General features: G+C 69.2%; 215 protein-coding genes and 6 pseudogenes. 111 read left to right on the top strand and 110 right to left on the bottom strand.

Annotation, left to right across the window (positions count from 1 at the left end; all coding sequences use genetic code 11):
• Positions 1-123: 123 nt before the first annotated feature.
• A complete protein-coding gene (locus FHX42_RS10450; RefSeq protein WP_182544019.1) occupies positions 124-396 on the top strand; it encodes a WhiB family transcriptional regulator in 273 nt (90 codons plus the stop codon).
• Between the two features lie 444 nt (positions 397-840).
• On the opposite strand, the gene FHX42_RS27045 is transcribed toward FHX42_RS10450, so the two are convergent.
• Genes FHX42_RS27045 through FHX42_RS10465 form a run of 4 tightly spaced genes read right to left on the bottom strand, consistent with a single transcriptional unit; the run spans position 841 to position 2,319 of the window.
• On the bottom strand, positions 841-1,182 hold the full coding sequence (locus FHX42_RS27045; RefSeq protein ID WP_328796064.1) for an inositol monophosphatase family protein: 342 nt from the start codon (positions 1,180-1,182) through the stop codon (positions 841-843).
• The gene (locus tag FHX42_RS27050; protein ID WP_268898362.1) at positions 1,064-1,465 is read right to left on the bottom strand and encodes an inositol monophosphatase family protein; all 402 of its coding nucleotides are present in this window, start codon (positions 1,463-1,465) and stop codon (positions 1,064-1,066) included. Before FHX42_RS27050 ends, FHX42_RS27045 begins: the two co-directional genes overlap by 119 nt.
• Before the next feature lie 54 nt (positions 1,466-1,519).
• The gene (locus tag FHX42_RS10460; protein ID WP_328796029.1) at positions 1,520-2,176 is read right to left on the bottom strand and encodes an RNA-guided endonuclease InsQ/TnpB family protein; all 657 of its coding nucleotides are present in this window, start codon (positions 2,174-2,176) and stop codon (positions 1,520-1,522) included.
• Positions 2,173-2,319 carry a hypothetical protein gene (locus FHX42_RS10465; protein ID WP_182544020.1) on the bottom strand — a complete coding sequence of 49 codons (147 nt, stop codon included), beginning with the start codon at positions 2,317-2,319 and terminating at the stop codon, positions 2,173-2,175. The genes FHX42_RS10460 and FHX42_RS10465 overlap by 4 nt, the downstream gene beginning before the upstream one ends.
• A 66-nt stretch (positions 2,320-2,385) precedes the next feature.
• On the opposite strand from FHX42_RS10465, the gene FHX42_RS10470 reads away from it, so the two are divergent.
• From FHX42_RS10470 to FHX42_RS10480, 3 genes are all read left to right on the top strand, one after another.
• Positions 2,386-2,901: a gamma carbonic anhydrase family protein gene (locus FHX42_RS10470; protein WP_182544021.1), complete on the top strand. Its 516-nt coding sequence runs from the start codon at positions 2,386-2,388 to the stop codon at positions 2,899-2,901.
• A gap of 82 nt (positions 2,902-2,983) precedes the next feature.
• On the top strand, positions 2,984-3,499 hold the full coding sequence (locus FHX42_RS10475; RefSeq protein WP_182544022.1) for an O-acetyl-ADP-ribose deacetylase: 516 nt from the start codon (positions 2,984-2,986) through the stop codon (positions 3,497-3,499).
• A gap of 209 nt (positions 3,500-3,708) precedes the next feature.
• The gene (locus FHX42_RS10480) at positions 3,709-4,971 is read left to right on the top strand and encodes a YeeE/YedE family protein (protein ID WP_328796030.1); all 1,263 of its coding nucleotides are present in this window, start codon (positions 3,709-3,711) and stop codon (positions 4,969-4,971) included.
• 54 nt (positions 4,972-5,025) lie between these two features.
• On the opposite strand, the gene FHX42_RS10485 is transcribed toward FHX42_RS10480, so the two are convergent.
• Together FHX42_RS10485 and FHX42_RS10490 are read right to left on the bottom strand one after the other, a co-directional pair.
• The gene (locus FHX42_RS10485) at positions 5,026-6,417 is read right to left on the bottom strand and encodes a hypothetical protein (protein WP_182544023.1); all 1,392 of its coding nucleotides are present in this window, start codon (positions 6,415-6,417) and stop codon (positions 5,026-5,028) included.
• Positions 6,414-7,154, bottom strand: a complete 741-nt coding sequence (locus tag FHX42_RS10490; RefSeq protein ID WP_182544024.1) for an alpha/beta fold hydrolase — start codon at positions 7,152-7,154, stop codon at positions 6,414-6,416. The genes FHX42_RS10485 and FHX42_RS10490 overlap by 4 nt, the downstream gene beginning before the upstream one ends.
• A 148-nt stretch (positions 7,155-7,302) precedes the next feature.
• Here FHX42_RS10490 and FHX42_RS10495 point away from each other — a divergent pair, with 148 nt between their 5' ends.
• Both FHX42_RS10495 and FHX42_RS10500 read left to right on the top strand, forming a co-directional pair.
• A complete protein-coding gene (locus FHX42_RS10495; protein WP_182544025.1) occupies positions 7,303-7,503 on the top strand; it encodes a DUF2795 domain-containing protein in 201 nt (66 codons plus the stop codon).
• A gap of 31 nt (positions 7,504-7,534) precedes the next feature.
• Positions 7,535-7,744 carry a DUF2188 domain-containing protein gene (locus FHX42_RS10500; protein WP_182544026.1) on the top strand — a complete coding sequence of 70 codons (210 nt, stop codon included), beginning with the start codon at positions 7,535-7,537 and terminating at the stop codon, positions 7,742-7,744.
• Positions 7,745-7,771: 27 nt separating this feature from the next.
• Here FHX42_RS10500 and FHX42_RS10505 read toward each other — a convergent pair whose 3' ends face one another.
• The 3 genes from FHX42_RS10505 to FHX42_RS10515 all read right to left on the bottom strand — a co-directional run bounded on the left by FHX42_RS10505 (position 7,772) and on the right by FHX42_RS10515 (position 9,783).
• The gene (locus FHX42_RS10505; RefSeq protein ID WP_182544027.1) at positions 7,772-8,107 is read right to left on the bottom strand and encodes a plasmid stabilization protein; all 336 of its coding nucleotides are present in this window, start codon (positions 8,105-8,107) and stop codon (positions 7,772-7,774) included.
• Between the two features lie 87 nt (positions 8,108-8,194).
• Positions 8,195-8,689, bottom strand: coding sequence for a hypothetical protein (locus tag FHX42_RS10510; RefSeq protein ID WP_182544028.1), 495 nt, complete (start codon positions 8,687-8,689; stop codon positions 8,195-8,197).
• Positions 8,690-8,697: 8 nt separating this feature from the next.
• Positions 8,698-9,783, bottom strand: a complete 1,086-nt coding sequence (locus FHX42_RS10515; RefSeq protein WP_182544029.1) for an AI-2E family transporter — start codon at positions 9,781-9,783, stop codon at positions 8,698-8,700.
• Between the two features lie 454 nt (positions 9,784-10,237).
• Here FHX42_RS10515 and FHX42_RS10520 point away from each other — a divergent pair, with 454 nt between their 5' ends.
• Positions 10,238-11,215 (top strand): TIGR03557 family F420-dependent LLM class oxidoreductase, encoded by a 978-nt coding sequence (locus FHX42_RS10520; protein WP_182544030.1) that lies wholly within the window; start codon positions 10,238-10,240, stop codon positions 11,213-11,215.
• 12 nt (positions 11,216-11,227) lie between these two features.
• Here FHX42_RS10520 and FHX42_RS10525 read toward each other — a convergent pair whose 3' ends face one another.
• A complete protein-coding gene (locus FHX42_RS10525; RefSeq protein WP_220480112.1) occupies positions 11,228-11,509 on the bottom strand; it encodes a hypothetical protein in 282 nt (93 codons plus the stop codon).
• A 243-nt stretch (positions 11,510-11,752) separates the two neighbouring features.
• Here FHX42_RS10525 and FHX42_RS10530 point away from each other — a divergent pair, with 243 nt between their 5' ends.
• The gene (locus tag FHX42_RS10530; protein WP_182544031.1) at positions 11,753-12,190 is read left to right on the top strand and encodes a hypothetical protein; all 438 of its coding nucleotides are present in this window, start codon (positions 11,753-11,755) and stop codon (positions 12,188-12,190) included.
• Entirely contained in the window at positions 12,187-12,594 is a 408-nt protein-coding gene (locus FHX42_RS10535; RefSeq protein WP_235987168.1) for a DUF6292 family protein, read from the top strand. The genes FHX42_RS10530 and FHX42_RS10535 overlap by 4 nt, the downstream gene beginning before the upstream one ends.
• A gap of 121 nt (positions 12,595-12,715) precedes the next feature.
• On the opposite strand, the gene FHX42_RS27055 is transcribed toward FHX42_RS10535, so the two are convergent.
• On the bottom strand, positions 12,716-12,838 hold the full coding sequence (locus tag FHX42_RS27055) for a hypothetical protein (RefSeq protein WP_268898363.1): 123 nt from the start codon (positions 12,836-12,838) through the stop codon (positions 12,716-12,718).
• Positions 12,835-13,086, bottom strand: coding sequence for a hypothetical protein (locus FHX42_RS10540; protein WP_182544032.1), 252 nt, complete (start codon positions 13,084-13,086; stop codon positions 12,835-12,837). The genes FHX42_RS27055 and FHX42_RS10540 overlap by 4 nt, the downstream gene beginning before the upstream one ends.
• Positions 13,087-13,207: 121 nt before the next feature.
• Here FHX42_RS10540 and FHX42_RS10545 point away from each other — a divergent pair, with 121 nt between their 5' ends.
• The 4 genes and pseudogenes from FHX42_RS10545 to FHX42_RS10560 form a co-directional block, all read left to right on the top strand.
• Positions 13,208-14,065, top strand: coding sequence for a helix-turn-helix domain-containing protein (locus FHX42_RS10545; protein WP_328796031.1), 858 nt, complete (start codon positions 13,208-13,210; stop codon positions 14,063-14,065).
• Entirely contained in the window at positions 14,062-14,247 is a 186-nt protein-coding gene (locus FHX42_RS10550; RefSeq protein ID WP_182544033.1) for a DUF397 domain-containing protein, read from the top strand. Before FHX42_RS10545 ends, FHX42_RS10550 begins: the two co-directional genes overlap by 4 nt.
• Before the next feature lie 258 nt (positions 14,248-14,505).
• The gene (locus FHX42_RS10555; RefSeq protein WP_182544034.1) at positions 14,506-15,474 is read left to right on the top strand and encodes an acyl-CoA desaturase; all 969 of its coding nucleotides are present in this window, start codon (positions 14,506-14,508) and stop codon (positions 15,472-15,474) included.
• Between the two features lie 46 nt (positions 15,475-15,520).
• Positions 15,521-15,664: pseudogene (locus FHX42_RS10560) on the top strand (TetR/AcrR family transcriptional regulator); the annotation flags it as partial.
• A 37-nt stretch (positions 15,665-15,701) separates the two neighbouring features.
• On the opposite strand, the gene FHX42_RS10565 reads toward FHX42_RS10560, so the two are convergent.
• Positions 15,702-16,565 carry an SDR family oxidoreductase gene (locus tag FHX42_RS10565; protein ID WP_182544035.1) on the bottom strand — a complete coding sequence of 288 codons (864 nt, stop codon included), beginning with the start codon at positions 16,563-16,565 and terminating at the stop codon, positions 15,702-15,704.
• A 376-nt stretch (positions 16,566-16,941) separates the two neighbouring features.
• On the opposite strand from FHX42_RS10565, the gene FHX42_RS10570 reads away from it, so the two are divergent.
• A complete protein-coding gene (locus tag FHX42_RS10570) occupies positions 16,942-18,399 on the top strand; it encodes an MFS transporter (protein WP_220480113.1) in 1,458 nt (485 codons plus the stop codon).
• A 7-nt stretch (positions 18,400-18,406) separates the two neighbouring features.
• Here the strand turns inward: FHX42_RS10570 and FHX42_RS10575 are convergent, their stop codons facing one another.
• Positions 18,407-19,312, bottom strand: a complete 906-nt coding sequence (locus FHX42_RS10575) for a glycosyltransferase family 2 protein (protein WP_182544036.1) — start codon at positions 19,310-19,312, stop codon at positions 18,407-18,409.
• Between the two features lie 136 nt (positions 19,313-19,448).
• Between FHX42_RS10575 and FHX42_RS10580 the strand changes: the two genes are divergently transcribed.
• Complete coding sequence (locus tag FHX42_RS10580) at positions 19,449-20,465, top strand: NAD-dependent epimerase/dehydratase family protein (protein WP_328796032.1); 1,017 nt, start codon at positions 19,449-19,451, stop codon at positions 20,463-20,465.
• Positions 20,466-20,552: 87 nt separating this feature from the next.
• On the opposite strand, the pseudogene FHX42_RS27780 reads toward FHX42_RS10580, so the two are convergent.
• From FHX42_RS27780 to FHX42_RS10590, 3 genes and pseudogenes are all read right to left on the bottom strand, one after another.
• Positions 20,553-20,996, bottom strand: a pseudogene (locus FHX42_RS27780) (GAF domain-containing protein); the annotation flags it as partial.
• Between the two features lie 12 nt (positions 20,997-21,008).
• Positions 21,009-21,908, bottom strand: a complete 900-nt coding sequence (locus FHX42_RS10585; RefSeq protein WP_182544037.1) for a glycosyltransferase family 2 protein — start codon at positions 21,906-21,908, stop codon at positions 21,009-21,011.
• On the bottom strand, positions 21,905-22,825 hold the full coding sequence (locus FHX42_RS10590) for a polysaccharide pyruvyl transferase family protein (protein WP_182544038.1): 921 nt from the start codon (positions 22,823-22,825) through the stop codon (positions 21,905-21,907). Before FHX42_RS10590 ends, FHX42_RS10585 begins: the two co-directional genes overlap by 4 nt.
• Before the next feature lie 216 nt (positions 22,826-23,041).
• On the opposite strand from FHX42_RS10590, the gene FHX42_RS10595 reads away from it, so the two are divergent.
• The gene (locus FHX42_RS10595) at positions 23,042-23,287 is read left to right on the top strand and encodes a MarR family winged helix-turn-helix transcriptional regulator (RefSeq protein ID WP_182544039.1); all 246 of its coding nucleotides are present in this window, start codon (positions 23,042-23,044) and stop codon (positions 23,285-23,287) included.
• 120 nt (positions 23,288-23,407) lie between these two features.
• Here the strand turns inward: FHX42_RS10595 and FHX42_RS10600 are convergent, their stop codons facing one another.
• Together FHX42_RS10600 and FHX42_RS10605 are read right to left on the bottom strand one after the other, a co-directional pair.
• Positions 23,408-24,256: a glycerophosphodiester phosphodiesterase gene (locus FHX42_RS10600; protein WP_182544040.1), complete on the bottom strand. Its 849-nt coding sequence runs from the start codon at positions 24,254-24,256 to the stop codon at positions 23,408-23,410.
• 476 nt (positions 24,257-24,732) lie between these two features.
• A complete protein-coding gene (locus FHX42_RS10605; protein ID WP_220480114.1) occupies positions 24,733-25,218 on the bottom strand; it encodes a DUF1772 domain-containing protein in 486 nt (161 codons plus the stop codon).
• Positions 25,219-25,501: 283 nt separating this feature from the next.
• Here FHX42_RS10605 and FHX42_RS10610 point away from each other — a divergent pair, with 283 nt between their 5' ends.
• The 3 genes from FHX42_RS10610 to FHX42_RS10620 all read left to right on the top strand — a co-directional run bounded on the left by FHX42_RS10610 (position 25,502) and on the right by FHX42_RS10620 (position 26,538).
• The gene (locus tag FHX42_RS10610; protein ID WP_182544041.1) at positions 25,502-25,759 is read left to right on the top strand and encodes a hypothetical protein; all 258 of its coding nucleotides are present in this window, start codon (positions 25,502-25,504) and stop codon (positions 25,757-25,759) included.
• 180 nt (positions 25,760-25,939) lie between these two features.
• Complete coding sequence (locus FHX42_RS10615; RefSeq protein ID WP_182544042.1) at positions 25,940-26,344, top strand: hypothetical protein; 405 nt, start codon at positions 25,940-25,942, stop codon at positions 26,342-26,344.
• Positions 26,344-26,538, top strand: a complete 195-nt coding sequence (locus FHX42_RS10620; protein ID WP_182544043.1) for a helix-turn-helix transcriptional regulator — start codon at positions 26,344-26,346, stop codon at positions 26,536-26,538. The genes FHX42_RS10615 and FHX42_RS10620 overlap by 1 nt, the downstream gene beginning before the upstream one ends.
• 93 nt (positions 26,539-26,631) lie before the next feature.
• On the opposite strand, the gene FHX42_RS27785 is transcribed toward FHX42_RS10620, so the two are convergent.
• Positions 26,632-27,357 carry an FAD-dependent monooxygenase gene (locus FHX42_RS27785; RefSeq protein WP_182544044.1) on the bottom strand — a complete coding sequence of 242 codons (726 nt, stop codon included), beginning with the start codon at positions 27,355-27,357 and terminating at the stop codon, positions 26,632-26,634.
• Positions 27,358-27,620: 263 nt separating this feature from the next.
• Here FHX42_RS27785 and FHX42_RS10630 point away from each other — a divergent pair, with 263 nt between their 5' ends.
• Positions 27,621-28,694 (top strand): NAD-dependent epimerase/dehydratase family protein, encoded by a 1,074-nt coding sequence (locus FHX42_RS10630; protein WP_182544045.1) that lies wholly within the window; start codon positions 27,621-27,623, stop codon positions 28,692-28,694.
• Positions 28,695-28,733: 39 nt separating this feature from the next.
• On the opposite strand, the gene FHX42_RS10635 is transcribed toward FHX42_RS10630, so the two are convergent.
• The 17 genes from FHX42_RS10635 to FHX42_RS10715 all read right to left on the bottom strand — a co-directional run bounded on the left by FHX42_RS10635 (position 28,734) and on the right by FHX42_RS10715 (position 45,693).
• Complete coding sequence (locus tag FHX42_RS10635) at positions 28,734-30,047, bottom strand: UDP-glucose dehydrogenase family protein (RefSeq protein ID WP_182544046.1); 1,314 nt, start codon at positions 30,045-30,047, stop codon at positions 28,734-28,736.
• 46 nt (positions 30,048-30,093) lie between these two features.
• Positions 30,094-30,891 (bottom strand): hypothetical protein, encoded by a 798-nt coding sequence (locus tag FHX42_RS10640; RefSeq protein ID WP_182544047.1) that lies wholly within the window; start codon positions 30,889-30,891, stop codon positions 30,094-30,096.
• Positions 30,888-31,865: a glycosyltransferase family 9 protein gene (locus FHX42_RS10645; RefSeq protein WP_328796033.1), complete on the bottom strand. Its 978-nt coding sequence runs from the start codon at positions 31,863-31,865 to the stop codon at positions 30,888-30,890. The genes FHX42_RS10640 and FHX42_RS10645 overlap by 4 nt, the downstream gene beginning before the upstream one ends.
• A complete protein-coding gene (locus FHX42_RS10650) occupies positions 31,856-32,545 on the bottom strand; it encodes an SDR family oxidoreductase (protein ID WP_182544049.1) in 690 nt (229 codons plus the stop codon). The genes FHX42_RS10645 and FHX42_RS10650 overlap by 10 nt, the downstream gene beginning before the upstream one ends.
• A 70-nt stretch (positions 32,546-32,615) precedes the next feature.
• Positions 32,616-33,995, bottom strand: coding sequence for a PfkB family carbohydrate kinase (locus FHX42_RS10655; RefSeq protein WP_182544050.1), 1,380 nt, complete (start codon positions 33,993-33,995; stop codon positions 32,616-32,618).
• A complete protein-coding gene (locus FHX42_RS10660) occupies positions 33,992-34,588 on the bottom strand; it encodes a D-sedoheptulose-7-phosphate isomerase (protein WP_182544051.1) in 597 nt (198 codons plus the stop codon). The genes FHX42_RS10655 and FHX42_RS10660 overlap by 4 nt, the downstream gene beginning before the upstream one ends.
• Positions 34,585-35,808, bottom strand: coding sequence for a glycosyltransferase (locus tag FHX42_RS10665; protein WP_182544052.1), 1,224 nt, complete (start codon positions 35,806-35,808; stop codon positions 34,585-34,587). The genes FHX42_RS10660 and FHX42_RS10665 overlap by 4 nt, the downstream gene beginning before the upstream one ends.
• Positions 35,805-36,770: a glycosyltransferase gene (locus tag FHX42_RS10670; RefSeq protein ID WP_182544053.1), complete on the bottom strand. Its 966-nt coding sequence runs from the start codon at positions 36,768-36,770 to the stop codon at positions 35,805-35,807. The genes FHX42_RS10665 and FHX42_RS10670 overlap by 4 nt, the downstream gene beginning before the upstream one ends.
• Positions 36,767-37,783 carry a glycosyltransferase family 9 protein gene (locus FHX42_RS10675; protein ID WP_182544054.1) on the bottom strand — a complete coding sequence of 339 codons (1,017 nt, stop codon included), beginning with the start codon at positions 37,781-37,783 and terminating at the stop codon, positions 36,767-36,769. The genes FHX42_RS10670 and FHX42_RS10675 overlap by 4 nt, the downstream gene beginning before the upstream one ends.
• Positions 37,780-38,850 (bottom strand): glycosyltransferase family 2 protein, encoded by a 1,071-nt coding sequence (locus FHX42_RS10680; RefSeq protein ID WP_182544055.1) that lies wholly within the window; start codon positions 38,848-38,850, stop codon positions 37,780-37,782. Before FHX42_RS10680 ends, FHX42_RS10675 begins: the two co-directional genes overlap by 4 nt.
• The gene (locus FHX42_RS10685) at positions 38,847-40,481 is read right to left on the bottom strand and encodes a carbamoyltransferase family protein (protein ID WP_182544056.1); all 1,635 of its coding nucleotides are present in this window, start codon (positions 40,479-40,481) and stop codon (positions 38,847-38,849) included. The genes FHX42_RS10680 and FHX42_RS10685 overlap by 4 nt, the downstream gene beginning before the upstream one ends.
• A gap of 310 nt (positions 40,482-40,791) precedes the next feature.
• Positions 40,792-40,971 carry a hypothetical protein gene (locus FHX42_RS10690; RefSeq protein WP_182544057.1) on the bottom strand — a complete coding sequence of 60 codons (180 nt, stop codon included), beginning with the start codon at positions 40,969-40,971 and terminating at the stop codon, positions 40,792-40,794.
• A gap of 83 nt (positions 40,972-41,054) precedes the next feature.
• Positions 41,055-42,299 (bottom strand): benzoate/H(+) symporter BenE family transporter, encoded by a 1,245-nt coding sequence (locus tag FHX42_RS10695; protein WP_182544058.1) that lies wholly within the window; start codon positions 42,297-42,299, stop codon positions 41,055-41,057.
• A gap of 41 nt (positions 42,300-42,340) precedes the next feature.
• Entirely contained in the window at positions 42,341-42,637 is a 297-nt protein-coding gene (gene catC, locus FHX42_RS10700) for a muconolactone Delta-isomerase (RefSeq protein WP_182544059.1), read from the bottom strand.
• Between the two features lie 112 nt (positions 42,638-42,749).
• On the bottom strand, positions 42,750-43,595 hold the full coding sequence (gene catA / locus FHX42_RS10705) for a catechol 1,2-dioxygenase (RefSeq protein ID WP_182544060.1): 846 nt from the start codon (positions 43,593-43,595) through the stop codon (positions 42,750-42,752).
• Between the two features lie 86 nt (positions 43,596-43,681).
• Positions 43,682-44,785, bottom strand: a complete 1,104-nt coding sequence (locus FHX42_RS10710) for a mandelate racemase/muconate lactonizing enzyme family protein (protein ID WP_182544061.1) — start codon at positions 44,783-44,785, stop codon at positions 43,682-43,684.
• Entirely contained in the window at positions 44,782-45,693 is a 912-nt protein-coding gene (locus tag FHX42_RS10715; RefSeq protein WP_182544062.1) for a LysR substrate-binding domain-containing protein, read from the bottom strand. Before FHX42_RS10715 ends, FHX42_RS10710 begins: the two co-directional genes overlap by 4 nt.
• Positions 45,694-46,038: 345 nt before the next feature.
• Here FHX42_RS10715 and benA point away from each other — a divergent pair, with 345 nt between their 5' ends.
• The 5 genes from benA (at position 46,039) to FHX42_RS10740 (ending at position 52,691) form a co-directional block, all read left to right on the top strand.
• Positions 46,039-47,409 (top strand): benzoate 1,2-dioxygenase large subunit, encoded by a 1,371-nt coding sequence (gene benA / locus FHX42_RS10720; protein WP_182544063.1) that lies wholly within the window; start codon positions 46,039-46,041, stop codon positions 47,407-47,409.
• A gap of 14 nt (positions 47,410-47,423) precedes the next feature.
• On the top strand, positions 47,424-47,936 hold the full coding sequence (benB, locus tag FHX42_RS10725; RefSeq protein WP_182544064.1) for a benzoate 1,2-dioxygenase small subunit: 513 nt from the start codon (positions 47,424-47,426) through the stop codon (positions 47,934-47,936).
• A gap of 34 nt (positions 47,937-47,970) precedes the next feature.
• Positions 47,971-48,996, top strand: coding sequence for a benzoate 1,2-dioxygenase electron transfer component BenC (gene benC, locus FHX42_RS10730; RefSeq protein ID WP_182544065.1), 1,026 nt, complete (start codon positions 47,971-47,973; stop codon positions 48,994-48,996).
• Between the two features lie 4 nt (positions 48,997-49,000).
• Positions 49,001-49,795 carry a 1,6-dihydroxycyclohexa-2,4-diene-1-carboxylate dehydrogenase gene (locus FHX42_RS10735; protein WP_182544066.1) on the top strand — a complete coding sequence of 265 codons (795 nt, stop codon included), beginning with the start codon at positions 49,001-49,003 and terminating at the stop codon, positions 49,793-49,795.
• A gap of 160 nt (positions 49,796-49,955) precedes the next feature.
• The gene (locus tag FHX42_RS10740) at positions 49,956-52,691 is read left to right on the top strand and encodes a helix-turn-helix transcriptional regulator (protein ID WP_182544067.1); all 2,736 of its coding nucleotides are present in this window, start codon (positions 49,956-49,958) and stop codon (positions 52,689-52,691) included.
• A gap of 7 nt (positions 52,692-52,698) precedes the next feature.
• On the opposite strand, the gene FHX42_RS10745 is transcribed toward FHX42_RS10740, so the two are convergent.
• Positions 52,699-53,121: a nuclear transport factor 2 family protein gene (locus tag FHX42_RS10745; protein ID WP_328796034.1), complete on the bottom strand. Its 423-nt coding sequence runs from the start codon at positions 53,119-53,121 to the stop codon at positions 52,699-52,701.
• A gap of 67 nt (positions 53,122-53,188) precedes the next feature.
• Here FHX42_RS10745 and FHX42_RS10750 point away from each other — a divergent pair, with 67 nt between their 5' ends.
• From FHX42_RS10750 to FHX42_RS10770, 5 genes are all read left to right on the top strand, one after another.
• Complete coding sequence (locus tag FHX42_RS10750; RefSeq protein WP_182544068.1) at positions 53,189-53,956, top strand: TetR/AcrR family transcriptional regulator; 768 nt, start codon at positions 53,189-53,191, stop codon at positions 53,954-53,956.
• 99 nt (positions 53,957-54,055) lie between these two features.
• Positions 54,056-54,556, top strand: coding sequence for a methylated-DNA--[protein]-cysteine S-methyltransferase (locus FHX42_RS10755; RefSeq protein ID WP_182544069.1), 501 nt, complete (start codon positions 54,056-54,058; stop codon positions 54,554-54,556).
• A gap of 49 nt (positions 54,557-54,605) precedes the next feature.
• Positions 54,606-55,091: an RNA polymerase sigma factor gene (locus tag FHX42_RS10760; protein WP_182544070.1), complete on the top strand. Its 486-nt coding sequence runs from the start codon at positions 54,606-54,608 to the stop codon at positions 55,089-55,091.
• Positions 55,088-55,705, top strand: a complete 618-nt coding sequence (locus tag FHX42_RS10765; RefSeq protein WP_182544071.1) for a methylated-DNA--[protein]-cysteine S-methyltransferase — start codon at positions 55,088-55,090, stop codon at positions 55,703-55,705. Before FHX42_RS10760 ends, FHX42_RS10765 begins: the two co-directional genes overlap by 4 nt.
• 16 nt (positions 55,706-55,721) lie before the next feature.
• Positions 55,722-56,351, top strand: coding sequence for a DNA-3-methyladenine glycosylase I (locus FHX42_RS10770; RefSeq protein WP_407926218.1), 630 nt, complete (start codon positions 55,722-55,724; stop codon positions 56,349-56,351).
• A 33-nt stretch (positions 56,352-56,384) separates the two neighbouring features.
• On the opposite strand, the gene FHX42_RS10775 is transcribed toward FHX42_RS10770, so the two are convergent.
• Positions 56,385-56,741, bottom strand: a complete 357-nt coding sequence (locus FHX42_RS10775) for an ArsR/SmtB family transcription factor (protein ID WP_235987170.1) — start codon at positions 56,739-56,741, stop codon at positions 56,385-56,387.
• Positions 56,742-56,825: 84 nt separating this feature from the next.
• On the opposite strand from FHX42_RS10775, the gene FHX42_RS10780 reads away from it, so the two are divergent.
• Complete coding sequence (locus FHX42_RS10780; RefSeq protein ID WP_182544073.1) at positions 56,826-57,857, top strand: cation diffusion facilitator family transporter; 1,032 nt, start codon at positions 56,826-56,828, stop codon at positions 57,855-57,857.
• 73 nt (positions 57,858-57,930) lie between these two features.
• Entirely contained in the window at positions 57,931-58,263 is a 333-nt protein-coding gene (locus tag FHX42_RS10785) for a hypothetical protein (RefSeq protein WP_182544074.1), read from the top strand.
• A 53-nt stretch (positions 58,264-58,316) separates the two neighbouring features.
• On the opposite strand, the gene FHX42_RS10790 is transcribed toward FHX42_RS10785, so the two are convergent.
• Positions 58,317-58,595 carry a transferrin receptor-like dimerization domain-containing protein gene (locus FHX42_RS10790; protein WP_182544075.1) on the bottom strand — a complete coding sequence of 93 codons (279 nt, stop codon included), beginning with the start codon at positions 58,593-58,595 and terminating at the stop codon, positions 58,317-58,319.
• A 260-nt stretch (positions 58,596-58,855) separates the two neighbouring features.
• Here FHX42_RS10790 and FHX42_RS10795 point away from each other — a divergent pair, with 260 nt between their 5' ends.
• Complete coding sequence (locus tag FHX42_RS10795; RefSeq protein ID WP_182544076.1) at positions 58,856-60,544, top strand: acyl-CoA dehydrogenase family protein; 1,689 nt, start codon at positions 58,856-58,858, stop codon at positions 60,542-60,544.
• Between the two features lie 33 nt (positions 60,545-60,577).
• Here FHX42_RS10795 and FHX42_RS10800 read toward each other — a convergent pair whose 3' ends face one another.
• Positions 60,578-63,034 carry a beta-glucosidase family protein gene (locus FHX42_RS10800; protein ID WP_182544077.1) on the bottom strand — a complete coding sequence of 819 codons (2,457 nt, stop codon included), beginning with the start codon at positions 63,032-63,034 and terminating at the stop codon, positions 60,578-60,580.
• Positions 63,035-63,210: 176 nt separating this feature from the next.
• Positions 63,211-64,638: a sugar porter family MFS transporter gene (locus FHX42_RS10805; RefSeq protein WP_182544078.1), complete on the bottom strand. Its 1,428-nt coding sequence runs from the start codon at positions 64,636-64,638 to the stop codon at positions 63,211-63,213.
• 258 nt (positions 64,639-64,896) lie between these two features.
• On the opposite strand from FHX42_RS10805, the gene FHX42_RS10810 reads away from it, so the two are divergent.
• Entirely contained in the window at positions 64,897-66,081 is a 1,185-nt protein-coding gene (locus tag FHX42_RS10810; protein WP_182544079.1) for an alcohol dehydrogenase catalytic domain-containing protein, read from the top strand.
• 13 nt (positions 66,082-66,094) lie between these two features.
• Here the strand turns inward: FHX42_RS10810 and FHX42_RS10815 are convergent, their stop codons facing one another.
• Genes FHX42_RS10815 through FHX42_RS10825 form a run of 3 tightly spaced genes read right to left on the bottom strand, consistent with a single transcriptional unit; the run spans position 66,095 to position 67,293 of the window.
• The gene (locus FHX42_RS10815) at positions 66,095-66,733 is read right to left on the bottom strand and encodes a proton-conducting transporter transmembrane domain-containing protein (RefSeq protein ID WP_328796035.1); all 639 of its coding nucleotides are present in this window, start codon (positions 66,731-66,733) and stop codon (positions 66,095-66,097) included.
• Between the two features lie 3 nt (positions 66,734-66,736).
• Positions 66,737-67,051 carry a hypothetical protein gene (locus FHX42_RS10820; RefSeq protein ID WP_182544080.1) on the bottom strand — a complete coding sequence of 105 codons (315 nt, stop codon included), beginning with the start codon at positions 67,049-67,051 and terminating at the stop codon, positions 66,737-66,739.
• Positions 67,003-67,293 (bottom strand): NADH-quinone oxidoreductase subunit A, encoded by a 291-nt coding sequence (locus FHX42_RS10825; protein WP_328796036.1) that lies wholly within the window; start codon positions 67,291-67,293, stop codon positions 67,003-67,005. The genes FHX42_RS10820 and FHX42_RS10825 overlap by 49 nt, the downstream gene beginning before the upstream one ends.
• 710 nt (positions 67,294-68,003) lie before the next feature.
• On the opposite strand from FHX42_RS10825, the gene FHX42_RS27790 reads away from it, so the two are divergent.
• Entirely contained in the window at positions 68,004-68,249 is a 246-nt protein-coding gene (locus FHX42_RS27790) for a GNAT family N-acetyltransferase (protein WP_407926227.1), read from the top strand.
• Between the two features lie 29 nt (positions 68,250-68,278).
• Here FHX42_RS27790 and FHX42_RS10835 read toward each other — a convergent pair whose 3' ends face one another.
• From FHX42_RS10835 to FHX42_RS10845, 3 genes are all read right to left on the bottom strand, one after another.
• Positions 68,279-68,569, bottom strand: coding sequence for a GNAT family N-acetyltransferase (locus tag FHX42_RS10835; RefSeq protein WP_328796037.1), 291 nt, complete (start codon positions 68,567-68,569; stop codon positions 68,279-68,281).
• Positions 68,570-69,068: 499 nt separating this feature from the next.
• A complete protein-coding gene (locus FHX42_RS10840) occupies positions 69,069-70,085 on the bottom strand; it encodes a class I fructose-bisphosphate aldolase (protein WP_182544082.1) in 1,017 nt (338 codons plus the stop codon).
• Positions 70,086-70,233: 148 nt separating this feature from the next.
• Positions 70,234-71,457 (bottom strand): ROK family transcriptional regulator, encoded by a 1,224-nt coding sequence (locus FHX42_RS10845; protein ID WP_182544083.1) that lies wholly within the window; start codon positions 71,455-71,457, stop codon positions 70,234-70,236.
• A 246-nt stretch (positions 71,458-71,703) separates the two neighbouring features.
• Here FHX42_RS10845 and FHX42_RS10850 point away from each other — a divergent pair, with 246 nt between their 5' ends.
• From FHX42_RS10850 to FHX42_RS10930, 17 genes are all read left to right on the top strand, one after another.
• Positions 71,704-73,182, top strand: coding sequence for a sugar ABC transporter ATP-binding protein (locus FHX42_RS10850; RefSeq protein WP_182544264.1), 1,479 nt, complete (start codon positions 71,704-71,706; stop codon positions 73,180-73,182).
• Between the two features lie 134 nt (positions 73,183-73,316).
• The gene (locus FHX42_RS10855; protein ID WP_182544265.1) at positions 73,317-74,249 is read left to right on the top strand and encodes an ABC transporter permease; all 933 of its coding nucleotides are present in this window, start codon (positions 73,317-73,319) and stop codon (positions 74,247-74,249) included.
• A gap of 55 nt (positions 74,250-74,304) precedes the next feature.
• Positions 74,305-75,360: a substrate-binding domain-containing protein gene (locus FHX42_RS10860; RefSeq protein ID WP_182544084.1), complete on the top strand. Its 1,056-nt coding sequence runs from the start codon at positions 74,305-74,307 to the stop codon at positions 75,358-75,360.
• A gap of 121 nt (positions 75,361-75,481) precedes the next feature.
• Positions 75,482-78,775, top strand: coding sequence for a ThuA domain-containing protein (locus FHX42_RS10865; RefSeq protein WP_182544085.1), 3,294 nt, complete (start codon positions 75,482-75,484; stop codon positions 78,773-78,775).
• Positions 78,776-78,865: 90 nt separating this feature from the next.
• Complete coding sequence (locus FHX42_RS10870) at positions 78,866-79,708, top strand: sugar phosphate isomerase/epimerase family protein (RefSeq protein WP_182544086.1); 843 nt, start codon at positions 78,866-78,868, stop codon at positions 79,706-79,708.
• 91 nt (positions 79,709-79,799) lie between these two features.
• Complete coding sequence (locus FHX42_RS10875; RefSeq protein WP_182544266.1) at positions 79,800-80,939, top strand: Gfo/Idh/MocA family protein; 1,140 nt, start codon at positions 79,800-79,802, stop codon at positions 80,937-80,939.
• Positions 80,936-81,925, top strand: coding sequence for a multicopper oxidase domain-containing protein (locus FHX42_RS10880; protein WP_182544087.1), 990 nt, complete (start codon positions 80,936-80,938; stop codon positions 81,923-81,925). The genes FHX42_RS10875 and FHX42_RS10880 overlap by 4 nt, the downstream gene beginning before the upstream one ends.
• 55 nt (positions 81,926-81,980) lie before the next feature.
• Complete coding sequence (locus FHX42_RS10885; RefSeq protein WP_182544088.1) at positions 81,981-85,568, top strand: ThuA domain-containing protein; 3,588 nt, start codon at positions 81,981-81,983, stop codon at positions 85,566-85,568.
• A 78-nt stretch (positions 85,569-85,646) separates the two neighbouring features.
• Positions 85,647-88,358 (top strand): OmpL47-type beta-barrel domain-containing protein, encoded by a 2,712-nt coding sequence (locus FHX42_RS10890; protein ID WP_182544089.1) that lies wholly within the window; start codon positions 85,647-85,649, stop codon positions 88,356-88,358.
• A gap of 133 nt (positions 88,359-88,491) precedes the next feature.
• Positions 88,492-89,673, top strand: coding sequence for an inositol-3-phosphate synthase (locus FHX42_RS10895; protein ID WP_182544090.1), 1,182 nt, complete (start codon positions 88,492-88,494; stop codon positions 89,671-89,673).
• A complete protein-coding gene (locus FHX42_RS10900; RefSeq protein ID WP_182544267.1) occupies positions 89,673-90,533 on the top strand; it encodes an SCO3242 family prenyltransferase in 861 nt (286 codons plus the stop codon). Before FHX42_RS10895 ends, FHX42_RS10900 begins: the two co-directional genes overlap by 1 nt.
• A complete protein-coding gene (locus tag FHX42_RS27365) occupies positions 90,530-91,390 on the top strand; it encodes a sugar phosphate isomerase/epimerase family protein (protein ID WP_182544091.1) in 861 nt (286 codons plus the stop codon). Before FHX42_RS10900 ends, FHX42_RS27365 begins: the two co-directional genes overlap by 4 nt.
• Positions 91,387-92,055, top strand: coding sequence for an EboA domain-containing protein (locus FHX42_RS27370; protein ID WP_328796038.1), 669 nt, complete (start codon positions 91,387-91,389; stop codon positions 92,053-92,055). Before FHX42_RS27365 ends, FHX42_RS27370 begins: the two co-directional genes overlap by 4 nt.
• Positions 92,055-92,921: a TatD family hydrolase gene (locus FHX42_RS10915; RefSeq protein WP_182544269.1), complete on the top strand. Its 867-nt coding sequence runs from the start codon at positions 92,055-92,057 to the stop codon at positions 92,919-92,921. The genes FHX42_RS27370 and FHX42_RS10915 overlap by 1 nt, the downstream gene beginning before the upstream one ends.
• A 4-nt stretch (positions 92,922-92,925) precedes the next feature.
• The gene (eboE, locus tag FHX42_RS10920; protein WP_182544092.1) at positions 92,926-94,095 is read left to right on the top strand and encodes a metabolite traffic protein EboE; all 1,170 of its coding nucleotides are present in this window, start codon (positions 92,926-92,928) and stop codon (positions 94,093-94,095) included.
• Positions 94,092-95,504: an alkaline phosphatase family protein gene (locus tag FHX42_RS10925; RefSeq protein ID WP_182544093.1), complete on the top strand. Its 1,413-nt coding sequence runs from the start codon at positions 94,092-94,094 to the stop codon at positions 95,502-95,504. Before eboE ends, FHX42_RS10925 begins: the two co-directional genes overlap by 4 nt.
• 34 nt (positions 95,505-95,538) lie before the next feature.
• Complete coding sequence (locus tag FHX42_RS10930; protein ID WP_182544094.1) at positions 95,539-96,546, top strand: sugar phosphate isomerase/epimerase family protein; 1,008 nt, start codon at positions 95,539-95,541, stop codon at positions 96,544-96,546.
• 71 nt (positions 96,547-96,617) lie between these two features.
• Here FHX42_RS10930 and FHX42_RS10935 read toward each other — a convergent pair whose 3' ends face one another.
• The gene (locus tag FHX42_RS10935) at positions 96,618-97,343 is read right to left on the bottom strand and encodes a hypothetical protein (protein ID WP_182544095.1); all 726 of its coding nucleotides are present in this window, start codon (positions 97,341-97,343) and stop codon (positions 96,618-96,620) included.
• Between the two features lie 262 nt (positions 97,344-97,605).
• On the bottom strand, positions 97,606-98,586 hold the full coding sequence (locus FHX42_RS10940; protein WP_182544096.1) for an NAD-dependent epimerase/dehydratase family protein: 981 nt from the start codon (positions 98,584-98,586) through the stop codon (positions 97,606-97,608).
• 113 nt (positions 98,587-98,699) lie between these two features.
• On the opposite strand from FHX42_RS10940, the gene FHX42_RS10945 reads away from it, so the two are divergent.
• The 4 genes from FHX42_RS10945 to FHX42_RS10960 all read left to right on the top strand — a co-directional run bounded on the left by FHX42_RS10945 (position 98,700) and on the right by FHX42_RS10960 (position 102,089).
• On the top strand, positions 98,700-99,497 hold the full coding sequence (locus FHX42_RS10945) for an aminotransferase class IV (RefSeq protein WP_182544097.1): 798 nt from the start codon (positions 98,700-98,702) through the stop codon (positions 99,495-99,497).
• 93 nt (positions 99,498-99,590) lie between these two features.
• The gene (locus FHX42_RS10950) at positions 99,591-100,658 is read left to right on the top strand and encodes an alpha/beta hydrolase (RefSeq protein WP_182544098.1); all 1,068 of its coding nucleotides are present in this window, start codon (positions 99,591-99,593) and stop codon (positions 100,656-100,658) included.
• A 60-nt stretch (positions 100,659-100,718) separates the two neighbouring features.
• Positions 100,719-101,447, top strand: a complete 729-nt coding sequence (locus FHX42_RS10955; protein ID WP_182544099.1) for a methyltransferase — start codon at positions 100,719-100,721, stop codon at positions 101,445-101,447.
• A 414-nt stretch (positions 101,448-101,861) separates the two neighbouring features.
• Positions 101,862-102,089 carry a hypothetical protein gene (locus FHX42_RS10960; RefSeq protein ID WP_182544100.1) on the top strand — a complete coding sequence of 76 codons (228 nt, stop codon included), beginning with the start codon at positions 101,862-101,864 and terminating at the stop codon, positions 102,087-102,089.
• A gap of 42 nt (positions 102,090-102,131) precedes the next feature.
• On the opposite strand, the gene FHX42_RS10965 is transcribed toward FHX42_RS10960, so the two are convergent.
• Positions 102,132-102,689: a DUF1360 domain-containing protein gene (locus FHX42_RS10965; protein WP_182544101.1), complete on the bottom strand. Its 558-nt coding sequence runs from the start codon at positions 102,687-102,689 to the stop codon at positions 102,132-102,134.
• Positions 102,690-102,895: 206 nt separating this feature from the next.
• Here FHX42_RS10965 and FHX42_RS10970 point away from each other — a divergent pair, with 206 nt between their 5' ends.
• The 7 genes and pseudogenes from FHX42_RS10970 (at position 102,896) to FHX42_RS11000 (ending at position 106,482) form a co-directional block, all read left to right on the top strand.
• Positions 102,896-103,435 carry a hemerythrin domain-containing protein gene (locus FHX42_RS10970; protein WP_182544270.1) on the top strand — a complete coding sequence of 180 codons (540 nt, stop codon included), beginning with the start codon at positions 102,896-102,898 and terminating at the stop codon, positions 103,433-103,435.
• A gap of 162 nt (positions 103,436-103,597) precedes the next feature.
• Positions 103,598-104,017, top strand: coding sequence for a phage holin family protein (locus FHX42_RS27060; protein ID WP_182544102.1), 420 nt, complete (start codon positions 103,598-103,600; stop codon positions 104,015-104,017).
• Positions 104,014-104,355: a hypothetical protein gene (locus FHX42_RS10980; protein WP_182544103.1), complete on the top strand. Its 342-nt coding sequence runs from the start codon at positions 104,014-104,016 to the stop codon at positions 104,353-104,355. The genes FHX42_RS27060 and FHX42_RS10980 overlap by 4 nt, the downstream gene beginning before the upstream one ends.
• 193 nt (positions 104,356-104,548) lie before the next feature.
• Positions 104,549-105,481, top strand: a complete 933-nt coding sequence (locus tag FHX42_RS10985; RefSeq protein ID WP_182544104.1) for a YncE family protein — start codon at positions 104,549-104,551, stop codon at positions 105,479-105,481.
• A 43-nt stretch (positions 105,482-105,524) separates the two neighbouring features.
• A complete protein-coding gene (locus FHX42_RS10990; protein WP_182544105.1) occupies positions 105,525-105,935 on the top strand; it encodes a hypothetical protein in 411 nt (136 codons plus the stop codon).
• Positions 105,935-106,212: pseudogene (locus FHX42_RS27975) on the top strand (IS256 family transposase); the annotation flags it as partial. The gene FHX42_RS10990 and the pseudogene FHX42_RS27975, both read left to right, overlap by 1 nt.
• Positions 106,213-106,287: 75 nt before the next feature.
• A complete protein-coding gene (locus FHX42_RS11000; protein ID WP_182544107.1) occupies positions 106,288-106,482 on the top strand; it encodes a hypothetical protein in 195 nt (64 codons plus the stop codon).
• Positions 106,483-106,592: 110 nt separating this feature from the next.
• Here the strand turns inward: FHX42_RS11000 and FHX42_RS11005 are convergent, their stop codons facing one another.
• The 3 genes from FHX42_RS11005 to FHX42_RS27795 form a co-directional block, all read right to left on the bottom strand.
• Positions 106,593-107,042: an FHA domain-containing protein gene (locus FHX42_RS11005; RefSeq protein WP_182544108.1), complete on the bottom strand. Its 450-nt coding sequence runs from the start codon at positions 107,040-107,042 to the stop codon at positions 106,593-106,595.
• Between the two features lie 164 nt (positions 107,043-107,206).
• On the bottom strand, positions 107,207-107,929 hold the full coding sequence (locus FHX42_RS11010; protein ID WP_328796039.1) for a GAF and ANTAR domain-containing protein: 723 nt from the start codon (positions 107,927-107,929) through the stop codon (positions 107,207-107,209).
• Between the two features lie 50 nt (positions 107,930-107,979).
• Positions 107,980-108,150 (bottom strand): WhiB family transcriptional regulator, encoded by a 171-nt coding sequence (locus tag FHX42_RS27795; protein WP_182544109.1) that lies wholly within the window; start codon positions 108,148-108,150, stop codon positions 107,980-107,982.
• Positions 108,151-108,268: 118 nt separating this feature from the next.
• Here FHX42_RS27795 and FHX42_RS11020 point away from each other — a divergent pair, with 118 nt between their 5' ends.
• Complete coding sequence (locus FHX42_RS11020) at positions 108,269-108,427, top strand: hypothetical protein (RefSeq protein WP_182544110.1); 159 nt, start codon at positions 108,269-108,271, stop codon at positions 108,425-108,427.
• Here FHX42_RS11020 and FHX42_RS11025 read toward each other — a convergent pair.
• Positions 108,417-108,875, bottom strand: coding sequence for an anti-sigma factor antagonist (locus FHX42_RS11025; RefSeq protein ID WP_328796040.1), 459 nt, complete (start codon positions 108,873-108,875; stop codon positions 108,417-108,419). The two genes, FHX42_RS11020 and FHX42_RS11025, sit on opposite strands and share 11 nt — an antisense overlap.
• A gap of 842 nt (positions 108,876-109,717) precedes the next feature.
• Entirely contained in the window at positions 109,718-110,902 is a 1,185-nt protein-coding gene (locus tag FHX42_RS11030; protein WP_220480116.1) for an FUSC family protein, read from the bottom strand.
• A 1,160-nt stretch (positions 110,903-112,062) separates the two neighbouring features.
• Here FHX42_RS11030 and FHX42_RS11035 point away from each other — a divergent pair.
• From FHX42_RS11035 to FHX42_RS11050, 4 genes are all read left to right on the top strand, one after another.
• Complete coding sequence (locus FHX42_RS11035) at positions 112,063-112,572, top strand: STAS domain-containing protein (RefSeq protein ID WP_328796041.1); 510 nt, start codon at positions 112,063-112,065, stop codon at positions 112,570-112,572.
• A gap of 322 nt (positions 112,573-112,894) precedes the next feature.
• Complete coding sequence (locus FHX42_RS11040) at positions 112,895-113,071, top strand: hypothetical protein (RefSeq protein ID WP_182544112.1); 177 nt, start codon at positions 112,895-112,897, stop codon at positions 113,069-113,071.
• 194 nt (positions 113,072-113,265) lie between these two features.
• Complete coding sequence (locus FHX42_RS11045) at positions 113,266-113,931, top strand: DUF2254 domain-containing protein (RefSeq protein ID WP_182544113.1); 666 nt, start codon at positions 113,266-113,268, stop codon at positions 113,929-113,931.
• A 118-nt stretch (positions 113,932-114,049) separates the two neighbouring features.
• On the top strand, positions 114,050-114,544 hold the full coding sequence (locus FHX42_RS11050) for a hypothetical protein (RefSeq protein WP_182544114.1): 495 nt from the start codon (positions 114,050-114,052) through the stop codon (positions 114,542-114,544).
• Positions 114,545-114,569: 25 nt separating this feature from the next.
• Here FHX42_RS11050 and FHX42_RS11055 read toward each other — a convergent pair whose 3' ends face one another.
• From FHX42_RS11055 to FHX42_RS11085, 7 genes are all read right to left on the bottom strand, one after another.
• Positions 114,570-114,839: a hypothetical protein gene (locus FHX42_RS11055; RefSeq protein ID WP_182544115.1), complete on the bottom strand. Its 270-nt coding sequence runs from the start codon at positions 114,837-114,839 to the stop codon at positions 114,570-114,572.
• Complete coding sequence (locus tag FHX42_RS11060; protein WP_182544116.1) at positions 114,839-116,326, bottom strand: molybdopterin-dependent oxidoreductase; 1,488 nt, start codon at positions 116,324-116,326, stop codon at positions 114,839-114,841. The genes FHX42_RS11055 and FHX42_RS11060 overlap by 1 nt, the downstream gene beginning before the upstream one ends.
• A 26-nt stretch (positions 116,327-116,352) precedes the next feature.
• Positions 116,353-116,829 (bottom strand): hypothetical protein, encoded by a 477-nt coding sequence (locus FHX42_RS11065; protein ID WP_182544117.1) that lies wholly within the window; start codon positions 116,827-116,829, stop codon positions 116,353-116,355.
• Positions 116,830-117,095: 266 nt separating this feature from the next.
• Complete coding sequence (locus FHX42_RS11070; RefSeq protein WP_182544118.1) at positions 117,096-118,424, bottom strand: GH25 family lysozyme; 1,329 nt, start codon at positions 118,422-118,424, stop codon at positions 117,096-117,098.
• A 337-nt stretch (positions 118,425-118,761) separates the two neighbouring features.
• Entirely contained in the window at positions 118,762-119,673 is a 912-nt protein-coding gene (locus tag FHX42_RS11075) for a sucrase ferredoxin (RefSeq protein WP_182544119.1), read from the bottom strand.
• Entirely contained in the window at positions 119,666-120,847 is a 1,182-nt protein-coding gene (locus tag FHX42_RS11080) for a cupin domain-containing protein (RefSeq protein WP_328796042.1), read from the bottom strand. The genes FHX42_RS11075 and FHX42_RS11080 overlap by 8 nt, the downstream gene beginning before the upstream one ends.
• Positions 120,828-121,043, bottom strand: a complete 216-nt coding sequence (locus FHX42_RS11085; protein ID WP_182544120.1) for a hypothetical protein — start codon at positions 121,041-121,043, stop codon at positions 120,828-120,830. Before FHX42_RS11085 ends, FHX42_RS11080 begins: the two co-directional genes overlap by 20 nt.
• Positions 121,044-121,265: 222 nt before the next feature.
• Here FHX42_RS11085 and FHX42_RS11090 point away from each other — a divergent pair, with 222 nt between their 5' ends.
• The 9 genes from FHX42_RS11090 (at position 121,266) to FHX42_RS11130 (ending at position 129,900) form a co-directional block, all read left to right on the top strand.
• Positions 121,266-122,624: a cytochrome ubiquinol oxidase subunit I gene (locus tag FHX42_RS11090; RefSeq protein WP_182544121.1), complete on the top strand. Its 1,359-nt coding sequence runs from the start codon at positions 121,266-121,268 to the stop codon at positions 122,622-122,624.
• Positions 122,621-123,640: a cytochrome d ubiquinol oxidase subunit II gene (locus FHX42_RS11095; protein ID WP_182544122.1), complete on the top strand. Its 1,020-nt coding sequence runs from the start codon at positions 122,621-122,623 to the stop codon at positions 123,638-123,640. Before FHX42_RS11090 ends, FHX42_RS11095 begins: the two co-directional genes overlap by 4 nt.
• Positions 123,641-123,708: 68 nt before the next feature.
• Positions 123,709-124,731 carry an acyl-CoA dehydrogenase family protein gene (locus tag FHX42_RS11100; RefSeq protein ID WP_328796043.1) on the top strand — a complete coding sequence of 341 codons (1,023 nt, stop codon included), beginning with the start codon at positions 123,709-123,711 and terminating at the stop codon, positions 124,729-124,731.
• Entirely contained in the window at positions 124,728-125,465 is a 738-nt protein-coding gene (locus tag FHX42_RS27375; RefSeq protein WP_182544123.1) for a PIG-L deacetylase family protein, read from the top strand. The genes FHX42_RS11100 and FHX42_RS27375 overlap by 4 nt, the downstream gene beginning before the upstream one ends.
• A complete protein-coding gene (locus tag FHX42_RS27070) occupies positions 125,462-126,037 on the top strand; it encodes a class I SAM-dependent methyltransferase (RefSeq protein ID WP_182544124.1) in 576 nt (191 codons plus the stop codon). The genes FHX42_RS27375 and FHX42_RS27070 overlap by 4 nt, the downstream gene beginning before the upstream one ends.
• Complete coding sequence (locus tag FHX42_RS11115) at positions 126,034-126,810, top strand: glycosyltransferase (protein WP_182544125.1); 777 nt, start codon at positions 126,034-126,036, stop codon at positions 126,808-126,810. Before FHX42_RS27070 ends, FHX42_RS11115 begins: the two co-directional genes overlap by 4 nt.
• A gap of 10 nt (positions 126,811-126,820) precedes the next feature.
• Positions 126,821-127,720, top strand: a complete 900-nt coding sequence (locus FHX42_RS11120) for a Rieske 2Fe-2S domain-containing protein (RefSeq protein ID WP_182544126.1) — start codon at positions 126,821-126,823, stop codon at positions 127,718-127,720.
• Between the two features lie 84 nt (positions 127,721-127,804).
• Complete coding sequence (locus FHX42_RS11125) at positions 127,805-129,199, top strand: NAD-dependent succinate-semialdehyde dehydrogenase (protein WP_182544127.1); 1,395 nt, start codon at positions 127,805-127,807, stop codon at positions 129,197-129,199.
• 320 nt (positions 129,200-129,519) lie between these two features.
• Positions 129,520-129,900, top strand: a complete 381-nt coding sequence (locus FHX42_RS11130) for an STAS domain-containing protein (protein WP_182544128.1) — start codon at positions 129,520-129,522, stop codon at positions 129,898-129,900.
• Between the two features lie 43 nt (positions 129,901-129,943).
• Here the strand turns inward: FHX42_RS11130 and FHX42_RS11135 are convergent, their stop codons facing one another.
• From FHX42_RS11135 to FHX42_RS11145, 3 genes are read right to left on the bottom strand one after another with little or no spacing between them, the layout of a single operon-like run.
• A complete protein-coding gene (locus FHX42_RS11135; protein ID WP_182544129.1) occupies positions 129,944-131,131 on the bottom strand; it encodes a CapA family protein in 1,188 nt (395 codons plus the stop codon).
• The gene (locus tag FHX42_RS11140) at positions 131,128-132,030 is read right to left on the bottom strand and encodes a sugar phosphate isomerase/epimerase family protein (protein ID WP_182544130.1); all 903 of its coding nucleotides are present in this window, start codon (positions 132,028-132,030) and stop codon (positions 131,128-131,130) included. The genes FHX42_RS11135 and FHX42_RS11140 overlap by 4 nt, the downstream gene beginning before the upstream one ends.
• A gap of 32 nt (positions 132,031-132,062) precedes the next feature.
• Positions 132,063-132,626 carry a hemerythrin domain-containing protein gene (locus FHX42_RS11145; protein WP_182544131.1) on the bottom strand — a complete coding sequence of 188 codons (564 nt, stop codon included), beginning with the start codon at positions 132,624-132,626 and terminating at the stop codon, positions 132,063-132,065.
• Between the two features lie 279 nt (positions 132,627-132,905).
• Between FHX42_RS11145 and FHX42_RS11150 the strand changes: the two genes are divergently transcribed.
• The 6 genes from FHX42_RS11150 (at position 132,906) to FHX42_RS11175 (ending at position 136,641) form a co-directional block, all read left to right on the top strand.
• Positions 132,906-133,868, top strand: a complete 963-nt coding sequence (locus FHX42_RS11150) for a sigma-70 family RNA polymerase sigma factor (RefSeq protein WP_182544132.1) — start codon at positions 132,906-132,908, stop codon at positions 133,866-133,868.
• Positions 133,869-134,014: 146 nt separating this feature from the next.
• Positions 134,015-134,761 carry an acetate uptake transporter family protein gene (locus FHX42_RS11155; protein WP_182544133.1) on the top strand — a complete coding sequence of 249 codons (747 nt, stop codon included), beginning with the start codon at positions 134,015-134,017 and terminating at the stop codon, positions 134,759-134,761.
• 621 nt (positions 134,762-135,382) lie between these two features.
• The gene (locus tag FHX42_RS11160) at positions 135,383-135,643 is read left to right on the top strand and encodes a hypothetical protein (protein WP_182544134.1); all 261 of its coding nucleotides are present in this window, start codon (positions 135,383-135,385) and stop codon (positions 135,641-135,643) included.
• An 83-nt stretch (positions 135,644-135,726) separates the two neighbouring features.
• Positions 135,727-136,143: a DUF2267 domain-containing protein gene (locus tag FHX42_RS11165; protein ID WP_182544135.1), complete on the top strand. Its 417-nt coding sequence runs from the start codon at positions 135,727-135,729 to the stop codon at positions 136,141-136,143.
• Positions 136,144-136,195: 52 nt separating this feature from the next.
• Entirely contained in the window at positions 136,196-136,375 is a 180-nt protein-coding gene (locus tag FHX42_RS11170) for a hypothetical protein (protein ID WP_182544136.1), read from the top strand.
• Between the two features lie 47 nt (positions 136,376-136,422).
• Positions 136,423-136,641: a hypothetical protein gene (locus FHX42_RS11175; protein ID WP_182544137.1), complete on the top strand. Its 219-nt coding sequence runs from the start codon at positions 136,423-136,425 to the stop codon at positions 136,639-136,641.
• A 74-nt stretch (positions 136,642-136,715) separates the two neighbouring features.
• Here FHX42_RS11175 and FHX42_RS11180 read toward each other — a convergent pair whose 3' ends face one another.
• Positions 136,716-136,943: a hypothetical protein gene (locus FHX42_RS11180; protein WP_182544276.1), complete on the bottom strand. Its 228-nt coding sequence runs from the start codon at positions 136,941-136,943 to the stop codon at positions 136,716-136,718.
• A gap of 291 nt (positions 136,944-137,234) precedes the next feature.
• The gene (locus FHX42_RS11185; protein WP_182544138.1) at positions 137,235-137,744 is read right to left on the bottom strand and encodes a hypothetical protein; all 510 of its coding nucleotides are present in this window, start codon (positions 137,742-137,744) and stop codon (positions 137,235-137,237) included.
• 404 nt (positions 137,745-138,148) lie between these two features.
• Here FHX42_RS11185 and FHX42_RS11190 point away from each other — a divergent pair, with 404 nt between their 5' ends.
• The 3 genes from FHX42_RS11190 to FHX42_RS11200 all read left to right on the top strand — a co-directional run bounded on the left by FHX42_RS11190 (position 138,149) and on the right by FHX42_RS11200 (position 141,938).
• On the top strand, positions 138,149-139,177 hold the full coding sequence (locus tag FHX42_RS11190) for an NAD(P)-dependent oxidoreductase (RefSeq protein ID WP_182544139.1): 1,029 nt from the start codon (positions 138,149-138,151) through the stop codon (positions 139,175-139,177).
• Entirely contained in the window at positions 139,177-140,307 is a 1,131-nt protein-coding gene (locus FHX42_RS11195) for a DUF1015 family protein (RefSeq protein ID WP_182544140.1), read from the top strand. Before FHX42_RS11190 ends, FHX42_RS11195 begins: the two co-directional genes overlap by 1 nt.
• A 236-nt stretch (positions 140,308-140,543) precedes the next feature.
• Positions 140,544-141,938, top strand: coding sequence for a wax ester/triacylglycerol synthase family O-acyltransferase (locus FHX42_RS11200; RefSeq protein ID WP_182544141.1), 1,395 nt, complete (start codon positions 140,544-140,546; stop codon positions 141,936-141,938).
• 21 nt (positions 141,939-141,959) lie between these two features.
• Here FHX42_RS11200 and FHX42_RS11205 read toward each other — a convergent pair whose 3' ends face one another.
• The gene (locus tag FHX42_RS11205) at positions 141,960-143,120 is read right to left on the bottom strand and encodes a beta-ketoacyl synthase N-terminal-like domain-containing protein (RefSeq protein ID WP_182544142.1); all 1,161 of its coding nucleotides are present in this window, start codon (positions 143,118-143,120) and stop codon (positions 141,960-141,962) included.
• A 284-nt stretch (positions 143,121-143,404) separates the two neighbouring features.
• Between FHX42_RS11205 and FHX42_RS11210 the strand changes: the two genes are divergently transcribed.
• Positions 143,405-146,245, top strand: coding sequence for a sensor domain-containing protein (locus FHX42_RS11210; protein ID WP_182544143.1), 2,841 nt, complete (start codon positions 143,405-143,407; stop codon positions 146,243-146,245).
• Positions 146,246-146,275: 30 nt separating this feature from the next.
• On the opposite strand, the pseudogene FHX42_RS11215 reads toward FHX42_RS11210, so the two are convergent.
• Positions 146,276-147,830 (bottom strand): annotated as a pseudogene (locus FHX42_RS11215) (acyl-CoA synthetase).
• A 149-nt stretch (positions 147,831-147,979) separates the two neighbouring features.
• On the opposite strand from FHX42_RS11215, the gene FHX42_RS11220 reads away from it, so the two are divergent.
• From FHX42_RS11220 to FHX42_RS11250, 7 genes are all read left to right on the top strand, one after another.
• The gene (locus FHX42_RS11220; protein WP_235987171.1) at positions 147,980-149,569 is read left to right on the top strand and encodes a long-chain-fatty-acid--CoA ligase; all 1,590 of its coding nucleotides are present in this window, start codon (positions 147,980-147,982) and stop codon (positions 149,567-149,569) included.
• Between the two features lie 350 nt (positions 149,570-149,919).
• Positions 149,920-151,221, top strand: coding sequence for an ATP-binding protein (locus tag FHX42_RS11225; RefSeq protein ID WP_182544144.1), 1,302 nt, complete (start codon positions 149,920-149,922; stop codon positions 151,219-151,221).
• Entirely contained in the window at positions 151,218-151,637 is a 420-nt protein-coding gene (locus FHX42_RS11230) for a roadblock/LC7 domain-containing protein (protein ID WP_182544145.1), read from the top strand. Before FHX42_RS11225 ends, FHX42_RS11230 begins: the two co-directional genes overlap by 4 nt.
• Positions 151,634-151,990 (top strand): DUF742 domain-containing protein, encoded by a 357-nt coding sequence (locus FHX42_RS11235; RefSeq protein WP_182544146.1) that lies wholly within the window; start codon positions 151,634-151,636, stop codon positions 151,988-151,990. Before FHX42_RS11230 ends, FHX42_RS11235 begins: the two co-directional genes overlap by 4 nt.
• Positions 151,971-152,126 (top strand): hypothetical protein, encoded by a 156-nt coding sequence (locus FHX42_RS11240; protein WP_182544147.1) that lies wholly within the window; start codon positions 151,971-151,973, stop codon positions 152,124-152,126. Before FHX42_RS11235 ends, FHX42_RS11240 begins: the two co-directional genes overlap by 20 nt.
• A 22-nt stretch (positions 152,127-152,148) precedes the next feature.
• Positions 152,149-153,402, top strand: coding sequence for a cytochrome P450 (locus FHX42_RS11245; RefSeq protein WP_182544148.1), 1,254 nt, complete (start codon positions 152,149-152,151; stop codon positions 153,400-153,402).
• Positions 153,372-154,586 carry a cytochrome P450 family protein gene (locus tag FHX42_RS11250; protein ID WP_182544149.1) on the top strand — a complete coding sequence of 405 codons (1,215 nt, stop codon included), beginning with the start codon at positions 153,372-153,374 and terminating at the stop codon, positions 154,584-154,586. The genes FHX42_RS11245 and FHX42_RS11250 overlap by 31 nt, the downstream gene beginning before the upstream one ends.
• 51 nt (positions 154,587-154,637) lie before the next feature.
• Here FHX42_RS11250 and FHX42_RS11255 read toward each other — a convergent pair whose 3' ends face one another.
• Entirely contained in the window at positions 154,638-156,176 is a 1,539-nt protein-coding gene (locus FHX42_RS11255; protein ID WP_182544150.1) for a hypothetical protein, read from the bottom strand.
• Positions 156,177-156,445: 269 nt separating this feature from the next.
• Here FHX42_RS11255 and FHX42_RS11260 point away from each other — a divergent pair, with 269 nt between their 5' ends.
• A complete protein-coding gene (locus FHX42_RS11260; protein ID WP_235987172.1) occupies positions 156,446-157,651 on the top strand; it encodes a YVTN family beta-propeller repeat protein in 1,206 nt (401 codons plus the stop codon).
• 70 nt (positions 157,652-157,721) lie between these two features.
• Here the strand turns inward: FHX42_RS11260 and FHX42_RS11265 are convergent, their stop codons facing one another.
• On the bottom strand, positions 157,722-158,894 hold the full coding sequence (locus FHX42_RS11265; RefSeq protein WP_220480117.1) for an LCP family protein: 1,173 nt from the start codon (positions 158,892-158,894) through the stop codon (positions 157,722-157,724).
• Positions 158,895-159,631: 737 nt separating this feature from the next.
• On the opposite strand from FHX42_RS11265, the gene FHX42_RS11270 reads away from it, so the two are divergent.
• Positions 159,632-160,396, top strand: coding sequence for a twin-arginine translocation signal domain-containing protein (locus tag FHX42_RS11270; RefSeq protein ID WP_182544151.1), 765 nt, complete (start codon positions 159,632-159,634; stop codon positions 160,394-160,396).
• Positions 160,397-160,465: 69 nt separating this feature from the next.
• Here the strand turns inward: FHX42_RS11270 and FHX42_RS11275 are convergent, their stop codons facing one another.
• From FHX42_RS11275 to FHX42_RS11330, 12 genes are all read right to left on the bottom strand, one after another.
• Positions 160,466-161,146 (bottom strand): winged helix-turn-helix transcriptional regulator, encoded by a 681-nt coding sequence (locus FHX42_RS11275; RefSeq protein ID WP_182544152.1) that lies wholly within the window; start codon positions 161,144-161,146, stop codon positions 160,466-160,468.
• Between the two features lie 30 nt (positions 161,147-161,176).
• Positions 161,177-162,619 carry an MFS transporter gene (locus FHX42_RS11280; RefSeq protein WP_182544153.1) on the bottom strand — a complete coding sequence of 481 codons (1,443 nt, stop codon included), beginning with the start codon at positions 162,617-162,619 and terminating at the stop codon, positions 161,177-161,179.
• Between the two features lie 8 nt (positions 162,620-162,627).
• Entirely contained in the window at positions 162,628-163,071 is a 444-nt protein-coding gene (locus FHX42_RS11285; protein ID WP_235987173.1) for an acyl-CoA thioesterase, read from the bottom strand.
• On the bottom strand, positions 163,068-168,677 hold the full coding sequence (locus tag FHX42_RS11290) for a type I polyketide synthase (RefSeq protein WP_182544154.1): 5,610 nt from the start codon (positions 168,675-168,677) through the stop codon (positions 163,068-163,070). Before FHX42_RS11290 ends, FHX42_RS11285 begins: the two co-directional genes overlap by 4 nt.
• A complete protein-coding gene (locus tag FHX42_RS11295) occupies positions 168,674-169,651 on the bottom strand; it encodes an enediyne biosynthesis protein UnbU (protein WP_182544155.1) in 978 nt (325 codons plus the stop codon). The genes FHX42_RS11290 and FHX42_RS11295 overlap by 4 nt, the downstream gene beginning before the upstream one ends.
• Positions 169,648-171,570, bottom strand: coding sequence for a CRTAC1 family protein (locus tag FHX42_RS11300; RefSeq protein ID WP_182544156.1), 1,923 nt, complete (start codon positions 171,568-171,570; stop codon positions 169,648-169,650). The genes FHX42_RS11295 and FHX42_RS11300 overlap by 4 nt, the downstream gene beginning before the upstream one ends.
• Positions 171,567-172,592 (bottom strand): DUF1702 family protein, encoded by a 1,026-nt coding sequence (locus FHX42_RS11305; protein ID WP_220480118.1) that lies wholly within the window; start codon positions 172,590-172,592, stop codon positions 171,567-171,569. Before FHX42_RS11305 ends, FHX42_RS11300 begins: the two co-directional genes overlap by 4 nt.
• A gap of 57 nt (positions 172,593-172,649) precedes the next feature.
• Complete coding sequence (locus tag FHX42_RS11310) at positions 172,650-173,897, bottom strand: ABC1 kinase family protein (protein ID WP_220480119.1); 1,248 nt, start codon at positions 173,895-173,897, stop codon at positions 172,650-172,652.
• Between the two features lie 580 nt (positions 173,898-174,477).
• Positions 174,478-176,097: a peptide chain release factor 3 gene (locus tag FHX42_RS11315; RefSeq protein WP_182544158.1), complete on the bottom strand. Its 1,620-nt coding sequence runs from the start codon at positions 176,095-176,097 to the stop codon at positions 174,478-174,480.
• Positions 176,098-176,336: 239 nt separating this feature from the next.
• A complete protein-coding gene (locus tag FHX42_RS11320) occupies positions 176,337-178,061 on the bottom strand; it encodes a BCCT family transporter (protein WP_182544159.1) in 1,725 nt (574 codons plus the stop codon).
• A 5-nt stretch (positions 178,062-178,066) separates the two neighbouring features.
• Positions 178,067-178,627: a CBS domain-containing protein gene (locus tag FHX42_RS11325; protein ID WP_182544160.1), complete on the bottom strand. Its 561-nt coding sequence runs from the start codon at positions 178,625-178,627 to the stop codon at positions 178,067-178,069.
• Between the two features lie 502 nt (positions 178,628-179,129).
• Positions 179,130-179,507 carry a MerR family transcriptional regulator gene (locus tag FHX42_RS11330; protein ID WP_182544161.1) on the bottom strand — a complete coding sequence of 126 codons (378 nt, stop codon included), beginning with the start codon at positions 179,505-179,507 and terminating at the stop codon, positions 179,130-179,132.
• A gap of 787 nt (positions 179,508-180,294) precedes the next feature.
• Here FHX42_RS11330 and hrpB point away from each other — a divergent pair.
• A complete protein-coding gene (gene hrpB / locus FHX42_RS11340; RefSeq protein WP_182544282.1) occupies positions 180,295-182,826 on the top strand; it encodes an ATP-dependent helicase HrpB in 2,532 nt (843 codons plus the stop codon).
• On the opposite strand, the gene FHX42_RS11345 is transcribed toward hrpB, so the two are convergent.
• The gene (locus FHX42_RS11345) at positions 182,721-183,566 is read right to left on the bottom strand and encodes a DUF1990 family protein (protein WP_328796045.1); all 846 of its coding nucleotides are present in this window, start codon (positions 183,564-183,566) and stop codon (positions 182,721-182,723) included. The genes hrpB and FHX42_RS11345 overlap by 106 nt on opposite strands.
• A 78-nt stretch (positions 183,567-183,644) precedes the next feature.
• Between FHX42_RS11345 and FHX42_RS11350 the strand changes: the two genes are divergently transcribed.
• From FHX42_RS11350 to FHX42_RS11360, 3 genes are all read left to right on the top strand, one after another.
• A complete protein-coding gene (locus tag FHX42_RS11350; protein ID WP_182544162.1) occupies positions 183,645-183,857 on the top strand; it encodes a hypothetical protein in 213 nt (70 codons plus the stop codon).
• Positions 183,854-184,600, top strand: coding sequence for a DUF1990 family protein (locus FHX42_RS11355; RefSeq protein WP_182544163.1), 747 nt, complete (start codon positions 183,854-183,856; stop codon positions 184,598-184,600). The genes FHX42_RS11350 and FHX42_RS11355 overlap by 4 nt, the downstream gene beginning before the upstream one ends.
• Before the next feature lie 300 nt (positions 184,601-184,900).
• Positions 184,901-185,935, top strand: coding sequence for an FUSC family protein (locus FHX42_RS11360; protein ID WP_182544164.1), 1,035 nt, complete (start codon positions 184,901-184,903; stop codon positions 185,933-185,935).
• Here the strand turns inward: FHX42_RS11360 and FHX42_RS11365 are convergent.
• Positions 185,910-187,031, bottom strand: coding sequence for an FAD-dependent monooxygenase (locus tag FHX42_RS11365; protein WP_235987175.1), 1,122 nt, complete (start codon positions 187,029-187,031; stop codon positions 185,910-185,912). The two genes, FHX42_RS11360 and FHX42_RS11365, sit on opposite strands and share 26 nt — an antisense overlap.
• A 171-nt stretch (positions 187,032-187,202) precedes the next feature.
• Between FHX42_RS11365 and FHX42_RS11370 the strand changes: the two genes are divergently transcribed.
• Complete coding sequence (locus FHX42_RS11370; protein ID WP_182544165.1) at positions 187,203-187,769, top strand: TetR/AcrR family transcriptional regulator; 567 nt, start codon at positions 187,203-187,205, stop codon at positions 187,767-187,769.
• A 41-nt stretch (positions 187,770-187,810) separates the two neighbouring features.
• Here FHX42_RS11370 and FHX42_RS11375 read toward each other — a convergent pair whose 3' ends face one another.
• The gene (locus tag FHX42_RS11375; protein ID WP_182544166.1) at positions 187,811-187,990 is read right to left on the bottom strand and encodes a hypothetical protein; all 180 of its coding nucleotides are present in this window, start codon (positions 187,988-187,990) and stop codon (positions 187,811-187,813) included.
• A gap of 239 nt (positions 187,991-188,229) precedes the next feature.
• Here FHX42_RS11375 and FHX42_RS11380 point away from each other — a divergent pair, with 239 nt between their 5' ends.
• Entirely contained in the window at positions 188,230-188,808 is a 579-nt protein-coding gene (locus tag FHX42_RS11380) for a class I SAM-dependent methyltransferase (RefSeq protein WP_182544167.1), read from the top strand.
• 131 nt (positions 188,809-188,939) lie between these two features.
• Positions 188,940-189,233 (top strand): hypothetical protein, encoded by a 294-nt coding sequence (locus FHX42_RS11385; protein ID WP_182544168.1) that lies wholly within the window; start codon positions 188,940-188,942, stop codon positions 189,231-189,233.
• Positions 189,234-189,434: 201 nt separating this feature from the next.
• On the opposite strand, the gene FHX42_RS11390 is transcribed toward FHX42_RS11385, so the two are convergent.
• From FHX42_RS11390 to FHX42_RS11400, 3 genes are all read right to left on the bottom strand, one after another.
• Positions 189,435-189,845, bottom strand: coding sequence for a GtrA family protein (locus FHX42_RS11390; RefSeq protein ID WP_328796046.1), 411 nt, complete (start codon positions 189,843-189,845; stop codon positions 189,435-189,437).
• 193 nt (positions 189,846-190,038) lie between these two features.
• Positions 190,039-190,239, bottom strand: coding sequence for a hypothetical protein (locus FHX42_RS11395; protein ID WP_182544169.1), 201 nt, complete (start codon positions 190,237-190,239; stop codon positions 190,039-190,041).
• Between the two features lie 245 nt (positions 190,240-190,484).
• Positions 190,485-194,816, bottom strand: coding sequence for a cation-translocating P-type ATPase (locus FHX42_RS11400; protein WP_182544170.1), 4,332 nt, complete (start codon positions 194,814-194,816; stop codon positions 190,485-190,487).
• Between the two features lie 327 nt (positions 194,817-195,143).
• Between FHX42_RS11400 and FHX42_RS11405 the strand changes: the two genes are divergently transcribed.
• A complete protein-coding gene (locus FHX42_RS11405) occupies positions 195,144-195,662 on the top strand; it encodes a mycothiol transferase (protein WP_182544171.1) in 519 nt (172 codons plus the stop codon).
• A gap of 22 nt (positions 195,663-195,684) precedes the next feature.
• Here the strand turns inward: FHX42_RS11405 and FHX42_RS11410 are convergent, their stop codons facing one another.
• Together FHX42_RS11410 and FHX42_RS11415 are read right to left on the bottom strand one after the other, a co-directional pair.
• On the bottom strand, positions 195,685-196,323 hold the full coding sequence (locus FHX42_RS11410) for an NUDIX hydrolase (protein WP_182544172.1): 639 nt from the start codon (positions 196,321-196,323) through the stop codon (positions 195,685-195,687).
• Between the two features lie 114 nt (positions 196,324-196,437).
• Positions 196,438-197,766 (bottom strand): APC family permease, encoded by a 1,329-nt coding sequence (locus FHX42_RS11415; protein WP_328796047.1) that lies wholly within the window; start codon positions 197,764-197,766, stop codon positions 196,438-196,440.
• Positions 197,767-197,865: 99 nt separating this feature from the next.
• Between FHX42_RS11415 and FHX42_RS11420 the strand changes: the two genes are divergently transcribed.
• A complete protein-coding gene (locus FHX42_RS11420; protein WP_182544173.1) occupies positions 197,866-198,834 on the top strand; it encodes a GlxA family transcriptional regulator in 969 nt (322 codons plus the stop codon).
• Positions 198,835-198,908: 74 nt separating this feature from the next.
• On the opposite strand, the gene FHX42_RS11425 is transcribed toward FHX42_RS11420, so the two are convergent.
• The 12 genes from FHX42_RS11425 to FHX42_RS27390 form a co-directional block, all read right to left on the bottom strand.
• Complete coding sequence (locus FHX42_RS11425; RefSeq protein WP_182544174.1) at positions 198,909-199,439, bottom strand: DUF4232 domain-containing protein; 531 nt, start codon at positions 199,437-199,439, stop codon at positions 198,909-198,911.
• Positions 199,440-199,684: 245 nt separating this feature from the next.
• Positions 199,685-200,155: a hypothetical protein gene (locus FHX42_RS26595; RefSeq protein ID WP_235987176.1), complete on the bottom strand. Its 471-nt coding sequence runs from the start codon at positions 200,153-200,155 to the stop codon at positions 199,685-199,687.
• 739 nt (positions 200,156-200,894) lie between these two features.
• On the bottom strand, positions 200,895-201,215 hold the full coding sequence (locus FHX42_RS11435; RefSeq protein ID WP_182544175.1) for a hypothetical protein: 321 nt from the start codon (positions 201,213-201,215) through the stop codon (positions 200,895-200,897).
• On the bottom strand, positions 201,212-203,164 hold the full coding sequence (locus tag FHX42_RS11440) for a hypothetical protein (protein ID WP_182544176.1): 1,953 nt from the start codon (positions 203,162-203,164) through the stop codon (positions 201,212-201,214). Before FHX42_RS11440 ends, FHX42_RS11435 begins: the two co-directional genes overlap by 4 nt.
• The gene (locus FHX42_RS11445; RefSeq protein ID WP_182544177.1) at positions 203,161-203,829 is read right to left on the bottom strand and encodes a TIR domain-containing protein; all 669 of its coding nucleotides are present in this window, start codon (positions 203,827-203,829) and stop codon (positions 203,161-203,163) included. Before FHX42_RS11445 ends, FHX42_RS11440 begins: the two co-directional genes overlap by 4 nt.
• A gap of 214 nt (positions 203,830-204,043) precedes the next feature.
• Positions 204,044-204,556 (bottom strand): zinc ribbon domain-containing protein, encoded by a 513-nt coding sequence (locus tag FHX42_RS27800; protein WP_407926228.1) that lies wholly within the window; start codon positions 204,554-204,556, stop codon positions 204,044-204,046.
• A gap of 124 nt (positions 204,557-204,680) precedes the next feature.
• On the bottom strand, positions 204,681-204,809 hold the full coding sequence (locus FHX42_RS27080; protein ID WP_268898365.1) for a hypothetical protein: 129 nt from the start codon (positions 204,807-204,809) through the stop codon (positions 204,681-204,683).
• Positions 204,810-204,969: 160 nt separating this feature from the next.
• Complete coding sequence (bfr, locus tag FHX42_RS11455) at positions 204,970-205,455, bottom strand: bacterioferritin (RefSeq protein ID WP_182544179.1); 486 nt, start codon at positions 205,453-205,455, stop codon at positions 204,970-204,972.
• 122 nt (positions 205,456-205,577) lie between these two features.
• Positions 205,578-205,790, bottom strand: a complete 213-nt coding sequence (locus FHX42_RS11460) for a (2Fe-2S)-binding protein (RefSeq protein ID WP_182544180.1) — start codon at positions 205,788-205,790, stop codon at positions 205,578-205,580.
• 179 nt (positions 205,791-205,969) lie between these two features.
• Positions 205,970-206,572 (bottom strand): ATP-binding domain-containing protein, encoded by a 603-nt coding sequence (locus FHX42_RS27380; RefSeq protein WP_328796048.1) that lies wholly within the window; start codon positions 206,570-206,572, stop codon positions 205,970-205,972.
• Positions 206,527-207,759 (bottom strand): UvrD-helicase domain-containing protein, encoded by a 1,233-nt coding sequence (locus FHX42_RS27385; RefSeq protein ID WP_328796049.1) that lies wholly within the window; start codon positions 207,757-207,759, stop codon positions 206,527-206,529. The genes FHX42_RS27380 and FHX42_RS27385 overlap by 46 nt, the downstream gene beginning before the upstream one ends.
• Positions 207,696-208,193 (bottom strand): hypothetical protein, encoded by a 498-nt coding sequence (locus tag FHX42_RS27390; protein ID WP_328796050.1) that lies wholly within the window; start codon positions 208,191-208,193, stop codon positions 207,696-207,698. Before FHX42_RS27390 ends, FHX42_RS27385 begins: the two co-directional genes overlap by 64 nt.
• Positions 208,194-208,415: 222 nt before the next feature.
• On the opposite strand from FHX42_RS27390, the gene FHX42_RS11470 reads away from it, so the two are divergent.
• Positions 208,416-209,381 (top strand): asparaginase, encoded by a 966-nt coding sequence (locus FHX42_RS11470; RefSeq protein ID WP_182544181.1) that lies wholly within the window; start codon positions 208,416-208,418, stop codon positions 209,379-209,381.
• Positions 209,382-209,406: 25 nt separating this feature from the next.
• On the top strand, positions 209,407-210,285 hold the full coding sequence (locus tag FHX42_RS11475) for a polysaccharide deacetylase family protein (RefSeq protein ID WP_182544182.1): 879 nt from the start codon (positions 209,407-209,409) through the stop codon (positions 210,283-210,285).
• A gap of 29 nt (positions 210,286-210,314) precedes the next feature.
• Here FHX42_RS11475 and FHX42_RS11480 read toward each other — a convergent pair whose 3' ends face one another.
• The 3 genes from FHX42_RS11480 to FHX42_RS11490 are packed head-to-tail and all read right to left on the bottom strand — an operon-like array spanning position 210,315 to position 212,639.
• Positions 210,315-210,797 carry a MaoC family dehydratase gene (locus FHX42_RS11480; RefSeq protein WP_182544183.1) on the bottom strand — a complete coding sequence of 161 codons (483 nt, stop codon included), beginning with the start codon at positions 210,795-210,797 and terminating at the stop codon, positions 210,315-210,317.
• 43 nt (positions 210,798-210,840) lie between these two features.
• Complete coding sequence (locus FHX42_RS11485) at positions 210,841-211,731, bottom strand: amidohydrolase family protein (protein ID WP_182544184.1); 891 nt, start codon at positions 211,729-211,731, stop codon at positions 210,841-210,843.
• Positions 211,728-212,639 (bottom strand): SDR family NAD(P)-dependent oxidoreductase, encoded by a 912-nt coding sequence (locus FHX42_RS11490; RefSeq protein WP_182544185.1) that lies wholly within the window; start codon positions 212,637-212,639, stop codon positions 211,728-211,730. Before FHX42_RS11490 ends, FHX42_RS11485 begins: the two co-directional genes overlap by 4 nt.
• A gap of 112 nt (positions 212,640-212,751) precedes the next feature.
• On the opposite strand from FHX42_RS11490, the gene FHX42_RS11495 reads away from it, so the two are divergent.
• On the top strand, positions 212,752-213,222 hold the full coding sequence (locus FHX42_RS11495; protein ID WP_182544186.1) for a MarR family winged helix-turn-helix transcriptional regulator: 471 nt from the start codon (positions 212,752-212,754) through the stop codon (positions 213,220-213,222).
• Positions 213,223-213,273: 51 nt separating this feature from the next.
• Here FHX42_RS11495 and FHX42_RS11500 read toward each other — a convergent pair whose 3' ends face one another.
• Positions 213,274-214,797 carry an acyl-CoA synthetase gene (locus tag FHX42_RS11500; RefSeq protein ID WP_182544187.1) on the bottom strand — a complete coding sequence of 508 codons (1,524 nt, stop codon included), beginning with the start codon at positions 214,795-214,797 and terminating at the stop codon, positions 213,274-213,276.
• A 578-nt stretch (positions 214,798-215,375) separates the two neighbouring features.
• On the opposite strand from FHX42_RS11500, the pseudogene FHX42_RS27805 reads away from it, so the two are divergent.
• A pseudogene (locus FHX42_RS27805) lies at positions 215,376-215,811 on the top strand (MFS transporter); the annotation flags it as partial.
• A gap of 163 nt (positions 215,812-215,974) precedes the next feature.
• Positions 215,975-216,472: pseudogene (locus FHX42_RS27810) on the top strand (MFS transporter); the annotation flags it as partial.
• 75 nt (positions 216,473-216,547) lie between these two features.
• On the opposite strand, the gene FHX42_RS11510 reads toward FHX42_RS27810, so the two are convergent.
• Both FHX42_RS11510 and FHX42_RS11515 read right to left on the bottom strand, forming a co-directional pair.
• Entirely contained in the window at positions 216,548-217,345 is a 798-nt protein-coding gene (locus FHX42_RS11510; RefSeq protein WP_182544188.1) for an IclR family transcriptional regulator, read from the bottom strand.
• Positions 217,346-217,456: 111 nt separating this feature from the next.
• Positions 217,457-218,005 (bottom strand): MarR family winged helix-turn-helix transcriptional regulator, encoded by a 549-nt coding sequence (locus tag FHX42_RS11515; protein ID WP_182544189.1) that lies wholly within the window; start codon positions 218,003-218,005, stop codon positions 217,457-217,459.
• Between the two features lie 46 nt (positions 218,006-218,051).
• Here FHX42_RS11515 and FHX42_RS11520 point away from each other — a divergent pair.
• On the top strand, positions 218,052-219,520 hold a 1,469-nt coding region (locus tag FHX42_RS11520), incomplete at its 3' end, for an FUSC family protein (RefSeq protein ID WP_182544190.1).

Here is a 219,520-nt window from a genome sequence, read left to right on the forward strand (position 1 = left end):
ACCCAAAAAACCCGAGCGGAAACGCCAGGGTCGCACCCTGGCCAAGAGCGGTTTCCGGGCTTATCCGCCCGGGAAGGAACATGAGCAGTGGGACGAGCCCATCAGGAGAGGAGACAGCACGGAATGGAACGCGGAGGAACCGGCTGGCTGGATCAAGCCGCATGCCGGGACGAGGATCCCGAGCTGTTTTTCCCCGTGTCCGAAATGGGCCCGGGAGCCCGGCAAGTCGCACAGGCAAAGGCCGTGTGCGCACAGTGTCCGGTACAGCAGCAGTGCTTGTCCTATGCGCTGGAAAACGGGTTGCAGTACGGAATCTTCGGCGGCACCACCGAGCGCGAACGGCGCAACCAGACTCGCAGGGCCTCCGGCCGTCCCCAGGGGACTCAGGCTGCCTGAGGCTCTCGTACGGGGCCGACCTCAGCTGTCCCGGCCCCGCGCTTGCGCCCCGTGATCTCGCCGCCGGAATGTCGCGCGCGACCCGCAGGACCCGATGGAAGGACCTCGACGCGAGGAATCGAGCGTCAAGCACGCGGTTCGTGCAGCGGAAAGTCGTCCAGGGCTGATCGGTCCGCCCCGAGGCCGGGCACGTCACCGATCTCGAAGCAACCGGTGCGGGTGCACACTCTTCTCGAGACCTCTTCTCGACGGAGCCCCGCACCGGTTCCACGCCCGCTCAGCGAGGCAGTCGCCGGTGGCGAACGAACCGGTCGGGGAAAGCCCGCTCCTCCGGACCCGAGGTGTTCCGGCGCGGCCTTCGTCGAAGCGGTGCCGGTACGGTCGAAGCCGACGCCGACCACGTCCGACATCGTGGTCTCCTCTCGTGCGCCGGCTCGACGGGTGTCAGGACCCCGACTCGGGAATCGATCGGGACAGCGCGACGCGCATCCGTTCGCCGAGATCGTCGCGACAGACCACGAGGTCCGGCAACCACGAGTCGGCGCGATCGCAGAAGAGCTCGCTGCCGTCGATTCGAGCCGTGTACAGGCCGGCGGCTCGGGCGACCGCCACCGGCGCGGCCGAGTCCCACTCGTACTGGCCACCGGCGTGCACGTAGGCGTCGACCTCACCGAGGATCACCGCGGCGATCTTGGCTCCGGCCGAACCCGTGGGAACCGTCTCGGCGCCCAGCTCGGCGGCCAGCGCCTCGACGAACTTCGGAGGCCTCCTCCGGCTGACCGCCAGTCGTACGACACCGCTGGCGGCGGCCTCGTCCCGGAGTGGCGGCTCGGCAGTGCTCAGGACGGGTGTCCTCGGCGGGAAGTGCCACCGCGCCCACCACCGGACGTCCCCGGTGGGCCAGGGCCACGTGCACGGCCCAGTCCCGGCGCGCGGGGTCACCGAACTCACGGGTTCCGTCGAGCGGGTCCATGAGCCACACCCGACCGTCCGAGTCCCGCGACGACCCCACCATCCCGTGCTCGGAGAGCACGGGATCGTTCCCACGGTGCCTTCCCAGCTCGGCCATCAGCAGTTCTTGACATCCTCACCGCCCTGAAGGGCGGTGATCCCAGCCCGCCGTTCAGGCGGCTGTTCGTTCACGGACGCTCGGATCCTCGCGGGTTGTCGTCCCTCCGGCACACGACCCCGCAGGGTCGGGGCCACCCGACGCACGGGCGGCATGTCCTGCCGCGACATTGATTCCAGCGTTGGTGTCCGCGTTGCAGGTGAAGCCGCAGGACACGCAGACGAACTCGGCTTGGCTCTTGCGCGAGTTCTTGTCGATCCATCCGCAGTCGCTGCATCGCAGACTGGTGTACGGGGCGGGAACGTCTTCGACCCACCCGGGGGATTTGTCTTCGGTGCGGCTGCGCAACATGCCCCAGCCTTGGGCGAGGATGCCCCGGTTCAACCCGGCTTTCTGTCGCACGTTCCGCCCGGGGTTGTCGACGGTGCCTTTGGCGGAGCTGGTCATGTTCGTGATGCGCAGGTCCTCGAACCTGATCAGATCGTACGAGCGGGCCAGTTCGGTGCTGGTCTTCTCCACCCAGTCTTTCCGTACGTTTGCCTCACGCGCTTTGAGCTTCGCGACCTTGGCGTGCTCGTCGCCCTTGGCCTGGCTGCCCTTCGGTGCGCGTGCGGCTCGGCGTTCGTGCTTGCGCCGCGTCGCCCGCTCCTTGGTCGAGGGTTGCGGGCAGTTGAGTTGGTGCCCGTCGTGCAGCGCCGCCGTGATCGTCACGCCCCGGTCCACCCCGGCAGCCACCGCCCCGCCTCGACCGCGAGCTCCTCGGCGAGAGCGTGATCGTCGTCGATCATCGTGCTCCTTTCCACGGCACCGAGCCGATCCGGGCTCGTGAACCCGCATCGGTCGGGAGATCGCATACCGTCGATCATCGATGTGTAGGGATGTGTAGGTTGGAACCGGCACATCGTACGGACGGAGGACGGATGCGGACGATCAGCCTCGAAGGCACCGGCCCGCAGGTGGCCGAGGACGCCTGGGTGGCTCCCGGGGCCACCCTGGTCGGCGCGGTCACCCTGCTCTCGGAGGCGAGTATCTGGTACGGCTCGGTGGTGCGCGGTGACGGTGACAGGATCACCGTGGGACGGGGCAGCAACATCCAGGACGGATGCGTGCTCCACGCCGACCCCGGCGTCCCCGCCACCGTCGGCGACCGTGTTTCCGTCGGACACCGGGCGGTGCTGCACGGCTGCACCGTCGACGACGACGTCCTCATCGGGATGTCGGCGACCGTGCTCAACGGAGCACGGATCGGCTCGGGGTCCCTCGTCGCCGCGGGCGCGGTGATCCTCGAAGGGGCGGAGATCCCGCCGAACTCGCTGGTGGCCGGTGTTCCGGGCAAGGTGCGCCGGGAGACGACGCAGGACGAGCGCGACGTCATCACGGCCAATGCGCAGCACTACCTCCAGCTCAAGGCCCGCCACGCCGAGGCCACGGACTGACCGTCCACACCGACCACCCGGTGTCCGGAGTCGGCCGAGTCCGCGCTGGCCCGGACCGGGGTGCTGCCCCAGACTGAGGGGCATGCGGATTGCGGCGGTGCGGGGTGACATCACCGAGCAGGAAGTCGACGCCGTGGTCAACGCCGCGAACTCGTCACTGCTCGGCGGCGGTGGCGTGGACGGGGCGATCCATCGGCGCGGCGGCCCGGAGATCCTCGAAGCCTGCCGCGAGCTGCGCTCCACGCGGTACCCGGACGGGCTCGGTGTCGGGCAGGCGGTGGCCACCACCGCGGGCAAGCTCCCCGCCCGGTGGGTGATCCACACCGTCGGTCCCACCTTCACCCCCTCCGAGGACCGTTCCGAGCTGTTGGCCGCGTGCTTCCGGGAGTCGTTGAAGGTCGCCGACACGCTCGGGGCGTCGACCGTGGCGTTTCCGGCCGTCTCCACCGGCGTCTACCGCTATCCCCTCGCCGAGGCCGCCGAGATCGCCGTGCGCAGCGCCCGCGACACCCCCACCAATGTCGAGAACGTGCGGTTCGTGCTCTTCGACACCGAGTCCTACGAGGCCTTCACCGCGGCTGTCCAGCACAGCGAGTGACTCCAGTTCCCAACATGCGAGAAAAGCGAGGGTCGTGGAAGACAGTGGGGTCACTGTGTGTTGTCCACGGCAATGTCGTTTATTCCTCTTCGGCGACCGCCGTACCGCACTTGCCTGCTCGGCCACGCGCTCCACTGCGTCGACAACGGCTACTGAGTCGCCCTCGTTCCCGCGTACCGTATCCGTTCTCCACACCAAGGAGTCGCCACGTGTCCCTCCGCGATCCGGAAACCGTCGCGGTCACCGAACCCAGCACCACCGAAACCGACACCACCGGAACCTCTCCCCCGGCACAGCGCAAGGTCCTGACCATCGGTGGCGTCCTCGCCGTCGCGCTCGGTGTGGCGACCGCCGCGGTCGGGGGTTGGCGCATGGCCGTGCTGTACGCGATCGGGCTGGCCTTCGGCCTCGTGCTCTTCCACGCCCGGTTCGGGTTCACCTCGGCCTGGCGTCAGCTGGTCGCCGTGGGCCAGGGCAAGGCCCTGCGCGCGCACATGCTCATGCTCGCGGTCGCCGCCGCGCTGTTCGCCCCCATTCTCTCGGCCGGGCTCGGGCTGGGGACCACGCCCGAGGGTTCGGTCTCCCCGGTGAGCATCAGCGTCGTGGTCGGCGCGTTCCTGTTCGGGCTCGGCATGCAGGTCGGCGGCTCGTGCGCCTCGGGGACCCTCTACAACGTGGGTGGCGGGCAGACCGCGATCGTGTTCACGCTCGTCGGCTTCATCGTGGGCGCCGTGCTGGGCGCCTGGCACTTCGCCTTCTGGACCTCCACCCTGCCCAGCGGCCCGGAGATCTCGCTGGCACGGACACCGCTGGGGTACGGCGGTGCGTTGGCCGCGACCCTGGCGGTGCTCGGGCTCATCGCGGCCGGCACGCTCGTCGTCGCCCGGCGCAAGCAGCCGCCGCGCCTGTCCCGCCCACCGGCAGCAGCGGGCCTGGCCCGAGCGGTGCGCGGTTCCTGGCCCCTGTGGGTGGGTGCCGTCGGACTGGCCGTGCTCAACGCACTCACCCTGGTGGTCAAGGGGAAGGCCTGGGGAATCACCTCGGCCTTCACGCTCTGGGGTTCGAAGGTCGCGCAGGCCGCCGGAGTGGACGTGGCCGACTGGGGCTACTGGTCCAGTCCCGACAACGCCGCGACGCTGGCGGGTCCCGTGCTCGCCCACGGGACCTCGGTGATGGACTTCGGGATCATCCTGGGTGCTTTCCTCGCGGCAGCCGCAGGCGGAGTTTTCGTGCTGCACCGCCGGGTGCCGCGCAAGGTCGTGGTCGGCGCGATCATCGGGGGGATCCTGATGGGCTACGGCGCACGGATCGCCTACGGCTGCAACATCGGGGCCTACTTCGCGGGCATCGCCTCGTTCAGCCTGCACGGCTGGCTCTGGGCGGTCATGGCGATCATCGGTACCTACGCCGGGCTCAAGGCCCGCCCGCTGATCGGGCTGGCGGTGCCCAAGCGCACCGACTCCTCCTGCTGAACGAGGGATTCCTTCGGGAGGCTCCGCGTGGTCGAACACGTCGTGAGCGAGTGATCACGCCTCCTCCCAGCTCAAACCGGAGTTCCGGGGAAGCGCTTCGACCGCGGCATCCAGCCGCATGGGGCGCGGTTGGGGGTAGCGCTCGCGGATACGGGCGAATTCCCGGTGGGAGCGGGCCAGCGCGGCGAAATCGCGCGGGTAGGCCCGCGGGTCGACACCGAGCAGTGTGCCGACCTTGCGGGCCCGCCCCGCCAGCTCCCGCCACTCGTCGACCCCGGCCAGGCCGATCGAGTCGACTCCGTGCGGAAACAGCATCAGCCGGATCTCGTCGTAGGGAGCGGCCTCGTCGAGGTAGTCGCGCAGGGCTTCGTGGGAGGCGCGCGTGTTGAACGCCGACCAGAACGGCACGGAGCCACTGCGCAGTGTCCACCACGGCTCGACCAGCAGGAAGCTCTCCCCCACGAGGCGCCCGCCGTCGATGCCTCTCCGGGAGTACCACGTGCGGTAGAGCTCGGCCACCGCCGGACTCAGTCGTTCGGGGTGATCGAAGCGGAGCCGCCACAGCCGGTTGCCTCGGCTGCGTGACAGCTCACCGAGGTCGTCGAGCAGTGCCGGGTCGAATCCCCATTCCGCCTCGGCGCTGGAGCCGTCCGGGGCTGGTGGCGACCAGCTGCGTCGCCGCTCCCCGTAGTGCTTGAGCAGCGCGGCCACCCGTGGCCCGCCGCCGTGGTACTCCTCGGTGGTGGCTCCTCCGTGGGCGCCGAACTGGAAGACGTGGCGGTCGTTCACCCGGGTGGTCGGCCACGTCAGCTCGCACTCCGCGGTGACCAGTACGCCGCCGGATTCGAGATGGTTCCTGATGAACTCGGCGTAGGCCCGCGGCAGCCGATGCCACTTGACGCGGGAGTACGACATGCCCGCGATCATCAACCGGTCCTGGTTCGGATCGTGCATGTGGTGCAGTCGCAGGTCGGGGTTGGCCGCGAGCAGATCCTGCCCGGGGTCCAGTCCGGCACGCAGCTCCCCCTCGGCGTCGTCGCGGTCGACACCGCCGCGGCGCACGGGCACGAGCAGGGTCTGCGGTAGCCAGGGTGCGCCCAGCGCCGCCGCCAGATGTACCAGGGCCCCGTTGGACGAGCCGACGAAGATGACCGGATAGCGCTGCCGCGGGTAGTGGTCGACGACCCACGAGGCCAGCTCCTCCGAATCCAGCTCACCGAGCCGGTGGCGCGGTACCGCCTCGCTGACTCCGCTGGTCGTGTAGCAGGTCTCGGCCAGTCGGCGCGGCAGGTGGTTGACGCCCGCCAGCGCCGTGGTCAGCACCGGTTCGAGCGGGCCGGGAAACTGACCGAGCAGGGGCGTGTCCCTACCGGACAGGAACCGCGCCAGGCAGCGCAGCATTCCGGTGGCGGAATCGAAGGAGGCCACCGCTCGACCGGGTTTCACGAGACCTCCTCGGTGACGAAGCGATCCACGAGCGCGGCGAAGCCGGCGGGATCGGCGAAGGGAACCATGTGCCCCAGCCCGGCGCAGGTGACCAGCCGGCCCCGTGGCAGCAGGCGGGTCACTTCCTCGGCCCACGGTCGCGGCACCATGGCATCCCGCTCGCCCCGCACCACCAGTGTCGGAGCCGAGACGTGCGGGAGTCGGTCCTCGACGCGGTCGTCGAAGCACTCGGCGAAGGTCATCACGACCCGGCGGGCCCCCGCGTCGCGGTAGTCACGCAGTACCAGCGTGTCGAGTTGTCGGGGTTCGTGAACGGAGTTGCGCAGCCACCGGCCCAGATGCGCCGGCCACGAGCGCGCCGCCGGGTCCGTCGTCGGCCCCATGAGCACGAGTCCCGCCACCCGGTCGGGCACCCGCGAAGCCACCAGGGTCGCGAGCTGGCAGCCGAACGAACACCCCAGCAGCAGGACCCGGGCCAGTCCCGTCGCCTCGAGCCAGCACACCAGGGACTCGCCCAGTTCGGCGGTCCCGAGCACACCCGAGCGGGAGGTGCTCGCGCCGAAGCCGGGCAGGTCCACCGACCAGGCTTGCCTGCTTCCCGCGAACTCGCGAAGCATCGGCAGGTTCTCCCTGCTGGAGACACCGGCGCCGTGCAGACACACGATCGGCGGCTCGGCCCCCGGGACGCGCCAGGCCACGGTGCGTCCCTGCGGAAGATCGACGACGACCTCGTCCATACGGCTCCCGTATCCGGTGGATCCTGCGCGGTGATGGGCATACCCGCCCCGTCGGGCGAGTACTCGCCACGAACGGGTAACGAGTGGTGATTAATCTCCGCGTGCACGGGTACCTGAGGAGTGGGACGCAGAGTATGGGAGGCCCGTGATGACGCAGCAACCCAATCCCCTGGCCGTCCAGGAGTTCCTGACCGGCATCGTCGATTATCCGGCGGGCAAGGAGCAGCTGGTCCAGAACGCCGAGCAGGCCGGAGCCGACGAGGAAGTGCTCCGGGCACTCCGCACTCTGCCGGATCGCACCTACGACGGGCCCGACTCCGTCAGTGCCGAGGTGGCGCAGGGGACCTGAGAACGTCACCGCTCGCGACCGAGGAGACATCGTGCCCACCCGACATGTCCGGCCCGACGACAGTGACCGCGGCGGATGGGTCGTGGCCACCTCGCGGGACTCCGACTCGGTGGAGTCGCACGCCACGACCCAGGGCGAAGCGGTCGAGCGGGCCCGCCGGGCCCTGTTGGATCAGGGCGGCGGACCCCTGCTCGTGCACGGCACCGACGGGAACGTGCGAGAGGAGCGCTCCGTCGGCTGAATCGCGGCCTTCGACGGCCCTCTCGGATCACCGCCGCTGGAGGGCCTGTTCCAACTGGGACTTGGACATCTTCGAACGCCCCCGGATGTCCGCGCGGCGCGCGTCGGCGTAAAGCTGCTCCTTCGTACGCCCACCGGGGCCGTGGCGGTTTCCGGAGCGGATACCGCCACGGCGTTGCGGGGAGATGTCCTCGGTGGCGGTCTCACTGCGCTGCTGCGCGCTCCCCTGCTGAGCACGGTTCTTGTTGACGGTGCGGGCGGCGATCTCCTCGGCCCGTCCGGTGCCGGAGCCGCGCTCTTCCTTCTGGTGCTTGATGTGCTCGTACTGGCGTTCCTGCTTGGTGTTCCACGCCTGCTGTGGCATCGGTGCCACCCCTCACTTCCGCGCTGCGCGGTGGAAACCACTCTTCCCTCCGCACCCACGGAACATGAAAGACACACATGCTCGCTCCTACTCCTCGGCCTGCCGTCCCCGTGGTGCGATGGCACGGGCCACCAGCACGTCGAACCCGCCGACGAACAGGTACCCGGCGGTGGTGCCCAGGGACGACAGTGGCCAGGCGAACAGGCCCGGAACGAACGCCAGTCCCGCGCCGATGGCCACGGCCACGGCGATGGAGACCACGTTGACGGCGGTGCTCACCAGCACCACGTCGGTGGGATCGGTGGCGGACTGGTCGAAACGGCGGGATACGAGCACCTCGACCAGCACGAAGGCGAGCGAGGCGCCGACGGCGAACAGGACGGCCTCCAACGCTCCCGCCGACCCGTGAACACCGCTGGTCACACCGAAGCACCCCGTGATGGCCACGGAGAATCCGTACGCCGAGGCGTTCTCGCGCACGGTGGTTCCCAGTCCGCTGCTGTAGGCCGCACGGGCGTGCAGCGCCGGGCGGCGGTCTCCGTCGGAGTCCGGATCGTTCCGGAGTCCACTGGAAGAGTCCATGAGATGCGCTACCTCCCTGTCGCGAATCCGGTTCCCGGCGGGTCGTAGTGGTTGCCGCTGCGCCGGCTCAGATGCTTGAGCAGTGCTTCCGCGCACGCCGCGACCGGCACCGCGAGGAATGCTCCGAGCACTCCCAGCAGCGTTCCTCCGATGGCGATGACCAGCAGCACGACGAACGCGGGCAGTCGCACGATCCGGCCCATCACCACGGGTTGGATGACGTTGCCCTCCAGCTGCTGGACCAGCAGGACCACGCCCAGCACCAGGAGCGCGACGATCGGGCCCCGTTCGGCCAGTGCGACCAGCACCGCCAACATGCCCGAGACCACGGCACCGATATAAGGCAGGAAGGCGCCGAAGTAGACCAGCACCGCCAGCGGCAGCGCCAACGGCACGTTGAGCAGCATCAGCCCCAGTCCGATGAAGACCGCGTCGAACAGGGCCACTACCAGCAATGCTCGGAAGTAGCGGCCGACGATCTCCCACAGCCGCACCGCCAGGTCCCAGACCTCGCGCTGGCGGTGCTCGGGAAGCCAGCCGACCAGGGCCGCGGCCAGCCAACGCCCCTCGGCCAGGTAGAACAGCACCACCACGAGCATCAGGACGATCGCCGTCAGCACGGAGACCACCGTGCCGAGCGCGGCCGGTATCGAGCCCTTCCCGAAGAACTGGGACGCCGCCTGCTGCACGATGGCGCGGATGTCGACGTTCGAGCCGAGGAAGGTCTGCCGCGCCAGCGCGGCGTCGAGCTGCTTCGTCGATCTCGCCAGTGCGGATCCCAGTTCCGGGATCCTGGCGAGGAAGGCGGGTACCACCAGCCAGACCACCACGGCCACCACGGCCAGCGCGACCAGCACGGCGATCAGCGACGCCAGCGGCCGGGGCGTCCGAAGTCGGTACAGCAGGTCGACGATCGGGGCCAGGGCCGCCGCGACGAACAGGGCCAGCACCACCGGCACCACCACGACGGACAGGCGGGTGCACAGCCACCAGGCGGCGAGCACCACACCGACGACACCGAGCATCGACCAGGCACCTAGGCCGGCGCGCACGAGTCGGGACCGGTTCTCGCTTCGGCCGCCTGCGTCCATCATCTCCCCTCCGGTATGCCGCTATCCGGGCTACCCACGGGGCGGTACCCCCATACATCGCGGCGAGCGGGATTGACATTCACCGCCCCGGGTAACCACGGGGCAGCCATGAGGACGCCGGAACGCGACGAACGCCGTCCCCTCCGGTGGTCGTCCTCGTTTTTCACGTCAACACCTTCGTACGAGGAAGCAGGCGAGTTCGATGCGCCAGTCCGATCCCGAACACCACGCGAGCACCGAGACGAACGACTCCGGTTCGGAGCCTTCCCGGCAGCGTGGTCATCCGTGCCGCTTCCCGACCCGAGCCGAGACCGGCCCGAACGGAGACGAGCAGGAAAGCTCCGTGTGCCGCGGCTACGACTGAGCGGGGTCTTCCGGCCGGGTCGCGTGATTGTCGGCTCGTGGCGGCCCACGTCTTCGGCGCGACCGGAAACCGCCGGTCTGGCAGGCTGGCGACATGGTCCGCTTCGGATACACCCTGATGACCGAGCAGTCCGGCCCGCGTGCCCTGGTACGACACGCGCCACTGGCGGAACGGGCCGGATTCGACTTCGCCGTCATGAGCGATCACTACTCGCCCTGGCTGGCTCCGCAGGGGCACTCGCCCTACGCCTGGAGCGTGCTCGGAGCCGTCACGCAGGCGACCGAGCGCGTGGAGCTGATGACCTACGTGACGGCCCCGATCATGCGTTACCACCCCGCCGTGGTCGCGCAGAAGGCCGTGACCGTGGCTGCACTGTCCGAGGACCGGTTCACGTTGGGCCTCGGCGCGGGCGAGAACCTCAACGAGCACGTGGTCGGGCGCGGCTGGCCCCCGGTCAACGTGCGCCACGAGATGCTGTCCGAGGCCGTGGACATCATCGAGTCCCTGTTCGGTGGCGACCACGTCGACTACGTCGGTGACCATTACCGCGTCGACTCCGCCAAGCTGTGGGACCTGCCGCGGCAGCGACCCGACATCGCTGTCGCGGTCTCCGGCGACCAGTCCGTCCGGCGCTTCGCACCGCGCGCCGACGCCATGATCAGCACGGAACCGAGCGCGGAGCTGTGCCGGTCCTGGGCCACGGCGGGAGGCGCCGTGCGCAAGATCGGCCAGATACCGGTGTGCTGGGACACCGACAGGGACGCCGCGATCAGGCGTGCCCACGAGCAGTTCCGGTGGTTCGCCGGAGGCTGGAAGGTCAACGCCGAACTGCCGGCACCGGTCAACTTCGACGCGGCCACGCAGTACGTCCGGTACGACGACATCGCCGCGAGCATCCCGTGCGGAGACGACGTCGACGCCGTGGTCTCCGCCGTCTCGGCTTTCTGGAAAGCCGGATACACCGACATCGCACTCGTGCAAATCGGCGGGGACCAGTACCAGGACGCTTTTTTCGACGCCGCCGAGCGGGAAATCCTGCCCGCTCTCCGCAAGGCCAGTGAAAAATATTGACGAGGGTTTCGGCTAGGGACGCGGCCGGTGCCGCCGCCAGTTCGGGCGCTTCGAATGCCCGCGTCGTGCGATAGCGCGGCACCGCGGGCACAGGCGAGCCTCACGGGGCCGCTCCGATGCCGATTCCACCATCCACATGGCGTCGGACCAGAGCACGTGGGCGAACCCGCTCAGCCGCGAACGGCTCAGCGCCAGTCCGCACAACGTCTGGTTCCCGCCCACGCGCCAGGCGTGCATGTCGCCCCACGGTTCACGGACACCGTCGGCGTCGGTGCGCTGGCTCGACGCGGCCACCGCGAGCCTCCCCGTGACCATCACTGCCCTCACCGTCGACTCACGGCCACCCGAGTTCCGGACCGCTCGACCGATCCGCTCGAATGGCACCGATCTCCGCATTCTCCCCACGGCGTACCCGAGTATTTCCGAGACCAATCGAACTCGCTTCCCCCGCGCCGCACCGGAGCAGTGAGCAAGGTTGAAACACGTGGGCACGGGTATACCGATGGCGGAAAAAGCTCGGGTCCGGAGGTGAACGCGATGGGAGGAATCCCGAACGACTCCGTGCTGTCCCACGAGGACTGGGAGGATCTCGTCATCGCCGCCGAAAGCGCCGGGCGGCAAAGCGCGCGGGAACTGGCTCAGCGCTGCACTGCGTGGGAACTGGGACGGACCGGCCAGGTGTGGGTACAGGTGCAGCCCGCCGACTCCCCCGTGGCCAGCTGGTTGTACTCCACCGGGCGCAGCATTCGGGACGACCAGGGAGCACTGGTGTCCATCTCCCTGAGCCCCCACGATTTTCCCTCGGCGTCCGCTCCGGTGGCCAAAGCCCGCTCACTGCTCGTGCGCCGCGCCTACGCCGAAGCCTACTGCAACGTGCTGATCCAGGAAGCCGGTGTGATCGCCGAAGTGCTGACGCTTCCCGACCAGGCCCCGCCACGTGATCCGGAAACCGCTCGCCGAAAGGAACATCCATGAACAAGAATCCCGGAAACCGTGCCGTGGACGGATTGGGACACTACGTGGAAACCGTGGTCGAGCATCTCGGCGACAGGGTGGTGACGGCCGATTACGAGGCCGACGAGGACGTCGCGATCGCGGTCCTCACGCTCACTTCGCGAGTACCGACCGTCGTGGAGCTTCCACTACTGCTGATCTGGGACGAAGCCAACGGGTGGGGACTCCGAGTGCAACTCGACACCGAGGGAGACACGACCGCGCTGTCCTACCTCGGCCACGATGTGCTGCCTCCGGCGGGCGAGGTCCGGTACTTTCTCGACAAGGCCGTCGGGGGCGGCAACCCCGGTAGCCTCGCGCCGCCCGGACTGCGGCTGCCCAACGAGGAGGACGACTTCGAACGGCGCCTGGCCCGCCTCGTCTGATGTTCGCGTTTCGAGCAGCTTGAACGGTTACCGCCGGACGAGGCACTCGGGGGCACGCACCTCGCCCGGCGGCGTACGGACCGGCACCGGAAATGTTCGGGGCATCGGCACCGGACCGGCTCTACCGGACCGCGATGTGCTGGGGCCTGCCGGTGTCGGCGGGGTCGACGACCAGACGCAGGGCGTCGCACCGGCAGGGCAGTTCGCCGGTCAGGACGGCTTCGACGTGGGTCGGGATGCTCATGACAGCCGACCCCCTTCGACGATCCCGGGACGCCGGACGGGTTCGCCCCGCTGCGGCCCGACCCGCTCGGACTCGACCACCGGCACGTTCCGCTCGCGCAGCGCCGTCGCCAGGGTCTCCAACCCACCGGCCAGCACACCGCGTTGCTCCGCCGAATACCGGCCGTCCTCGAAGTCGTCGACGGCGTTGACCAGCGCGATGATCTCCAACCGCATCAACCGCGCCACTCGCGCCTCGTACCCGCTCACCTCGCACCTCCGCTGTAGCTACGATCTTGACTACAGCCAGTCTGGCTGTCTAGTAGACACTCCGTCAATGCCACGATCGGGTTAACCATCCCCGGTTATCCCTGCGGCTACGATGTGTCTCGTGCCTGTAGACACAACCGGGATGACACCGAGGATCCGCGCGCTCTCGGCTGCCATTCGTTCGATCCGTGAGCGTTCGGGACTGAGTGGTCGCGAGCTGAGCAAAAAGCTGGGCATGAGTCACGGAACGGTGTCCCACTGGGAAACCGGCCGACGCATCCCGACCTCGGAAGACGTCGCATCACTGCTCACAGCCGCCGACATCACAGGCGAGGAGAAGGAGCGGGTGATCGAACTCGCGCGCCACGCGAGCGAGCCGAACTGGCTCACCGTCGGCATGCCGGGAATACCCCAGCAGCTCGCGGGAGCCGTGGAATGTGAGCGCTCGGCCTCCTCGATCGTCGAGTGGTCCCCGATGGGCATCCCCGGACTGCTGCAGACAGCCGATTACGCTCGTGCGATTTCGACGGCGAGCGGCCTGTCCACACAGGAGGTCGAACCACGTGTGATGTTGCGCGTCGGGCGTCGCGAGGTCATCACCCAGCGAAACCCCGTGTGTTTTCTGGCGTTGGTCGGCGAGGACGCGCTTCGCGACAGAATCGGCACGCCGCAGGTGATGAGTGAACAACTCCGGTACCTGCTTGAGCTGTCGGCTCGGGACAACGTGACCATCCGGAGCGTGCCACCGCGCGTAGGTTGGCACCCGGGCCTGGCCGGACCTTTCGTGCTCTACGAGTTCCCGGACTCGCCCGCTGTGGTGCACTTCGAGCACTACAGCTCAGGAGCCTTCGTCCCGGACAACGACGACGTACAGGCCTACCGGAAAGCCGTGGATAGCATTCGTGAGGTTGCGATGAGCCCTGCTTCCACAACCGAACTCATCGCGAAGATCGCTGACGAGACGGAGTGCACGACATGACACCCGGCAAGTGGAGGAAGTCCCGCTACAGCCAGCCGAACGGGAACTGCGTCGAGGTCGGGCGGATCGCGGGAGGTGCGGCCGTGCGCGACAGCAAGGACCGCTCGGCCGGACATCTCACCGCCACCGGCACCCAGTGGCGGGCGTTCCTGAACGCCGTCAAGACCGACCGCTTCGCCTGAGGACGCCGGCGGCGCCCCGCGATCCGGCGGGTTCCGGGGCGCCGCCGGACGTCGTGCTCATCGCAGCCCCCTCTTCGACGGATCCGACCTCGGAAGACATCGCCGATGGCGGGGGTGTCGGGCACCGGGACGACTCTGGCGGGCAAAAAAACTTACGCTCGCGTAGGTTACGGTACCGTAAACTGGTGTTGTCCGTGGTCAGCACGACTCCGATGCTGATCAGCGTTCCCACCTCCCGACCCAGTTGAGGTAGTGAGCATGACCGCAGCAACCGAGCGTGTTGCCCCCGAACCGCCCAGAGCCGAGTCCGGGCCGAAGCCGCTGACAGACGGATCCTTTTCCGTCGCGCGAATGGCCCTGGTGTACCTGTTCCTGCTCGTCCCCATGGCCGCGCTGGTCGCGGCGGTCCCGTTCGCCTGGGGCTGGGGAATCGGCCCGGTGGACATCGGCTTGGGGGTGGCCTTCTGGTTCATCAGCGCCCTCGGCGTGACGGTGGGCTTCCACCGGCTGTTCACCCACAGAGCCTTCAAGGCCAACCGCGGCGTCAGGATCGCGCTGGCGATCACCGGCATGATGTCGGTGCAGGGGCCGGTGATCTTCTGGGTCGCCAACCACCGGCGGCACCACGCCTACGCCGACCGCGAGGGCGACCCGCACTCGCCGTGGCTGTACGGCACCTCGGTGCTCGCGCTCACCAAGGGGTTCTGGCACTCGCACATGGGCTGGATGTTCCAGCGGGACGCGACCGACGAGAACCGCTTCGCCCCCGACCTGATCAAGGATCCGGCGGTGTCCCTGGTCAACCGGCTGTTCCCGGTGTGGACGCTGGCGAGCTTCGCCCTTCCCGCCGCGCTCGGCGGTCTGATCACCTGGTCCTGGTGGGGCGCGCTGACGGCCTTCTTCTGGGCCGGACTGGTGCGCGTGTCGGTGCTGCACCACATCACCTGGTCGGTGAACTCGATCTGCCACATGATCGGCGAGCGGCCGTTCAAGAGCAGGGACAAGGCGGCGAACTTCTGGCCGCTGGCGATCCTGTCCCTCGGCGAGTCCTGGCACAACTCGCACCACGCCGACCCGACCTGCGCCCGACACGGCGTCCTGCGCGGGCAGCTCGACATCTCCGCCCGGACGATCTGGGCGTTCGAGAAGCTCGGCTGGGCCTGGAAGGTGCGCTGGCCCAACGAGAAGAGGTTGGCCCGCATCACGGCCACCGAGCACGCTTCCTGACGGGCTCGCCCTCGTCGCGGGCGCGGCCCGCACGGCGCGGGGACGGATCACCGGAAAGGAACGGCGCCAGCAGCCCCTGAATATCGCTCGGGCGCTGTTCGCGGAGAAGGGCTTCGACGGCGCCTCCATCGAGGAGATCGCCCACCGCGCCGACGTGTCCAAGCCCGTGGTCCACGAGCACTTCGGCGGCGTCGTCCGGCTCCTGCCGGATGGCGCCGCCGTACGTCTCAGCCGGGGTGGGTTTCGCCGCCGGTGGGCGCCAGGACTTCTCCCGTGTAGTAGCTCGACAGGCGCGAGGAGGCGAAGAACACGTAGGACGGGGCGATCTCGTCGGGATGCCCCATCCGTCCCATCGGGGCCTGGGTGCCGAATCCCTCGACCTTCTCCTCGGGCAGCGTCGAGGGGATCAGCGGCGTCCACACCGGGCCCGGCGCCACGCAGTTGACCCGGATTCCGCTCTGGGCCAACGACTGGGCCAGCGACTTGGTCAGCGTGTGCACGGCGCTCTTGCTGGCCGCGTAATCCATCAGCGACTTGTTGCCGCGGAGCCCGTTGACCGATCCGGTGTTGACGATCGAGTCACCGGCCGACAAGTGGGGCAGGGCGGCGCGGATCAGCCAGAAAACACCGTAGACGTTGATTTTGAACGTCCGGTCGAACTGCTCGGTGGAGATCCGGGTGAAGTCGGTCTCGACTCCCTGGGTGCCGGCGTGGTTGACCAGCACGTCGAGGCCACCCAGCCCCTCCACCACGTCGTCGACGACCCGGTGGCAGTACTCCTCCGAGGCGAGGTCGCCCTTGTGCAGCTGGCAGCGGCGTCCCTCCTGGCGCACGAGCTTCGCGGTGTGCTCGGCGTCGTCGTCCTCGGAAGAGCCGAAGTACACCACCGAGACGTCGGCGCCCTCCTTCGCGAAGGCCACCGAGACCGCACGCCCGATGCCCGAGTCACCACCGGCGACGAGGGCACGAGAGCCGTCGAGCAGGCCACGCCCCTCGTAGCCCCGCATCTCGTCGTGCGGTTGAGGTGTCATCTCCCCGGTGCTGCCGGGCGGCTGCTGTTGCTGTCCCGGTGGTGCCTGCTCCTGCGCCATCGCGATCGCTCCTTCCCGTGCTGCGGTCGGCTGTGAGTCGCCGCGGGCCGCTCGCGGAATTCCCGGCATGGTCACTTTCGAAACGCCGTCGGTCACGGTGAACCTGTTCACGCACTCAATTACACGGGGTATTCAGTCCTTGGTCGGAAAGCGCTCGACAGAGCGAAATACGCCCTTATCCCTGAGAGGGCGAACACATTCGGTTTCGGAATCGATATAGCGGCGCCCAGGGTGGACCTGTCGATGGCGAGGACCAACGACCACCCCGACTCCGGCGTTTGAGTCCACAGACGCCCTCCTGGCGCGGCAAGCCGAGAGCCGTGGGTCGTTCCGGCATGTCGATGTGTTCAGGAGGATCGCAATCGCCCGCCTCAGTTTGGCGACCACTTTTCGTGCGCTGAAGCATCCCAATTATCGGCGCTGGGCCACGGCCGACTTCGTGTCGGTCTCCGGCGCGTGGATGCAGAACCTCGGATTGAACTGGCTCGTGCTGACCATGACCGGTTCCGCCGGTCTGCTCGGCCTGTCACTGCTGTTCCAGGCACTGCCACGAATCCTGCTCGGGTCGTGGGCCGGTGCCGTCGCCGACCGCTGGCGGGCGCGCCGCGTGCTGGTCGTGACCCAAACGCTGCACGCGATGCTGGCGCTGACCCTGGCCGCGGTGGCATGGACTCACGCTCCACTCACCCTCGTATACGGCATCGCGCTGCTCTCCGGCACCGTGACCGTGTTCGACGGCCCGGCCCTCGGCCGCTTCGCCTCCCAACTCGTCTCACGCGACGAGCTCGGCAACGCGCTGAGCCTGGGCTCGGTGATCAGCTCGGGCGGCAGGATCCTCGGCATGAGCATGGCCGGGGCTCTGGTGGGCATCACCGGAGAGGGCTGGCTGTTCGTGATCAACTCGTTGAGCTTCGTCGGCGTACTGGTCGCGCTCATGCGGATCCGCTCGAATCGGATGTACCAGCTGGCCACCAGCCCACCCGAACGGGCGGGCGCGATGGCGGGCCTGCGCTACGTCCTCGGTCACCGGTCGATGATCGTGGTGTTCCTGCTGAGCTTCATGCTCTCCAGCCTGGGCCGCAACTACCAGGTGACCATGGCCGCGATGAGCAACGGCCCGCTGGGCACGGGCGCCGCCGGGTACGGTGTGCTGTCGGTGGTCTTCGCTGTCGGCACGATCCTGGGCGGGTTCCTGGCCGCGTCCCGCCGCGAGCTCACCCTGCGGCTTTTGCTGGTCATGGCGTTGGCCACGAGTGTGCTGCAGCTGGTCAGCGGTTCCACGAGCATCATGTTGTTCTTCGCCGTCGTGGTGCTGCCGATCGCGGCCGGGGCCGTGGTCATCGACACCACCATCACCACGCGGGTGCAGTTGGACTCCGCCGAGGACATGCGCGGTCGCGTGCTCTCGGCCAAGGGCATGGTCACCGCGGCCTCCGGCGCCGCGGGCGGACCGGTGCTGGGGTGGTTGTCCGAGGTGTTCGGTCCCGGGCACGCCCTGCAAACAGCGGGTCTGGTCACCGGGATGGCGACCGTCGCGGTGTGGGTGTACCTGGCACGGATGCCCGAGCGCAGGTGGTTGCCCGCCGAGCAGAAGTGGGTTCGGTTGTCCACGGAGCAGGACCACACCGAAGCCCCCGCCGAGTCCGCTGCCGACTCCCCCGCCGAGGAGCAACCGCATTCGACATGCGAACCGCGCTGGGTGCTCAAGGAGGGAAGTCGCTGGGCCCCCGCGGAAGTGACCACCGACGAACCCCGGGACCTCGCGGACGAAGCGCAGCAGCTCACGCAGGAGATACCCGCGGGTACGCAGCAGTCGGGCACCGGCCACCGGTGAACGGGACTCACCCGACGTAGCGGCGTGCTCGCGATTGGCTTTGCGGCGTTTCGAGCAGGCGCAGGGCGTGCTCGACCCGTGCGGGCACGACCCGCCGCTCTCGCAGCACCCACGGCAGTCCCCCCGCCGCCTCGGCGAGCGCCGCCGCCGTCGCGCGGTCCCTGGGCGCCTGGGAGAGGACGGTCGCACTACGGCGCAACGCGCTGCGGATCGGCCTTCGCAACCAGGTCGTCCACAGCGTGTTGCGCAGACCGAGCCGGCGCCGCGCGTGGGACTGCCGATCCCCGGAAGGGCCGTGGTGGACGATCACGTCCTCGGCGTAGCACATCCACCATCCCGCGGTGGCGAGGTCCACCGCCAGCAGTTCCTCCTCACCGCCGAACCACAGCCGGGACGAGAAACCACCGACCCGGCGAAACGGTGCGGTGCGGAACATCGTGGTCCCGGCCAGGCCACCGATGACGGCGGGGCCGGGCAGCCAGGCCGGGCCGGGAACGGGCGAATCACGCAGTTCCGGGGTCAGCGGGTCCTCGGCGAGATCGGGTTCCACCAGGCAGTGGGCCGTCACCGCCCCCACGTCAGGATGGTGGTCGAGCAGCTCCGCGGCCCTGCTCAGCGCTCCGGGCTGCCACCGGATGTCGTCGTCGCAGAAGGCGACGTAGTCGGTGTCGAGGTGCTCGACGGCCAGGTTGCGCGCCACGGCCCCGAGATTGGTCGTGCTGGGCAGCAGGCGTACTTGGGGGAAGCGCTCGGCGACGGCTCGGGCGGTGCCGTCCGTGGAGCCGTTGTCGACGACGATGACCGGTGCGGCGTCGGCGAGCGTGGTCATGTGCTCGAGGGTGCGCAGCACCTCCTCACGACGGTTGTGCGTCATGACCACCACGGTCACCCTGTCGTTTCGTTCCACCGTCATGACCCCCTGCCGTCCGAAACCGCTGTACCCCTTCGACGGGTACCCGTCCCGGCGGTGGATACGCGTGCGGTTTGGCGCGGGCACGGGAACGGGTAGTGCACGGTGTGGAGCCGTCGCCGAGGGTGGTGCATGGGTTGTGAGCAATGGGTTCCGCCGTGCGGTGGTCACCGGTGGCGCGGGCTTTCTGGGCTCGCACCTGTGCCGGGAACTGGTCACCGAGGGCACGGCCGTCGTGTGCGTGGACAACCTGAGCACCGGATCCCCCGAGAACATCGCATCCCTGCGCGGGCACGCCCTCTTCGAGTTCGTCCACGGCGACGTCACCGAACTACCCGACATCGGCGGTGACTTCGACCTCGTGATGCACCTGGCTTCGCCCGCCTCTCCCCTCGACTACGCACGGCTCGCCGTCGAGACGCTCGAAGCCGGCGGGCTCGGCACGATGCGGGTGCTGGCGCTGGCGCTGCGCTGCCGGGCCCGGTTCGTGCTGGCCTCCACCAGCGAGATCTACGGGGATCCGCAACAGCACCCCCAGTCGGAGAGTTACTGGGGCCACGTCAATCCGATCGGTCCGCGTTCGGTCTACGACGAGGCCAAGCGCTACGCGGAGGCGCTGACCTCGGCGTACCACCGGCACCGCGGACTCGACGCGGGGATCGCGCGGATCTTCAACTCCTACGGGCCCCACATGCGCGCCGACGACGGTCGGATGGTGCCGACGTTCGTTCGTCAGGCCCTGGACGAACAGGCGCTCACGGTGACCGGCACCGGGGAGCAGACCCGGTCGCTGTGCTATGTCGCCGACACCGTCGGTGGACTGCTCGCGCTCGCGCACACGGACCACCCCGGCCCGGTCAACCTCGGCAATCCCGACGAGTTCCGAGTGCTCCAGCTCGCGGAGCTGATCCGCGACCTCGCGGGCTCGGGCTCACCGATCTCCCACGTCGCCGGGGTCACCGACGACCCCCGGCGGCGGTGTCCCGACATCACGCTGGCCCGTCGGGAGCTCGGGTGGTACCCCGAGTTCCGCGCCGCCGAAGGGCTGCGCAGGACCATCGCCTGGTTCTCCGGGGTCCTGAACACCGATCTGGTCACGCCCACCCCCAGCGGCCGGGTCGAATCCGCCCTGCGTGACCTCGATTCCACTTCTTGAGGTGATCTCGCGGAGAGCGCGCACGACCGCGGTGATCAGCGCCGTACCGTTCCCACCGCCGGTCCCGTCGAAGACGTCGAAGGCGTGTGCCCGCGCGCAGTACAGGTTCAAGGTGATCGCGACACGGCCGTCCTCGGTCAGTGGTGCGCACAGGAAGCTGTGCACGCGCTCCTCACGGGCACTGCGCACGAAGCGCGGCCAGTGCAGGCGCACCTGCGTCGTATCGGCCACGACGAGTCCACCGGTGTGCGCTGCCCGCACGCTGGGACCGTCGTCCACCTCGTACTGAACCGCATCGAGGCGATGCGCCTGTTCGTGGGTGCAGGCGACGAACTCGGCGGAACGCGAGTGCGGCGCGACCAGACTGGCCGTGCTCGGCACAGGCAGCGACGCCACCACACCGCGCAGCGCTGCCTGCGGCGAGTTCCGCCCGTGTTGGCCGAGCTCGGTCAGCACCTCGGCCAGCGCCCGGAGGACACGGGAGGAAACCTCGGTGACGGTTCGTCGCCCCTGCCCGCTTCGCGTCGCCATATCGCCACTCCGTCAGTGCCCGTGCCCCTGCTCGACGAGACCGACCCGGCGCTCGACGTCGGCCGGCAGCACAGCACGTCGCCGCAGCGCCGTGGGCAGTTTCCCGAGCGTGGCCACCGCGACCCGGCGCGCCTGGGGATCGCGCCGCGCGTTCCCCAGGAGTCCGGCCGTGCGCTTCGCCGCCGTCGACAGCGGGCGCCGCATCCAGTCGATGAGGAGGTTGTTGCGCCACTCGACGTCCCCGCGCCGAGAGCCGTCCCGACGGTGCTCGGCCGGATGGTGGTGCGCGCGCACCGTGTCGACGTACACGAGCTCCCACCCGGCCGCCGCCAGGTCGTAGGCCAGCAGTTTCTCCTCGGCGACGAAGAACAGGGTGGGACCGAATCCGCCCGCCTCGAAGAAGGCCCGCCGACGGACCACGGCCGAGCAGGCCATGAATCCCAGGACGGACGGTCCGGGGAGTCCGGGGGCCGTGCCCAGCGGACTTCGCCGCATGAGGTCACCGACGGGGTCGGGCCGGCCCTGCTCCCCGACCAGGGTTCGTGCCGCGAGCAGCCCCACTCCGGGATGTTCGTCGAGCAGTTCCTCGGCGCGGGACAGGGCGGTGGGGTGCCACCAGGAATCGTCGTCGCTGAAAGCGACATAGGGTGTCCGCGCGCAGAGCACGCCGAGATTGCGGCCCACCGCTCCCCTGTTGCGCGGCAGACGCAGCAGGCGGACGTCGGGACGGTGGCGCATCACGGTCTCGGCGGTGTCGTCCTGCGAAGCGTTGTCCACGACGACGATCGGGGCGGGCGGATCGAGGCGGTCGAGAGCACGCAGCGTTCGCATCAGGTACTCGCGGCGGTTCCTGGTCGCGATGACCACGGTCGTCCGCGGCCCGTCAGGGTGTGTCGGCCGCTGTGTCGTCATGCCGGCTCCGGGGCCGCGGGGCTGGCTTCGAGCTCGTCGAGCAGCGCCGTCACCAAGTGGTGCGTTCCCCCGAAACCGTTGGTGCGTTCGCGGGCCAGCGCGTGGGCTTCCGAGGACCGGCACCAGCCCCACCACCGGTCCAGCACGGCGAAGGCGTCCGCGTCCCCGTCCTGGATTTGTTCGGCCGCCACCGTCGCGGGCCACCGCCACGCCGCGGCCTGGGCGGTGACCTTGCCACCACCGGCCACCGGGTCCAGGGCCAGTGCGGGAACGGACTGGGACAGGGCCAGCAACAACCCGTGCAACCTCGAGGTCACGACCACGTCGACCCGGGCGAACAACGCGGCGCACTGCTCCGGGCTCGAGCACAGCCGCCAGTCGCCGGTGTCGAGTCTGGTCTCCAGCGGCAGCGGGGCGTGGTCGCGGTGATCGAGCCAGTCCAGCAGGCATCGATGCACGCTGTCGTGGCGGCGCCGATCGGAGTACTCGCCCTGACCCGGAGCCAGGACGACACCGACGACCGGGACGTCGGGGCGCCGCGGTGGACACGCGAGGTCCCGGGCGGGGCCGGTCAGGCCGTCCCTGGCGAAGATCCCGTGGAACCCGGTCACCGCCGGATCGTCCGGGTCCACCACCGAGACTCCGACCGCGAGGCGGCGGCACCGGGCGTAGCGACGATGCAGGTCCCGCACCTGCCATCCGTGAGCGGGGCCGCACGCGAAGACGAGGTGCGTGTAGTCCTGCGGCCACGCCCGATCCAGGGTGAGGCAACCGGGGGCGAACTTCGGGCTCCAAACCGTGTCGTGGGCGATGCCGGCCGACGCGAGAGCTTCGGCGATCCTTCGCATGCTGAGCACGTCACCGGCCGTGGCCTCACCGTGCAGGAAACTCGGCCATCCCACCAGCAACACGCGCACGACGACTCGCCTCCCTCCGAACGCACTGAACACCCGTCCGGGCGACACGCGGTTCAGACCTGTTGCCGCACGACTACCCGATTCCCACGAACGGCACACGCGGCCCGGATCTCACCTGTCGGGCTCAGCCGACGGTGACGGGGCTCCTGCTCGGGGGCGGCGCTGCCCCGCGGGGCCGGGTTCTCGCGGGGCAGGAGACCGAAGGCGAGCGCGGCCGTGCGTGACCTGGTCGAGCGCGACCTCGTCGCCCGCGAGCGCGACCCGGCCGACCGGCGGGTCATCCAGCTCCTCCCGACCGAGAAGTCGCCGGCCGCGAAAGAAGCCATCAACACCGTGTGGTCCGGCACCATCCGGACCGCGATGACCAGGCTCAGCAACGAACAGGTCGCGAGCATCGAGGCCACGTCCGGAGCGCTGCAGGCCCTGCACACCGAGCGGCCCACGCCACCGTCGGACCGGTGAAGCAGGACGATCTCGCGAAGACGCACGAGTCGGTGTCCTGCGTCCGGCCGCAGGACACCGACTCGTGCCGATCCTCCGTACCTCCCGCGCGGGTCGCGGGAGTCGCGATGAGGGGTGAACTCAGTGCATCACGCCGTACAGCACGTCCGGGCGGTTGCTGATGATCCCGTCGACACCGCGATCGAGCAGGGTGCGCATCCTGTCCGAATCGTCGACCGTGTACGGGCTGATCGTCATGCCGTGCGCGTGCACGTCGGCGACGTACTCCGGAGTCGCCTCGGAGTGGTGCGGGTTGACCTGGTCGGAATAGGTGGCCACCTCGGCGAGCCGATCGGTACTCGGGGCACCGAGGACACCGACCTCGACCTGCGGAAGCAGGTCGTGGAAGTGACGGACGAAATCCCAGTCGAAGCTCTGCACGACCAAGCGCCGCCCGGTCGGATCGGGTCGTACCCAGTGCGGCCGCTGCTTTAGTTCATCGGCGATGCGCTGCCCGATGCCCGGGTACAGGTCGGGGGATTTCACTTCGAGGAGCAGTCCGGCCCGTGTGTGCTCGAGCAGGTCCAGCACCTCGGACAGGGTCGGGACGGGCTGCCCCGCGTACTTCGGGGACTTCCACGAGCCGGCGTCCAGGCCGCGAATCTCGGCGAAGGTGAAGTCGGCGACCCGCCACGGCGCGCGATCGGGGTACTTCTGCTCGACGTCGGTGGTGCGGGCCAGGGTCGTATCGTGGATCACGACCAGCCGGTCGTCCTTGGTTCGCTGGACGTCGACCTCGACGAGGTCGCTTTTCATCTCGACGCCCAGTCGGACCGCGGCCAGCGTGTTTTCCGGCGCGTAGGCCGAAGCACCTCGATGGGCGATGTTCGCGGCCTGGTCCCGGGACGCGGTGCCGGCGGAAGCGACCGGTGTCGCAACGGTCAGAGCCAGCAGCGCACTCGCGGCAACGACCGCAAAGCGGTGCAGCATGCCTGTTCCTCTCTTGAGCGGCAAACGACCAAACTATTCTGCTGATCGCTGTTGAACAGCGCATGGTTCACGGGTGTCACGGCAACGTCAACACCGTGAAGGAAGCACCGACAGGTTCGGGGGTGCGACGAGTCGGCCACGGACCTATCGTCGGCGGTGGACCGTCCTCAGCTCGCAGCGCAGCCCGGAAGGCACGGGGTTGTGCCCCGCACAGCTTCCTGCACTGCCGACGACGCGAACCGCGTGACTGCTCAGGACATGACCGAGGTGCACTCCTGCTACGCTCGTCTGACCGCAGAGCGGCGCCCGGACGCCCTCCGCCCCCTCGCCCGTCTGACCGGCACTGCTTCGCCCGCTGATGGCCACCGCGCCGGAGGTCGAGGACGACAGCGACTACCGGGAGATCGAGCTCGATCACGAAGCGGGCGAGGAACAGTCGGAGGCGCTGGAACAGCCGCTCCGGGGCACTCCGTTGATCAGGAACTCGCAGCGAGCAGTCCGTCGCCCTTCCCGGAGCGCAGCGGTGAGCCCGACTGCTTCGAGGCGATGCGCGACAGCGAAGCCGAGGCAACAGCGAGAGCGACGAGACGCACCGCGTTCGTCCTGTGCCACGTGACGATCAGCCGGTGCCGGTCGTGCTCGCTCAGCGGCTCGTCGGAGGCCAGCAGGTACAGGTTCACCGACCGTACGAGGTAGGTGCTCAGCGCCGCTGCCAACGCCATGCTCACCGACGTCGTCGTGATCAAGCGCCGGTCGCCGCCGGACTGCCAGCTCTGCACCAGCGTGACCGCCGTCGCACCGAACGCCAGGGGCGCAACCGGTGCGTAGTACCGGACCGGACTCCCCGGCCCGGCGAGTCGGGGTGCGCGCTGTTCTCGGGCGTCCGCCAGAAGCTGCGGCATCCCGACCAAGCCTTCGTAGACGTTGCCGAAGAACCAGGCGGTTCGGCCGAAACGCGCCACTGTTCGCGACCACGATCGAGGCCGCCCCGGCGTTCTGCGGATGTTCACAGCTCGGAATGGTGCCACGGTTCAACCACGTCTACCCGTTCGCAGCATCGATCCGCCGGCGACAGGACAGTTCGGGAAGGCTCGCCCGCGCAGAGGCCATTCGGGAGTCGGTCACCGAAGTGGACTCGGTGGTAGATTCCCGAGCCGAGATCGACGGGGGCTGCCGTACCACCGAATCACCGACCGTCCGCCCACGTGGACACCGGTCCACTCGTCCGCACCGAGGGAGCAGGCCATGACCGTCGACGAGATCACCGAGCGGTGCCGCTGGGCGCGCACCCACAACGACGGGCATCCCTCGGAAGCGTGGTCGACCGGCGAGCAGCTGGCCGTCGCCCTGGTCCTGCGCGACAAGGAACACCTGTCCGCGACGGGCTACACGACCGAGCAGGCCGCCGAGCGGATCTGCGACGAAGCGCAGCTGTCGGCGTTCGCCCTGACGGGCTGGCTCAACGACATCCGCACCGCCCTGGACAGCGAGCACCGTAGCTGAACCCGCCAGCAGGGCCCACTGCGAGCGCGAACGCGTCCGAACGGCTTGACCGAACCCGCAGGTACGTCAGTTCACGATCCGCTGGAGCCGACGGTGTCCGGTGTTCCGACGCGCGAGCCCCGCCGAACGTCAAGTAAAGCTAGCTTGTCATCGCGACAAGCTTCCTTTACTGTCGTAACCATGTCACTTCCTTCTTCGACTCTGTCGCACCGGGAGAGAGTCACGGTGTGGCTCGGCACCGCCGTGTGGATCGGCGGGATGCTGACCGTGTCCGTGATGTTCCTGCTCAGCGGCGACGACGTCGTGCGTGCTGTGGTCGGAGCCCTCGCCGCCGTGGCGATCGTCGGGTTCCTGAGCGTCGCCGTGATCATCGGGCGGTCCGCGTTGCGTCAGGAAGGCGTCGAACGCTCCCTGCACATCGAATCCTCCGCGCTGGCCTTCTGGATCACGATGGGCGTGGCCTTCAGCTACATGATCCTGCAGCCCGTCGCACAGCTCCCGCAGGCCCAGCCCTACATGGTCGTCGGGCTGGGGGCGGTCTCCTGGGCACTGGCGCACGGGGCCCGTTCCGAGAAGTACCTTTGATGCGCAACCACCTACGAGTGTTGCGCGCCGAACGACGCTGGAGCCAGGAGTCCCTGGCAGGCAGTCTCGGCGTGTCACGGCAGACCGTCAACTCCGTCGAGACGGGCAAGTACGACCCCAGCCTGAGACTGGCCTTCCAGCTGGCACGCGAATTCGACTGCCGGATCGAGGACATCTTCGACGACGAGCGATGACGTCCCCGATCGGCTCGTCGGATCAGATCGGCCGGACCATCGTCCCCAGGACGCGCTGGGCCAGGCCCGCCCGATCCGTGTCGTCCGCGGGGTTCACGTCCCACTCCCGATCTGCAGCGACACCCAGTTCGCCGGGATCCGACCGATCGTGGTGGTCCCGCGCGGTGCTGTAGAAGAGGCAGACCGTATCGGGCCCGGCGGACGAAGCCCTCCGGGCCCTCCTGCAGGACGATCCGGTCGACGTCCGGCTCTCGGGGTACGGTGCACCGGAATGCCGACTGACCGTTGTGGACCGGTTGGACCTCCGTGCCCACGACATGAGGCCGGACCTGCGAACGGACGCCGTCGACCCCGACGACGTCCACGACGGTGCTGGTTTCGTCGTCGTAGACCACCTCGACCCCGCCCGGGATCTCGGGGAGCCTCGCGAAAGTCCTGCCGTACTCGATGGTGACGCCGACCTCGAGTGCCTCGGTGGTCAGAATCCCGTGCAGCTGCGGCCGGGTGAGACCGTTCAAGGGCGACAAGCCCGAACCGGGGATCGTGGCCCCGGCATCTCGTGGAGCATGTTGCCGTCCACATCGAGCACCCCCAGGTGGTGCTCGAATGGCCGGCTTCCAGGCACTCCTCGCCGCAGCCGATCGCCTCCAGTGCGCGCAGCGCGTTCACCGGCTGGATGATTCCCACGCCGGTGACCGAGGAACGCAGGTCGGGTCGGATCTCCACAACGTGGACGTCGTAGCCCACGTTCCGCAGCGCGACGGAAGTCGAGAGCCCACCGATTCCACCGCCGACGACGAGAACGCCGCCTCGACTCATGTCGCCTTCCTTCGTCCGTCCGACCCGGTGCCTCTGACCCCGTTGCCGGAGTGCACGAATTCGATGCGTCCCAGAGGGCGACGATCTCTCCACCTCCCCTCGCAAGCGTAGTGTCGCGTTCCTCCTTTCGTCCTCGTGCGGACGCGGAAGTGCCCTCTCGCCGGCCCGCGGATCCCGAGCCACCGCCCGTGAGCGTGTTTGCCGTGCCGTGAGGAGGGAACCCGGAGGGCAGCTTCCGCCGCCGAGCTCACGCCGGAGTCCTCATGCCCGAGTCAGCACAGTCGAACGGGAGTCGCGTGGCCGTTGTCGGCGCCACCGGCAACGTCGGTACCAGCGTCGTCGACGCCCTGGTCCAGGACCAGGAGGTCACCGAGATCAGGGCGCTCTCGCGGCGCGGCGCGACGTGGTCGACGCCGAAGGTGCAGTGGCAGCGGACCGATACCAGCGAGGACGACCTCGTCGCGCGCTTCCGGGGCGTCGACACGGTCATCAGCCTTTCGTGGATCTTCCAGCCCACCCGCGACCCAGTGACGACCTGGCGCAACAATGTCCACGGCACCATGCGCGTGTTCGAGGCCGCCGTCGAAGCCGGAGTGAGCAACCTCGTCTACGGTTCCTCGGTCGCGGCCTATTCGCCGGGACCGACGGGCGAACCGATCGACGAGCAGTGGCCGACCCACGGATGGCCGGGGGCCGCCTACGCCCGCGAGAAGGCCTACCTCGAGCGCTACCTCGACGCCTTCGAACCACGTCACCCCGGAACGCGCGTCGTGCGGATGCGACCGGGGTTCATCTTCAAACGGGAGTCGGCCTCCCAGCAGCGACGCCTGTTCGCGGGGCCCTTCCTCCCGAACGGTCTGGTCCGCCCCGAGCTGGTTCCGGTGTTTCCCGACCTGCCGGGCCTGCGGGTCCAGCTCGTCCACACCGCCGACGTCGCCGAGGCGTACCGGCTGGCCGTGCACTCCTCGGTCTCCGGTGCGTTCAACCTCGCGGCCGACCCGGTCGTCGACGCGGCCCGGCTGGCCGATTTCTTCGGCAGTCGCACCGCGCGCATGCCCGTCTGGCCGGTCCGCTGCGCGATCGCCGCCGCCTGGAACCTGCGTCTGGTGCCCGCTTCGCCGCACCTGTTCGACGCGGTGCTGCGGCTCCCCATCATGTCCACGCAGCGCGCCCGCGACGTCCTTGGGTGGGCTCCCCAGTACAGCGCCACGGACGCCCTGCGTGCTTTTGTCGAGGGATTGCGTCACCGCGAGGGTGCCGCCACTCCCCCACTCGTCTCCGAGGTGCCGGGCGGCCGTGCCGGTGAAGTCGCCACCGGCGTCGGGCGGTACCAGTAACCGCCGCAGTACTTCGGCTGCTCGGGACGGGCTCCCGGATCAGCGCGGTGGGGACGGACGCCCGAGTCCGTGCCAGGACACCCCCGCGGCCTGCGGCTGCCGCGGATCGAGGTGGTTGCGGGTGTCGACGACCACCGAGCCGTCCAGCATCGCCGCCAGCCGGCTCCAGTCCAGCTCCCGAAACTCCGGCCACTCGGTGAGCACCACGATCCCGGCCGCTCCCTTCACCGCCTGATACGGGTCGTCCACCAAAGTGGCGACTCCCTCCAGACGCGGCTCGTCGCCCCGCAACGCGGGATCGTAGGCGCGGAGTTCGGCACCGTGCCGGGCGAGCAGCGACACCACCGACAGCGCGGGCGAGTCCCGCAAGTCGTCGGTGCCAGCCTTGAACGTCAGGCCGAGCACGCCCAGCCGGACCCCGGACAGCGAACCGGGGTCCCCCGTCCCGCACGTGTCGGCGATCTTGGTCACCATCCGTTCCCGCTGGCGGGCGTTGGCCGAGATCACCGCACGCAGCAGCGCGAAGTCGACTCCGACGCTCTCGGAGATCCGCAGCAGCGCGTGGGTGTCCTTGGGCAGGCAGGAACCGCCCCAGCCCGGCCCGGGACGCAGGAAGGAACGTCCCACCTCCCGGTCCGAGTCCATTCCCGCCGTCACGTCGGCGATGTCGGCTCCACGGTGCTCGCACACCTCGGCCAGGGCGTTGACGTAGGCCAGCTTCGTGGCCAGCAGGCAGTTCGCGGCGTACTTGACCAGTTCGGCGCTGGCGGCGTCGGTGAGCACCGTCGGCGCCTCCAGCTCCGCGTACAGCTCCGCGACCCGTCGCGCGGCGGCGTGGTCGTTCGAGCCCACCACGATCCGGTCCGGGTGCAGGAAGTCGTGCACCGCCGAACCCTCGCGGAGGAATTCCGGGTTGCTGACCACCGCCACGTCGTCACGCCGCACCAGTTCCGCCACCCGCGCCGAGGTTCCCACCGGCACCGTCGACTTCGTGACCAGCACGCATTCGGAGGACAACAGGTGTCCGACCTCGCGGATCACCGATTCCACGACGGCCAGGTCGGCGCCCCCGTCGGAGGCCATCGGGGTGGGCACGCACAGAAACACCATCTCGGCCTCGCCGACCGCGGTGGGCGAACCGACCACGAACCCCAACCGTCCGGACGCGAGTCCGTCCGCGACCAGCTCGGCCAATCCGGACTCCAGCATGTCCACCTCGCCGCGCTCCAGCCGAGCCACCTTCGCGGCATCGACGTCGGCGCAGACCACGCGGTGTCCGAGCGAGGCCAGGCACGCTCCGGTGGTCAGTCCCACGTATCCGGTGCCCAGCACGGCGATCCGTCGAGCCGTCATCGTCTCTCCCCTCGATCGGTCATCGCGCGGGCGAAGGAGCACGGGATCACCTCGGCCCGGGTGCGGCCGAGTCGGAGACGAACGCGGCCACGTCGTGCAACAGCTCCCGTTCGGGCTCGACGTCCCGCGACAGCGACTCCAAGCTGTGGCGCAGCTGCCGCGGTACCGCCGCGGGCGTGATGTGTCGGTCTCCGAAGCGCCGGTCGTAGGACAGCGCCTCGGCCACGCTGGTGATGTCGGCGCCGACGGCCGCGCAGACGTCCGCGAGCGCGTTGACGTAGGACTGCTTGAGGGCGAAGTAGCCGTTGACCGCGTTTCGGACCAGTTCGGCTCCGCGCACATCGGTGCGGACGATCTCGGCGGGCAGGCGCTGGTACAGCGCGGCCACGTGCTCGACCGCCGCCTCGTCGTCGGCCCCGACGACGAGGTGCCGGGCGGCCAGGAAGTCCTCGACCATGCTCCCCGCGTGCAGGAACAGGGGGCTGCTGACCGGCGCCGCGTCCTCGCGCGAGTTCCAGCGGAAGCGCTCGGCCGCCTCCGACGGCGAGATGTCGACGAGGACGCAGTCGCGGGGCAGCCTCGGGATCTCCGGCACGGAGCCGTCGCCACGTACCAGGACCGTGGTGGTGTCGATTCCGGCGGGCAACCGGCGGAGAAAGCCGAGCCTGCCGGTCAGCAGCGTCCGGCGCACCAACGTGGACAGTCCCGGCTCGGTGTCCCAGGGGCTTCCCGCGGCGACCTCCCCCAGCACGACGCGGTGCCCGAGGGAGGCCAGCCCGGCCGCGACGGTCACTTCCACCACCCCGGATCCGAGGACGGTGACCCCACGCGGCTGTGTGCTCATCGGACACCTCCGCTCCGTGACAGCGCGGGGTCCTCGGTCCGGTCGAGCACTTCGTCGACCGCTTCGATCACGTCCTCGCTCGACAGCCGCAGCAGTCCCGGATCCGGCCGGTCGGCGAAGGTGTCACCGAGAGTTCCGGACCACAGCGCCACGTGGCGGGGATCATCGGGCGGACCCCAGTGGCTCGGTGCCACCGGTCCGAACAGGACCACGGAAGGAGTGCCGAACGCGGTGGCGACGTGGGCGATCCCGGTGTCGGCGCACACCACCAGCCGCGCCCGCGAGACCAGCGCGGCCAGCTCGCCCATGCCGGTCCGGCCCGCCAGCACGCTCGTCCGGGGCAGCTTCGCGTAGACGGCGACGCGGTCGGCCAGTTCCCGTTCCCCGGAACTGCCGGTGATCACCACCTCGTGCCCGCGTTCGGCGAGCCGACGCGCGACCCGGGCGAAGCGCTCCGGGGGCCACTGGCGGGCGACGTGGCTGGCGCCGGGGTGCACGATCACCGCTCCGGGGTGGCTCCCGTCGTGCTCGGGCCGCTCCACTCGCCTGCGCTGGGGATCGGTCGGGACACCGAAGTGCCCCAGCAGTCGGCACCATCGCCACACCTCGTGCTGATCCTCGTCCCACGCGGGGCCGCCCAACCCCGGGAAGTCCGGGTGCGCGTGGGTCATGACGTGCCGCGCCCCGCTGTCGCGCAGCGCCTCGATGCTCTCGGGGCCGCTGCCGTGCAGGTTCACCGCGACGTCCGGGGCGGGGTGGTTCCAGCGGAAACCTCCCGGCCCGGAGGCCGGGTACAGCGAATCCACGGTCCGCATCAGCGGCAGCAACGCGCTCAGCGGGCTCGGCGCGGCGAGCACGATCCGGCTGTCGGCGAAGGTCTCCCGCAGTCCCCGCAACGCGGGAACTGCGGTCAACAGGTCACCGAGGCCGAGCGCGCGCAACACCAGCACGGTGTGGCGTCGGGTCACGGCCACGACGACTCCTCCGAGGAGCACACGACCATCTCGCGGACCTCGCAGCCCGGGGGCTGCCGCAGGGCGAACAGCACCGTCTCGGCGACGTCCTCGGGCTGGTTGAGCTTGGCGTCCGCCGGCGGCTGGTACTGCTCGTCACGGCCGTCGAAAAACGCCGTGTGCATGCCGCCGGGCACGAGGGTGGTCACTCCGATGCGCCCCGACGTCTCGGCGGCCAGTGAACGGGAGAAGGCCAGGACCCCCGCCTTGGAGGCGCAGTAGGCCGTGGCGTCCGGCGTCGGCTTGATGCCCAGCGTCGACGAACACATCACCGCGGTGCCCGCGCTGCTGTGCAGATAGGGCAGCGCGGCCCGCACCACGGACACGGTTCCCAGCAGGTTGACTCCGATCACGCGCTCCCACTCCTCGGCGGGGACCGTGTCGAGGGATCCGCAGGAGTCGATGCCCGCCGCGGTGAACACCCCGTCGATGCGGTCCCCGGCGGAGCGGGCCAGCTCCTTGACGGCGTGCTCGGTGCTTTCGCGGTCGGCGAGATCGACGAGAGCGTGCTCGACCGGTTCCGAGGGCGAGTTCCGGTCCAGCACCAGCGGGGTGCCACCGTTGTCGCGCACGGCTTGGACGGTCGCCGCCCCGAGTCCCGAAGCGCCACCGGTGATGAGGATGTTTCCCAGGGATTTCATGAGCCTCCTTCCACAGCGGACGGCCACCCGGGGGCTCACCCCGAACGACCGACTACGGGTGCGCACACCCTTATCCGACCGCTCGCAGCGAGGTCAGCAGTCGGCTCGTCGAGTACCCGTCCTCCAACGGGACGAGTTCGCTGCATCCGCCGTAGCGGCGGATCACGTCGGCTTCCGGGATCGGCACCCCGTCGTAGTCACCTCCCTTGACCCACACGTCGGGCCGCAACCGTTCCAGCAGCGCGGCCGGGGAGTCCTCGTCGAACACCGCCACCGCGTCGACGGGCTCCAGCGCCAGCAGCAGGCGCGTGCGGTCCCGCGCGCACACCACCGGGCGGTCCACCCCCTTGAGACGACGTACGGAGTCGTCGGAGTTCAGGCAGACGACGAGGGCGTCTCCCAGGGCGCGGGCGCGTTCGAGCAGGCGCACGTGCCCGGGGTGCAGCAGATCGAAGCAACCCCCCGTGGCCACGGTGCGCCCGCGTTCACGCCGGACGCGGGCGACGACGTCGAAAGCCGAGGCCCCGCGGGAGGGTGCCGGCCGGTCGTGGTCGGTGCTTTCCACCGCCAACTGGTTCGCCCCGCCCTGAGCCACGAACCGACAGGCGCGCTCGACCGCCTCCGCCACCGCTGCGGTGCGATCGGCTCCGTGCAGCATCGACAGCGCCGCGGTCGCCGCGAAGCTGTCGCCGGCTCCGCAGACATCGACCGACCCCGAGTCGTGGCTCATCGGCGGAAGGTCGAAGTGCCGGTGCTGGTCACCGTGGGCCAGCACCGCGCCCTCGGGTCCCAGCGTCACCGCGACCGCACCACATCCCCAGCGCTCGACCAGCGCTCGCGCCGTGGCGAGCGGATCCGGCGACGCCGGCTCGATCCCGTGGGCTTCCGAACGGTTGGGCACCACCAGGTCCGCCCGGGCCACCGGTTCGGCCCCCTTCGGATGCGGGTCCCACACCAGCGGAATCTCCGGTGGCAACGCCTCCAGCGCCCGCCGCAGGCCGGTGTTGTGGGTGGTGCCGCGTCCGTAGTCGGCCACCAGCACGGCCCCGGCGGTACGCAGGGCGACCAGCGCGCTCTCGTCCAGGGGCTCGTCGGGTACGGCTCCGGCACCGGAATCCAACCGCATCAGCGACTGTCCCGCGGCCCGGACCCGGGTCTTGCACACCGTCTCCCCCTCGAAGGCGAGCGGCAGCAGCTCGGCACAACGCCCGACCAACGCGCTCAGTGTCCGCCCCGTCTCGTCGGCACCCATACCGGCGAGCAACGTGACCCGCGCGCCCTCACGCGCGGCCAGCATCGCCGCCAACCCGGCCCCACCCGGCCGGTTGCGACGCGCGAGCACGTCGACCACCGGAACCGGGGCGTCCGGGCACAGTCGCTCGGCGCAGCCATCGACGTCGACGTCGAGCAGTACGTCGCCGACGACCACCAGCGGCGCGTCCCCGTTCACCGGACCACCTCCCTCTCCGCATCCCCGGGTGTCCCGGACACCCCGGTCAACTCGTCGAAGGCACCGCACAGGGCGTGGATCAACGCCAGGTGCAGCTCCTGGACCGTGGCGGTGTTCGGCGCCTCGACGGCGATGGCGTCCTCGCACACGGCGGCCAGGATGTTGGGGGCGGGACCGGTGATCGCCCACGTCGTCATGCCGATCTCGTGGGCGGCCTTGACCGCCGCGATCACGTTCTGGCTGCGCCCGCTGGTGGACAGGGTGACGAGGACGTCTCCGGGACGCCCGTGTGCACGCACGCCCCGCGCGTAGACCTCCTGCTCGCCGTAGTCGTTGAGGATCGCGGTGAACGCGGAGGTGTCGGCGTGAAGCGGGATCGCCGCGTAGGGCCTGCGGTCCCGGAGGAACCGGCCCGCGAACTCGCCGGTGAGGTGCTGGGCTTCGGCGGCGCTCCCGCCGTTACCGCACGCCAGCAACCGACCGCCGCCCTGCAGGACCGTGGCCAGGCGTGTCGCCCACGCGTGCAGGACGGGTGAGTTCTCCCGCGCCTGCTGGGCCGCGCGCTCCAATGCGGTGAAGTGCTCTTCGATCACGGCCTACCTCCCGTCGACGCTGTCATCGAGAAGCCGCTGTGGGCCAGCACCCGGCGATACACCGACTCCGTCCGCCCCACGAGCCGGTCCCACCCGTAGCGCCGCCGCACGTGATCGACGCCGGCTCGTCCCAGCTCGCGACGCCACTCCGGGCGGTTCACCAACTCGCGCAGCCGCTCCGCCAGGGCACGACTGTCCTTGGGGGGCACGAGCAGCCCCGTGCGGCCGTCTACGACCGTGTCCAGATGACCGCCCACGGCGGTCACCACCGGCGCCACTCCACAGGCCATGGCCTCCAGCGGGACCGTGCCGAACGGCTCGTACCACGGGGCGCTGACCACCACGTCGGCCGACCGGTACAGCGCCGGTGCCTCGTCGTGACCGACCTGTCCGAGGAACCGGACACGATCGCGAACCCCGGCCCGTTCGGCCGCCTCGCACAGCCGGACGATCTCCGGGTCGGTGTCCCAGTCGGACCGGTCCGGGCCTCCCGCGACGACCAACTCCGCCTCGGCCACCTCGGCGAGGGCGGCGATGACGGTGTCCACGCCCTTGCGGGCGACGATGCGACCGATGCTGAGGATGCGCGGCCGGTCACCACGGGGAGCCACGGGTCCGGCCGGGACGAACTTCGTCAGGTCGATTCCGCAGGGCACCACGGCGGTGCGGTCGCGGTCCACGCCCATCTGTTCGAGCTCGGCGACCTCGTCGGAGCACGTGGCCACGACGAGGTCGGAGCCGCGGGCGATGGTGGACTCGATGCGCTCGCGCTGGAGCGGGCTCGGATCCGCCGCGCCCTGGTGACGACGCTTGACCCGTCCCAGGGCGTGGAAGGTCTGCAGGACCGGCACGTCGAGTCCGTCCAGGCCGCGGCGTGCAGCCACCCCGCTCATCCAGAAGTGCGCGTGGACCACGTCCGGTCGCTCCAGGGCCCACCGGCTCGAGAGGTGGTCGCCGAACTCGGCCATGTACGGCAGGAGCTCGTCCTTGGGGACCGCCCTCGGCGGTCCCGCCGGCACGTGTTCGACCGTGACACCGGCGGCGGCGCGCACGCTCGTGGGCAGGTCGGCGCTGTCCCGTCTGGTGTGGACGACCACCTCGTGCCCCCTGCGGGCCAGACCGGTGGCCAGCTCGGCGACGTGGACGTTCTGTCCGCCCGCGTCGACACCGCCGAGCGCCGCCAGGGGGCTGGCGTGTTCGGATATCAGGTCGATTCTCATGCGGTCACCTCCTGCAGCAGGCCGTCCCAGGCGGTGAGGAATCGCCGCAGCGAGTACCTCTCCAACGCCGCCGCGCGGGCGGCTCGCCCCGCCTCGTCGGCTCGGTCCGCGTCGGCCAGGTACTCCCGGACGGCGCGGGTGAGCACATCCAGCCGCGTCGAGACCACCCCCGCCTCGGGCGGGACGGCTTCGACCGCTTCGGTCGCGGCCAGGGCCACCACCGGCATGCCGAGGTGCATGGCCTCCACCAGGGAGAGCCCCAGCGACGTCCACCGGAACGGGTGGACGTAGACCCGGCGCCGGGCCAGCTCGGCGTGCATCCGCCGTTGCGGCAGGTCCTCGTGGACGGCGACCCGGTCGCGGGACAGGCCGTAGTGCTCCGGAACCTCCCGCACGCGCATCCCGTAGACGTCCAGCGGCGCGGCCCGGGCCAGCGAGGGCAGCAGGTCGGCTCCCGTGACGCGTTCCCGGCGCACGGGATCGTTGATCACCACTCCGGCCCGGTCGAGTTCCCCGGTGTATCCGTGCCCGGGGTCGACGACGCCGTGTTCGATCACGGTGCGCGGGGCGCGCCCGCAGTCCCAGAACATCTCGTTGAAGTGGGTCACGTGCACGATCGGGATGTCGGCGCGGTCGGCCAGCGGGTGGCGCGTTCCGGCGACCTCGCCGCGCGGGGTGTCGTGTTCGACGAACACCGCGGGCACGTCGACACCGGGACGGCGGCCGAGCCACTTCTCGGTCAGCTCCGTCTCGTGGGGACGTTGCAGGACGACGACGTCGACCTCGGTGCCGCGCAGTTCGTCGGGGGTGACCTCGACGGCGTTGGAGGGCCAGGGGTAGGTGCGGGCGCGACCGCGGCCGTCGGCGTCCCGGTTCGGCGTCACCGGGACGAAGTAGGTGTGCTCACCGTGCACGAAGGAGGTGCTCCACGCTCCGTGGACGTGCCAGAACAGGACCCTCACGCCGCCACCTCCCTCATCGCCTCCACCGCCCGGACGACCTCGGCGGCGCCGACCTCCGACAGGCAGGGATGCCCCGGAACGGGACACACCTTCGCCCGGGTGTCGCGGCACGGCGCGTCCTGGTCGCCGAGCAGGGTCGTCGGCACGCCGTAGGGAGCCCACCGCGCGGCTCGCACGACCGGAGCGAACAGGGAGACGACGGGGGTCCCCACGGCCGCGGCGAGGTGGGCCGGCCCGGTGTTGGGGGCGACCACCACGTCGGCACCGTCGAGGACGGCGGCCAGCTCGCTCAGACCGGTGCGGCCGCCGAGGTCGAGAGCCGCCCCGTCGGAGACCCGCGCCGTCAGATCCCGCTGGTCGGGAGTGCCGGTGACGACGACTCGATGACCACGAGCGGTCAAGCGACGCACCGCGTCGACGCAGTGCTCGACAGGCCACTGCCGTGCCGGGACGGAGGCACCGGGGTGCACCACGACGTATCCCGCTCGTCCCACGCGGTCGAACATCTCCGGCAGGGGACGACGCACCGCCAACCGGCCCGCGTCCGCGGCGGGGAGCGCGAAGCCCGCCTGCCGCGCCAGCGACAGCGCACGTTCGGGTTCGGGAGGGTCCCCCTCGACGCGATGCCGCAGATCCAGCAACGAGCCCGGGTAGTCCTCGCTGATCGCGCCGATCCACTCGACACCGGCCATGCGCAGCAGCAGCGCCAGGGGTAGCGCGGACTGGTGGAACGAGGTGAACACCAGAGCCTTTCTCGCTCCGGTCTCCCGCAACCGGTCGACGACGTCGAGCACGTCGGTGCGGTTCACGGGCGGCGGTTCGGGGTCGATCCACGGGGCGCACCACTCGACGACCCGGTCCACACCGGGCAGCAGGTCGGCGGCCGCGCGTCCCCGCGGCCCGGCGAGCATCACCACCGACTCGGCGTCGGCGGCCACCGCGCGCACCGCCGGACCCGTCAGCAACACGTCGCCGACGTTGTCCAGCCGCGCCACCAGCACCGTCCCGCTCATCGCACCGCCTCCCGCGCCCGCCCGACCGGCCGTGTGACCTCCGGCGCGGCAGTGCCGTGCGTCCTGTCTCGACCGGCTTCCGCGGAGTCGTCGCGAGTGGTCTCCCGCGGGCGGGCGCGGATCTCGCCGCGCAGCCGGTGCCAGCACGCGGCGGGTGGGATGGCCGCACTGGTGACGACCATCCTGGCGATCTCCGCCGGAGTGCGTGGCCCCGGTGCGATGCGCCGCCAGGCGAACTCCGCCGTCAACCCGAGCCAGACCACCGTGGCCGTCGCCGTGACCGCCCCGCGGCCCGCGCGGACCGCACCACCGGTGGCGACGAGCGCGGCTCCCGTGGTGATGGCGTGTCGAGCGGTCCGGCCGGGTCCTTCCCCGGAGTGGCGGCGCCAGCTCGGACCGTACTTGCGCCGCATCGCGGCGTTGTCGGCGTTTCCGGCCTGCGCCCACAAGCTGGCGAGGAAACCCGCCGGGCGCACCGGGTGCAGAGTGCGCCGCGTCCCCCAGGTCAGGCGGTAACCGCGCGCCCGCACCCGCAACGCGAGGTCGGCGTCCTCCCGGTAGGCGCGGGGAAACCGTTCGTCGAAGCCGCCCACCTCGGCCAACGCGTGGCTCCGGTAGGCCATGTCGGCGGTGATCCACCAGGCCCCGGCGAGCCCGGCGGTGCCGCGTTCGAGGTCGGTCGGCGCGCGGTGGCGCGGCAGCGGTACGACGATCCTGCCCTGAGACCCCGCGACCTCGTCGGAGGCCTCCTCGAGATCCCGGCGCAGGGCCGGGCCCCACTCCGGTGTCGGCACCACGTCGTCGTCGAGGAACACCACCCACGGTGTCCCGGCCGCCCGCCAACCGACGTTGCGGGCCCCGGCCGGTCCCCGGCCGCCGGAGCTCAGCACCCGCATCGACACGGTGCCGTCCGGCAGCAGCAGCTCGTCCCGCTCACCCGGCCGGTCGTCGACCACGACGACCTCCTCCGGCGGTGGGCTGCTCGGCAGGGCCGCCAGCAGCTCGCCGAGGGTGGCGCGCCCGGTGGTGGGCACCACTACCGTGTAGCGGATCTCCGCTTCGCTCATGCCGTCCTCCTCGACCCGCGCACCACGAACGATCCGAGCACCAGCACGTCGATGGGCGCGGAGCCGAAGCACTCGAGCGCGTCGGTGACGGTGTCGACCATGGGACGGCCGGCGGTGTTGAAACTCGTGTTGATCATTGCCGGGATCCCCGTCGCGGTGGCGAACTCGTCGAGCAACCGGCCCAGCAGCGGCTCGGCGTCCCGGTCCACGGTCTGGATCCTGGCGGTGCCGTCGACGTGCACGACCGCGGGAACGCGGTCTCGCCACCGTTCGGCCACGTCGTGCACGAACAGCATGTACGGGCTGGGCAGCGGCCCACCGCCGAAGAGCTCCGCGGCTCGGTCGGCCAGCACCATCGGGGCCACGGGCCGGAACTGCTCTCGTCCCTTGACCTCGTTGAGGCGCTCGACGTTGTCGGCGCGGCCCGGGTGGGCCAGCAGGGAACGATGCCCGAGAGCGCGCGGGCCGAACTCGCTGCGTCCCTGGAACCAGCCCACGATCTCGTCACGGGCGACCGCGGCGGCGGCCTCGGCGGCCACGTCGTCCGGTCGCTCGTACGGAAGGTGGGCGGCCTCCAGCCGCGCGGCGATCTCGTCGTCGTCGACGCTCCGTCCGAGGTCGGCCCCCGGCATGGGCTGGACGGGCTCCTCGGACTCGGAGGCCAGGTGCAGCGCCGCGCCGAGCGCGGTACCCGAGTCCCCCGAGGCGGGCTGCACCCACACCTCGTCGAACGGCCCCTCCTCGGCGAGGCGGGTGTTGGCCACGCAGTTCAGCGCCACCCCGCCGGCCAGCGTCAGGCGCCGTTGGCCGGTCTGCCGGTGCAACCAATCCGCCAGTTCCAGCAGCACTTCCTCCAGCCTGGTCTGGACGCTGGAGGCGAGTTCGGCGTGCTCGTCGAGCAGGTCCCCGTCGGGCCCCCGGTGGGGCGCCCACCGGGACCACTCGATCGGGGCGACCTCGAAACCGCCTCCGTCGGTGCGCACCAGTTCGGAGAACTCCGGCAGGAAGCGCGGTTTGGCGTAGGAGGCCAGCGCCATCACCTTGTACTCGTCGCTGGAGCGGCGAAAGCCCAGGTGCTCGGTCAGTTCCTCGTACATGAGCCCGAGCGAATGCGGGAGGCGCTGGCTCGCCAGCACGTGCAGCCGGCCCCCGCGGTACTCCCCCGCCAGCGCCGAGGTGCTCTCGCCGCGCCCGTCCACGGTGAGCACGGCCGTGTCCTCGAAGGGGGAGGCGAGACCGGCCGACGCGGCGTGGGCGACGTGGTGGGCCACGAACCGCACGCGGTCCGGGTCGAGCCCGGGGAGCGCCGTGCGCAGGAACTCCGGGGCTCTGTGGGCGTAGGTGGTCCGCAGCTGCTCCCACCCGGGATCGAGACCGTCCAGGCCGTGTTCGACGAGCCGGGGGTCGTAGGAGTAGCCGACGGCGTCCAGGTCCTCCGCTCCGATGCCCGCTCGGCGCAGGCACCAGGCGGCGGAAGATGTCGGGGGCTCCCACGCGGCGAAGGGCACCGGGCTCTTGCCGTGCTTGCGGCGCGTGAACCGCTCCTCCTCGGCAGCGGCGACCACCTCGCCGTCGACGACGAGGGCGGCGGCGGGGTCGTGGAAGATCGCGTTGATACCGAGAATACGCACGAGCGCCTCCGGCTGGAAGGACTGTTTGGAAGGGCTGTGCCGATGACCGGCGTCGATGACTCGGTTGCTTCCATACCGCTACCCTCCGAAGCGACGCCGCTAAACCAACCCGCCGATTTCCAGGGGAATTCGTCCCCTGGTGAGCAGTCGAGTACGGTCCGCAGCGATGCGGCTCCGGATGTCGGGACGAGAGTTCCGGAGATCGCGCTCGGGCGCGATCCCCGGAATAGTAAAAATCTTTCACGCTCATCGACGTGCGGCGGCGCGGTAATGCGGCGCGAACATCACGAATCGACGAGCGCGCGGAGGTTCAGCTCGAACCGTAGCGGTCCCGAAGCCACCGCAGGTGGTCGTCGGAGCAGGCGGTCAGCACGACGTTCTGCTCCGAGCTCGGATCGGGCATCCGCTCATACCGCGCGGACTCCTGGTAGACGGCTTGGCCGCACCAGTCGCACACTTCCGTGACATCACCGGGTTCGGAAACGGACATTGAGCCAGTGTGTCTCGAACCGAGGCAGCTCGCACGCGAACGCCTTCGGCGGGCACCCGCGTGCGGGCGTTTTTCGCGGCGCGTCAGCGAGCGAAGTCGGAGCGCTCCAGCAGCCCGGACACGACGAGACCCGCGACCAGGCCCCAGAAGGCCGAACCGATGTTGAACACCTGGACATCGGCCACGGTCACGATGAACGTGATCAGGGCACCGAAGGTGAAGCGGCCGTTGAACGCGCTGACGAACGAGTTCTGCAGCACCCGCAGCATCGCCAGTCCGCCCAGCGCGGTGACGAAGGCCCCGGGCATGGCCAGCATGAGGTGGGTGAACAGCGGTGCGAACACCCCGAACACCATCGCCAGCGCACCGCAGGCGATACCGGCGACGTAGTGCCGTGACCGCTCCCCCGACGCCGTCAGCAGGGCGTTGGTCGGGCCGGTCAGGCAGGTCGAGACGGCCCCGAACAACGACGTCAGCATCGACCAGACACCGCAGGCGACGGCGACCATGTTGACCGGCGGGCGATGACCCGCCGAGCGCAGCACCGACACCCCCTGCCCGTTCTGCACCACCAGCACCGTGATGGCCAGCGGAACGACCAGTTCGAGCATCGCCTGCCACGACCACTGCGGCGACTGCACCATCGGGGTCGCGATCCACCGGGTCGCCGCCCCGTCCGGTGCGTAGCGCCCGGACAGCGCCACCGCGACACCACCGATCAGCAGAGCGCCGAGGAGCGGTGGTATCCACCGCCCCCACGAGCTGTGCCAGCTCAGCACCAGAAACAGCGCCACCATCGGACCCGCGATGGCGACATCGCCGACCAGGGCGTGCACGAGGTCGAGGCCGAAACTCAGGAACACCCCGGCGACCATCGCCATCACGATCGGCATCGGGATGGCCTCCATCACCCGGCCGACCCAACCGCTCAGTCCCAGCACCAGGATGAGCACACCGGTGGCCAGGAAGGCGCCGAGCACCTCCGGCCACGCCAGGTGTTCCAGCGCGGGCCCGACCAGCACGGTGCCGGGGATCGTCCAGAAAAACGACAGCGGCTGGCGGTAGGACCAGCAGGCCAGCACCGTCAGGGTCCCGTTGACGAAGAACACCCCGAAGATCCACGAGGCCAGCTGGGCCTGGGAGAGCCCACCCCGCCCGCCGACCGCCAGGATCACCGCCACCGGACCGGTGGCGGCGAAGATCAGGCCGACCAGCCCGTTGGCCACGTAGCGCGGGGAGAGGTCCCGCACCAGTCGCGACGGGCCGGGGAACGGGCGCACGGGCGGTTCGAAACGATGATTGCCGGTTTCCGTTTGTTCGATCGTCATAGCAGAATCGTCCGCACCCACCGCTCGTTTCCGGGAGTTCCCTAGGAGCCCTCTTCCAACAGGGCGATGTCGGAGGGATGCGTGGCCAGCGGTGTCACGTCGATGGTCATGTAGGGAAACAGCGGCAGCTGCGAAAGCACGTCGTGCAACTGCTGGTTGTCCTTCACGTCGAGGACGCTCAGGTTGGAGTACCGCCCGGCACACCTCCAGATGTGCGGCCACACCCCGGACTTCTGCAGTTGCTGGGAGTAGGCCTTCTCGCGGGCGAGAATGTCGGCCTTCACGTCCGGGTCCATGTCCGGGGGGAGATGGACGTCCATCGTCACGGCGAACAGCACGATGTCCTCCTGTCGGTGTTGATGCGGCGAATTCCGGGATGAGGCCTGCTTCCGAAAGAGGCGCCGGCGGCCCCCGCAGGAACCGCTACGCAAATCCCTTCCGGACAGTCTCTTACTCCGGGTCGAGGGTGAAGTTGTAGGTGACTTCGTTGCTCGTGCCGTCGGCCGTGGGGGTGGGGTCCAGCAGCAGGCTCGGTTTGACCGCCTGGGCGATGTCGTCGTCGACGTAGTCGCCCCCGCGGAAGTACAGCTGCGAGGTGACCCGCCGGTGCCCGGCGGCCGAGACCTTCAGGTGCAGGTGGGCCGGACGCCAGGCGTGCCACCCGGCGGCGGCGATCAACGCGCCGCACGCCCCGTCGTGCGGGATCTGGTACGGGGCCGGCTGGACCGTGTGGATCCGGAAACGCCCCCACTCGTCGGCGACCACGGTGCCGCGCAGGTTCCACTCCGGCAACCCCGGCGCGTACTGGGAGTAGAAACCGTAGTCGTCGGCGTGCCACATCTCCACGTGCGCCCCGGACAGCGACCGCCCCGACACGTCGGTGACCCGACCCTGAAACACCAGGGGCGTACCCGGCTCGTCGTCACGCATCGGCAGACTCGCCTCCGCCGGCAACCGCGGCGAGTCGGCCACGTAGTACGGCCCCTCGATGGAACCCTGACTACCCTCGCGATCCTCGGTGGCGACCTCCTCGACGACGTGCTCCAACCACACGTCGAGGAACAACGGCCACTCCCCGTCCGCACCGACCTGGATCAACCACGCCTTCAACGCCTCGTACTCGTCGTAGGAGACCTCGTGCCTGCGGATGGTCTCGTGCACCGCCCCCAACACCTCACCGACCAACATGTCCACCCGCTCCGGACTGCTCGCAGCACCAACACTCCCCTTCGACAGAAAACGCTCCGTCGCCGAACTCCCCGACCCCGCAGCAGTCGCCTCGTACTCCACAGCCATGATCGCGCTCCTCGTTTCTCGTGAGTTCCTCGTGGTGGACTTCTCGTGGTGGGTCTCTCATCGCGGCAGCCGCGGTCGGCGGCCGCTCAGGTGTCCTGGCGGTAGTGGGCCAGCTTGTCGGGATCGATGGCGATACCCAGCCCGGCTCCCTCGCGGACGGGCAGCGTGCCTCCGGTGATCTCCAGTGGCTCGGTGAGCAGGTCGTCGCTCATGTCGAGGAAGTTGGACAACTCGCCCGCCCGTCGGGACGTCGACGGGTAGGCCGCGCCGAAGGCCACGGTGCACATCGTGCCGATCTGGCCGTCGATCTGGTTGCCCATGACGGTCTCCACCCCGAGTCCCTCGGACTGGAAGAGCACGCGCTGGGAGGCGGTGAAACCGGTGCGTGCGGTTTTGATGCTGATCGCGTTGGCGGCCCCGGACAGCAGTTCGCGGGTGACTTCCCCGGGGCGCGTGGCGCTCTCGTCGGCCACGAACGGGATCGCGCTGCGCTCGACCAACCAGCGCCGTCCCAGCACGTCGTCGGACGGGCAGAGCTCCTCGGCCAGCGTCAGGTCCAGCTCCCGCATCGCGTGCAGGGCACGGGCCGACTCCGAGGCCGTCCACCCCCGGTTGCCGTCGACGTAGAGCTCGACGTCGGCACCGAGCGCCTCCCGCAGCGCGTGGCAGGCCTCGACGTCGAGGGAGAACGGTGTGCGTCCCACCTTGACCTTGAAGGTGGTGATCCCGTACTCGTCCCGGACGCGCTCGGCCTCGGCCACCATCTCCCGCGGCGGGGCGAAACCCACCATGTGCGAGACGGCCATGCGTTCGGCGTAGCCGCCCAGCAACCGGGTCACCGGCAGGTCCACCGACTTGCCGAGCAGGTCCCACAGCGCCATGTCCACGGCCGACTTGGCCGCCGGGTTTCCGACGGTGCGTCCCATCCTGGCCTGGACGTCCTCCCGGTCCAGGGCCGAGAGACCCACGATCTCGGGCGCGAAGACCTTGTGGATCACCGCGATGATGGATTCCTGGGTCTCACCGTAGGTGAACGGCCGGGGCGGGGCTTCGGCGATACCGACCAGGCCGTCGTCGGTGTGGGCCCGGACCAGCACGTGCTCGGCGGCGTGCACCTCGCCGCTGGCGAAGCGCAACGGTTTCTTGTAGGGGATGGCGAAGGGAATCGCCTCGATCGCGGTGATCTTCACGGGGTTTCCTCGAAGTCGGGGGGCAGGAACACATCGTTGGCTTCCAGCGTGTTCAACAGGTTCTCCAGCAGGGCGGACGTGTTGTCGGCGCGCCAGGCCAGTGCCAGATCGACGCTTTCGGTGCCCCGGACCGGGACGAACACGGCACCCTCCAGAGTGATGGCGCGGACCGAGTCGGGAACCAGGGCGATACCGAGACCCGCGGCCACCAACGCCAGCAGCACGGAGGTCTCGGCCACCTCGTGCTCGCGGTGCGGGTAGAACCCCGCTTCCAGGCAGCTGCGCAGTACCGCGTCGTTGACCACCGAGCGCAGTTCGGAGGAATACATGATGAAACGTTCCTCCCGGAGCTCGTCCACGGTCACGGCGGACTCGCCGACCAGCCTGTGGTCGTCCGGAAGCACCAGCACCAGCGGTTCCCTGGCGATACCGCGGTAGGCGATGCCCTGTTCCCGGGTGGGAGGGCGCAGTACACCGACGTCGATGTCGGAGTCGAGCAGGGCCTGCTCCTGGGCGGGTGTCAGCATCTCGGAGTGGATCTCCAGCGCGACACCGGGCATGTCCCGCTTCGTGAAGTGGGCGATCCTGGGCAGATGCCTGTAGGCGGCCAAACCGGTCAACCCGATGTTGAGCACGCCTTGCTGCCCCCCGGCGATGCGCCTCGCCCGGTGCGCCGAGTCGTCCACGGACCGCAGGATGCGCAGCGCGTCGTCGTAGAAGGACTCCCCGGCCCCGGTCAGGTGCACCCGGCGGGTGGTGCGTGCCAGCAGTTCGGCCCCGAGGTCGGTCTCGAGTTGCCGGATCGCCTGGGACAACGGGGGTTGCGCCATGCGCAGCCGCTCCGCCGCCTTGCCGAAATGGCGTGTCTCGGCGACGGCGACGAAGTAGCGAAGATGCCGAAGCTCCACGAACCGCCTCCCTACGACCGCCCATGGCGGGGCGGGCTGCGCCGGTGACCGCACTGCCGCGTCACTCACCGAGCTCAGCGGAGGCGAGACGGCGGAAACGCGAGCGAAACTCGCTTGTGTTGCCGGACACGGCGTGTGTGTTCGGCAGAGCTTAAGGCACCGCTTTGGGCCGAGACAAATACCCAGTGCGGCTGGATCAATATGCACGACATATCAAGCGAACCCTAGGTCAATACTGGGTGAATTCCTGGCGTGACGGGCGCCACGCCGATGCCAGGGTGTGGCACACCACTCGACGCCGGTGCGGGGTGGAACGGCAGGACCACCGGCAATTGGGAGGCAGCGATGACCGAAATGTTGAACAATACCCGCAGTATCCTCGATAACGCGGTGGAGGAGGACCACGAAAACGGTGTCCGCCGGATTCGTCGCAACGTCTTCACCGACGAGGAACTCTTCGAACTCGAGATGAAATACATCTTCGAGGGTAACTGGATCTACCTCGCCCACGAGAGCCAGATTCCCAATGTCGGTGACTACTTCACCACCCACATCGGGCGCCAGCCCGTCGTCATCACGCGGGACAAGCAGGGCGAGCTCAACGCGCTCATCAACGCGTGCAGCCACCGCGGCGCCATGCTGTGCCGCCGCCGCGCGGACAACCGCACCACGTTGACCTGCCCGTTCCACGGGTGGACGTTCAGCAACGACGGCAGACTGCTCAAGGTCAAGGACCCGCGCGAGGCCGGCTACCCGGAGCAGTTCAAGACCGAGGGCTCCCACGACCTCACCAAGGTCGCCCGCTTCGAGAGCTACCGGGGCTTCCTGTTCGGCAGCCTCAACTCGGACGTCAAGCCGCTGACCGAGCACCTCGGTGACACCACCAAGATCATCGACATGCTCGTCGACCAGTCCCCCGAGGGGCTGGAGGTGCTGCGCGGTTCCTCCAGCTACACCTACGACGGAAACTGGAAGCTCCAGGCCGAGAACGGCGCGGACGGCTACCACGTCTCCGCCACGCACTGGAACTACGCCGCCACGACCGCGCGCCGCGGTACCGGCGAGTCGAAGAACGAGACCACCGCCCTGGACGCGGGCAGCTGGGGCAAGTCCGGCGGCGGCTACTGGTCGTTCGACAACGGGCACCTGTGCCTGTGGACCTGGACCGGGAATCCGCAGGACCGTCCGCTGTGGGACAAGATGGACGAGCTCAAGCGCGAGCACGGCGAGGCCAAGGGCGAGTTCATGGTCAAGGGCTCCCGCAACCTGTGCCTGTACCCGAACGTGTACCTGATGGACCAGTTCAGCACCCAGATCCGGCACTTCCGGCCGATCGCGCCGGACAAGACCGAGGTCACGATCTACTGCATCGCCCCGAAGGGGGAGAGCGCCGAGGCGCGGGCACACCGCATCCGCCAGTACGAGGACTTCTTCAACGCCTCCGGCATGGCCACCCCGGACGACCTCGAGGAGTTCCGCTCCTGCCAGAAGACCTACCTGGCCACGGAAGCTCCGTACAACGACATGACCCGCGGCATGACCCACGAGCTCACCGGGCCGGACGAGGTGGCCCGGTCGCTCGGCATGACCGGCATCCTCTCGGCCGGGCAGAAGAACGAGGACGAGGGCCTCTACCCCGTCCAGCACGGCTACTGGAAGCAGACCATGCGCGAGGCCGTGGAAGCGGAAGAGAAGTCCGCCGAGAACAACCGCTGAGGAAGGCGAGCACCATGACCGCAGTAGCCGAGACCGCGACCGTGACCGTCGAGGACGTGCGGCAGTTCCTCTACCGCGAGGCCCGCTTCCTCGACGACCGCGATTTCGAGACCTGGCTGGAGTGCTATCACCCGGACGTCGAGTTCTGGATGCCGGCCTGGGACGACAACGACGAGCTCACCGAGGATCCCCAGAGCGAGATCTCGCTGATCTACTACCCGAACAAGGGGGGTCTGGAAGACCGGGTGTTTCGCATCCGCACCGACCGTTCGGCGGCCACGAGCATGCCCGAGCCCAGGACCGGCCACAACATCACCGACGTGGAGCTGCTGGAACGCCGCGGCGACGTCGTCGACGTCCGCTTCAACTGGTTCACCCTGTACTACCGCTACCACCACACCGACACCTATTTCGGCACGTCGCGCTACACCATCGACTTCTCGGGCGAGACTCCGCTGATCACGCGCAAGAAGGTCGTGCTGAAAAACGACTACATCCACCACGTGGTCGACATCTACCACATCTGATTCTCGAATACCCTTTTCGAATCGAGGCTTTTCCATGACTCATCAGGTTGCCTTGGGCTTCGAGGACGGTGTCACCCGGTTCGTCACCTGCGCACCGCACGAGACGGTGGCCGACGCGTCGTACAAGGCGCGCATCAACATCCCCCTCGACTGCCGGGACGGCGCCTGTGGCACCTGCAAGTCGTTCTGCGAGTCCGGCGACTACGACGGTGGCGACTACATCGAAGACGCGCTCAGCGACGAGGAGGCCGACCAGGGCTACGCGTTGCCGTGCCAGATGATGCCGCGCAGCGACCTCGTCCTCCGGATCCCGAGCACCTCGGCGGCGGCCAAGACCGAGGCCGCCACCCACGCTGCCACGGTCACCGACGTCCAGCGCTTCTCCGAGACCACGATCGGTTTCACCCTGGAGCTCGACGACCGCGACGCGTTGGCCTTCCTGCCCGGTCAGTACGTCAACGTGGGCGTGCCCGGCACGGAACTGACACGGTCCTACTCGTTCAGCAGCGGCCCCGAGGACAAGACCGTCTCCTTCCTGGTGCGCATCACCGAGGGCGGGGCCATGTCCACCTACCTGCGCGACCGCGCCGAGGTCGGTGACGAGCTCGAGTTCACCGGCCCGATGGGCACCTTCTTCCTGCGGGAGCTGAAGCGCCCCGCGCTGTTCCTGGCGGGCGGCACCGGGTTGGCACCGCTGCTGTCGATGCTGGAGCAGCTGGCCGCCACCGGGCTCGAACACCCGGTGCACATGATCTACGGCGTCTCCTCGGATCGCGACCTGGTCGAGTTGGACAAGCTGCGGCACTACGCCGAGGTCATCGACGGTTTCACCTTCGACTACTGCGTGGCCGACGAAGCCAGCGGCTCCCCCAGGAAGGGATACGTCACCCACCACTTCGAGCCGCAGCACCTCAACGACGGTGACGTCGACGTGTACCTGTGCGGTCCGCCTCCCATGGTCGAGGCGGTCGGCGATCACCTGAACGCCGAGGGGATCACGCCGACGAACTTCTTCTCCGAGAAGTTCAACGTCGCCGCCGCGGCCGAAACCGGAGCGTGATCCCGTGACCGAATCAGCCCTCTCCCGGCGCTTCCACGGCAAGGTCGTCGTGGTGACCGGTTCGGCCCAGGGCATCGGCATGACCGTGGCTCGGCGACTGGTCGCCGAGGCGGCCACGGTCGTGCTGGTGGACCGTTCCGAACTGGTTCACGAGGTGGCCGCCGAACTGCGCGACAGCGGGGGCCTGGCCCACGGCGTGACCGCCGACCTGGAGCGGTTCTCCGAGACCGAGGCGGCGATGGCCGAGGCCCACCGACGGCACGGCCGAATCGACGTGCTGATCAACAACGTCGGCGGCACCATCTGGATGAGACCGTACGAGCACTACGACGCGGATCGGATCCAGGCCGAGATACAACGTTCGCTGTTTCCCACCCTGTGGAGTTGCCGGGCCGTGCTGCCTTACCTGATCGAGCAGCGATCCGGCACGATCGTCAACGTCTCCTCGGTGGCCACCCGAGGCGTCAACCGAGTTCCTTACGCGGCTGCCAAGGGCGGGATCAACGCGCTCACGGCTTCGCTGGCCCAGGAAACCGCTCAGTACGGCATTCGTGTCGTGGCCACCGCTCCCGGAGGGACCGAAGCGCCTCCGCGGCGGATCGCGCGCAACTCCGACGACCAGAGTGCTCAAGAAGAGGCGTGGAACCAGCAGGTCGTCGACCAGACCACCGATTCGTCACTGATGAAACGGTACGGGAATCTGGACGAGCAGGCCGCTCCCATCGTGTTCATGGCTTCCGAGGAAGCCTCCTACATCACCGGAACGGTTCTGCCGGTGGCCGGCGGCGACCTCGGATAGCCGTGCTCCCGGGAAGCTGCCGTTCATCGAAACGCCCCCTCCCGGGGGAAGCAACCACTCATCCGCATCGAGTGGTGACACGGCTTCGCGGACCCCGGGTGAAACACCGTAGTCCGGCGGCTTCGACCATCTCCGCGAGAGGTTCAGCTATGGTTGTTCGATGACGGACGCAGTGGGACCGCATGGCGTCGTCGGCCGTCAGGACGAGCTGGCCGAGCTGGAACGGCTCTACACCGTTGTCCGCGAGGGGCGCCCCCTCGTCATCGTCGTGGACGGCCCCGCGGGCATCGGGAAAACCACGCTGGTGGAGCAGTTCCTCGCCGACCTGACGGACGCTCACGTGTACCGCTCCAGCGGGGTGCCCTGGGAGGCGTCCCGCCCCCTCGGCGTGGCCGAGCAGTGGGAACGGGCCGGGACCGAGGCCGCCCGTACGCAGCGGAGCACCGACCCGGTCGAGACGGGAATGAGACTACTCACCCGGTGGCACCATGATCAGGAGTCCGGGCCGGTCGTGGTCGTCGTCGATGACGCGCACTGGGCGGACATCGAATCACTGCGAGCCCTGTCCTCGACTTTTCGACGGATGACGTATCAGCGTGTCCTGATCGTGCTCGTCGCTCGGCGGGAACGGCCCGAGGCCGCGAGCGAGGGAGTCCGCGACTTCCTCGCCGACCACCGGGGCCCCACGGTCCGGGTGGGGCCCCTGACGCAGGACGACGTGCAGACCCTGGCGATCCGGCAGGTCCAGGTCGACCTCAACGCCCCGGCCGCCCAGCAGCTGGCCGAGCACACCGGGGGCAACCCGCTCCACATCCGGCAGTTGCTGGACGAGGTACCGGCCTCGAACTGGCTGGAGTGGCAACCGAGCCTGCCGGCTCCCCGAGCCCTGGCCGACAGCGTCGCTCACCGGGTGCGTGACTGCAGCTGTCCGACACGGAGCCTGGTCGAGTCCGCCGCTGTGCTGGGACATTCGCCGTCCTTCGGCGAGGCCGCCCGGCTCGCCGCCGTCGACGAACCGGTCGCCGCCCTGGACGAGGCGAGCAGAGCGGAGTTGCTGGCCGTCGACAGCGGTCACGGCCTGACCACGTTGGCTTTCCCGTCCCCGATGGTGCGGGCCGCCGTCTACACCGGTCTGCCTCCCCTGCGGCGTCAGAAGCTGCACCGCGATGCCGCCGAGATCATCGAGGACGAGGGCAGCAGGCTCGGGCACCGCGCGGCGGCCACGCCCTTCGCCGACGCCGAACTGGCCGACGAGCTCGACGACTTCGCCGGCGGGCAGGCCTCGTCGGGAGCGTGGTCGACCGCGGGCAACGCGTTGATCAATGCCAGTCGCCTCAGCCCGGCCAAGACCGATCGCGAGCACCGGCTGGTCCGAGCCGTCGACGCGCTGGTGGGGGCCGGAGACCTGCCGCGGGCCATCGCCTTCTCCCCCGCGATCGAGAGCTTCCCCGCCAGTGCGCTGCGCGATGCCGTACTGGGTTACCTCGCGATCGTGCTCGGACGCGTCGGAGAGGCGGAGCTGCTCCTGACCCGCGCCTGGCAACAGTGCGACCCGAACCTCGAACCGGACACGGCCGCGTTGATCTGTCAGCGGCGGGTGCTGCACTCGCTGAGTCGCTGGTCCGGCCCCGAACTGGTCGGCTGGGCCAGCCGTGCCGTGGAGCTGGCCACCGACCCCCAGGAACCCTCGGTCGTGGAGTCGAAAGCGATCATGGGACTCGGGCTGGCCGCGACCGGGAAGATCCAGCAGGCCGAAGACGCCTACCAGGAGGTGTTCACCAACACCAGCGCCGGCGCCCAGCTGCAACGAGTGCGGATGGGCAAGGGGTGGTTGGACCTGGCTCTCGACGACCCGCAGACCGCCCGCAGGGAACTGGAAACGGCGGTGCCCACGCGCTACCGAGGGGGGTCACTGCGCATCTCGCTGTGGGCCCAAGCCTGGCTGGCTCGGGCGGAGTTCGCCCTCGGCACCTGGGACGAGGCCCTGCACACCGTCGATCGTGCCGTGGCCCAGCTGGAGCACGCGGGCCTGGAGCTGCTCCGTCCCCTGGTGCACTGGACCGGAGCGCAAATCCGCGCCCTGCGCGGACACTGGGAGCAAGCCCACGAACACCTGCGGCGGGCCGCCGTGACCACGCACAACTACGAGATCATGCTGGTGCCCGGCTGCCTGGCCCAGGCCCAGTGCGCCGAAGCCGGGGCCGATTACGAGACCGTCCTGCGGTGCTTGGAGCCCCTCGCCCACCTGCACCCGCGACAGGGCATCGACGAACCCGGCTTCTGGCCGTGGCACGACACCTACGCCAACGCACTGGTCATGACCAATCGCGTTCCGGAAGCCGACGCCTTCCTGCGTCCGCACGAGGCCGTGGCCGCCGAGCGCGGACACCGCTCCACCATGGCCCGGCTGGGATACGTCCGCGGACGCGTCGCCGGAACGACGGGCGATCTCGACGCGGCACGCGATGCTTTCGAAAACGCGCTGAACCAGCTCACGAGTCTCTCGCTGCCCTACGATCGGGCTCGAGTGCACTTCGCCTACGGGCAGACACTGCGGCGCGCCGGCAAGCGACGCGAAGCCGACGTCGTCCTGCGCAAGGCGCGGGACGCCTACACGGCGCTGGGAGCGCAAGCCTACGTCGAGCGCTGTAACCGCGAGCTGAAGGCGGGCGGACTGAAAAAGCGGCGCAACGGCCTGGATCTCACCCAGCTCACGTCCCAGGAACAGGCCGTGGCCGAGCTCGTCGCGGCGGGCCGGAGCAACAAGCAGGCGGCCGTGGAACTGTTCGTGTCGGTCAAGACGGTGCAGTTTCACCTCACGCGGATCTACGCGAAGCTGGGCATCCACTCGCGGGGGGAACTCGCCGCGCACTTCCGCGACGAGTCCGCCCGGTGAGGGGTGCTCAGCCCCAGCCGCCCTGGACCATGGTCTGGAACAACCACTGCCCGTCGCGCTTGACGAGCAGGTCGGCGTAGCGCAGCTGGTACGTGCGACCGTCGTGGGTCACCGTCGCATCGGTGATCACGAAGACCAGCGACGGGCTGAGGAAGTGCGGCGTGCGCGTCGACTCCATGCTGGCACCCTCACCGACGGTCTCGGCCATTTCGGCGCAGAACCGCTCCCGGTCGTACTGCCGCGCGGAACCGTTGCCCTGCGCGTCGTCGGTGACCGCGTTCAGCGGAAACATCGCCATGTCGGCCATGCGCCCGACCTCGGCGTTGGCGGCCAGCTCGTCGTACCGCGCGAACCACTCGTGCACGCCGGCGATGTCGTCCTCGGACGGCACGAAACCGTCGATGCTCGATGGGATGTCGATGTCGGCCACGGAAACTCCTTGTTCGTACGATGTATAACGTACACCGCACAACAGGCGGCATGACACGATTGTTCCCGTGGCCCTCGAACGCACCAGCGCCGGCGATCCCGGCCGCACCCTCCAGTTGCTCTGGCGCGCGCCGGAGACGAGCCCCCGGCACGGCCCACGCCCCGGCCTGAGCATCGACGCCGTCGTCGACGCGGCCACCGAACTTGCCGACGCCGCGGGGCTGGAGGGGGTGACGATGCGCCGGGTAGCCCACTCCCTCGGGGTGGCGCCGATGACGCTATACACCTACGTGCCGGGCAAGGCCGAACTGCTCGATCTCATGCTCGACGCCGCCTACTCCCGGATGCCGCGCACCGACACCGGTGACCAGCCGTGGCGACACCGACTGACCGCGATAGCCGAGGAGAACAAGCACCTGTTCGACTCCCATCCCTGGGCGGCGTCCGTCTCCACCGGCCGCCCCCTGCTCGGCCCCGGACAGATGACCAAGTACGAGCACGAGCTGTCCGCCTTCGACGGACTCGACCTCGACGACGTGGACAGGGACGCCGCGCTGACCCATCTGCTCAATTTCGTGCGGACGTGCGCTCGGGACGAGGCCGAAGCGCGCGCCGTCCAACGCGACAGCGCGATGAGCGATCAGCAGTGGTGGGACGCCAACGGGCCGCTGCTGGCCCGTGTCCTCGACGAGGACGCCTACCCGCGCGCGGCGCGAGTCGGCACTGCCGCCGGTGCCGCCCACGGCAGCGCCTACAGTCCCCGGCACGCCTACGAGTTCGGCCTGCCACGCCTCCTCGACGGTCTCGCCGCCTTCGTCTCCGACCGGCCACGCTGAGAACCTCACGCTTTCCGGCTCGCGCACGTCTACCGAGTACGAGCGCAGCCACCGCAACCACGAGGACACTGCGAGGATCGAGGCGGAGCGGAGGCCGACATGACCACAGTGCACACAGTGATCGACTCGCCGCTCGGTGAGCTGACGGCCGTGGCCACCGACGGGCACCTGACCGGGCTGTACTTCGACGGTCACCAACGCGGGCACGGGCAGGTCGAGCTCGGCGACCGGGTCGAGACGGGTTTCGAGGAGACCGCCCGTCAGCTCGACGAGTACTTCACAGGCGGGCGCAGGCACTTCGAGCTGCCCCTGGCACCGAGGGGCGAGACGTTCGACCGGCGGGTGTGGAGCCTGCTGACCGAGATCGACTACGGCCGGACCCGCACCTACGGGGAGCTGGCCCGCGAACTGGGCGGGACCGGATTCGCCCAGGCCGTGGGCGCGGCGAACGGCCGGAACCCGATCGCGGTGATCGTGCCGTGCCACCGGGTGATCGGCGCGGACGGGAGCCTGACCGGCTATGCCGGCGGCCTGGAGCGCAAGCGCTTCCTGCTGCGGCTGGAGGAACCGGCGCCGACGGAGGCGGGCAGGCTGTTTTGAGCCGACGACCTCACGCGCACGGCCTCGGCGACGTCTACCCGGTGTGGCGATGAAACCCTTCGAACGGATCGTGTCCGAGTACGGGCCGATGGTGCTGCGCGTGTGCCGGGCCGTGCTGGAACCCACCGAGGCCGAGGACGCCTGGTCGGAGACGTTCCTGGCCGCGCTGAAGGCCTACCCGCGGCTGGACGAGGGGGCGAACGTGGAAGCGTGGCTGGTCACGATCGCCCACCGCAAGGCCATCGACGCCGTCCGCGCCGCCGCACGCCGCCCGGTGGCCGTCGAGAACCTGCCGGAACGTCCGGTCGCACCGCACGAGCACGAAGACCCCGAGCTGTGGCGGGCGCTGCGGGAACTGCCCGCCAAACAGCGGATCGCGGTGGCCTACCACCACCTGGCCGGCCTCGCCTACGCAGACATCGCCTCGATCACCGGAACGACCACCCCGGCCGCGCGCAGGGCGGCCGCCGACGGCATACGGCGCCTCCGTGCCCGGTACCCGCCCGCGCGGAGCGGCCAAGGAGAAAACCCATGACGACGTCCGATCCCGAACCCGACTCCCCGTTCGCCGCTTCGCCACCCGAGAACACCGAGATCGAAACCCACCTGCGCGAACGTCTGATCACCGCCGCCCGCGAGCACGGCGTGCTCGACCTCGCCTACCGCGCTCTCGAGACCCCGGTCGGGACGTTGCTGCTCGTCACGACCGAACAGGGCCTGGTGCGCGTGGCCTACGACCGCGAGGACCACGAGGCCGTGCTGGGCGAGCTCGCCGAAACGATCAGCCCGCGCGTCCTCCACGCTCCCCGACGACTGGACGAGGTCAGCCACCAGCTCGAGGAGTACTTCGCCGGACGGCGCACGGCGTTCGACGTGGCACTGGACTGGCAGCTGTCGCGAGGTTTCCGACGCGAGGTGCTGAGGAAGCTGCCCGGCATCGGCTACGGCGCCACGGCCAGCTATGCTCACGTCGCCGCCGCGGCGGGCAGCCCCAGGGCCGTTCGCGCGGTCGGTACCGCCTGTGCCACGAACCCGCTACCGGTCGTCGTACCGTGTCACCGCGTGGTACGCAGCGACGGCTCCGCGGGCGGCTACATCGGGGGCGCCGAAGCCAAGCGGGCGCTGCTGGACCTGGAAACAACCACCTGATTCGCGAGGAGCCCTGGTGAGCGAGACCGACCGTCCCGGTCCCTCCGGAGCGGTGCTGTGCGACGACGGGCTCACCCGCTCCCCCTGGGCGGCGCACGACCCGCTGTTGCGCACCTACTACGACACCGAGTGGGGCGTGCCCGTGCGCGGGGAGCAGGCCCTCTACGAGCGCATCACCCTGGAAGCCTTCCAGGCCGGCTTGTCCTGGGCGACCATCCTGCGCAAGCGACCCGCTTTCCGCGCGGCGTTTCACGAGTTCGATCCCGACGCGGTCGCCGCCTACGCCGACGACGACGTCCAGCGGCTGATGGCCGATCCGGGAATCGTGCGCAACCGGTCGAAGATCCGGGCCGCGATCACCAACGCCCGAGCCACGATCTCCCTGCGTTCCGACGGGGGGCTGGACGAGTTCCTGTGGTCCTTCCAGCCCGGGACCACGCCGGCTCCACGCACGGCCGCGGAGGTGCCCACCACTTCCCCGGAGTCCGTCGCCCTGGCCAAGGCCCTGCGCAAGCGGGGATTCTCCTTCGTCGGCCCCACCACGATGTTCGCCCTGATGGAAGCCGTCGGAATGATCGACACCCACCTCGTCGACAGCCACCGCCGCGGCGTCTCCGGCCTGTGGCCCGCGGAACCGGCCCCGTAGCTCCTCGGAGAGGTCGCGACGGCCGTCCCCGCCTCACTCCTCCGGCGACCGGTCGGTCCGGTGGTGCGGGATGCCCCGGACGGCGTGGTCGGCGTATCCCACCGCTTCGGTGACCAGTGCGGCCAGGTGGTCGCTGGTGATGCGGTAGAGCACCCGGCGCCCGTCGCGACGGGTCTGTACCAGCCCCGCCAGTCGGAGACGCCCCAGGTGCTGGGACACCGACGAGCGGGACGCGTTCACCCGCGTGGTCAAGGTGGTGACGTCCTGTTCGACGCTCAACAACCGCAGCAGGTGCAGGCGGGTGGGATCGGCCAGGTGGCCGAGTATCTCGGCGGCCACTTCCCACCGCCGGTCCTCGTCCGGCTGTTGCGAGTCCCTCGCTATTGCCATGTCATTGTGCGCGCACATAGTTGCATAATGCTTCCGGAAGGTGCAGGCTGGCAACCACAGCCACGGCAAGGGAGTACCCGATTCATGGTCGGACGACAGCGGGGCGGCACAGCGCCGGACCACGGGCACGGCGACGAACGGCCCGGGGTGTGGTCGCGGGTGCGGCATCTGGTCACCCCGCACGGCCACGACAGCGCCGAGCGGTTCGACACCGCCCTGGAGACCAGCAAACGCGGCACGCGCACCCTGGCGTGGTCGTTCGCCGCCCTGCTGGTCACCGCGCTGGTCCAGCTGGCGATCGTGCTGGTCACCGACTCGGTGGCACTGCTGTCGGACACGATCCACAACTTCGCCGACGCGCTGACCGCGCTGCCGGTCGGGATCGCCTTCGTGCTAGGAAGGCGAGTGGCCACCCGCCGCTACACCTACGGTCTGGGCCGCGCCGAGGACCTCGCCGGCCTCGTCGTCGTGGTCCTCATCGCCGCCTCGGCCGCGCTGGCCGGTTACCAGGCCGTGCACCGGCTGGTCGCACCGCAGTCGATCGAGCACCTGTGGGTCCTGGCCGCCGCCGGGCTCGTCGGATTCCTCGGCAACGAGCTCGTGGCCCGATGGCGCATCGTGGTGGGTCGGCGGATCGGTTCGGCCGCGCTGGTCGCCGACGGGTTGCACGCCCGCACCGACGGGTTCACCTCGCTGGCCGTGGTCCTCAGCGCCGTCGGCGTCGCCCTCGGGTTCCCGCTGGCCGATCCGATCGTCGGCCTGGTGATCACCGTGGCGATCCTGTTCGTGCTGCGCGACGCCGCCAGGGAGGTCTTTCGACGGTTGATGGACGCCGTCGACCCGGCCACCGTCGAGCTCGCCGAACGCACCGCCGCCGAGGTGTCGGGGGTGACCGCGTCCGGCGAGGTGCGGATGCGCTGGATCGGGCACAGCCTGCGCGCCGAACTCGCCGTGGCCGTCGACCCGGCGCTGACCGTGGACCGGGCCCACCGCATCGCGCACGAGGTGGAGCACCACCTGATCCACACAGTGCCCCGGCTCACCACCGCCGTGGTGCACACCGAACCGGCCACGGGCGCCGAGGCCACGCACGACCGCCTCGCCCACCACCGGTAAACCCGGACGAACCCCGCACCCGCGTCCTGACGGCTCCACCACGTTCACCACGCCCGTTCCCGGCTCACCCGCCTTGGTCGCGCTCACGGACCCGGGAGGCCGCGGTTTCGAGCTGATCGGCCAGCTGCGCCAGATTCAGCTCCGACGCGTTCCGCAGGAAGGAACCGGCCTCGCCGAAGAAATGGTTCCAAACCCCGTAAACGACCTCGGCGGTGATCGTTTGATCGTTGCTGGACAGCCGGGCCAGGTGTACGACCTCAAACCGATACTCGTCAGCCGGCGCCCCACCCCTGATGAGCCCTTCCGGGTCATTCTCACCGAGGACATCGCACAGCGCACTGACCAGTTGGGGTTTTCGTCGGGAGTGTTCTCGTCCTGCCCGTTGCCGACCACAGCATCAGAATAATCTCGCTCCGTGAAGCACAGCCACCACAACAGGATTTCGAGAACCTCCCGGAGCTACGATCGGGACTCGGCTCCCTTCCGGGCGTCCGAGGTCGCTTGCCGCAGCGACCGGATGAGCAGGCCGCGGTACTCGCGGGCGGTGGCGAGGTCGCCGCTGTCGAGGGCCGTGGCCAACGCGGGCAGGGCCTGTGCCGCACAGCCCGTGGAGAGCCCGGGTGCGTAGATCATGTGCTTGTACCAGGGCCGACCGAGCAAACCGACCTGCCGGGTGAGGTCGCGTTCCTGTGCAATGATCGCCGCGTGGGAAATCGGCGTCGCGGGGATCGAGGGCATGGCGTCCGCTTCGGACGGATCGATCCGCTGGATGCCCGGAGTCGACGGTTCGTCCGACGTCAGAGGATCACCGGGGTGGTTGAAGGTGTACTGGATGCTGCCGCATCGGACACCTCTTTCACCATCGGACCGAGAAGCCACGCACGACCGCTGACACTTCACAAGGATGTGACGCTCTGGCCACACGAACGGAGCAGTCCGCACCGAGGAGCTCGCACCGAGCTCGTCCGAACCGCATCGCCCACCGACCGAAAGGGCCCGTGTTGACCACGTCCGAGGCGACGAGCACTAGTCCCGCACCGCACCACACCCATGACGTGCACAATCAGGCGGCACCGCGCACGAACGTCGACGAGTACACCACCAACGCGGTGCTCCGCGAGGCCGTCGAGCGCCACGGCGCCGGCTGGGCCCACTCCGAACTCGCCGAGGTCGGCAAGCTGGTCGGCAGCGCCTCGTTCCAGCGCGACGCCGAACTGGCCAACACGGCCACTCCCCGGCTGCTCTCCTTCGACCGGTGGGGACATCGCCTCGACGAGGTCGAATACCACCCGGCTTACCACCGCGTCATGGGCTCCGCGGTGTCCCACGGCGCGCACACCGGGGCGTGGGAGAACCCGGGACCCGGTGCCAACGTCGCCAGGGCCGCCACGTTCATGCTGTTCTCCCAGGTCGAACCCGGGCACGCCTGTCCGGTGTCGATGTCCCACGCCGCGGTGCCCTCCCTGCGCCTGCAACCCGAGGTGTCCGAGACCTGGCTGCCCCGGCTGCTGTCCCGGGACTACACCGCCGAGCTGGACACTCCCGGCAAGTCCGGCGCCGTCTTCGGAATGGCGATGACCGAGAAGCAGGGCGGCTCCGACGTTCGCGCCAACACCACGGTCGCCGTGCCCGCCGGTCGCGGCGGCCCGGGAGCCGACTACCTGCTCACCGGACACAAGTGGTTCTGCTCGGCGCCGATGTCGGACGCCTTCCTCGTGCTGGCCCAGGCAACCGGCTCCGCCGGCGAGGGGCTGTCCTGCTTCCTGCTGCCGCGCGTCCTACCGGACGGCACCCGCAACGTGTTCCGCATCCAGCGGTTGAAGGACAAGCTCGGCAACAAGTCCAACGCCTCCTGCGAGGTCGAGCTGGACGGCACCGTCGGGGTCATGATCGGCACTCCCGGTCGCGGGGTGCGCACCATCATCGAGATGGTCGCCCGCACCCGCCTGGACTGCGTGCTCGGTTCCACCGCGGGAATGCGGCAGTCGGTCGCCGAGGCCCTGTGGCACACCAGGCACCGCAGCGCCTTCGGTCGCGTGCTGGCCGAGCAGCCCGCCATGACCTCGGTGCTGACCGATCTCGCCGTGGAGTCCGAGGCCGCGACCGTCACCGCCGTGCGCCTGGCCCGCGCGCACGACGACGCTGACGACGCCGAGCGCGGTTTCCGGCGGCTGGCCACGGCCGTGGCCAAGTACTGGATCTGCAAGCGTGGACCGCACCACGCCTACGAGGCGCTGGAATGCCTGGGCGGCAACGGTTTCACCGAGGACTTCCCGCTGGCGCGGCGTTACCGCGAACAACCCCTCATGGCGATCTGGGAGGGGTCCGGCAACGTCATCGCGCTCGACGTGCTGCGTGCGATGGTCCGCGAGCCGGAGAGCACGGAGGCGTTCGTCTCCGAAGTGGAGCTCGCGCGGGGACACCACCCCCTGCTCGACGAGCACCTCGACCGGCTGCACCGCCAGCTCGCCGACCTGACCACCGAGGACACTTCCCGGGCGCAGGCACGCGCCAGGACCGTCGTGGAGTCCATGGCCCTGGCACTGCAAGCCGGCCTGCTGACCAGGTTCAGCCCGAACGCGGTCAGCGCGGCCTTCGTCGCCTCCCGGCTCGGCCCCGACCGCGGCCACGAGTACGGGACGCTACCGCCGGACACCGAGATGTCGGCGATCCTGGAGCGTCACTGACCGCCGGTGCGAGCGGGCACCGGCCCGGCACGTTCAGCCGTCGACCGCGACCTCGGCCTCCAGCGGCAGGTCCGCACTGGAGCTGCCTGCCAGCACGGTGAACGTGCCGGGCTCGGTCCGCCACCGCTTCGTCTCGACGCACCAGTGCTGGAAGGCGCGGGCGGCCAGCGTGACGTCGACGTCGACGTCCCGGCCGGGTTCGGCGGTCACGGCGGCGAACCCGGCCAGCCACAGGGTCGGCCGCTCGATCGCGGAGTCGTCGCGCCGCAGATACACCTGCACCACCTCGCGGCCCGTCCGGTCGCCGGTGTTGGTCAGGCGCACCCGGACGGTGGTGTCCGCACCGGCGGCGATCCGCTCGGTCCCGGCCAGGGAGTGGTAGCGCCAGTCGGTGTAGCCGAGACCGTGCCCGAACGGGTAGGTCGGTTCCCGCCCCGCACGGCTCCAGGCGCGATAGCCGATGTGCAGGCCCTCGGTGTAGTCCAGGCGCCCGTCGCGCGGCCGGGTATCGAGGACGGGCACGTCGTCCTGCCGCACGGCCCAGGTGGTGGGCAGCCGCCCACCGGGTTCCCGCCTGCCGAGCAGGACGTCGGCGAGGGCGTTGCCGAACTCCTGGCCGGGAAACCACCCGAGCAGGATCGCCGCGACCTCGGTGTGCCAGGGCAGCTCGACCGGGGCGCCGGAGTTGACCACCACCACCGTGCGCGGGTTCGCCGCGGCCACGGCCCGCACGAGTTCGTCCTGCCGCCCGGGCAGTGCCAGTGTGGTCCGGTCGTAGCCCTCGCTCTCGGTGCGCGCGGTGGTGCCGACCACGACGACCGCGACGTCCGAAGCCTCGGCGGCGGCCACGGCCGCCGCGATCTCCTCGTCCGCGCTCGCCGCGTCCTCGGCCGCGCCGAGGGTCATCGCCGCGCCGAAGCCGGTGTCCACCACCCGGTGCGTGAGGGTGAGCTCGACCTCCTGGCCCGCCGTGAGCCACACCTCTCCGGTGCGGTGGGGCGGGGCGAGGAACGCGGCGGCCAGGTCGTCGCTGTCCGGCAGGATCACCTCGTCGATCAGAGCGGTCTCCCCGGCCGTCAGGCGGAAGGGTCCCACTCCGGCCGCGCCGAGGTGGTGCGTGCCGTCACGAGTGGCGCGCAGGCGGGTGCGTACTTCGATGGTGTGCGTATCGCCGAGACCCTCGCCCAGCCACACCAGCTGCGAGGTGTCGCGGTCCTGGGTTTCCAGCACCGCGCCGTCGGAGTCCACCAAGCGCACGGACAGTCCGGCGGCACCGGTGTCCGGATTGGTCAGCTGCTCGACGGGCACGGGTGGTAGGCCTTCCGAGATGCCCACACCGACGTGGTGAGTCACCTCGGCACCGTCACCGAGCGCGGTACGCACCCCGTGCAGGGGCGAGACCGCGTACTCCGGGATCACGGTCGCGCTGCCACCGCCCTGGATGCGCGCCCGTCCCGCGTTGGGGCCGATCATCGCCACCCGGCGCAGCGAACTCGTCTCCAGCGGCAACAGCGCCCGCTCGTTGCGCATCAGCACCACGGCACCGGCGGCGGCCTCGCGCAGCAGCTCGGCGGAGGAGTCCACGCGGGGAGCGAGCGCGGCGGACGGGTCCACGTCGTCCAGCACACCGACGCGGCCGGCCAGTCGCAGGACGCGGCGGAGTTTCTCGTCGATCGCGGCTTCCGGGACGCGGCCGGCGCGGACCGCTTCGACCAGGGGTTGGCCCCACACCGTCGAGGGACCGGGCATGGCCAGATCGTTGCCGGCCGCACCGGAGTCCTCGGTGGAGCGCACGGCCGTCCAGTCGGAGACCACCACCCCGTCGAACCCCCATTCGCCCTTGAGCGGTTCGGTCAGCAGCGGGCTCTCGGTCATGGTGCGCCCGTCGACGCTGTTGTAGGCCGACATGACCAGCCACGCCCCGTCTCGCACGGTCTGCTCGAACGGGGCGAGGTAGAGCTCGCGCAGGGTGCGCTCGTCGATCCGAACGTCCACCGTGAACCGGTCGGTCTCGGAGTCGTTGGCCACGTAGTGCTTCGGCGTGGCGCCGATGCCGTAGGACTGCAGGGCACGCACGTAGGCGGTGGCGATCCGGCCGGTCAGCAGCGGGTCCTCGGAGAAGCACTCGAAGTGGCGCCCTCCGAGCGGACTTCGGTGCAGGTTGATCGTCGGACCGAGCACGACGTGCACGCCCTTGCGGCGGGCCTCCGCGGCGAGCAGTTCGGCGAGCCGGGCGACGAGGTCCTCGTCCCATGTGGCCGCGAAGGCCGTCGGCGAGGGCAGACTCGCCGAGGGGTCCCGCTCGTCCCAGACCTCGCCGCGCACCCCGGCCGGACCGTCGGAGACCACGATCCGGCCCAGCCCGATCGCGGGTTCGGCCTGGGTGCTCCAGAAACCCGCCCCGCTGAGCAGCCGTACCTTCTGCTCCAGGCTCAACCGGGTCGGCAGCGTGGCGATGTGCTGTTCGGTCGCGGCGTCGCGATCGGTCATGCTGTTCTCTTTTCCGTCCTGGTCGGTGGGGATGTCGAATTGCCGCGAGTGCACCGGCACTGGTTCAATTCGTACACCAGTGTGGTTCCGTCGCGACAGCGTGGACGGTGCGGCGTCCCGGGACGGGTCACCGCGGTTCCACCGACGAACGGCGGGGACGTGCGGAGTGCACCCGGCTACGAAACCGGAGGGCTACCTTCCGGGGCCCGGCTCACGGAGACCTCACCGGTCAGGTCCGCCTCGATCTCCTCCAGGCTCCGGTTCTTCGTCTCCGGCAGCCAGCGGTAGAGGTAGATCAGGCAGAGCAGGCCGAGGAAGGCGTAGAGCCAGAACACCGCGGAGGCCCCCATGGCCGTGATCAGCGTGAGGACCGAGACGGAGACCACGAGGTTCATGCCCCAGTGGGTGACGATGCCGAACGACGCCGCCTTGCCCCGCACGTTGTTCGGGAAGATCTCGCTGTTGACCAGCCAGATCGCGATCCCGAGGCTGCAGGCGAACGCGGACTCGTAGACCATCAGCGCGACGATCAACCAGACCACCGCGGCCCCCTGGATCGGGAACTGGAACACGATGCCGACGGCGATCAGCGACAGGATGATCACCACCGTTCCCCCCAGGATCCACGGGCGGCGGCCGAACCGGTCGATCCACAGCAGTGCCGGGATCGTGAACACCACGTTGACGATGCCCACGGCCACCGAAACCCCGATCGCCGCGGTCTTGCCGAAGCCCTGTTCCTCCAGAATCGTGGGCACGTAGTAGATGATGGCGTTGACCCCGACCACCTGGCTGGCTCCGGCCGCCACCACACCGACCGAGATCCACCGGCGGAAGCGGGTGCCGAGCAACTCCCGGTAGGTGATCCGCCCTTCGGCCCGGACGGCTTCGACGATGTCGGTGATCTCGGCGTCCACGTCCTCGGCGGGACGGGCGCGGGCGAGCACGGCGCGCGCCTCGCGTTCGCGTCGCCGGGACACCAACCAGCGGGGGCTCTCCGGGAGCGCGAACAGCCCGACGAACATGAGCACCGCCGGTGCGATGCCCACCGCGATCATCCACCGCCACGAGGCCGATCCGGACAGCCCGTAGCCGACCAGGTAGGCGAACAGGATTCCCACGGTCACCATGAACTGGTGCAGCGACACGAGCGTGCCGCGGTTTTTCGGCGGTGCTATCTCGGCGATGTAGGTGGGAACGACCAGCGAGGAGATACCGATCGCGATGCCGAGGAAGATGCGGGAGGTGATCAGGGAAACCGTCCCCGCCGCGACGGCGGAGCCCAGGGTGGCGACCGCGTACAGCACGGTGACACCGGTCAGCGTCTTCTTGCGACCGAGGCGGTCCGACAGCGAACCACCGACGATCACCCCCACCACGGCTCCCGCCAGCAGTGCGGCGGTCACGATCTGCTTCAGCGTTTCACCGAGGTCGAAAGCGTCCGTGATGTAGGGCAGTGCCGCTGCGACGACGCCGGTGTCGTAGCCGAACAGCAGACCACCGAACGCCGCCGTGACCGAGGCACCGACGACCAACGCCGTACCGCTGAGCCCACGGAGTTCCTTGTTGCCGCTGATGTTCGTGGCAGCATCACCTTCCGGCATGAGGCTCCACCTCCTCCACGACGAGCGCCTCCGCGAATTCCCCTTCGGCAGGAGTTCCCGACTGTTTCGTCATCGCGTTTCGTCACGCGGTATGGGCCGACGACAATGCGTTGTTCGAGTGCTGCGCAGCATACTTCCGGTGGCCGTTTCGCGCAGGAACGGCGGAGACCGACCGAAACGTTCGTGGTTTGTTCTCCGCGCAGTGCGGTACTCCCGGGGGCAGAAGTGAACCCTTCCCACGGGCGAGAGGAGCCGGGGATGAAAGCGGTGACGTGGCACGGTCAGCGGGACGTCCGCGTGGAGGAGGTGGCGGACCCACGGATCCAGGAACCCACCGACGCGATCGTGCGGATCACCAGCACCGGTCTGTGCGGGTCGGACCTGCACCTCTACGAGGTGCTCGGCCCGTTCATGGGGCAGGGCGACATCCTGGGCCACGAACCGATGGGAGTGGTCGAGGAGGTCGGCGGCGAGGTGTCGACGCTCAGTCCGGGGCAGCGGGTGGTGATCCCGTTCCAGACCTGCTGCGGGCACTGCTTCATGTGCGAGCGGGGGCTGCAGTCCCAGTGCGAGACCACCCAGGTGCGTCAGCAGGGCATGGGAGCCGCACTGTTCGGCTACACCAAGCTCTACGGGCAGCTGGCCGGCGGGCAGGCCGAGTACCTGCGGGTGCCGCAGGCCCACTACAGCCACATCAAGGTTCCCGACGGTCCGCCCGACGACCGTTTCGTGTACCTGTCCGACGTGGTGCCCACGGCCTGGCAGGCGGTGGAGTACGCGAGCATCCCGGATCAGGGCAGCCTGGTGGTGATCGGGTTGGGCCCGATCGGGGACATGGCCTGCCGCATCGCCCGGCACCGCGGCGTGGGCACGATCATCGGACTGGACGTGGTGCCCGAACGCGTCGACCGCGCCCGCGGGAACGGTGTGGAGGCCTTCACCGTCACCAACAACGAGGAGGTCACCACACGCGTCCGGGAGCTCACCAACGGCCGGGGTGCCGATTCCGTCATCGACGCGGTCGGGATGGAGGCCCACGGTTCCCCGGTGGGCAAACTGGCCCAGCAACTGGCCGCCATGGTCCCGGACAAGGTGGGGGCGGCCCTGATGAACAAGGCCGGCCTGGACCGGCTCGGGGCGCTGTACCTGGCGATCGAGCTCGTGCGCCGGGGAGGAACCCTGTCGCTGAGCGGGGTCTACGGTGGACAGGCCGATCCGCTGCCCATGCTGACCCTGTTCGACAAGCAACTCCGCGTTCAGATGGGCCAGGCCAACGTCAAGCGCTGGATCGACGACATCATGCCGCTGATCAGCGACGACGCCGACCCGCTCGGCGTGGAGAACTTCGCCACCCACCGGATGCCGCTGCAGCAGGCCCCGCAGGGCTACGAGATGTTCCAGAAGAAGAACGACGGCGCCGTCAAGGTCCTCTTCCAACCCTGACCCGTCCGCCGGCTCACGGCAGGAGCTCACCGCCGAGCAGCGGGAGCACCACGCCACCCGCGATCCCCAGGGCCAGGAAGACCACCGCGGCGGCGGAGGCGGTCACCGCCGACCACCGTCGCGGTGAGTCCGCGGTGCTCTCGTCCTGCTCCGTTGTCCGCGCCAGGAAGACCGGGGCGATCCAGCGCAGGTAGTAGAAGAGACTGGCCACGGTGTTGGCGACCGCGACCACGGCCAACCACACCGCTCCCCCGCCGACGGCGGCGGTGAACACGGCGAGCTTGCCGAGGAACACCGCAGTGGGTGGCGTTCCCACCAACCCCAACAGACAGATCACCAGGCTCACCGCCAACAACGGATGGCGGCGACCCATCCCCCGGTAGTCCGACACGCGCGTCGCGGAGGGGAACGAGGCGGCGACCGCGAACGCACCGAGGTTGGTCACGGCGCAGGCGGCCAGGTAGAACAGCAGAGCGGGCAGCGCGAGCTCACTGCGCGGCGCCACCGCCACGGCCATCAGCAGGTAACCGACCTGGCCGATCGTGGAGTAGGCCAGCAGGCGACGCACGGTGTCCTGGAAGAACGCGGCCAGGTTGCCGAGCGTCATCGACGCGGCGGCGGCCAGCGGGAGGAACACGATCAACGACAGCACGGGTTACCTCACGAACACGAGGAACAGGGCCAGCACGACGAGCGCGGCGGTGGCCTGGGCGTAGTACTGGTGCAGTTGGCCCGTCTGCGGGCGACGCGCGAGCGTGCCAAGCCCCCTGGCTCCCTGGGCCACGAGGCGCACCACTCCGTCGACCGGGGTCTCGGCACCGCGGTCGACCAGACGTGCCAACCACATCCCGGCGGCGGGCACGGCCATCACGACTCGGTCGAGCACCCGGTCGTCGAAAGCAGCCAGCCCGCGAGCCAGGGTCATCGTCGGCCGCACCACGAGCAGCTCGGCGAGCCGCTCGAACCGCATCCACTCCCCCAGCCACCGGCGAGCTGGATCCCGAGGAACACGAACATCTCGACGACCGCACCGACACCGACCGAGGAGATGACGAGCGTCCACGGATGCATGAACAGCATCTCCATCTCGAAGGCCAGATAGATCATCGTCAGCGCGTACCAGCGCACGTGGAAACGGGAGAAGGCGTGTTCGGCCGGTTCGTTCCCGGCCAGAAACGGGGCCACTCCGTCCACCCGGGGCGCGACCGCCACCCACCACGCCAGGCCGTAGCCACCACCGACCAGGACGACAGCCCAAGCAGCAGCAAAGCCACCAGGAACCCACTCATCGGAGCGGACTCCGCTCCGCTGCGAAACCCCGAGCCACCGCGCACGGCAGGATCACGCGCCACGCTCCTTTCGCGACGAGCCCACTCATCGTCTCCGCCTCCCCACAGCGGCGCTCTCCCATGCAGACACCGCACGTCCGTTTTTCGCTCCGAGGCCGCGGGCACCATGTCTCGGCGTGAAGTCCTGTTCGGACCTTTCGCGGGTGTTTTCTTTGCTTGATTTTCGGCGTGTCCGTTTCGTGGATATTTAATTTCAGTCAATACTGAAAGCGCAGTAATAAGTAACTTGGTGAGCCACACCAGGGAGATCGACTCCTGGATGTATGACGACGCCCACCTTCCAGGTCAGCCCCGCCACCCGGCCGAGGGGCCTCGACGGGATCTCGGCTCGTCGGGGCTACCGACTTCACAGCCCCACGATCGTCGAAGTCGCGATGATCGAGGACGTACTGCACCGGATTCCCCGAACCAACCTTGAAGTCGGGGTACCGCACCAGCCGGGTACCGGCTGGAGGGAGCTCTGGTGGGCCATTGACGGCCGCGGGGCCCCAAGCTCGTGCTGTCGCCCACGACATCCTCACCGGTGGTCCGGCGCTGTATGCCTCAACTCGCGACAGGACCGCGATCACAGTAGTGGGACGTCTGGCCCTCGTCGGCCGGTGGGCAGGTGTGTATCGCATGGCCGTTCGGCCCGACGTACGGCGTCGTGGCCACGCGACAGCGAGCCTTCGCGCGCTGCCTGTGCACGCTGCCAACCACGGAGCGCGACGTACGTGGCTCCAAGTTATCGCCGACAACAGGGCCGCTCGCGCGCTCTACGAGCTCGTTGGCTTCGCGCGGTCCTCGGGTTATCACTACCCCGCTCTCATCACCCGATAGCCGATCGTTCGGCTTTGCACTCGGCTGCCTCACAACCCGAGGATGGCGGCCACGTCGGTGCCGTCGGCTGTGATTCTGGCTCCGCCACGGTCCAGCAGGCATCGCGCGGCAGTGTTCTCAGCCGTGGTGGATGCGGTCAGCTGTAACACGCCGCCTTTGGCCGCAACGTCCCGGAGATGCGTCAGGACGACTTTGCCAATACCGCGCCCGCGGTGCGAGCGGCCGATCCATACTCCGGCCTCGACAGCGTCCGCGGTGGGTTCCAGCCGTGCCGCTCCGACAACTCGGGCATCGACGACGATGACATACGTCGCCCCCACCGGATGGTCGGTACCGATCGACCGGGTTCGGTGGAACTCGAGGAAGGCCCGCCTCCGCTCGGCGTTCCATCCGGCGGCCCGGCCACGGGAACCATGACTTCGAGCGGATCCGCGTCGGCCACCGCTGTCTCGAGGAGCTTCGCCACCCCCTCCTCGGTCAGGGGACGCAGCTGCACATCGACGTCGTCCACACCGAGAGCTTCCGTCGCTGTGACCCCCAGGTCAAAGCGCGGACCTATTGCAGGAACATTTCCATGTCGGTTCAGCAGCCACCGATTCCTGCCCGGCGTTCCTGCCGGCCCTAACCTGTTCCCTCAAGATGCGAGGTGACCACAGTGCTGTGCCAGCACGCCGATGACGGCTACGCCGCTCCGGCGCGGGGACGGGGACAGCAACCATCTCGGCCGCTTCGGGCGGTTGCTCGGTTTCGCGCGAAACCGCGTTTTCGCGGTTTCGCGCGAAACCTTCGCCCGGGACCTCAGCGCGAAGCCCTGAACCCTTACGCGTGCTCGAGTTCCGCGTTGTAGCGCCCGTCGCGGGCAGCCGCGTTCAGCTTCCCGCGGCGGGCCAGCGTCTCCTGGGCCCGTTCGACGTTCTCGCTCTTGCCGGACCACTCGTGCAGCGTCGGCGCGAGCAGCCCCCGCCCGAACGAGAAGGTCACCTGCCAGGGCAACGGCCCGAGCTGGTTGATCGCGTTCAGGTTCGTGGTCGCCATCTCGTCGCTCTGGCCACCGGACAGGAACGCGATCCCCGGCACCGCCGACGGCACGGTGCGCCGCAGCGTGCGCACGGTGGTCTCGGCCACCTCGTCGATGCTCGGCTGCGGCTGGTGGTCCTTGCCCGCCACCACCATGTTCGGCTTGAGCACCATCGACTCCAGCTCGACGCCCTGCGCGGCCAGCTCCTCGAACACCGCACGCAGAGTCCGCGTCGTGGCCTCCTCGGCGGCCTGCAACGAGTGGTCACCGTCCATGAGCACCTCGGGCTCGACCATCGGCACCAGACCCGCTTCCTGCGACAGCGCCGCATAACGGCCCAGCGCGTGCGCGTTGGCCCGCACGGCCCGGTCGCTCGGCCTGTCCTGCCCGATGTCGAGCACGGCCCGCCACTTCGTGAACTTCATGCCCAGGTCGACGTACTCGGCGAGGCGGTCCCGAAGGCCGTCCAGCCCCTCGGTGACCTTCTCCCCGTCGGTGGCGGCCAACGGCTTGGCCCCCTTGTCCACCTTGATACCGGGAGTCACCCCGTTGTCGGCCACGACCCGACGCAGCGGAGTCCCCTCGGACGAGTTCTGGCGGATGGTCTCGTCGAACAGGATCACACCGCTGATGGAGTTGTCGAGCTTCGGCGTGGACACGATCAGCTCGCGGTACTGCCGCCGCACCTCTTCGGTGGACTCCAGCCCCTCCGCGTGCAGGCGCTTGTCCATCGTGCCGGTGCTCTCGTCAGCCGCGAGGATGCCCTTGCCCGGGGCCACCATCTGCTGAGCGGTCAGTCGCATATCGTCACCGAACACCGGTACTCCTCTCCTACGATGAGTGCTTCGTTGTCGCCAGCCTGCCACGACCGGAGGCGGCTCCGAAGACCCACCTCCACCATGCATGGTGCGGCCCTACCTCGTCAGCCACCACTCCGGATTCCGGGCCCCGCCCGCGCCCGAGACCTCACCGGCCACGGTCCATCAGCGTGGTGATGCCCTCCGGGGACAGAACTTTCTCGATACCGACGGCCACGGCACCGGCCAGGCCCGCCGAACGGCCCAGCACGCTGTTGGACAACGACAGGTGCCGGGTGGCCAACGGCAGGGCTCTGCGGTACACGACGCTGCGGATTCCGGCGAGGACGTCGTCACTGGCCGTCGTGACGGCCCCGCCGAGCACGACCGTCCTCGGATTGTAGAAGTGCACCAGCATCGCCACGACCTCACCGAGCACCGTCGCCGCGGAGCGCACCAGCCGCACGGCCCTGGCCTCACCGTCGCGCAGCAGCCGCACGAGGTCCTCGACGGTCTCCGGGCCACCTCCTTCGACACGCAGGTGATCGAGCACCGCCCCGGCCGAAGCCACGGCCTCCACGCAACCGACGTTGCCGCAGCGGCACACGACCTCGCCGGCACCGGGAACCTGGATGTGCCCTATGTCGCCGGCGGCTCCGTCGCTACCGCGATGCACCTCCCCCGCGTTGGAGACGACACCTCCCCCCACACCGGTGCCGATCTTGAGGAACAGCAGCGGCGTCTGTTCGGAGGGCAACGCCCGGGCCTCACCCAGAGCCATGAGGTTGACATCGTTGTCGACCATCGGCGCGCAGGAGAAACGCTGCCCCATCGTCTGCCCCACGGGGAACCCGTCCCAGCCGGGCATGATCGGCGGCCGCACCGGCATCCCCATCCGCGAGTCCACCGGCCCGGGAAGCCCCATCACCAGAGCCTTGACCTCGTGCGGCCGTACCGACGACGCGGCCAGCAACTTCCGCAGTTCGTCACTCAACGCGTCCAACGCGCGCTCCGGGCCGAGGCCGATCTCGAGCGCGACCTGGTCCTGAGCCAGCACCTGCTGGCCCAGATCGGCCACGGCCAGCCGAGTGCTGTGCACCCCCACGTCGGCCACCACCACGACGCCGGCCCGCGGGGCCAGGGCCAGCCGGTGGGCGGGTCTGCCGCGACCACCGTCACCCTTGGCCCCGGACTCGACGACGACACCGGCCGCGAGGAGCGCGTCGAGGTGGGTGTTGACCGTCGATCGCGCCAGCCCCACCGCCCGCACCAGCTCCACCCGGCTGTCGGCCGTTCCCGAAGCGATCAAGCGTGCCAGCGAGCTGTACACCAGGTTGCCGTCGGCCCGCCCGGACATCCGCGGAACGGCCAACCGAACCGGTCTCCACCCCATCGCCGCCCTCCCATTTACCGCGCATTAATGACCGAAAAGAAATTAAATCCAAACCCTTGTGAATGTAAACACGGCGGATCTACTTTTTTCTCGCGTCACAATCCGGGCATCCGGCCGGAGCACCTGTGATCACTCCGACGCGAGGAGGCTTGTGTGGGGTCCGAATCTCCTTCTCCCGAGCGTGCACCGGCCCGCGGTGACCGCCTCCGGCCCCGGGAAGCCCCGTCGGCTCCGCCCCTGCTGGAAATGCGGGAGATCGTGAAGTCCTTCCCCGGGGTACGGGCCCTCGACGGTGTGGACCTGCGGGTGCGTCCGTCCGAAGTGCACTGCCTGCTGGGACAGAACGGAGCGGGGAAGTCGACGCTGATCAAGGTGCTCGCCGGGGCGCACCAGCCCGATTCCGGCGAGATCCGCTGGCGCGGCGAACCCGCGACGCTGGCTTCCCCGGTGGCCGCACTGCGCATGGGGGTGGCCACGATGTACCAGGAACTCGATCTGGTGGCCGGGCTGAGCGTGGCCGAGAACGTCTTCCTCGGCCACGAGCGCGCCACCGCCGGGTTCTCCCGCCGACGCCGGACGCGCGAGGAGGCCGCCGTCCTGCTGGAGCGACTGGGGCATCCCGAGATCGACCCGTCCACCGAGGTCGGCAAGCTGCCCGCCGCCGAGCGGCAGCTGGTGTCGATGGCGCGGGCTCTCGGGCACGACGCGGGACTGATCGTCATGGACGAACCCACCGCGGCGCTTGCCGCCGACGAGGTCGACAACCTCTTTCGCGTCATCACCGAACTCACCGCGGATTCGATCGCGGTCGTCTACATCTCCCACCGCATGGAGGAAATCCGCCGCATCGGGGATCGCATCACCGTCCTCAAGGACGGCCGGACCGTGGCCGGCGGACTGGAGCGCTCCGAGACCACCACCGGTGACCTGGTGACGCTGATGACCGGTCGCGAGACGTCGACGACGTTTCCCGAGCGCGGAACGACCACCCCCGGCGAGGTCGTCCTCGACGTAGAACGGTTGTCCCGGCGCGGCGAGTTCCACGACGTCGGCTTCTCGCTGCGTCGCGGGGAGGTCCTCGGGGTGGCCGGCATGGTCGGAGCGGGCCGCAGCGAGATTCTGGAGACGGTCTTCGGCGCGCGCCGTCCCGACGAGGGTCGGGTGCTGGTGGACGGGCGGCCCCTGCGGCCGGGAAACGTGGCAGCGGCGGTGGCGGCCGGGATCGGACTGGCCCCGGAGGAGCGCAAGAGTCAGGCCCTGCTCCAGGACATGCCGGTGGCCCACAACGTGACCCTGGCCAGCCTGCCCGACTACAGCAGCTTCGGGTTCACCCGCCGCGAGCGCGAGACCACCGACTCCCGCGCCCAGCTCACCGAGCTGGATCTGCGCCCGCCCGATCCGCACCGCCCCGTGAGCACCCTCTCCGGCGGTAACCAGCAGAAGGCCGTCGTGGGGAGGTGGCTGCTGCGCCGCAGCAGGGTGCTGCTGCTCGACGAGCCCACCCGCGGGGTCGACGTCGGGGCCCGGGGCGAGCTGTACCGGCTGATCCGCGAACTGGTGGCCGAGGGGGTGGCCGTCGTCGTGGTCTCCAGCGAGATCCCCGAAGTGCTCGGCCTCGCCGACCGGGTGCTGGTGCTGCGCGAGGGGCGGGTGGTCCACCAGGCCGCCACCGACGAGATCGCCGAGACCGACGTGCTGGACATGGTGATGGGAGAGGCGAGCTGATGACGGAGGACATCCAGGTGTCCGGCTCCACGAGCGAGCAGGACGCACGGCCGAACGGCAAGCGCCGGACGACCGGCGGTGCCGGGGACGCCCCCGAGAGACCTCGCGGGCCGCGACGGCTGCTTCCCACCGACATGCGGCTGACCGCGCTCTTGGTGGTGCTGCTCGGACTGTGCCTGATCGGCTACCTCACCCGGCCGGACGCGTTCCTGACCGAGGGCAACATCTCCACCCTGCTGCGGCTGGCCGCCGCGATCGGGGTGGTCAGCGTCGGCATGACCTTCGTGATCACCGCGGGAGGCATCGACCTGTCGGTCGGCTCCATCGTGGCCCTGTGCAGCGTGTGGATGACGACGTGGGCGACCCAGTCCTACGGAGTCGTCGTGATGGTGCTGTGCTCGGTGCTGGTCGGGATCGGCTGCGGGCTGGTCAACGGAGTCCTGGTCTCCTACGGCAAGGTGATGCCGTTCATCGCGACGCTGGCGATGATGGCCTCCGCGCGCGGTCTGGCCGAACGCATCAGCGGCCGTCAGACACAGGTCGTGACCGAACCGGCCTTCGGCACGATCTTTCGCGGCGACCTGCTCGGCGTGCCGGTACTGATCTGGATCTTCGCGGCGGTCTTCGCCGGGGGCTGGGTGCTGCTCAACCGCACCACGTTCGGTCGGCGCACGCTGGCCGTCGGCGGTAATCCCGAGGCCGCCCGGCTGGCGGGGATCAACGTCCGGCGCCACACCACGCTCGTCTACGGCCTGGCCGGGCTCTGCTGCTCGATCGCGGCGATCATGGTCGTGGCGCGCACGACCGCGGGCGCCTCCACCAACGGCCTGTACTACGAGCTCGACGCCATCGCCGCGGTCGTCATCGGCGGCACGCTGCTCTCCGGGGGGCGGGGCAGCATGATCGGCACGCTCATCGGAGTCCTGATCTTCACCACGCTGGGCAACGTGTTCACGCTCAACAACATGCAGACCGACATCCAGAACATCACCAAGGGCGCGCTCATCGTGCTCGCGGTACTGATCCAGGCGCACAGCACACGCCGACGACGAGCACCCCAGTCCTGACGCGTGGCCCCGTTCCCCCACGTGGCCCTGCTCCCTCTCGTGAACGGAGATCGACATGACCAGCTCCCCCGTGTCCGGCAGACGTGGCTTCCTGCTCGCCGGTGGCGCGCTCGGTGCGGGCACCCTGCTCGCCGGGTGCACTTCCAACGCCCCAGCCGGGGAGAAGCAGGACGCGGCCGTTTCCGGTGGTGGCGACAACGCCGCTCCCGGCAAGCAGGTCACCATCGGTTTCTCCGCCCCCGCCGCCGACCACGGTTGGCTGGCAGCGATGACCACCAACGCCCGCGCCCAAGCCGAGCAGTACTCCGATGTCACCTTCAACCTCACCGAGGGCAGCAACGACGTCAACCAGCAGATCGCCCACGTGGAAACGCTGGTCAACCAGCAGGTCGACGTACTGGTGGTGCTGCCCAAGGACGGCAAGGCCCTGACCAACGCGGCCCGGCGGGCGATGGACGCGGGGATTCCGGTCGTCAACGTCGACCGGGTCTTCGACTCGCCCGAGGCCTACCGGGCCTGGATCGGCGGCGACAACTACGGGATGGGCGCCAACGCCGCCGATTTCATCGCCGCCGAGCTCCGGCGGCGCGGCATCTCCGATCCGGTGATCGCCGAGATCGCCGGCACGGACTCGTTGCCGCTGACCCAGGAGCGCAGTAGCGGCTTCCGCGACGGGTTGTCCCAGCACGACCTGAGCGTGTCGCGCCGGGTGGCCGCCGATTTCACCGTGGAAAGCGGGCAACGCGAAGCCGCCAACCTGCTGCAGGCCTCCGATCGCATCGACGCGATCTGGAACCACGACGACGACCAGGGCATCGGGGTGCTCGCCGCGATCGAGGCCGCGGGCCGTGACGAGTTCTTCCTCGTCGGCGGCGCCGGGTCGAGCACCATGATGAAGCACATCCAGGCCGACAACAGGGTCGTCAAGGCGACTGTGCTCTACAGCCCGTCGATGGCCTCCTCCGCGGTCTCGCTGGCACGGCTGCTGGCCCAGGGCCGCGGCATGGCCGCTCTTGCCGAGCACGAGATCCCCCGCTCGATGACCACCTACTCGGCGGTGGTCACCAAGGCCAACGTCGAGGAGTACCTCGACCTCGGCTTCTCCTCCTGAGCTCCCGACCGCGGCGACGGAAAGGACGCGAAAACCGAACAGTTCCCTTCGACCACCTGCCACCGGCGGTGCGTGGGACGACCCCACACGTCTCGGTGAGCGTGAGCACAAGGAACGAATCATGCGCGAAGCAACCACGAACGAACCCGAATTATCGCACCGCAGTCGGTGGCGCACCCGGCTGCGGTCGACCGCGGTCGTCCTGCTGGCCACTCTCACCGGGCTGGCCGGCGGGATCACCGCGCAGGCGCACCCCGGACACGAGCACTCCGACGAACCCCAGGTGCTGGTGTTCTCCCGCACCGAGGGCTACCGGCACCAGTCCATCCCCAGCGGAATCCGCACCATCGAACGCCTCGGTGACCGCAACGGCTTCACCGTCGAGACCACCGAGGACGCCGGCGCGTTCACCGACGCCAATCTCGACCGCTTCGACGCGGTGGTGTGGTTGTCGACCACCGGTGACGTGCTCGACGACGAGCAGCAGGCCGCCTTCGAGCGCTACGTCCGCTCCGGCGGCGGCTACGCCGGAGTGCACGCCGCATCCGACACCGAGTACCAGTGGCCCTGGTACGGCGACCTGGTCGGTGCCTATTTCCGGTCGCACCCATCGATCCAGCAGGCCACGGTCGACGTCGAGGACCGCGGGAACGTCTCCACCCGGCACCTTCCGAAGCGGTGGCAGCGCACCGACGAGTGGTACAACTACCGCGACAACCCGCGGGAGGACGTCCACGTACTGGCCTCCCTCGACGAGAGCACCTACAGGCCCGGGGCGGGCGCGATGGGGGACCACCCCATCGCCTGGTGTCACGACTTCGACGGTGGCCGCTCCTGGTACACCGGCGGAGGGCACACCGAGGAGTCCTACACGGACCCGAAGTTCGTCCGCCATCTGCTCGGCGGGATCCGCACCGCCATCGGTTCCCCCGAGGCGAACTGCGGCGCTCCGGGAAAGCCCGAGAACCCCGGCAACCCCGGTAAGCAGCAGCCTCCCCCGGACTCCGCCTTCGAACAGCTCACCCTGGCCAAGGGCGAGCGCGAGGTCGGCGAACCCATGGCGATGGCCGTGCTGCCGGACCGTCGGGTCCTGCACACCTCCCGCAGCGGGGAGGTGTACCTGACCACGCCACGGGGCAGCACCACCCAGGCCGCCCGGGTTCCGGTGTACAACCACGACGAGGACGGGCTCCAGGGCATCGCCGTCGACCCGAACTTCGCCGAGAACCGCTGGGTGTACCTCTACTACGCCCCGGAACTGGACACTCCACCCGGTGACGCGCCGAAGCAGGGCGATCCCGCGGACTTCGCCCCGTTCGAGGGCCACAACCAGCTCTCCCGGTTCAAACTGGTCGACGGGAAGCTGGACATGGCCAGCGAACAGCAGATCCTGCGGGTCAACACCGACCGGGGCCTGTGCTGCCACGCAGGCGGGGAGATCGACTTCGCGCAGGGCGACCTGTACCTGTCCACCGGCGACGACACCAACCCGTTCGCCTCCAACGGCTACACCCCCATCGACGAGCGCGCCGACCGCAACCCCGCGTTCGACGCGCAACGCTCGGCGGGCAACACCAACGACCTGCGCGGCAAGCTCCTGCGGATCACGGTCCAGCCGGACGGCAGCTACACCGTTCCCGAGGGCAACCTGTTCCCCGAATCCGAGGACCCGGACGACAAGACCCGCCCGGAGATCTACGCGATGGGTTTTCGCAACCCGTTCCGGTTCTCCGTGGACGAGGAGACCGGCTGGATCCACCTCGGTGACTACGGACCCGACGCGGGCTCGTCCGATCCCGACCGGGGCCCCGGTGGCACCGTCGAGTTCAACCTGATCAAAAAACCCGGCAACTACGGCTGGCCGTACTGCGTCGGCGACAACAAGCCGTTCGTCGACTACGACTTCGCCACCGGCGAGTCGGGGGAGCCGTTCGACTGCGCGGCACCGAAGAACACCAGTCCCCACAACACCGGTCTGGTCGACCTGCCCCCGGTGCAGCCGGCCTGGCTTCCCTACGACGACGGGTCGGTGCCCGCGCTGGGCTCGGGTCCGGAGTCGCCGATGGGTGGGCCGACCTACCACTACGATCCGTCGCTGAAGTCGCCGACGAAGTTCCCGAAGTACTTCGACGACAAGGTCTTCAACTACGAGTGGGACCGAGGTTGGATCAAGGAGTTCACGCTCGGGAAGAACGGCGGGCTCACCGGGATCAAGCCGTTCTTCGCGTCCATGGACCTGATCCGGCCGATGAACCTGGAGTTCGGTCCGCAGGGGTCGCTGTACGTGCTGGACTACGGCAGCAGCTACTTCGGTGGCGCCGCGGACTCCGCGCTGTACCGCATCGACCACAGCCCCGATTCGAAGACACCGGACGTCTCCGTCACCGCGGACAAGACGTCCGGGCGGGCACCGCTGACGGTGACCTTCGACCCGGCCGGCACCGAGGATCCTGAGGGCGAGAAGCTCAGCTACGCGTGGGACTTCACCGACGACGGCACCGTCGACTCCACCGAGGCGGGGCCGGTGAGCTTCACCTACGAGCAGCGCGGTGCGTACACGGCGACGCTCGCGGTGACCGACGCCGACGGCAAGACCGGTTACGCCGGTGTGCGGATCGTCGTCGGCAACACCCCACCCCAGGTCCAGCTCGAACTGCCACCCACGGGCGGAACCTTCGCCTTCGGTGATCAGGTGCCGTTCGAGGTCACCGTCACCGACGCCGAGGACACCGAGATCGACTGCTCCCGGGTGAAGGTCTCCTACGCCCTCGGCCACGACACCCACGCCCACCCGCTCAGCGAGGCGACCGGGTGCAAGGGAGTCATCGAGACCCCCGCCGACGAGGGGCACGGCCTCGACGCCGACCTCTTCGGCGTCATCAAGGCCACCTACACCGACTCCGGTTCCGGGGATCTGCCGCCGGTCCGGGGTTCCGAGCGGATCGTGCTGCAGCCCAAGAACAAGCAGGCCGAGTTCTTCGACGAGGCCCAGGGCGTCGAGCTCGTCGAGGAGCCCGGGGCCGCCGGTGGCACCAAGGTCGGTGCGATCGACCCGGGTGACTGGATCTCCGTGGACCCGGTGGACCTCACCGGTGTCGAGGGCATCGGCTACCGGGTCTCGGCGTCCGGTTCCGGTGGCACCGTCGAGGTCCGCTCCGGCGCCCCCGACGGTCCGCTCGTCAGCACCGCCGAGGTGCCCGGCAGCGGGACGAGCTACGTCGACATCGCACCGGCGGCGGTGACCGACCGGAGCCACTCCGGGCCGCTGTACTTCGTGTTCCGGGGGGCGGGGAGCGATCTGCTGGCCCTGGACGAGATCCACTTCTCCGGGCCCGGCGTGTCCGGTTCGGTTTCGGCCGAACAGCTGCGGTCCAAGCGGGTCGCACAGGGCACGCTGCCGCGCGGCGACCGATGATGCGGGCCGGGGGGTCGCGGTCTCGCGACCCCCCGGTTCCCCCGACCCCACGCAAACCGTTTGCGAAAAACTCTTCCCCGAGGAGAACCGATGAACGAGCCGCTTTCCCGCCGATCACTGCTGACCTCCGCGGGCACCGTGGCGGGACTGGGCGCCGTGGCCGCGCTCGGCATCGCACCGGCCGCCGCCGCCCACCACGGCGGCATCCCCCGCCACAAGATCAGCATCCAGCTCTACACGCTGCGCTCCCTGCTGGACGACGATCTCGAAGGCACCCTCGCCGCGCTGGCCTCCATCGGCTACCGCACCGTCGAGCTCGCCGGGCTCCACGGGCGCACCGCGCGGGAGTTCCGCGACCTGCTGGACCACTACGGCCTCCGAGCCACGTCCAACCACGCCGGCATCGACGGGGACGTTCCCGCCCTCCTGGAGGACGCCCGTGTGCTGGGCAACCACTACATCGACGTCCCCTACGCCGATTTCGACACCGCCGAGCAGTGGCACCGCTTCGCCGAGCGGCTCAACGAGGTCGGTGAGGCCGCGCGGAGGCGCGGGCTGCGACTGGGTTACCACAACCACGACCACGAATTCGCCACCGTCGACGGCCAGCAACCCTTCACGATCCTCGCCGAACGCACCGACCCGCGTCTCGTGCACTTCGAACTCGACGTGTACTGGGCCGTCGCGGCCGGACAGGACCCCGTCGAGATGGTTCGGCGGCACCGTGGGCGCATTCGCCAGCTGCACGTCAAGGACCGCTCCCCCGCGGGCTCCATGGTCGACCCGGGCGCGGGCACCATCGACTTCCCCGCTCTCATCGACGTCGCCCGCACTCACGGCGCCCGCGAGTACATCGTCGAGCACGACCACCCGGGCCGGCCGCTGAACACGGCCGAAGTGGGCTACGCCTACCTCGACCACCTCGACTTCTGACCAGTCGGCACCCGAGACGGTGCCACCGAGAAAGGACGAACGCGTGGCAACAGCAAGCAGCGCGGCGTCGACACCGACGCTGGGCGTGGGAATGATCGGGTACTCGTTCATGGGTGCCGTGCACTCCCACGCGTGGCGCAGCGCCGGACGGTTCTTCTCCCTGCCGCTGGACATCCGCATGTCCGTGCTCTGCGGCCGGACCCCGGAGGCGGTGGCCTCGGCGGCCACGACCATGGGGTGGTCCTCGTCGCAGACCGACTGGAGGGAGGTGCTCACCCGCGACGACGTGGACCTGGTGGACGTGTGCACCCCGGGATCCAACCACGCCGAGATCGCGATCGCGGCCCTGAACGCGGGCAAGCACGTGCTGTGCGAGAAGCCCCTGGCCAACACCGTCGACGAGGCTCGGGAAATGGCGCGGGCCGCGCGCCGCGCGGAGAGATCCGGCGTGCGGGCGATGGTCGGCTTCAACTACCGGCGACTGCCCGCCACGGCCCTGGCGCGCCGGCTCGTGGACCAGGGGCGGATCGGCGCGGTGCGTCACGTGCGGGCCCAGTACCTGCAGGACTTCATCACCGATCCGACCTTCCCGCTGGTGTGGCGGCTGCGCAAGGAGCAGGCCGGTTCCGGTGCCCTGGGCGACATCGGCGCGCACATCGTGGACCTCACGCAGTTCGTCACCGGCGAGCACATCACCGGTGTCTCCGGGATGACCGAGACCTTCGTCGAGCGACGGCCGCTGCCCGAGGACGCCACCGAGTACGGCGACGTGACCGTCGACGACGCCGCGACGTTCCTGGCCCGGTTCTCCGGTGGAGCACTGGCGACGTTCGAGGCGACGCGGTTGGCCACCGGCCGCAAGAACGCGCTGCGCATCGAGATCAACGGGGAGCTCGGCAGCCTGGCCTTCGACCTGGAGCGGCTCAACGAGCTGGAGTTCCACGACGCCACCGAGCCGGATGCGACGGCGGGATTCCGGCGAATCCTGGTCACCGAGGCCGACCATCCCTACATGGAGGCGTGGTGGCCACCGGGCCACGGCCTCGGCTACGAGCACACCTTCACCCACGAGGTCACCGATCTGGTTCGCGACCTGGCCGAGGGCGTACCACCACGTCCGTCCTTCTCGGACGGACTGCGCGTCCAACGGGTCCTGGAGGCCGTGGAGCACAGCGCCCACGACTCCGGCCGGTGGACTCCCCTTCCGGACGACGACGCGGAGGAACCATGACCGACCATCCGTCCCGCGCGGGCGCATCCCCGTTCAGGCAACTGTCCCGCCGCTCCGTGCTGGCCGGTGCCACGGCGAGCGCCGTCGTCCCGGTCACCGCGATGAACGGCGTTCCCGCCGCGGCCGCTCCCGCGAAACGCGGCGACACCCGGCGAATCACGATGTACGCCGAGGAACTGCCCAACGGCTTGATCGGCTACGGGACGTCCCCCGGCGAGGCCACCGTTCCGGGGCCGGTCCTGGAGATGTGGGAGGGGGACACCCTCGAGATCGAGCTGGTCAACAACACCGACCGGAAACTGTCGATCCACCCGCACGGAGTGGACTACGACGTCGACTCCGACGGGACCCCGCTCAACGCCTCCGTCAACGAGCCCGGCCAACGGCGTACGTACGTCTGGCACAGCCACGGGCCGTACAAGGCCAAGGGCAACAGGTGGATGCCGGGCAGCGCGGGTTACTGGCACTACCACGATCACGCCATGGGGACGCCACACGGCACCGAGGGGATCAACAAGGGGCTCTACGGTGCGTTGATCGTCCGCCGCAAGGGCGACGTCCTGCCCGACCGGCGGTTCACGGTCGTGTTCAACGGCATGACGATCAACAACCGGACGGCCCCGGACGCGCCGCTGTTCCGGGCCCGGCTCGGTGAACGGGTGGAGTTCGTCGCGATCGGGCAAGGCGACCTCTTCCACACGTTCCACATGCACGCTCATCGCTGGACCGACAACCGCACCGGCATGCTCGAGGGCCCGCACGACACGAGTCCGTCGATCGACAACAAGGACCTCAACCCCGGTTCCTCGTTCGGTTTCCAGGTGATCGCCGGCGACGGCGTCGGACCGGGTGCCTGGATGTACCACTGCCACGTGCAGTTCCACTCCGACCAGGGGATGGCCGGAATCTTCCTCGTGCTCAACGAGGACGGCAGTGTGCCGGAAGGAGCGCAGGCGGCGCTGGACCGCTACCGCGATCAGGGCTGATCTCCGGATGTTTCGACTCCCTCCGACCACGACACGCGAGAACGAAGGAGCGACCATGGATCGAAGACTGGTCCTCGGTGCGGGGCGCGCACAGCCCGCGAGGTGGCGACACGTCGTCCGACTGGCACTGAGCGCCGCACTGGCACTGGGATTCGCGACGATGCCCACCGCCGCCGCTGCCGACCCCTCCGGCGAACCGGCGCGGCAGGGGAAACCGGAAAGCCCCGATCGCGTCCCGAAGGCGGCGGTGAACGTCCTGGTCTTCCACGGCCCGGCAGCCGAGCAGCGCGACCCGGTCGCCCGGGCCACCTCGGCGGTCGAGGAGCTGGGCGGGAAGCACGGTTTCACCGTCGACGAATCCACGGATCCGAACGTGTTCACCTCCGAGAACCTGGACCGGTATCGCGGCGTGGTGTTCCTCTCCGCCAACGGGGTGACGCTGAACTCCGCGCAGCGGACCGCTTTCCAGGAGTACATCAACGACGGCGGCGGATTCCTCGGCGTCCACGACGCCGCACGGGCGCAGGCCGCCTCCGACTGGTTCACCGGCCTGATCGGCACCCGGCCCGCATCCGGTCAGAGCCAGGAGCAGGAGGCCGTCGTCAGCCTCGTCGACCGGCAGCACCCAGCCAACGCGGAGCTGCCGCTGACCTGGACCAGATCCGACCGGTGGCTGAACTGGGAGCCCAATCCGCTCGGCGAGGTCCACACGGTCGCTCAGGTCAAGGAGAAGACCTACGACCCGGGCCAGGGCTCCAACGGGGCGTTCCACCCGATCTCGTGGTGCCGCGATTACGAGGGCGGACGCTCGTTCTACACCGGAATGGGCGGTACCGAGCACAGCTACACCGAGGCGAAGTTCCGCAGCCACCTGCTCGGCGCCATCCAGTGGACGACCGGGATGGTCCGCGGTGACTGCCAGGCCACCATCGCGTCGAACTACGAGGTCGAACAGCTGAGCGGCAAGAACCAGCCCGGCCAGCTCGACCAGCACGGCGAGATGCACGGCCTGACCATCGCCGAGGACGGCACGGTCTTCTACATCGGCAAGGCGGCCTGCTCGTCCGGCCCCGTGCCCGATTGGAGCAATCCCGAGGTCGGACTCGGCTGCGGCACCATCCACCAGTGGGATCCGGATACCAAGAGCGTCAAGCTGCTGACGACCCTGGAGGTGTTCGGCAACCGGGGCAGCGGCAACGAGCTGGTCAAGAGCGAGGAAGGCCTCGTCGGCATCACCCTCGACCCCGACTTCGCCGACAACGGCTGGATCTACACCTACTGGATGCCGCACGACTCCATCGACCGCGACAAGCGGATCGGCAAGCGCACGGTCTCGCGACTGACCTACGACTTCGCCACGGAGGCGATCGACAAGAGCACCCGCGTGGACCTCCTGCAGTGGAACGCCCAGATCCACAGCTGCTGCCACGCCGGCGGAGGCATGGACTTCGACGAGGAGGGCAACCTCTACGTCGCCGTCGGTGACAACAACTCCTCCCGCGGCTCCGAAGGGTACTCCGGCAACAACTGGACCAAGGACTACAAGGGGCTGTCCTTCCAGGACGCTCGCCGGACGTCGGGCAACACGAACAACCTCAACGGCAAGATCCTGCGCATTCACCCGGAGGACGACGGCTCCTACACGATCCCCGAGGGGAACCTGTTCCCCGAGTCCGAGGACCCGGGCGACAAGACCCGCCCCGAGATCTACGTGATGGGCGTCCGCAACCCCACGCGGCTGCACGTCGACGCCGAGACCGGCCGGCTGCACACGGGGTGGGTCGGTCCGGACGCCTACACCCCGAGCCCGGTGTGGGGCCCGGCGAAGTACGAGACCGCGACGATCATCAGCTCCGCGGGCAACCAGGGCTGGCCCTACTGCATGGGCAACCAACAGCCCTACCGCAACCGCAGCAACGACGACGCCGGCGTCCCGACCAACTGGTACGACTGCGACGACCCGAAGAACACCTCACCGCGCAACACCGGCCTCGTCGACATCCCGCCCGTCCGGGACAACATGATCTGGTACTCCCCGCAGGGCGGCGGCCCGACCTTCCCCGAGCGCGGTGACGACAGCGGAGTTCCGACGTACGAGCAGCAGGACGCCACCTACACCCAGCCCTACGTCAAGGGCGGCGCCCAAGCCGTCATGCCGGGGCCGACCTACCACCGGTCGGGGGTCGAGGCCGACAGCGGTGTCGCGTGGCCGAAGTACTGGAACGACAAGTGGCTCATCGGCGACCAGTCCAACTCCGGCAACCGCGTCGCGGTCACCACCGACCCCGCCAAGGTCGAGCAGCAGGCGCCCCCGGCCTTCGCCGAGAGCCTGAGCCGGATCATCCCCGCCGGCGGCGACGACAAGCAGCTCCAGAGCTGGATGGGAGCCAAGTTCGGTCCGGACGGTGCCCTCTACATGATCGACTACGGCAGCGGCTTCTTCACCCTGGACGACAACCAGAAGCTGCTCCGCATCACCTACCAGGGCGGACCGGCCACACCGGCACCGACCGCGTCGGTGCAGCCGACCGCACAGAACACCCCGATGAAGATGGCCTTCAACGGGGAGGACTCCGGGGGCGTGTCCTACACCTGGGACTTCGGTGACGGCAGCGCGCCCTCGCACGAGGCCGATCCGACCCACACCTACACCGAGGGAGGCACCTACACCGCGACGCTGACGGTGACCTACGCCGACGGCGAAAAGACGACCACGCGGACCGAGGTCACCGTCGGGTGCACGGCCCCCGACTCCCGGCCGACGGTCCGGCTGCGGGACACCGACACGGGTGTGGCCAACCACCGGGTCGGGGGCGGCTGCACGATCAACGACCTGATCGACGACGAGCGCGACTGGTCCGGCCACGGCGCGTTCGTCAGCCATCTCAACGACCTGACCAAGCAGTTGCGGAAGGACGGCGTCCTCAGCGGTCGCGAGCGCGGGATGCTCTCCCGCGCGGCCGGAAAGTCCGACATCGGCAAGAAGAACACCACCGGGTACGAGACCCTCTTCGACGGGACCGCGCGGTCGTTGGAGAACTGGACCCAGGCTCCCGCGGGCGACTTCGAACTGCAGCCGAACGGGTCGATCCGCAGCTCCGGTGGGATGGGAATGCTGTGGTACTCGGCCGAGCGGTTCGAGGACTTCTCGCTCAAGCTCCAGTACCGGGACGCCGCGCCGGAAGGCCACCGCGCGAACAGCGGTGTCTTCGTGCGGTTCCCGGATCCGCGGGTTCCTCCGGAGCAGCGACCCAGCTGTGGGACCGAGGGAGCGGCACGCGACTCGACCGCGTGGGTGGCGATCTACTGCGGTCACGAGATCCAGATCTACGACGGGGCCTCCGGAGACCCCCAGAAGACGGGATCGGTCTACAACTTCGACTCTCTGACCCTGGACCAGGCCGGTGCGACCCCGAAGGGGTCGTGGAACACCTACGAGATCCGCGCGGTCGGACAGCACTACACGATCATCCGCAACGGCGAGGTGATCAACGAGTTTCACAACGCCCCCGGCCAGGAGTCCGCGCGCGAGGGTGACCCGCCCACTGACCTGCGCCAGTTCAGCAGCGGGTTCGTGGGACTCCAGAACCACGGCGACAGCGACGTGATCGAGTTCCGCAACATCCGAGTACGACGACTCTAGACCGGCCGCGGTGCGGGCGCGGTGACGAACCGACCGCGCCCGCACCGCCCCGACTTTCGCAAGAGAGCGAGAACTTCCATGTTCGAACGATTACTCTCCGCTCTGCCGGGCGGGACCACCACGTTCCGACTTCCCGCGACAGCACGCCGCACGGCGGTGGCGATGTTGGCGACGGCGGTGGCGGCCCTGTGGCTGGTGCCCGCGGTCGCCACGGGACAGGAAAGGCGGGCACCGGCCCAGGTGTTGACCTGGACCGCGGGCAACAGCGTCACCGAGTACCTGTCCGCGCCGACCACCGCGACGGCGGGAACGGTGACGGTCGTCTTCGAGAACAGCGAGGCCACCGGAAACACCACGGGGATGAGCCACACCCTGACCTTCGACACCACGAGCTCGGGGTACAACCACGACGTCGACCTCAACATCGTCGCCAGTCCCTTCGACGACAACGGAGGGCGGCACGAGGCTCAGGTGACGCTCACCCCGGGGACGTACCGCTACTACTGCACGATTCCCGGCCACGGCCAGATGACCGGTGAGCTCGTGGTCACCGGCGATGGCGGTGGCGGCGGGGACACCACGGCCCCGCAGGTCTCGGCGGAGGTCACCGGCGACCAGAACGCCGACGGCGACTACACGGGCAACGCCTCGGTGGCACTCTCGGCCACCGACACCGGCACCGGCGTGGACACCACCGAGTACTCCCTCGACGACGGAAACTGGACCACCTACACAGAACCCGTCTCCGTCACCGCGCCAGGCACCCACACGATCACGTACCGAGCCACCGACCAGGCCGGAAACACCACACAACCGAAAACCACCACCTTCACCATCGCCGAGAAAACCCCCGAAGACACCACCCCACCCCAGGTCACAGCAAAAATCACCGGCGACCAGAACACCGACGGCGACTACACGGGCAACGCCTCGGTGGCACTCTCGGCCACCGACACCGGCACCGGCGTGGACACCACCGAGTACTCCCTCGACGACGGAAACTGGACCACCTACACAGAACCCGTCTCCGTCACCGCGCCAGGCACCCACACGATCACGTACCGAGCCACCGACCAGGCCGGAAACACCACACAACCGAAAACCACCACCTTCACCATCGCCGAGAAAACCCCCGAAGACACCACCCCACCCCAGGTCACAGCAAAAATCACCGGCGACCAGAACACCGACGGCGACTACACGGGCAACGCCTCGGTGGCACTCTCGGCCACCGACACCGGCACCGGCGTGGACACCACCGAGTACTCCCTCGACGACGGAAACTGGACCACCTACACAGAACCCGTCTCCGTCACCGCGCCAGGCACCCACACGATCACGTACCGAGCCACCGACCAGGCCGGAAACACCACACAACCGAAAACCACCACCTTCACCATCGCCGAGAAAACCCCCGAAGACACCACCCCACCCCAGGTCACAGCAAAAATCACCGGCGACCAGAACACCGACGGCGACTACACGGGCAACGCCTCGGTGGCACTCTCGGCCACCGACACCGGCACCGGCGTGGACACCACCGAGTACTCCCTCGACGACGGAAACTGGACCACCTACACAGAACCCGTCTCCGTCACCGCGCCAGGCACCCACACGATCACGTACCGAGCCACCGACCAGGCCGGAAACACCACACAACCGAAAACCACCACCTTCACCATCGCCGAGAAAACCCCCGAAGACACCACCCCACCCCAGGTCACAGCAAAAATCACCGGCGACCAGAACACCGACGGCGACTACACGGGCAACGCCTCGGTGGCACTCTCGGCCACCGACACCGGCACCGGCGTGGACACCACCGAGTACTCCCTCGACGACGGAAACTGGACCACCTACACAGAACCCGTCTCCGTCACCGCGCCAGGCACCCACACGATCACGTACCGAGCCACCGACCAGGCCGGAAACACCACACAACCGAAAACCACCACCTTCACCATCGCCGAGAAAACCCCCGAAGACACCACCCCACCCCAGGTCACAGCAAAAATCACCGGCGACCAGAACACCGACGGCGACTACACGGGCAACGCCTCGGTGGCACTCTCGGCCACCGACACCGGCACCGGCGTGGACACCACCGAGTACTCCCTCGACGACGGAAACTGGACCACCTACACAGAACCCGTCTCCGTCACCGCGCCAGGCACCCACACGATCACGTACCGAGCCACCGACCAGGCCGGAAACACCACACAACCGAAAACCACCACCTTCACCATCGCCGAGAAAACCCCCGAAGACACCACCCCACCCCAGGTCACAGCAAAAATCACCGGCGACCAGAACACCGACGGCGACTACACGGGCAACGCCTCGGTGGCACTCTCGGCCACCGACACCGGCACCGGCGTGGACACCACCGAGTACTCCCTCGACGACGGAAACTGGACCACCTACACAGAACCCGTCTCCGTCACCGCGCCAGGCACCCACACGATCACGTACCGAGCCACCGACCAGGCCGGAAACACCTCGGCCGTCGAGCGGATCGGTTTCGAGATCGCCGCGGACTCCTGCCCGGATTCCGACACCCGCGACACCGTCGTGATCGGTGACGAGGACACCGGCGTGGACAACAGCGAACTCGGCGACGGCTGCACGATCAGCGACCTGATCGCCGCAGCGAGCACCTACCCCAACCACGGTGCCTTCGTCAGCCACGTCGACGGGGTCACCGACGAGCTCAAGACGGACGGCGTCCTCACCGACGCGGAGAAGGGTCGCATCATGCGCGCCGCGGGGCGTTCCGACATCGGGAAATGATCATCGTCAACGATACGAACCGTCGTCGACACGTCACCCCGATGCGGAATCCGAGGGATATTCGCAAAGATCCCTTGCCGTTCGAACGGGAAATCGACGAGGCTGTTTTCGTTCCAACCGGAGGAGATCATCGATGACCAACACGGAATCCGTCCGGATCGGAGTCTGGTTCGTCGGCGCGCGCGGTTCGGTCGCCACCACGGCGATGATGGGCGCCGCGGCAGCTCGGGACGGGAACGCGACCACGGTCGGGTGCGTCACCGAGGGACCTGACTTCCAGGGAGCGGAGCTGCCCTCGCTCGGGAACCTGGTTTTCGGTGGCCACGATATCTGTGAGACCCCCCTTCCCAAGCGTGCCGAGCAACTCGCTCACGCGGGGGTCGCGCCCGCGCGGCTGCCCGAACTGGTCCGAGCCGACCTGGCCGCGGCCGACGCCGAGGTGCTGCCGGGCACTCCGGTGTTCGACGCGGACCGCAGCCAACGCGAGATCACCACACTGCTGGCCCGGGATCTGCGCTCTTTCCGCGAGCGCCACGAGTTGTCCCGGGTCGTGGTGGTCAACGTGTCCTCGACGGAACCGCGACCGTCCCCGCGCCCCGAGCACGAACGATTGGAGGAACTGGAGCGGGCGCTGGACGACTCCGAGCCGGGGCGGGAGATCCTCCCGCCCAGCTCGCTGTACGCCTACACGGCACTGCGGGCCGGTTGTCCCTACGTCGACTTCACGCCGTCGCTGGGAGCTCGTGTTCCCGCGCTCGACGAACTCGCCCGTCAACAGCGGGTGCCCTACGCGGGCAGCGACGGCAAGACCGGCGAGACGCTGGTGAAATCCGCGCTGTTGCCGATGTTCGCCGCTCGCCGGCTGCACGTGCTCTCGTGGTCGGGCACCAATCTGCTCGGCGGCGGTGACGGACACACCCTGTCCACCCCGGAGAACGTGACGAGCAAGACCTCGTCGAAGCAACGGGCGCTCGGTGAGTCGCTGGGCCATCCGGTCGACGGTGACGTCCACATCGACTACGTCGCCGAGCTCGGCGAGCACAAGACCGCCTGGGACCACGTCCTGTTCGAGGGGTTCCTCGGAGCCAGGATGTCCCTGCAGTTCACCTGGCAGGGCTGCGACTCCGCGCTGGCGGCCCCGCTGGTGCTCGACCTCGCGCGGCTGCTCGCCCGCGCTCACGAGACCGGTCACGCGGGCGCGCTGCCCGACCTCGCCTTCTTCTTCAAGGACCCGGTCGGTGTCGACGAGCACCGGCTCGAGGCGCAGTACGAGATGCTGCGCCGCTTCGCCGAATCGCTCGGGGAGGCGCGGTGATGGACCCGAAAGCGGTGATCCACCTGGTCCGGGCACCGGCGGCGCTGTCGGTACCGGGCGACGTCCTGGCCGGTGCCGCCTCCGCGCGGTCGCTCGGCAAAGCGACGCCGGCGCTGGTCGCGGCGTCCTGCTGCCTGTACTGGGCCGGCATGGCGCTCAACGACTACGCCGACCGCGAGGTCGACGCTCGCGAGCGACCACACCGCCCCATCCCGGCCGGGCGGGTCGACGCCCGTTTCGCACTGGCGCTGGCCGGAGGGCTCACCACGGTGGGGCTGGGCATCACCACGCTGGCTCAGGGGCGACGCGGCCTCGCGGTCGCCGCACCGCTGGCGGCCACGGTGTGGGGGTACGACCTGGTGCTGAAGAACACCCCTGCCGCACCCGCGACGATGGCGGCGGCCCGAGCCCTGGACGTGCTGCTGGGAGCGGGTCTCGGCAGGCTGCGCCAGGCCGCTCCGGCCGCCGTGGTGATGGGTGCCCACACGTTCACGGTCACCACGCTGAGCCGGCGCGAAGTGGCCGGCTCGGGCCGAGCACTGCCCGCCGGCGCGCTGGCCGCCACCGCCGGTGTGACGGGCGTGGTCGCCGGGGCGTCGAACTCCCGCCGCGACAACGGCGTCCCCTCCGGACTGGCTCCGCTGGCCGCGTACGCCGCCGGGGTCGGTCACGCCCAGCTCGCGGCCGTGCGCGATCCCGGCCCGCACCGCCTCCAACGAGCGGTCGGTGCCGGGATTCTCGGGATGATCCCGTTGCAGTCCGCTCTCTTGGCGGGGCGCGGCGCCCGCCGTACCGCCGCCTGCCTCATGGCGGCTCTCCCCCTGGCCCGACGGTTGTCCAGGAAGGTCTCCCCCACATGAGCACCACCGAGGTCGCGCGCCCACCGGGGCTGCGCTTCGGCTACGGCACCAACGGCTTCACCGACCACCGGCTCGACGAGGCGCTGTTCGTGCTGGCCGAGCAGGGGTACTCCGGAGTCGCGTTGACGCTGGACCACGCGCACCTCGACCCCTTCGCCACGGACGTCCGCACCCGCGTCGCCGAGCTGCGCCGCAACCTCGAACGACTCGGACTCGGCGTCGTCGTCGAGACCGGAGCCCGCTACCTGCTCGATCCCCGGCGCAAGCACCACCCCACGCTGCTGTCGGAGCCCGGACCACGTATCGACCTCCTCCAGCGGGCGGTGCGCATCGCCGCCGAGCTGAACGCCGAGGCGGTGTCCTTCTGGAGCGGAGCGAAACCACCGGAACTCGACGCCGAAACCGCGTGGTCCCGGCTGACCGAGGGATGCTCGGCCGTCCTGGACACCGCCGTCGAGCACGGCGTCCCGCTCGGCTTCGAACCGGAGCCGGGCATGTTCGTCGAGACCCTGGACGGTTTCGACGAACTGGCACGCAGGCTCGGCCGCCCCGCCCCGTTGGGTCTGACCCTCGACATCGGCCACTGCCGCTGCCTCGAACCGGCCTCCGTGCCCGACTGCGTGCGCCGCGCGGGCTCCCGCCTCGTCAACGTCCAGATCGACGACATGCGCCGCGGGCTGCACGAGCACCTGGAGTTCGGCGAGGGGGAGATCGACTTTCCGCCCGTGCTCGCCGCGCTGCGGGAAATCGGTTACTCCGGACTCGTCGCGGTGGAGCTCCCCCGCCACAGCCACGCCGCTCCGACCGTCGCACAGCGCTCGATCCACTTCCTGCACCGCGCGGAGGTTCCGGCATGACGACGAATCCGGCCATCCTGCACCTCCTGCTCACCTCCCGGTTGTCCGTGACGGCCATGAACTGGCTGACCACCGCGCTGGACCGGATCGCCGCGGACCACACGACCATCCGCGCCCTGTTTCCGACGGTCGGGCGGCACTGCGGCCGGGAAGGACTGCTCGGCGCTCCGGACGCGCACGAAACCAGCGAGCTGCACCGGTGGAGTGTCGACGACGCCGCGCGCACGCTGATGCTGGCAGCGCTACCGCTGTCCCGCGCCGAACTCGGCACCGAAGTGGCGGCGCTGTACCGCTACGGCGACGCCGCGGAGAAGCGCGGAGTGCTGCGCGGGCTGGGATCGCTCGACAGCACCGAGGAGCTCGACGAGAGAGCCCTGCCACTGGTGCACGACGGGCTGCGCACCAACGACACCCGGATCATCACCGCGGCCATGGCCGCGTACGGCGCCCGACGACTGGACCAGGCGGCCTACCGGCAGGGCGTGCTCAAGTGCGTCTTCCTCGGCATCCCCCTGTCCGACATCGACGGGCTCGACGCGCGCGGCGACGCCGAACTCGTCCGGATGCTGACCGACTACGCCCGTGAACGCCGGGCGGCCGGACGTGACGTTCCCGCCGACGTGTGGCGGGTCGTCGACCCGAACGAGCTCTCCAGGGAGACATGATGCGCATCTTCGATCCGCACATCCACATGACGTCACGCACGACCGACGACTACGCGGCGATGCACGCGGCGGGCGTCCGGGCGCTGGTGGAACCGTCGTTCTGGGTCGGCCAACCCCGCACCAGCCCGGAGACCTTCGTCGACTACTTCGACGGGCTCGTGGGCTGGGAACCGTTCCGGGCCGACCAGTTCGGCATCCGCCACCACTGCACCATCGGACTCAACCCCAAGGAGGCCAACGACCCGCGTTGCCGCGAGGTGCTCGACATCCTGCCGCGCTACCTGGCCAAGGACGGCGTCGTGGCCGTCGGCGAACTCGGCTACGACGCGATGACCGACGCCGAGGAGGAGGTCTTCACCGCCCAGCTCGACCTGGCCCGCGAGCACGAGCTGCCCGTGCTGGTGCACACCCCGCACCGGGACAAGGTCGCGGGCACCCGCCGCAGCCTCGACGTCGTGGCCGCTTCGGGGATCCCGCCCCACCACGTCGTGATCGACCACCTCAACGAGGTCACCGTGGACCTGGTCGCCGACTCCGGCTGTTGGATGGGTTTCTCCCTCTACCCCGACACCAAGATGGACGAGGACCGGATGGTGACGTTGCTGCGGGAGTACGGCACGGAACGGATGCTGATCAACTCCGCCGCGGACTGGGGCAAGAGCGATCCGCTGAAGACCGCCCGGGCCGGGGCGGCGATGCTCGCGGCGGGGTTCGACCACAACGACGTCGACACCGTGCTCTGGCGCAACCCGGTGGCTTTCTACGAACGAAGCGGCAAGCTGGTCCTCGACGCGACCGACACCGTCGAACAGGGCGCGACCTTCGCGGGCAACTCCGTGCTGCGCGGCGCACGGCCGGGGAGCTGACCCCATGAGGTTCCGCCATCCCGACGGTTCGACCGTCCACCTCGCCTACTGCACCAACGTGCACCCCGCCGAGGACCTCGACGGCATCCGCGCCCAACTCGACGATTACGCGGTGCCGATCCGGGAACGCCTCGGCGCCGGGCGGCTCGGCCTCGGACTGTGGTTGGCCCGCGAGGTCGCCACCGCCCTGCTCCACGACGAGCGCGCGCTGAAACGGCTCCGCGCCGAACTCGACGCTCGGGGACTGGAGGTGGTCACCCTCAACGGGTTCCCCTACCGGGGTTTTCAGCAGCCGGTCGTCAAGCACGCCGTCTACCGTCCCGACTGGACCGAAGCCGCCCGGCTGGAGTACACGCTCGACCTCGCGCGGCTGCTGACCCGGCTGCTGCCCGAGGACGTCGACCAGGGCAGCGTCTCCACGCTCCCGTTGGGATGGCGACGGCCGTGGCCCCCGGAACGGCAGCACGCGGCCCGTGCCCGGCTCGACGAACTCGCCCGGGGTCTGGCCACGATCACCGCCGAACGGGGACGCGCGGTGCGGGTGGGGATCGAGCCTGAGCCGGGCTGCGTCGTCGAAACGACCGAGCAGGCCGCCACGCACCTGGCCGATGTGGGCACCGAGCACCTCGGACTCTGCCTGGACGCCTGCCACCTGGCGGTCGGCTTCGAGGACCCGCGACAGGCGTGGGAACGACTGCGGGCGGCCGGCCTACCGGTGGTCAAGACGCAGGCTTCCTGCGCGCTGGAGGTCCCCGACCCACGAGATCCCGCGGCCCTGGCCACGCTGAACTCCTTCGTCGAGCCGCGCTTTCTGCACCAGACCCGAGAGCGCACGGCAGGGCGGCCCCGCGGGGTCGACGACCTCGACGAGGCGCTGTCGGCGCATCGACCACTACCCGGCCACGGTCCCTGGCGCGTGCACTTCCACGTGCCGCTGCACGCCGATCCGCCCGCGCCGCTGACCACCACCCGTCCGGTGCTGGCCGCCTCCCTGGAGACGTTGTTGGGCGGGAGCACCGCGCGCACCCGACACGTGGAAGTGGAGACCTACACCTGGCAGGTGCTGCCCGAACACCAGCGGCCGACCGGCGGACCGGTGGCCGGCATCGCCGCCGAACTCGACTGGACCCGGCGTCACCTGCTCGCGCTCGGACTCACGGAGGAACACCCATGAACGCAGCCCCTCCGGCACGCACCCCGGTGCTGTTGCTCGACGTGGTCGGCCTGACCCCGCGACTGTTGCGACACATGCCCCACCTGCGGCGGGTCGCCGAAACGGGGTTCCGGGCCGAGCTCGACACGGTGTTTCCCGCCGTGACCTGTTCGGTGCAGTCCAGTCTGCTCACCGGTCTCCAGCCCGGTCAGCACGGCATCGTCGGCAACGGGTGGTACTTCCGCGACCTCGGCGAGGTCCACCTGTGGCGCCAGCACAACCGGCTCGTGCAGGGCGAGAAGGTCTGGGAGGCCGCCCGCGACATCGCCCCCGAGTACCGGACCACCAACGTGTGCTGGTGGTACGCGATGGGGATGAGCACCGAAGAGACCGTCACTCCCCGGCCGATCTACCACGCCGACGGGCGCAAGTCACCGGACTGCTACACCCACCCGCCCGAGCTCCGCGACGAGCTCACCGCCGAGTTCGGGACGTTCCCGCTGTTCCACTACTGGGGACCGACCGCCTCGATCACCTCGTCGCGCTGGATCACCCGGGCCACCGGCCACCTGCTCAGCACTCGCCGCTCCGACCTGACCATGGCCTACATCCCCCACCTCGACTACGACCTGCAGCGCCACGGCCCGAACAGCCAGCAGGCCGCCACCGCCGCCCGCGAGGTCGACGCCACGCTGGCTCCCCTGCTCGACCAGGCCCGCGCCGACGGCGTCACCGTGCTCGCCGTCTCCGAGTACGGCATCACCCCGGCCAACCGCCCGGTCGACATCAACCGCGCCTTGCGCCAGGAGGGGCTGTTGCACGTCCACACCCAGGCCGGTATGGAGTACCTCGATCCGTGGACCTCACGAGCCTTCGCCGTGGCCGACCACCAGGCCGCCCACGTCTACGTTCGCGATCCGTCCGACCGTCCCCGCGTGCGCGACCTCGTCGCGGCACTGCCCGGTGTCGACGAAGTCCTCGACGACGAGGGCAAGGCTCGCCACGGCATCGACCACGAGCGCGCCGGCGAACTCGTCGCCATCGCCGAACCCGACGCCTGGTTCACCTACTACTACTGGCTCGACGACGACCGGGCCCCCGACTTCGCCACCCACGTGGAGATCCACCGCAAACCCGGCTACGACCCCGCCGAACTGTTCATGGACCCGGGCGACCGCACCGCCAAGCTGCGAGCCGCCACCGCCCTGGCCCGCAAGAAGCTGGGGTTCCGCTACCGCATGAACGTCATCGGGCTCGATCCCTCGGACGTGCGCGGCAGCCACGGACGCCTGCCCGACACCCCCGACGACGGCCCCGTCCTGCTGTGCTCCGACCCCGACCACGGGCGGGACCGCTACCACGCCACCGAGGTCAAGGACCTGTTGCTGCGACTGTCCGGAGTCCGCCGAACCACTCCCACGGCCACCTGAACCGCAGAGACCCTGAACCACAGGAGACACCGCCATGACACGACCCGTCACGCTGTTCACCGGGCAATGGGCCGACCTCCCCTTCGAGGAGGTCGCCCGGATGGCCTCCGAATGGGGATACGACGGCCTGGAGATCGCCTGCTGGGGCGATCACTTCGAGGTCGACAAGGCACTCGCCGACGACGACTACGTCCGGCGCAAGCGCGAGGTGCTGGACAAGCACGACCTCGGCGCGTGGGTGCTGTCCAACCACCTGCTCGGCCAGGCCACCTGCGACTACCCCATCGACGAGCGGCACCGGGCGATCCTGCCCGCGCGGGTATGGGGGGACGGCGACCCGGAAGGCGTCCGCCGCCGAGCAGCCGAGGAGATGAAGGACACCGCCCGGGCCGCGGCGAAGTTCGGGGTGAACACCGTCGTCGGCTTCACCGGCTCCCCCATCTGGTACACCGTGGCGATGTTCCCGCCCACCCCCGACGCCATGATCCAGCGCGGGTACCGCGAGTTCGCCGACCGGTGGAACCCCGTCCTCGACGTGTTCGAGGAGCACGGGGTGCGGTTCGCCCTCGAAGTGCACCCCACCGAGATCGCCTACGACTACTGGACGACGGTGCGCACGCTCGAGGCGCTCGAGCACCGCGAGTCCTTCGGACTCAACTTCGATCCCTCGCACTACGTGTGGCAGGGCTTCGACCCTGTGACCTTCCTGTGGGACTTCCGGGACCGGATCCTGCACGTCGACTGCAAGGAGGCCCGGCTGCGGACGGGCGACGGCCGCAGCGGAATACTCGGATCGCACCTGCCGTGGGGCGACCCGCGACGGGGCTGGGACTTCGTCTCCACCGGGCACGGACACGTGCCCTGGGAGGACTGCTTCCGCACCCTCAACGCGATCGGCTACGACGGGCCCGTCTCGATCGAGTGGGAGGACGCCGGCATGGACCGGCTGGACGGTGCCCCCGAGGCCCTGGAGTTCGTCCGCAGGTTCAACTTCTCCCCGCCGACGGCGGCATTCGACTCCGCCTTCGGCAGCGGCGGCTGACCCGGTAACCCCCTCCGGGCGATGGACTGCTCCGGGGCGGAGATCGGGACGCACGCACTGCTGGAGAGCCCCTACCTGCGAGGGGGTCGGACTCGTGGTGGGTCGCTGCACCGGGTGGCCAGCCAGACGAGCAGGACCTGCCACAGCACGAAACCACCGAGTACGCCCAGCCAGGCCGCCGGTCCCGCCCGGGACAGCGCCCCCGACGGCAGCAGCGCCACGGAATAGATCAGCAGGATGCCGAGCAGCCAGACGCCCAGTGCGCTTCGCACGTAGCGGGGGACGGTACTGGGCCGGACGGTGATCCCCAGCTCACGCAGATCGACCGGCGGATGCTCGCGCACCATCCGCCGCCGCGAGCGGTACACCTCGGCGTGCGGATAGCGGGCGCCCAACAGCTGTCGGCTACGGGCGCACTCCCGGGGCCGGAATCGTGCGCCGAAGGGCAACGCCACGGCCTCGACCCTGGCACGGGCGGCGCGGAAACCGTCGTCACCGAGAATGCTGCGGCCCTGAGCGGAGATCACGGCGGTGACCTCGCCGAATCCCGAGGATGCCGTGGCTCGGCTGGGGTGGTACCACCCGTACAGGCCACAGCCGCACTGCGGATCCGGGGCGGCGTGGTCACCACCGTCGGCGCAGATCGCGTGCTCGCCGTCGCCGCTCCACGGCCCGCAGGAGGAGTACACGGTGGGCAGCAGACTCCCGTCCAGGTCGACGAACCGGAAACGCCGGTACCCGCGAAGCTCGCGGGGCACCAGCGCGGGTGACCCGTCGAAGCCGAACGGACCGGTCATGACGACGCTGTCGCCGGTGCCCGCGTCGGCGGATCCCCGGCTACCGGTGCGGGAGCCGGCCGGGTCTGCTCGGGTTCGGGGGCAGGCTCACGGGCCACGGGCTCGAAGTCCACCTCGCAGCGTTCGACACCGATGTCACACATGGTCGTCTCCTCTCCTGGGAGCGGGCGACCACATCACCGGCGGTCCCGGCTTCGGCCGCGAGCCTCGTGGCCCATGGTGCTCGCCGAAACCGCCCGTCGCATCCCCGACGAAAGGCGCCTCAGCTGGTGTAAACCCCCCAGGGAGTGGCGTGGTACCCCTTCGCTCCCACCGCACGCGCGAGCGGACTGCGCGGGTCCTCGTCGGCCTTGAGGCGGTCGAGGACGTGGCGGAAGTCGTAACGGGGTCGCCATCCCAGCTCCGAGCGGGCGCGGGCGTTGGTGTAGACGCGGTCGATGCCGGGGAACATCTCCCAACCGCGCCGCCGGTACTCCGCTTCCTGGTCCGGAAAGAGCCGCCGCACCACGGCCGGAGCGTCCTCGCGGAGTTCGTCCAGGTCGTCGCGGGTGAACGGGGTGGTGGCGCTGAGGACGTGGCGAGCGAAACCGAGTTCGGGCGCCCGCGTCAGCGCGAGCCGGTGCGCGTCGACCACGTCCTGGATGTCGACCCGGCGGTGCAGGTACTCGTTGGCCTTGACGTTGGCGTCGGCGTAGGCGGTGCGGACGTCCTCGCGATCGTCGGGTTCGGGAAAGAACCGAGCCACGCGCAGGACCACCACGGGCATCCCCCGGTCGCGGGAGACGAGCTCGCACAGGTCCTCGGCGGAGGTCTTCGTGGCACCGTAGACATTGCGGACCGCCGCCGGGACCTCCTCGTCGATCCAGGCGGCCGGCTCCCCCGGCGGCGGCGTGAGCGCACGCCCGAAAGCACTGGTGGTGCTGGTGAACACGAACCCGTCGACCTCGGCCCTGGCGGCTTCCTCCAACAGGGTCAGGGTGCCGGTGACGTTGACGTCCACGAAGTCCTGCCGGCCGTGCGACTCGACGTGCGGCTTGTGCAGCGTCGCGGCGTGCAGCACACCGCTCACGCCCTCCACGCACCGGCGGACGGTGTCGCGGTCGGCCACCGATCCGATCACGGTGGTCATGGGCGAGTCGAGCACGTCGAGCCCCACCACCTCGTGGCCCTCGTCCCGCAGCGCCAGGGCCAGTGCCTCCCCGAGATGTCCCGCACTGCCGGTCACCAAGATTTTCGCGCTCATGCGCGCCACCCTAGAGGCACCGATACCGACTTCGAGAGGGTCGATCCGGACAACATCCGTGAGCCCCCAGAATTCGGCGATACAGCCACAGCACGTGGGTAAGCTCCGATGCCATGGCACCCATCGCAGTCGAGATCGACGGGGCCGCTCCCGCTCCGGAGCAGGTCCACGCGGCACTGGCCCGCAATGACGGCCACTTCACCTCGATGCAGGTTCACGACGGCACGGTCCGTGGGTTCGAACTGCACTTGCGGCGTCTTACGCACTCCTCGCACGAACTGTTCGGCCATCAGGTCGATCCGGAACGCGTACGAGCGCTGCTACGGCACGCATTGCGCACCGCTCCCTCCGAGGTGTCGGTCCGCATCAACGTCTTCCCGACGCAGGGTGACGACAACGAGGCAGCCGAACCGGACGTGATGGTCGCGGTCAGTCCTCCGGTTTCCGGAGTGGCGGCGCCGCCGTGGCAGGTGCGCACCACCGCCTACGAACGCGAGCTCGCCCACATCAAGCACGTGGGATTCTTCGGTGTCCTGCACCAACGACGACTGGCGCACGCGGCGGGATACGACGATCCGCTCTTCGTCGACCGCCACGGCCGCGTCAGCGAGGGCGCGATCTGGAACGTGTGCTTCTGGGACGGCGAGGAGTTCGTGTTCCCGGAAGCAGCCGTGCTGCCCGGAATCACGATGCAAATCCTGGTCGACGAGCTCGCACGGGACGGAGTACCCGTCACCACCCGTTCGGTCGCCGTCGACGACCTCGTCGGTTTCCGAGCGGCGTTGGCCACGTACTCGTCCTGTCCCGCCCAGCCGATCAGCCGGATCGACGAGGTGGAACTGCCCGATCATCAGCAGAGCTCGGAACTGCTCACCGCGACCTGGCACCGCACCGCCCCCGAACGGATCTGACCGAGCCGAACGGACCCCGTCCTTTCTGGGCGCGCGATGACATTGATCGTGGCAGGGTGGGTCGCAAGGCGGCGGCCGAGACTCGGAGGAGCGATGCGGGAACCGAGGAAGTGGCAGGTCCGCCTGGCACGCGCGGGGCTGCGGGGCCTGCTGGCGCTGCCGACCCCCGTCAAGCGGGCCATCGCGGGCAAGCCCGTCCGCGTCGACGGACAGGAACTGAACCTCGACACGCAGGTGATCCTGCGGTTCACTCCCCAGCAGCAGGGCACACCTCCGAACTTCGACGCCGCCACGGCTCGGGCCGCCCAGCGGGTGGTCGACCTGCTCGTGCTCGGTCCGGAAGTGACGGGGGCCAGTCGCGAGGACTCCTCGCTCCCGCACCCCCACGGGCACCGCCTCGCGACACGCCTGTACGTCCCGGACGGCAGCCCCACCCCCTCGCCACTGCTGGTCTTCTACCACGGTGGCGGCTTCGTCACCGGCGGACTCGACTCGCACGACGATCTCTGCGCCCTGCTGGCCACGCGGGCCGGGGTCCGGGTCCTGGCGGTCGACTACCGGCTGGCACCGGAACACCCCTTCCCCGCCGCCGTCGAGGACTGCCTGGCCACCTACCGTCACGTGCTCGACAACGCCGCCGACTTCGGCACGACTCCCGAGTCCGTCGCCGTCGGCGGGGACAGCGCGGGAGGCAGCCTGGCGTTGACCGTGACCCACGAGAACAGCGGCTCCGAGGTGACCAGGCCCGCCTTCCTGCTGGCCTTCTTCCCGTTGATCGGTCCTGCGCAGGACACCCGCTCCCGACGCCTGTTCGGCGAGGGGTTCTTCCTCACCAACGACATCATGACCACGTTCGCCAACTGGTACCTTCCCACCGAGACCGAGTGGAACGACCCACGGCTCAGCCTGGGACAGGACGCCGACCTGTCCGACATGCCGCCGACCTACTTCAGTACCGCCGGGTTCGACCCGCTGCGCGACGAGGGCGAGCAGTTCGCCTACCGCCTCGCCGCCGCCGGCGTCCCGGTCTCCCTGCACAGGCAGTCCGACCTTCCCCACGGCTTCGCCACCACGCTCGGTATCGGAACACGTCCGCGCGAGGCCGTCGCCGAAGCGGCCGGCGCCCTGCGCAGCGCCTTCACCCTGCTCGAAGCACGCTGACCACTCGATGCCGGTGCGCGAATCCGGCCCCCCGCTCGCGCAGGACAGTACAGTGCTCCCATGGACCTGACGGATCCGGAGTCACAGCATCCTGTCGACGAGTACACGCCAACGATCTCCGCGGAGCAGGCCGAGCGTGTCCGACAGTGGCACGAGAACGCCCACGCCGCCGCGAAAGCAGGGGGGTCCTCGAATCGGACCGTGTCCTATCTGGGCACCACCCTGGTGGTACCGCCCGAGGTTCAGCCGATCAACCCCGTCTCCCACCTGCTCGGGAAGGCGGTGCTGGCCGAGGTCGACGAGACCGACCGCGTGCTCGACATGGGTACCGGAAGCGGAGTCAACGCCATCCTGGCCGCCTCGGTGGCACGGGAGGTCGTGGCCGTCGACGTCAACCCCCGCGCCGTCGAAGCCGCCGGGGAGAACGTCGAACGCAACGGTGTCTCGAACCGGGTGACGGTACGGCACAGTGACGTCTTCAGTGCGGTCACCGGCGGTTTCGACCTGATCGTCCTCGATCCGCCGTTTCGCTGGTTCGCACCGCGCGATCTGCTCGAAGTCGCCACCGCGGACGAGAACTACCGGGCGCTGACCACGTTCTTCCGAAACGCCAGGAGATATCTGACCGATCAGGGCAGAATGCTGATCTTCTTCGGTACTTCCGGCGACCTGGGGTACCTGACGCGGTTGTTCGAGCAGGAGAGCTTCGACTCCGAGGTCGTGGCGCACGAAGCTCTGGACAAGGACGGCTGGCGCGTCGACTACTACACCTACCTGCTGACCCCGTAGTTGCCCGGCGATGTCGCCGACTCCGCGTGGCACGGGGCCGTCGGCGAATTCGGCCACGAGGGACACACGACTCGCCCGCTGGTTCTCCTCGTCCGGGTTCCTCCACGAGATGGCCGTGTCCCTCGAGAACGGGAACCCCGTTCGACATCCGGCAGCCGTCCGGGGACGGCGACGGAGATCTGCGCCGGGACATCGGTGAGCATTGAGGATCATTCGAGTTCCGATCCGACCCGATCCTGCCCCACACTCGGCGCGGCGGTGCAAGTCGAAATTACGCGAAATGAGGGAAATGAATCCCTCCGGGTGAGTATTCGAGATCGACGCCGTTTCGCTGCGCCGCGGTACGTGCGAAACGATCTACGATGACCTCGTCATCGCCGCACCGGCACCGAACTCGCACCTCAGGGGTCCCGTATGATCAATTCGCAACTCGACCACCTCCGGGAAAAGGCCCGTGAAATGGCCGCGCGGGAGCGTGCTTTCTGGAAGCGAATCGCTCCCCTCGACGTCTCCGAGGACCACGCCCGCCGTTGTCTCGACCACACACTGCACGAGGTGGCGCTCGGTGTGGAGACGTACCTGGATCCTTACGCCGTCGTGGCCGACAAGCTCGCCGCCGATCCGAGCTGGCACCCGTTGTGAATCACCGCGACCGGTGGGAGAACCCGCTTTTCACATCCGGCCTCACCCCGTCTGCCGGCGCTGTTCCGGTGGTGTGGAGCGCTGCTGGGTCGTGCTGTAGGCGTACTGCAGGAAGTCCGATCCCGCGACGACGGTGTAGGTGATCACGGCCGCACGGGTCGGCCCGGGAAAGAACGTGTACCCCGCGAACAGCCCGGAGGCCACCCACGGCGCGAGACAGAACGGGCAGGAGACCAGCTCCCCCAGACTGTGCTCCATGCCCGAGACCCGGACTTCCTCGTGCAGTTCCGAGGGGCCCGACACGCCTTCGAAGCGGGTGAACGGCACTCGCAGCGGGCTGGTGACCGGATCCTTGGCCAGCGCCCTGCTGATCTTGTGCGTGGCGATCGTCAGCAGCGTCAACTCGCCGGGGCCGAGTCGGGGCGGCGTTCTTCCCGTGACTCGCGCGGCCCCCGTGAACCCCACCGCACCGGCGAAGTAGGCCAGCAGCACGAGCGAGTACCCGGCGACCGGGCGGTGCGCCTGCCCGCTGTACTCCGCTCGCTGCCTCGACCACCACGCACGGAGGGAGTGCGCGGGCCGCCGCATCGAATTCACCATGCGCTCCTTCTCCACGAGACATCGAGTCGCAGTGGGGATATACCCGGGTCATCACGATCAGTAAACGCCGCGGCGCGGTAGTTCCGAGCGGGAAATCCCGAAGACGACATCTGAGTTTCACCGGCCCGTACTGGGTACGCCTGGAGGTAGTCAACCGAGCAGCCCACCGGGAGGTTTTCGTGTCCGAGCCGGCGCAACAGCAGAATATGATCAACATGCTCATCGCCGACCACCGCGAGGTGGAAGAAGCGTTCCAGCAGTTCGAGACCGGACAGCTCGACGCGAACCAACGCCGCGATCTCGCCGACCACATCATCACCGAACTGGTTCGGCATTCCGTGGCCGAGGAGCAGTACCTCTACCCGGCCGCCCGCGAGAGCCTGGACAACGGTGACGAGATCGCCGACCACGAGATCTCCGAGCACGCCGAGGCAGAACGCACGATGAAGCAGCTCGAAAGCCTCGACGCCGAGGGACAGCAGTTCGACGAGACGATGCGGACGCTGATCGCCTCGATCCGCCATCACGTCACCGACGAGGAGGACGACCTCTTCCCCAAGCTGCGGGAAGCCTGCACCGCCGACCGTCTCGAAGAGCTCGGTGGCAAGATCCGGGAGGCCAAGGAGACCGCGCCGACCCGGCCGCACCCCGCCGCCCCCGACCGGCCGCCGGCGAACAAGATCCTCGCTCCCGGTGCCGGACTCGTGGACAAGATGCGCGACACGCTCAGTGGACGCCAACACTGAGGGGAGTTCTTCGGAAGGGTTTTGTGCCCGGGGCGTGTGGCGAAGCGGCCAAGGCGGTTACCTCCTTGGCCGGTACAGCCGAGCCGGCGTCCCGGGCCGGAACGACCGCGGCGCGGCCCCACCGGGAACAGCGGCACCGCGGCACACGCAGGAGGTGACATCGTGAGCGAGCCTCACACCACGAACGGTCGTACCGCGGCACAACGCGGCACGGCCGAACTCATCCGTGATCTCGGAACCGAACTGGCCGAGCTGTTGCGCACCGAAGTGCGGCTGGCCCGCCTGGAACTGCTGCACAAGGGCAAGGAGGCGGGCAAGGGGGCCGCGCTGTTCGGCGTCGCCGGGGTGATCGCCCTGCTCGGTGCGATGAGTCTGCTCGCGGGCGTCGTGCTGGTGCTCGCGCTGGTGGTGCCGACGTGGGTTTCGGCGTTCATCGTGGGAGGCGGGTTCTTCCTGGTGGCCGGGGCGGTCGCGGCTTTCGGCGGAGTCCAGCTGAAGCGGTCCGGACCGCTGGTGCCGGAGGACGCGACCGACGGTGCCAGGACGGACCTGCGACTCGTGAAGGAGGCGGCGAAGAAATGACACGCCGGTCCGAGCCCCGCGAGGACCACCTGGCCCATGCCCAGAGCGAGGAGGAGCGCTTGCACGTCCAGCGCGACCTGGCCCGGGCCGAACTCGGCGAGACCCTCGGCGCGCTGGCCTCCAAGGCGAACGTCACCGCGAACTCCCGGAACTTCGTGCACACCTGCCTCGCTCGAACCCAGGATCTCGGTGCCGCCGCGGGCGAGTACGCACGCCGTGGCTACGAGCACTGGAGCCGGACGAAGCAGCCTTCACCGGCCGTTCTCACCGCCGGGGCCGTGGCCCTCGCCGCGGCACTGACGATCGCGAAGTACCGATCCCGCGTTCGCGGCCGCTGACCCCCGGCGCAGCACGAATCAGCAGGCCCACGCAGCAGCGACGAGGTGTGTAAACATCGCAGGCTCACGGATCCCCGCCCCCCGATTGATCGCTCTCGCCACCGTCGGAATGCTCGTCCTGGCCGGTTGTTCGGCGTCCGGGCAACCGCCCGAATCCACGGCGCGTGTAGCGGTTCTGAAGACCCGGCTACCCGTGCACGACCCCGTCTGGTCCGACAACGATCGGACACTGCTCGCCCTGACGCGAGGAACCGGTCAGATCGCGAGAATCCGTCCGGTCGGAACGGACACGGCGGAGCCGCTCACGGCGCGGACCACGGTCTCCGAACCGCTGGCCGACGTCGGCGAGAACCTCGCCACCAGCCCCACCGGCCACAACGTCGTGTTCCTGCCCCAACCCGAGCGCGACCGGGTCGCCGTGATCGACACCGACAGCCTGCGCCGGGTCGACACCCTTCGTGTCGGCCCGGCGCCCTCGTTCGTCGCCAAGGACTCCGGGTCGAGGGCGCTGCTGGCCCTGTCCGAGGACGGCTCGACGGTGACCGGAGGGGACCTGCGCGATTCGGGGAGCGTGACCTCGCAGCGGGTGGGTGCGAGCCCGGAGGCGGAGCTGGACAGTCCCAAACGAGGACGGCTCGTCGACTACCACGTGGCGGGTCCCGGGGGCATCCTGCACTACAAGGGTGCTCCGCGCTCCGTACGTCGGGAGGGCGAAAGCACCATCAGAGCCGAGAAGACCGCGAGTGACCGGATCAAGGCCTCACGCCTTTACGTCGCGGAGAAGGGCACCGATCGACTGCTGGCCGTGGACACCAAGCGCACCCACGAGGGTATGGAGGTCGTGGCGCGGACCAGGTTGGGGGAACCCGTGCACCACCTCGGGGTCGACGAGACGCGGATCTACGCGGCGACCGAGAGCAGGATCGTCGTGCTCGAAACGAACAGTTACGAGGGCTACGCGAACGACGAGTTCACCCTCGTCGACACCATCGACTACCGGGCCGCGCTGTCCGGAGAGGAGCTCGGGAAGGCACCGTTGTCCGGACTGGCCGTGGGCCCCGAAAGAGTGTACATGACGCTACGGGGTCAACCCGCCGTCGTCAGCGTGGCCAAACCGAACATCTGAGCAGCGGGACGACGCGGAAAGCATTCCGCGGAAGGGGCGCGGTGTGACCGAACGGGCGGAAAGCGACCGTGTCATCGGCACGGCCACCGACCTGGACCTGCTGGCTGCTCATCTCGAAGCGCTGCACGAGCTCGCGACCGATCCGGACCGGACGCGGGACGAGGGCCGGGTCTACGACTTCAGCATCCGGTGGGGAACGCTGCTGGCGGGCAGGCTGGAACGCTTGGAGCACTACTACCTCCGGGACGAGCTGCCGCCCGAGGACCGGAACCGATACGAGCAGCTGCGCACGAAACTGCGGGAGAGCGTGCCGCAGCTGGAGCGCCTGAACCTGCCACACCCGACCGTGGCACTCGGCGATACCGGCTCGGGGACTGTCGCTCGAACGGTGTCTCCGGACCGACGCCCCGGACGTCGATCCGACGTGTCGGGCACCGGCAGTGAGGAACTCTGATGCTGCGAGCGCGCAGGAGCGGACCGAGGCGTCGGCAGCTGTCGCCGGAGCGGGCCGCTGCGGCGGCGCTGGTACCCCGGCAGCAGGGCCTGGAGCTGACGGGCCCGGAGGACTCTTGAAGCCGTTCACCAAGAACGTGCTGCAGACGGCGTCGCACGAGGAGAGGCCCGAACACCTCGGCCACGAACCGAACCGGACTGGTGCCGAGCGGGAACCGACGAACACCCGCGATGGCACACGCACGAAGACCGCGCTTTCGGATGCGGCCGGGCAGGTCGTCAACCGGTCGGTGGTCTTCCACGATCAGGGCGCCGTTCTCGCTGCCTGACGACGAGGAGCTTCACCACCTCCGGTGATGCCCGTGTACCGGCACGACAGAACGGGGGCCGCCGGGGAACGCCCATTTCTCGCTCCGGGCGACGAGCGACTGCCGGATTCACGCATCGATCCCTGCTTCCGCACGGGAACTGCCGAGGACCACGCGAACTTCAAGTTCCGGCGGATGACCAGCGGTTGCAACGACGACCGGGTGCAGGCGGGCCTGTGACACCGCTGGTCAGGCACTCGAAGGTCTTCTCAGAGGCCCTGGCCCGGTGACAACGATCCCGCGAATCCAGCGGCCGACGCCGGTGAAACGTCAGTTCAGGTGTGCGTGAATCAGTGGCCAGCTGTCTCGTGGGCATCGTGGAGGCGGGCCGGTCGGTGGAAGGTGAAGCGGGCTTTGCCGATCCAGATTTCGTCGCCGTCGACGAGTTCGGTCTGCTGTGTCAGCGGGTGTCGGTTGAGGTAGGTTCCGTTGAGTGCGCCGATGTCGACGAGGGTGTGGTCCCGGTCGGTGTGGTGGAGTTCGGCGTGATGTCGGGAGATGGTGACGTCGTCCAGGACGATGTCGCAGTCGCGGGCCCGGCCGATCGTGGTGCGGTTGTTGGCCAGGGTGATGCCGGTGCCCGTTCGGTCTCCACGGGTGGGAACCAGCTCTGCCCGGGTGGTGTTTGGCAGGGCACGCGGTGCGGGGGCAGCCACCGTCTCGCTCTCCTGAGTCAGAGGCGTCGGTGGCTGGTGCGCTTCCTGCACCGGCCCGGTCACGTCGATTCCGGTGTCGTTCATGGTCGTCCTCGGCTTTCGCTCCGTTGACGGTGGACGGTGAGTCGGTGCGTTACGTGCGGGCCGGGTGGTGTTGGGTAATCCGTGCGTGGGTTGGAGCACCCGCCTGGGCGTTTTCCCAGCCAAGGCCCTGTCGGTTCATCAGCGCAGCGGATGGGGCGTCCACCTCAGAGTGACCGGGGGCGGTGGGTCTGACCCTGGCCCGGTTGTTCGTGCTCGGTCGCGAGCCAGGTGGCGATCTCGGCGAGCTTGATGTTGGTCTGCTGGGAGGCGCGCACCAGCGTGGTGAATGCCTGGTTGCCGGTGATTTTCTCGCGGGCCATGAGCAGGCCCTTGGCCTGGCCGATGGTGTCCCGAGTCGCCAATGCTTCGTTGAGCTGGCGATCGCGGGCCGCCCCGGCCAGGGCGACAGCGGCGTGGGAGGCGAACAGTTCGCCGATGATGCGTTCCTCGTCGCCGAAGCGGGCACCGGTGGCTCCGTAGAGGTTCAGCGCGCCGAGATCGTCGTCCTCGACGAACAGCTGGAACGAGATCATGCTGCCCACGCCCAGCTCGACCGCGCGGGCGGCGAAACGCGGCCACCGGTCCTCGTGGGCCATGTCGTCGACGAGCACGGTGCGCTGGTGGCGAATCGCCTCCAGGCACGGTCCTTCGTCGAGCTCGGTTTGGGCCTGGTCACAGACGCGGACGAGTTCAGCGGTGGGTACCTGGGCCGTGACCTGTCTGCCGGTGACCCGGCTGATCCCTCCGTGGACAACGCCCGGCACCGTGGACACGGCCGCGCCCACGATGCCGGCCAGGGTGGTCTGCTCGTCAGGCTCGGCCGCCAACTGCTGGGCGACCGTGCTCAATGCCTGGGCCAGATCGTGTTCGGTACTGGGGGTATCCACGGGGGCATACCTCCCTGTCGGTACTTGAGCAGTGTTCCGGGATGACCCGGTCAGTCCCACGCTCCGTACGGTTCCTCGGCGGTCAGCGCGCGCTGTAGGCACGCCTGCTGTACGGGACGGCGAGCACAGATTCGCTTGGCTTTCCGTTCGCGCCGGTGACGCCGCGTCCTGCGCTCGCCCTCGGGGAAAGAGCACCATCTGGTTGGGGCGAGGCAGGCCACGAACCGCTACCTTCGCTCAGTCCGTGGGCGGGCAGCCGCGCGAGGCCGACCCGTCATGGCTCGCCCGGTGACGGGATTGGCCCGTGCAGTGACGGCACCGCACGTTGGTGGCCACGGCATGTCCGCGTTCATCGACCAGTTCGGTCGTGCGAAGCCTGCTGTCCCCGCAGTGCAAGCAGTGCTGCTCGGCCACGGCGGTGGTCATCTGTACGTGTCGCTGCCGGTGCGCGAGGGTGCCCTGCACCCTGTGGTGTCCGGGCCGGTGCTCAGCCGATGACATGGAGCGGACTCTCGCGCCTGCGGCCGGGCATGTCGACAACCGCCTCTTCGACGGTGGCATAGGTCGGGATGGTTCCACTCCATCCGGCCGCGTTCAGAGCCCGGTCGACGCACACGGGCCCGTCCACGAGGCAAACCGTCATCGCGCGGCTGGCGGCACGCCGGCGTGCATGGGCCACCAGCTCCAGCCCGACCACACCCAGAAACCGCAGCCCCGACAGATCGAGGACCACGGTCCCGGCCGTCGAGGACAGCCGCGGCACCAGCAGTTCGTGCAGCCGCGGGGTGGTGCTGACGTCCAGCTCACCGGCGACGTGGACCACGACCGCCGTGCTGGTGGGGCGCCACACGTGCAGCGCGAGATCCCGCACCGGGCCGGCCTGTTCGGCCGGATCGGCGGGGACGTATTCCGGAGCAACCGGTGTGCTCGGGGCAAACGTAGTCACGACTGCCTCCTCGAAGGCCGGGCAGCCAGAGAAAGGAACAAGCGATCCCGTGACGACATCCCTGTCACGCACTCGAAGGTCCGCGGGACAACAACCCCGAAACAGGAACCGAACACTCCGATCAGACTGGCGCGTTCGGTGATTGGGACTCTGGGGCTGTCGGCTCAACCGCTTTCATCCTACCGGGCGACGACAACCCAGTGTACTGCCAGTACGCCGCGCCGTACGCGCCCAGCCACTATCCGGATGCGAACTCCGAGCGCCGCACCGGTACCACCGCCGGAGCGGTCGAGCCCCGAATGCTGAGCGGGCCGGGGGTTTGTCGGTCGGATCGTCCCGGGCAGCCCGCAGGACGAAGCGACGGTGGGGGCCCGACCTCGCACCGAGGTGCCACGCCCGGGCCCTGTGCTCGGTCGCACGGCAAGCTGCGGCCGAACGTGCGCAGTGGCAGCTGGCACAGGCTGCCTCGGGCGGCCGGCACGGCGAGGAGAGTTGGTGCCGGCATCGGGACGGCACCCGGTTTTGGACGCATACGGTGGCCACCGCACGGCGGGCCTCGGGCGGCAGCGCGTGTGGTTTCCTCCAGATCCTTCGCGATGAGACCGAAGCCGGGGTCCACCAGCAGCGATCCAGCCGGCGGTTCAGCGACCTGTTCGACCTCACCCGGCCGGGATCGCGCTGTTCGACGAAACCGGGCACGTGCTGGACGCCAACGAGGCGCTGTCCAACCTGCTGGACTACCGGATGCAGAACTAGCCCACCACGGGAACGACAGCAGAAACCGGCGGGTGCTACTCCTCGGTACGGCGACGGCGCGGATCTGGCGTAACTCCTGGAGCTAGCTACCACGACCGGCTGGCACTGTCGGTCTCGATGAGCTGGGTCAGGTTCTGCCTGGCTTGGACGAACTCCTCGACCAGGCGGTGGACGTCGGTCTGCAATGCGCTGTAGACGGGCCACTGGTCGGGGTTGTCGAGCTGCCGGCCGCCGCTCTGCTCAACCAGCGCATGGTAGGCCCGGCGTGCCTGATCGGTGGCGTCGCCGAGTTGTTGGACCTGCTCGGTGTCGTCATCCCTGTGCACCTGGCCCGCCACACGTGCGGCCTCGGCTACGGCGGTGAGCACCGCGGCGTAGTCCGCGAGGAAATGTTCGTGCTCGTGTCGCTGCGAGGTGTCCGCGCTGCCGGCGGAGGTGAGTCCCCGTGTGGCCATGCGCAACTGCTCGGTGACACGGTCCAGTGCGTTGATGATGGTGCGGTACCCCTCGAACGAGGCCGAGCTACGCAGGAACAGACGTCGAGGGTTGAAACGCCTGGTCTCGACCGCCTGCTCCACGGCGGAACGCGCCTGGGCCACCATCCCCGGGAACTGGTTGGCCCGATGCAGCCACGCGTCCGCCTGATCCTGCTCCGGGACACCGCCCCGGATCCCCTCGGCGACGTCGGTGAGCAGATCGCACAGCGAGCGCGACAACGCGCTGATGCTGTACTGGGCGCTGCGATACCGCATCGGGGGTGCGATCACCAAGTTCGTGACCACTCCCAGTGAACAACCCAGCAGCACCAGGCCCGCGATGCTGGCCAACTGGACGAAACTCGCCGACGGCGCCCCGCTCTGGATGAACGAGGAGTAGGCGAAGAGTGCCGCCACACCCACCTGCGGGCCCTGCTGGCCGAGCTTGCGCCATCGCCCCAAGATCAGCGAGACCAGCATCAGCACGGCGAACGTCGCCGTCGCCGCCCCCAGCAACGGTGTCAACAGCCCGGCCAGCACCACTCCGACCACCATCGCACCCGCGTATCGGGCGGATTGGTCCAACGACTGCGAAATCGTCGCCTGCACCATCAACAACGCCGTGAACGGCGCGAACGTCGCCGACGGCGCCCCCAACAGATTGTGAGCGATCACCCACGCCACAGTCGCCGCGACCACACTCTTGACGATCAGCAGGAACACGTCCCGGTCAGGACCGGCGTGTCCAACAGCGCGGCGAACCAGTCCGGTCACACGGCGTAACCGAGACCGCATCCTCGTGATTCCCTCCTCGCCGTCCGTCTCACGATCTTCTCGTAACATCGATCTCCCCTCGGGCACAGGGCGGTGGGCCAAACTAAACGAGCCTCACGCGCCTCGTCACGCTTCGCTGCGCGCTGTTACACCAGCACGAACCAACCGGACACACATCGGCAACCTCGCACGCGACGCGGACATGCCGCGGCGAAAGCCAGAGCGCACCCCACTCGCACGGGTTGCCCTGGTGGAGGCGATACCCATGTGGGTCTCGTTGCTCGTACTCGAGCACCCAGCCGTCCTGCGCTGCGATGTGTTCCCGGCAGAGCGGGGCATCGCCGGTACCGGGCCGGGCCGGGATGGCCTCGCTCGAGTAAGCGGCCCTCTCGGCACTCGGCCGTACCAAGAGGACCTCGGACGGGCCGGCGCCCGGGCACCTGCCGTCCTGACACCTCGGCTACCCACCATGCGTGCGCACAACATCACCTGAGCGCTGCTTTCAGTGTGTTCCGGGAATCTCGCTGGTGGTGATCGCGCGGACGAGCTCCCGCTCCTTGACGTCGTGCTCCTGCCGGGCCGTGACCAGCCGGGCAAGCGCCTCCCGGCGGGGAATTTTGTCGCGTTCCCCGGGATGCCGAGGGCTTCACCGGTCTCGGTGCGGGTTGCGATCGCCCCAGCGCACAGTAGTTGTCATGCTCGTCGGTGAACGGCAGGAAACCCATCACGGCTGCCGATGTCGAGTCCGCGGGCCTTCGGCGCGTAGCGCGGCTGTCGCTGGTCGGTGGTGGTCACGTCCGCGATCCGGAAAGCCTGCTGATGCCGGTGAGCGGCGCCACCGTGTCACCGGCGAGCAGTTCCCGGGCCATGTGGGCCAGCGAGGTGGCCAGTTCCGCCCGGAGATCGTGTCCCGCATGTGCCCACCTCGCCGCAGGTCCGACGTATCCGCACTAAAGGCAGCAGGCCACGATCGACACGAGTGGGTGAGATCCGTAGGGTCGGTGATGGCTGGTTGAGCAGCAGCTAGCGTACCGACCGCTTGAGGTCACCGTTGTTGCGTGCTCCCACCACTATCCGAAACCCACGGTAGCGGGGTTGACCATTTCCTTCTCGGGCCTCTCGCTGGGTCTTCCGCCTCCTCGCGCTGCGAGCCGAGGCTTTCGACGAATAGGAGCCATCGCGTGCTCACGTCAACACCGTTCACCGACCACCCGGCCATCGCCCCGGACGCCGAGTCCGTTGCCGATGGCGGACCAACCCCCACACCGGCAGCAGCACGGTCGGCGTTGCTGCTGCGCATGAACTTCTCGGATCCGCAGCTGGCAGTGCTGACCATGGCCGGCGACCTGGATACCGCGACCGCGCCGCGGTTGGCCGAGCTGCTGTGGTCGCGGTTGTCGACCAAACTGCCCGCGATCGTGCTCGACCTCAGCGGGTTGACGTTCCTCGGCGTCGCCGGTCTGGAGCTGCTGGCCAGCGCTCACGCCTACGCCGGCCACCGAGGCATCAGGCTGGTCGTGGTCAACCACACCCGCACCGTCGACCGGGCCTTGGCCGCCGGCGGGCTCGATACCACCCTGTCCTGCTTCGCCACCGCAGCCGACGCCCGCGCCGCCACCGTGAGCGCGCCCGCGGAAGTGGCCACAGCCGGCAGGAGCGTACCTTCGCCGCGTCCCCCGTCCTGCCGATGACCTGACTGCCCCCTCTTCCGCCGCCACCGTGACATCCCGTTGTCGGGACGGATCGGTCCGGAAAAGAGAGCCCCCAACACGGGAATGGACTTGTACGGCTGACGAGACCCGCCCGGCCGCGGCGAAGTGCGGCCCCAGCTCGCGCCGTGCGTTCCCACCACGGGCCCGGGAGTGAGTTCTGGGAGCCGTACCCGCAGTGTGCTCGGCTGACGAGCCGAGAACCCGGGACGGGCGACCGCGAAACCGGGCACCGCGTACCCGCGAAACCGGGCACCGCGTGCCCGCGAAACCGGGCACCGCGTGCCCGCGAAAGGAGCCGTCCTTGACCACCCGCCACATCGCCCCCGGCCTCTTCGCCGGCTGGCAAGTCACCAACCCCGACGGACAGCACACCGCCCACATCACCGGCACCCGGCAAGACGCCGTCGAGTGCGCACACCGCCAGGTCAACGCCCTCGGCGGCGGTCACGTCCTCCTCGACGAGGACGACGAACCGTGAGGCACGGCAACCCTCGGCGGGACACCGAAGCGACCGACCACCCACGCGGCCTCACTCACCAGCGCTGATCACACCGCTTCGACGATCGCACCGGGTCTGCTCACGGTCATCTCGATCATCTTCTTCGTGCTGATCACGTCCGTGCAGCCCCAGTCGACGACCTACAGACCAGGAACCCCGGTGCTACTGCTGAGGTGATCACGTTCGGGGCCCTGCTCGTGTTCGTCTACATCGCGGTGGGCCAGGTCCGCCCGAGTGCCGCTGTGGGGACGCTCCAGCATCTGGCGTTGCGGGCGCGGGAAGCACAGCAGTCCCTGCCTGCCGGCCCGCTGCCGCACGCACTTCCAGCTGCCCGACGACGCCCCCTCGTCGCCGAGGTCACCGCCGAACGGGTCGGTCATGTCGTCCACATCGACGGCCAGCGGACGCTCCGCGACCTGAACCGCGTGGCCGGACGGGTGGAGATCGAGTTGCGGGTGGGCACGGCCGAACACGTGGTGCCCAGCGGCCTGCTGGCCGAGGTCCGCGGCGACGACAGCCTGGAACGAGGACTGCTGGTCGATGCTGTCCTCGACGCGCTCACCGGCATCATCGCCACCTCCGGACAATCCGGGGAATGCGCCCGCTACCGGCGCGTCATGATGAAGGACTCGATCGTCGTCGCCGAGGTCGACACCGGTGCTCGGGTTAGGGACCGCTGCCCGATCGACCACCACCGCAGCGCCGGCACCGCTGGACGCGGACCCGGCGGCGACGCTCGGAAACGACTTGTGGGACTCGGCACAAGGGCGTGGCCACGGTGTTTGTCGGTTGACCATCGCGGGCATCCCGAAGGCATCAGGCGACGGTTGAGCAGCTAGCCCGCAGCGGATCGATACGTACGTGAGGTCACCACCCGAGCGGAGAGCGAAGCTTCTCCCGAAGCCTCCGAGCGCCTCTCCAACGCGCTGGTGACTTCACGGCCTTTGGATGGCGACGATGAGTGAGATCGACGGCGAACCGGAAATGCTCCAACCCTGCGACGAATGGCGAGAGCTGATCGTGGCCGCCGACGCGGCCGGCCGATGGGCGGCCCGCCAACTGGCTCGACGCTGTTCGGCTTGGCACCTGGGTCGGCTCGGCAGCGTAGAAATCCACGTCGAACCCCTAGACTCGCCCGTGGCGGCCTGGCTGCACAGCACCGGGCAGGCCGTCGCCACCGAGGCCAGCACCGGCGTGCTCATCCCCTGCACCATCACCGCCGCCGACCTGGATCCCGCCGAGGACACCGCGAGCAAGGCCCGCTCACTGCTGGTCGCTCATGCCTACGCCGTGGCCTACTGCTCCCTGCTGGCCGACGAAGCCGGCGTCGCCGCCGAGATCCGCATCGTGCCCGACTCGATGCCGCAACAACCCCACCCGGCGCGCACCGCGCATACGTCCACCACGCGTTCACCGCTCGGCAATGGCGGCCGCCCCGCTCTCCAGCAGTGACCTCACCGCTCATCGAGGCTTCCCGCTACGGGACCGGCCACTCGGAGGCGTGGTACCGGACTCCGTTGTGCGGGGACGGACACGCGGGATTGGCGCAGGTCAGCGCGATCATGTAGGCGTCGGTGCGTTCGCTGTGAAACAGGAACCCCAGGTACAGGGCGTCACCGACGTGGTAGTCGCCGGATCCGCACCCACGGCAGGACGACCCGGCGTGGCGGAGCTGGGCGAGCACCTTGCTCCGCTGCTCGTCGGTCAACACCGTGGCCTCGGGGCGAGCCGACCGAACCGGACTCATCAGATCTCCACGTTCTTGTCGAAGTACACGTTGTCCTCGCGCCATCCCCCCATGCCCTTGCCGATGGCCGAGTAGTCGGAGACGAATTCGACGCGTTCGATCCACTTGGCCATCTTGAAGCCCACCTGGGTCTCCAGCCGCAGGCGCAGTGGAGCTCCGTGCTTGAGGGGAAGCGGGGCCCCGTTCATCTCGTAGGCCAGCAGGGCCTCGGGGTGCCATGCCAAACTCAGGTCGATGACCTCGTAGAACCGTCCCGTTCCCGGGGCGCTCGGCTCGTCGCGGCCCGTGTCCTGCATCGTCAGCAGGCACACGTAGCGCGCCTGCGGCAGTGGTTCGACCAGCTCGACCAGATCCCGCATCGGCAGACCACCCCACTCCCCGATGCTCGACCACCCCTGGATGCAGTTGTGCAACACGCGCTGGTTCTGCTGCTCGCCCAGCTCGCGCAGTTGCTCCAGGGACAGGGTCATCGGGCTGCGCACCAGGCCGCCCACCTCCAGGGTCCAGTCCGTGAAGTCGTGCGCGGCCATGATCTTGTAGTGATCGGTGTCGGGTGGCTTGCCGTTGACCCGGTGCTCGTCGGAAAGCTTGGCCGCCGAGTAGTCCTGCTTGGAGACCAGGGGCCTGAGCAGTACCTTGCGCACGCCCGTGACCACCGCACCGAGCACACGCTGCACCGCGCGCGGGCGTTTGAGGGCCATGACCGTCGCGGCGACGTGCACCAGCACGATCGCGGCGACGATGACCAGTGACCACGCGATCGCCCAGCGCGGGTCCCGCACTCGGCCGAAAATCATCAGGGCGTTGAGCTGGCCCCATCCCCAGAGCCCGACCATGATCAAGTGCACGGCGATGAATCCGACGAAGGCGAGCAGGCCGAAGAAGTGCAGACTGCGGGCCGCCTGCCTGCCACCCCACAGTCGGACGTAGCGCGGAAACCTCGCCTCGACGGCGGGCGACTGGGCGGCACCGGTCAGGATCTGAAACGGTGCCAGCAGGAAGATGACCGCGGCGTAGGACAACTTCTGGATCGCGTCGAAGGGCTGTCCCGGCAACAGCGGCGGCAGGTCGAAACTCAGGTAGGTGAGCAGATCGTTCCAGGCCGTGGGGAAAATCGACCACGAGTACGGGACGTAACGATGCCACTGCCCCGTGACGAACAGCAGGACGTAGTAGACCAGACCGGTCGCGATCCAACCGATCACGCTGAGAAAGTGCCAGTGCCTGCCCATGCCGAGGTTCTTGTGGCCGGGCAGCGAGAGCACGGGCGAATAGCTCTCCTCCTCGTCCAGGGTGTCGTAGAGCTTGTCGGTGGGCATGTCCAACCGGGTGAACCTCGCCCACTCGGTACCGGGTCTGCTGTCGTTGCGCCAGTAGAGCTTGGGGTGGGTGGCCAGGACTTCGATACCGCTACGGATGAGCAGCGTGACGAACAGGACGTTGACCCAGTGCTCGATCCGGAGCCACACGGGAAAGTCGAGCTGCAACGCGCACCTCCTTGCCTGCCTCCCGGTCAGCTGTGCCACCGCCGCCGCTGCGGCACGGCGATGTTCATGCCGGTGAGCACGGAAAAGTGCAGGACCAGGAACAGCACCGCGAACACCATGCCCGCGGTGCCCACCGGCTCGTTCCACCGGCCCACCAACTGCGGTACTCCGGGAAGCCCGGCCGTGCGGCCGGCGACGTACATCCCGAGCGATGCCGCCGACACCAGGCTGCCCAGCCCCCAGCCGACCCGCACCAGGACGGGAGCGCGCACCGCGACCATGCCGGCCGATGCCGCCAGCGCACCGAGAACGACCAGCACGAAGTAAGCGTCGAGATAAGCCGGGCGACCGACACCGTCGACGAGGCGGTGCAGCCGGATGGCCGCGACCCCCGCCAGCAGCACGATCCCCGAGGCCGTGGTCACTCGCGGAGCGTTGATGGCGAAGTATCGGTAGAAGGAAAGAAGCTTACCGACTCCCGCCCGGGCCAATAGCGTTGTCATCGGCTGTCACCACGTTCGACCGCACGCACCTGTTGATCTGTCGCAGCATGAAACTACCTCCGAGGCAGTGCGACCGCATCTCGTTCACGGTCGCCACGCGAGCGGTGATCTCGCCGAGGAACCCCTTCGTCTCCGTCCGGGGGAGTTCGGGCGTCCCCCGGGAAAAGTTTCGGCCCCGCCGGTCGGGGCTCGCTCCCCACCGGCGGGGCCGGAAGAAAGCTCGAAGAGCCGGAGCGGCTCTTCGAGCTCGGTCACTCGCTGAGTGGTCACTCGGTGAGTTCGAGGAGGTCCTCACCGGTGCCCTGGAAGCGGTTGATATCGGTGTAACCGCTGATACCGGGCACGTGCCCCTTGTTGGTGTACTGCCAGAAGGTGTACTTGTCCCAACCACCGAAGAGGTCCGGGTTGTCCACGCCGTAGGAGGCCATCCACAGCGGGTTGTCGTCGAAGGCGTGCGTACCACCCATGCACTGGCTCCAGAAGGACGTGCTGCTGTAGATGATGCCCTCCTGGCCGGTGCGTTCCTTGACCCTGTCGAGGAAGCGCTGCGTCCAGGCACCCAACTGCTTCGGGCTCTTGCCGTAGCAGTTGTCACCGGAGGAGGAAACCTCCATGTCGAGGACGGGGGCCAGGGACTCGCCCTTGGCCGAGGAGCCCATCGTGTTCATCAGCCGGTCGGCCTGGGCGACCGCCGAGGTGGTGGGGCGACCGAAGTGGTAAGCGCCCGCGACCAGACCGGCTTGCTTGGCTCCGTTGAACTGCTCGTTGAACATCGGGTTCGTGAAGCTGGTGCCGTCGGTGGCCAGTACGAAGGCGAACTTCTGGCCCGAGGCGGCGACCTCGTTCCACTGGATGTTGCCGTTGTGGTTGGACACGTCGATACCGGTGGGGTTCACACCGATCTGCTTCGCGCGCCGCTCCGAGTGGTCGTCGGAGTCCGCCTTCGGTGCGAAGGCACCGGCCTTGGGCTGAGACGCACCGGAACGAGCCTTCGGCTGAGGTTCGTCCGCCGGGTCCTGGCCGGGCACGGGCTTCGCCGCCAACGCCTGGGTGTGCGCCGCGGTATCGACCTTGCCGGTGTTATCGGTGGATCCCACGCTGCCGACCACGATGGCCACGAGGCCGAACACGGCCGCCGCGGAACCGGCCTGCATCAGCCGCATCCGCCGGGTCGAGCCTTGCCCGGCCCCGATGGAGGGCAGTTTCGCGCGGAGGGCCGCCAACGGCGGTCCCAGCTTGCGCTGGACTCGCTGCAGGTACGGATCGGCCCACTGCCGGGCGCGCTGTACGTGGGGTGCGGCGCGATCCTGCACGCGCCGCGCGTAGGGCGCGACCCGCTCACGGGCACGCCGGGCGTACGGGGCGGCCCACTCCTGGGCACGCCGGGCGTACGGGGCGGCCCACTCCTGGGCACGGCGCAGCTGGGTGGCGGCCCACTGCCACGCGCGGCGCAGGGCGGGCTCCAGGTTCGAGCGTGCTTGCCGCATCAGCCGAAGGCCCTCACGGGCGAAGCGCCGCAGGTACGGCACCAACCACGCCCAAAGACGGCGCACCAGCAGAACGAGCCGCTGCGCGGCGGGCTGCACGCGCTTCATCGTCGAGCGCACGGCGCCATCGACCGCGTGACGCCGGCGATTCGCGCTCTTGTCCTCATTGTGAGCTGAGTCGTACTGTTCGGAACGTGCCGGCTCGGGGGAACCGGAGTTACGGGGTTCTTGCTCGGGGGGTTCGGGGTTATTGGGGGACGACATCACTTTCCCAAAATCCACTACTGAACGTGCAGCACGCATGGCGGCAAATACGGGGGTGACTACCCAGATTGGGTCTTGTTGATCACCAAAACCGCGCTCTCGCACACAGCAGGTAACCAAGCGTGGCTGCAACGGCCCGAAATTGTGAAGGAAGCCACACGTCAGGGCCGATCAGAACTCGTCAGACGTCGTGGTGGATCTCGACGAGATGATGTTCGACCGGGACGGCCGGACGTTCGGCGTGACAGGTGAGCACGCGCTCGGGTGGTGCGGAGCGAGTGCTCACCCGCACCCGGTAACGACCGCCTTCCGGAGCGGTGAACACGGCTTCGGTGTCGTCGCCGTCGCGGTGGGACGACACGAGCGGGAGTTCGTCGACGCCGCGGATGTCGGTCCGGCTGCGCAACAGACATTCCGCGGCTTGGACGGCGAAACCGTAGGCGGTACGTCCCCGCAGGTACCGGGGATCGACCTCGCCACGCTCGTAGGCCTGCGCGAGGGCGACGACCTCGTCCGGCGGCACGCGTCCGTAGTAGAGCCCGTGCGGCAGCACGACGAGGTTGCCGGCGAAACGGTCCCCACCGATGTGCGAGACCTCCCAGGTCCGGTCCGGCAGTTTCGCGGCCAGCGCCCGTACCACCGGCCGCCCCAGCTCGGCGCAACAGGGATCGTGCCGCCCCTGGGTACAGACGAGGTAAAGCGGTTCCGCCACCGGCCGCAGGCCGGGAGACTCCCCCCGAGCCAGCGCACTCAGGTCGAGGTCGAGCACTTGCTCGGGATCGTCGAGCCACGCCTGCTGCACCCAGCCCTCACCCGGCCCGGTACGGGCGAGAAAGCAGTTCCGGACACCCGGCGGCGCGGGACTCCGGCGCTCCGCGCGCCGGATGAGCAGGACGCGCAACCGCAGCTTCCGGCACATCTCGTTCAGCCGGGTCGTCAGCGACTCGCCGATCCTGCAGTCGCGCAGCGCGTCGGCTCCCCACGGACCGGGCTCCTCGAGCAGCACCCAGCCGTGGACCGTGGAGGCGGTGCCGTGCAGCGACTCGTTCAGGGACAGGCTCCGCGCCTGGCACCGCGTCGCCGCCTCACTCATCGACGACCTCGAGCAGGCCCTCCCGCACGAGCCGCCGCAGCAGGACGAGGCGACTCTCCCGGTCCAGGTGCTGTTCGAGATCGGCCACGGTCATCGTCGGGACGGCCGCGATCTCGCGCATCGCCGGCTCCACCCACTCGGGAACGCGCAGCTCCCGATCGCCGAGCAGCACCCGGAGCCGACCGTCCGCGGCGGTCCTGAACTCGCAGACCGCCCCCGGACGCCGCCGCAGTCGTCCGGGGTCGTCGAGCGCGCTCAGGCGCATCCGGTCGGTCAGTCCGCCCCGCAGCAGCGCGGGGCGATCGGTGAGGAATCGGTCGGCGAGGTCCTCGGCGACGTGGTGGGCGTCCACCTTCGCCAACCGGGTGCCCACCTCCTCGAGATGTTCGCCGAGCCGTGCGGCCAGCTCCCCGGGCGCGTGGGGGAAACCCACCGGCAGCGGGGTGTCCATTTCGGGATCGTCGAGCACGTGGGCCAGGGCACGCTCCAGAACCCGGCGCCATCGCGTCGGGTGGATTCCGACCGTGAGGTGCCCGGACAGGGTGTGCTGCGTGTGGGCCGCGTGCGGAGTTCCGGTCGGCAGGTACACGGCGGTTCCCGGCTCCAGCTCGACGTTGTCCGGTTCTCCCTCGGCCGTGTCGCCCTCCGACCAGATTCGCCACGTCTTGGTGCCGAAGGCCTGCAGCACGAACACGTCGTGGGTGTCGCTGTGCGGACTGAACCCCTGCGAGTTCGGCGGCGTGACGTAGGCGTTGACCTGGCACTGGTGCCCCAGCTCCAGCTCCAGGTCCCGGCAGAAGCGCAGCAGCGGAGGCCAGTAGCGCTGCATGCCCTGCACCACGAGAGTCGCCCCCTGCTCCACGGCGTCGAACACGCGCGCCGGATCGGCGAGACCGGACATCGGTGCGGAGCCGATCCGGGCCGAACGCGTGTACTCCGAGGCCGGCAGCGTGCTGCCGTCCCGAACGAGCCGGAACGCCGGTGTCCGCAGCCCGTGCTCGGCCACCAACCGGTCGACGTCGTCGAGACTGAGCAGGTCGGCGAAACCCTCCGCGCCGGGGCCGTGCACGAGAACGCGCCGTCCCCAGAACCGGCGGGCGAAGTCATCGACATCGCCGACGCACCGCCGCAGCGGCTGCTCGTCCGCGGCGCCGTCAGGAGTCCCGCGAATCACCGGTGTCCTGTGCGTCCGTGTCGCCGCCCTGATCGGTGCCGTCGGCGTCCTGGGCGTCGGTGTCGGCGTCCTGCGTGTCGGCGTCCTGCGTGTCGGCGTCCTGCGTGTCGGCGTCCCGAGCACGGGGGACCTCGCCACTGGCGCTCACGGTTTCCATGTCCTCGTCGCGCAACGAGCGACTCGTTCCCTCATCCATGACGACCTCCCTGTTCGCGGGAGCGAGTGTGCCACGCCACTCCCTGCCATGCCGGTCGAAGAGGTTCTCGAGCACCGAGCTCGTGCCGCGCGAACTGCGAGGCCCTCGTGCGTCGGTTAGGTTCACCAGCGACGTCGTGGAGATTTCCGGTCCCACGAATCGGAAGCTCGTTGTGAATCGGTCGGGAGGCACGTTGGCGAGCTCGGCGGAGTGGGGTCTCGGATGAGTCCGCCGGCGACGATCGTGCTGGCGGAGGCGGCCACTCCCGCCGACCTGCTGGCGGCCCGCACCCAGATGGCGCTGTCCCTGGGCTGGCACATCGTGCTCGCCTGCTTCGGGGTGGGGATGCCCGCGGTCGCGGTCTTCGCCGAGTGGCGCGGCAACCGCACCGGCGACGGGACCTATCTGCTGCTGGCCCAGCGATGGGCCAAGGCGATGGGGGTGCTGTTCGCCGTGGGGGCGGTCTCGGGCACGATCCTGAGCTTCGAGATGGGGGTGCTGTGGCCGGGCCTGATGAACACCTACGGGCAGGTGATCGGCCTGCCGTTCACCCTGGAGGGCTTCGCGTTCTTCATCGAGGCGATCTTCCTGGGGATCTACCTCTACGCGTGGGACCGGCTGCCACCACGGGTGCACGTGCTGAGCGGCATCCCGGTGTGCGTCGCCGGAGTCGCCTCGGCCTTCTTCGTCGTCACCGCCAACGCCTGGATGAACCAGCCGCGCGGGTTCGACATGGACAACGGCAGGGTCGTGCAGGTCGATCCGTGGGCGGCGATGTTCAACCCGGCCGCGTGGCCGCAGACCACACACATGATCATCGCGGCCTTCATGGTGACCGGGTTCGGCATGGCCGCCGTCTACGCGGTGGCCATGCTGCGCGGCAGGCGTGATCGCTACCACCGGCTCGGCTTCCTGCTGCCGTTCACGCTCGGGGCAGCGCTCACCCCGGTGCAGATCGGTGTGGGCGACTGGGCGGCGAAGTTCCTCGCCGTGAACCAACCGATCAAGCTCGCCGCGATAGAGGGCATCTACGAGACGACCCGCAACGCTCCCCTCCACATCGGCGGTTTCTACTCGCAGGGCGAGATGCACTACGCGATCGAGATTCCCAGCGGGCTGTCGCTGCTGGCCCACTGGGACCCCGACGCCCGGATCCTCGGGCTCGTCACGGCCGCGGCGGCCGACCGACCACCGATCAACATCGTGCACTGGGCGTTCCAGATCATGGTGGCGATCGGCTTCGCGCTGCTCGTGCTCGGTGCGTGGTTCGGCTTCGTGTGGTGGCGGCGCCGGGACCTGCCGCGCAACCGCGTGTTCCTCGGCGCCGCCGTCGCCGCGGGGATCGCCGCACCGCTGGCGGTGGAGTTCGGCTGGATCACCACCGAGGTCGGACGCCAGCCGTGGATCGTGTGGGGCCGGATGCGCACCGCCGAGGCCGTGACCCCCGTACCCAACCTCTACGGAGGACTGCTGGCCGTGGCGGTGGTCTACCTCGTGATGACCGTGGCCACCATCTACGTCCTGCGCCGGCTCGCCCGGGCGCCCCTGGCACCCCAGGAACACGACGAGGAGCCCCCATGAGCCTCGCGGACTGGATGATCGGGGTGATGTGGGTGGGGCTGACCGCCTACGTACTGCTCGGCGGGGCCGACTTCGGTGGCGGCTTCTGGGACCTGCTGGCCGGCGGCACCCGGCGCGGAGCCGACCAACGCGCCCTCATCAATCACTCGATCGGCCCGGTCTGGGAGGCCAACCACGTCTGGCTGATCTTCGTGATCGTGCTGTGCTGGACCGGGTTCCCCGAGGTGTTCGCCTCCGTGTCCTCCACGATGTACATCCCACTGACGCTGGTGGCCCTGGGCATCATCGCCCGCGGCGCCGCCTTCGCCTTCCGCAAGGCCAGCACCGAGCTGGGACACCGGCGCGCCTACGGAGCCGCCTTCGCGCTGTCCTCGGTGCTGACCCCGTTCTTCCTGGGCACCGTGGCCGGCGGAATCGCGTCCGGCAGAACCCCCCTGGGCATCGCCGCCGGTGACCTCGTCACCAGCTGGGTCAACCCCACGTCCTTCCTCGGAGGTGTGCTGGCCGTGACGATCTCGGCCTACCTCGCGGCGGTGTTCCTGTGCGCCGACGCCCGCCGCGAGGAGGCCACGGCACTGGCCGAGACCTTCCGGCGCAAGGCACTTTGGACCGCTGCGGGCACCGGCGTGATCGCCCTCGTCGGTATCGCGGTGCTGTACCTCGACGCCCCGCTGCTGTACGCGGGACTCGTCGGCGAGGGCCTCCCTCTGATCATCGTCTCGGCACTGGGCGGTGTCGCCTCGCTGGGTCTCCTGCTGCTGCGCCACTACCTGATGTCCCGGATCGCCGCGTCGATCGCCGTCACCGCCCTGCTGTGGGGCTGGGCGGTCGCGCAGTACCCGGTCGTGCTGTTCCCGGACACCACGATCACCGAGGTCGCCGCGCAGCCCGACGTGCTGTGGGTGAGTCTGGTCGTCACGCTCGTGGGGGCGCTGCTGCTGTTGCCCTCGCTGTGGTGGATGTTCAGCCTGTTCCAGCGCCCCTCGCCGGAGGGGGCGAGCACCGAACCTCCGTGACCGGCCCCGAGGTTTAGTGCCGCACCACCCGAGGGGATCCCCCGGGCACGAGCAGTCCGCGTGCGGAGGTGAGTCCCCTGAGGATCGTGGGATCGGCGGCGCCGCCGGAGCGGCCGGACGACGTGATCGTAGCCCTGCGGAAGGCACTGCACGCCGGGGAGCTGGAGCTCCCGCTGCCCGGGCGGGGCGACACCGCACGACGGTGGTCGGGACTGTGCGAACACGGGCGGCGGGACCTGTCGTTGGCTCGCCTGGTCGAGGGGCACGCGGACGCCGTGGCCATCCTGCACGAAGCGGGAAACAAACCGGAACCGAACGCCCTCTACGGCGTGTGGGCCTCGCGCGCGTCCGGCAAGGGCGCCGTACTGCGCGGGACGGGAACGAACACCGTGCTGACCGGTACCGTTCCCTTCTGCTCGGGCGCCGACGTGCTCGACCGAGCCGTGATCGCGGCCCGACCGGAAGACGCGCGGGACGCGGCGGAGGACGTCCTGATCGAGATCCCCCTGCCCGATCCCAGGGTGCGTGCGCTGCCGGACACCTGGAACGCCGGCGGAATGGCGGCTTCCCGGACACGGGACGTGGAGCTCACCGACATCCCCGTCGGCGAGAACGAGCGCATCGGGGCACCCGGTTTCTACACGGCACGACCGGGATTCCACCTGGGTGGTGCGGGAGTCGCTGCGGTCTGGCTGGGTGGCGCGGCCGGCGTTCACGACCGGGTTCTCGACCACCTCGTGCGCCGCGAGCCCGACGAACACCAGCTCGCTCACCTCGCGGCGATGCACCTCGGCCTCGTGGCCTCGGACAGCACGCTGGCCGGCGCGGCCGCCGACGTGGACGCACCTCGAACCGATTTCGACCCGGCCGACGTCGCCGCCGTCTGCCGCTCGACCGTGGAACGCGCCGCATGCGAAGTGCTGGCGCTGGCGCCTCGGATCACCGGCCCCGGGCCGCTGAGCAGGGACGTCGCCTTCGCCCAGCGCCTGTCCGACCTGGAAGTCTACGTACGTCAGCACCACGGTGAACGGGAGCTCGCCGAGCTGGGCGGGAAGCTGGTACGGGCCAGCAGGACAGGAGTCCGGCCGTGAGCCCGAACCCCTCCCCCGTCACCTCCGAGCCCGAGTGGCTGGAAACGCTCGCCCGCTGCGATGCGGGGCCGCCGGACACGGCGGCGTGGTCGCGAGCGGCCGTCATCGCGGCACACCCCGACGACGAGTGCCTGGCGCTGGGTGGTTTCCTCCAGGCTCTCCGAGCGCACGGGGTGGAGGTGCGCATCATCGTGGCCACCGACGGAGAAGCCGCTTTCCCCGGTCTCGACGCCGTGGCGCGAACGCGGCTGGCCCGGGAACGCAGGCGGGAACTGCACGCAGCCGTGCGGGCGCACGGGCTGGGACGGGTGCCGGTGACCTGGCTGGGCCTGCCGGACTCCGGACTCGCCGAGGCCGAGCGGGAGCTGGTAAGTAGCTTACGGCCGCTGCTGGCCGCGGTCGACGCGACCGTGGCACCGTGGCCGCTGGACCCCCATCCCGATCACCGGGCCATCGGCCGCGCCACCGCTGCCGCCACACCGCTGAGCGCGCGGTTCTGGTCCTACCCCGTCTGGATGTGGCACTGGATGCGTCCGGACGAGGCGGAGATCCCGTGGCAACGCGCCGCCGTGCAACGACTGTCCCCGGAACAACGCGCGCGCAAGTCCGCGGGACTGGCCGAGTTCACCTCCCAGCTCTCCCCGGCCCCCGACGGAGGAGAGCCCGTCCTGCCCCCACAGGTGCTGGCGCACTTCGACCGCGATGTCGAAGTGCTCTTCGAGGAGTCACCGTGAACAGCACGCCGTTAGCGCGCTTCACCGAGCTCTACGAAGCGCGACCCGACCCGTGGAACACCACGACGTCCTGGTACGAGCAGCGCAAAAGGAACATGGCGATGGCCTGCCTGCCGCGCCCCACCTACTCCGTGGCCCTCGAACCGGCTTGCGGAACCGGGGAGCTCACCAGCGCGCTGGCGTCCCGCTGCGGTAGCGTGCTGGCCTCCGACGGACTGGACACCGTCGTGGAGTACGCCCGGCGACGACTCCGGCCGCACCCCCGGGTGAGCGTGAGTCGCCGCCGGCTTCCCGAGGAGTTCCCCGCTGATCCGGCGAGTGCGGACCTGGTGGTGCTCAGCGAGATCCTGTACTACTTCGACGGTTCCGACCTCGATGCCGTGCTGGAATCGTCGTGGCGCGCGCTGCGTCCCGGCGGTGATCTACTCGCCGTGCACTGGCGTCCCCGGGCTCACGACGCCCCGACCTGCGGTGAGTCCGTGCATCACCACCTGCGGGCACGCCGCGGGTGCGAGTGGTTGGTGAGCCTTCAGGACCCCGATTTCCTCGTCGACGTGCTGAGGCTGCGTTGAGCGGCCCGGTCAGGGCGGTCGGCGTCGTGGTACCGGCGCACGACGAACAGGACCTGTTACCGGAGTGCCTGGACAGCCTCGCCGGATCCCTGAACCACGTGCGCGAGGACGTGCGCACGTGCGTGTGCGTGGTGGCCGACCGGTGCACGGACGCCACCGAGTCCCGGGCGCTGGCCCGCGCCGGCCGTTTCGGCGATTTCACGCTGTTGTCCCAATCCGCTGCCACCGATCTCGGCACGGTGCGCAATCTCGGTGCTTGGCGGGTGTTGCACGCACTGTCCCCGCTCGCGCCGGAGGAGATCTGGCTGTTGCACACCGACGCCGACACCGTCGTCCCGTCCGGGTGGGTCTCGACCCAGTTGCGCTACGCCGAACGGGGCGTCCACGCCGTGGCGGGACGAGCGGTGATTCGCCGCTGGACGAGCACGGCCGCGTGGGCCCGACAGCGCTACGAGGCACTGGTCGCGGACCGGGTCTTCGCCGAACACCACCATCACGTCTACGGGGCCAATCTCGGTGTGCGCGCGGACGTGTTCGTCGCGTCCGGAGGGTTTCCCGCTGTGTCCGCAGGAGAGGACCACGCGCTGTGGCACCGACTCGTGGGAGCCGGGCGGACCACCCTGCAACCGAACGAGATGCCGGTGTTCACCAGTTCCCGAACCCGGGGGCGCGCGCCCGGTGGACTCGCCACGCTGCTGCACGAACTGTCCACCCGCGACCACGACGATCCCCTCGGAATGACCACGGCGTTTGGAAACCCCGCCGGTGGGTAAGGCTGCGGGTATGCGCCCGTTTTCCGCACTGGACCGCATCCCCGAGACGCCCTGGTTGGACAAACCCGCGAGCGCGTTGCGAAAAACGGTGTTCAAGCTGCTCGGGAGGCGGAAGCCACGCGACGTGCTGCACGGCGTGTGGCTGGGCCATCCCCTGCACCCGATGGTGGTGCAGGTTCCCGTGGGGGCGTTCCTCTCCGCCGGTGTGGTCGATGCGCTGCCTCACCGGGGTCGGGGCGAGCGGCGGGCCGCTGAATCGCTGATCAGGGTCGGGCTGCTGGCCAGCCTCCCGGCCACGCTGTCCGGGGCCACCGACTTCGCACACGGCCACGAGGAACAGCAGCGCACCGGTCTGGTGCATGCCGTGGCCAACGGCATCGCGCTGACGAGCTACCTGTTGTCGCTGCGGTGGCGAGCCGTCGGGGCCGAGCGCGCGGGGAGGGCGGCCGGCTGGGCGGGACTGCTCATGACGACGGCGGGCGGACTGATGGGCGGACATCTGTCGTACCACCAGTCCACAGGCGCCAACCACGCCGACGCGGTCCCGCACATCGCCCCGGACGGCTGGACCGATCTCGGTGCCTTCGACGAACTGCCGGACCGGATTCCGACCAGGAGAACGGCGGGCGAGGTCCCCGTCGTGGTCCTGCGCGACGGCACGGCCCTGCACGTCCTGGCCGACCGGTGCAGCCACGCGTCGGGGCCGCTGCACCAGGGGACGGTGTCGTGGTCGGCGGAAGGGTCGCCGTGCCTGGAATGCCCCTGGCACGGCAGCGTTTTCCGAGTCTCCGACGGCAGCGTGGAGCACGGCCCCGCGACGGCACCGCAGCCGGGTTTTCACGCCCGCGTCGTCGACGGTCGAGTGCAGGCCGTGGTGCGTCACTTCCCCGGCGTCCCCGCAGGTGGCTGAGGCTGGGCGGGGTCGCCACGACTTCCCGAAAATCGTGTTCCGCCCCGGGGTGGAACACCAGCCGGCACGGACAAGGAGCTTCGCGTGGCCATCGCAACGGTCAACCCGGCGACGGGTGAGCAACTGCGCTCTTTCGACGCGCTCACCGACGAGGAGCTGGATCTCGCACTGCAGCGGTCCGTCGACGCGTTCGACGACTACCGGGCGACCTCCTTCGAGTACCGTTCGGCCCTGCTGCACCGCGCCGCCGAGATCCTCGACGACGAGGCCGACGAGCTGGGCCGCATCGCCACCACGGAGATGGGCAAGACCCTGAGCGCGGCGGTGGCCGAGGTGCACAAATGCGCGAAGGGGTGCCGCTGGTTCGCCGACCACGCCCGGGAGATGCTGGCCGACGAGCCCTGGCCGATCGAGGGAGCCCGGGTCTACACCCGCTACGAACCGCTCGGTCCGGTACTGGCGGTCATGCCGTGGAACTTCCCGTACTGGCAGGTATTCCGGTTCGCCGCCCCGGCACTGATGGCGGGCAACGTCGGGCTGCTCAAGCACGCCTCGAACGTCCCCCAGGCGGCACGCGCGATCGAGGACGTGCTGCGCCGGGCCGGCTTTCCCGAGGGGGTGTTCCAGACACTGCTCATCCCGTCGTCGAAGGTCGACAGCGTCATCGACGACGACCGGGTGCGCGCGGCGACGCTGACGGGCAGCGAGCCGGCGGGCCGCCAGGTCGGTGCCACCGCCGGACGCAACGTCAAGACCAGCGTGCTGGAACTCGGTGGCAGCGACGTGTTCATCGTGATGCCCTCGACCGACCTGGAGGACACGGTTTCCCACGCGGTGACCTCGCGATTGCTCAACAACGGCCAGTCCTGCATCAACGCGAAGCGGTTCGTGGTCCACACCGACGTCGCCGACGAGTTCACCCGCCTGATGGTCGAGCGAATGGAGACGGTGCGGGTCGGCGACCCGACCGACTCCGGCACCGATCTCGGCCCGCTGTCCTCCGCCGACGCGGTGAGCACGCTCGACAAGCAGGTCCGCGACACCGTCGCGGCCGGCGGGCGGCTGCTGACCGGGGGCGAGCCCCTCGGCGGCCGGGGCCACTACTACCCGCCGACGGTGCTCACCGACATCCCGCAGGGCTCACCCGCTCACCGCGAGGAGTTCTTCGGACCGGTCGCGCTGCTGTGGCGGGCCAACGACGTCGACGAGGCCATCCGCATCGCCAACGACTCCCCCTTCGGCCTCGGCGGCAGCGCCTGGACCCGGGATCCGGGAGAGCAGCAGCGGTTCGTCACCGAGGTCGAGACCGGCATGATGTACATCAACAGGTACACCGAGTCCACCCCCGAGGTCCCCTTCGGCGGCGCCAAGAACTCCGGCTACGGTCGCGAACTCGCCCGGTTCGGCCCCCACTCCTTCGTCAACGCCAAGACGGTCTGGATCGCCGGGGACGAGCAGACCGGCCAGGCCGTCGAGTAGGCCCGAGCCGTCAGTGGGCCCGTCCTCACCGAGTGCACACCCGGAAGCACGCACGTGCGGTGGTGATCACCGCTTCTCCGGGCGCGGCCCCACTGCGCGTCCATACGCTTTATATTCACCTAACCATATGTCAATAGTTGTTATTTTTCCGTGTCAATCCGAAGCCAAAGTGTTACGGTCGCGTAAGGGTTGAGCGAGCAGCCTCGCACATGGCAGCGCCTGTGCACCCGCGCCCCGCACGTGGTGACGCGGTTACGACGAGTCGGGCGAGAGGTGCACTCCCTCGGTGGTCTCAACCGCTGTAAGGAGACACCGTCAGCATGGCGACACAAACGACATCCCATCACCGCGACACGGTTCGGCAGGCATCCGTTTCCGTGGAGATTTACCACCCCGACACGCGCAGCGTGGTGCTGTCCATGTCGGGAGAGATCGACCTCGCCGCCTTCCCCCGGCTGCGGGAACTGCTCAAGCAGCGGATGGCCGCCGCCGTGGACACGGTGGTGCTGGACCTGTCCGCGTTGGCATTCTGCGACTCCTCCGGCGTGGAACTCCTGTGCGAGGTCGACCAGCGCGCGGCGGCCACCGGGATCACCCTGCGACTGGTCCCCAGCCGCTGCGTGGACCGCGTCCTGAGTCTGACCGGATACGCCGACCGCTTCCGCACGGCCGCCACCGTCAGCCGGGCACTCGCGGCCTGACGAGGAACGAAAAGCGGTTTCCCGGTCACGGCCCGGTCGCGGTTCACGAGTCGCTCCGACCAGCGGGCCCGACCGCGGTCCCGAGGATGAGCATCCCCCGCCCGTCGGGATCGACCCGGGTTCCGAACCGGTGGCCCGTGCGGGACAGCACCGAACACACCCATCGCGCGTCCTCGGCGGAGGCGGAGCACAGGCGCATCCGGTGCACCCTGGTCACCGCGATGCGCAGGCGGGACAGTCCACCGTCGGGTAGCACTTCGGGAAAGTACAGCAGGCGCAAGTCGTCCCGGTACCGCTCGTCCGTGCCGATGCCCTCGTAATCGTCGAGCAGGTCGCCGCTGCCGTAGAGCACGAGTCCACCGCGATACATCTCGATCGGCCGAGGGTGGTGCGAGGAGTGCCCGTGCACGACGTGCACCCCGCCCTCGATCAGGCGATGTGCGAAACGCACCTGCTCGCACGGCACCTCGTAGCCCCAGTTGGAACCCCAGTGGACCGACACGACCACGACATCACCGTGGCGTCGCACGTCCCGCAGTCGCTCCGTGAGCCCGTCGGCGGTGGCCTCGGAGAGGTCGGGCAGGACGCTCACCCCGGCATCCTGCCCGCTCGCGGCCCACTCGGGTGGGATTCCGCTGGAAGTGGCTCCGCACGCGAGAACCACGACCCGCCTGTCGCTCCCGACGGGAACGACCGCGGGTCGCGTCACCTCCCCGGCGTCGCGACCAGCCCCGGCGTACAGCAACCCGGCCTCCGACAGCGAGCCGAGCGTGTCCTCCAGCCCCGGAGGGCCGAAGTCGAGCACGTGGTTGTTGGCGAGCACGCACAGGTCGGGGGCGACCGCCGTGACGCAGGGCAGGTTCTCGGGAGTCATCCGGTAGTGCACGGCCTTGCCCGGGGCGAACGTGTCACCGCGGGTGACGCTCGACTCCAGGTTGATCACACGAGCGTCGGGACCGACACCGTCGATGATCCGCAACGCCTCTCCCCACGGCCAGGAGAAGTCGACCGGGGGGTCGATGGGGGCACTGACCTCTTCGGCGGCACGGACGTAGTACCGCGCGTCGCCCACCCAGGGCTCCCGCAGCCGCGGGTCACCGGGATGGGGCAGGATCTGGTCGAGGCCGCGTCCTGGCATCACGTCACCGCCCAGGAACAACGTCACCGGGCCCGCGGAGCACGGGCGGTTCGGGCGCACGTCCAGCGGGTTCCCGGAACGTTCGGCCCTCATGCCGCGACGAGCGGTCGCAGCGTCCGGTAGGCGATGTCCAGGCCCGCCCGAACGTTGTCGGTCGTGCCGTTCCAGACGGGATCCTCGAGTTCGACGGAGACCGCTCCGTCGTAGCCGCCCTCGTAGAGGGTGTCGACCACGCGGCGCCAGTCGACCTCGCCGAGACCGGGAGCCCGATAGCGCCACCATCCCGGCTCGTTCCGGCGGACCACCGGCCCCGGGTAGCCGTAGTGGGAACGTCGTTCGACGAACACCTCGGCGTCCTTGGCCTGCACGTGCGCGACCCGGTCCACGTGCGGGCGCAGCGCCGTCACGGGGTCGATCCCCATCCCCAGCAGGTGGGAGGGATCGTAGTTGAGGTACAGGCCGAGATCGAACATCCACTCCCACAGCTCCGGGGAGTAGGCGAGGTTGCCCGCGGATCCTTCCGGGTGCCAGTCCCGCTTCGGGCAGTTCTCGACCATGAGCCGGACGCCCCACTCGCCGGCCTCCTCCACCAGCGGAGCGAAAACGTCCTCCGCCTCGGCGAGGTTCTCCGCGACGCTCCTCGTCGGGTCCCGCCCCAGGAAGGTGCCCACCGGAGCTCCCCCGAGCCTGCCCGCCGCCTCGATGCAGGCCTCGAGATGGCGGTGAACACGTCGCCGCTCGTCCGGGTCGGGGTGCAGCGGATTCTCGTAGTAGGCCAGCGCGGACAACGTGAAGTCGTGGCGAGCGAAGTGCGAACGCATTCGCTCGGTGTCCTGCACCGTGAGAGAAGTAACGTCGAGATGGGCCGGAGCCGCGCCGTCGGGCGGCCAGGTGGCGACCTCGAGCGCCTCGTATCCGACGTTCTCGGCCAGTTCGACGAGGTCGGTGAGGTTCTCGTCGGGCAGGCACGCGCTGAGCAGTCCCAGTTTCATCGACGACCTCCGCGGCGAAGCGGGCACACGGGTCAGCGGTTCGTCCCGGACAGGGCGTCACGGAGCCGGTCGACCATACCGATACCGGGGTCGAGAACCATGTTGGCCGGCGGCTGGTCCGGTGCGGAGGGATGCGGCCGCGTCGGAGCGGACCCCTTGGCCATGACGACCTTCTTGCCGAGGTCGTCGAGCTCTTCGAGCGTGCACGCCTTGGACAGCCTGGGCAGCAGCGTGCTTTCCTCGTCGGCGATGTGCTCCCGGGCGAAGTCGATCAGCCGACCGGTCAGGCGCTCGAACTCCCGCTCGGTGACATCGAGCTCTTCCAGCCGTTGGAGAATCCGTTCGACCTCGGTGTGCTGCCTGATCGCCCTGTCGGCGAGTTCGTCGCCGTCGGCGAGCTTCTCGCGCGCGGCCGGGTAGAGGTACTGCTCCTCGGAGACGCTGTGACACACCAGTTCCGTGATCACGTGGTCCATCAGGGCACGGCGACGTTCGGGAGAACCAACGCCCTGTTCCAGCTCGCCGAAGGACTCCTCCACGGACCGGTGGTCGGCGATGAGGATCCGGACGATATTTTCTCCCTCGATGTCGGTCATGTTCGCTCCCTCCGGATCTGCACTGCGTGCCTTTTCGTCTTCGACGTCGATGGAACGATCGACGCTCGCTTCATGACCGTCGTTACCCGAAATGCGGTCCGTGAAACCCTCCGAGGTGGTCACCGGGAATGGTGAACGGAGTACGAGCGTTGAACCCGTTGAACTTCAGTACCAGGCCCGCCGGTAGCTGCCCACAGTTACCCGGCGGTCAAGCGGTAGTCGCGGAGTCGTTGTTCCCCAGCTCGGTCCTCGCCGGGCGAGGAGAACGTGAGAGGTTTTATGTCGCAAGTCAGTACAGGCCAGGAACGAGCCGAGGCGCACCAGGACCAGGACCTGGTGGGATACTACCTCAACGAGATCGGCTCGCGGCCGCTGTTGAGCGCCGACGAGGAGGTCGCCCTGGCCAAACGCATCGAGGCCGGAGTCTACGCCGCCGAGTTGCTGCGCCGGGTCGAGGCCGGTGAGCGGGGCGCCGACGAGCAGCAGCGGCGCGACTGGAAACTGGTGGCGCGCGACGGTCGTCGGGCCAAGGAGGAGATGATCACCGCGAACCTGCGGCTGGTCGTGTCGGTGGCCAAGAAGCAGCACCGCTCCGGGGTGCCCTTCGCCGACGTCATCCAGGAGGGCAACGCCGGGTTGATCCGAGCCGTGGAGAAGTTCGATTACACCAAGGGTTACAAGTTCTCCACCTACGCCACCTGGTGGATCCGCCAGTCGATCAACCGCGGGCTGGCCGAGCAGTCCCGGACCGTTCGGCTACCGGTGCACATGGTCGAGCAGCTCAACAAGTTCGACCGCCTGGAACGCAGGCTCGGGATGCGGCTCCAGCGCGAACCCACGCTGGAGGAGGTCGCCGCGGAAGCGGGAGTGACCGCCGAGCGCATCGCCGACATGCGCCAGTCGGCCCGCGACGTGGTCAGTCTCGACATCCCGGTCGGCGAGGACGGCGAAACCAGTGTCGGTGACCTCCTGGAGGACCCCGAGGCACCGCGCGCGGCCGACGTGGCCGAGCACCGTGCCTTCACCGCCGACATGCACACGCTGCTCGAGTCCCTGCCCGAACGCGAGGCACGGGTCGTGGCGCTCCGTTACGGCCTGCACGACGGCCACCAGCACACCCTGCAGCACGTGGCCACCCGTCTGGGGCTCAGCCGTGAGCGCATTCGCCAGCTCGAACGCCAGGCGTTGAGTCAGCTTCGCAACCCCGAACGCAGCCGACCGCTGCAGGCCTGGGCCAGCTGACCGGTTCCCGGTCGGCGTGGCCCGGGTACCGCCCGGCGGCGGTGTCCGGTCACTTCCCTCCTCGGCGCACCGAACGAGTTTACCCGGATACGCACCGGGTACGGCGGTGCGGAGACCGCTTGTGGACACGAGGAGGGAAGTTCGCCATGAGCTACACCGATACCGGGCAGCCCCAGAGCGGTGGTTCCGACTACACCTTCTGGAAAGACCACACCCACATCTCGTTGTCACCGGTAGCCGCGCCGTCGATCCTCGGGTTGTTCGGCTTCGCGGCCGCGACTTTCATGGTCGCGGCGAACCTGGCCGGCTGGTACGGCAATCCGGTCACCACGCCACTGATCCTGTTCCCCTTCGCCATGGCCTTCGGCGGCATCGCCCAGTTCCTCGCCGGAATGTGGGCCTACCGTGCCCGTGACGCCGTGGCCACCGCAGCGCACGGCACCTGGGGTTCGTTCTGGATCGGGTACGGCATTTACCACGTCTTCATCGCAGTGGGGCTCCTGCCCGGTCCGTCGACCAGCGTCACGGCCGGGGTCGCCTTCGGTTTCTGGTTCGCCGTGCTCGCGGCCATCACCTGGTCGACGGCGTTCGCCGCGATGCCGGACAATATCGTCATCGGCACCGTGCTGCTCGTGCTCGCCGCCGGTTCGACCCTGCTGGCGATCGGGCTGATCGCCCAGCTCTCGGTCATCGAGACCATCGGCGCGATCGTGCTGGTCGCCTCCGCGTGCCTCGCCTGGTACGCGGCGACCGCGATGATGCTGCAGGCCAGCTCCGGACGGGTGATCCTGCCGATGGGCAAGCCCGACAAGCGGAGCAACGTGCCGGGGGCCGTCCCCCAGCAGCGCATCCAGTACGAATCCGGCGATCCGGGGCTGAAGGTGGGTCAGTGACCACACCCGAGCCGAACGAAACCGAGCCGCCGGGAACGGTTCCCGGCGGCTCGGATCGTGACGGTTCCGCACCACGTCCGGAGGCGATCCGGCGGATTTTTCACCCGTCGTCACCACGCTCGCGCGACCGGAAGAAGTTGCTCGGTAATCCGTTCTCGGGCTCCTCCCGATAGGGGTCGCCGGAACGGCTCCCCACTCCTCCGCCCACTGCCGGATGACCCGGTGGTCAGTGGTCGGTGGTGACCAGCGTCCGGCCGGGGTGTTCCTCGTGCTCGAGGCGGGACGTGGTCGACCTCCTTCCGCGCCGTGGAGAACTCCACGAACCGGCTTGTGCACGGCGTGGGCAGGGCGGTTCGAGTCGCTGTGCGCGGCGGAGTACCCGTCCGGTGGCGGAGGTCGCTCGCCGTCCGGCACCACCGAACAGCGATCCGCGCGCCCGAACACTCGTGCCCCGGGGCACAGCCGGTGCGGCAACGGTCGATCGCGTGTTCGCGTGCCGATGACGTCCGGATCCGGGAGTGCCGGGTTTGATCCGGCGAGCTCGCGGGCAACCCAGGTATTGGAACCGACGACTCCGGATGCGACGACGACGGAGTTCGTCTCCGAAGGGGGTTGACCTGTATGTCATATCCCGGTGGGAACCGTTCCTTCATCCACGACACGACCGGCTACGACAAGGACGCGGTCGAGTACGTCCTCCGGGGCCGCACCTGGCAGAGCTGGCACGAGATCCTGGAGTGGCTGCGGGCCGACGGGGTCGGCGACCCGCACCTGTCCCAGCAGGAAGTGCAGGCGCTGCGTCAGGACATGGAGCGCGCGGCCACTCGTGGTGCGCACCTGTCCGAGGACCCCGACCGGATGTGGCGCGAGTTGAAGCGATGACGGGTTCCGGGTCGCCGCCGGATCAGGTGGGTGACCCGACGCGGGCAGCCGATCCCGGCAACGACGATGCGAAGGAGACGGTCATGCAGCACGATGCGTTCATCGGCCAGGTGCAAGCCCGTGCTCACCTCCCCAGCAGGGGAGCCGCCGAGGGCGCCACGCGAGCCACGCTGGAAACGCTGGGAGAACGGATTCCGGAGCAACTCGCCGACCACGTGGCCGCGCAGTTGCCCTCGGAGATCGGAGTGAGCCTGCGCAGGACGGAAGTGCTCAGCGGAGCGGGCACCGGGGAGCGTTTCGATCTCAACGAGTTCATCCAGCGCGTCGCCACCCGCTCGGGCATGGACGAGCCGGGGGCCGCCTACTCCTGCCGCGTGGTTCTCGAAGTGATGCGCGAGGCGACCCAGGGCGGAGTGATGAACAAGATCCGCGACGCGCTTCCCGAGCAGCTGCGCGAACTCGTCGACGCGGGAAGCAGTGGCGAGATGAGGACGACGTGAGCGGGGACCGCTCCGCGCGGTCCCGGCCCAGGACGCTGAGAGGAGGCACGCGGTGAGCGAACGGAATTCGGAGGAGGAACTCCGGCAGGAGGAGGAAGCCGACTTCGCCGAGGAGCACACCCGTCCCACCTACGAGGACGAGCATTCCGACTCCGTGAGCGCACCGGGTGACGAGTCGGTTCCCGAGGGCCCGGGCGGAGAAACTCGCGAGGATCCGAAAAAGCCGCTCTGAGGCGCTCGGCGACTCACCCGCCGCGCAGCACTCGGAAAGGAGTTTCCATGGACGGGGAAAACCGTCCGGGCACGGGGCACGCCGAGGAACCGGACGAGCACGGTCACGTGCCGGATGTCGAGGACGAGGACTACGACGTGGCGACCGGGGACAAGGTCACTCCCGAGGACGACTACGACACGTCCGACACGGAGGTCGGCGCGGAGACCACCTCGCAGACCCCCGCATCCTCGACACGTCATCTGCCCGAGGACATGCCTCCGTAGACACGGAGCGAACGAGCGAAACAGGGGTGCCGTCGAAAGCCGGCACCCCTGTTCGTGCGGTCGTCCGCCGATGCTCAGGCACCTTCCCCCGCCAACCGCGCCTGGAGCATTTGCTTGCCCTGTTCACCGGCCTTGCGGTTGTTCTCCTGGATCTTGCGGAGCCACTCGGCCAGCTCGCCGTCACCCTCGCGTTCGGCGTCGGCGATGTAGGTCTCCATCTGCCACACGTTCTGCAGGGACAACTGCAACACGGTCAAGAGGTTGTAGTTCTTGTCCTTTGCCGGCGACTGCATCGTCGTCATCGCCGTGCTCCCTTCGGTGTCTCGACTGCCCTCGGCCGGTTCCGCGGGACGCGCTCGGGGAACCCCGGGTTCGGCCTGCTGTTCACGACCACCCTCGGCAGGGTCCTCGGGATGCACGTCGGGATTCGCGGCATCCTCTGTCATGGCGTCTCACTTCCTCGTGAGCGGTGCTGTCGAGTTCCGCCGCGAGTCACGCGGGATTCTCCCGCAGCACCGGCTCACCAAGTTGTTTGCCCCGCGGTGCCACGGCCGAAACAGCCTCTCGGCAGGTCGAGCCCTCGGAATCCGTGCTCAGGCCGCAGCGGCCCCCTCGACGCCGAGGAGACCGAGCAGCTGCTCACGATGCAGTTCGGCGACCGGATGCAGCAGGTCGGGATGCCGCAGCAGGGGTGTCGCCGCACGCTCGCGCGTGCCCGGATCGGTAAGTCGCCGGAACTCGGCCGGCATCCCGGTGCCGTGCTCGGTGGCGGCGACCGCCTCGGTCGCGAGGTCGGGATCGGCGAGCAGGCAGCAGGCCCAGCTCGCGAGCACTTCGTCGACCCAGGTGCGCCACGCGTACTCGTCGTCGGAGAGCGTTTCGACGCCGGCGAGCCGGTCCAGTCGTGCGGATCCACCGGGCCCGGCCAGGGCCACCAGAGTCGCATCCATCTCCGTGCTATAGCGCAACCGTGCGGCGACAGTGACCGCCTGTTGCGCCTGCGTCTCCGCCAGCACGCGATCGAACGCCCCACCGGAGCTCGGGTAGGACCGGTTCAACCAGCGGGCCGTGGCCGCGAGGACCGGCGAAAGATCCGTTGACACGAAGAAAGCACCTCGCTTTCACGCAGCCGACGACGCAAGACGACTACGCACTGTTTATGACCTGGCGTTGTTTTCCACGGTAAACGGCTGCGCATCCCCCCTGATAACACGGTGAGACATGAATAACGACACTGTCCGTGCGCGAGAGGACAGTGCCGGCCGCGGCGCATCGGCCGGTGCCGCGCGGGAGGCGACTTCCGCGGGCGACGACACACGGACGGGTGTTGACGCCCCCCGAGAACGAAGCCACCATTTGCGCTATAAGCAATAGCATGCGTAATGAGCAACAATGGACTCGTCGTTCAGGACGCAGCTTTGGATCCTCCGCTGCTCGGGCGCGGGTTTGGCGCGAGAGGCGCGGAGGGAACCGTCGGGTGAGCCCGCCGATCGCAAGGGAGTGGCCGATGAGGATCCTGGTCGCCGACACCTTCCCGGAAACCCCGCTGAACGAGATCACCCGACGAGCTCACGACTGCGCCTACGAACCGGAGACCACCACCGACCAGCTGCCCGACAAGCTCGACGGCCACGAGGTTCTCGTCGTCAGGAGCACCCGAGTCCCCGCTGAGGTGTTCGACCGGGCCGACGGGCTGCGGCTGGTCATCCGGGCCGGGTCCGGCACCGACACCATCGACCTCGACGCGGCCTCCGCGAGGGGCGTCCACGTCTGCAACGTGCCGGGGCGAAACGCGGTCGCGGTAGCCGAACTCGCTTGCGCACTGCTGCTGGCGCTGGACCGCGACATCGTCGAGAACGTCACCGACCTGCGTGCCGGGCGCTGGGACAAGAAGCACCACGCCCGGGCGTGCGGCATCCTCGGGCGCCGGATCGGTGTCCTCGGGCTGGGAAAGATCGGCCTCGCCTTCGCCGAGCGGGCCACGGCCTTCGGTGCGGAGGTCCACGCCGTCACCAAACCGGAACGCGACCGGCAAACGCTGGAACGCGCCCGGGCGATCGGTGTCCACTTCGTCGACAGCCTGCACGAACTCGCACGGACCTGCGACGCCCTGTCGCTGCACCTGCCCGCCACCGAGGCCACGCGCGGGCTCGTCGACCGGGAGCTGCTCTCCCTGGTCCAGCCCGGCACGATCATCCTGAACACCTCGAGGGCCGAGCTCGTCGACGAGGACGCGTTGATCGAGGCCATGGACGACAAGGGGGTGCGTGCCGGGCTGGACGTCTTCGCCGACGAGCCCGCCGCGAGCACCGGAAACATCGATTCCCGGCTGGCCGGACACCCGGGCGTCTACGGGACCCACCACATCGGAGCCTCGACCGAGCAGGCACAACATGCGGTGGCCACCGAAGTCGTCCGCATGCTCGACGCGTTCGACGCGGGAGAGGTGCCGCACTGCGTGAATCCCGGGGCCGCGGTCCCGGCGCAGCAGGACCAGCCCGTGTCCCCCACACCGCTCAGTTCCGGCAGGGCCTGATGAACGCCCCGCAAGCGCAGCACGACGTCGCCACCCCCGGGGTTTCCCGCCCCGGCGCGGGCGTCACCGTGCGCGCCCCGCGAGTGCTTATCGCCGACCACCGCCCTCCCACCGGGGAGTCCGCCGACCCGCAGCGGGTGCGCCGGCTCCTCGACGCGGACGGCTACATGCACCCGGCCGTACCGGCCGTGATCGTGTACCGGGTGGAGATCGGTCACCACCGGCAGACCGGGGTGGTCCTGGAAGTCTCGGTCGAGGACTACCGCAACGGCCGGATCCGCCGCCACGAGGCGACCCGAGCCGAACGCGAGCAGCACCTCGTCGAGTCCACCGAGGCGTCCGGAATCGAGCAACTGCCGGTGATGCTGACGCACCCCGGTCGCATCGGACTGCACCGACAGCTCACCACGATCACGGACGAAGCCCCCGACGTGCGTTTCACCGGTACCGACGGGGCCGTCCACTCCGTGTGGTCGCGTCACGACCCCGAACTCGCGCGGACCGTTCAGGACGAGGTCGGCCGCATCGAGGCGCTCTACATCGCCGACGGCCACCACAGGATGGCGGCGGCGGAGCGCTACGCCTCCCGCCGAAGCCACCTCGGTGCCGACCACAGCAGCGGGTTCACCCTCGCCACGCTCTTTCCCAGCGACGAGATGCGCATCCTCGGCTACCATCGCTGCCTTCCGCTGCCTCCGGGGACGAGCACCTCGGAGGCGCTCGACGTGCTCGCCGCACATCCCACGATCACGCGGATCGAGGAGTGCGGTCCGGAAGCCGCGCATCCCGAGCTCGGGATCGTGGTGGCGTATCTGGACGGCCGGTACTACCGGCTGCGACTGCGTCCCCCGCGCGAACCCGAGCACGTGCGCGCGTCACTCGACGTCGTCCTCCTCGACGAGGAGATCCTTCCCACCGCTTTCGGTCGTGCCGGCTGGCCGACGGCCCGCACGGCGAACGACGCCGACTGCTGGTGCCCCCGGGGCACTGCGATCCACTTCCTGCTGCACCCGCCCCGCGTCGAGCAGGTCATGTCCATCTCGGACGCCGGACTGGTCATGCCACCGAAGTCGACGTGGTTCGCCCCCAAGGCCGAAGTCGGCCTGTTCGTCCGCAAGCTGAGTCAGTAGCACCTCCACGGTCCGGCCCCTCCCTCCGATCCCGGCGATGCGCACCACTCTTTCGGGTGTTTTCGGCGCGCTGATCAAGCAGTACCCCGGTCAGCGAAGAAAGATGACGCGATGACGCTGTGGTGCACGAGTCTCGGCACCAGTAAGAACAGGCCATCGTGGCGTGTATCACCGCATCAGGATTCGTCGTCGCCCAAGAGTGACGAGACGCCGCATGTCGTCGACGAGGGAGGGAAATGCGCACTGGTGAGATGAGCGCGCTGGACACGGCCTTTCTGTGTCTGGAGCATCCCAGCACACCGATGCACATCGGCGCCGTCGCGATCTTCGAGCCGCATCGGGAGGCCGACACGACCCGCGTCACCGGGCTGCTCTCCGAACGGGTGCGGCGGGTACCGCAGCTGCACCGCCGAATACGAACCTCCTGGTTTCCCTGGACGAACCCGTACTGGGAAACCGACCGGAGGTTCCGCGCCGAGGAGCACGTTCGGGTGCACGAGCTGCCCTGGCCGGGGGGACCGGGCGAGCTCACCGATCTCGCCTCGCGGGTGGCGGCCGAACCGCTCGACCTCTCCCGTCCGCCGTGGGAACTGCACGTGATCACCGGACTCCAGCACGGTCGCTTCGCCCTGCTGATCAAGCTGCACCACGCACTGGCCGACGGAGCCAGAGCCGTCGAGATCGGTCTCGGCCTGCTGGACGGCTTCGAGGTCAAAGCGGCCCCCCGATCGAGCAGCACGCCCCAGCCGAACGACGCGCCGGAGCGCGGCTGGGTTTCGATCGCCCGCGAGGGCCTGACCTCGCTGTCCCGACCGGAGCGACTCGCCAGGACCACAGCGACGGTGGCGAACGAATGTCACCGGATGTTGCGACGGAGCTCCCGGGCACTCGACATCGGGCGCTCCGTGGCCGAACACGCCCGGCTGCCCGCTTCCGACTCACCGCTGCTGGCCCTGCCCTCGACGAACAAGCGCGTCGAGCTGCTCTCGCTGGAGACACAGGATCTGCGACGGCTGCGCACGCGCCACGGCGGCACCACGAACGACATGCTGCTCGCGGTGATCACCGGTGCACTGCGACTGTGGCTGACCAGCCGTGGGCATCACGTCGACGACCTCACCCTGCGGGCGCTGATCCCCGTCAACCACCGCTCCCGAGCGGCCGGGCGCACGGGCAACAACCAGCTGTCCGGGTACTTGTGCGATCTTCCCGTCTCCGAGCCCGACCCGGAAGTCAGACTGCGGGCCGTGCGGGAGTCGATGACGCGCAACAAGTCCACCAACCCGCTGCGCGGCCCCGGGGCACTTCCGGTGCTGGCCGAGCAGCTGCCCGCCGCCACGCACCGGCTGATGACCCGAGCCGTCGGTCACTGCGCTCCGCTGCTGTTCGACACCGTCATCACGAACGTGCCCCTGCCGAACGTGCCCGCCGCTCTCGACGGAGCCGGGCTGCGCGAGCTGTATCCGCTCGTTCCGGTGGCCGCCGGGCACTCGCTCTCCATCGCCGCGTCCCAGTATCGCGACCGCGTCCACGTCGGTCTCCAGGCCGGCCGGGAGGCCCTTCCCGACATCGAGAAACTCAACGAGGCCCTGCCGCACGCCCTCGCCGAGCTGGACGACCTTCCCTCCTGAACGGTGCACGACCACTGCCGGTCACTCGGGCGGGGAGAGCACCACGGCGGAGTTGTGCCCGCCCATTCCCAGCGCCGACTTCACCGTGATTCCGCCCGTCACGGAGGTGGGACCGTCGAGGAGCCGGGGGTTCCCGGGAGCCACCGCGGGGGGTGCAGGGATGACGCCGCGGTCGTAACCGAGCGCGGCCACGGCGATCTCCACGGCCGAGGCCGCCCCCTGGCAATGACCGACGAGCGGCTTGACCGAGTAGAGCTCCGTGTGCCGGGACAACACCTGGTCGGCGACCGTGGACTCGGCCCGGTCGCACTGCGCGGTGCCCGGCCCGTGGGCGTTGAGGTAGCGGACGTCCTCGCCCCGGACTCCGGCGTTGTCCAGCGCCTCGCGGAAGCAGCCGATCACCTCGGTCAGGTCCGGATCGATCGAGGTGACGTGGTGGGCGTCGTGGGACATCGCCCCACCGAGCACCCGCGCGTACGGATTCGGCGAGCGCCGCGACAGCACCGCGCCGACCGCGGCCTCTCCCATGGTGAAACCGCTGCTGCCCTGCTGGAACGGCCGGCAGGCATCCAGCGGATCGGTGTCGGTGACGGTGACGCCGAGCCGGGAGAAGTGCAGCACGTTCTCCGGGGTGGCCGACAGGTCCGTGGCCACGAACACCACGTCGTCGACGATGCCGCCGTCGAGCCAGGCCTTCGCCGTGAGCAGTCCCGCGTTGCCGGAGGCGCACATCGCCGAAACGTTCATCGCCGGCCCGTGGAACCCGAACTCCCGCATCAGCGTCGACATCGGTGTCGAGGGCATGAGCGAGAGGTAGTCGCGCACCGGCACGTGACCGTCGCGGGTCATGTAGAAGTCCCGCCACAGGTCCACCTCGCCGAGCACGACCGCGTGCAACAGGCCGACCCGTCTTCCCGGCTGCCAGCCGCGGTGGCCGGCGTCGGTGATCGCCTCCCGCGCAGCCGCCCGCATCGACCTCGCGAAGCGGCTCGGGCCGTCCTGCTCGTGGCCGCCGTCGGGCACGGTGGCCACCCACGCCGCCCGGTCCCCTTCCGGGCCGTGCCCGTCGACCCGCCGGGCGGCGTGCCCGCCCGCGGTCACACCGTTCCAGAGCACCTCGCGGCCCCAGCCGTAGCCGGTGACCGCACCGATGCCGCACATGCCGAAACCCGAATCGTCCATCGTCCGTCCTCGTCTCCTGCCGATATCACGCTGGGACACCACGAGAATGGTGATACTTTCGCGTTTTTGCCACTGAATGTGTTCGCCCTCTCCGGTTTATTAGTCCAGAAGTGTGAAAATCAACTTTCAAGCGAAGCATATATCGCGTGAACGCACACGTATCGTCACTTTCTTCGCGTATCGTGCCCTCAGACGAGGGGGAAGTAAGATTGGAACCCAACAAAAGGGGGAAACCGAGGAACAACGCCGGTGAACACCGCCGGTCTCTTCGGGTCGGAGGGAGTATGGACGCTGACCGCCACGACGCAGACCGTCCTCCGACCGTCCCGCAGGACCGCGAGCTCGTGGACCTGGTGCTGTCGGCCAACGACGCCGTCATGTGGTCGTTCGACTTCACCGGCGAGCTCACCTGGATGTCCGGCATGGACACGCTGCTGGGAAAGCCCGGTGCTGACGTCGAGGAAATCCGCGCCCCGCTGTACGAACTCCTCAAACCGCTGATCACGGCCGCACGGACGACCCCCGTGTGGCAGGACCTCGATCTGGAGCAGCCGCTCGAGCTTCCGGGAGGACAGCGGCGGATACGGTTCCACGCTCGCAGGTACGGCGACACCGACACCGGTGGAGTCGTCGGTGTCGCCACCGACGCCTCCACCTCGTACGAGGACCAGCAGAGCCTGGCCGACCTCGCGGAGCGCTACCGCCTGCTCGTGGAGCTGACTCCGGACGCGATCTGCGTCCACCAGGACAGGGTGATCAAGTACGTCAACCCCGCCACCGTCAGGATGCTGGCCGCCGAGTCCGAGAAGGCCCTACTCGGTGCTCGGATCACCGACTTCGTGAGTGATTCCTCGCTCGAACAGCTACGAGCGCGGCTGGCCACGCTGACGTCACCGGGATCCACCTCGGAACCGACGGAGGCCACCCTCCTGCGTTGCGACGGCGCGGAGGTCGTCGTCGAATCCGTCGCGGTGCGCACCACCTGGTGGGGACGACCCGCCTACCAGGTCATCATGCGGGATCTCACGGATCAGCGGGCGGCCGAGGCGACCCTGCGCTACCAGGCGGCCCTGGTCGAGCACGTCAGCGACGCGATCGTCGCCACGACCTCGGAGGGCGTGGTGACCAGCTGGAACCCGGCGGCGGAGACCGTGTACGGAATCCCCGAGCAGCAGGCCGTGGGCCGCCACGTCAGCGAACTGGTCGGCGCTCCCATGGAACCGGCGGCGGTGCTGACCAGTGGCGGCGTGACCCGGGCCGTGCACCAACGCGCCGACGGGTCTCCCCTGACCATCCGCATCTCCGCTGCCGAGATGGACGAGGGCTTCGTGCTGCTGTGTGCCGACGAGACCGCGCAGCGGCGCGCCGAGCAGCATTTCGCCGTCGTGGTCACAGCCCTCGACGAAGGAGTCCTCGTGCTCGATCCGACGGGCGCGATCACCTCGGCGAACCCCGCGGCTCAGCAGATCCTCGGCACGAGTGAGACCGACATCGTCGGCTCGTCACCCGTGACCTGGTCGCTGTACGACGAATCCGGGAACGAGCTGCCGCCGCGGGAGCACCCCTCGATGTATACGCAGTGGAGCGGGCAGCCGCAGAACTCGCGCGTGCTGCGGCTGCGACGCCCGGACGGGACCAGCGTGTGGCTGGCGATCAACTCGCGCCCGCTCATGCCCGGCGACCAACCGCCGCACTCGGTGGTCATCTCCTTCACCGACATCACAGAGAGCCGAGCCGTCCACGCACGCCTGGAGCAGGAGGCCACGCACGACCCCCTGACAGGCCTGGCCAACCGCACCCTGGTGCTGCAACGGCTGCGTACCGCCTTGCAGAGCTCCACCCGGAAGCAGTCGATGGCGATGCTGTTCGTCGACCTGGACCAGTTCAAGGTCATCAACGACTCCCTGGGCCACAACACCGGTGACAAAGTGCTGCGCACGGTCGGACAACGCCTGAACACCGCGGTGCGCCACGACGAGCTCGTCGGACGCCTCGGCGGCGACGAGTTCGTCGTCCTCACCCACCTCGGCCCCTCCAGAGATCGGAGTGCACACGGCGAACCCCGCGAGCTGGCCGAGAAACTGCGCGCTCGGCTCTCCGAGGAGATCACCGTGGCGGACCGGTCCCTGCACATCGACGCCAGCATCGGGATCGTACTGGCACCACCGAACGACACCAGGACCGCCGAGGACCTGCTCCGGGACGCCGACGTGGCGATGTACCAGGCCAAGGAATGCGGGCGCGGACGCTCCGCGTTCTTCGACGTCGAGCTTCGTGAGCGCATGCAGCGGCACATGCGGCTGGAACAGGACCTGCGCGGCGCCGTGCGCAACGACCAGCTCTGGCTGGCCTACCAACCCGTGATCGACCTGCGCACAGATCGAACGGTGGCCGTGGAGGGCCTGCTGCGCTGGACCCACCCCGAGCACGGAACGGTCTCACCGGGCGAGTTCATCCCGTTGGCCGAGGAAAGCGAACTGATCAACCGCATCGGCGGACACATGCTGAGCACGGCCGTTCACGAACTGGCCTTCCACCGCGGCCGGTGCGAACTCAGCACGAGGCTCAAGGTGAACCTGTCCGTACGCCAGCTCGACGACCCCTGGCTGCTGACGACCGTGCGACAGACGCTGAGCGACAACGACCTGCCCGCGCGCACGCTGTGCCTGGAGATCACCGAAAGCGCGCTCATGCGCGACTCCGCGGAGGCCACTCGGGTCCTGCACTCCCTGCGCGAGCTGGGGGTATCGCTGGCCATCGACGACTTCGGGACCGGCTACTCCTCACTGGCCCAGCTCCAGCGACTGCCCCTGGACATCCTCAAAATCGACCGTTCCTTCATCGCCGAGCTCGAACAGTCCCCGGGCGCCGAGAACATCGTCACCAGCATCATCGCCATGGCGCACACCATGAACCTGACCGTGGTGGCCGAGGGGGTCGAAACCGTCGAACAGCTCGACCTGCTGCGCTCCCTCGGCTGTGACCAGGCACAGGGCTACTACCTCGGTAGACCCGCCCCGGCGAGGGAGTTCTTCGGCGCCGCCGTCTCGGACACGACGAGCATCCCACCCCAGCAGCACGGCGATCGGCACACCAGTGACCGCTCGACGAGCGCTCCCGAGTAAGCCGCATCGGGCCGGTCGCGGAGCGGCCCGTCACGCGGATGCGTCCGCTCGGGTTTCGCCCCCGGTGGTGTAGCGGTCCTTGAGCGTGCTCTTGACCAGCTTGCCGGTCGGTGTTCTCGGCAGCTCGTCGACGAAGTCGACGCTGCGCGGGGCCTTGTAGTGCGCGATCCGCTCCCGCGCGTAGTCCAGCAGTTCCCGTTCCAGTTCCGGTCCCGGTGACACCTCCGGCGCGGGCTGCACGACGGCCTTGACCGCCTCGCCCATCTCCGCGTCGGGGACGCCGATCACCGCGACGTCGACGATGCGGGGTGCAGGGCCAGGGCGTTCTCGGCCTCCTGCGGGTAGACGTCGACACCCCCGGGAATGATCATGAACGCCTTGCGGTCGGTGAGGAACAGATCACCGGCGGTGTCGACGTAGCCGAGATCGCCCACGGTGGCGCAGTGCGGCCACCGTGGGTGCCGAGCGGCTGCCGTCTTCTCCGGATCTCCCAGGTACTCGAACTCCATGTCCGAGCGTTCGAAGTAGACCGTGCCCACCTGTCCGGCCGGCAGCTCCCGCCCCGTTTCGTCACAGATCCGTACCGTGCCGAGCACGGCCGTGCCCACCGATCCCGGTTTGGCCAGCCACCGATGCGAGTCGATGAGCGTCATACCGGCACCTTCGGTGGAGGCGTAGTACTCGTACAGGATCGGTCCCCACCAGTCGATCATCGCGTGCTTGACCTCGACGGGGGCAGGGCGCGGCGGCGTGGAACGCCACTCCGTGGGTGGACAGGTCGTAGCGGGAACGCACCCGTTCGTCCAGTTTGAGCATCCGGACGAACATCGTCGGCACCCACTGGCTGTGCGTGGCTCCGTGGCGCTCGATCGCGCGCAACGCCTCCTCCGGAGCGAAGCGCTCCATCATCACCACCGTGCCGCCCAGAGCGTGAACCGCGGCTCCGTAGCGCAGCGGCGCGGCGTGGTAGAACGGCGCCGGAGAGAGGTACGCGCTGGCCCGACCGAGTCCGTAAGCGTTTTCCAACAGGTCCACGAGCGAATCACCGGGCTCGTCGACCCCGCGGTCCGGAAGCCGCGGTTCGATTCCCTTGGGGCGACCGGTCGTGCCCGAGGAATACAGCAGGTCGGCTCCGCACGGCTGGTCGGTCAACGGCGCGGCCGAGGCGGCGGCCAGCACGGACTCGTGATCCTCGAAGCCCACCACCCGCCCGCCGTAGGCCGACCTGATGGACACACCGGGGATGCGCCGCCCCACCTCCCGCGCCAGTTCGTGCAACGCCGCCGAGACCACCAGGGCCGTAGCCGCGGAATCATCGAGGATGTAGCAGACCTCGTCGGCCGTGAGGTGATTGTTCACCGCGGTGAGGTACATGCCCGAGCGCACCGTCGCCCAGTACACCTCGTGGGCGTGGATCGAGTTGTCGGTCAGCAACGCGACCACGTCTCCGGGTTTCGCTCCGGCCTCGCGCAGCACGTGAGCCAGTCGAGTGGATCGCTCGTCGAGTTCGCCGTAGGACAGCCGCGCACCGGATTCGGCCATGATCACGGCGGGGATCGGTCGCGGCGTGAGTGCCCGGGTACATACGGTCCTCCTCGAACCTGGCTCGATCGCGATCAAGCCTGCACCCGGCGGGAGAAGCGGCCAATACGCCCTTCGCAGCGACCTTGACCGCATCCACGCGCCTGATCAGCATGAGGTGGGTCACGGTCACCGGCGCAGCGGAGGACACCGATGCACTCCACCCACACCACGAGCGGGATGACCATCAGCGACCAGGTGGCCAGGCACGCGCGCACGATCCCCGACGACGTGGCCCTGCGGTTCCGGGGGGACGGCCGCACCTACCGGGAACTCGACGAGCGTGTGACACGGCTGGCCAACTCCCTGCGGCAGCGCGGGGCCGGCCCCGGCGATCGTATCGCCGTGCTGGGGCTCGACGGCCCGGAGATCGTCGAGTCCTACCTGGCCTGCACCCGGCTCGGAGCGATCTGCGTCCCGATCAATTTCCGGCTCGTGACCGACGAGATCGCTTACGTGCTCTCCGACAGCGGCGCCGTGGCCGCCGTGGTCGACACGGCGACGGCCGAGGCCATGACCGAGGCCCGCGAGCAACTTCCCGCCGTCGAAAACTGCCTGGTCATCGGCGCTTCCTCCGACCGCTCCGATACCGAGCACAGCTACGAGCAGGCGTTGCGGCAGGCCTCCTCGGAACCGGTCGATCTTTTCGTGGACGAGCACTCCCCCGCGTTCATCATGTACACCTCCGGCACCACCGGACGCCCCAAGGGAGCCGTGCTCACCCATCACAACCTGCTCATCCACGCGTTCAGCTCGATGGCCCACCTCGGCACGAGCGAGGACGACAAGGTCTGGCTCGCGGCGGTGCCGTTGTTCCACATCGCCGGCCTTTCGGGCATGCTGCCCAGCTTGTTACGCGGCGGGAGCACGGTGATCCTGCCTTCCGGCCGGTTCGATCCCACCGAGGTCGTCGACCTTCTCGAGCACGAGCGCGTTTCCTCGGTCTTCCTCGTTCCCGCGCAGTGGCAGGCGGTCTGCGATGTTCCCGGCATCGCTCGACGCGATCTCTCCGCCCTGCACCGAATCTCCTGGGGAGCGGCTCCGGCCCCGACGACGCTGCTACGGACCATGATCGAGACGTTTCCCCACGCCGAGGTGGTCACCTCCTTCGGCCAGACCGAGTGCAGTCCGATCACCACGACGCTGCGCGGCAGGGACGCCCTGCGCAAGCTCGGTTCCGTCGGAACCCCCATGCTCAACGTCGAGGCACGGGTCGTCGACGAGGACATGAACGACGTGCCCCGCGGGCAGGTCGGCGAGATCGTCTACCGCGGCCCCACGGTGATGAAGGAGTACTGGGGCAAACCTCGCGAGACCGCCGAGGTTTTCCGCGGCGGCTGGTTTCACTCCGGCGACCTGGTCCGTCAGGACGAGGAGGGGTACTGCTATCTCGTCGACCGCAAGAAGGACATGATCATCTCCGGTGGGGAGAACATCTACTGCGCCGAGGTCGAGGACGTGCTGGCCGCTCACCCGAAGGTGAGCGAGGTGGCACTGATCGGTGTGGCCGATCCGAAGTGGGGCGAGATTCCGCTGGCCGTCGTCGTCCCTCGCGAGACCACCGACCCGCCCACCGCGCACGACATCGACGGCTGGTGCCGAAAGCGCCTGGCCCGATACAAGACCCCCCGCGAGATGGCGACCGTCACCGCACTTCCCCGCAATCCCAGCGGCAAGGTACTCAAGACCGAACTCCGCTCCGAGTACGCGGCCGGAAGCACGACGAGCCACCGGGTCGAGTGACGAAAAAGTCCGACCGATGGTCACCGGTGTCGCGACGAACCCGAACGGACACCGCAAAACATCCCTCCCACTCCAAAAAACGCGGTTCCACGCTCCTTCGCATTGCGATATCTCACCCCCGAAACTCCACGAACGACAAAACTCGCCACAATTGCCCCTCGATCGGGGCTCTTGGTAGACCGAATGGACCAGTCGCCCCCCGTCCACGGAGGACGACAAACCCGCTATGATCAACCGGATGGTATTGCCGACCGCGTCCGTGCGCTTCCGAGCGGGAGCGCGACGTGTTGCCAATATCACACCCCGATCGCACGCCGCCGAGTCATTCGCTTTTTCACCCCGAGGGACAGATGACAGACGTGTTCGCTTCGATTTTTCGTCGGTACGGCACCACCGCGCCGCGGCCCGCGATGCGTTCGGCGGGCATGGCCGCCCTCGTGGTCGCCGGATCCGTCGCCCTCGCACGCCAGCACCAGCGGGTCACCGCGCTGCGAGCTGACCTGCGAAACCGTGAGGCGCGGTTGCGCGGTCGGGAGCAGGAGCTGCACCACCTGATCACCGAGCGCCTGCCCGCGCTGGCCGAGTCCCTGCGCACTCATACCGTCGAGGGCCCCGGCCCACTCGGCACCGACGATCCGAGCCACGCCGAGTCGTTGGAAACACTGATGCGCACGGTGGACGAGGCCCTCCGGCACATGCGCGACCGCGTGGAGCAGTCGGCCACCCAGACGCTGACCGGCGTGCTGGCCACGGTGCGGGGCCTGGCCGCGGAACAGCACACGACGGTCGCGGAGATGCAGCACCGCCACGACGACGCCCACGTACTGGCCGATCTCTACCGGATCGACCACGCGAGTTCCCAGCTCACCCGGCGGTTACGGGCGCTGGCTGTGCTCTTCGGCGCCTGGATCGGCCAGCAACGCTCGACGACGAACCTCCACGAGATCATCCGTGGGGCGCAGGCCCAGATCCGCGACTACCAGCGCATCACTATCAATCCCCACGCCCAGGACCCGGGTTCCCCCGTGATCGACGATCTGGGGATCGTCAGCCGCGCGGTCGAACCGCTCGTGCTCATCATCGCGGAACTGCTGGACAACGGTGCCCGTTACTCGCCGCCCTACGCCCAGGTCACCGTCGGTTTTCAGGCCGCTCACCACGGGATAGCCGTCACCGTCGACGACGCCGGCGTGGGGATGCCGCTCGAGGAGCGGCAGCGGGCGACCCGGCTGTTGACCCAGGGAAGCGCGACGCTCGGGGACCTGGACGACCCGCCTCGTGTGGGATTCGCCGTCGTCGGGCTGCTGGCCGCGCGCTACGGCTGCACCGTTTCCGTGGACGCTCCGCCGCTCTACGGCGGAGTGCGCGCGGTGGTGTTCGTCCCCAACGAGCTCCTGACCCACGACGCTCCGAACGAACCGGCCTCCCGGCAGGAACCGGAAGTCCCCGCCGAGGTACCAACGCAGCACACCTCCGGTGGTCTGCCCAAACGCACACGCCGCACACACGCCCCGGACACCGCGGAACCCAACACCGCGGCCGTGACGGACTCCGCCGGCAGCGCCGCCGGACTGGCCGCGTGGCAGCAGGCCTCGACCGCGGCCCACACGAGTTCCACCGGTGAGAACGAGGAAAGGAACACGCACTCATGAGCACGAACACGGTACGCCGCCCCGACCTGCGGTGGATGCTGGATGACGTGCTGCTGCCGGAGGTGCGGAGCGCGGTGGTGCTGGCCCGCGACGGACTGGTGATCACGTCCACGGGGCGGGTGACCGACGACGAGGCCGATCGGTTCGCCGCGTGCCTGTCCTCGCTGCAGGCGACCTCGGCGATCGCGGGCGAATTCTGCGGCGATCAGGAGACCCCGGCACCTTGGCAACAAACCCTGGTGGAGTTCGACGACGCCTACGTATTCCTGATCGCCGCGGGTACCCACGCCTACATGGGCGTGAGCACCAGCAAGCAGGTCGACATGGCTCCCGCCATCCAGCGGTTCCACGCGGTGGTGCAGAAACTCGGTGCCGAGCTGGGCACGTCACCCCGCTCCGGCGACGATCAGCCATGACCTCCCGACGGCGAGCACGGCCGGAGCTGGTACGCCCCTACCTGATCACGGGCGGTCGCGCTCATCCGAGTCGGCACGCCCTGGACCTGACCACGCTGGTACGCACCACCGAAGCGGACCCCACCACGCGGGAGCTCTCGCCCGAGGGACAACGCGCGGTCCGGTTGTGTTCCGGCGGAGCGCTGTCGGTCGCCGAAATCGCCGCCCACCTGGGAACCCCGCCCAGCGTGACCCGGGTACTCGTGGCCGACCTGATCGACGACCGGTTTCTCACCATGCGTACCCCGGCGCAGACCGAGGGGCCGGACGGCGAAATTCTGCGGAAGGTGCTGGATGGACTCCGGTCGCTCTGAGGCCGTCCACGCCGCCGACGGCATCAGCACGACCGGGCACGACGAGCTCGGCGAGGCTGCCCCGATCACCTGCGACGCCCGTGAGCTCGTGTCCCTCCGAGGAAGCGCTGATCGCACCGACACGGTACCCGCCTGACTCCCATCGCCCAGGAGAGTTCTTGACCAACACCGACCACCCCGCGCCCGAGTGCCCCGCCCGGGTCTGCCTTTCCGACCCGAGCTTCGCCGCCGATCCCCACCGGGTCTACGCCGCCCTCCGCGAACAGGCTCCGGTGGCCCGCGTCGACCTCGCTCCGGGGGTGCCGGCCACCCTCGTACTCGACCACCGGACGGCGCTGAGCGTGCTGCACGATCCCGCCACGTTTCGCAAGGACTCCCGAAGGTGGCTCCAGCACGCCCCCACCGACAGTCCCCTGGTGCCGATGATGAGCTACCGCGAGAACGTGCTGTTCCAGGACGGACCCGAGCACGAGCGGCTCCGGCAGGCGATCACCGACAGTTTCCGCCGCGTGGATTCGATCACGCTGCGCGGCCACGTCACCGAAAGCGCCGAGGCACTCATCGGCGAGTTCGCCACGTCCGGGCGGGCCGACCTGCTCACCCAGTACGCTCGCAGGCTGCCCGTGCTCGTGCTCAACCGCCTGTTCGGCAGTCCCGCCGAGCTCACCGACCGCATGGTCACGGCGATCACCGCGCTCTGGGACGGCACCGACGTCGAGCAGGCCAACGACGAGCTGGCCCGGTGCATGGTCGAGCTGATCGCGGTGAAGCGCCACGCGCCCGCCGCCGACATCACCTCCTGGCTACTGGCCCATCCGGCCGGGCTCACCGACGAGGAAATGCTGCACCAGCTCATCGTGCTCGTGGGGGCCGGTGCCGAACCGATGCAGAACCTCATCGCCAACGCCCTCCGGTTGTGGCTGGCCGATGAGCGCTTCGCCGGGGACCTCTCCGGCGGGCGGTTGCCCGTGGAGGACGCGCTCGACGAGGTGCTGTGGCAGGACCCGCCGTTGGCCAACTACGCCATCACCTACCCCGTCGATGACGTGGAGCTGGCCGGGTACCACCTGCCCGCCGACGAACCGGTCGTGATCAGCTTCGCCGCGGCCAACACCGGCCTGGCCGGTGACTTCACCCGACGGGACGGCAACCGAGCACACCTCGCCTGGAGTGCGGGGGACCACATGTGTCCCGCGCGTTCTCCCGCTCGTCTCATCGCCTCTGTCGCTATCGAGACCATTTTGGATAGTCTGCCGGACATGGAACTGGCCGTGCCCGCAGTGGAGCTGGAGTGGCGTCCCGGCCCCTTCCACCGGGCTCTGCGTGCGTTGCCGGTGCGGTTCCCGATCCGCGATGCCGACAGCCACGGAGACGTCACCCCATGGAACAGCCGTCCTGTCCGTACACCCTGAACTCCCGTGACCCGCACGAGGACGCCGCCCGGCTGCGTCGGCACGGCTCGGCCACACGGGTGCGGCTCCCCGGCGGAGTGACGGCGTGGTCGGTCACCGACCACCGGTGGTTGCGGGAACTGCTGGCCGACCCCCGGGTCTCCAAGGATCCCCGACAGCACTGGCCCAGCTGGCAGCGCGGTGACATCCCGCAGGACTGGGCGCTGGCCTCCTGGGTGGCGGTGCGCAACATGTTCACCGCCCACGGGGCCGACCATCGACGGTTGCGTTCCCTGGTCTCTACCGCGTTCACCCCGCGACGGGTGGCCGCGCTGCGCCCGGCCGTCGAGGAACTCACCACGGGTCTGCTCGACGAGCTCGCCACCACACCGCCCGGTCGACGCGTCGACTTGCGGGAGGCGTTCGCCTATCCCCTACCCATCTCGGTGATCTGCCGGTTGTTCGGTGTGCCCGACCAGGCCCGTCCACGACTGCGACGCGTGGTCGACAGCGTTTTCGACACTTCCTCGTCGCCGGAGCAGGTGCGGGCCACTCAGCAGGAACTCACCGCGCTGCTGACGGAACTGATCGACGACAAGCGCCGGAATCCCGCCGACGATCTCACCAGTGCGCTGCTGAACGCCCGCGACGACGAGGCGGGCAAGCTCGACGAGCAGGAACTGATCGACACGTTGATTCTGCTCATCGGTGCCGGGCACGAGACGACCGTGAACCTGCTCGATCACGCCATCACCGCCATGCTCTGTCACGACGACCAGCTCGCGCTCGTCCGCGACGGTCGCGTCAGCTGGGAAGCGGTGATCACCGAGACCCTGCGGTGGCAGGCTCCGCTGGCCAACGTGCCGCTGCGCTACGCCGTCGAGGACATCGACGTCGGGGACGTCGTCATTCCGCGGGGCGAACCGATCCTGGCCGGCTACGCCGCCGCGGGACGCGATCCGGTCCGCTACGACGATCCCGACGACTTCGACGTCACCCGCGACGACAACACCGACCACCTCGCCTTCGGGCACGGTCCGCACTACTGCCTCGGCGCACCGCTGGCGCGGCTCGAGGCCGAAATCGCCCTGCCCGCGCTCTTCGACCGCTTCCCCGCCCTGCGCCTGGCCGTCCGGCCCGAAGAGCTCGAACCCACCGAGGGCTTCATCGCCAACGGACATCGCGCCCTCCCCGTCACCCTTTAGTGCTTCCCGGTTTCGCGCGAAACCGGGTAACCACCCGACGATGGGGAGCGGTTACTTCGCTGGCGTTGGCCGGGATTGGCCGTGCTCGGTCGGAGGTATGACGAGTCTGGGCGAGCCTTTCGGAGGTGGGTAGAGATATTCGGCGGCGGGGAGGTCACGCGGTCGGTCCAACAGGAACGCCTGGAAATGTCCGATCCTGCCCTCCAAGCGGGCCACACCGCGCCCCGGAGGCCACACCGCTCCGTAGACGTCGGTGGCCGAACGCCAATCCCGTCCGAGCACCGACTCCGCACCGGCACGGGGTACGGGCCCCATGACGACCACGTCGTCGAGCAGGTCTCGCACCGCGTTCGGGATCATCTCCTCGGAGTCGGCTCGTCGGGTCACGAGAATCAGTCGCACGTTCGTCTCCCGGCAGTGCCGGGCGAAGCGGGAGCAGAATCGGTCGAACCGCCCTCCGAGGAGTGCCCGTATCCGCCGTGGTTCCTCGATGACCACGCACAACGACGGATGGTCCGGTTCGGTGGAACACCGCCCACCGCGGTACTCGACGTTGTCCCAGTGCCGGGACTCCACGATCGAGGCGAGGTGTCGCAACGCGGTGGCCCAATCGCGGGGTGTGCGGGCGACCGCCCGTATCCCGTGCCGCCCCGCCAACACCACGTAATCACTGCTCGACGCGCCGTCCAGCACGTACATGCCCCCGGGGAAGAAGCCGAGACGCATCGCACGCGCGCACAGCCCGCGTTTGAACCCGGTCTTCGCCGCCGTCCCGACGACCAGCAGATTCCGCTCGGGATTCCAGGCACACGCCGGAAGGCGCGGCTCGGTGGGGCCGTCGGCGCACCCCTCGTCCGTCTGCCCGGCCGCGTCCTCATTGGTCACTCCGAGCGGAACCGCCCGACAGGGGCCCGACCAGTGCCTGTCATGGACACCGGTGGGCAGCGCGGATACCGCGCGCATCACGAACACCGGCCGTTCCATCGACCACGAGACCTCGTAGGACACCCCCGTGTCCCGCAGGGCCTCAGCGAGCAGGGCAGCCAGCCGGTCACGGCGGTAGGTGTCCGGGTTCGCCTCACAGCGGATCTCCGCCGCCACGAGTCGGCGTCCGTCCCAGCGCGCGTTTTCGACCCGAAGCTCCTCCGGGACGATGCCCGCTCCGGAGGACACGCGACGCGCCAGCACCGCGCGGACGCGGGCGCGATACCGCTCCTCCTGCGTCATACCGAGAACACCGACCAGCGCGGCCAGGATCACCGCCAGCACCAACCACCCCGCGACGGCGCCGAGCCCGACGACAGCCGCTCCCGCGACCAGTCCCCCCGCTCGAGTCCGGAAGCCCCATCCCTCCGGAACCACCAGCCACGCTCCGAGCCGGAAGACCACCAGCGTCCCCACTGCCAGCAAGAAAGGACCGAGGACCGCGGACCACCACGTGTAGCGCAACAGCACCAGCAGTGCCAGCAGCGTCAGCACCCCACCGAGGTAGGGAGCCGGGGTGCGGCGCACGTCCAACCACGCCGCACGCACCTCACGGGGCCCCGGCCCACGCCACCAGTCGCCGAGTCGCCTCCGATGGGACCACACCACTCCGTGCGAATCCGACCGATACAGCCTGCCCACGGCATCAGTCGACCAGTTTCCGTCCCACGTCGCCACTCGCCACCACCCGTCGCCGCAGCGGCGAGAGCGGCCACCGAAGCGGTGAACACGGCGAGTAACGTCCGACAATCACTCATCACTCGAAGGAAATAATCGAAGACCCGAAATCTCGCGCGTTTCTCACCATGAGCGTCCACGGTTCCGAGAATCGCACGACAGGCAACGGAGCCGCCTCCGTGCTACTCTCCGCTGCCATGCGGAACAAAATGTGCGTTTCGGCCTCGATCACCGTCACGATCGGGGCGTTGGTGGCCGGGTGCGCGGTATCCGATCAAACAACTTCGGATTCCGGAACCGGCAAAAGCGCCGGAGGAAAGCAGGATCAGCAGGCGGCCCCCGCCCCCGAGGAGAAGCTCGACCTGCTTCCGGGGATGCCCCCTCCCGCGGATCCGGGAAACGTGTACGCCGCGACGCGCTCGGGCAAGCTCAACGAACCGATGCGCCAGGCGAGGGAACTGGTCTACGTCCCCAACAGCCTCGACGACACGGTCTCGGTCATCGACCCGAACACGTTCGAGGTCATCGACACGTACCCCGCCGGGGACGAACCCCAGCACGTGGTCCCCTCCTACGACATGCGCACGCTCTACGCGGTCGCCGACAAGGTGCCCGGGGGGTCGCTCACCCCCATCGACCCGAAGACGGGCAAGCCCGGCACGCCCATCAAGGTCCAGGACCCGTACAACCTGTACTTCACCCCCGACGGCAAATCCGCGATCGTCGTCGCCGAGGCCTACAAGCGCCTGGACTTCTACGATCCGAAGACCTGGAAGATCCAGAGCAGCATTTCCGTGCCCGGATGCGCCGGTGTCAACCACATGGACTTCACCGCGAACGGCAAGCGCGCCCTGATCGCCTGCGAATTCGCGAACCGAATGATCGTACTGGACGTCGCGAACCGAAAAATCATCAAGAAGTTCGACCTGAATCAGGTTCCGAACGGCAAGCCGCAGGACACCCGGCTGTCGCCCGACGGAAAGACCTTCTACGTCGCCGACATGATCGCAGGCGGCATCTACCTCTTCAGCGGGGACGCCATGAAGTACCGCGATTTCATCCCCACCGGGGACGGGGCGCACGGAGTGTACTTCTCCCGGGACACGAAGCGGATGTTCGTGACGAACCGCGGTGAGGGCAGCGTGAGCGTGCTCAGCGCGAACACGCACGAGAAGCTCGACAAGTGGCACATCCCCGGCGGTGGAAGCCCGGACATGGGAGCGCTGTCCCCCGACGGCAGTCAGCTGTGGCTGTCCGGGAGGTACGACTCGGAGGTCTACGTCTTCGACACCAAGGACGGCTCCCTGTTGAAACGCATCCCTGTCGGCAACGGCCCGCACGGACTGACCTACATGCCGCAACCCGGCCGCTACTCCCTCGGCCACACCAGCAACATCCGCTGAGGGGTTTCTTCCGCCACGGTCCGCGAGCGGCCCGGCAAGCACGTGTTCGCCGCGGTGGCAGGGCGGGCTCTCAGTAGACGCAGGGAACGTCGTCCGCCGTGGTCGGCCGCTGCTCGACACCCGGTTCCGCCGACTCCCGTGCGCCCGTCTCGCTTTCGGCGGCACGATCTCCGCCGAGTCCGCTCGTACCGGAGAAACCGGCCGTGCCGCCGGGGCGCTCCTCCGCCGACCCGGACCGCGTCGGCCGGTCGGTCTCGTCCGTTCGCCCCGACAGCAGGTCGTCCACGTAGCGCTCGACCCGCTTCGGTTTCGCCACCACCTCGCCACCACGCAGCCGCACCGGGATGGTGGAGAACTCGATGTCGTCGGCGGCGATGCCGCGCATCTTGCCGGCGAAACCGACGATGTTCCATCCCTTGTCCAGGGTGACGGAGTTCTCCAGCGCATCCATCAGGGCCGAGACCTTCGCGGGGTTGCCCAGAATGCCCGCGGACAGGATCTTGTTCGCGAGACCGGCCAGGAACGCCTGCTGACGCACGACCCGGTCGAGGTCACCACGAGGCAGTCCGTGGCGCTGACGCACGAACGCCAACGCCTCGGACCCGGAGAGCACCTGCGGCCCGGCCGGAAAGACTGCACCGGAGTACTCGCTGTCGTCGACGGGCCGTCGCAGGCACACCTTCACACCACCGACCGCCTTGGTGAGCCGGTAGAAACCCAGCAGGTTCACTTCGGCGTAGTGGTCGATGTCGACTCCCGCCAGTTCCTCGATGGTGGAGACGAAGAACTTCTGTCCCGCGGTCCGGGACTTCCTGGCCAGCTCCGCACCGGTGACTCCTCGCCCACGCAGGCGCTGCTCGGCAGCGGCCTGCGCACGTGCCAGCGCGGAGTTGAGCTTGTGCTCGCCGAACCGATCGAGGTCGACGAGGGTGTCCCGGGGAAACGACACGGCGCTGGCGCGCCGTCCGCCGTCGGGAATCCGCACCAGGATCATCGTGTCGGTGAGGTTGTTGGCCGAACCGTCGGAGGAGGCGCGAAGTTTTCTCAGCATGTTCTCGGAAAGCTGCTCACCCTGCGCGTTGACACGACTGTCGTTGCCGACGAGCAGGATGTCGGTCGCACCGTCCGGGGCCTTGGGGCCGGCATCGGCGATGACGTCGCCACCCCGCACGGACTTGTTGAGCTCGTGCAGCCTGGACCATCCGTAGCCGACCGTGCCCAGCACGAGAACCGACACCACCACCAGGAGGGCCTGGAACGCCCGGATCCAGCTTCTCCGGCCGCGCTTGCGAGGTCTGTTCGCGTTCTCGTTCCACTCGTCGAGGACTCGGGACGGTCCCCGCGGATGTTCTGCCGCCCGTGGGGACGGTCCTTCCCCGATCCGACGAGCTCCGGAAGGAGTTCCCCCACCTGTTCGACGGGACCGACGACCTCCCCGCGAGGACGCGCCCGGCCGTCGCCGTGACCAGTCAACCACGCCACACCCCCTACAGAGAGCTGCCGCGGTGGTTGTGAACCGTGAAGCGGGACAAAGGCGGGCAGCTCCCGCACAACTCGGATGATCGGGACGATCGCGTGTCGAGCGGCGAAGGGACCACGCCCCCACAGCCCCACGGGCTCGGGACGGCGCCGCCAACCCAGTATAGCCGTGGCGGGCAGTTCGAGCAGCCGCTCGAACGAAACCGAAATGCTCGAATTACTTTCGCGTTCAACGCGATCGATGTGCTCGACGGCCGACCACCACGCCGAACCGATATTCCGACCAGCCGGAATGCTCCAACGGGATTACTTCGCATCCCGCACCGGCTGCCCACGGTGAGCAAGCGATCTCTCCCGCGAGTGAACCCTGTCGCCTGTCTAGGGACTTCCGCCGAAAACCGTGGACCCCGCTCCGATCACTATATTAATTTCAAGCGCGCCATGCCGGGTTCGCCCGATCCCGTGGCTGGTGAAACCATCGACGAGAAGAAACGAGACGCCATGACCGACACGAACGACAACGGTCCGAAAGAACCCCAGGACGGCGACGGCACCGGCCGCCGGGATTTCCTCAAGAAGGCCGCCACCGGTGCCGCCGCTGCCGCGGGCGGCCTCGCCTTCGGAAGTTCACAGGCCTTCGCGTCCCCGCGGTTGCCCGAGCCTCCCGAGGTCGGTGCGGAGATCCCGTGCAGCTGTCTGGCGCCCGGAGTCCCACTGACCATCCAGACCTCCACGATCAGGATCGACTTCAGCGGTCGGATCAAGGTGCGCGTGGAGGCGGCGAACCCGCTGAACCCCTGGAGCCTGAAACTCAAGGTCATCGGACACGAGGTCACCGGCTACGACAACGGAGACAGCGGAGACAACGAGACGAACGCCAAGAGCGCTCCGCGTGAGGGCCTCGGTCAGGTCCGGATCAAGCAGAGCGACGCCGAGTTCACCCCGAACAGTCTGCTGGAGATGACCAACAAGTTCCCGCCGAAGTTCGAACAGACCATGTTCCTGGACTTCACCATGACCATCGAGAACCCACCCCAGCAGGTGATGGAGCGGGCGCTGGGCGTGTCGATGACCAAGAAACCGGAACCCCTCGTGCTATCCACGAAGAACCCCGGCAAACTGGTCGGCCAACTCGACCAGTTCCCCCCGCAGGGCGCTCCCTACAAATTGCAGAACCCGATCGAGCTGGTGATGCCCAACCACGACGAAACCATCGCCACCCTCGACAAGTTCCCCGTCACGGTCGGAGAAATCACCGGTTCCTGAACCCGTCCCCTTCCGCTCCGGCTCGCGGCTGCCGCGGCCGGAGCGGCTCCCGGTCCGGAACCGCGAAAGTCAGTCCGGCGCGCCGACCGCTCCCAACCCGAGCACGGTGGAACACCGCAGCACCGCTTCGGGATCTCCGGACAGTGCCAGCTTGCCCTCGCCGACCGCGTCGAAGGGAGTGCAGGTGCCCGAACCGATGCGCACGAACGTCGCCGCGTCGGTCGTGGCGACCAGGGCGGGGCCCCGGGCGGCTCCCCGCGCCGCCGTCGTCGTGCCGTGGTCGACGAGCAGGTGGAACACCTCGTCGTCGACCCGGAACTCGTACTCCTCGCGGACGTTCGGGCACCGGGTGGCGTCGGCCATGGACTCGATGGCCAGGAATCCCCAGTGCGGGCGGACCACCGCGTCCTCGGGCACCTCGTCCACCAGCGCCATCCCCCACCGCGCGAGGCCCTTCACCGGCTCCCGCAGGGACTCGCCCGCCTCGGTGAGTTCGTAGACGTAACCACGCTCGGCACTCCCCCGGTGGCGCAGCACGCCCAGCGTGCACAACTTCTTCAGCCGATCGGCGAGCAGGTTGGTCCCGATGCCGGGCAGGTCGGTGAGGAGCTCGTTGTAGCGGCGCGGCCCCAGCATGCATTCCCGCACGATCAGCAGGGTCCACCGTTCACCCACGGCGTCGAGGGCGGCTGCGAGACCACAGTACTGCCGATAGTTGCGCTCCCGTCGCTTCGCGGCGCCTGTCGTCACGCTTGCCTCCGTTCACCGCGACGAGCTCACTCACGGTGGCTTCACCGTACCGCTCGTCGGCGACCGCCGTGGACTCATCACCGCACCGGCCAGCACCGTACCGCTGCCGACGACGACCGAGACGGCGAAGAACCCGGAAGGAGCGGTGACCAACGTGGCGAGCGCGAGCGGACCGGTCAGGCCACCGAGCTTGCTCGCTCCGGCCACCTGACCGAGTCCTCTGCCCTGAACGCGGCGCGCGTAGTGCACAGAGGACATCGGCACGACACTGGCCACCATCGCGTTGCTGAACAGCACGGTGGCGGTCAGCGACAGCACGAGCACCCACCCCTGCTGTCCGCTCAGAATCACCAGCCCGAACAGGACCAGTGCGCTCCCGGCTCCCGCGGCCAGCACCCGAGCACAACGCTGTGGTGAACTGTGGCGCAGCACCAGGGCCAGGATCACGGCCACCGGCAGGGACACCCAGGACTGCGCGGCGAGGAGCCGCTCCCCTGCTCCACCGGTCAGCCCGGACGAGCGCAGCACCGTGGGGACCCAGGTCAGCACGCCCAGCGCCATCAACCCGGCCATGAAACCGTAGAAGGCGTGACGCCGGTGCTGCTGATGCCCCGTCAGGGACGAGGGGGCCTCCTCGGGGGAGGAACTCCGTGCCGCGACGTCGCACGTGGACGGAACCAGGGGAAGGACCAGCAGGACCAGCGCACCGGTGAACGCTCCGACCAGCCAGAGGGACCTCCACCCGTACGCGGGCACGAACAGGGCGGCGGACTGACTGGCCACCAGGTAGCCACCGGCCGTGGCCACACCCGCGATGAGCGATCCGACCGCGGGCACCCGGGACGGGGACACGAGGGTCGTGAGCGCACTGAACACCACCGGCATCAGCCCGCCCACGGCCAGCCCCATGAGCCAGCACATCACCAGGTTTCCGGTGAAGGTCGGCATCGAGCCGCATATCGAGGTCGCGATGAAGCCGAGGGTGGACAGCAGCAGGGTGCGTCGCACGCCGAGCCGGTCCACCAGCGCCCCCCACAGCAGTGAACCGAGCACGGTCCCCGTCAGGCCCGCGATGGGCAGCAGCCCGGCGTACTGGGTGCTCAGACCGTACTCCTCCCGCATCCCGGGCAGCACGAACCCGAGCGTGGCCGTCTTGGACACGTCGACGATCAGTGCCGCGGTCAGCACGACCAGCGCGACGACAGCGGCGGGGCGGGAGGGGCTTCGAGTGGCGCGCGGCGGTTCGGCCGGAGTGAGCAGTCCGGCCAGCGCGGTCACCATGCCCACGGTGATGAGCACCATGTCCCGGTGATGACCCTGGTACGGCCAGAACTCGACACGGACGCCGCCGGTGAAGAACACGATCGCGTGCCGCACGGAGACCGCCACGACCAGCACCGTTCCCAGCGCCGTGGGGGCCACCGTGGCGATTCGCCGCCCGCGCCCTCCGGCCGTCCGGGCGTGCTCAGCCACGTCCGCTCTCATCGGTTCGACCTCCCGTACGGTTCCAGGGCCGCGAGAAGCTCCTCCGGCACGGCCACCGGCCGTGGCCCCTGCTCGGTCCGTCTCATGCACGTGGTGGTCTGCGCTCCCCGCGCCACGAGCTCGGCCGACGCGGTGAGGCGGTAGTAGTCGAAGTTCATCGAGATCGTGGTGTCGTTCACGGACTCGAGGGTCATCCGCAGTTCCACGGTGTCGGCGGCGTAGAGCTCGCTGAAGTAGTCGCAGTGGCAGGACACCGTGGCCAGGGCCAGATCCTCCTCGGTCAGGGCTCGCAGCACCCCCGGCGCACGGTCGACGAGGAAGTGCTCGCGGCACTGTCCCTGCCAGCGCAGGTAGTTCGCGAAGTACACGTTGCCGACGAGATTGGTCTCCTCCAGAGTCACCAGGTGGCGGTAGTCGTAACTGGGAGTCGTCCACATCATGGCTTCCTCGTCAGGATCGCGACGGAGACAGGATCGGCGAGGCCGAGCACGAAAACAACCGCCGAAACGATGACGGCGTCCCCGCTGCGGAACAGGATCAGGCCCCCGTCGTGGACGCCTTCGAGCACCAGCGGGTCCTCCGACGAGTCGGCTTCGGGCAGGCACCGGCGGACCGTGGCCACCCGCGTCGCGCGAACGGCGAAGGGCTCCGGGCACGGCAGCGCCAGCTGATCGACCAGCACGCGATCCGCACCGAGCGGGTGCCGTTCCGCGTCCTGTTCGACCTGCTCGACGGCGCAGCGAGCCGATTCGGGCCCCTCCACGGCGAGCACGGTCCCGGCGGCACGGTCGAGCGAACAGGAGTCTTCCGCACCCGACCGGCTCTTCGTCCGGTGGACCCGGACACGCAACCTCGGGTCGAGGCCGAGCGCGGTGCTCGTGCGTTCCAAGTAGACGGCCAGCAAGGGCTCCGGCCACGGCTCGGTACGCGGCAACGGACCGACGTCGGTCAGCGTCAGCCCCTGCCAGTCGATCACGACGGCGCCTTCGCCGTCGCACGCCACCACGTCCCAGACGTAGCTACCGCCCGCGGCGTGTCGTTCGCTCGCCCGGATCCACAGCTCGGAGGGGTCGCCGGGAACCACCGTCAGGCGCTCGCAGCTCACCGGTAGCACTCTGCGGTGCGGAACGCAGGCTTGGAGAGCGTGCAGGGTGGCGTCGTTGACCGTGGGATCCCCCAACAGCGGTTCGGTGGCGAACCAGTGCGGCGTGTCCTTGGCCAGGATCCGCGCGCGACAACGGCGCGCTCCCTCGGCCGTCAACTCCCGCACCCGGCGGAACCGACCGGTGTGGAAGTAGACGGAGCCGTAGAGCTGATCGGCCCCGAGGGTGAGTTCCTCGTCCGTGACGGAGGGTTCCGCCGGTGGCTCGACCCTCGTCGGTTCCGCTGCCGTCAGGGTGAACACGGCACGAGCGTGGTCGGTCCGGAAGTCGGTCTCGTCCGTTCGCACGACCGCTTCGACGGAGTCGGCCCGACGCAGCACGCACATCCGCAGCTCGCGGGTGCCGGTTTCCGGCACGATGATCGGTCTGTCGAGCCGGATGTCGGTGGCCGCCCGCAACGGTTTTCCGGCGAGCCGCGAGGCCGCCTGCGACATGGCTTCCACTGCCACGACCCCGGGCAGCACCGCGGTTCCGTCGATGCGGTGCTCGGCCACGTGGGGGTCGCTGTCCAGGCCGACGGTGGCCTCGGCGACCAGTTCGACGCCGGGATAGTGCACCGGCACCCGCTCCAGGAAGCGACCCTCGAGCCCGGTGTTCGCGTCGGTGGCGGTACCGGCCAGGGTTCCCAACCGCCCGTGCACGGCCACCGAAACCGGTGTGTCCCGGGTCGCCAGCAACCGCAGGAACGTGTCCACGCCCTCGTCGACGGGGATCGGCGCGACATCGAGGCGGGTGAGGGCGTCGAGAGCGCCCAGCCGCTCCCCCATCCCGGCTTCGGACCACACCGACCAGTCCACGTTGAGCACTCGGCACGTCGGCATCGTGGCCGCGAGTCGCCGCATCTCGTCCCGCAGGGCGGCGTTGGCCAGCGCGTAGTGACTCTCCCCGGCCAGCCCCCAGGTACCGATCACGGATCCGAAGGACACCACCAGTCGCGGTTCGAGCGGGTCGAGGGCGTCCATCACGTGACGCAGGCCGGTGACCTTGGGGGCGAGGTGTTCGTGGATCCGCGTCGCGTCGAGCCCGGTGAAACCGATCGGCTCGTTGCGACCGGAGGCGTGCAGGACACCGCTGACCTCGCCCAGCCGTTCCCGCAGGCGGCCCACGGCCACACGTACCTGCTCACCGTCGGCCACGTCGGCGCGCTCGTAGGCGACGGCCAGTCCTGCCTCGCGAAGCCGTCGCAGGTTCTCGACGAGCTGCTCGTCGCTGCCGGGATCGGAACGCCCGATCAGCGCTAGCCGGACACCGGTGGCCCGCGCGAAGGCGGCGGCGCACTCGTGACCGATCCCCTTGCCCCCGCCGGTGACCAGCAGGACGTCACCGTTGCCCAGCGGCAGCTCCCCACCGTGGTCGAGTTCCAGCACTTCCTCCACGGGTTCGGCGACCTCGTCGGTGAGGACGTGTTCGCGCCAGCATCCCGGTTCCACGCGGGCGTGCTGCTCGGCCGCACGCAGTCCCTCGACGGTGGGTGGGACGCGCAGCACGGTGATGCCGAGCTCGGGATGCTCGTGCCGCAGGCTGCGCAGGAAACCGGTCAGCTCCGAGCCGTGGGTGACCGCCACGAGTCCTCCGGCTTCGAGAGCCGATCTCGCGGCCCGCAGCACGGTGTCGACCCCTTCGGTCGATGCCGGATCGGGCACGTACACCAGGGGACTGCCGTGCCGGCCGAACATCTCCGCCGCGACAGCGCTCAGTTCGCCTCCCGTGTGGACGTGAGCGGGCCAGTCACCGGGTTCTGCGGAGGCGAGCTCCTCGGCCGGAAGCGGGCGGTGCCGTTCGGCGAAGCACCGTATCCAGGAACGCAGTCCGGCGGGCACGGTTTCGGCCGCGGTCCCCGCGGCGACCGGAAGCGCTTCGACGACGTCGATCAGCTCCGTGACCGTGACCTGGGACAGGTTCAACGGTGCCGCGGGACGCCGCCTGCCGAGGGCGTCGGCGATCTCGGCCACGAGCTGGGTCACGCGCAGGGAGGTCAGGTGCAGGTCCGCGAGCAGCCGGGTGCCCGTCTCGATCACGTCGGGATCCAGCTCCGTGGCTTCGGCCAGCATGCTCCGAGTGACCGTCGCGACGTCCCGGGTGCCCTGCCCGGCGACCGGGTCCGGGGGTGGAAGCACCTGTTCGGCCGAAGCGTCCGGTTCCGCGATCGGCGCGGGGGTTTCGTGTTCCTCCGACGGCATCTCCGGCGCCAGCGAACAGGGATTGGTCACGAACACCGGATCGCGCCACGGATCGAACGACCGTGCCGGGCGACCGGTGAAGATCGGTGACAGGTCCGGGACGGCTCGGGCCGCGAACAGCGCCGCCACCGTCTCGCCCAGGGGACGATCCCGGTCACCTCCCGCGTCCACGCCCACCACGGGGACCGGGGAGCTCTCGGCGAGCAGGGTGGTGAGCGTGTGTCCGGGACCGGCTTCGCAGAACAGGTCGGTCTCGGCGGCGATCTCGTCCGTCGCCTCCCGGAACCGCACCGGCTCGATGATCTGACGCCCCAGCAGATCGGCGACGTCGTCGGTGGCTTCGAGCCCCCGACCGGTCACCGTGGACACCATTCGTCGCCGCGGCGCGTGGAACGTCGCCGCGTGCAGCGGTGCCCGGAAAGCCTGCGCGCAACCGGCCACCGCCGGTGAGTGAAAGGCGTGCGAGACCGGCAGGACCTTCGCGGGTGTCCCATGAGCCGCCGCGCGATCGGCCACCGCGCGTACCTCCGACAACGCTCCGGCCAGGACGTGGGAACGCGGCCCGTTGAACGCCGCGACGACCAGACCGGTGTTCGCGCACAGCGCTCGGGCTCCGGCCTCGTCGGTGCCGACGCTGACCATCCCCGTGTTCGCGACACCGTCCCGAGCCATCACCCGGCCACGCTCGGCGACCAACCGGGCGGCCTCCTCCGCGGACAGGCATCCGGCCCAGACCAACGCCGCGAACTCGCCGAGACTGTGCCCCACAGCCGCCACGGGCCGCACCCCGAGATGCTCCAACCACCGCAGCGCCTCCACCGAGGCGCGGTGAATCCGTGGTTGCGCCCCGGCCGTTCCCGCTCCGTCCTCGCCGGAAGCCGGTGGCAAGCACACCCGCGGCCAGTACCGCGCGAGCGCACCACCGGGGGAGGGAGCGGGAGCTCCCTGCCCGGGGATCAGCACGCTGACCCGCCCCGGGACATCGTCCCCGACGTACACCCCGTCGCAGCTGCGGAGCCGAGCGCGGGGCAGGTCGTCGAGCAGCGCGAGGGCGCTGTGGGCCCGCTTGCCCAGTTCCTCGGGAGTCGCCGCCACGAGTGCCGCCCGCGTCGGCCCCTGCTCGGTACTGCCGAAGTGACAGGCCAGGTCGTGCAGCTGCGCCTCGGACAACCGCGGTGCCAGTTCGGCCACCCGGCGCACCAGCACACGTAGCGCCGCCGTGTCACCGGCGCTCAAGGCCACGACCTCGGTTCGCGGCACCGGAGGTCGTGGTGCGGCCACCACGGGCGGCACGGTCGCGGAAGCGGCCGCTCGGACGACCACGTGGGTGTTGATACCGCCGAAACCCATCGCGCTCACACCGGCCACACGCGGACCACGCGGCCACGATTCCGGCTGCTCGGGCACCCGCAGCACATCCGCCGCCTCCCGCAGGCGGCGGTGCGGATGTTCACACCCCGTGGTCGGCGGCAGCACGCCCGTCTCCACACCACGAACCGCCTTGATCAGCGAAGCGACACCGGCGGCGGCCTTGGTGTGGCCGATGTTGGCCTTGACGGACCCGAGCGCGGCGGCCGTCCGCGCGGAGTGCCTCAAGCGCGCCAGTGCCTCGAGTTCGACCTCGTCACCGACCGCCGTACCCGTGCCGTGCCCCTCGTGGAGCAGGACCTCGGCCGGGTCCAGGCCCGCCGAGGAGTAGGCGCGTCGCAGTGCCAGCAGCTGCCCACGGATTTCCGGTCGAGTGATACCTCCTCGACCGTCGGAGGAGACCCCCCACCCGGGAATCTCCGCACGCACGGGCAGGCCCGCGGCCCGGGCGTCGCGCGTCCGCATCAGCGCCACCATGCCGCAGCCTTCGCCGGGCCAGAACCCACCGGAGTTCTCGTCGTAGACGCGCATCCGGTCCGCGGCCAGCGCTCCGGTCTTGGCGAAGCCGACCAGTTCGAACGGGTCCAGGCTCAGATCCACGCCCCCGGCCAGGGCGAAGTCGACGCTGCCGTCGACCAGCGCCCGGCAGGCGGTGATCACGGCCAACAGCGAGGAAGCGCACGCGCCGTCGACCGTGTGGCCTCCGCCTCCGAGGTCGAAGTGGTTGCAGATCCGACCGGCGATCGTGCTGGACAGCCCACCGGCGAGCGTCTCGTCGTCGGAGGCCGGGAACGGGTCCCGGTACAGCTCGGCGGCACGGTCGAGCGCGGCCTGCCGCTGCCGCGGCGGCACACCGGACTCGGCCATCGCCGCCGCCAACACCTTCCGGGTGTAGGGCCAACGCAACCGCAGGGTCCGCGCCCGGGTCACCTCACCGGTGAGGGTGTTGCCCACCACGACGGCCGCGCGGTCCCGGTCGACGCCGTCTCCGGTGGGCAGCCGTGCGTCGTCGAGAGCGCGGGCCGCGGTCTCCAGCGCCAACCAGTGGGCGGGATCGGCGGCCCGGTACACGGCCCCGGGAACGCGAAACCGCGCGCGGTCGAACTCCCAGCCGTCCAGTACGGCGGCGTGGGCACTGTAGGTGCGGTCCACGGCATCGCGATCACGATCGAAGTAGTCGTCCAGGTCGAACCGCTCCTTCGGCAGCCGACGGAACGCGCGGCGGCGGTCGAGCACGCTGTCCCACAACTGCGCGGGACCGTCGGCATCGGGGTACCGGCAGGCCATGCCGACCACGGCGATCGGCTCGACCGTTGCTGCGTCCTGCTCGTTCACCGTGTGTTCCCTTCCAGCGCGGCCGGACCGGCCACGGCCGGTTCGGCGGGAGCGGTCTCTTCCCGGACGGCCCGCCGGAGCCTGCCGCGGCGTGCCAAGTCACCACCGACGAGCACGGCACCGCGCAGCACACACGTGATCACCAGCGCGAAGAAGAGGCCGAAGACGATGTGCAACTGGACCAGCACCCCGTACACGGCCGCCGTGGCCACTCCGAAGGCGATCTGCCTGTCACGACGCGACGGTGTCGTTCCGGGATCCGTGATCATGTAGTTGGTGAACAGCAGGAACGCGACACCGGTGATCGGCAGTACCGCGCTGATCAGCGAAACCTCGGTGAGCGCTCCCCGCAGCCCGGCCTGCGCCACGAAACCGGCGACCCAGGCCAGGATCAGCGGCATCCTGCCGGTCAGCTTGGCGTTGAGCATCGTGCCCGCCGCCAGCAGCAGTACGGGAATCACCGCGTCCAGCCACCCCGAGACCCACTCGGTGAACTGGTAGGGCGGAGCGATCCCCACCCACGGAAACAGCAGGAGCACGGCCACGATGCCGGTGTTGCTCGGATTGAGGAAGTGCCGCGACCGGCCGTCCACCGACACGCGGACGATGTACTTGCTGGCCACCGCGACCACCGCGGCCAACATGACGGGAAGGAGACGTCCGTTGCCGTAGAGCAGCATCGCGCACGCCAAACCGGCGATGTAGGCCGGCAGCAGGAAGTCCACCGCTCGCCCCGGAGCACACCGGTACCGGGGACGCCGACGTCCGGCGAAGGCGTCCACCGATTCCAGCAGCAGCTCGGTGAGCACGGCGGTCAGCGCGACCAGCACCGGCGTTCGATAGGCCTGCTCGAACCCGAGCACCGTGTGCCCGAGCACGGTCAGCGCCGTGATCGAGACGGCGAAGCGGCGCAGCGCCGCGCTCCGGGGGTCGAATCCGGAGTCGGAGGATTTTCGCGGAATCCGGAGTTTCATCGTTGCTCCCTGAACGAACCGTCGGCTTGAAGGACGATCTCGTGCCAGCCGTGGGACAGCGTCACCGTCGTGGAGTGCCGACTCCCGCACGAGTCACGCCAGGAGAGCTCGACGGGAAGCGTTTCGGCCGCGCGGTCACCGAGGCCGAACAGGATTTCGGGTGCGTTGACGCCGCCGTGACCGTTGGCGGGATAGAGCTGCTGGGAACGCCGGGAACCGTCGGGCAGCAGCACCCGCGCGCGAGCTCCGATCGCCGGGCGGTCGGGCCCCGCACCGGCAGGACCGCACGGTGACGAGGTCGGCAACCGCAGGCGGAGCCCGAGGAACGCCCCGGCATCGGACTCGTTGTGATACAGCGTGGACTGGTCCCACTGGTTGGCGACCGCGAGGTCCTGCCGCCCGTCGGAGTCCACGTCGCCGACCGCCAGGCTGCGGCTGACCGCCTCGGTACCCACCCCCACCTTCTTGGCGACGTCGACGTAGCGGCCGTCGGGACCACGCACGAAGAAGGTGTTGCTGTTGTGCCCGGAGAGGTCGTCACCCGGCGTGAAGTTCGGCCACAGCGCGGGATTCGACAGGATCAGGTCGTTGGACATGGCCGCTTCCTGCAGCTGCGCCCACCGGTCGGTGCGTCCGGCGACGAACCCGGTGGCGTGCAGCAGCTCGGACTTGCCGTCGGCGTTGAAGTCGCCGGTCGTGACGTCCCAGCTCCATCCCGTGCGGGCCATGCCGAGACGCTCGCTGTGGTCGTCGTAGGGAGCGTGCCCGCGGTGCAGCGCCGCCCGGTCGCCGGTGCTGAGGTAGGCGAAGTTGCTCTCATGCAGCGCGTACGGATCGGTGATGTTGCTGACCAGGACGTCCGGCATTCCGTCGTCGTTGAGGTCGTCGAAAGCCACGCCCATGCCCTTGAACGAGTCGTGACCGACCACTCGGGACTTCGGCGTGCCCGCGTGCCGGGTTCCGGTCGCCTCGCGGAACCGGATACGCCCCGGAACGGACTCGTTGACCAGCATGTGATCGGGACCGAAGTCGTTGGCCACGTACAGGTCGGCGCGGCCGTCGGAGTCGAGGTCCTGGGTCCCCAGCGCCAACGTCCACTGCCGTACCCGATCCGGCGGAAAGACCCCGGGGACCTCGGCGAAGCGCACGTCGGGACGCTGCCCCGCGGTGCCCGAGACGAAGCGGAACATCCGATTGGTCCCCCCGTTGTGGGCGTTGGACAGCGAATCGTTCATCACCAGTTCTTCCTGGCGGGCGTTCGGGTCCAGGACGCGGGCGCCGTCCTGGAAGTAGTTGCCGAACACCAGGTCCAGGTGACCGTCTCCGTCGTAGTCGCCGACCGTGGCCGCGTTGGTGTTCCACACCCGGGAAGGCGTGATGAGCTCGCGGGGGAGGAAAGCCGCCTGCGAGGGCGGTTTCCCGGGCGACCGCAGGAAGATCACCGGGGAACGCCCCCAGTAGTACACGAGCACGTCCTGCCAGCCGTCCGCGTTGTAGTCGGCGGGCAGGCATCCCATCGGCGCGGCGGGGGCCGGGGACGGTGTGTCCGGTTCCAGGGCGAAGGGGCGGTACCGCTCTCCCGTACCCGGTGCCGGACGCACGGTCATGGTGTCGGTGCGCGGGTCGACCAGGCACAGGTCGTGGGACTCGGCGCCGCCGTCGAGAGCGAACATGCCGACACCGGCCCCCACCGAGGAGATCCAGGAGCGAATGTCCCGGTAAGCCGGGGCGACGGTGCGTATGTTGCGCGAGCCCGGGCCGTCCGCGGAGTTGATCGACCGGGCGGTGAATCGGAACGGTGCGGCCAACCGGGCGCGCTCCTCGGAGGAGGCCACGGGGAGTCTCGCCGCGTTCCAGACCAGTACGCAGCACAACAGGGCTGTGATCGTGGCCAGATGCTTGCGCAGCACGGAGATCATCGGGACGTCTCCTCCTGGTCGAGGCTGATGTTGCCGAACGGTTCACCGTGGCCGGCCCGGTGGTGGTCGCTCCAGAGTCGACGGATTTCCGCGCGCCACTTCTCGTAGTGCGCCGCGCCGTGTGGGCCGTCCCCCAGTGCGTCCCGAGCCCTGTCGGTCCATGCGGCCGCCTCCGACGCGGAGGCTCCCGTCAACGCGGCGGCGGCCTGTTCGACGTGCTCGGGCACGATGCCGCAGGCTCGTCGTGCCGCGCAGGCGAAGGCGCTGCCCTGGGCCACGGCCGCCGTGTGCCGACCGGCGAGCACGGTCAGCCGACCGAGTTCCCCACCGTCGGCACCACCGGCGTACGTCGCCGCCAGTCCGACTCCGCTCCACAGATCGGCTCGACGGTGCTGCGGGAAGTGCTCGATGCGCGGCGTGATGCCGTCCGGATCGGCGCACTCGTGGAACCACAGCGCCCGCCCGAGCCCCTGGTCCCGGATCGCGCGCTGTTCGGGTGCCAGACCGCGTTCTACGCGATGCCGCCCGATCACCGCGTCGGAGTGGAAGAACCCCTGGTGGAAACCGAAACCGTCCCAGCCGAGCCAGCGCAGCAGTGGGTCCCCCACCGGAATGCCCCACCAGGGACGCAGTCGTAATCGAGCGTGGGCCCACCCCACCCCGATGTGCACCACGTGGGGGTAAGCCGTCCCGACCCGTTCCAGCAGAGCAGCGCAGCGGCGACCACGGGAGAAGGTCATCAGGTCCAGCACCGCGCATCCCATCCCGGCGCCCTCGTAGGCGAAACCCCTCCACTGCGGTTCGAGTTGCTCGACGCGGTCGGTGACCGCATCGACATCGGTGAGGTCGACGACCGCGTTCACGCCGTCGACGAAAGCCCGGGCCGCGGACTCCAGCCGCTGTCGCGCCGGGCCGGGCCGCAGGCGAAACCGGCGAACACCGAAATCGACCTGGTCATAATTCTGCCGCAACAACGATATCGGGTTTCCCGTCGACGGCATTTTTCCGACAGCATCAAACAAGAATACTCCCTGCGGATACGGATCAAAAAGATTCGGACCGTGAAAATCCACCTGAGCTCAGGCGGTGTCGGTGGAGACGACTCTTTCCATCAACGCCTTCGTCAAAAACGGCATCGCCTCGTGTTGAAAATCGACTTCGGGGTGCATGTCGCGCACGGCGCCTTCCAGTACGAGCAGCGACAGGATGGGGAAGACGAACTGGGGATCCGCGGCCAGGCCGTACCGTCGTTGCAGGTCGAAGAGGCTGGCCGCGAAGGACACCAGGTCGAACTCGGCCGCGCTCAGGCCGCTGTTGACCTCGACCAGCTCGGCCAGGTCGCACCGGAATCCGTCGACGTCCGCACCGGGCCGGGGCTTGGTCGTCGACAGCACCACGTCGGCGCAGGCGGGACCGTCACCCAGGCTCATGCAGTAGAAGAAAGCGGTGAACTTGGTTCGTGCGTGCTCACCGAGCCGAGTGGTGAATCCGGCGTCGACCATCACCACCGTGCCGTCCCGACGAAAGTAGAGGTTGCCCGGATGCAGGTCGCAGTGCACGAGTCCGTGCAGGAACAGCATCCGATACACCGAACGCAGCACGGCCAGGACCGCGCCCTCGCGGACCTCACGGGTCACCTGCCACGGCTGCCGACGGTCGAGTTCGCCGACGTGATCCATGACGAGCACGTCCCTCGTGGACAGTTCCGGACGCGGTTGGGGAACGAGCACCCGTTCCTCGTCCCGCACCCCCGCGTGCAGTTCCCGCAGTTCCACGGCTTCACGCTCGAAGTCCACCTGACCCCGGATCGAGTCGGCGAGCTGACCGACGATCTCCCGCACCGGCACGCCCCGGAACATCGGCGTCCGCTCCAGGACACCCGCCACGGAGCACATGATCGCCAGGTCACGACGCAGTACCGACTCGATCCCCGGCCGCCGTACCTTGACCGCCACCTCGTGGCCGTCCGGCGTCACCGCCCGGTACACGCAAGCGATGCTCCCGGACCCCACCAACTCGCAGGAACGCGCGAGCGCGTGGCCGACCTCGCCGAGGCGGTCCCCCAGCAACCCGGCCAACCCCGTGATCGGTGTCCGCACCACATCGTCGTGCAACCGGGCCAACCCACGGCAGACGCGCGGAGGCAGCAGGTCCACTCGTGCGCTGAGCAACTGCGCTGCCTTCACGAAGGCGGGGCCGAGTTCGCAGACCACCTGCGCGAGCCACTCGCCGAGTTCCCCGTCACTCCGGTCGCGCCCGCCGGGAAGCCGGCTTCGAGCGATCCGCCACCCCAGGATGGCGCCGCTGCGCGCCAGCACAGCCGCCACCTGAAGACTCCTGGAGACCATCCCCACCGTGACCGACCCCGAGATCGGACGAGAGAAGAGGCCCGGGCGCCGGCTTCCACGCTCCGACCACTTTCCGTAGTCGCCGTCCCTGGGTCGGCCACTCTTCATCATCAGTTCAGGACCCTAAAGATCCACGGACGGCCTGTTAAGAAAGATCATTCCCCCGGGTGACACACAGGCGAGTGAAGTCACCGCCACACCGGACAGGACAAAACCGAGATCCGGTGGTAATGGACCCGTCTCCAGTGATTCGGAGTCCCTCAGCGGGGAAACCGCGAAGCGGGACCCGGCGCCGTGGCGGTGCGGACGGCGGCGGTTCGATCATGGCGGCGGTGAGGAGGGCCGCGATCGGTAGCAGGCCCACAGCAGCGGGAAAGGCCACGGCTTGCGAGGTACGGACCCCGAACCCGGCGACGAGCCAGAACATGCCGGTGCGGATCGCCCCGGGCCGGGTCCAGTAGGCGGCGGTGATCCCGCCGACCGCGTGGTGCGTCTTGTCGGAATGCTCGTCGACGACTTCGGGGGAGTCACCGTCACGGCGTTCGCGGCAGTGGTGCGGTCAGTGTTCGGTGGCGGCCACGACGTGGTGCAGGTCCAGTTCGGGGTGCAGCCGGAGCGTGGTGCGCAGGGCGAGGTTGTCGGTGAACACGGCCAGCACGGACCCGTCCGGGCGGTCGAACACCTCGCTGGTGCGGGTCCGCAGCATCGAACGCTGTCGCGGATCTCCCAGGAGGCGGACGACGTGGTAGGGCAACCGCTCGAGTTCGATCGGAGACCGGAACTCCGACTCCAACCGCTGGGTGGCCACGTCGAACTGCATCGGACCGACCGCGGCCAGTACGGGCGCACCCTCGCCGCGGGTCTCCGAGTGCAGCACCTGCACGACCCCTTCCTGGGACAACTGCTCGATGCCGCGCCGGAACTGCTTGGAACGCCCCGGGTCGGTGGTCCGCGCCACGGCGAAGTGCTCCGGCGCGAAGCTGGGAATCCCGGGAAACTCCACGGCGGGCTTGCCGTTGTACAACGTGTCACCGACCCCCAGGGCCGAGGCGTTGACCAGTCCGACGACATCACCGGGGTAGGCCGTCTCGACGGTGTCGCGCTGCTGCCCGAACACCTGCTGGGCATACTTCGTCGCGAACGGCTTGCCCGTGGCCGCGTGCGTGGCCACCATCCCGCGTTCGAACTCGCCCGAGCACACCCGCGCGAAGGCCACCCGGTCCCGGTGGGCCGGGTCCATGCCGGTCTGCACCTTGAACACGAACGCCGAGAACGGCGCCTCCAACTCACGGGGAGTGCCACCGGCGTCCGGACGCGGGCCCGGCTGCGGAGCCAGGCGCACGAGCAGGTCGAGCAGCTGCCCGACCCCGAAGTTGCGCACCGCCGACCCGAACAGCACGGGCGTGGCCGTGGCCGCGTGGAACGCCGCCTCGTCCAAGTCTCCACCGGAGGCCGACAGCAACTCGGACTCCTCGGTGGCCTGCTGCCACTCCGCGCCCACCTCGGCAGCGGCCTGCTCGGCATCCAGCCGCCGCTCCGCCGCGAGGTGGGCACCGGCGTCGGTGCGCTCGTAACCGACGAAATCGCCGGACTCGCGATCCAACACACCGTGGAAGTGGCCGGACTCACCGACCGGCCAGGTCAACGGCATCGGTCGCAGCCCGATGCGCTCGGAAATCTCGTCACACAGCTCCAGCGCCTCACGGCCCGGCCGGTCCCACTTGTTGATGAACGTGATCACCGGGATGCCGCGGTGGCGACACACGTCGAACAGCTTCAGCGTCTGCGGCTCCAGCCCCTTCGCCGCGTCCAGCAACATCACCGCCGAGTCCACCGCCGACAACACCCGATAGGTGTCCTCGGAGAAATCCGCGTGGCCGGGCGTGTCCAGCAGGTTGATCACGCAGTCGTCGTAGCTGAACTGCAACGCCGCCGACGTGATCGAAATCCCTCGCGTGCGCTCCATGTCCAGCCAGTCCGAGACCACTCCCCGCCGGCCGGCCTTGCCGTGCACCGCGCCGGCCTCCGAGATCACCCGCGCGTGCAACGCCAACGCCTCCGTCAGCGTCGACTTGCCCGCGTCCGGATGGCTGATCACCGCGAACGTGCGGCGTCGCGCGGCCTCCTGGCCCGGATTCCCGGTGTGACCAACCGCGTGAGTATCGGTCACCGCGCTCATCCGGCCACCCGCTTCCGACGATCATGCTGTGGAACCTTCACTTCGTCGAACCTCCTCGTCAGACTCTACCCTCACGTTACGGAAACTCGTATCGGATTCGTGAGGTCGGCCCGACGAGTCACCACGTCGAAAAAGCGAAACGCATCGGCGAACTCGCCGCCACCCTCGCCGCACGGGCGCCCCTGCTCCAGTAACCGTCGCCTCCGGCACGACGATCCCCTCCCGTGGCCCGCCGGACGTCAACGTTGCGACTGGTCGCCACCACCGCGGTCGGGCACTCGCATCTCCTGCTCGCCGTCCGGCTCGTACTCCTGCCCTTCCTCCGGCTCGGAGGGAACGAGGGTCGGACGTCGCTGGCGCCCGACCGGCCCGGCCCGGGCCTGCCGCATCGGATCGCGACGGAGATCGGCATACAGTGCCCAGCACAAACCCATGATGATCAGCACGAACGGGGCGGCTACCAGGATCGTGAACGTCTGCAGCGCATCCAGGCCGCCCACGAGCAACAACACGGCCGCCACGATCGCGCTCAGGACGGCCCACCCCGCGATCAGCCACTTGTTCGGCTCGGTGTGGCCGCGGGAGGAGAGCATCCCGAGCACCACCGCGCTGGAATCGGCTCCGGTGATCCAGAAGATCGCGACGAGGAACATGACCACGATTCCGACGACGACGAATCCGGGATATTGCTCCAGCGCGGTGAAAAAGGCGGCGGCCTCGCCGCCCGCCCCGGCGCCCGCGATGTTGGCCCGGCCGGTGAGCTGCAGGTTCAGCCCGGCCCCGCCGAGAACGGTGAACCACAGCGCGGAGACCAGCGTGGGAACGATGAGGACGCCGAGCACGAACTCGCGGACGGTGCGCCCCTTCGAGATCCGGGCGATGAACGTGGACACGAACGGTGTCCAGGAGATCCACCAGGCCCAGTAGAAGATCGTCCAGTCCGAGAGCCAGCTCACCCCCCCGAACGCGGGGGAGTGCAGGCTCCACGGGATGAAGTGGAACACGTAGCTGCCCAGTGCGCTCGGTGCCAGGTTGAGCAGGAACACCGTCGGTCCGGCGACCAGGATGAACGCCACCAGCAGCGCGGCGATCACCAGGGTGGTGTTGGACAGCCACTTGATCCCGCGGGAAACCCCGCTCAGCGCCGATATCACGGCGAAGACGATCAGCACCGCGATGACCAGCAGCGCCATCAACGTGCCCCCACCACCTTGCTGCCCGAAACCGCCACCGATGCCGGTGAACAGGGAGATGCCGGCCGCGATCTGCAGCGCCCCCAGCCCCAGGGAGGTCGCTCCGCCGAATTTCGTGGCCACGATCGCCCAGATGTCGATCGGCTTGCCCCAGCCGTCGTCCTCGATGCGCTTCTTCCCCAGCAACGCCTGGAACGGGGAGCTGATCAGGTTGCCACGGCCCTTGCGGTAGGTGGAATAGGCCAGCGCCAGCGCCACCACCGAATAAATCGCCCAGGGGTGCAGTCCCCAGTGGAAAAACGAGTAGGCCATGCCCTGCCGCGCGGCCTCCTGACTGCCCGGAGCGGCATCGACCCAGGGCGCGGGATCGGTCAGGTGCGCGACCGGCTCGTAGACGCCGAAGAAGATCAGCCCGATCCCCATCCCGGCGGAGAACATCATCGCCACCCAGGAAACGGTGGAGTACTCGGGTGGTTCACCGTCCTGCGACAGCGGGATGCCTCCGTACCGGCTGCACGCCAAGTACAGCGAGAACACCACGAAACCCACGGCGGCCAGCACGAACGCCCAGCCCAGATTACCGACCACCCAGGTCAGTCCCACGCTGGCCAGATCCCCGATGACACCGGGAATCGCCGCCGCCACGATGCAGAACACCACGACGATCCCGAACGACCAGCCGAACACCGTGGGATCGATGGAGCGCTTCCGCAGCGGCGCCGTCAGGGCGTGGCTCGCGCGGTCGCGAGGTTCTTGTTCTCCGCGCTTCATGGATATCAGTCCTTACCGGATCGGGCGGACGTCGACGAGGTGCCGCCGCCGCGACGTCGCAGTTCGTGCAGGCGTCCCATGAAGTGCGCGAAGATCCCCTCCGCACCGGAACGGGGAGTCCGACTGGAGAGCGGCTGCACCACCGAGGGGGGAGCATCCAGGATGGACCGCATCATCTCCGCGTACTGATCGCCCGGCAGGCCCCGCACCAGGTTCGACTCACTGATCATGCCGACGACGTCGCTGCCGTCCACCACCACCAACCGGCGGATGTGGTGCTCACCCATCATCCGAGCCGCCTCGGCCACCGAGTCGTCGGCCTGCACCGCGATCGGTGTCCCCTCGGCGCACTGCCCGGCTCGCGCGTGGGAGGGGTCCGCCCCTCCGGCCAAGCACTTGACCACGATGTCGCGCTCGGTGATGATGCCGCGCAGCCGGTTACCGGCGTCACAGATCGGCACCGCTCCGAGCCCCAGTCTCGACATCCGGTAAGCCGCGTCGGTCAGCGAGGCGTCGTCCTCGATGCACTCCACACCGGAAGTCATGATCTCCCGCACACTCGTCATCGCGGATTTCCTCCACCATCGGCTCGGACAGCAACGACCGGACGAAGCCGTACTCCCGCACCATCGCCGAGATCACATCGAGATCGGCGGAAATCCCCACGGGAAAGGGCGTCGTCACTCGGATTCGGGGGCCGATTCGGGAGACTCTCGTTCATTCGGCCACACAGCTGGGCGGGGGCGGTTCCGGTCCGGTCGAGCTTCGGGGAGAAACTCCCCGTCGGATTCGAGATCTTCTTCACCTTGCGGTTTCATGGTCCCGCATGCTGACCTTGGCGCAACTCGGCAGCAGTGCGTCGTCGCGCTCCGAGCGCGGCGACGGCGTTCCGTTCGCGAGCCTGATGCAGCACAACCGGTCGATCCGGCCGGACACACGTCCCAGGCCGAGGTGGTCACATCTTCCCGTCGCTGCCCTGACGTAAGAGTGGGGTCAGTCGCGTCCGTGGACGATGACCGAGCCGCGGGGAGTGGGGGCGTTCCGCCGGTGCCACCTCGCGGTTCGCGATCACCACTCGGACAGGCGATTGCGCAACGTGGCGGCGAAGTCCTCGGCGATCCGCAGCTGCTTGCGCAGGCTCTGACACTGTTCCTCGGCCTTCTCCTGGAACTCGTGCAGTCGGTCTCGCTGCTGCTGCCCGTGCTCGGCGTCGTGGGAGGAGTCGAGGAGCTCCAGCAGCTCGCGCATCTCGTCGAGCTGGAACCCCAGCGGCTTCATCCGCTTGATCACTTCCAGCCGCTCGATGTCGGGCTCGGCGTAGAGCCGGAAACCGCCCTGGCTGCGCGCGCTCGGCACCACCAGGCCGACCTCCTCGTAGTAGCGGATCGTGCGCAACGACAGGCCGGTGCGCTCGGCGACCTCACCGATCTGCGCGTGCCCGTTCACAATCCCGTCCCTTCCTCGCTACCGGTGGCGCCGACACCGTACGGCGGCAACGTGGTCACCGATTATCGCTGACGCCGGTAGCTCGCTTCACAGGCCACCCGTCGATCATCGACATCGGCGATCCACGCCACCGTCGGGCACGGGTCCGAGGAGGGGGCGACCCGTCGATCAGTTGCCGATCAGCCGCATCTGCTCCTCGTTGTGGTGCTCGAGCATCCAGGCCAGGGCCATTTGCGCCGGGGTCGCACCCGCCTCGGCGGCGATGGCCTCGGCCTCGTCGGCGATGCGCAGGTTGCGCTGGAAGTTCTCCCCGGTGAGGAAGTCGCGTTCGAAGCACCCCGGTCACCGACCACGAAACCGCGGTCGGCCACGCTGTGGGAAGGAATGCTTCCGTTCGGGAAGTGTGTCAGAGCTGTGCTTCCTGAGCCGTCGTATTGCTACGCGGCGTTGGCCCCGACCCGGTGGTGAGGTGGGGTCTTCCCGTGGCGGTACCCGGTGCCAGCGGGGATGGTCTCACGTGGGTTTCCAGCGGGCTCGTTTTGCGTCCTCCACCAACTGTGGGAGGACGTGCTGCCCGTGGTCTCGGCCAGTCCGGCGAGGTTGCGGGCCGCGTTGAGATCACTCAGCACGATAGCCGCAGTGTCGCAGGCGCAGTTCGGCTGTCACCGCGCCACAGTCCGAGCAGGTCTTGGGAGAAGGGCAGAACCGGCCGGCCACCACCCTCCGCACCCGAGGAGTCGCGGCCGACGGGGAATCTCCGGAGCACGATGCTAGATTCGTGACCTCAATGGGTGAGCACATCGACTTTCGCGCCGCGGAGCACCGGTCCGATACGACCCCCGTCTCGCCAGAGCTCCCCGACCTGCCGATTCGCCCCGTCCTCGGCGAGATCGGCGAACGGCTGGAGGACAGCGGCACCGCCGTCCTCGTCGCCCCGCCCGGTACCGGTAAGACGACCCTGGTACCGCTGGCGCTGGCCGAACGCGGGCTGCGCGTGGCGGTGGCCGAACCACGCAGGCTCGCGGCCAGGGCCGCCGCCACGCGCATGGCCGAACTCCTCGGTGAGCGGGTCGGTGACCGCGTCGGCTACGCCGTGCGTGGTGATCGGCGTTCCTCGGCGAGCACCCGGGTGGAAGTGGTCACATCCGGCCTGCTGGTGCGACGGCTCCAGTCCGATCCCGAGCTGTCCGGGGTGGACGTGGTCATCCTCGACGAGTGCCACGAACGGCATCTGGACGCCGACCTGCTGCTGGCGCTGCTGCTGGACGCGCGCGGGGGACTGCGGCCGGATCTGCGGGTGCTGGCCACCTCGGCGACGGTCGCCGGCGACCAACTGGCGACCCTGCTCGGCGAGGACTCCCCCGCCCCCGTCGTGCGAGCGCACGGGCGGCTTCATCCGGTGGGCACGAGCCACGTCGCGCCGCTGCGCAAGGAGTCGGTCGAAGGCACCGCGGCACGTGCCGTGCGGAGCGCGCTGGACGAGCAGGGCGGCGACGTGCTCGCGTTCCTGCCCGGTGCCCGGGAGATCGCACGTACTCGCGACCTGCTCGCCGACCTCGCCGGAGTGGATGTGCTGCCGCTCCACGGGCGGCTGGCGAGCAGCGAGCAGGACACCGCCCTGCGGCAGGGGCCACGGCGTCGGGTCGTGCTGGCCACGGCGGTCGCCGAGTCCAGCCTCACCGTCCCGGGAGTGCGCACGGTGGTGGACTCCGGGCTGTCCCGCGTCTCCCGCGTGGACCACCGGCGGGGGCTGTCCGGGCTGGTCACCGTCCGTGCCCCGCTGGCTGTCGCCGAGCAGCGCGCCGGTCGCGCCGGGCGCGAGGCACCGGGCCATGCCTACCGCTGCTGGCCCGAGCACGAGCACGGCACGCTGGCGCGTTATCCGGAACCGGAGATCCGCACCGCCGAGCTCACCCGGCTCGCCCTGGAACTGGCCTGCTGGGGCACCCCGGACGGCAGTGCGCTGCGCTGGTGGGACGCTCCTCCGTCGGGACCGCTGGCGGCCGGGCACGCGGTGCTGACCGCGCTGGGCGCCCTGGACGCGAACGGAGCGGTCACAGAGCGGGGACGGCGCATGGCCGGCCTCGGACTCCACCCACGGCTGGCTCGCGCGTTGTTGGACGGCGGCGAAAGCACCGGACGTCGCACCGCCGCCGAGGTCGTGGCGCTGCTCGACGACGACAGCCTCACCCAGGACACCGAACTCGCCACGGCGCTGCGCAAGTTGCGTGGCAAGGCTCCGGGCGCCCAACGCTGGCGGCGCGAGGTGCGGCGCCTGGAAAACATGGTGCCCGACACACCGAAGCCACCACAGGACGGCGACGACGCTCTGGTGGTGGCGTTGGCGCATCCCGAACGGTTGGCCCGCCGCCGTGCACCTCGATCCCGCGTGTACCTGATGTCCGGCGGGACCGCCGTGGAGCTCCCCCGCTCCGAAGTGCGCGAGGACCCGTCGGGGATGCCCACTTCCGAGGGACTCGCCGGATCGGAGTGGCTGGCCATCGCGGTCGCCGAGCGCAGTCCCGGCCGCGTGCACGGGTTCGTCCGGCTGGCGGCGCGGGCCGATCAGTCCCTCGCCGAACAGGCCGCGCCGGGACTGCTGTCCGAGACCGAGGAGATCGACTGGCACGAGGGGGACGTCCGGGCGCGCACCGTGCGCCGACTGGGATCGATCGTGCTGGCCGAGAAGGTGCTGACGACGCCCCCGGCGGACGCGGTGCGAGCCGCGCTGCTCGAGGGCCTTCGCACCGCGGGCACGGAGCTGCTGCACTGGGACGACGACGCCCGGCAACTGCGGCACCGGCTCGCTTTCCTCCATCGCGTCTTCGGGGCCCCGTGGCCGGCCACCGGGGAGGAGGACCTGCTCGCCGTCGCGGACACGTGGCTGGAACCCGAGTTGTCGGCGGCGCGCACCCGAGCCGACCTGGAACGTCTCGACGCCGGCAGCGTGCTGCGTCGCCTGCTGCCCTGGCCGGAGGCCGGACGGCTCGACGAACTCGCCCCGAACCGCGTCGAGGTTCCCTCCGGGGCCCGGGTACGGGTCGACTACGAACCGGAGCAACCGGCCCTGCCGGTGCGGTTGCAGGAGGTCTTCGGCTGGACGAGCGTGCCCGTGATCGCCGAGGGGCGGGTCCCGGTGCTGATGCGGCTGCTCGACCCCGCCGGCCGCCCCGCCGCGGTCACCGGCGACCTGGAGTCCTTCTGGCGCAACGGCTACCGGCAGGTCCGTGCCGATCTCCGGGGCCAGTACCCGAAGCACTCCTGGCCCGACGACCCGCTGACCGCCGCACCCGCTCGCCCCGACCGCAGCGGCAGGTAGCGTCGCGGGGCGGGGATCACGCCCGCTCGCCGAAGTGCGCGCGGGCGGAGACGGAGGGTCCGGATACCGACGCCGTCGACGAGGTGCCCACCGACGACGGCGGCCGCGGACCGGCAGAAACGCACCCACATGTTCAGCTGGATTTCCTTGGCCAGCCGCAGGGGGCAGTAGAGCAACCACACGACGCGCGTGCTCGGACGCGCCCACGCCTCGACGGTGAACACGAGGTCGGCACCGTCGGGCCGGGCCTCGAACTGCACCTGGCCGGCTTCGAGGTGCCCCCGCAACGTGACCAGCCGCAGGCGGTTCCGGTCCCGATGCACCACCCGAACCGGTCCGTCCCAGGGACCGGGCATGGTGACCACGAGTTCGTCCCCCACCGTCAGCTCCGTCTTCGCGGGCACGGAGGTGCGGATATCGACGACCTCGCGGGGGACGAAGCGCCCGAAATCGTGAGCCACCTCGCCGATCAGGCTCTCCGCCGTACACCGTGCCCCGGTGATCCGTACGTCGAAGCGCCGGTGGAACAAGGCGCCGACGCCGTGCTCGGCCGGTTGTACCGTCTCGTCGACCAAGGAGGGCGGCAGCCGTGGCGGAACGTCCTCGTCGGTGTCACCGATGCTCTCGCTGCGATGCAGCGGTGTGATCTGCCACATGTATCGCCAGGAGATCAGGGCCGTGCCGAACAGCCAACGCGCCACGATGGTGGCCGGTCCGGGACGGGAGTAGGTTGCTTCCACGCCGGGCTCCTCGTTCACGGCGATGCGACACGCTAGGAATGTCCTACCCTGGCTTCGGCGAACGAAACGGGAGGCACGATGATCGAGTTTTTCCTGCGTCGAGCCGGTCTGCGCGGCACCCATCTGCACCTGATGTCGGCGGGATCGGTCGGACTGTGCATCGGCCTGTGGATTCGCGCCAAGACCGTCGACCAGACCGAGCGCGGCAACGCCGAGCGTCGCGCGTTGTTCGTCGGCCTGTGGGCGCCCACACTGTGGCTGATCGGCGACTCGCTGCGTGACGAGGAATGAACGACACCGCGGACGCGGGATTCGCTCGCGTCGACACCGAGCGCCTGCTGAACGACTTGCACGACCGCGACGTCAACTACCGCCCCGACGAGGTCGACGCCCGACAGTGGAACTTCGACATCCACCGGGTGGCTCTGCCCCGCGAACGCCCCGGCCCTCCCGAGGAGGGCGGTGTCTGGCGGGCCGCGGCCGAGCTCATCGGCGACTACGAGTTCTCGGCACCCGGCCTCGTGCGCGCCGTCTATGATCCGGGCGAACCGCTGCCGGGCCGTCACATGCTCCTGGAAGGCCGCTTCGCCGCGTTGCGCTTCTACTTCGGTGTGCGCGTAACAAGCGTCACGGACGAGACGCGGGAACGGGGACGACGGGCGTGGGGGTGGAGCTACGAGACGTTGCAGGGGCACCTGGAGCGCGGCCGGATCAGCTACGAGGTCGTCAAGCATCAGGACACCGGCCACGTCGAGTTCGTCATCAGCGCCCACTCCCAACTCGCCCCCACCGTGGGACCGATCCTGCGGCTCGGCTGGGTGCTGTTCGGACGTCGACGGCAGCTTTCGTTCCACCGGAGCTGCGGGCGACGCGTGAACCGGCTCGTGCGGTCGCGACGCGGTCGGCCGGAAGCGGCCGCACCGAAGCGGGATCGAGGGCTCGTGCTGGCACCTTCGGACGCACGGGTGAGAGCGCTCGACCGGGTGGCACCGCACCGCGTCGATCCGGGACTACCTCCCACCAGCGGTCGATGACCACAACGCCGTTGGTGTCGAACTCCCCCATGGCGGACAGGAGCTGTCCGGTCCCCTCGAGCCGCACGATCCCGACGATCAGGTTCGCGGGCTCGATTTTGCCCTGAGCGATCGTCGATCGTGGAGGGGTGACTGGCCGCGCCCCCACCCAGGGAATCGATTGTCCCCGGGCCCGTTCGAGCACGGGCCGAGTTCGAGATCATCCTCGGCACGAAACCGGATGGGGGCACATCCTCGACCCGTGGAGTGTTCCGGAAAGCGGCCGACGCCGCTTCGCGACCACGCGAGCGAGGGCTGTTCATGGAGGACTTTCGGATTCTGCTGTCGGAGGCGGTGCAGCGCGTTCGCCTGATCGCCCTGCGCGCCGTGCTGGCCGCGGTGACCGCGGCGCTGGCGTGGTGGCTGGCCGGGATCGTCCTCGAGCAGCCCTACCCCATCTTCGCGCCGATCACGGCCCTCGTCAGTCTGCTCGACGCACCGGGCACTCGGGGTACCCGGGTGTTTCGCCTCCTCGGCGGCGTCATGGTGGGAGTCGCCGTCGGCGAGGTGCTGCTGCGCTACGTGGGGGCGAGCGCATGGGAGCTCGGTGCGGCCGCGGGCATCGCCGTGCTGCTGGTGGCGACGTTCAGCATGAATCCGCTGACCGTCATCCAGGCCGGTATCGCCGCGTTGCTGGTGGTGGCCACGCACATCCCCGAGACCGGCTTCGACCGGTTGCTCAGCGCACTGCTCGGAGGAGCCCTGGCACTCGTGGTCAGTCAGGTGCTGGTCAGCCCCAGCCCCTCGGGCATGCTCGGCGGCGCCGCGCGAACCACGCTGTTCTCGGCCGCTCGAGGACTGCGCGGTGCCGCCCGGGCGCTGGACGAGGCCGATCCCGATGCGGCCCACGCCGCTCTCCGGATCGTTCGCGTCGGGTTTCAGGACCTGGCGGCGTTCCAGACGAGCCGGGACACCAGTGACCAGGTCGCCCGCCGGACGGTGCGTGGACGCAGGGAGCGGCGCTTCGTCCACCGGCTCGATGCCCGGCTGGCTCACCTGGATTCCTTCTACACGGGCACCCTGCTCGTCACGCGGGCCGCCCACGAGATCGCCGAGCAGCGTTCCGTGGTCCCGGCGTGGTTGCTCGGCGCGATCACGGATCTCGCTCACGCCGTGGAGGTGCTCAGCGCCGACCCGCTCTCGGAAACCCGCCGCCGGCGCGCCCACGCACTGGCCGGCCCCCTGCGGCAGCTCTCTTCCACCGAGCTCACCCACCCGCTGACGACGCTGGTCACCGAAGTACGGCTGGCCGCGGCCGATCTCGCCGAACTCACCCGTGGCGAGGAGTCGGACTGAGCGCCTCGGCATCGTGGGCGTGGATCCAGTGCAGGGTGTTCGGCAGGTCGGCCAGGTCCCGGTCGTGGCGCGCGGCAGCGGGACCGTCAGGCAGGTGCAGCGCGTCGGAGGTGCCCCAGGAACTGCGTTGCACCTGGCGGGTCCTGGCTCGCCGCAACGTCTCGTAGCGCCACAGCGCGGCGGTGTCCTCCTCGGAGGAGGCGAGGCAGTCGGCGAGGGTCACCGCGTCCTCGATCGTCTGATTGGCACCCTGTCCGTGGTGCGGGAGCATGGCGTGCACGGCATCGCCCAACAGGGTGATCCGGCCACGGCTCCACCGGTTCGACGGCGACTGGCCGAACAGGGCCCACCGCTGGTGCAGCGACGTGGCCGAGACCAGCTGCACCACGGCGGGGTGCCAGCCGGTGAACGCCTCGCCGATCTCCTCGTGAGTGGTCGGGACCATCCAACCGTTCGCCGGCCAAGTGCGCGGGCCGTCGACGACCGCGAGGAAGTTGATCGTCTCGCCGTTCCCGATCGGGTAGTGCAGCAGGTGTCCACCCGGACCCATCCAAAACTGGATCGCACCGGGATCGGGCAGCAGGGTCAGCTGTTCGGCGGGGACCAGCCCGCGGAAGCCACTCGTGGCGGAGTAGGCGGCGGTGTCCTCGCCAGTCACCCAGCCGCGCACGGTGGAGTGCACGCCGTCGGCCCCCACCACCACGTCGGCGCGCGTCACGTGCCCGTCGGAGAAGGTGAGCTCGACGCCGTCGGCGGAGGCGTTCACGTCGGTCAACCGCCTGCCCAGGTGCACGCGCTCGTGCCCGCAGGCGGCGACGAGCAGGCTTTGGAGGTCCGCGCGGTGCACGCCGTAGTACGGCGCACCGAACAGCTCCTCGTAGCGGGTACCGACCGCGTGGGCGGTGATGCGGTGACCGTCCCGCCAGTGCCGGTGGATCAGCTCCGTCGGCACCACCGAGCACTCCGCCAGTTCGGAACCCAGCCCCAGCCGCCGCAACAACCTGGTGCCGTTGGCCGACAGGGCCACCGCCGCTCCCACCTCGCGCAGCTGCGACGCCTGCTCGTACACGTCGGCCTCGACACCGCGCAGGTGCAACGCGCGAGCGTGAGCCCTCCGATGCCCCCGCCGACGATCGCCACACGAGGTGCCCGGTTCGCCATCCCGATCTCCGTTCCACCGCTCGACGCCGTGCACCGATCGAGTGTGTACCGACCGGTACATCATGGTGCAGGGCACGCTAGAGGTACCGCCCGGTAGGGTCCAGGGGTGTCCGCGGCGAACGACACCGACAAGCGAACCGAGCTGCTGCACCGCGTCGTGCGCTATCTGGAGGCGTACGGCATCGCGGACCTGTCGCTGAGTCCGCTGGCCACGGAGCTGGGCACCAGCAAGCGCATGCTGCTGTACTACTTCGGAAGCAGGGAGAACCTCATCGTCGAGGTGCTCGCGGCCAGTCGCCCCGAGGTGGCCGGGATCTTCAGTGACGTCACCGACGAACCGAGCCTCCGAGCGGCGGCACTGGACCTGTGGACGGCGATCACCGTCGGCGCCCAGCAGCGTCCGATTCGCATCCTGTTCCAACTGCTGAGCCTGGCGGCCACGCAGCCGGACCGCTACGAGGCACTGGCCGTCGACGCGGTGACCGTCATGGTCGAGCCCATCGCGGAGGTCTACCAGCGGCTGGGCGCCACCCGCGCGGACGCGCGGGCCCGAGCCAGCCTGCTGGTCTCGGGACTTCGCGGCCTGTGCCAGGACAGGATCGTCACCGGCGACAGCAACCGCATCGACGCGGCTGCTCACCTCCTCGTCGACAGCGCCACTTCACTGCGCTGACTTCGTCGCCGAAACCGGAACGCTCGGCGGCCCCGGACGGATCAGTCCGGTCCGGCCGAGGAACTCAACCGGCTCCGCCCGAGGAACGCCGCGACGGCGATCGCGACCAGCCAGAGGACCTGCAACGCCACAGGTCCGTCGGCCAGCGGTGTTCCCGTGGCGACGACAGCCAGCAAGAAGGGTTCGAGCTGACCACCCTGTACCTGCCACATATCCGCCATGACTCCATCATGGGCACAGGTGGGCGCCGGGGGCCACCTGCACGATAAGCTCGTCCCGACGGTCGGCCACTGGTTCGGACCCATCGCGTTGGAGTAGCTCACGGCAAGGCGGTCCACGGGTGATTCAGAAGCAAGAGGACACACGCCCTCCACGGGGGCAACCCCTCCACGGGCCTCGACAGCGCACCACCCCTCAGTACGATCTCGTCCGGGGTGAGATCACGGTGCCCGGCGGGACGTTGCGGTTCATACACCCCCGCGAGGCCATGGACCTGCTCGACGACGAGGACGCCGACGAGCGGTTTCCGCCGTACTGGGCCGAACTCTGGTTCAGCGGCATCGAGCTGGCCCGCGTGGTCTCCTCGTGGACCCTCGCGGGCACGCCCGTGCTCGAACTCGGCTGTGGCCTGGGACTGCCCAGCATCGCCGCGGCACTGTCCGGCGGGCACGTGTCGGCCACCGACCGGTCGCGCGACGCGCTCGCGTTCACGGTCGACAACGCCCACCGCAACGGCACGACCGTCGAGACGATGGAGTGTTCCTGGCAACGGCCGGAGTCCCTGGTCGAGCGAGGCCCGTGGCCGCTCGTGCTGGCCGCGGACGTGCTCTACGACCGGCCCAACGCCGCCCTGCTCCACACGCTGCTGCCTCGACTGGTCGAGGACTCCGGAGAGATCTGGATCGCCGATCCCCAACGTCCGCAGGCAGCGGAGTTCCTCACCGAGGCCGCCACCGACTGGTCGATCTCGACCCACGGCACCCGGATCCCCACCGTGGACATCCATCGCCTGCGACGCGGGAACCACACCGGTACCTGAGCCGGATCTCGTGGCGTTGTCGCACGCCGGCACGAACCCGGCATTCGCGTACCACCGTTGCCGCACGAGATGTGCACGACGGATCTCCCGGCAGGTGTTGGGTTCGCGCGAGGATGGGTAACCAGCGGGCGATGAACCGTGGTGAAGAGGAACAGCGAAACCGCGCCTACTACGAACGGGGGCTGCCGGGCCATCACGACCTGCTCGCCCGAGCCACCGGCGCGCCTTCCGCGCTCAGCCCGCTCACACTGCGGCTGTGGCTGGCCGGCTTCGGGGCCGTGTTCTGCCTCGCCTCGGGGGTACTGCTGCTGTACTTCCTGCCCCCGCTGGCCTGGTTCGGCTGGATCGTCGTCGCGCTCGGCGTCGTGGCCGTGATCGACTTCGGCTGGGTCGTGCACCGCAAGCGCCGGGGTGAACCGGGGTGAGATCGGTCCTCGGCGAGAGCCGCGAGGACGCTCGAGGGCCTCGCGGCGCCGCAACCCGTACCTCGGACGGATCCAGCGCGGACCGGTACGCCCGCAGCACCGTCTCCGGACCGGTCGGCGTCGTCACACGTCCCGTCCGGCGGTGGCACCTTCCGCACCGGCCCGCGCCGTCGGCAGCTGAGCACCCGCCACCGTCCGTCCTCATCGCCGGAAGACGACGAGGCGCTGGACTGCGAAGTTGAACGTCGTCCCCATGCTCTGGGAGAGCATCCAGGCCACGGTGATCGTCCACCACGCGTCCGGAAACAGCCGGAGGGCCAGCGTGTTGACGACCATGACGATCAGAAAGCTCAGGGTGTGGGCGACGGCGACGAGCCCGACTTCGCGGGTGTCGCGACGCGAGTCGAACGTCCAGCGCCGGTTGAGCAGGTAGGCCGTGGTGCTGCCGCAGACGAAGCTCAGCGCTCGGGCCAGCTCCGGCCAGTCCCAGAGCGCGATGAACACCAGTATGCTGCCGTAGTCGACGCTGGCCGCGACCCCGCCGACCAGGACGAATCGGCGGAGCTGGGCGAGCACACCGGCCGGCTTCGACGCGGCACGCACCGCACTCACGATCGATCAGCACCCACTGCCGAGGGGGCCGAGACTGTCAGTGGCACGAGCGAGGGCATAGTAGAACTAACTCCCGGACAACGGTTTCTCATTCCAACGATCTCCGAACGGACCGCGGAAAACATCGGGTACACCACCGATCCCCACCCCGAACCATTGCCCCGAGGGACGAGGCACCGGTGATGATCACTGCTTAGTGCTGCGTGGTGCTCGCCTCGTTCGACGAGGTGCCGGTGGGGTCGTCGGAGCTGGAGACCTCGCCGGGCAGCTGCACGGTCCTGCTCGGCGGTCCCGGGGCCCAGGCGCACCAGCGCGTCTCCTCGCGGACGTGCACGGCCGTCCGGGCCGATAGTGCCCCGGGCGCGTAGGCCCGAAACCGGAACCCCGCCGTCACCGCGAACAGCTTCACCCCGCTCGACCGGCTACCCCCCGGAAAACACACCACGCGCTGCCGACTCCCCACGTTCCCCTGCCGCGACCGACACTCGTCTACACCGACCACGAAGGAGACCATAATATCCACCGAACCGGCGACTTCGTCACACACCGTGTCACCGAAAACGAGCACCCTCCGGCTCCCGCCGTGCATCGCCGGTGTGCGGCCTCACTCGCCGGTGCGGCCCGGTCGAAACGCCGAGCTCACTGAAAGACCAGGCTGACCACCGTCGCGGCGGTGGAGGCCCCCAGCGCCGCCGCCCAACCGTGCGGCCACAGCGGGGTGCACCCGAAGAAGTGGCTGAGCCCCGGCACCTGGACGATCGTGACGAGGGCGGCCACGGAGGCGAGCGAGCAGCCGACGACCAGGGGAGTACGCCCGCGAATGGCCATGGTCTGCCCGAGCTGTGCGCCGATCAGGGCGACGAGGGCGACGGTACTGGCGTGCTGGGCGGTTCCCAGGCGACCGATGAACCACGCTGCTGTGGCGGCTCCCGCCGTGATCAGGCCCCGGCGGTAGATGTCCTTGGTCAAAGCGGTGCCGAGGGATGCCTCCGGCCCCTCGGCCAGCAGCATGTGCGCGGTGATCCGCGGCGGTGGGCGGACGGCGATGGCCATCGCGGGCAACACGTCGGTGAGAGCGTTGACCAGCAACAACTGCCGTGCGTTCATCCCGCCCTGGGAGGTGACGAGCCCGGTCATGACGGTGTAGCCGATCTCACCGAGGTTGCCGCCGAGCAGGATCGCCAGCGAGTCGCGGACGGAGGCCCACATGGCGCGTCCCTCGACGATGGCATCGACGATGGTCTCGATGCGATCGTCGGTGACCACGAGGTCGGCGGCTTCGCGCGCGGCGGGAGTGGCGTGCTCACCGAGGGCGATACCGATGTCGGCCAGCCTGATCGCGGGGGCGTCGTTGGCGCCGTCACCGGTCACCGCCACGATGCGGTCGATGCTTCGCAGTGCTCGCACGATCCGCGCCTTCTGCTCGGGGGTGACCCTGGCGAACACGGCCACGTCGCCGATCAGCTCCGAGAGCTCGGCGTCGTCGAGGGCGTCCAGATCCGGTCCGGTCATCACGCGGTGCCCGTTGAGCACATTGAGCTCGGCGGCGATGGCCTGCGCCGTACTGGGGTGGTCACCGGTGATCATGATGATCTGGACCCCGGCCTGCTGGAGCTGACCCACGGACTCGGCCGCCGTGGAGCGGATCGTGTCCGCCAACGCGATCATGCCGGACAGGGTGAGACCACGGATCCTGGACTCGTCGAGATCGCGCCGATCGGAGGCGAAGCGCTCGGCGACGGCCAGCACCCGAAACCCCATCCGAGCCATCCGGTCCATCTCGTCCAGCGCCGACTTCCGACCGGCTTCGTCCAGCGGTACCCGCACCCCGTCGGCGTAGCGGTGCGTGCACTGCGCCAGCACGACCTCGGGGGCGCCCTTGACGCTGAGCAGCTGACCTTGCTCGCCGGAGCCCAGCACGGCGTGGTACGAGCGGGACGGTTCGAACGGCAGCTCCTCGAGCCGCCGCCACCCCGGTTCACCCTCCTGCGGGGACACCGCGATCTCCTGGGCCCCCTCGACCACGGCACGGTCGGTGGGATGGGGCAGGTCCTCGCCGTTCTCCCCCGCCGGGCTGGCCCGCAGCGCCGCACCGATCACCGCGCGATGCACCCTTTCGGACCGCTCGATCGGACGACTGTCCGTGCCGTCGGAGACGTAGCGCAGCGAGATGCGTCCCTCGGTCAGCGTGCCGGTCTTGTCGAAGCAGAGCGCCTGGGCGCGCCCGAGGGCCTCGACGGTCGAGGTGTTGCGGACCAGCGCACCGCGCCGGGACAACCGCTGGGCCGAAGCCAGCTCCGCGGCGGTGGCCACGAACGGAAGCCCTTCCGGGACCGCCGCCACGGCCAGGCTCACCGCACGTCCCACCGCCGCCGACGCGGCTCGACCGCGAACCAGGTCCGCGGAAAGCAGGACGACCCCGGCACCGGCGCACAGCGGCACCGTGGTCTTGGTCAGCGTTCGCAGGCGTGCCGCCACACCTCCGGTTCGGTCGCGACGCTGATCGGTTCCCACCGTGCGACCGGCCTCGGTGTCCGCCCCGGTAGCCACCACCACGGCACTCGCCCACCCCACGGCGACCGCCGTGCCGCGGTACAACATGCTGTGCCGCTCCGCCACCACCGCGGCCGGAGTCGCGACCTCGCTCTTGGAGACCAGTTGCGACTCACCGGTGAGGCTGGACTCGTCGACCTGGAGCCCGTCGGCGGCGAGCAACCGGCAGTCGGCCGGCACGGAATCGCCGGAGCCCAGCTCGATCACGTCGCCGGGCACCAGTTCCTCGGTCGCGACGTCGACCCGCTCGTCGTCGCGACGCAGCGTCACGGAAACCGCGCTGACCTGGAGGAGTTCACTCAGCGCCCGATCGGCCTTGAGGCGCTGGAAGCCACCGATGAACGCGTTCATGCCCAGCACGGCGCCGATCACGGCGGCGTCGGTGATGGCTCCGATGCTCGCAGAGAGCGCGGCGCCACCGGCCAACGCCGGAGTCAGCGGCCCTTCCAACTCCTCCAGGGTCGCGCGGACCAAGCCCACTCGCCGATCCGGCTGCCGCTCTCCCCGACCGACGAGGCGATGCAGTGCCTCCTGTTCGGACAGTCCCTCCGGAGCACTGTCCAAACGCGCCAGTACCTGCGACGGCGACATGGCGTGCCAGGGAGTTCGTGGCGCCGCGTGCGGGACCGGGTACCGCGCGGCCTTCATGCCCCACCACGTACCCGCGGCGAGGGCCAACACGCTAGCGGCGGAAACGGGAATCCCTGCTCGCGCCTGACTGCGGTACGCGGGACCGAGCACGGCCAGCACCGCGCCACCGAGGGAGGCTCCGGCGGCGATCCGAGCGCTGCGCGCACTCACCGTGCGTGCGAGCGGGATCATGCCGAGCACGGCACAGCTCTCCCCCATGCCCGGACCGCCCAGTACGTGTGCTCCCCACGGTGGGGTTCGCCCGCGTACTATGCCGATCCCCAGATCGGCGGCGGCCAGTCTCGCGCCCCCATACGGCGAGACGACGGCGACGCCCCGCCCTTCGTCCTGGAGGGTGCGCACCGACCGGGCAAGGTGCGTTCCTCCCGCGACCGTGTCCGATACGCCGAGTCGTTCGGCCAGCCGGCTGCCGCGCTCGGCGATCAGGGTCGATCCGACCTCCCGCGCCGCGGCAAGCAGTTCGTCGGTCAGCGGATCCAGCTCCTCCACGGCCTCGAACACGGCCACCGTGTCGTCGTCGTTCCGCAGCGCGAAGATCCGCCCACCCGGTGTGGTGACCTGCTGGACTCCCTCCCGCCACTGTTCCGGAAGATCGGAACGGCCGTGCACCTCCCGAATGCTCCATCCGTCGGAGGTCGCCGCCGAGTTCTCGTCCCGGCCGATGAGCTCGTGCGCGCGCTCCCACAGCCGCGCGTTGTCGACGTCATCGTGCCGTGAGACGAGATCCCGCACGGTCCAGTGCCCGGTTCGCAACGCGGCGGCGTCGACGACCACCGTGTCGATGCGGTCCAGCTTCCGCAGTGCGCGCGGATCCAGCACGAGCGTGCCCCGCTCGGCCATCCCGAAGCCCAGCTGTGCGGCGAACGCGTCCCGGCCGAGATTGGCCGCGCGTGGTGCGGCAGCGACCAGGAGTCCCTGCGCGCGCTGGAAACTCCACGTCGTACCGAGTGTGGCCGCGAAGGCCGTGGGGGCCGCCAGCAGCGAACCGTGACCGACCTGCTCGATCGGTCCGGAAGGCAACCGACCGAGGCGCTCGTCCACGGCCTGAGGTGCACTGCGATGAGTGTCGGGACGATCTCCGAAGCGCTCGTCCCAGTGCTGCCAGCTACGCTGCGCCGACTGGGACTCCCGCAGCAGGAACAAGCGCATCGCGGACTCGGTGATCAGACTCGTCGGCTGCTGGGCCAGCGTGTGGGCCACGGCATTGCCCAGATTGACCACCAGGTCGGTTCCCGACCTGCCCAGGTACGACTCCAGGGTCTCGTGGATCCGCGGGGCCGAGTCGGCGGTGGTCAGCATGGCCGGAACCGATTCGGGCAGCGCGGGTATCGGCAACGCGCGTGCGATCGCGGCGTAACCGAGCCCACCGAGGTTCGCTCCGATCACGACGGCGTGGCCGAGCACGGCCCCGGGGCCGGCCGGATGGGTGGTACCGGCCTCGGCGTAGGACTCCTCGTCCAAGCCGCCGGAAGCCTCGACCTCCCGCACCACGTCGACCAGTTCGTCCGCGGCGACCAGCTCCGAATCGTGACCGACGACCACGCACCCGAGCGCGGCGTTGGCCTCGGCCCACTCCACCCCGTCGAGATGCTCCAGGTGTTCGGTGATCATTCCGACCCGCTGCTCGTTGCGGGGATCCTGGATCCCGCGGACCGCGATGTGCGTTCGGCCGTTCGACGACCACACCGGCCGGGAAGGACCGTGCCTGGCGGCGGTACGGGCCGCTGTGACCAGCGGTGTCAGTACCTGCGAAGCGAGCGCTCCCATCCTGGACAGCATCGTGGAATCAGTCCACCGGACTCGCGCACCGGGGGCCGCGCCCCCACGAACCGCGCACCGGACCCGCGTGCCGAGCTCCGGGATGTCCTCGCCCCGTGATCACCAAGACCTCTCCTTCACTCCCACCACCACAACGGAGTCACCAGTCTACGACGAGTGTCCGGTTCATGAACAGCAGAACACGATCGGGTCCCGATCGGGCAACTCGAAGGTGAACGACCCACCGGCTCGCACCTGCCGAAAGCCGAGTACGGCCTTACGGTGTTGGGTGACGTGCGTGGCCGCGCTCATGTCCGCCGAAGGGAGCATCCTGCCATGACAAGCGCCGATGTGCTCGTCGACGCGTTCGACCGAATCCGCGGGACCGTGCACCAGGTGGTCGACGGGCTCGGTCCGGATCAGCTCGCGTTCCGGGTCGAGCGCGAGGCGAACACGATCGCGTGGTTGGTATGGCACCTCACCCGAGTCCAGGACGATCACGTCTCCGAGCCCGCGCGGACGGAGCAGGTGTGGACCTCGCAGGGCTGGGTGGAGCGGTTCGGGCTCTCGCTGCCTCCGGCGGACACGGGATTCGGGCACTCCTCCGACGATGTCGCGGCGCTCCGCGACATTCCCGCGGAAACGCTGGCCGGATATCACGACGCGGTCCACGAGCGCACGAAGCACTTCGTCGAGCGCCTCACCGACACCGATCTCGCCCGCATCGTGGACGCGTCCTGGGATCCGCCGGTATCACTCGGCGTACGCCTGGTCAGCGTGATCTCCGACGGCTTGCAGCACGCCGGGCAAGCCGCCTTCGTCCGCGGAGTCGTGCAACGCGCACACCGACTCTGACCCCGCCCCGCGCACAGCCCGGTCAGTCGAAGACAGCAGGTCCGGACGGCTCCCGGTGCAGGTCGTGGAGCAGGTGCAGCTCGTCGGCGGTGACTCGGCTGATCGACAGTTCTGGCAGCGCGTCGAGCGGGAACCAACCCACGTCGGCGGTCTCCAGCGCGTGGGGAGCCCGTTCCGGTTCCGGGCAGCGCTCGCACAGGAAGAACAGCTTGTAGACGTGTACCGCCATCGGAGGCCGGTGCCCGCGCCGCTCCCGGTCCAGCACGGCGGCCAGGCGCTCGGCCCGCACGGCCAGTCCGCTCTCCTCCCGCACTTCCCGGCACACCGCCTCACCGGCGGATTCCCCGACGTCGCACCACCCGCCGGGCAGGGTCCAGCGCAGGTCGGATCGTTCCTGGATCAGCAGGACGCGATCGTCCTCGTCGAACAGCGCGCCTCGCACGTCCACCTTCGGCGTGGCATAACCCCGATCGGGAATCGTCGTGCGGTTCAGGGCGGGCACGGAGTCGGTCGTCACCAGGTCCATGAGATTCGCCGCGGCCTCGCGGACCTGCCGATAGCGCTCGTGATCGAACTCGTCACGACCGTAGGCCAGGCCGGTCTGCGCCAGCGCCGCCAGCAGGGCGGACTGACGTCGTATGACCTCTTCGGGATCGTCCAAGACTCCCTCCCCGCATTCGACCCGTCGAGAAGCGCGCACGCCGGCTCCGAACGCACCATCTCGCTCGACCGGCCGGGGCGGTCCGATTTTCCCCTTCCGATCCTCCCCCACCGCTCATCCGCGGTCCCTTCCGGACCGGTGCCGGATGCTTCGCCGACTCGCGAGACGACGATAGCCGAGCGCGGCGACGGCGACCACGACGGGGACCGCCACGTAGGCAGCGGCAAAAGGAGCGACGAAAGCGGTGAGGACGAAAGCGACAACGGCGACGACACGAGCGCGCCCGGACAGCAGGCGAGCGCCGGCCGCGGTACCGATGAGATAGGTGACCAGAATCAGCGTGGAAGGAACCGACACAAGGTCCTCGGTACCCCAGCGCGCGAAATAAGATGTGAGTAATCCGGCCACACCCATTCCCGCAGTGGCGCAAACACCCACGGCGGGCACTCCTCGGGTGTTCAGCCGAGCCATGGACCTCGGGAACCACTGATCACGAGCCAGGGCGTAGCCGAGACGTGAGATCGCGGCCATGAAGGCGTTGGTGGTGCCCGCACTGATGACGACGGCGAGTACACCAGCTGCCGTGGCCGCACTGATGCCGAAACCGGCGCCGAGCACGCTCCCCACCGCGACGCGATCAGTCGTGGAGCTCCCATAGCTGCCTGTGACCACGACGGCGAAAGCCACACCCGAGTAGAGGACGAGCACGGTCACCACGGTGATCGCAGTGGCGCGCGTGAGATCTCGTCGTGCGTCGTGGAATTCTCCGGCCAAGTGCGCCACGGCCTCCCACCCGGCGAAGGCGAAGAACAACACCACCGCGGCCCGACCGATGCTGACAGCACCGTGGGGCGCGAACGGAGTGAAGTCTCCGGGATCCACCCGGGGCAGCGCCACCAGGATCGTCACCAACAGCAGAAGGCTGACACCGGCAGCCAGCGCGAGCTGCACGCGTCCGCTCACCCGAAGTCCCGCCAGGTTCGCCGCGACCGCCAGCAGCAGAATCACCCCGGCGAAGAGGTAGGCGAAACGCTGGTCGATCCGCAGTGCGGAGGCTACGTAATAACCACCGGTCAGCGGAACGATGACATGCCCGAGTGCGACGGCTGTGAAATACCACCATCCCGCCACACCGCCGGCGCGCTCACCGAAAGCACGGCCGGCGAAGACGACGATTCCGCCGGCGTCGGGAAACCGGGAGGCCAACGCGGCGAATGTCATCGCCAGCGGCAAGCCGAGCGAACCGATGAACGCCCACGCCAGCAACGAGGCCGGACCGGCCAGCGAAGCCACCTGGCCGGGCAACACCAGTACTCCCGCGCCCAACACCGCTCCGACATACAGTGCGATGGCGTGACCGAGCCCGATGGCAGGCCTTGGCTGCCGGATCGTGGTTTTCGCGGTCCCCGCACTGCCCATTCGCGCTTCTTCGGATGCCGCCACGCGCACTCCTCGACTCCGCACCGGACAACCCGGTGTTGGTTACCGTCGAGACGAGCATCTCCGGCGAACTCGGCAGGCACGAGTGGCATGATTGCCACGATGCGCAAGGATAGTGCCACCCATCGAGTCGCGGTCGCGATCACTCCGCAGGCACCGATCTTCGAACTCGCGGTGCCGTGCGAAATCTTCGGCACCGACCGTCCCGAGCTGGCTGATCCCTGGTACCACCTGGACGTTTGCAGCACGGAGCCCGACACCACCGTCGCTGCCGGATTCGTCGCCCACGGCGCGGCGAGCATGGTCGAGCTCGCGCGGGCCGACACCGTGATCGTGCCCGCCTGCGCCAACGTGCACACACGGCCTCCCGAGAAGCTGGTGGAGGCCGTCCGAACCGCCCACGAAGCCGGTTCCCGCATCGCGGGCATCTGTTCCGGGGCCTTCGTGCTGGCCGCGGCAGGCATCCTGGACGGTCGACGCAGCACAGCGCACTGGATGCACGCGCAGGAACTCGCCCGCTTGTACCCGCGGGTACACGTCGACCCCACCGTGCTCTACTGCGAGGACGGCGGAGTGTTCACCTCCGCCGGTACCGCCGCCGGAATCGACCTCTGCCTCGAACTCGTCCGCCGCGACCACGGCACCGCGATCACCAATGCGCTGGCACGCAGGCTGGTCGTACCGCCGCACCGCGACGGAGGCCAGGCTCAGTACATGCGGTTACCCGCGGTGACTCCCGACGACACCAGCCTGGCACCACTGCTCGACTGGGCCCGAGCGCGGTTGGATCAGCCGCTCAGCGTCGACGATCTCGCTCAGCACGGTCACCTCAGTCGCCGTACGCTTGCTCGGCGATTTCACGACACCTTGGGGCTGGCACCGCTGCGCTGGCTGCGACACGAGCGCATTCGTCATGCGCAGCACCTTCTCGAAACCACCACGATGACCGTCGACCACATCGCCGCTCGCTCCGGACTCGGCACCGCCGCCAACCTCCGCCGCCATTTCACCGACCACGTCGGCGTCTCCCCACACGGTTACCGACGCACTTTTCGCACCACGAGATCCTGAGGACCCCGTGGTGAACGCGTCGTTTCGGCGGTGTGACCGCCGAAACGACGCGTCCCCCCAGCCGGAAAGCTCGGTCAGCAGCTGGTGACAGGAGTGACGTGGACGGGTCCGGAGACCTCGGCGCCGCTGCTCCACGGGACCAGCACGGCGGAGCTCTCCGCCGGCGCGGGAACGGACACCTCCACAGCGGACGGAACGGGTCCGTGCAGCTGCTTTCCGGTGGTCATGTCCACGCGGGGGAAGCTGAACGACGCCACCGCCGACTGTTCTTCGGTCACCCGCACAGTGACGCCCTCCCGCGCCGCAGCACGTGCCGAAACTGGTAGCGGATCACCATCGTCGTCGACGAAGCCCAACGCGGGTGCTCCGCTGAGGAGGCAGCTCTCTCCCCGCTCGGCCGTAAACACCAACCGGCCACCAGTTTTGCCCATCGCGTGATCCAGCTCGGTCATCGAGACGTTGAGCTGCTCCGCGGTGCAGTACCGGTCGACACCGGAGTGATCGTCCGGTCTCGCCTGCGCGATCCCCGCTCCCGACAGACCGGCCAGCACGGTCGCCCCCGCTGTCGTCACGATCACGGCGCTCTTCCGAAGCGTCTTGTTCATACCCGGTTCTCCTTCACCTCGAATGCAGCCGCGCCCCTCACGGCTCACACCCGTCAAGACGCGCGACCCCCGCGGAAGTTGACGACTTGTAATCTACATCACAAGCGGTCGACGGGAACCGGGCCGCCGGGAGCCGGCGTGAACACCACAACGTCACGGGGCTCCCGGCGCGATCGATCGAAAGTCCACAGTGGACCTGAAGCGACGCGGACATCCGCGTCAGCGAGCTCTCACACCTCGTGACCTCATCGCTTGAGGGCACGGCCGATGATGCGCCCCACCACGAGATAGACGATCGCGGCCAGCCCGTAGTTCAGGACCACGCCGATCGTGGCATCGCCCGGCGTGAACACGTCGCCCAGTCCGAACACGAAGAATTTCGCCACCGAGTACACGAACGAGACGAAACCGCTGGACTGGTTGGCGCCGGCCACCACGAAAACGATGTGCAGCACGAAGGCCAGCGCGATCAGTGCACTGAGCACCTGGATCGTGCGACCGATGCCGTCGGCACTGGGGCCGGAGAACGAGGAGCCCCGGCTCGGGGAGGGCTCTCGCCGCTCTCGCGGCGGTTCCGGCTCGGGGTACCGCTCCCGTCGAGCCCGGGCCGAGTCCGGCTCGCGCGACCGGGCAGGTGGCTCCGGCTCGTCCTCCGGTTCCGGCCCGTCGTAGTCGTAGTCGTCCTCGTCCCAGTACGGATCCGGGTGCTCCCGCACGGGCTCCTGAATGCGCGTTCGCTGATACTGGCGGTCGATGTCCTGCTGACCGGGAGGTTGCTGCGGTGGACCGGGCGGCTGTTGCCCCGCCCCCGGAAGCTGCTGCGGTGGACCGGGCGGCTGTTGCCCCGGCCCCGGAAGCTGTTGTGGCGGCCCGGGCGGTTGTTGTGGCGGCCCAGGAGTCGGCGGCGGTGGTCCCGGAGGCTGCTGTCCGGGGGCCGGTGGCGGGGGCGGCTGTTGGCCCGGCCTCGGTGGTGGTCCCGGGGGTTGCTGCCCCTGCCCCGGTGGCGGGCCGGCCGGTGGACGCTGTCCCGGTCCCGGCTGCGGGGGCGGAGGCTGGGACGCGGGCGGTTGCTGCGGAGGCCCCGGAGGCCGCTGAGCGGGCGGGGGTGGCTGCTGTTGGGGAGGCCCACCGGAAGGCGCCTGATGCGGCGGACCCGCGGGCGGCTGGTGGCCAGGGGGAGGCCCCTGACGATCAGGTCCCTGGGGCGGACCGGGAGGCGGTCCCCGCCTACCCGGGTCGGGATAGGCGTCGCGGGGATCTGCTTGCTCGTTGGCCATCAACACGCATTGTCGCGCCGACGGCGACGGGAGAAAAATTTGCACCACGCACGTATGCCCCGGCCGACCGGGACGCGCCGGTCACTGCGGCAACGACAGGGCCTCCCGCCCCGGTTGCGGGAAGCCCTGGGACATTTCCGACGACCGCGCTCGGCGTACGGCGCGATGGGTGGATCCGCTAGCGAGGAGCGTCGAACTTGCGACGAACTTCCTCGGCGACGCGTGCATTGCCCGACGCCTCGATCAGATTGGCGAGCCGGTGTGCCGTCAGGTCCCGTACCGGGTTGTCCGGGTACAGACCGATCCGGTCCAGCAGCGCTCCCACGTGGCCGGTGGCGGTCCGGGTCCCGTGGGTGAACTTTCGGTAGCTCCCCACGAGCACCGCCGCGAACAGCGGCACGGTGATCCAGGTCGGCCATCCCAGCAATCCGCCCACCACGAGCGGAAGTACGCAGGCGCCGACCAGGCAGGCCAGCAGTATCCGGTTTTCCTTACTCATCGGATCGCCTCCTCGGCGGTGTTCCGGAACGTGAACTCGGCTGAGTGGATTCCCTGAGCCATGTCGATGAACCGGGAGAGCCGCGCGGCGACATCGGGACGCCCGACCGCGGACAGGCTCCAGTTGCGGGCGACCACGTGCAGCGAACCGAGCAGCCTCACGTCGTAGCAGGCCGCTTCCACCAGGATGCTGAGCAGCATGTCGGGGACCGCGATCTGACCGGCGGCGGGCAACCACTCGCCCACGACGGGCCAGGCGAGATCCGGGCGGTGGGTCATCACTGTGTACCAGCCGTAGACGAGCTGGGACCGCACGGAGGCGTCCGCGGCCAGGGGGTGCGATCGACTGTCGGCGGCGGTCAGTCGCCACGGATCGATCACGTCCAGGAACAGGTACGGATCGATCTGCCACTGCCGGTCCCGGAACCCGGACATGAGCTGGTCCAGCAGGCGGTGAAACAGCATCCGACTACCCGCGGTCAGCTCGCACAGGGCCTGTCGAGCCGTGGGGGCGCCCGCACCGTTCTCCCGCCTCGCTCGTTGGTGCAACCGCACCAGGGCCTGCTCCGGGAAGTTGGGGGCGACCACTTCGGTGCACACGTGCACGAGCAGCTGCCCCACGTGGTCGGCGAGGTCGAACTCTCGTGACCAGCCGCGGACCAGCTCGCGGAACCGCGCACCGTGGCGCTCGTCGTTGAGTCCCGTCACCAGCGCCTGCGCGGCGAACTGCATCCAGCGGGTCGGGCCCCCACGCTGGTCCGGACGGGTCCACTGCTCGATCAGCCACATCACGTGACCGACGCATCCGGTGCGTAACGCCTGTTCGAGGAAGCGCTCGACGATGTCCCTGCGTTCCCGCTCCTCCAGCCAGTCCAGCCGAATGACCCGGTCCACCCACTGGCAGAACGAACGTCGCAGGTCGGGATAGTTGTCCCAGAAGTGAGCACGCACCGTGCGGTCGTAGGCGACCCGGGAGAAGCCGACACGGCTGTGGGCTCCGACCTCGATCTCGAGCCCGTCCAGTTGCTCGACGTAGCCGCGCTGCTCCAGTCGCGGTCGTTCCTCCTCCGTCAGTTCCAGCGACTCCAGGAGTCCCTGGGCTGCGAAGAACACCGTGTCGGAGGAGGAACCCCGGCACATCGCCGCCGCGAACAGCACCGCTCGCTCCCTCCCGGAGGAGTGATCCTTGAGCTGCTGCGCGACCTCGTCGCTGCGGTCGGCCATCGCCATGACGGCTTCGTCCAGCCAGGCCGACAGTCCACCCTCTCGTCCGGTGTCGCGGACCCGGACCACCAACCGCACCAGTTCCGCGACGTCCTCCATCGGACCGGACAGGTGCGATTTCAGGTCCGTGGATCCCAGCCGCGAGCCGATGGGTTGGATGTCCTCGGCCTCCAGATGTCTCTGCAGCACCAGCTGGGAACGCGGGCGGTCGATCCGCACGACGTGGGAGCTCAGAACCGGGTCGACGTGGTGCTCGAAACCGTCGGGGAGCACGACCACGATGTGGGCGTCACAGCGCTGCAGAGCGGCGCGGAAGCCGGGCAGTTCCCGCTGCCTGCGCCGGAACGTCTCCTCGTCGCTGTGCGACAGGTCCAGCAGGAGTCGGTACCGAACTCCGATTTCGGCCGGATCCAGCTCGAGCTCCTCCTGCAAGATCCGGAACGAACCGTCCTCATCGGTGAGCTCGTTGAGCAGCATTTTCGCCGCTGTCCGTCGACCGCTGCCGAGTGGCCCGGCGAGCAGCACCGTTCGGTTCTCGCTCAGCCAGCTCCGCGCCGCACCCAGGTGTTCCGGGGGCACGAAACGCCTCTTGAGCCAACGGAGATCGTCCAGCGCCGTTCCCCGCGCCCCTCGGGCCTGCCTGGTCGCCCCCGCCACGAGATTCATGACGTACTGGTCACCGCCACCGGTGTGCACCGGCCCCCACGGATCGCGTACCTCGCTCATCGGTTGCCCTCCCGAGCGCGCGAGGTGCCGAAGTTCTGGCGGGTACCACCGGTGTTGGCGCCGGCGACGTAACCGGCACCGTCACCGTGGACGGCCGGGCCGCCGCACTGGTCGCCGGCCCGGATCGCCACGCCGGAGAGGCAACCGTCGAGAGAGTTCCGCGTGCCACCGGAATCGGATCTCGCGGTTCTGTCCGTCAGCCCGGGCACGAGGTCGACGAGTTCCGCTGCGATCTTGCCGAGATCCGTCTCGGTGTCACCGGTGTCGAACCGCAGGAACTGGTGGTCCGCCAACGGCGCCAGCTCGGTGGGCAACGCGGTGGGAGACAGCGGTGGCACGGTTCGCCCGCACAGGACGGGAACGACGCGAGCACCGCACTCGAAGGCGTCGAGAATTTCCTCGCGGGTCCGGTTCCGCTCGTCGTCCAGGCCGTCGTCCCCATCCTCGTCGCGCAGACTCAGCCAGTGGGCTCCGATGACGACCAGGAGCACCTTGGTCTCGGCCGAGCTTCCCGAGAGCACGTCACGGTGGGTCGCACCGGACCGAATCGACTTGCCGTCGCGGAACACCCTGTCGTCGCCGAAACGATGGGACAGGTCGCGTTCGATGAGAGTGGCGACGTTCTCACCGTCCCCGGTGCGGTAACTGACGAATACTTCGGGCATGACGAAACCGTCCTCTCGCGGTTGGTGCGTCGACCGGATCTCGGTGCCGAGCCGGTTGAGGTGGGGTGTACAGCGATGCGGTGCGCGGGGGCCGCAACTCCCGCGTCGAGATGCCCTTTGCTGTAGTGCACCCGCTCTGTCATCCGCGTCAGGGGCAGACCGGCGGCGATGCGCGGTCTTCGAAGTTCCGTCCCGAACAGTGCGTGCTGCTCAGTCACGTCGATCTCCAGGTTTCCCGTTGTCCGGTGCGAGAGGCGAAGGCATACGGCTGTTCGTGGCAGCAGCGCGCGAACAGGCCGAAGGGGTGCGGGGCCACACGGCCAACCGAACGAACGCTGAAGACACCGGCTGACGGTAGGGGAAAAGATGATCTGGGACGACCCCCTGCGCCCAACAACACCCGAACAGTTGACGTGCTCCCCGTCGTGAGCGGTGGGGATTCTGCACGCGGCTCATACCGCGTACGGAGCGCTGCTACCTCGCGGGGTCGCACCTGCTTCCTGCTTCGTCGGCAACCGCCCCGATGCGGGGCCTCACCTCGCCTCCACGGGCGTTCAGCCCCTCCGCACGCGCCCCGCGGCGAGGTGTTCTTCGCGGCGTTGGTGTCGCGGTCGTGGACCGCTCCACACCGGCACTGCCAGGTGCGCACGTTCAGGGATTTCCTCCCGCCGACCCGGCCACAGGCCGAACAGGTCCGCGACGCGGGCAGCCACCGATCGATGACCACCAGCTGGCGCCCGTAGCGGGCGCACTTCTCCAACAGCAGGCGCCGGAAGCTGCTCCAACCGGCGTCGTGGACGCTCTCGGCGAGCCGAAGAAGTTCTCGTACGCGGTTTCGCAGCCCGGATGGCCTACTGGAGCACGGTGTTCGAGCACTCGGCGAGCCACCCGCGCTCGTCGGTGTGCTTGGCGTCGGTGATCAGTGTGCGTTGCAGCGCCGTGCCGGTCGGGAACTTCTCACCTGAAAGAAGTCCGTACACCGCGGCGTACGGTCATTCGTCGCACGCCGCCGGGGACAGCGAGAAATCGCTCCCAGCACGAAGAAGACAGCACTGTTTCCCGTTTCCCGCAGCCACCGGCAACGGGAACGGGAAGTATCGATCCGGCCGGCCACCGGAGAACGGCCGGATTATCGGGGAGTCAGCCGCTCGTGGGCGGGCGCTCCACGAGCTGGCTGAGGTAGAGCTGCTCGCCCAGCTTGTCCATCAGTTCCAGCTGGGTCTCCAGGTAGTCGATGTGGTTCTCCTCGTCCCGGAGGATGCCCTCGAAGAGGTTCGCGGTGGTGATGTCGCGCTTCTCCCGGCACATCGCGATGCCGGGCTTGAGCCGGTCGAGCACTTCCACCTCGATGGCCAGATCCGACTCGAACTGCTCCCGGACGGTCTGGCCGACCCGCAGGGTGAACAGCCGCTGGTAGTTCGGCAGCGCCTCCAGGAACAGGATGCGGTCACTGATCCACTCGGCGTGGTGCATCTCCTCGAAGGATTCCGCGCGGGTGTGCTCGGCCAACTTGGTCAATCCCCAGTTGGACTGCAGCTTCGAGTGCAGGAAGTACTGGTTGATCGCGGTGAGCTCGCTGGTGAGCTGCTCGTTGAGCAGCGAGATGATCTCGTCGTCGCCACGCATGTGGTTTCCGGTCCTTACACTCTCCGGGTTTTCCCGGACCGTAGCGCCGACGGAGACACGCACCCCGTCAACACGGCGGCGTGCCCGGTTAATACGCCCGATCGAGTGACGACTCGCTGCCGTCAGGCGCTGCGGGGCAACGAATGTTCGGAGGGAGACGCCTCTTCCTCGCGGGGCCTGGCCTCGTCGAGCATGCGCTGGAGCCGCCTCACGCAGCTACCGCATCCGGTCCCCGCCCCGCAGTGGTCACCGACCTCCTCCACCGTCAGCGCCCCGGCGAGGATGGAGGTCTGCACCTGCGCTGTGGTGACCGCGGCGCAGAGACATGCGTACATGACGTCGTACTCCTTCCCTCATTAGGTAAGGCTAATCAAACCATCCGGAGCCGCCGACGCGCAAGGAGGTCCGCTGCTCGGCGTGACGAGGAAGATCGTCACCCGGACCAGCTCGGCAGGTTTGGCTAACCTAACAACCAGACCGAGAACAAGACAGCACGTAATCGCTGTGTGCTCGCTCACCGACCGTGCTGTCGCGCACGGCCACGGATCGCTTCTTCCAGCGCCGGAGGCAACGGTTCGCCGTGCACCACGACCACCTGCTGCGTCGCCCTGGTCAGCGCGACGTAGAGCTCCGCCGCTCCGCTCGGTGGGTGCGCCAGGATGCGCTGCGGCTCGACCACGACCACGACGTCGAACTCCAGCCCCCTGGACTCACGCGGAGTGATGGCGGTGACTGCGACATCGAGCCGCGAACCCTCCGGATCGATCACCGAGAGTGAACCGGGCGTGGGAAGCTCGCGCACCACCTCGGTCACCGTGGCGGCGAGATCGTCGGCGCTTCCTTCCTGCGTCCAGGGCCACAGCCCGTTGCTGCGCACCGACTCGGGCGGCGTCACCGACGTCTCCGTCTCGGCGAGCGCGGAGGCGGCCACCGCCATGATCTCCGCCGTGCTCCGGTAGCTGACCGTGAGCTCACGGTAGGTCCAACGACGCGACACGTGGGCGTCGAGCATCGCTGCCCAGGTGCGCGCACCCGCGGCGGACTGCCGTTGGGCGAGATCGCCCACGATCGTCATCGACTTGCCCGGGCAGCGACGCAGGAGGATCCGCCAGTCCATCTCGGAGAGCTCCTGGGCCTCGTCCACGACCACGTGGCCGTAGGTCCGCTCGCGGTCGTCGGCCGCGCGCTGGGCGGGGCCCGTCGATCCCGCCCCGTGTTCCGCCCGGAGAGCGTCTCGGCGTCGACGAGGTCGACGGCACGCAGCACTTCACCGTCGAGTTCCTCGTCGGTGTCCAGCGCGTCGAGCACGCCTTCGGCGTACTCGACGCGCTCGCGGCGCTCGCGTTCCGCTCGCTCCTCGGCTCCACGGTCCCTGCCCAGCCATTCCACGGCTTCGTCCAGCAGCGGGACGTCCGAGACCGTCCAGGCGTCCCCCTCCCGCTGGTACAGGGCCCCACGATCCCGTTCGTCCAGCGAGGTCGCCGCCGTCTCGATGCGCGCGTGCGAGGTGAACAGCTCGACGAGCAGGCGCTGCGGCGTCAGGTGGGGCCACAGCCGATCGACAACGTCGCTCACCTGCGAACTCGTCTTCAGCTCGACTCGTGCGTCGGCCGCGATCTCGGCACGGATCTCGGTGTCGTCCCGGCCCAGCCATCCCCGGCCGATCTCGTGCACCGCTCGGGTGACCAACTCCTCGATCAACCGTTCCCGGAAGACCTCGCGAGCGTCGTTGTGCAACAGCCCGGTCTCCCGCGCGCGCCGCCGAGCGGATGCGGCGATCCGGGCGTCCACGGTGATCTCGACGTCGTCGAGGTCGATCGGGATCGCGTTCTCCGGCACTTCCTGGCGATCGGCGACGGCCGCGGCCAGCACGTCGACCATGCCGAGGTCACCCTTGACCCGCTTGGTGCGCGGCTCGTCCTCCACGGCGGTCCGCACCCCCGGAAACAGGTCACCCGGTGCGGCGAGCACGACGCTGGTCTCACCGAGCGACGGCACGACATCGCCGACGTGGTCGAGAAAGCCCGCGTTCGGCCCGATGACCAGCACACCCCGCCGAGCGAGTCGATCCCGGTGCGCGTAGAGCAGGTAGGCGACCCGGTGCAGCGCCACGGCGGTCTTGCCGGTCCCCGGACCGCCCTCGATCACCAGGACCCCGTCGTGGTCGAGACGAATGATCTCGTCCTGCTCGGCCCGGATCGTCGCGACGATGTCGCGCATCGTGCCCTCGCGGGGAGCGTTCAGCGCGGCCAGCAGCGCCGCATCGGCGCCCTGCGATTCCTCGGCGCCGTCGGCGTCGAGCACGTCGTCGTGAAGGTCGTGACCGCGCGCCCGTGAGTGCGGAGATGACGCCGACGTGCGAGGCCCTCCGGGTGGGCCATAGTGGCGCTGTAGAAAGGACGAGCCATCGGGGCCCGCCAGTCGACCAACAGCGGTTCGCACCCGTTCGTCTCGTCGAACAAACCGATTCGACCGATATGGGCGGTGTTTCCCGCCTCGTCGTCGATTCGACCGAAGCACAGACCGTTGTCGGCGCCCCGCAGTGCGTGCAGCCGCTCGGACGACCGATCCACGGACACCTGTCGTTGCCACCGTGCTTCCGGCTCGGCCGTGGTGTCGCGCAGCGCCTCGTCGAGTGCTCTCGCCGCATCCAGCCGCTCGGAGTCGAGCTTGCCGTACAGGGACGCGACGTACTCGCGCTCGGCCGCCAACTCGGCTTCGAAATCGGAATTCGACAAGGCCGCCTCGCATCTGACAAAATAGAAAAAGAACTTGTATTTTCTTTCGCGTATCGATAATACACGCGCTTTCCCGATTTCTTCGCGTTCTCGTGGACTCGCGACCGGTTCCCCGGATTCCCGATCGCGCGACGCTCACCGGATCTTTCTCCTGTTGTGGCAGCAGCCCCCGCAGCCCGTCTAAGCTCGCAGGTGCTCGCCGGAGCCGATGGAGGTGATTTCGTGTCTCTGGTCCGGCTGTTGGCCACCGGCGGCACCATCGCCAGTCGCCGTGAGTCCGGGGGACACCGCGCCACAGCGACCGGTGCCGAGATCCTGGCCACGACCACCGTTCCCGCGGACTGCCGGGTGAGCATCACCGACGCCGCCACGGTCGGCAGCTTCGCCTGGCAGTGGCCCGACCTGCTCGCGCTGCTTCGCCGGATCGACGACGCGCTGAAAGACGGTGTCGACGGAGTCGTCGTCACTCACGGGACCGACACCATGGAGGAAGTCGCTTTCCTGACGGCGCTGGCCCACGACGACCCCCGACCGGTCGTGTTCACCGGGGCCCAACGCCCGCTCGACCACGCTGCCCCGGACGGACCGGCCAATCTCGGTGACGCGCTGCTGGTGGCGTCCGACCCGCTCGCGCGGGAACGCGGCGTGCTCGTGTCCTTCGACGGCCGGGTGCATCCCGCTCGCGGAACGACCAAAGTGGACACGTTGAGCACGCGCGGGTTCACCGCCCCGGGACGAGGCCCCGTGCTGCGGCTCGCGGGAGGACGAGTCCAGCCACTGGCACCGGCGGCCCGTCCGAGCGCGCTACCTCTCGACGTGACCGCCGAGGCACTACCCCGGGTCGACGTCATCCCGCTCTACGTCGGGGCCGACGACACCCTGCTGCGCAGTGCTCTCCACGCCGGATCCGAGGGGTTGGTGCTGGCTGCTTTCGGAGCGGGCAACGCGAATCCGACCCTGGTCGGGGCGATACGCGACTGCGGGGTCCCGGTCCTGGTGTGCTCGCGAGTGCCTTCCGGTCCCGTCGTGCCGATGTACCGGGGCGGTGGTGGGATGGATCTGGCCGAGGCCGGCGCGCTGTTCGGGGAGGACCTCAGCCCGTGGCAGGCGCGGATGCTGCTGGCCGTCGCGCTGGCCGGTGCCCCGCACTCCCCCGAAGAGCTGATCCGGCGGTGGCTCGCAGCGTAACCGGATCCGTCCCAGTGGAGGACTCATGAGCAAGCAGATCCTCGTCGCCTACGGAGTCGACGTCGACGCGGTCGGCGGTTGGCTGGGTTCCTACGGTGGGCAGGACTCGCCGGACGACATCTCCCGTGGACTGTTCGCCGGTGAGGTCGGCGTGCCCCGGCTCGTCGAGCTGTTCCGCCGCCACGGCATCACCCAGACGTTCTTCTGGCCCGGTCACTCGATCGAGACGTTTCCCGAGCAGTTCTACGCCTGCGTCGCCGCGGGCCACGAGATCGGCCTGCACGGCTACAGCCACGAGAACCCGATCGCCATGAGCCGCCAGCAGGAAGCCGACGTGCTCGACCACTGCATCGATCTCATCACCACGCGCGCCGGCACCCGGCCCACCGGTTATGTCGCGCCGTGGTGGGAGTTCAGCGAGATCACCAACGAGCTCCTGCTCGGTCGCGGCATCGCCTACGACCACTCGCTGATGCATCACGACTGCCGGCCGTACCACGTCCGCGTCGGCGACTCCTGGACGAAGATCGACTACGAGCGTCCTGCGCAGGAGTGGATGAAACCCCTCGTGCGCGGGAGGGAAACCGAACTCATCGAGATCCCGGCGAACTGGTACCTCGACGACCTGCCCCCGATGCTGTTCATCAAGGGCAACCCGAACAGCCACGGTTTCGTCAACCCGCGCGACATCGAGCAGCTCTGGCGCGACCAGTTCGACTGGATCCACCGCGAGCACGACTACGCGGTGTTCACCATGACCATCCACCCCGACGTGTCGGCACGCCCCCAAGTCCTGCTCATGCACGAGCGGCTCATCGAGTACATCAACGGCCACGAGGGCGTCCGGTGGGCGACCTTCGACGAGATCGCCACCGACTTCGCCCGACGACACCCGCTCGGGTGAGCGGTCCGGTCGGCTCCGCTGCGGCTCGGCTACTCGAACATGCGGAAGACGGGTTCGGCGACGCAAGCGGGGCGGTCACTGCCCTCGAGCTCGATCGTCGCGGAGACCGTGACCTGAACGCCGCCCCGGGCCAACTCCTCGTACTGCTTGAGCGTGGCGTCGAGGCGAACGCGGCCGTCGGCGGGAACCGGCTCGGGAAAGCGGACCTTGTTGAGCCCGTAGTTGACCTTCGTGGTCACGCCGGTGACGGTGAGCACCTCCTCCCACATGGGGATGAGCAGCGCCAGGGTCAGGTAGCCGTGGGCGATGGGACCACCGAAGGGGCTCTCGGCGCGGGCGCGTTCCGGATCGGTGTGGATCCACTGGTGGTCGTCGGTGGCGTCGGCGAAGACGTTGATGCGCTGCTGGTCGACGCGGAACCACGAGCTGGTGCCCAGCGACTCGCCCTCCAGCTCCCGGAGCGCGGCCAACGAATCGAGCGTGATCGTGTTCGATGCGGTCTCGGTGGACATGACTTCTCCCTCGGGAAGGAACCTGCTGCACGGTCCGGGTATTTCAGCTGCGCAGCCCCAGTACGCGCAGCGCGTTCTCCTTGAAGACCAACGGGCGGACCTCGTCGGAGATCTCCAGCTTCTCGAAGTCGCTCATCCAGCGGTCGGGTTGGATGACCGGGAAGTCCGAGCCGAACAGCACCTTGTGGCGCAGCACCCTGTTGGCGGCGTGGACCAGTTGGGACGGGAAGTACTTGGGCGACCACCCGGAGAGGTCGATGTGGACGTTGGGCTTGTGCGAGGCGCTGGAGATCGCGGAGTCCTGCCAGGGCACCGACGGGTGCGCCATGACGATCGTCAGCTCGGGGAAGTCGGCGGCGACGTCGTCGAGCAGCATCGGATCGGAGTAGCGCAGCTTGATGCCGTGCCCGCCGGGCAGTCCGGCACCGATGCCGGTCTGGCCGGTGTGGAACAGCGCGGGCACCCCGCACCCGGCGATGGCCTCGTACAGCGGGTAGAAGTCGCGGTCGTTGGGTTCGAACCCCTGCAGGCTGGGGTGGAACTTGAATCCCTTGACCCCGTACTCCTCGACCAGCGTGCGCACGCGCTCGACGGCCAGCTTGCCCTGCCAGGGGTCCACGGAACCGAAGGGGATGAGCACGTCGTTGTGGCGAGCGGCGCCCTCGGCGATCTCCTCGACGGAGTTGACGGGGTGGCCGGTGGCGGCCCCGGCGTCGACGGTGAACACGATCGCGGCCATGTTGCGCTCGCGGTAGTGCTCGGCCATGGTGTCCAGGCTCGGAGTCCGCTCCTGGCCGGACTTGAAGTACTTCTCCGAGGCCGCGATCAGGTCGTCGTCGAGGGACTTGTGCCCGCGGGCGTCGATTTCGACGTGGGTGTGGACGTCGAGCGCGGTGATGCCTTCGACGTCGATGCCGTACTCGTACTTGCTCACTGCGCCGTCGCCTCCTCGGGAAGTCGCTCGCCGACCGACTCGAGGTGCTCGGCGAAGGTCTCCGGCCACTGGCGGGTGATCGCCTCGGCGTCCCAGCCGCCGTCGTGGTGAGCCGTGACGGTCATGTCCGGGTGGGACCACAGGGAGAGGCGGTCCCCACCGATGCCGATGGCCTGCCCGGTGATCTCGGCTGCTCCGTCACCGGCGAGGAAGGCCACGACTCCGGCGGCGTCGGCCGGTCGCCCGAATCCGAGCTCCCTGCGGGCGAAGGGGGGCAGCTCCTCGCCGTTGTTCACGGCCTCGACGTAGGGCTTGAGGAAGGTCACGGTCTCGGTCATCGAGGTCGCCGCGACCGGCACGACCGCGTTGACGGTGACGTTGGCCCTGGCGAGCTCCATGGCCCAGGTGCGCACCATGCCGACGATTCCGGACTTGGCACCCGAGTAGTTGGTCTGGCCGAAGTTGCCGCGCTGGCCCGCCGGGGATCCGACGCAGATGATGCGGCCTCCTTCTCCCTGCTCCCGCATCCTGATGGCGGCGGCGCGAACGCAGGTGAAGGTACCGCGCATGTGGACGTCGAGCACCTGGTCGAAGTCGTCGTCGGTCATCTTCCACACGACCTTGTCGCGCAGGACGCCGGCGTTGGTCACGAGGACGTCCAGGCGACCGAACCGCTCGACCGCACCGTCGACCAGCGCCTGCGCGGTTTCCGTGCTGCCCACGGCGCCGACGACGGCGTGGGCGGTGCCGCCTTCCCCGGTGATCGAGGTGACGGCGGCGTCGGCCGTGTGCCGGTCGACGTCGTTGACGATCACCGAAGCGCCGCGACGGGCGAGTTCACGGGCGCAGGCCAGGCCGAGGCCCTGGCCACTGCCGGTGACGATCGCGGCCTTGTTGGCGAGATCCATGGAGTTGCTCCCGAGTCGGATGCGAGACAATTTAGATGCAATCAACTACCATTGAGATTGTCAATAATTGAAGCATGGTACGATGTTCGTGTCGCGAACAGGAGGACCTCAGGTGAGTACACAACGCCCACTGGCCGACGACCTCGGCTTCTTGCTGTCCCGCGCCAGTGGCGTGGTGGCACGTTCGGTGAGCGAAGCGTTGGCACCACTGGACCTTCGAGTTCGCTCCTACTCGGTGCTGACCTTCGCCTGCGAGGAGACGGCGGGCATGACCCAGCGGCGACTCGCCGCGATCATGGCCCTGGATCCCAGCCAGATCGTGGCCCTGGTCGACGAGCTCCAGTCACGCGGCCTCGTCCACCGCACCCCCGATCCGGCCGACCGCAGAAACAAGATAATCAGTGCCACCGACGTGGGTCACCGGGTCGCTCAGGATGCCCAGCAGCGGATCGATCGGGCCTACAACGGCCATTTCGACCACGTGCCACCGGAACGACTCGACGAGCTCCGCCTGTTGCTGCGGGAGATCGCGTTCTCCGACACGAGCTCCGGAGAGCCGCAGGCACAGGCCCGGGACGCGTGAGCATTCCCGGTTTCGCGCGAAATCGGGTAACCACCGTGGCGCGTACGTGGGCTATGCGGCGTAGCGCTCGCGGAGTTCGTTCTTGCGGATCTTTCCGCTGGCGTTGCGCGGGATCTCGTCGACGACCACGAACGACTTCGGGATCTTGTACCTGGCCAGCCGCCCCTCCAGCAGCTCGCCGATGTCGGCGGCGGACAGTTCGGCCCCCTCGGCGAGGGTGACCACGGCACGGCCGACCTCTCCCCACTTGTCGTCGGCGACGCCGAAGACCGCGCAACCGGCGACACCGGCGAGCTCGAGGATCGCGGCCTCCACCTCGGCGGGGTAGACGTTCTCCCCGCCCGATATGATCATGTCCTTCATCCGGTCGACGATGGTGACGAAGCCGTCCTCGTCGGCCACCCCCACGTCCCCGGAGCGAAACCACCGCCCGTCGGTGAAGGCCTCGGCCGTGGCATCCGGCCGGTTCCAGTACTCCCGCATGACGTTGGGACCACAGATCTGGATCTCGCCCCGCTCCCCCGCCCCGGCGGGCTCACCGTCCGAGTCGACCACGCGCACGTCGGTGAACACGTGGGGCACCCCGGCGGTCCCGAGCTTACGTTCGACCTGGTCCGGGGTGAGCACGAGCGCGCCCGGGCCGGTCTCGGTGAGCCCGTAGCCCTGACACATCTTGATCCCGCGATCGGTGTAGGTGCGCAGGGTTCGCGGCGGCACCGGAGCGGCGGCCACGATCACACGCCGTATCGAGGACAGGTCCGTCGAGGTCCAGTTCGGGTGCTCGCTGAGCGCGTCGAACATCGTGGCCACGCCGAACATGTAGGTCACGCCCGTGCGCTCGATCACGGTCAACACGCGCTCGGCGTCGAAGCCCTCCTCGATGTGGACGGTGCCGCCCTTGAGCAGGGTGGGCAGCGCGACGAAGTCCAGCGCCGCCGTGTGGAACAGCGGGGCGCAGACCAGCGCCACCTCGTCGCTGACCAGATCGAGGTCGACGACCGCGTTCATCGCGGTGAACACGATGTTGCCGTGGGTGAGCACGACTCCCTTGGGACGCCCGGTGGTGCCGGAGGTGTACATGATGAAACACGGGTCGTCGTGGCGCACGGATTCGTCGATGCGCTCCGCCCCCACCTCGGCGATGGCTTGTTCGTAGCCCACCGCGCCGGCGTCCGGAGCACCGTCGACGACGATCCGGTGGGGCGTCGTCGCCTGCTCGGCGGCGTCCGCGGCGACTTCGGACACCCCCGCGGAGTGAATGAGCACCGAGGCCGCGGAGTCCCGCAGGGAGAAGGCGGTCTCCGGAGCCGTCAGGCGGGCGTTGAGCGGGACGAAGATCGCGCCCAGCAGTCCGGCGGCGAACAGTCCCTCCAGGTAGGACGGATGGTTCATGCTCGACAGCGCCACACGGTCACCCCTGCCGACGCCGAGTCCCCGCAACACGTGGGCCAGCCGCGTCACTCGGTCGGCGAGCTGGGCATAGGACCAGCTCTCGTCCCGGAACGTGATCGCCGTGCGCTGCCCACCCGACCGAACCCGTCGGTAGGCCCAGGACCCCACGCCTTCGTTGAGCATGATCTACCTCCTCGAGCGGGAGCGCGATCGCCGGAGAGGGTCACCGCCGGACCATCCCGGCGCGGATCCGCCACCAGTGATGCCGCAAATCACAGTGCAGCATCAACCATTGAAAGTGTCAATGATTTTGACGGGTAGACCAACCCCGCGGAGTGCGGATCACAGCTGTTCCCGTCCACGGGGCACGCATGGCGGGGAGTTCGGCGCACCGCGCACCAGCGCGGAGCGGCCGGGGGGCCGAACAGGCACCACAAAAGCGGTAGCAATCGTTCTCGCCATTCTTGTATGCGGAATCACTCTCCACGGCGATCTTCGCTTACTGCGGTAATGCCACCGCAACCCACCGTGACTGCTGTTCTCCAAGGCAGAATCCGAATGCTTTCGCGTTCTCTTCGGGTCGAGCGATCCCCACCGTTCACGGACATGTCACGGACCACACCTCCCCGGTCGCGCCGGTACGGCGGACCCGCCGCGCCGGCCTGCCGGTGACCGCGCTGTGCTGGGCGATCGTCGTGTTCGACGGTTACGACCTCATCGTCCACGGCACCGTGCTGCCGGCACTGCCGGACGAACCGAGTTGGGGACTCACCCCAGTGGGCGCGGGGCTGCTGGGCAGCCTGGCCTTCGCGGGAATGCTCGTGGGAGCGCTGACCGCCGGCACGCTCGCCGACCGCCTCGGACGCCGCCGCACGGTCCTGGCCTGCACGGCGTGGTTCTCGGTGTTCACGGTGCTGTGCGCTGGCGACCGGACCCGCCGTGTTCGGCGCGTTCCGACTGATGGCCGGCATCGGACTCGGCGGTCTCGTGCCCTCGGCGAACGCTCTCGCCGCCGAGTTCGTGCCACCCCGGCTCCGGTCGCTGGTCTCGACACTGATGTCCGGCGTGCCGATCGGCGGCAGCATCGCGGCGGTCACCGGCATGTGGGCCATCCCGCTCTTCGGATGGCGCTGCATGTTCGCCGTGGCCCTGATCGGCATCATCATCGGGCTCCCGCTGTGCTGGCTGTTGTTGCCGGAGTCGGCCGCCCACTACCGCTCCCGGGGCCCGAGGACAGCACGAACGCGCCCACGAGGTCGAGCACCGCTTCGGACTCGTACCGGACAACCACGACACGAACACCTCCTCCGAAAGCCGGGGAACCAGTGGTCTGCTCCAACCGGGGCACCTCCGGGCCAGCATGCTGTTCGCCCCGGCCACACTGGCGACGTTGTTCGCCTGGTACGGACTGGCCACCTGGCTGCCCGAACTGATGCGGAAGTCCGGGTTCGACCTGGGCTCCTCACCGGGCTGCCTGCTGGCCCTGAACCTCGGTGCGGTGACCGGGTCACTGGTGACCGCGTGGGCCGGCGACCGCTTCGGCCCTCTGCCCACCGGTATCGCCGCGGCCGTGACAGCGAGCGCGAGTCTGGCGCTGATCACGACCCATCCGCCCAACGCGGTCACCCACCTGCTGCTGATGCTGGCCGGTGTCGGTACTCACGGGACCCAATGCCTGATCATCGCCGCCGTGGCCAACCACTACCCACCACACCTGCGCGGGTCCGCCCTGGGATGGGCACCGGGCGTGGGACGCGTCGGTGCGGTCGCGGCTCCGCAGATGGGCGGCTCGCTGCTCGCCGCGGGCCTGGGTGTGAACTCGAACTTCCTCGTGTTCACCCTCGCCGCCGTCGTGGCCGGCATCCTGCTGTGGCTGTGTCCACGTCCGTCACACCACCGACCCCGGAGTGCTCCCGAGACCGTGGAGAACCGTTCACGATTGCGGCAGGGACCGCAGGTCCTCCTGGGCCTGGGAGACCGTGGCCTTGAGCTCCCGCACGAGCACCGGAATGCGCTGCTTGTCGAACCGCGCGGAGGGGGTGGAGATCGAGACCGCCGCGAGTGCGCTCCCCGCGGTACCGTAGACACAGGCGCCGACCGCCGACACGCCCGCTTCGCTGCCCTCGATGTTGAGGCTGTAGCCGTGGTCGCGAACGGTGTCCAACTCCCGGAGCAACTCCGTCCACGACCTCTGCGACAGCGACGGTTCCGCGTCCTCGGCGGTGATGCCGGTCGATGCCGGCACCGGTGGGACGTAGAGCCGTTCGAGCTGTTCCGACCCCAGTTCGGCCAGCAGGGCCTTGCCACCCGAGGTCAGGTGGGCGGGCAGGATCGTGCCCTGCCGGCCCACCACGTGCAGCACCTGGGTGGACTCGACGCTGGCCAGGAACCGGACCTGAACACCGACCCGGACGATGAGGTTCGTCGTCTCCTGGACCCGCTGGCACAACGCGTCCAGATGCGGAGTGAGACACCGGCGGAGCTGCTGGAGCGGCTGCCCGGCCACCCTGCTGGCGGCCAGCGCCGGGCCGGGAACGTAGGTGCGGCGGTCGTCCTGGACCGCGAAGTCCCGGTACACCAGCATCGACAGCAGGCGGTGCGCCGTTGAGCGGGCAATGCCCAGCTCCTCGGCGGCTTCGCTGACCCGCAGACTTCCGTGATCGCGCAACATCAGGACCAGCAGCAGCGCGTTGTCCACGGACGCCAGCGCATAGGGTGGCTTGTTCTTCACAAGAGAACCTTATTCCCTCAAGGTGAACGCCGCACTGACTTGACTCATGACGCGCACCACTGCCCCAGCGCACTCGAGGATCGGGTGCCACCCGGCGAGGTGGAGCGGTTCTCACTCACCGGAGGCCGTGACGTCACGGCCTCCGGTGTCCAGAGCCGCGGAATCGACCGACCCCTCCAACGCGTGCAGCAGTTCGGCCAGACCACCGGCCAGGGAGTCACGCTGCTCGGGATTCAGCGCCGCGAGCAACTGCCCCTGGGCCGCGACGTCCCGGGAAAAGGCCCGGTCGATGACCTCGCCGCCCTGTTCGGTGAGCACGATGCGCGCACTGCGCCTGTCCCGCCCGTCGGAAGTGCGTTCCAGCAGACCGCGCTCGGCGAGATGGTGGACGCGCTTGGTGGTGGCAGCTCCCGAGGAGACGGTCAGCTCGTTGAGCCGGCCCGGGGTCACCGGGGAACCGGTCCGACGCAGGGCGCAGAGCAGGTCGAACTCGGCGCGGTTGAGCCCCTCGTCGGCCACGGCGACGTCCAGTCGCCGCCGCAGCACCGCGGCGGCGCGCAGCACGCGCCCGACCACGTCGATGCTGCTGACGTCGAGATCGGGGCGCACCTGTTGCCACTGCGACTTGGCCGTCTCGATGAGGTCGGGTGTTCGTTTCATCTCATCAATATACCACTAGTAAAACACTTGTGTAATATATGGGAACGTGCCCAGTACCGTGCTGACTCGCGACCTCCGCCAGACCTTTCACGTGCGCAAACGCGGCCCGCTCGCCTGGCCGGCCGCCAGGGCGTTCCTGTCGATGCTGGTACCACTGGTTCTGCTGCTCCAGTTGGACCGGTTGGACCTGGTGGCCGGTGCGGTGTTCGGAGCGTTGACCAGCGTTTACGCCCGCAGCGAGCCCTACCGGCAGCAGACCAGGACACTGGCCGCGGTGGCCGTGTCGATGGTTCTGGCCGTCGCGATCGGCGACGTGATCGCGGTGTTCGGCAGCGGGCACGCCTGGCACGAGCCGGTGGCGCTGCTGGCCACGGCCGCCGTGGGAGCCGTGACCACGGCGGCCGGCACCGCCGTGAAACTCGGTGCCCCCGGCGGCCTGATCTTCGCCTTCGCCACCGGGGCTTGTGCGCATCTGTCGTTGTCCTCCGCCGACCTCGGCCCGCACCTGGCCACGGCCGCGATCAGCGCGGCGTTCGCCTGGGCCGTCAGCAGCGCCGGTGCCGTGGTCACCGGGCTGAACCCCCAGTTCAGGACCGTCTCGGCCGCGCTGGAAGCCACGGCGGTCCACCTGGCGGCACGTCCCGACCTGACCACGCGCCACCGTGCCTCGGTGGCGGTGGAAAACGCCTGGAACAGCGTGGCCCTGGTCGGCCGGAAGCACCGGGACGGCCGCCCCCACCTCGACCTCGTCCGAGCGACCGAGACGTGCGAGGCTCTGCTGAGTCCGGAACACGCCACGAGCGTGACCGCCGAGGAAGTGCGCGCGACGGCCGACGATCTCCGTCGGGGCCGGGGTTTTCGCGATCTCGTCCTCGCGGGGCGGGACTCCCCCGTCGTCCCCGCCCCGACATCGCGCTGGCAGGTGGCTCGCGAGGTCATCGGCGCCGCACTCGCTCCCGGCAGGCGTGCGGGCACCTGGTTGGTGCCGTACGCGCTGCGCGTGGGTGTGGCCGCCTTCATCGCCGGCGTCGTGGCCAACCTGCTCGGTATCGGCCACGCCTACTGGGCGGCGGTTTCGGCGGTTTCGGTCCTCCAGGCCACCAGCACCTCCAGCTCGGTTCCCCGCATGGTGCAGCGCGGGATCGGCACGCTCGTCGGCGTGCTCGTGGGACTGAGCCTGCTGACCGCCGACCCCGCACCGTGGGTGATCATCCTCCTGATGGCCGGACTGCAGTGGGGCGCGGAAATGACCGTGCTGATCAATTACTCCTTCGGGCTACTCTTCGCCACCCCGGTCGCCCTGCTGGTCAGCGCACTCGCCACGCCCATGCCGCCCGGGGAGCTGGCGACCGACCGCCTGTGGTCCACCCTGCTCGGTGCCGCCATCGCAGTGGCGGTGGCGTGGATGCTGCCCAATCGTGCGTGGCTGGCCCGGGTGCACCGCGCCCTGGTGCGCGTACGCGAGCTCAGCGCCGCCGATCCGATCCAGCCGATACGGCTGCGCAACGCGCTGAT

The organism is Halosaccharopolyspora lacisalsi (genome assembly GCF_014137975.1).
Classification (GTDB): Bacteria; Actinomycetota; Actinomycetes; order Mycobacteriales; family Pseudonocardiaceae; genus Halosaccharopolyspora; species Halosaccharopolyspora lacisalsi.

Excerpts from the sequence above, each read along its gene's own strand:
- FHX42_RS10980 (WP_182544103.1), top strand. The coding sequence starts at position 104,014 with ATGACACGCCGGTCCGAGCCCCGCGAGGACCACCTGGCCCATGCCCAG.
- FHX42_RS11200 (WP_182544141.1), top strand. The coding sequence starts at position 140,544 with ATGCGCACTGGTGAGATGAGCGCGCTGGACACGGCCTTTCTGTGTCTG.
- FHX42_RS11440 (WP_182544176.1), bottom strand. The coding sequence starts at position 203,164 with ATGAGCGAGGTACGCGATCCGTGGGGGCCGGTGCACACCGGTGGCGGT.
- FHX42_RS10790 (WP_182544075.1), bottom strand. The coding sequence starts at position 58,595 with ATGCCCTCGATCCCCGCGACGCCGATTTCCCACGCGGCGATCATTGCA.
- FHX42_RS11150 (WP_182544132.1), top strand. The coding sequence starts at position 132,906 with ATGTCGCAAGTCAGTACAGGCCAGGAACGAGCCGAGGCGCACCAGGAC.
- FHX42_RS11515 (WP_182544189.1), bottom strand. The coding sequence starts at position 218,005 with ATGAAACGAACACCCGACCTCATCGAGACGGCCAAGTCGCAGTGGCAA.
- FHX42_RS11425 (WP_182544174.1), bottom strand. The coding sequence starts at position 199,439 with ATGAACAAGACGCTTCGGAAGAGCGCCGTGATCGTGACGACAGCGGGG.
- FHX42_RS11420 (WP_182544173.1), top strand. The coding sequence starts at position 197,866 with ATGCGCAAGGATAGTGCCACCCATCGAGTCGCGGTCGCGATCACTCCG.
- FHX42_RS10775 (WP_235987170.1), bottom strand. The coding sequence starts at position 56,741 with ATGGCAATAGCGAGGGACTCGCAACAGCCGGACGAGGACCGGCGGTGG.
- FHX42_RS11090 (WP_182544121.1), top strand. The coding sequence starts at position 121,266 with ATGAGTCCGCCGGCGACGATCGTGCTGGCGGAGGCGGCCACTCCCGCC.
- FHX42_RS11205 (WP_182544142.1), bottom strand. The coding sequence starts at position 143,120 with ATGGACGATTCGGGTTTCGGCATGTGCGGCATCGGTGCGGTCACCGGC.
- FHX42_RS10620 (WP_182544043.1), top strand. The coding sequence starts at position 26,344 with ATGCGCAACCACCTACGAGTGTTGCGCGCCGAACGACGCTGGAGCCAG.
- FHX42_RS11065 (WP_182544117.1), bottom strand. The coding sequence starts at position 116,829 with ATGACAACGCTATTGGCCCGGGCGGGAGTCGGTAAGCTTCTTTCCTTC.
- hrpB (WP_182544282.1), top strand. The coding sequence starts at position 180,295 with ATGGGTGAGCACATCGACTTTCGCGCCGCGGAGCACCGGTCCGATACG.
- FHX42_RS10860 (WP_182544084.1), top strand. The coding sequence starts at position 74,305 with ATGACCAGCTCCCCCGTGTCCGGCAGACGTGGCTTCCTGCTCGCCGGT.
- FHX42_RS11325 (WP_182544160.1), bottom strand. The coding sequence starts at position 178,627 with ATGACGAGTGTGCGGGAGATCATGACTTCCGGTGTGGAGTGCATCGAG.
- FHX42_RS10765 (WP_182544071.1), top strand. The coding sequence starts at position 55,088 with ATGACGACGTCCGATCCCGAACCCGACTCCCCGTTCGCCGCTTCGCCA.
- FHX42_RS10505 (WP_182544027.1), bottom strand. The coding sequence starts at position 8,107 with ATGCCACAGCAGGCGTGGAACACCAAGCAGGAACGCCAGTACGAGCAC.
- FHX42_RS10695 (WP_182544058.1), bottom strand. The coding sequence starts at position 42,299 with ATGACGATCGAACAAACGGAAACCGGCAATCATCGTTTCGAACCGCCC.
- FHX42_RS10510 (WP_182544028.1), bottom strand. The coding sequence starts at position 8,689 with ATGGACTCTTCCAGTGGACTCCGGAACGATCCGGACTCCGACGGAGAC.
- FHX42_RS11285 (WP_235987173.1), bottom strand. The coding sequence starts at position 163,071 with ATGATGTGGACGACTCCCAGTTACGACTACCGCCACCTGGTGACTCTG.
- FHX42_RS10740 (WP_182544067.1), top strand. The coding sequence starts at position 49,956 with ATGACGGACGCAGTGGGACCGCATGGCGTCGTCGGCCGTCAGGACGAG.
- FHX42_RS27380 (WP_328796048.1), bottom strand. The coding sequence starts at position 206,572 with ATGGACTGGCGGATCCTCCTGCGTCGCTGCCCGGGCAAGTCGATGACG.
- FHX42_RS10680 (WP_182544055.1), bottom strand. The coding sequence starts at position 38,850 with ATGAGCGAAGCGGAGATCCGCTACACGGTAGTGGTGCCCACCACCGGG.
- FHX42_RS10955 (WP_182544099.1), top strand. The coding sequence starts at position 100,719 with ATGGACCTGACGGATCCGGAGTCACAGCATCCTGTCGACGAGTACACG.
- FHX42_RS10945 (WP_182544097.1), top strand. The coding sequence starts at position 98,700 with ATGGCACCCATCGCAGTCGAGATCGACGGGGCCGCTCCCGCTCCGGAG.
- FHX42_RS27050 (WP_268898362.1), bottom strand. The coding sequence starts at position 1,465 with ATGGCCGAGCTGGGAAGGCACCGTGGGAACGATCCCGTGCTCTCCGAG.
- FHX42_RS10890 (WP_182544089.1), top strand. The coding sequence starts at position 85,647 with ATGTTCGAACGATTACTCTCCGCTCTGCCGGGCGGGACCACCACGTTC.
- FHX42_RS10450 (WP_182544019.1), top strand. The coding sequence starts at position 124 with ATGGAACGCGGAGGAACCGGCTGGCTGGATCAAGCCGCATGCCGGGAC.
- FHX42_RS11320 (WP_182544159.1), bottom strand. The coding sequence starts at position 178,061 with ATGAAGCGCGGAGAACAAGAACCTCGCGACCGCGCGAGCCACGCCCTG.
- FHX42_RS10930 (WP_182544094.1), top strand. The coding sequence starts at position 95,539 with ATGACACGACCCGTCACGCTGTTCACCGGGCAATGGGCCGACCTCCCC.
- FHX42_RS10865 (WP_182544085.1), top strand. The coding sequence starts at position 75,482 with ATGCGCGAAGCAACCACGAACGAACCCGAATTATCGCACCGCAGTCGG.
- FHX42_RS10880 (WP_182544087.1), top strand. The coding sequence starts at position 80,936 with ATGACCGACCATCCGTCCCGCGCGGGCGCATCCCCGTTCAGGCAACTG.
- FHX42_RS10495 (WP_182544025.1), top strand. The coding sequence starts at position 7,303 with ATGACGCAGCAACCCAATCCCCTGGCCGTCCAGGAGTTCCTGACCGGC.
- FHX42_RS10760 (WP_182544070.1), top strand. The coding sequence starts at position 54,606 with ATGAAACCCTTCGAACGGATCGTGTCCGAGTACGGGCCGATGGTGCTG.
- FHX42_RS11030 (WP_220480116.1), bottom strand. The coding sequence starts at position 110,902 with ATGCGGTCTCGGTTACGCCGTGTGACCGGACTGGTTCGCCGCGCTGTT.
- FHX42_RS10475 (WP_182544022.1), top strand. The coding sequence starts at position 2,984 with ATGCGGATTGCGGCGGTGCGGGGTGACATCACCGAGCAGGAAGTCGAC.
- FHX42_RS10855 (WP_182544265.1), top strand. The coding sequence starts at position 73,317 with ATGCGGCTGACCGCGCTCTTGGTGGTGCTGCTCGGACTGTGCCTGATC.
- FHX42_RS10950 (WP_182544098.1), top strand. The coding sequence starts at position 99,591 with ATGCGGGAACCGAGGAAGTGGCAGGTCCGCCTGGCACGCGCGGGGCTG.
- FHX42_RS10515 (WP_182544029.1), bottom strand. The coding sequence starts at position 9,783 with ATGATGGACGCAGGCGGCCGAAGCGAGAACCGGTCCCGACTCGTGCGC.
- FHX42_RS11190 (WP_182544139.1), top strand. The coding sequence starts at position 138,149 with ATGAGGATCCTGGTCGCCGACACCTTCCCGGAAACCCCGCTGAACGAG.
- FHX42_RS10520 (WP_182544030.1), top strand. The coding sequence starts at position 10,238 with ATGGTCCGCTTCGGATACACCCTGATGACCGAGCAGTCCGGCCCGCGT.
- FHX42_RS11085 (WP_182544120.1), bottom strand. The coding sequence starts at position 121,043 with ATGGATGAGGGAACGAGTCGCTCGTTGCGCGACGAGGACATGGAAACC.
- FHX42_RS11160 (WP_182544134.1), top strand. The coding sequence starts at position 135,383 with ATGTCATATCCCGGTGGGAACCGTTCCTTCATCCACGACACGACCGGC.
- FHX42_RS27785 (WP_182544044.1), bottom strand. The coding sequence starts at position 27,357 with ATGAGTCGAGGCGGCGTTCTCGTCGTCGGCGGTGGAATCGGTGGGCTC.
- FHX42_RS10805 (WP_182544078.1), bottom strand. The coding sequence starts at position 64,638 with ATGCCGGAAGGTGATGCTGCCACGAACATCAGCGGCAACAAGGAACTC.
- bfr (WP_182544179.1), bottom strand. The coding sequence starts at position 205,455 with ATGCGTGGCGACGACGAGATCATCTCGCTGCTCAACGAGCAGCTCACC.
- FHX42_RS27365 (WP_182544091.1), top strand. The coding sequence starts at position 90,530 with ATGAGCACCACCGAGGTCGCGCGCCCACCGGGGCTGCGCTTCGGCTAC.
- FHX42_RS11240 (WP_182544147.1), top strand. The coding sequence starts at position 151,971 with ATGGACTCCGGTCGCTCTGAGGCCGTCCACGCCGCCGACGGCATCAGC.
- FHX42_RS10925 (WP_182544093.1), top strand. The coding sequence starts at position 94,092 with ATGAACGCAGCCCCTCCGGCACGCACCCCGGTGCTGTTGCTCGACGTG.
- FHX42_RS10900 (WP_182544267.1), top strand. The coding sequence starts at position 89,673 with ATGGACCCGAAAGCGGTGATCCACCTGGTCCGGGCACCGGCGGCGCTG.
- FHX42_RS10575 (WP_182544036.1), bottom strand. The coding sequence starts at position 19,312 with ATGACGGTGGAACGAAACGACAGGGTGACCGTGGTGGTCATGACGCAC.
- FHX42_RS11230 (WP_182544145.1), top strand. The coding sequence starts at position 151,218 with ATGAGCACGAACACGGTACGCCGCCCCGACCTGCGGTGGATGCTGGAT.
- FHX42_RS10550 (WP_182544033.1), top strand. The coding sequence starts at position 14,062 with ATGACACCCGGCAAGTGGAGGAAGTCCCGCTACAGCCAGCCGAACGGG.
- FHX42_RS11500 (WP_182544187.1), bottom strand. The coding sequence starts at position 214,797 with ATGCTCAACGAAGGCGTGGGGTCCTGGGCCTACCGACGGGTTCGGTCG.
- FHX42_RS10630 (WP_182544045.1), top strand. The coding sequence starts at position 27,621 with ATGCCCGAGTCAGCACAGTCGAACGGGAGTCGCGTGGCCGTTGTCGGC.
- FHX42_RS11225 (WP_182544144.1), top strand. The coding sequence starts at position 149,920 with ATGACAGACGTGTTCGCTTCGATTTTTCGTCGGTACGGCACCACCGCG.
- FHX42_RS11055 (WP_182544115.1), bottom strand. The coding sequence starts at position 114,839 with ATGAGTCCGGTTCGGTCGGCTCGCCCCGAGGCCACGGTGTTGACCGAC.
- FHX42_RS11050 (WP_182544114.1), top strand. The coding sequence starts at position 114,050 with ATGAGTGAGATCGACGGCGAACCGGAAATGCTCCAACCCTGCGACGAA.
- FHX42_RS11130 (WP_182544128.1), top strand. The coding sequence starts at position 129,520 with ATGGCGACACAAACGACATCCCATCACCGCGACACGGTTCGGCAGGCA.
- FHX42_RS10690 (WP_182544057.1), bottom strand. The coding sequence starts at position 40,971 with ATGTCCGTTTCCGAACCCGGTGATGTCACGGAAGTGTGCGACTGGTGC.
- eboE (WP_182544092.1), top strand. The coding sequence starts at position 92,926 with ATGAGGTTCCGCCATCCCGACGGTTCGACCGTCCACCTCGCCTACTGC.
- FHX42_RS10850 (WP_182544264.1), top strand. The coding sequence starts at position 71,704 with ATGCGGGAGATCGTGAAGTCCTTCCCCGGGGTACGGGCCCTCGACGGT.
- FHX42_RS10640 (WP_182544047.1), bottom strand. The coding sequence starts at position 30,891 with ATGAGCACACAGCCGCGTGGGGTCACCGTCCTCGGATCCGGGGTGGTG.
- FHX42_RS11355 (WP_182544163.1), top strand. The coding sequence starts at position 183,854 with ATGAACGACACCGCGGACGCGGGATTCGCTCGCGTCGACACCGAGCGC.
- FHX42_RS11070 (WP_182544118.1), bottom strand. The coding sequence starts at position 118,424 with ATGAAGCGCGTGCAGCCCGCCGCGCAGCGGCTCGTTCTGCTGGTGCGC.
- FHX42_RS11490 (WP_182544185.1), bottom strand. The coding sequence starts at position 212,639 with ATGGATCTCGCCAACAAGGCCGCGATCGTCACCGGCAGTGGCCAGGGC.
- FHX42_RS10615 (WP_182544042.1), top strand. The coding sequence starts at position 25,940 with ATGTCACTTCCTTCTTCGACTCTGTCGCACCGGGAGAGAGTCACGGTG.
- FHX42_RS10875 (WP_182544266.1), top strand. The coding sequence starts at position 79,800 with ATGATCGGGTACTCGTTCATGGGTGCCGTGCACTCCCACGCGTGGCGC.
- FHX42_RS10555 (WP_182544034.1), top strand. The coding sequence starts at position 14,506 with ATGACCGCAGCAACCGAGCGTGTTGCCCCCGAACCGCCCAGAGCCGAG.
- FHX42_RS11385 (WP_182544168.1), top strand. The coding sequence starts at position 188,940 with ATGAACCGTGGTGAAGAGGAACAGCGAAACCGCGCCTACTACGAACGG.
- FHX42_RS11350 (WP_182544162.1), top strand. The coding sequence starts at position 183,645 with ATGATCGAGTTTTTCCTGCGTCGAGCCGGTCTGCGCGGCACCCATCTG.
- FHX42_RS11135 (WP_182544129.1), bottom strand. The coding sequence starts at position 131,131 with ATGAGGGCCGAACGTTCCGGGAACCCGCTGGACGTGCGCCCGAACCGC.
- benA (WP_182544063.1), top strand. The coding sequence starts at position 46,039 with ATGACCGAAATGTTGAACAATACCCGCAGTATCCTCGATAACGCGGTG.
- FHX42_RS11075 (WP_182544119.1), bottom strand. The coding sequence starts at position 119,673 with ATGAGTGAGGCGGCGACGCGGTGCCAGGCGCGGAGCCTGTCCCTGAAC.
- FHX42_RS11475 (WP_182544182.1), top strand. The coding sequence starts at position 209,407 with ATGAGCAAGCAGATCCTCGTCGCCTACGGAGTCGACGTCGACGCGGTC.
- FHX42_RS10845 (WP_182544083.1), bottom strand. The coding sequence starts at position 71,457 with ATGGGGTGGAGACCGGTTCGGTTGGCCGTTCCGCGGATGTCCGGGCGG.
- FHX42_RS10960 (WP_182544100.1), top strand. The coding sequence starts at position 101,862 with ATGATCAATTCGCAACTCGACCACCTCCGGGAAAAGGCCCGTGAAATG.
- FHX42_RS11270 (WP_182544151.1), top strand. The coding sequence starts at position 159,632 with ATGACCGACACGAACGACAACGGTCCGAAAGAACCCCAGGACGGCGAC.
- FHX42_RS11260 (WP_235987172.1), top strand. The coding sequence starts at position 156,446 with ATGCGGAACAAAATGTGCGTTTCGGCCTCGATCACCGTCACGATCGGG.
- FHX42_RS11435 (WP_182544175.1), bottom strand. The coding sequence starts at position 201,215 with ATGAGTAAGGAAAACCGGATACTGCTGGCCTGCCTGGTCGGCGCCTGC.
- FHX42_RS11295 (WP_182544155.1), bottom strand. The coding sequence starts at position 169,651 with ATGAAACTCCGGATTCCGCGAAAATCCTCCGACTCCGGATTCGACCCC.
- FHX42_RS10800 (WP_182544077.1), bottom strand. The coding sequence starts at position 63,034 with ATGACCGATCGCGACGCCGCGACCGAACAGCACATCGCCACGCTGCCG.
- FHX42_RS10600 (WP_182544040.1), bottom strand. The coding sequence starts at position 24,256 with ATGCTGCACCGCTTTGCGGTCGTTGCCGCGAGTGCGCTGCTGGCTCTG.
- FHX42_RS11020 (WP_182544110.1), top strand. The coding sequence starts at position 108,269 with ATGTCCGCGTTCATCGACCAGTTCGGTCGTGCGAAGCCTGCTGTCCCC.
- FHX42_RS10675 (WP_182544054.1), bottom strand. The coding sequence starts at position 37,783 with ATGAGCGGGACGGTGCTGGTGGCGCGGCTGGACAACGTCGGCGACGTG.
- FHX42_RS10490 (WP_182544024.1), bottom strand. The coding sequence starts at position 7,154 with ATGGACGAGGTCGTCGTCGATCTTCCGCAGGGACGCACCGTGGCCTGG.
- FHX42_RS11140 (WP_182544130.1), bottom strand. The coding sequence starts at position 132,030 with ATGAAACTGGGACTGCTCAGCGCGTGCCTGCCCGACGAGAACCTCACC.
- FHX42_RS11210 (WP_182544143.1), top strand. The coding sequence starts at position 143,405 with ATGGACGCTGACCGCCACGACGCAGACCGTCCTCCGACCGTCCCGCAG.
- FHX42_RS10935 (WP_182544095.1), bottom strand. The coding sequence starts at position 97,343 with ATGACCGGTCCGTTCGGCTTCGACGGGTCACCCGCGCTGGTGCCCCGC.
- FHX42_RS11480 (WP_182544183.1), bottom strand. The coding sequence starts at position 210,797 with ATGTCCACCGAGACCGCATCGAACACGATCACGCTCGATTCGTTGGCC.
- FHX42_RS10585 (WP_182544037.1), bottom strand. The coding sequence starts at position 21,908 with ATGACGACACAGCGGCCGACACACCCTGACGGGCCGCGGACGACCGTG.
- FHX42_RS11005 (WP_182544108.1), bottom strand. The coding sequence starts at position 107,042 with ATGAACGACACCGGAATCGACGTGACCGGGCCGGTGCAGGAAGCGCAC.
- catA (WP_182544060.1), bottom strand. The coding sequence starts at position 43,595 with ATGGCTGTGGAGTACGAGGCGACTGCTGCGGGGTCGGGGAGTTCGGCG.
- FHX42_RS11400 (WP_182544170.1), bottom strand. The coding sequence starts at position 194,816 with ATGGGAGCGCTCGCTTCGCAGGTACTGACACCGCTGGTCACAGCGGCC.
- FHX42_RS10810 (WP_182544079.1), top strand. The coding sequence starts at position 64,897 with ATGAAAGCGGTGACGTGGCACGGTCAGCGGGACGTCCGCGTGGAGGAG.
- FHX42_RS10530 (WP_182544031.1), top strand. The coding sequence starts at position 11,753 with ATGGGAGGAATCCCGAACGACTCCGTGCTGTCCCACGAGGACTGGGAG.
- FHX42_RS27370 (WP_328796038.1), top strand. The coding sequence starts at position 91,387 with ATGACGACGAATCCGGCCATCCTGCACCTCCTGCTCACCTCCCGGTTG.
- benB (WP_182544064.1), top strand. The coding sequence starts at position 47,424 with ATGACCGCAGTAGCCGAGACCGCGACCGTGACCGTCGAGGACGTGCGG.
- FHX42_RS11360 (WP_182544164.1), top strand. The coding sequence starts at position 184,901 with ATGGAGGACTTTCGGATTCTGCTGTCGGAGGCGGTGCAGCGCGTTCGC.
- FHX42_RS10535 (WP_235987168.1), top strand. The coding sequence starts at position 12,187 with ATGAACAAGAATCCCGGAAACCGTGCCGTGGACGGATTGGGACACTAC.
- FHX42_RS11180 (WP_182544276.1), bottom strand. The coding sequence starts at position 136,943 with ATGACGACGATGCAGTCGCCGGCAAAGGACAAGAACTACAACCTCTTG.
- FHX42_RS11120 (WP_182544126.1), top strand. The coding sequence starts at position 126,821 with ATGCGCCCGTTTTCCGCACTGGACCGCATCCCCGAGACGCCCTGGTTG.
- FHX42_RS11375 (WP_182544166.1), bottom strand. The coding sequence starts at position 187,990 with ATGGCGGATATGTGGCAGGTACAGGGTGGTCAGCTCGAACCCTTCTTG.
- FHX42_RS11155 (WP_182544133.1), top strand. The coding sequence starts at position 134,015 with ATGAGCTACACCGATACCGGGCAGCCCCAGAGCGGTGGTTCCGACTAC.
- FHX42_RS10895 (WP_182544090.1), top strand. The coding sequence starts at position 88,492 with ATGACCAACACGGAATCCGTCCGGATCGGAGTCTGGTTCGTCGGCGCG.
- FHX42_RS11235 (WP_182544146.1), top strand. The coding sequence starts at position 151,634 with ATGACCTCCCGACGGCGAGCACGGCCGGAGCTGGTACGCCCCTACCTG.
- FHX42_RS10915 (WP_182544269.1), top strand. The coding sequence starts at position 92,055 with ATGCGCATCTTCGATCCGCACATCCACATGACGTCACGCACGACCGAC.
- FHX42_RS11095 (WP_182544122.1), top strand. The coding sequence starts at position 122,621 with ATGAGCCTCGCGGACTGGATGATCGGGGTGATGTGGGTGGGGCTGACC.
- FHX42_RS10965 (WP_182544101.1), bottom strand. The coding sequence starts at position 102,689 with ATGGTGAATTCGATGCGGCGGCCCGCGCACTCCCTCCGTGCGTGGTGG.
- FHX42_RS11195 (WP_182544140.1), top strand. The coding sequence starts at position 139,177 with ATGAACGCCCCGCAAGCGCAGCACGACGTCGCCACCCCCGGGGTTTCC.
- FHX42_RS11300 (WP_182544156.1), bottom strand. The coding sequence starts at position 171,570 with ATGATCTCCGTGCTGCGCAAGCATCTGGCCACGATCACAGCCCTGTTG.
- FHX42_RS10665 (WP_182544052.1), bottom strand. The coding sequence starts at position 35,808 with ATGAGAATCGACCTGATATCCGAACACGCCAGCCCCCTGGCGGCGCTC.
- FHX42_RS10755 (WP_182544069.1), top strand. The coding sequence starts at position 54,056 with ATGACCACAGTGCACACAGTGATCGACTCGCCGCTCGGTGAGCTGACG.
- FHX42_RS11445 (WP_182544177.1), bottom strand. The coding sequence starts at position 203,829 with ATGCCCGAAGTATTCGTCAGTTACCGCACCGGGGACGGTGAGAACGTC.
- FHX42_RS10780 (WP_182544073.1), top strand. The coding sequence starts at position 56,826 with ATGGTCGGACGACAGCGGGGCGGCACAGCGCCGGACCACGGGCACGGC.
- FHX42_RS11250 (WP_182544149.1), top strand. The coding sequence starts at position 153,372 with ATGGAACAGCCGTCCTGTCCGTACACCCTGAACTCCCGTGACCCGCAC.
- benC (WP_182544065.1), top strand. The coding sequence starts at position 47,971 with ATGACTCATCAGGTTGCCTTGGGCTTCGAGGACGGTGTCACCCGGTTC.
- FHX42_RS27055 (WP_268898363.1), bottom strand. The coding sequence starts at position 12,838 with ATGAGCATCCCGACCCACGTCGAAGCCGTCCTGACCGGCGAACTGCCC.
- FHX42_RS10565 (WP_182544035.1), bottom strand. The coding sequence starts at position 16,565 with ATGGCGCAGGAGCAGGCACCACCGGGACAGCAACAGCAGCCGCCCGGC.
- FHX42_RS11315 (WP_182544158.1), bottom strand. The coding sequence starts at position 176,097 with ATGAGCGCGGTGACCGATACTCACGCGGTTGGTCACACCGGGAATCCG.
- FHX42_RS10650 (WP_182544049.1), bottom strand. The coding sequence starts at position 32,545 with ATGAAATCCCTGGGAAACATCCTCATCACCGGTGGCGCTTCGGGACTC.
- FHX42_RS11165 (WP_182544135.1), top strand. The coding sequence starts at position 135,727 with ATGCAGCACGATGCGTTCATCGGCCAGGTGCAAGCCCGTGCTCACCTC.
- FHX42_RS10465 (WP_182544020.1), bottom strand. The coding sequence starts at position 2,319 with ATGCGATCTCCCGACCGATGCGGGTTCACGAGCCCGGATCGGCTCGGT.
- FHX42_RS11220 (WP_235987171.1), top strand. The coding sequence starts at position 147,980 with ATGCACTCCACCCACACCACGAGCGGGATGACCATCAGCGACCAGGTG.
- FHX42_RS10970 (WP_182544270.1), top strand. The coding sequence starts at position 102,896 with ATGATCAACATGCTCATCGCCGACCACCGCGAGGTGGAAGAAGCGTTC.
- FHX42_RS10870 (WP_182544086.1), top strand. The coding sequence starts at position 78,866 with ATGAACGAGCCGCTTTCCCGCCGATCACTGCTGACCTCCGCGGGCACC.
- FHX42_RS11405 (WP_182544171.1), top strand. The coding sequence starts at position 195,144 with ATGACAAGCGCCGATGTGCTCGTCGACGCGTTCGACCGAATCCGCGGG.
- FHX42_RS10820 (WP_182544080.1), bottom strand. The coding sequence starts at position 67,051 with ATGCGGTTCGAGCGGCTCGCCGAGCTGCTCGTGGTGCGGCCGACGATG.
- FHX42_RS10885 (WP_182544088.1), top strand. The coding sequence starts at position 81,981 with ATGGATCGAAGACTGGTCCTCGGTGCGGGGCGCGCACAGCCCGCGAGG.
- FHX42_RS10610 (WP_182544041.1), top strand. The coding sequence starts at position 25,502 with ATGACCGTCGACGAGATCACCGAGCGGTGCCGCTGGGCGCGCACCCAC.
- FHX42_RS10470 (WP_182544021.1), top strand. The coding sequence starts at position 2,386 with ATGCGGACGATCAGCCTCGAAGGCACCGGCCCGCAGGTGGCCGAGGAC.
- FHX42_RS10635 (WP_182544046.1), bottom strand. The coding sequence starts at position 30,047 with ATGACGGCTCGACGGATCGCCGTGCTGGGCACCGGATACGTGGGACTG.
- FHX42_RS10940 (WP_182544096.1), bottom strand. The coding sequence starts at position 98,586 with ATGAGCGCGAAAATCTTGGTGACCGGCAGTGCGGGACATCTCGGGGAG.
- FHX42_RS11145 (WP_182544131.1), bottom strand. The coding sequence starts at position 132,626 with ATGACCGACATCGAGGGAGAAAATATCGTCCGGATCCTCATCGCCGAC.
- FHX42_RS11460 (WP_182544180.1), bottom strand. The coding sequence starts at position 205,790 with ATGTACGCATGTCTCTGCGCCGCGGTCACCACAGCGCAGGTGCAGACC.
- FHX42_RS11175 (WP_182544137.1), top strand. The coding sequence starts at position 136,423 with ATGGACGGGGAAAACCGTCCGGGCACGGGGCACGCCGAGGAACCGGAC.